Here is a 228314-nt window from a genome sequence, read left to right as displayed (position 1 = left end):
GGGACTGGGTGAAGTTCAGCGGCAGGGAGCCGTAGGAGAGGTTGTCGGCGAGCTGCCCGGCGGAGGCCTGGGTGAAGTCGCCGGTGATGGTGGCCTGCCCGCCGCCGATCTCCTCGGAGACGGAGGGGGCGGAGATCACCTGGCCGTCCAGGTCGACGCCGAACTGGTTGTTCGGGGCGGTCTTGGCGGCGAGTTGTCCGGTGATGTCGGCGAACTGCTTGCTGCCGGTGGAATCGAAGGAGAGATTGACCTGCCAGGCCCCGGACTGCTGGTCGATGCCGGAGGTGGCCTTGGCGACATGCGTGCCGTCGACCGCGACGGGGCCGAGCGCGTACTTCATCGAACCGTCCGGGCCGCAGGCGACCGCGTTGCGGGACTCGGAGGTCGGGTCGTCGGCGTGCCGGGAGGGGTCGGAGCAGTCGAGGGTGTCGAACTGCTGCTGCACGTCGGAGGGGACCTTGCCGCTGACGCTGTGGTCGCCGGAGTCCTGTGAGGAGGAAGTGGAGGGGGACGTGCTCGCATCGGAGGAGGACGAGGCCGTCTCGTCGGGGGTCGTCTTGCCCGTCGAGGCGGATGCTTCGGCGAGGATCGGCCGGAAGGCGAGCTTGGCCGTGGTGCCGAGTTCGTCGGCGAGTTGCGAGGCGTTGTCGTTGTGCGGGACTGCGACCACGATCTGGTCGTTGCCCTGGATCTGGACGGTGGCACCGGAGACCCCGTAGCCGTTGACCCGCTGCTGGATGATGGCCTGCGCGGTCTGCATGTTGGCCGGGGTGACGGCGGAGGGGTCGTTGGAGGAAGCAGTGAGGGTGATCTCGGAGCCGCCCTCGAGGTCGATGCCGAGCGCGGGGGTCCAGGTGCCGCTCAGGAGCATGACCGCGGCCATGGTGAGCATGGTGATCAGCAGCATGACCAGACGGAGGGCGGGGTGCCCGTCACGTCGCCGAGCGGCTTGCCTTCCCGTGTGAGTTCTTACGGGCAGACCTTTACGGCCGGTCCTGCGTGCCACGGATCTCCGCCTGTCCTGTTGCCAATGAATCAGGATAGATTACGACTAAACGCCAAATGTACTACTTGGCATGATTAAGAGTCTTTTATTTGTATGGACCTTAACTGGCATTGATTTGATATCAGTTAAGATTATTCAGGCGGAAGGTCCGGAGACTGGTCCGCCGCGGACGCCCGCTCTCACCCACTCCGGGGCGGGCGTCCCTCTCCGCCCCGGCGGCCCGGCCCTCTCCCTGCCCCTGGCCACCAGTGCGATCCATTCGGTGCCACGGGGACACGACGAACGCGATATGCGCAGCCGCGCACGGAAAGGGGCAGGGGTGCATGGCAGCCGACCAGACGTCCCGGCCCTCGGAAAAGATCCGGGACGAGGGCACGACCCAGCTCGCTCCTGCGTATGGAGCGGAGGACATGCCGGCGGCCCCGGACGACCGAGTGCTCGGCGACCGCTACATGCTCGGCCGCAGGCTCGGCCGGGGCGGCATGGCCGAGGTGTACGAGGCGCAGGACGCACGGCTGGCGCGGACCGTAGCGGTGAAGTCGCTGCGTACCGACCTGGCCGGTGACCACACCTACCAGGCGCGGTTCCGGCGCGAGGCGCAGTCGGCGGCCTCCCTGAACCACCCCGAGATCGTCGCGGTGTACGACACCGGCGAGGACTTCGTCGACGGCCTCTCCCTGCCGTACATCGTGATGGAACTGGTGACCGGGGCGACGCTGCGTGAACTGCTGCGCAGCGGGCGGCTGTTGCGTCCGGAGCGGGCGCTCGAGATGGTCGCGGCGGTGCTGCGCGCGCTGCAGTACAGCCACGACAACGGCATCGTGCACCGGGACATCAAGCCGGCCAATGTGATGCTCAGTGACTCCGGCCGGGTCAAGGTGATGGACTTCGGCATCGCCCGCACCATGGGCGAGGAGACGGTGACGCTCACCGCGACCGCCTCGGTGATCGGCACCGCCGCGTACTTCTCGCCGGAACAGGCGCAGGGCCTGCCGGTGGACGCCCGCTCCGACGTGTACGCCACCGGCTGTCTGCTGTTCGAACTGCTCGCCGGGCGCACGCCGTTCGTCGGCGACTCCCCCGTCACCGTCGCGTACCAGCATGTGCAGGATCAGCCGCGGCCGCCGTCCGAGTTCGATCCCGAGATCACTGCGGCGATGGACGCGGTGGTGTTGCGGGCGCTGGCGAAGAACCCCGCGGACCGGTTCCAGAGCGCGGACGAGATGCGAGCCGCGATCGAGTACGTGCTGTACGGGGAGCAGACGCCGGGGCAGGCCATGGCCATGGCCATGGGCGGATTCGTCACCGGCCCGGCGGCGACGGCGGTGCTGCCTCAGTCCTACGATGCGGAGCCGCAGACCGCTCCGGTGGAGCGGGTGGCCGATGTGACCGCCCCGCAGGCGCCGGTGACGCTGGGGGCGGTGAGCCTCGGCGGGGATGCGGAGGAGCAGGCAGTCGCCAGCCGCCCACCGAAGAAGCGGCGCAGGGGGCTGCGGGCCGCGGCGATCACGATGCTCACGCTGTGTCTGCTCGGCGGCGCCACGGCGGTGTCGTCTGCGGTGATCGGGTCCCGTGGCGCGGTGCCCGATCTGGTGGGTGACACCTGGGCCCAGGCGCAGAGCGATGCGGGGGCAGCCGGGTTCACCGTGGTCAAGGGCAAGTCGACGACCTGCTCCCCGGACACGGCGGCCACCGGCGAGGTGTGCAGCCAGAGCCCGGACCAGGGCGGCAAGGCGAAGAAGGACAGCCCGATCACGGTGTCGCTGTCCTCCGGCCCGACGCTGGTGGATGTGCCTGACGTGACCGGTGAGACCCAGCAGCAGGCCACCTCGGACCTCAAGGACGCCGGTTTCAAGGTAAAGACGACCACCGAGTCCACCTCGTCGGTGACCGCGGGTACGGTCGTCTCGCAGTCGCCGTCGCACGGGGACGGCCAGGCGGGCAAGGGGTCCACGGTGACGATCACCGTCGCCCGGGCGCCGCGGAAGGTCTCGGTACCGGATGTGACCGGTGAGACCCAGCAGCAGGCCACATCCGATCTGCAGAGCGCCGGTTTCACCGTCAAGACCTCGACCAGGCAGGCAAGCGACCCGGACCAGGTGGGCCGGGTCGTCTCCCAGACGCCGTCCGGGGGAAGGCGCGCCGGCGAAGGCTCGACGGTCACCATCACGGTGGGCACCGCGGGCAAGGTGGCGGTGCCGCCGGTCACCGGGATGACGCTCCAGAAGGCGGCGTCGACCCTGGCCGCGGCCGGCCTGGACTACACGGTCTCCAGCGGCTCCCAGGACTCCGGCGCGACGGTGACCGCGGTCGATCCGGGGGCCGGCACGAAGGTGTCGGTCGGTTCCTCGGTGACGCTGACCACGTCGGGCGGGACGACGTCGAACGCGACACCGGACGCGTCCGGCACGCCGACGGACGACAGCGGGGACAACAGCGGCGACGACGCGAATCCGTCCGACACGCCGACGGACGACACTGGGGGCGACAGCGCCGACAGCGGTGGCAACAGCGGCGACGACGGCTCGGCGAACGACGACGCGTCGAATGCCACGGACACGACCGACACGTCGAAGGACGCGTCCACGAACGAACCGTGACGGTGCCCCTGCCCGCCGCCTTCCGGGCGCCGCCGCACCCGGTTCCCCGGGGCCGGGCCTTCAGGCCCTGGAGCGCCCGGCCCTGAGATCGGCCGGGCGTCGCCCGCGGCGGCGGCCCCGCAGCGAGGCGCTCCGTGCCAGCGCGGCCAGCAGGATCAGCAGGACTGTCTGTCCGCACAGCACGCCACTCCCCTCTTCCTGGCCGGCCGCCCCCGTGGCCATGGCGAACGGCACCGCCAGCGCCCCCGCGTAGGCCACCGCACACACCGCGGCCGGGCTGCGGCCGGATGCCAGGGCGCCGCGCACGGGGCCGAGGCAGCGCAGCGCCAGGGCAAGGGCGAGACAGGCGCCGGCGACCGGCCGTGCGCCGGTTCCCCCGGCCAGGCACAGCGTGCCGAGCGCGCAGCAGGCCAGCACGCTCGCCGGGCCGGGCCTGCGCCGCGGCGGCACCAGGAGCCGGGCCGCCGGGCCGAGCAGGACCGGCAGGATCAACGGCCAGGGCCGGTAGGGGAATTCGGCCGCCGTGACCTCGAGCAGTTGCAGCCAGAGCACCGCGCACCCCACCAGCGCCACGAACACGGACGACCGCAGCAGGCCCCCGGCCCTTGCCCGTTTCACCGCCCGCAGCGGGAGCAGCACCGTGGCGAGCGCGGCGAGGAGTACCACGGACCGGATCCGCAGTATCCCGGCCATGGCCGCGAAGCCGAGCAGCGTGCCCAGCACGAGTACATTGCGCCAACCGGTGCGCAGCAGGTCCTGGCGGGCCTGCGGTAGCAGCGGCCGGGTGGGGCAGGCGGGCAGTTGTCCGGTGCGGGTGGCGTGGACGAGGATGGCGCCCGCCGCGAGTGCCGTACTGCCGCACGGCACCATCAGTGCGGCCTCGATGCCGCGCCATCCGGCCACCGCGCCGGCCGCCGCGAGCCCCAGCAGGGCGCCGGCCGTGCCCGCGGCCCGCAGCCGGGTGATGCCGCGGGCGTGCAGCGGATCGCGGGTGCCCGAGTAGGAACGGGTGGCGAGTTCCGGCAGGAAGGCGTCGGCGGTCCGGGCGGCGACGGCGGCCACGACCAGTGCCGTGTACGGGGCGGGCCAGGCCTGCAGCAGCGCCAGGACGTAGCTGACGGCGGCCAGGGGCGCGGCGATCTGCACCACGAGGCGCGGTCCGGTCAGGTGCCGGGCGGCCGCCTGCGCGGGAGCCACGGCAAGCTGTGCCGCGGCGAACAGGAGCGCTCCGCAGACGGCCGCGTGCGCGCCGGCCGTCCCCCGGCCGGCCGCGGCGATCGCGGTGAGCAGGATGGTGGCGGGCAGCGCGCAGCTGTATCCGGCGCGGGCGAACGCGAGTGGAAGCGAGCCCCGCGGGTGTCCGGTGCTGCGCCAGTCGGACCGCCGCATGACCAGCGTGACGCCCTCGCCGCCGACGGGCGTGCCGTGCGGGCCGCGTGGCACGCGGGGGCGGGTCCGGTTCTGCTGGGACCGCGTTCGGGGCCGGTTGCGAGAGCGGGGCCGGGGAAGCATGCCGGGGGGCCGGCCTGTGCTCAACGGATCAGTCCGCGCGGCGTCCTCTCCGGCCACCGCACCTCCAGCAGTCCGTCCCTGCTCGCCAACGCCCGGTCGTACTCGACGAGAGTGCGCCGAAAGGCGTGCCGGCCCCGCCGCAGCAGCGCGTGCGCGGCGCCCGCGCTGACCCCGATCTGCTCGGCCGCGCGCGGCACGCTCATCCCGCGCAGACACACCAGGACGAGCATGCTGGCCTGACGGTCGGAGAGTGCGGCGAAGGCGCGTCGGATCGCGGCGTGCATGCCGATGCGTTCGACGAGCAGTGCGTTCGGGTCTCCCATGTAGCGGTGGAGGGGGGCGGCGGCGAGCACGGGGTCGGTCTCCCCGCGGCAGGTGACCAGAGCGGCCGCGTGCTGCGCGGAGGTGGGCAGTTCATCCGGCGGTCGCGCCCGCTCGACGTACCGCAGGGCGGTCTCCTCGGCCGCGACACCGCCGAGGATCGCGACCACGCGGACCCGGAGCGCGAGCGTGGTGCCCGCGGCGTCCGGCAGTCCGTCGAGCAGGCGGGCGAAGGCCTCGGCGACCAGGTCCTGGACCGCGTCCTCGTCCGGGGCTCCGAGGAGCTCGCGGGCGTAGGCCACGATCTCGTCGTGGTGAAGGAGCCACAGTTGGCGGACCGCCTCGTCACGCTCCGCCGTACCGGTCATGTCTCCATGCTCTCCCCGGCGGCCCGGAGGGAACGCGGTACGGAAGATGACAATGGGGCGCCGGACGATGACAGCACGTCAGTACGCGGGTCCCCACTCGCGGAGTCGATCATCAGTCCCGTTCCGCCGCCCCATAAGTTGATCTTGTCTGGCCGTGCGTGTGCTGACACCCCTGCCCCCGTACCGCAAGTCTCGGTAGGTCAAGATCCTCGGCACGGAACCGGACCTCACATGCTCCCCACCCCCTCCTTCTACGAACTCGACGTCACCGAGACCTGCTCCTGCGCAGGGTGCGGCGTCGCCCCCGCCTCGGCCGTCCCCCCGCTCCAGCCAGGCCGCGCCCGCTCCTGGGCGGTGGCGGCCGGCGCAGGCCTCGCGCTAGTGACCCCCACCGCCGCCTCCGCCGCCCCGGCCGCCCCGGCCGCGGTCGCCGCCACCACGTCGGGCACCGACAACTCCATGCCGTCGCAGTCCCTTTCGCTGACGGGGGACCAGATCATCGCCCGCGCGATGACGTGGGTGGACGCCGGCATCCCCTACAGCCAGTCGGACTACTACCACGGCTACCGCACCGATTGCTCCGGCTTCGTCTCGATGGCCTGGGGCCTGAACACCAACGCCTGGACCGGCAATCTCACCAACTACGCGTCCTCGATCAGCGAATCCCAGCTGCAGCCGGGCGACGTGCTGCTGTCCCAGTCCGCGGGCCATGTGGTGATCTTCGACGGCTGGGCGAACTCCTCGCACACCCAGTACTACGCGATCGAGGAAAGCGGCGACAACGGCGCAGTCAAGCACGCCATCCCGTACCCGTACTACTCCTCGACGACGGGCTACATGCCGTACCGCTACGACAACTTGATCACCGGCAGCACTCCGGACGACACGGGCGGCGACCACCCGTTCCCCGGCTCCCAGTACTTCGGACCGGGCGAGTCCAACGAGTACGTCACCGAACTCGGCGAACAGCTCGTCGCCAACGGCTACGGCTCCTACTACACCTCCGGCCCCGGCCCCACCTGGACCCAGTCCGCCGACGGCGACGCGACCCAGGCCTTCCAGGAGGCACAGGGCTGGACCGGCTCCGACGCCGACGGCATCCCCGGCCCCACCACCTGGACCCTCCTGCAGGAGGGGGCGTCCTCGGACACCCCGGACGACACGGGCGGCGACCACCCGTTCCCCGGCTCCCAGTACTTCGGACCGGGCGAGTCCAACGAGTACGTCACCGAACTCGGCGAACAGCTCGTCGCCAACGGCTACGGCTCCTACTACACCTCCGGCCCCGGCCCCACCTGGACCCAGTCCGCCGACGGCGACGCGACCCAGGCCTTCCAGGAGGCACAGGGCTGGACCGGCTCGGCCGCCGACGGCATTCCGGGACCTCAGACCTGGGCACTGCTGTTCTCCTGAGACCACCCACACAAGAGGTGACAAAAGACCTAAACACCCTTTATCCAATGTGTTGCTATCGTTCAGGCAGTTAGTGATGCACATCGGTAGCCGAGGAGGGGCGTCGAATGCGGCGTACAGTCCCTCCCGCGCTGCTGTCCGCGGTCCGGTCCCTCGACCAGCGATGGAACCGCAACGGCAAAGACGCACTCGGAATCGGCGTACTGACGGTGCTCGGCACCCTGGAGGGCCCCTTCCCCCTGCAGGCCCGCCTCGCCGGCTGCGCCATCGGGGTCATCGCCTGCGCGCTGTTCCTCGCACGCAGGCGCCACCCGGTACTGATCACGCTGGCCGGCGTGTGCGCCTTCACGGTGAGCGCGGCCTCGGCGGCGCTCGGCCTGACTGTCTACGTCCTGATCCGCTGCCGCTTGTGGTGGCCGCTGGCGATCCTGCTGCCGCTGCCCTACCTGGCGTACTGGTTGGCGAACGCCGGGGGGGTGCCGCTGCCGTACGGGATGCCTGCCGGGACCGTCGTCGGCAGCCTGGCCATGACCTTCTTCCCGGTGGCCACGGCGATCGCGGTCAACGGTTACGAGCAGTCCGTGCAGCACTACCGCGAACTGGCCCTGACCGAACGCCGCAACCGCGAGCAGCGGGAGGAACTCCTGCGAGCCGCGCACCGGGAGCGGATGCTGCGGGCCCGTGGCGCGATCGCGCAGACCGTGCACGACGGGGTCGGCCACCGGATCAGCGTGATGTGCCTGAAGGCGGGCGCTGTCGAGCTGCGCGTCCAGGACAACGAACGGGCCGCCCAGCTCTGCATGGAGATCGCCGACACCGGCGCGGAGGCGATGCGCGAGCTGAAGACCGCGCTCGACCTGCTCCGCGAGGACGACCCTGACCACATGGACGATGAGACCGGGAACGCCGCGACGGGACAGCAGGAGCCCGAGCCCGGACTCAACCGGCTGACCGCCCTGGTAGACGAGTACCGGAGGTACGGCCAGCCGGTGTCGCTGCGGCTCGCGGTCGACTCCCCACTCATCCCGGCCCACGCCCAAGAGCTCGCCTGCCGGGTGGTACGCGAGGCCCTGATGAACTGTCTGCGCCATGCCTACGGCGCACGGACCGCGGTCTCCGTCTGGTACGAGGACGGCGCATTGCGGGTGCGGATCGCCAACGACGCGCCCACACCGGACTCCCCCACCCCCGCCCACGCCCGCCCACTGGCTGGCACAGGGCATGGCCTGGCCACGCTGCGCGCCGCCGTCACCGAGGCCGGCGGCACCCTGGACGCCAAGGCGCAGACAGATGGCGGGTTCGCCACCTGGGCAAGCCTGCCCTGCGAGCCTGCCACCCTGGATGACACAGGCCCGGCCGAAAGTGGACAAGCGGTCCACCTGGGCGGCTCCACCCCGATCTGACCCAGCGTCATTCTCGGAAGCGCCCAGTGTGCGGGCCCGAGCCCGGCACGCGGAGCCCTCCTGGAAGGCAGTAGCGCGGACATGCCGAGCGAACTCACGGCCCGAGGCCGTAACCTGGCCATCGACCTGGGTACCTCTCACACCCTGGTGTACGCCCAGGGGCAGGGGATCATCCTCAATGAGACATCGGTGGTGGTCACCGACGTCCGCAACGGAGCGGTGATCTCCTACGGCGACGAGGCCAAAAAGGCCATCGGCCGCGCCCCCGAGCACTTCCAGGTGATCCGGCCCATCCGGGGCGGCGCGATCGCCGACTTCAACGCGGCCGAGGTGCTGCTCACCCATCTCATCCGCCGGGCCACCGGGCGCCGAAGGCGGCGTATGGACATCGTGCTCTGCGCGCCCAGCGCGATCACCTCCGTGGAACGCTCCGCGCTGACCACCGCCGCACAGGCGGCCGGGGCCCGCCAAGTCACCGTGGTCGAAGGGCAGATGGCCGCCGCGATCGGCGCCGGACTCCCGGTACACGAACCGACCGCCTCGATGGTCGTGGATATCGGCGGCGGCACCACCGACATCGCGATCGTCTCCATCGGCGGCCTGGCCGCTTCGTACTCGCTGCGCACCGCCGGGCAGACGATGGACGCGGCAATCACCACGCACATGAAGGAGCGGCACGGATTTCAGATCGGCGAGCAGACCGCAGAGGCCACCAAACTGGCAATCGGCACCGCGGGGCCGGTGCCCGGCCGAGAACCGGCCTCGCCCCACCCGGTGCGCGGGCGCATCCTGGAGACTGGCATACCCGGCAGCATCGACGTCACCGAGGCCGAGATCCGCGGCGCCCTGCGGGGGACCGTCGAGGAGATCGTGAGCGCGGTCCGGACTGCCCTGGACACCTGTCCACCTGAGCTGGCCGGCGACATCATTGACCACGGCATCGTGCTCGCCGGGGGCGGCGCGTTGCTGCCCGGCCTGGACCGCAGGATCGCCGCGGCCACTCGGCTCCCTGTGTTCGTCCCCGAGGATCCCACTCACTGTGCGGCCGTCGGCGCAGGCAGGTGCGCGGAGAACTACAAGGCGATCGCGTCAGCGGCGTCGCAGGCCGCCTGAGCCTTCCGCTCACTCCATTCCCCTCCCATTCCGTCCCCTCTTCCCGCGAAAGGCAACGCCTTGTTCTGGCATCCGCCGCTCCCTGTCTCGCTCAGCCGCATCATCCCGATCCATATGGTCGTCGGGCCCGGCGTCTGGACCCCTGTCGAGGCGAGGTTCACCTACAACACCTCCGACCCGTTCGCAGTGGTGGGGGCATTCCGTGTGCTCAGCAACGGGGACTCCACCACCTGGTCCTTCTCCCGGGATTTGCTCCTGGACGGCATCTGGGCACCGGCCGGCGAGGGCGACGTAGAGATCTCGCCGAGCCTCGCGAACGGACTCCCGGTGGTCTGCATCACGCTCCGGACGCCGGACAAGTGGGCCGAACTCGTCGCCCCCGCAGATGAGTTGGGCGCCTGGCTTCACAGCTCGCTGGCGCTGGTCCCGCGCGGTCAGGAGCTGGACCACGTCAGCCTCGACCTCGAACTGGATCTGCTGCTCGAAGGCCGTATCTGAGCGAACGGTTCACCGGCGTACGTGTGCGACTCAGGCCCGGCGGGATTCTTCTCTCCGCCGAGCCTGGGCCGTACGTGCAGTTGACGCCAAGACGGTCCAGGCCCTGGCCGCGGAGGTCGGACTCGACATAGAGATCTTCCCGACCTCCGGTCATCTGGCTTCCTGGGCGGGAGTGTGTCCGGGAGACAACGCTTCGGACGGCAAACGTCGCTCCGGGTGCACCCGTCCAGGGTTCCGGAGGAGCTCGGTCTGAACGTCACCAGTGCGCCCGCTGAGTGAGCATCCGCCCGGGATCTTGCGGTCTTCGACCTCGGCGGGGCGGGCGGTGATGGACACCATGCCGCGGATGATGCCCCGCCCGGTGGGCCGGCGGGCGATCTTCGGACAGCGTGGGCCTGCCTGACCGCAGCTTCTGGGTGAGGCTGCGGTCGATCGCCTGGCGCCGCGGGGATCGTAGAGCGAGAGGTAGATCGCTTCGTGCGAGATCTGCATGGAGGCGTCACCAGGAAACTGTCGTCGCAGCCATCCTGCGATCTGCTCGGACGACCAGCACAAAGCAAGCTTGACCTCCACCAAGGCGCGCAGAGCAGGCCGTTGGGCGAGCTTGGCCTGCTTGGGTCGGCGCCCGCGTTCGTAGGCGGCTGCATCGGCCGTGGCGGCTCGGTAGCGGTCCCGGCCGCCGTTGCGGGAGATCTCGCGGGAGACGGTCGAAGGGGATCGGCCCAGCCGCTTGGCCAGCTGCCGGGCCGATTCCCCGGCGGCGATACCGCGGGATATCTCCTCGCGCTCGCTGCCACTCAGATGTCGCTCGGACCGTGCCTGCGGGGTGAGGCGGACGCCGCCGCTCTAGTGTCCTGCGCCAGTAGTTGCTCGTTAGTAGTTGTGTGACTTCTTCTGGTGGTGTGTCAGTTCCTCGTCGGGGCCCGAGGCTTGAGCCGGTGCTTCTGTTCGATGACGAACGGGCAGAGTTGGAGCGGTGGACCCGTCGGGCGAATTCGGCCCAGGCTCTGGCTTTGCGGGCGCGGATTGTGCTGGCGTGTGCGGGACCTGACATGCCGTCGATCGTCGGGGTGGCCCGGGATCTGCGGGTGAGTGCGGACACGGTCCGCAAGTGGCGGCGGCGCTTCCTCGCTCAGCGGCTGGGCGGCCTGGTGGATGAGCCCAGGCCGGGCCGGCCGCCCACCATCAGCGTCGATCAGGTGGAAGCGGTTGTGGTCACCACGCTGGAACAGCTGCCGAAGAACGCCACCCACTGGTCACGGAAGTCCATGGCCGAGCACAGTGGTCTGTCGAAGTCCACGGTCGGTCGGATCTGGCGGCAGTTCCAGCTCAAGCCGCATCTGGCAGACACCTTCAAGCTGTCGACGGACCCGCTGTTCGTGGAGAAGGTCTACGACGTCGTGGGCTTGACTCTGTCGGGGATCTTGGAGCTGGCAGGTCAAGTCCCCAGGGTGCGCCAGGATTTCGGCCGGGGTATCTCGCGTTGATCGAGGTAGCTCTGGAAGGCAGTCGGTCGCCGGGGTGTGGGGGCTTGTTCGGTCGGTGGTAGTCCGCTGAGGTGCTCAATGTTGACGGCGATGGCCGTCAGGACGTGCTGGACGTGGGCCTTTCCCTGTCCTCGGTAGCGGCAGCGTCGCATGCCGTGTCCGTGGGCGAACTCGTTGACCGTGCCCTCCACTCCGGAGCGGACGGCGTAGCGGGCCTTCCATTCGGGCGTCTGTTGCTCGGTGCGGACGCGGAGTTGCAGGTCGCGGAGCTCTCGTGGAGGAAAGCCCACGGTGCGGTGGGTTTCGCGGGAGGTGGTGCACTGAGCGCGAGCCGGGCAGGGTTGGCACTGGCTCTTGGTGAACCGTGCCACGATCAGCGGGGCCGCGGTGGGTGAGGAGGTCGGGTAGGGGCCATGCCAGCCCGCGCTGACCTGCCCCTGGGGGCAGGTGACCTGCCGACGCTCGAAGTCGATGTGAAAGTCGTCCCGGGCGAAGCCCTCGCCTCGGCGGTGCTGGCGGGTGGGGTTGCTCTTCAGCGGCCCGGAGACGGTGACCTGGTGGTCGCGGGCGGCCTGTTCCAGGTGGGGCAGGAAGGTGTAGCCGGCGTCGACCAGGTGCTCGGCGGGCAGCAGGCCGCGTCGGGCGAGACGGGTGTGGATGCCCGGCAGGATCTGGCTGTCGTGGGTGGTAGCCGCTGTGGTGGCCACGTCAGTGATCACGTTGGGGCCATCCGCAGCACAAGTCTCGGTCAAGTGGGCGGAGAACCCCTTCCAGCTGATGATGTGTCCGTGCCGTGCATAGCGGGCCGAGGTGTCGTAGGGCGAGACGATCGCCCGCGACGAGGGCGGCAGCCCGGGTCCGTCTTCCTTCTCGGCCGTGCGCCAGCGCAGGTGTCCTGCGGCGTCATGGTGGTAGTTCTGCACCATGATCTGGCGCAGAGCCTGGACACGGGGACCGGACGTGCGGTCCGTGCCGTGCCGGTAGAGGTGTTCCAGGAGCCGGACGGCGTCACCTCCGGTGGCAAGGATCCGGGTCTTCGGTTTGGTGGGGTTCTTGCCCAGGCGGACCGGCCGGCCGTAGCGGCGCCCCCAGTCCTCATCGACCAACTCATCGAGCAGGTGCGGGGCGCTGCCGACGACTTCTTCGAGCGCGGCGCGGACCGCCTCGGTGATCAGCTCCAGGCGGGTCAGGTCACGCACCGCGGCCAGGACGTGGGTGGAGTCGGTTCGCTGCGTGGTGCGCTCGCGCACCAGACCGGCCTCCTTGAGGCGGGCCAGCGCGAGGTCCAGGAGCCGGTCAGCGCGGTCGTCCTCGGTGAGACGGTCACGGAAGTCAGCCAGCACGCTGTGGTGGAAGCCGGGATCGTCCAGCTCCATGGCCATGGCGTACTTGAAGTCGATGCGACAGCGCACCGCCTCGGCCGCCTGCCGGTCCGACAGTCCGAGCAGGAACTGCAGCACGCAGACGGTGGCCAGCTGTGCAGGTGAGAGACCCGGGCGCCCGTCGCGGGGATACCAGTCGGCGAAGTCCTCGTCGCACCACAGCCCATCGAGGCGGTCGCGTACCCATATCGCCGTCGTACCACCCGGGTTGCTCGCCCGCGCGACCTGCGCAGTCAGAGACGGGACGTGCTCACCGGAACGCGGGCGCAGGGACAACGGGCACCTCGACAACTGCATCGGTCGGCGGAACCACCCGAGCATGCCCGTTGATCATGCTGCCACGCCGGGAAACTCCAAGATCCCCGACAGAGTCAACGATGGACTCGCTGCGGCACGTGCCCGCGGCCGGTTCGGCGGACGCCGACCGAAGCTCACCGCGGACCAGGCCGTGCTCGCCCAACGCCTCTACGACGAGCGTGAGAAGACCATTCAGCAGATCGCCGACATGTTCGGCATCCGCCGCTCGACGGTGTACGGGCACCTCGACAAGACCAAGACCGTGCCCCGCCAACCGAAGAAGACCAAGGCCCAGTGCCACGGCGGGCGCGAAAAAGCGGGAAGTCACGGACTCCATGCCGGAACCTGCACCGCGTAGTGGCGCAGCACCCGACCGGAAGGCCAAAACCCTCTCCCCTTCAGGGAGCGGTCGCACGTCAGTTGCCGCGCCGATGCTGGTGCCGGGCGGCAGCGCGGCCCGGTTTGGGGCGTTCCTCCACACCGTCGGCCTCGGCGCGCGGGGATTCCTTGGCGAGCAGCGGGGCCGCGCCGCGGGCCGCGTAGAAGGCGACCGTCAGATCGTGGATCATCGCGGCGCGCTGAGCCTCGTCCATCTGCACCATACCGCGTTCGGTGAGCCGGCTGACGGTGTCGTCGACGGTGGTGACCACGTTGTCGACGACGGCCTCGCGCAGCTGGGTGTCGAGCGCGAAGAGCTGCTGCTGGCGCATGGCGGAGACGATCTCGGGGGCGTAGTCGAGGTGCGAGACCTGGATCGAGTACACCTCGACGCCGACCGCACGGGCCTCGGCGGCAACGGCCGCGGTCAGTTCTTCGGCGAGCTTCTCACCGTCACGCAGTGAAGGGCCGGGACCGGCGAAGACGTCACAAGGCAGCTGGGAGACAAGACGGTTGACCGAGCCCTCGACGGCGGTGGCCAGGTACGACTCGTGCTCCTCGACGGCGAACACGGCGCGGGCGGTGTCACGGACCCGCCACACCATCAGAACGACGACGTTAAGCGACACGCCCTGGCTGTCGCTGCAGGACACCGGGGCCGAGCGCCAGTGCCGCAGCCGGACGTCGACCCGGTGGCGCAGCAGCAGCGGGTTGACCCACCGGAACCCGGTGCGGCGGACCGTGCCCTTGTAAGCGCCGGAGAAGGAGAGCACGATCGCCTGACCCTCGCGGCCGGTCGTCAGGCCAGCGAGAGCGAACGCGAAGAGCAGTGCGCAGCCGATGCCCGCGACCCACAGGACGGTGGTCATGCTGCCGTACTCGTTGCCGCCCGGGATCGCGGCCCAGGCCCCGTCGACGAGAACACCGCCCCGGGCGAGCGCCATCAGCACGCCGCCCACGGCGAGCAGTGCGACCGCGACACCCCACCAGCCGCTCGGGCCACGCCCCATGGATTCGGCGAAGGAACGGTCCACCTGGGGTGCGCGCTTGGCGGTGGTGCGGCCGTGGGCCCCGGTGGCGGTCACGGGGGTCGGACCGGTCGTGGTCACCACCGGGACCGGGCCGGTCACGGCGCCAGCGCCCTCCGCCGCCGCGCGGCGGTCGTTGCGGGCCTGAAGCTCCGCCGTGTCGACTGCGGGCCGGGCCTGGGTGTCGGCGAACTGGAGCAGGGAGGGGCCGGGCGTCGGTGCCTGCGCCGACGTCGCCGCGGTGGCGGTCGGCGCGTCCAGGGGGCCACCCCGGAAGAGCATGTCGAGCGGGATGCCCTGTTCACCGGTCTTCGCCGGATTCCATTTCTGGCGACGGTCGTTGTCCTTGGGGGCCGGGTCGGCCCCGTCCGCGCGGCCTTCCGAAACGTCGGCGCTCATCGCTCCACTCTCCGCAAGTGCATGCCTATGTGACATACAGACATATAAGGTCCATAGTACGCCAATTGACCTACTCGTCAGGATTCACCTTCATGTCCGATGTCTTCCCTGGGCGCTCCGGTGAGCACCGCAGGCCGCCCGGCCGCCGCTTCACCCTCAGCGCGCCCCGCATCTTCCTCGCCCTGACCCTCATCGGCGCTGGTGTCCTGTTCTGGGTGCCGTCGCGGTCGGACGGGACCGCGTCGGCATCGGACACCGGCACCCACGCGTCGGCCGCCGCCTCGCCAGGCAGTTCGGTGTCCTCGCCCTCCGGCGGAACCCTGGTCGACACCAGCGGCACCTCCTCGTACACCACCGACGACTTCGCCACCGGCGCGAACTGGACCATCGACTACACCTACGACTGCTCCAACCTGGGCGAACAGGGCTACTTCACGATCGACGACGGAGTCGACGGCACGCGCTACGCCAACGTCCTGGGCGATGGCGGCTCGGACTCCATGGAGGCCTCCGGCTCCGGCACGCACAGCCTGACCGTGTCCACCTCATGCGCCTGGACCCTAAAGGCGAAGGGCTCCTGACAGCTGTTCATCCATGCGGGAGAAGGGGCCGCCCGCCCCGAGGGGACACCGCCGAGAAAGCTCGTAACGTCCCACCGCCTTCAGAGGTCGTCCTATCTTCACACTTCATCCCGAGATGCAGCTTTAATGCGCCGATATCGGGTCGCGCCAGAAAATGGCGTGTCACCTTAACGGATTGTCGCTGGCCGGTGGGTGTGAGGCGGCCGTCGAATGCGATTGGGAAGACGACGAGCGGCGCCTCCAAGAGCATCGCCCAGCGGCGCCGGCCCCTTCCGGCTGGGTCCAGGCTCACTAGCGCCATGTAGACGCACTTCAACGCGGCACGTCCTGAAGGGAAGTGGCCGCGGGCCCTCACGGTCTTGCGGATACGGGCATTCACGCTCTCGATCGCATTCGTCCAGCAAATGACCTTGCGGATCTCGATGTCGAAGGGTGCGTGCCTGATCGCGGCGGCATATCCACGGCGCAGGCGGTGCGGAAGACGGCGAGGGCGGTGAAGGAGACGAGCCAGACGAGGACGGTGAGGGAGTGCGGGCCGGGGATGTCGGGGCAGGGCGGCGCTCGCGTTGACGCTGATGGCCGTGCCCATGACGGACGCGTATCAGTTGAGCCGAGGTGGCGTACGGAGCGGACGCGACCGGGGGACGGGGTGGGGGGCTGGGCGTTAGTGAAGTCCTCCAAGTCGTCGCCGGTCACTCCGCGCGAACGTGCCGTAGGGCGTCGAGCGCCAGCGCATTGACTGCGTGCCAGTCACCGCCGTAATACCAGCTGCACGAGCGGGCGTCGCGGCACTGCAGGACCTGGCGGAGTCGGCGCCTCCACCAACGCACCTCGGTCGGCATTTAGACGTCATCTCATTTGGCTGGTTCGGTAGTCTGCGGTTGTGGGAATCGTGAAGCGGTTGGTGCCGGACGAGTTGTGGGAACTGTTTCAGCGGGTGGTGCCTGAGGCGCCGAGCCGACCGCAGGGCGGTGGTCGGCGTCGGCACGGTGACCGGGAGGTACTGGCTGCAATCGTGTTCGTGGCCACGTCGGGCTGCACGTGGCAGCAGCTCCCGGCGGCCTCGTTCGGGCCGTCGGGAGCGACGGCCCACCGGCGCTTCGCGGAGTGGTCGAAGGCCCGGGTCTGGGCCAAGCTGCACCGCCTGGTCCTCGACGAGCTCGGCGCCCGCGGCGAGTTGGACTGGTCGCGGTGCGCCATCGACTCGGTGAACATGCGGGCCATGAAAAAGGGGACCTGACCGGCCCGAATCCTGTGGATCGAGGGAAGTACGGGTCGAAGATCCACTTGATCACGGAGAGAACCGGACTGCCCCTGTCCATCGGTATCTCCGGAGCCAACCTCCACGACAGCCAGGCACTCGAGCCGCTTGTGCGTGGCATCCCGCCCATCCGGTCCCGCCGCGGTCCCCGGCGGCGCCGCCCGGCCAAGCTGCATGCCGACAAGGCGTACGACAAGCGGGCGTTGCGTCGTTGGCTGCGCAGCAGGAACATCACGCCACGCATCGCCCGGAAGGGCATTGAGACCTCTCAGCGACTCGGACGCCACCGGTGGACCATCGAGCGCAGCATGTCCTGGCTCGCCGGATGCCGGCGACTCCACCGCCGATACGAACGCGAGGCCGACCACTTCCTCGCGTTCACCAGCATCGCCTGCACCCTCATCTGCTACCGCAGACTCACCAAATGAGATAACGTCTTAGATGGGTTCGAGGAACGGACGGGGCAGGCCGAAGCGGACCACTGCGAACTCCTCGGACACCAAGCGCGGTTCCGGCTCGGCGGGGGCACGGCACGTACCCGGCACCGCGGCCGGTGGCGACCTCGCGGGGCCTGCCCCGACTCAGCCGGCTCCGGGTAACGGCACTGCAGGTTCAGGGCTTTGATCTTGTGGATCAAGGTCCTTGGTCACATTCGACACGCAGCGGGAGAGGGAGAGGCTTGCTCTGGATCCGCATATCGATGTGCAGATCGAGCAACTGACGCAGGAGGAAGTTCAGTGAGCAGCAGGACAGCAGCCCACCGAGTGGTCAAGGAGCTGGAGGCTCAGGGGGTAACCCACGTCTTCGGTATTCCGGGAGCAAAGATCGACGCGGTCTTCGACGGCCTGGTCGATGGCGACCCCGATCTCGTCGTCTGCAGGCATGAGCAGAACGCCGCCTTCATGGCCGCGGCGGTCGGCAGGCTGACCGGCACGCCCGGGGTCTGTCTGGTCACGTCCGGACCGGGTGCGTCCAATCTCGTCACCGGGCTCATGACAGCCACCACCGAGGGAGACCCCGTGGTCGCTCTCGTCGGCGCGGTCGGGCGCACAGAACGACTCAAGCGCACGCACCAGCAGGTGGATGTCGAGTCGCTCTTTCGTGCGGTGACCAAGTCGGTGGCAGAGGTCGGCACCGCCGACGCCATCCCCGAGGCCCTAGCCAACGCCTTCCGCACGGCCGCCACCGCACGGGCCGGAGCGACAGCCGTCGCCATCCCCCAGGACGTGCTCACGGAGACAGTCAAGGCCCCTGCCGCGCGAGCGGCGGGGGCACCCAGGCTCGGGGCTTCGCCCCGGGGCGAGCTGGAGCACGCCGCGAGGCTGCTGTCCACTGCCCGGACGCCGGTGATCCTGGCGGGCATGCGCGCCGGCGCCCCCGACGTCTGCGCTGCGGTACGAGACATGCTGCGGGCCACCGAACTCCCCGTCGTGGAGACCTTCCAAGCTGCGGGCCTCGTCTCCCGCGACCTGGAGGACCACTTCCTCGGCCGGGTCGGGCTCTTCCGTAACCAGCCCGGCGACGTCCTGCTGGACGAAGCCGACGTGGTGCTCGCCGTCGGCTACGACCCGGTCGAGTACGGCCCCGCACACTGGAACGGATCTGGCGAGCGGCACATCATCCACGTGGACTGCGTACCGGCGGACATCGACAACCATTACCACCCTGAGATCGAACTACGCGGCCACATCCAGGACAACCTCGCTGCTCTCACCGCTCTCGTCGAAGGCCTCCGCCTGAACTCGGACACCCAAGACATGGTGGACGCGCAGCGCGGCCGCCTGGCAGAGGCCGACGCGACGGCGCACGCCGAACTCCCCGACCGAGTCCACCCTCTGAGGCTGCTGAGCGAGCTACGTGCAGCCATCGACGACCACACCGTCGTCGCCTGTGACATCGGGTCGCTCTACATCTGGACGGCCCGCAACTTCCGCGTGTACGAGCCGCGGAAGCTCCTGTTCTCCAACGGCCAGCAGACCCTGGGCGTGGCGCTACCCTGGGCGATCGCTGCGTGCCTCGTGCGGCCCGGCAAGAAAGTCGTCTCCATGTCCGGCGACGGCGGATTCCTATTCTCCGCAGCCGAGTTGGAGACGGCGGTGCGGCTCAGCTGCAATTTGGTACACCTCGTCTGGGCGGACGGCGCATACGACATGGTCGCCTTCCAGGAGCAGGCCAAGTACGGGCGGACATCGGGTACCGAGTTCGGCCCGGTGGACCACGTCCGCTTCGCCGAGTCGTTCGGCGCGACCGGGCTGCGCGTCTCCTCGCCCGATGAGCTGGCCCCCGTCCTGGCCAAGGCGCTCGCCACACCCGGGCCGGTCGTCGTTGACATTCCGGTCGACTACCGCGACAACGCTGCGCTCGCCACGGCCCTGCACAGTGAGGTGCTCCAGTGAACGGCGCGCCCCCGGTAGGCCAAGGGCTCTTCCAGACGGCGACGATCGGCGCGCTCCTTGACGGCGTCTACGACGGCGAGATGACTCTGGCCGAACTCGCCGCGCACGGGGACTTCGGGCTCGGCACATTCAACCACCTCGACGGCGAAATGGTCGCTGTCGACGGACAGTTCCATCAGCTGCGCTCAGACGGCAGCGCTGCCCCCGCCGCCCCCACGGTACGCACCCCGTACGCGGCCGTTACCTTCTTCCGCCCCGACCACGAGCAGTCGATCAACGAGCCGCTCCGCTTCACCGACCTGGAGCGGCTCGTTAGCCTGATGACCCCCAGCCCCAACCTCTTCTACGCGATCCGCGTGGACGGCCACTTCGGCTCGGTGACCACCCGAACTGTCAGCCGCCAATCCCCTCCTTTCGTCCCACTCGCCACGGCCACCGACCAGGATGCGGTCCATCGGTTCACCGACGTGCGCGGCACGGTTGTGGGGTTTCGGACCCCCGCCTTCGCCCAAGGCATCGCAGTGGCCGGCGACCACCTGCATTTCCTCACCGACACGAAGGACGGCGGCGGCCACGTCCTCGACTTCGTCGTCGCCTCCGGCACCGTACAGATCGCCGCACAGCCCGGAATCCACCTCGACCTGCCCCGCACAGACGCCTTCCTCCACGCGGACCTGACACGCCCGGATACCGACGCAGAGATCCGCAGGGCAGAGGGTGGAAGGCGAGTTGGCTCATAGTTGCCCATTCCGCTCTGCGGTGTGTCCGGAAGATGGGTCTTCAAAGATCCCTGCTGCCGCATCTGTCGTCGGCGCTGGTCGAGATGGTGGATACGGGCGAGGGTCTGGGCCCGGTACTCCCGAAACAGCCGTGTTGCCGCGACCTTCCTCAGCCGGCATCCCCGCTCCACGGTCCACGTCCACCTCGACCGGGAGAAGACCGTACCTCGGCAACCGAAGAACTTTGGAAAGCCAGGCCTTGTCGGCACGACTCCCCGCGGGCCGCCAGCTTGCTGATCACTGCTGACGCGGGTGGTCCCAAGGGGTATCGCGCCCGCACCTACCCCTGTGGCTTAAATATCCCCATTGCGGACATATGGTGTTAACGGCATCTCTATTGCCGATTGGCGATGATCATCGAAATCGCCTGGCACCGAGGAGGCAAACCTGTGACCGATCTACCGACCTCGGCCGCCCGGAGTGACGGGAAAACAATCACCTCCGCCCCCGGCGACCAAGCCACCAGCACCGCCCCTGGGTAACCCTCCGCGCCCCCTCTGGCCCCGGAACCCATGGCGTCGCCTTCCCTGGAGACAGCTCCGGCGACACGGACCCCTGTGCCGTCAGCCCTGACGAACGACGGCCCAATCCCCTCCTGCGTCAACGAGCGATCGAACGCCGACATGGACCTGACGGACACTCCCACTTGCACCTGCGCCAATACCACCCCGGCGCGCTGCCCTCCAGGTCGGGTAGGTCGTGAGCGTGAGCTGGAAGGTCCCAGTGATGTCGTTGACTGCGAAGGCGCCACGCCGTGCCCGCTGCGTTCGGCGTGCCGACCTGTGGGGCGCGCCGCGCCGGTCGCAGGAGGCGTACTTCGCGGAACTCACCCGGCTCACCGTCGCCAAACCTGATCCAACTTGAGCGCCTTCAACAGCGCTCGCTCCGCAGATCGACAACTACGCATCTTGAATGCAAGATAAGGAAGCTCGCTCATGCTCACCGACCAGTCGGCCGCCACCGTCCGCGCCACCCTGCCCGCCGTCGGGGCCGCCATCGGGGACATCACCCCGCTCTTTTACAAGAAGATGTTCGCCGCCCACCCCGACCTGATCCGCAACCTGTTCAACCGCAGCAACCAGGCGGCCGGCACTCAACCGCAGGCACTGGCCGGGTCCGTCGCGGCGTTCGCGACGTACCTTGTCGACCACCCCAACGACCGTCCCGACGTGATGCTGAGCCGCATCGCACACAAGCACGCATCCCTCGGGGTACGCGCCGACCAGTACCCGGTCGTGCACGAGCACCTCTTCGCCGCGATAGCCGAGGTGCTCGGCGACGCGATCACGCCCGAGGTGGCCGCCGCATGGGACGAGGTGTACTGGCTGATGGCGAACGCGCTCATCGCGATCGAGGACCGGCTCTACGCGGAGCAGGGCATCGTCGCCAGTGACGTGTGGCGCGAGTGGGAGGTGGTGGAGCGGACTGAGATGACACCGGATGTCTGCGCGCTCCTGCTGCAGCCGGCCGACGACGCCCCGGCACCCTCGTTCAAGGCGGGCCAGTACGTGTCCGTGCAGGTCGAATTGGCCGACGGCGCACGCCAGATACGCCAGTACAGCCTGACCAGTGCACCCGACGCGACGACACGGTCGATCGCGGTGAAGCGAGTACACGGTGAAAGCACGCCCGACGGGGAGGTCTCGCAGCATCTGCACAAGTTTGTCCGCGCGGGCGACATACTCCGCGTCTCCGCACCATACGGCGACCTCGTCCTCCGTGACACCGACGCCCCGCTGCTGCTCGCCTCCGCCGGTATCGGCGTCACCCCGATGCTCGCCATGCTTGAGGACCTCGTGGCTCGCGACCACCAGGGAGGTGTCACGGTCGTCCACGGCGACCGCTCCCCCGCAACACATGCACTGCGCGCCGACCATGAGGCCCTCACCGCCAAACTCCCGTCCGCCCAGGCGCACTTCTGGTACGAGGAAGCAGGCCACGGCCTCGCGGACCTCACCGACGTACCGCTCGCCCCCGGTACACACGCCTACCTCTGCGGCCCGCTGCCCTTCATGCGCACACTCCGCGAACAGCTCGTCGCCAAGGGCGTGGCATCGGCCGACATCCACTACGAGGTCTTCGGCCCCGACTTCTGGCTGGCGGGACTGTAAACCTCAGGGTGTCGGGGGCTGGCGCGGCGGCGTGATGACGCTTCGTGTCCAGCCTCCGCCACTTCAATCCGTGTATACCGTTCTCGCACGCACGGCTTTCCGGCACCGTTCACCGTCGGGCATGCGCCATCACCCAACGCAGGTTCCCACCAAGACGGAAAGGCAGATACGGAGTGGCCGCCCCGATCGCGTCCCGCGACAGCACCTCAATTGCCCGGCTTTGGCCTGTCGAGGGGAAGGGGAATCACGGCCGGCTGCGCCGGGGTCGTGTTCTCGCCCGGCAGGTTGCGCACGCCGATCCGCTTCCTGAACACCCAGTACGTCCATGCCTGGTAGGCGATGACCAGCGGGGCGAAGATGACCGCGACGATCGTCATCACGGTCAGCGTGTAGTGGCTGGAGGCGGCGCCGGTCACGGTCAGCGACCAGGAGTCGTTCAGCGTGGAGGGCATCACGTCGGGGAACATCCCGGCGAACAGGGTGGCGATCACCCCGGCGATGGCGATGCCGTTGAGTGCGAAGGCCCAGCCCTCACGGCTCTTGAAGTTGCAGTAGAGCGCACTGAGCAGCGTCGCGAGACCGAGCCCGGCGAAAACCAGTGCGAGGCCGGAGCCGGTGCCGACGAGGCCCCACAGCAGGTAGGCGGCGTAGATGACGCCCATGGCCGGGGACCACAGGCGTACCAGTTCGCCGGACTCGTAGCGGATCACGCCACGGGTCTTCAGCGCGACGAACAGCGCGCCGTGCAGCGTGCTCAGCAGGACGAAGAAGACGCCGCCGAAGATGTTGTACGGAGTGAACAGGCACCAGATGGAACCGTCGAAGTGTCCCTGGGAGTTGAGGGCGATGCCGTCGGTCATGCCGGAGAGCACCATGCCCCAGAGGAACGGCAGGAGCAGTGAGGTGTAGAAGACGGCTTCTTCGCAGTTCTTCTTCCAGCGCGCGTCCTCGCGCTTGGCCCGGTACTCCAGCGCGATCACTCGGATGATCATGCAGACCAGGATGGCCAGGAAGAAGAAGTAGAAGCCGGAGAGCAGTTGGGCGTACCAGGCGGGGAAGGCGGCGAGGGTGGCGCCGACTGCGGTGAGGACCCAGACCTCGTTGCCGTCCCAGACGGGGCCGATGATGTTGATGAGGAGACGGCGTTCGCCGGGATTGCGGGCCTGGGCCCTGAGCAGGATCCCGACGCCGAAGTCGAATCCCTCCAGGAAGAAGTACCCGGTCCACAGGACGGTGATGAGGATGAACCAGAAGTCGGGGAGGGTCACGGCGTTGTCGTCTCTTCCGGGGCGGTGCAGGCGGTCGGCGGGTGCTCAGTAGGCGAAGGTGAGCTCGGCGTCCGCGTCCTCGTCGAGGGCGGACGGGCCGCGCAGGGTGGGGTCTTGGGACGGGGGTTCCTCGGAGGTGTCCGGGCCCTTCTTGATGTGTCGGGCCGTCAGCCTCACCTCGATCACGGCGAGAACCGCGTACAGGACGGTCAGCACGGACAGGCCGATCAGCTGCTCGGTGGGGCTGATGTTGGGGGAGACCGCGTCGGCCGTTGTCATCAGGCCGTTGACCACCCAGGGCTGGCGGCCCATCTCGGTGAAGATCCAGCCGGCCGAGTTGGCGATGAGCGGGAAGGTCATGGTGAGCAGGCCGAAGCGCCAGGCCCACTTGGTGAGGGTGGGGCCGAGTTCCCGCTGTTTGGTCAGCATCAGGCGCGGGACCTCGTACTCGCCGGTGCGGAACTGATGTGCCAGGAACTTCTTCTGCCGCGTCAGCCAGAGGCCGACGATGCCGCCGACGAAGGACACCATCCCGAATCCGATCATGACGCGGAAGCCCCAGAAGGTCACGAAGACGCTGGGCATGTAGTCGCTGGGCTGTCCGCCGTACTTGTCGGCTTCGGCCTGGGCGGTGTCGTTGATGCCGGGAACGTAGCTGTCGAAGTTCGAGTCGGCGAGGAAGGAGAGCATGTCGGGGATGGAGAGTTCGACGCTGTTGTGGCCCTCGTCGACGTCGCCGACGGCGAAGATCGAGAAGGGCGCGCCGTTCTGGCCGTCCCACAGCGCCTCGGCGGCGGCCATCTTCATCGGCTGTTCCTTGAACATCTCCTTGGCGACCTGGTCGCCGGAGAGCGTGACTCCGAGCCCGGAGATGATCGCGACAATCAGCCCCATCCGCAGCGAGGTTCGCATCGCGGCGACCGTCTTGCCGCCGTCGGCCGCGGCCTTCTCCGGGTTCTTCTTCGCCCGCCACAGGTGGTAGGAGGCGACGCCGACGATGAAGGCGGCGCCGGTCAGGAAGGCCGAGGTGATGGTGTGCGCGAAGATGACGACGGTGGCCTTCTGGAAGAGCACCGACCAGATGTTGGTGAGCTGGGCGCTGCCGTCGGCGTTGATCGCGTAACCGACCGGGTGCTGCATCCAGGTGTTGGCGGCCAGGATGAAGTACGCGGACAGGACCGTGCCGAGGGCGACCATCCAGATGCAGGCGCAGTGGAGCTTCTTCGGCAGGCGCCCCCAGCCGAAGATCCACAGTCCGATGAAGGTGGACTCGAAGAAGAAGGCGATCAGCGCCTCCATCGCGAGCGGGGCGCCGAAGACGTCACCGACGAACTGGGAGTAGTCCGACCAGTTCATGCCGAACTGGAACTCCTGCACCAGGCCGGTGGCGACACCGAGCGCGATGTTGATCAGGAAGAGCTTTCCCCAGAACTTGGTGGCGTGGAAGTACTTCTCCTTGCCGGTCCGCACCCAGGCGGTGTGCAGGCCCGCGGTGAGCGCGGACAGCGAGATCGTCAGTGGGACGAAGAGGAAGTGGTAGACGGTCGTGATGCCGAACTGCCACCGGGCGATGGTGTCCGGGGCCAGCGCCAAATCCACTGCGTTACCTCATCCTGCGTACGGTTTTCCGGGAGCGGACACGCACGGGCATCCGTCTCCCACCCAACACCCCGACCGGTCCGGCACCCCCCGGCGAAAGTGGACGCTTCGCCGCCCAAAGTGGACGTGATAGGGGTGAGTTGACCTCGAGTCAGGCGACGGACGGTCAGTGTGCCCGCCGCCGGACCACCTTGCGCCGCACCACGGCCAGTGCGACAAAGAGCGTCCCCGCACCGATCACGCACAGCGCGGGCGTGGTGGCCGAAGTGACTCTGACCGTGAAGGTCATCGGGTCTCCCCAGGTCTTCCCGTCCGGCGTGTAGAGCTGTGCGGTGACCTCGACCAGGCCGTTGGCACGGACCGAGACGGGGATGTGCACGGTGGCGGTGGAGCCGGCCTTGGGGGTGACGGTGACCGCGTCGGTTCCGGCCTGAAGGTTCTGCGGCTGGCTGCTGGTGAGCTTCAGGGTGAGCGGGGCGGTTGGCTGCTGCAGCCCGCTGGTGACGCTGATGGGGAGGGTGGCCGAGTCGCCGGCCAGGGTGACGTCGGTCCGGGGGACGAGCGAGACCGAGGAGGCCGCCGAGGTCAGGGATGCGGTGAGGTTCGTACGGTAGGTCCTCGCCGCGTCGGATGAAGTGTCCGAGGAGCTGTGTGTCGTACCGGCGGGGTCGTCGCGCCAGGCGGTGGACAGCGCGCTGAGCATGCCGCTGTGCACGGCGTCTGCGGTGCGCTGCGGCGCGGAGACCACCCGCAGGAGTGTGGTGAGCTGATCCTCGACGGACGCGATCTGGGCGATCGCGTCGGCGGAGAGGTCGCTGCCCGGGGCGTTGGTGCTGTGCGGGACGGTGAGGTGCGGGGCGTTGGTGGCGTCCTGCTGCAGCTGGTCGAGGGTGACCGGGTCGGCCCAGCCGGCCGCGGCGGCGGTCTGCAGGACGTCGGCGAGGACGCCGGCCGCACCCGCGGACATCTGCCGGTCGGGGGCGATCACCAGGTTCGCGGCGGTCGACGGGTGCTCCAGGGTGACCATCAACGTCTCGGCGAGCATCTGCTGTTCAGCCATGGTGCGGGCGGCGGGGGTGGTGAGGTCGCCGGAGAGCAGTTCGGTGAGGGCGGAGCCGGCGACCAGCGCGGTGGTGTCGCCGACGCTCTGCACGGCGTCGGGGGTGTAAGTGCCGCCTACCTCGTCGCTGTCGACGATCACGGAGGTGTCGCCGATGTCCTCGGCCAGGTCCAGGGTCTGGGTGTCGAGGGTGCCGCCGTCGGGCCAGGCCAGGGTGGTGTCCGGGCCGTCGACGCCGAGGGTGGAGGTGACGATCTGGGCTCCCTGTTTCTCGGCCTTGTTCAGGGCGGCGGCCAGTCCTTGGACGCCGGTGCCGTTGTGGGCCAGGGAGACCAGATCGGGATCTCCGTACGGCAGGACGGCCACCTCGGAGCCGCTGTCGTCGTTGACCGCGGCCTTCACCTGCTCCAGCCAGGTGGTGGCGGCGTCTGGTCCGGTGCCCTTGGTGGAGTCGGCCAGGGCGGTGACGGCGTCGTCGCCGGGGTCGGCGGCGACCCGGTAGCCGTCGGTCATCTGCGTTGCCTCGGTGAGGATTTCGGGGTCGACGACCCAGGTGACCGGCAGGTCGACAGAGGCTCCCTCGGAGACGACGGTGTCGAGCCGGCCGCCCTCGGCGAACTCCCCGGCCAGGTCGTCGTCGGTGAAGACGGGCTGCTCGCTGTCTCCGGCGGTCTGTCCCCAGGCGGTGAGGTGCGGGGAGTCGGTGACCGGCCAGAGCGCGGCGACGCCGGTCGGGGTGACGGAGGCGGTGGAGCCGTTGGGGAACCAGGGCAGGAAGGTGCGGGTGATGCCCACCTCGGTGCCGTCGTCGTCCTGGGCGACCAGGTTGAACTCGTGGACGCCGGCTGTGGATCCGTACGCGAGATCGTCCACGGGGATCTGGAGGGTGAAGTCACGGCCCTGGCCCGGATCGAGGTCTCCGGCGGTGTATGTGGGGGCGTCGGTGATGACCTCGCCGTCGCCGTCGCAGGGGGAGGTTCGGGCGGCGACCTGGGAGATGGCGGCGCGGGAAGTGAGCGGGGTGGAGCCGCCTGTGGAGACGGCGAGGGTGGTGCCGGAGATGGTGTCGTTGGAGGTGTTGGTGAGGGTGCCCTTGACGGTGACGGTGTCGCCGGGCCGGGGGGCCTGCGGGGTGAGGGAGGTGAGGGCGATGGAAATGTCGCCCCAGGTGTTGGGGGCGGCCTCGCCCGGCTGCGCGGTGCCGACCGAGGCCGAGGGTGTCGCGGAGGCCGTGGCCGCGGCCGGTTGTGCGTACGCGGTCGCCGTGCGGGCCGGCAGGAGGGCGAAGAGTACGGCGAGGACCACCGAGGCCGCTCCGGCCGCCGTGGTCCTCTTCCTGCCGATGCCTCGTGCCGTCAAAGCCAGTTCAGGTCGCCGAGGGGCCAGACGACGGCACGGACCGGGCCCACGATGTCGTCGACCGGGACCATGCCCTGGTGGGCGTCGTTCTGGTGGAAGCGGGAGTCCGCGGAGTCGGAGCGGTGGTCGCCTTCCACCCATACGTAGCCCTGGGGAACGGTGACCGGGCCGACGTCGCCCCAGCCGGAGCAGGAGTTGTCGCCGGGATAGAGGTAGGGCTCGTCGACGGTCTGGCCGTCGACGGTCAGGGTCTGGCCGCTGCACTTCACCGTCTGGCCGCCGGTGGCGATGACCCGCTTGACCAGGTGGTCGCTGGACGCGGGCGGGATCACGCCGAAGAAGGACAGGGTGTCCTTGACGGGGCCGTAGTCCTGGGTGGTGGTGCCCGCCTCGCCGGCCAGCCAGTGGTCGGGGTCCTCGAAAACGATTACGTCCCCGTCGGCGGGGTCCCGACCGAGCAACGGGGAGAGCTTGTCGACGGCGACCCGGTCGCCGATCCGCAGCGTGTTCTCCATGGAACCGGAGGGGATCGTGAAGACCTGGAAGAGCAAGGTTTTGACGATCAGGGCGAGGACCAGCCCCATGACGAGCATGAGCGGTATCTCGATGTAGAGGGGACGCTTCTTCGCGTCCTTCTTATGGTTCTTCTTGCGGCTTGTGTTGCGGCGGTGCGAACCGGTCTGGGTGGTGGACACGGGCTACGCCGCCCCTTCCTCGGTGCCGCGCTTGGCGTCGGCCCGCTTTCCCTTGCCGAGGGAGGCGACCTCGGTGCCTGGGGGGGCGAGCACGAAGGTGCGCTTGTCGACCCGGTGCATGGTGCCGTTCAGGCCGAAGATGATCCCGGTGACGAAGTCGAGGGCGCGCCGGGCGACGTCGGGGGTGGCTTCGTTGAGGTCGAGCAGGACGGGGATCTCGGCCATCAGGTATTCGGCGACCGTGCGGGCGTCGGCGAAGGTTCCGACCCGGACCAGAGCAAGCTTGCGCCTGCTCTGCCCGTGCTCGGAGGTCTCGGCCTTCAGGGAGGGCCAGGACGGCCATTCGTTGTCACCGCGCAGCGGAACCACCTCGGCCAGCCCCTTCCATTGGGCATCGGTGCCGTCCGCACCGCCGGTCTCGCCGTGCTCGTCGCCACCGCTCATCAGGATTCCTCCGTGGATATCCCCGCCTGTAGGCGGGGGAGGGAACGGAGCCTCTGCGGGGCAGAGTAGGGGGAAGCCGGATCGCTGCCGGGCGATCCGGCGTCACCACTCACCCACCGCATGGGCTCATACGGCAACTCGATAGAATTTGAGGGATGACCAGTCACGTGAAGCGGGCGTTCAAGTACCGCTTCTACCCGAGTGATGCGCAGGCGGCCGAGCTGTCGCGCACGTTCGGCTGCGTGCGCAAGGTCTACAACATGGCCCTTCAGGCCCGGACCGAGGCGTGGGCCCGTGGTGAGCGGGTCAACTACAACGCAACGTCGGCGATGCTGACCGCGTGGAAGAAGACGGAGCAACTGGCGTTCCTCAACGAGGTGTCGTCCGTTCCGCTCCAGCAGACGTTGCGGCATCTTCAGACGGCGTACACGAACTTCTTCGGCAAGCGGGCCAAGTACCCGCGTTTCAAGTCGCGGAAGAAGTCCCGCGCGTCGGCGGAGTACACGTCCTCCGCGTTCCGTTTCCGGGACGGCCGCCTCACCCTCGCCAAGATGGCCGAACCTTTGGACATCGTGTGGTCGAGGCCCCTGCCCGAGAATACGGCGCCGTCCACAGTGACCGTGTCCCGTGACGCGGCGGGGCGGTGGTTCGTGTCGCTGCTCGTCGAAGACCCGGCCATCAAGCCGCTGACAGCAACGGATGGGGCCGTTGGTATCGACGTCGGCCTCGATCACCTGCTCACGCTCTCCACGGGGGAGAAGATCGCCAACCCCCGGCACGAGCGACGGGACCGGGCCCGGCTCGCCAAGGCCCACAGGAATGTGTCCCGTAAGGCCAAGGGCTCGAACAATCGGACCAAGGCACGCCGCAGAGTCGCGAAGGTGTACGCCCGGATTGCCGACCGGCGCCGGGACCGCCTGCACCAACTGTCCACGAGGCTCGTGCGTGAGAACCAAACGCTCGTGATCGAGGACCTGACTGTGCGCAACATGGTCAAGAACCGGAAACTCGCCCGCGCCATCTCCGATGCGAGCTGGCGCGAGTTCCGGAGCATGCTGGAGTACAAGGCCGCCTGGTACGGACGTGACCTGGTCGTGGTCGACCGGTTCTTCCCGTCCTCCAAGCTGTGCTCCGCCTGCGGCACCCTTCGCGAGAAGATGCCGCTCAGTGTCCGCACCTGGACGTGTGACTGCGGGACGACCCACGATCGGGACGTGAACGCGGCGAAGAACCTGCTGGCCGTCGGACGGACGGTGACAGCCTGTGGAGCTGGTGTAAGACCTCAACGGAGACCTCCGGGCGGGCAGTCGGCGGCGAAGCAGGAAACCCACGGGGCGACCCGTGGAATCCCCTCCCCTTAGGGAAGGGGCGGACGTCAATCCTCCGCGCGCTCCTTCGTCTCGGCGGTCTTCTCGCTTGCTTCGGCCGCCCGGTCGCGCTTGGCGTCCTCGAGGCCCGATCCGGTGCGCAGCGGAACTTCCCTGATGGTCAGGCTCAGCAGCCCTCCGATCGCAACGACCACCGCGACCAGGAGGAACACCAGGTGCATGGAGTCGGCGAAGCCCTGTTCGAAGGGGCGGGCGAGCGCCGGGGCCATCTGGGTCAGGATCGAGGAGTCGTTGGTGGCGGCGACGGTGCCGGGGTCGGTGAGGAGGGTGGCAACGGCCTGGTTGACGGGGTTCGCCATCACGGTGGGGTCGGTGAGGGCGGCTTGGAAGGAGGCCGAGGAGGTGGCGGCCTCCTGCAGTTCGGTGCCGATGTTCGTGGTGACCGTGCCGAAGAGCACCGAGAAGAAGACCGCGGTGCCCGCGGTGGCGCCGATCTGTCGGAAGAAGGTGGCCGAGGAGGTGGCCACGCCCATGTCACGTGGCGGGACGGCGTTTTGGATGGTCAGGGTCAGGGTCTGCATGCAGCAGCCGAGTCCGGCGCCGAACAGGACCATGAAGGCCATCGCTTCCTCGACCGGGCTGTCCACGTCGATGAAGACGTAGAAGAGCAGCATCGAGGTGGTGATCAGTGTGCAGCCGAGGGGGATCAGGTTGCGGTAGCGGCCGGTGCGGGAGATGAAGCGACCGCAGGTCAACGAGGAGGCGATCATGCCTGCGGTGAGCGGCAGGGTGAGCAGTCCGGCCTCGGTGGGGCTGACGCCCTTCACGATCTGCAGGTACTGCGGGATCATCAGCATTCCGCCGAACATGCCCATGCCGATGATGAAGGAGACGGCGGCGGTTCGGGAGAAGACCGTGGAGGCGAACAGGCGTAGCGGGATCAGCGCGTCGTCACCCATCCGCCGCTCGGTCAGCCACCAGGCCGCCAGGCCGACTGCGCCGGTCACGTAGCAGCTGATCGATCCGGCCGATGTCCAGCCCCAGGTCCGGCCCTGTTCGGCGACCAGGAGGAGCGGGACGGTCGTGACCACCAGCGTGGCGGCGCCCCCCCAGTCGACGCGGGCCTCGCGGCGGGTGTGCGGAACGTTCAGGACCTTGCCGACGACCAGGAACGCGACGATGCCGACGGGCACGTTGACGAAGAAGACCCAGCGCCAGCCGGTGATGCCGAGGATGCTGCTCTGCCCGGCCAGGAAGCCGCCGATCAGTGGCCCGAGGACGGAGGAGGTGGCGAAGACAGCGAGGATGTATCCCTGGTAGCGGGCGCGCTCGCGGGGCGGCACGAGGTCGCCGATGATCGCCATCGCGAGGGACATCAGGCCGCCGGCGCCGAGGCCCTGGAAGGCGCGGAAGGCGGCGAGTTCACCCATGGATGTCGAGATGGTGCAGGCCAGCGAGCCGGCGATGAAGATGCCGATGGCGGTCAGGTAGAAGGGCTTGCGGCCGTAGAGGTCGGAGAGCTTGCCGTACAGCGGCATGGTGACGGTCGAGGTGATCAGGTAGGCGGTGGTCACCCAGGCCTGCTGGCTCAGCCCGTCCAGGTCGTCGGCGATGGTGCGGATGGACGTGGTCACGATCGTCTGGTCCAGCGCGGCGAGCAGCATGCCGAGCATCAGTCCGCTGAGGATCACCATGATCTGACGGTGGGTCAGCACGCCTGCGCGGGTGACAGTCTCTTCGGCCTCGGGGGCGGTACCGCTACTCATGGCCGTGCTGTCTCCTGGGTCCTGGCCGAATTCTCCGAACTTCACTTCACCCTCACTCCCCAGCGGCCGCGAGGGGTGTACCCGCAGGTGGACGACAGGGGGCCGAAGGTCGCCACTTCCGGATACGTGGGTCGACCGACCGTCAACCCTTGCTGACCAGCCGGACACGGTGCCGAGCGACATGATCAAGAGGTGGGCAGTGTGCGGCGCCGGCCGGGAGAGACCGGCGCCGCACACGACGTGAAGTCGGCCCGGTCGCGGCAGCTTCGCCACCACGGCCCTCGCCCGGGTGCATCCGGACGAGGGGCGAGCCTCCGCGGCCGGGCCGTGCTCCGGAGAACACCGGACAAGATCCGAGATCCCTGTCCTTCGACCGTACGGATTGCCAGTGACTCTTGACGTCTGCACCCTCCCCCGAACCACCGCTGTGCGCCCGGCCGTTGTGGCACCGAAGCCGCGGCGTGCCGTGCACATGTCCGTCGTCCCGGATGCCGTCACCCCGTCGGCCACTTTGGGGACAACGCAGGCGGCTCCCGGGACAGCGGCCGGCGGCGTCGACGACCCGGCCATCACCCCGCGTGCGGGGTGCGTGGACGGGACCGCAGCCCTGCGGCACGTGCAGCAGCTGCGCACCCTGGGCCCCTGGATCCCGCTGTCCTCCGTGGCCCGAGCTGTCGACATGGCGGAGTCCACGCTGCGCGACGCCATCAGCCGCCTCGCCGGGCCGGAACACCACTCCAGCCGGCCGCCGATCATCCGCGCGGACACCGCCGAGCGGCTGCTCGCGCTCACCTCGCAGGAACTCGAAGGTCCCCTGGCCACCGGCCGCCGCGCCCAATCGGGCCAGATTCCGGTCGGCCCGCTCGCCGCCCACCTGATGAAGTTGCAGGCCGAACACCCCAAGCTCGCGCTGCGGACCATCGCCCGTGCCACACAGACCAGCGACACCGCACTCAGCCGCGTCCTGCGGCGGGCCGACGACCCGTGCGCCACGGTCGACGCCGAACTCGCCGCGCGTGTACTGCGCATCGGAACCACCGTCCCCGTGCCACAGCCCCGCCGGCCGAGCCGCGCGCCCCGGCGCGACCTGCTCGACGCCGCTCCCGTGGTAGCCCACATCGACGCCCTGCTCGGCCGCCACACCAACGCCACCCTGGCCGGCGTCGCCAAGGCGGCCGGGGTCCACGCATCCTCACTGCGGGCGCTGTACTCCGCGGTGCACGAGGGCCGTACCCGCCACGTCCAGGTCTCCCTGGCCGGGCCGATCCTGGCGCTCAGCGAACTGCCGCCGCCCGCGATCCGGCTCAACGACCCCATCACCGAAACCGGCCTGACCCGGCGGCTGCGCGCGCTGGGCGTACTGGGCTGGCCGTTCGCCGAGATCCACCAGGTGTGCGGCGGCCCGAAGAGCACCGCGCTGTGCCGCGCAGCACGCACCGGGCACATCACCCCCGCCATCCGGACCGCGGTGCTCACCGCCTGGCAGGAGCTCTCCCACCGCCCCGGCCCCTCGGACATCTCCCGCGCCCGCGCCCTGGCCGCCGGCTGGGCGCCGCCGCTGGCCTGGGACCATGACGACGACGACCGCGCCTCCGGCCACCACATCGACGACCCCGACGCCATCCCGGTGGGCATCCGCCCGGCGGACGGCCGCACCCGGTGGGTGGGAAACCTGACCGACGACGTGCTCCGCGCCGAACTCGACCACTTCGCCCTGTTCGGCATCACCGGCTCCGCGTTCCGCGCTCGGCTCGGTGTCTCCGCCCAGCGGGTCCTCAACGCCCGGGCCCCGGTCTCCAGGGCCCGGTCCACACCGGCCGCACAACCGACAGAGCAGGCCGCCGCACCGGTATCACCTCTCGACACGACGGTCCGTCAACTCGCCCGTCGCCAGCGTGACCTCACCCCGCCCGCACCCGGAATCGCGCGCACCGCCGCCTGATTCCCCCACCCCGCCCCGGAGACCGTGTCCACCGCCATGCCCCCACCCCACATCCGATGACACACCCCTCCCCCTACACGGCCCGCAAGGTGATCGGCACCGATGCGCTCACCGTGCTCTGGTCCGCCACCGGTCCCGACGGACCGGTGGCCGTGGCCCTGCTCCATGCGGAGATCGCCGACCCGGTCGCCCTGATGGAGGACTTCCACCGCAGCCACCGCCATCTGCTGACCGTCCGCAACCCCCATCTGGTCAGCGTCCGTGACACGGTCGCCGGCGAGGGCCGCGCGGGCCTGGTCATGGACCTGGTGCACGGTATCTCCCTGGAACGCGCCCTGCACGAGCGCGGTCCGCTGTCCCCGGCCGACGCGGTGTCCGTCACCGCCGACATCGCCGAGGCGCTCCAAGAGATCCACGCGGTGAAGATCTTCCACACGGACGTGACACCGGCGAACATCCTGCTCGACTTCAAGAACACCCCGCCCGACGGCAGCGCTCCCCCGGCTCTCCTCACCAGCCTCGGCCTGCGCGTCCTGGCCGACCCGCTGCCCGACACCGCGCAGCGCCTCGCGATCGCCTCCGGTGCCTATCTCGCGCCAGAGGTCGTGGAGGGCCTGCAGACCCGCGGCCCGGCCGACGTCTACGCCCTCACCGCTTGCCTGTACGAGATGCTGACCGGCTCTCCGCCCTTCGGTATCTCCGGCGATCCGGGGGTGATGCGCCGCCATGTCATGCAGGAGCCCGGGCGGCCCGCCGGATGTCCGGAGTTCCTGTGGGAGATCATGCGGAGCTGTCTGGCCAAGGTTCCGGCCGCCCGGCTGCGTGCGGGTGAACTCGCCCAGCAGCTAAGGCAGATCGTGCCCGCCTTGGAGGGCATGGCCTACCTCGCTCCCCCGGGCGCGTTCCCGCAATCCCGTTCCACCGAACCGTCGGACAGCGATGCCGGCCCGGCCCAGCCCCTGGTCCCGCACACCCCGGTTGACGACGAGGCCACCCATGTCGCCCTGTCCGCGGCCCGCCGCACCCGCATGATCGCCAAGGCCGAGGCCCGTGCGGCCCGGACGGGGGCTTCCCAGACCCCGTCCGGTTCCGGACCGGATCGTCCCGAGGCCGCGGGCCGGAACTGGACGGCGGCGGTCACCGTGACCGCCCTCGTACTCATTGCCTGCCTGATCGTCCTGTTCCTCGGGCTCCACACATGAGCCCGGCCACCGGCAACCGCCCAGCCGTCGCCCGGCTGTCCGCCCGGCTGCGCGGGCTTTCCCTGCCGATGTTCCTGCGCCGCCGGCCCCTGCGGCTCGCCCTTACCGTACTGCTGGCCGTCACCCTGATTACGGCTCTGGTGAAGATCCTCACCCCGGACCCGTCGCCCACCCTCGCCGTCCCCTCCGTGTACCGGCAAACCGTGATCGACGCCTCGTCCACCTGCACGTCGCTCTCCGCGCCGCTGCTCGCCGCGCAGATCGATGCCGAGAGTTCCTGGGACCCGAAGGCCGACTCGGGCAAGGCCGAGGGCATCGCCCAGTTCACCCCGGAGACCTGGGCGGACTGGAGCGGTGACTATGACGGTGACGGCAAGACGAGCATCTGGGACCCGGTGGATGCCATCAACTCGCAGGCCGCCTACATGTGCTCCCTCCTCCGGCAGACTGCCTCCGTGCCCGGCGACGCCGCCGACAATGCGCTGGCCGCCTACAACGCCGGTCCCACGACCGTCCTCGACGCGAACGGCATCCCGGACATCGCCGAGACCGAGAAGTACGTCACCAAGATCGACGCGCTGATTCCGCAGTACGCCCGCACCCTCCCGGCCTCGGCCGGCGGTACCTCGGCCTCGTAGAACCGGTCCCGCCGACCGGAGGATTGTGTACGAGGGTCAGGCCGCCGCGGCCAGTACGACCGACCCGTCCGTCACGTCCTGCCGCTGCTCCGTCGCTAGCTGCTGCTCCTCGCCGACCGCGGCCTCCACGAGTAGCAGATAGTGGTGCTTCAACCGTTCCAGGGAGCACAGCATCCGGTAGTAGAGGTCGCCGGTGCGGTCGTCGGCCTGGGCTACGGCCCGCAGCCGGGTGCCGTAGCGTTCCAGGCCGAGCACCAGGGTCTGCTGCTCCGGGCCGAGACAGCGGCGGGCACCGTCACGCGTGCCGTGGGCACGGCGCCGGGCCGGGCCGATCCCGGTCATCGAGTCGACGAGCTGCAGGACCGGAAGCATCAGCCGGTCGGGGATGCCGGTGTGCGGGCCCGAGCTGAGCAGTGCGGCTGCAGCGCGCTGCTGCGCGGTGGGCGCCGCAGCAAGTACGTCGTGCCACTCGGAGCGGACCACCGCGTCCAGGTAGTCCAGGATCCGGATCAACCGGTGCAGGATCTCTGCGACGTTGGCCGACCGCATCTCCACCCGGCGTACGGCGGGTGCAAGCTCGTGGACCCACGCGCCGTGTGCCTCGATCCGCAGCGCAGACAGCATGAGTGCATCCAGCCGGGAGGGCTGCGCACCAGGCGCGGCGAAGGAGAACAACGGCTGGATGTTCTGGCTGCGGACCAGTCGGCCCGGCGGCGGCGGAGAGCGCCGCTTGTGCGTCGGGGCCCAGTTCCCGAAGGCGATGACCGGCAGCGAGACGAGCCGCTGCACGCCGGACAACTGACGGATCACTTCCCACAGTTCCCGGAATCCTTCGGGCGCCTCGCCGGGGCCGGGCCACGGGTCACCCGGTTCCCAGCCGCATCCGGCGGCGATCACCGCGAGCCGCACAGCGATGCCGTCCCTGCTGCGGAGGGAGTTCTTGTTCAGGCCGTTGCGGATCGCGGTGTACCCGCCGGTCTTCTCGTACTCCCGCACGACGGCTCGCGCCGCCTCGGGGTCGGTGCACCGGCTCACAACCTTGGCCGTCACGTCCAGGGCGCTGAGCTGTCCACGCATCAGTCGCGTCGGCGGCCTGGGGGGCAGGAAACCGGAGCGCGACGCATGTCTCCGGTCGGACAGTTCGGGGAACACCATGGACCACCACCTCGTACGAGTCTCAACAGTGCCCAGGGTGGTGCACCAGACCCGTGCGAACCGTCCTCTTTAGTGGACAGTGGGCTGCCCCTCGTACCCGCCTGCCGACGGGGTCATGTCCATGTCCATGTACTGGGCGAGCAGAGCCGCCTGGGTCCGGTTGTCCAGCGCGAGCTTGGCCAGCATCCTCGAGACGTAGGTCTTCACGCTGGACGGGCTCATGAACAGCTGAGCGGCGATGTCCGCGTTGGTCATGCCCTGCCCGAGGCAGGCGAGCACCTCACGCTCCCTGTCGCCGAGCAGTCCGAGCCGTTCGGCCGCGTCACCGAACATGCCCTGCCCGCGGATCTTCCGGCTCCGGCTGATCAGCCGCTTGGTGATGGGGTCGGCGAAGACGGTGCCGCCGACGGCAGCGGTACGGACCGCCTGCAGAAGTTCGACCGGGCGCAGCTGCTTGAGCAGGTAGCCCACCGCGCCGGCCTCCAGGACGCTGAGGATCGCCTCGTCGTCGTCGAGCGTGGTGAGGGCGATCACCCGGGGGGCCGGTTCCAGGGAGAGCAGCCGCCGCGTCGCGGTGACACCCCCGATCCGGGGCATGTGCAGGTCCATCAGCACCACATCCGGCTGGGCTTCACGGCACATCGGGACGGCGGTGGCACCGTCCTCCGCCTCGCCGACGATCCGGATGTCGTCAGCCGTTTCGAGGATGGCCTTCGTCCCTTCCCGGATCAGCTCCTGATCGTCGACCACCGCCACCTTGATCATGTGGGTGTCGCTCATGATTCCTCCGCCTTCGTCTTCTTCATCGGGTGCCCGAAGTCGACCTCCTTCTGACCAGCCAATTGTATCCTTATTGAGATTTGTCATATATAAATGGATTTGTTCCCCGGCCACACCGGTCTTGCCGGGTCGCTCACGTCCCACCCCGCCCATCGCGGATCCTTCAGCTCCCCGGTCTGCGTATCGACCACTCCCTCGGGCACGAGCCTGCGCGCCCGGTCCCTACGCCTGCGCTGGCGCAGCATCCGGTACGCCAGCCGCTGCGCCTCGTGCCGCCAGCCCCTGCGCTCCCCAGCGCCCCTGGTCCGGTACGCCTGCGCGATCCGGTCCAGCGGCGCCTCGGACGGTGACTGGCACCGGTAGTAGACGCCCTGGTCCTCCCAGACCAGGTCCGCTGCCAGCAGATCCTGCAACCTGCGGCACACGGTCCGCCGGTGGTACCCGGTCTCGGCCACCAGTTCCTGGACCGTCCTGCCTTCCGCCGCATCGAGAACCGAGTAAATCCGCGCCCCCGAGGTGCCCAGTGCGAAGTGGTGGAAGGCGTCCTCCGCCATCACCGACGCGAGCGTGCGCGTAGCCGGTACACCTCCCAGCTGCCCGCGTGGGGGGGCAGGAGGTGTACCGGGATCGCCTGGACGGCGAACCACCCACCGCGAGGCGTCTTCCCTTCTGCCCTGGACCAGCAGGACGAGCCAACCCCGCGCCCTCAGCCGCTTGTTGGAGTTCTGCGCGGTGCTCAGTGAGCACCCCATCAGTTCCGCGAGCTTGCGCGCCGAGACGTTGTGTTCGAGACCGCCCGCCTTCTGGCAGAGCTCCAGCCTGGCCGTCAGGTTCTTGAGATCGACGCCTCCGGACTGCCCCGCCCAGACGAACTCCTCGACGCGGTCACGCATTTCGGTGACAGCGAGTGCCGCGTCCGCCCGGCCCGTGATCAACGGCCGGGCGGCGACCAGGCGTTGGGCCTTGCGCAGCATCTCCGCGATCTTGCGGATGACGTAGTCGGCACCCCGGCGGACCTGCACCTTGCGCACCCACTCACCGGCCGCCGTCGGCCGCAGCACGAGCGCCTCGTAGAGATCGGCCGGCATCCACTCACGGCCGGGCTGGGAGACGGCCGTGGCTATCGCCATGGTCAGCGCGTAACCGTCGTCGTCCTCGTTGCCCCGGGTGTAGCGCCCCTCGTGATCGCCTTCGATGATGAGGCGAACGACACGCGCACTGACGGGAGGTTTACGGGAGATCCACGCGGGAGGCCTGTGGGGCGGAGGGGAAGCAGGGGCTTGTGCCGGGGGATGGTATGAGGACATAATGGGCCTCGCTTTTTCGCTGTTCTGCGCATCCCGGCCTGTCCGGCGCGGCGCCGGACAGGCCGAATCTGCAACGCACGCGAGGGCGCACAACGGGACTGGGAAGAAACGAAGTAGCCCTCGCACGCGAGGTTGAAGATGAATTCGGTCATTCGGCTCGACTGAGACGTCACATCTCAGGTTCACGGCCGAAGGCCGGTTTTTGGCATCACCTGCCAGGCGCTGGCGGACCGGCGAGGGTCCGCCAGCGCTTCTTTCATGCCACGCTCCCCCCGGAAAGTGCCTTGAGCGCGGGCCGGATGCCCACCCGGAAGTTCTCGGGCAGATCGTCGACCCACTGTCCGATCGGCAGCCGGAACGCCACCTTGCCCGCAAGGTGGTCGAGCTCGCACGAGCTGCGTTCGCCGGGGGTCGTGGCCAGACGCACTCCGTCCGGCATCACCCACAGCGCCGTCTCGCTCGTCGTACGCGGATCACCGGCGGCCTCCCGGGCCGCGGTCACTGCGAGGGTCTGCCACAGCTCCATGTCGCGTGAGACGCTGCGCGAGCGCCGCTGCCCCGGCCAGGCCAGCTGGTCGACGAAGGCCAGTACCTGGACCACGATCACGTCCTCGCCGTCGAGAGCGAGAGGGTTGATCAACCCCAGATCCCGCGCCTTCCAAACCCATGTGTTATTGACATCGGCGGCCGTTGCCACCGCTGCCAGCGAGACACGTCGCGACACAGCGGCTCCTTCCGATATTGATCTTCACGATCGCGATGACCAAACCATAGACCGGAGCCGCGTCAGATTTCTGTTACGCCGCAACACTGTCCCGCCGGCGGGACAGTGTTGAATCAAGGACACTGAACCGGATTACCCCCCTCCCAACCGCCCTTCCTGCCGCGACACATCATCCACTCCATGGATCACTACCGGCATCCCTACCTGGCGCAATACTTAACTACTGCAAATTTTCTATAGGGGGTGCGTCGGGCGGACCGGGGATCGGACGCCGACGGATGGCGGCCCTAGGGCAGCGGGCCCTCTTCTTCCAGCGCGCGCAACAGCGCGTCCAGCGCCGCCGAATAGACGTGGACGGCGATCCGGCCATGCCGCGCTGCGCGCAGCGCGTCCGGCAGCCCGGAGACCAGGCGGTACACCTCCGGGGAGACCCGGTAGCCGGACTGCCGGGCCGGGGCCACCTCTCCGGACCGTGCGGTGAGGAAGGAACGGGCCAGCGCCACCTGCGCCTCGACGTCCTCGGGCAGCCGGCGCATCGCCGCGTCCACGTAGTGCCCGGTGGTCAGGGCCTGGCGCCCGGAGGCTGCGCGGTCCTGCGCGACCCTGCTCCCCAGCGCCGCGAACAGGTCCGGAGCGAAGCGGAACGGATGCGTCTGCCAGGTGTCCGAGCCCAGCTTCCGGTCGATGATCCCCTCTTGAGCCGAGGCCAGCACGGCCCGGTGCGCCCACCCCTCCGTGCGGTCACGCGCCCCCTCCGCCGCGGGGGGAACCGGTTGCTCGGTCGCCTCGGTCTTCTCGGGCGCTTCGGGCCGCTCGGACAGCGTACCGCTTTCGGGTTCCTCCGTAGTCGCGGCAGGAGCCGCCGCGGGAACCACACCGTGCTCCGTCCGGGCACCGATGTACGAACGGGAGACGACCTCTTCCGCGCCCTGGATCGCCGCCGAGGCCAGCAGCCCCGCCCTGGTCCCCTGTACCGGTGAACTCCGTTTGATCTGCGCACCCTTGAGGGGCGCCACCTGCTTCTTCCGCCGCGCCGGTGACTGCGCCGACCGCCCGGTGCGCGTCTCGTTCTGCTCGTGCTCAGGCATGGAACCTCACCTCCTCGACCAGAGGTGCGCTCACCCAGGCGGACCGGGGCCGCTGCGACCGGTCCAGGATCTCCTCGAGCAGAGCGGTGTACTGCTTGCCCGGCGCGTGGTTCAGAAACCGCACCACCGCCGGACGGCCGTGAATGAAGGACTCCGATATCCGCACGTCCCTGCGGATGTCCGTGACGAAGGGCATCAAGGCGCCCTCGACCATCGCGTTACGGATCTCCACGTCCTGCACCGTCCAGGAGGACTCGGGGTTGGAACGGTTCATCACCGCGCCGAGGAATTCCGGACGGCACTCCCCCTGGGTGTGCTCCTTGATCTGCTCCACCGCGCTCTTGAGGATGAACGCGCCCTTGACCGTGGGGTATTCGGGATTGCAGAGGGTGAGTACCTGGTCGGAGGCGGCCGCACCGACCGCGTTGAGGGAGGAGACCGCGGGCGGGGTGTCGATCAGGACGTAGTCGAAGTCCGTCGCCTCCGCGAGTAGTAGGCGGCGCAGGAGCGGGGTCGCGCGGTATCCGTGCACCACGAACATGTTCTGCGCGGCGGTCATGGTCGCCTCCTCGGCGGCCAGGACACAGAACCGCCCCGCGCCCTCGTAGTCCGTGAGGACCCCGCTCACGTCGTACATGGTCTCGGCGAGCGGTGCGGTGGGGACGTTCTGCATCTTGGCCTGGAGCAGCCAGCCCAGCGACCGGCTGGCCTGATCACCGCGGAGGTTCACTCCGAGTGCGGTCCCCGCCTGTGCCTGGGCCTCCAGGTCCACCACCAGGACCCCGGCGCCCCCCATCGCCAGCCTGCACGCGAGGTTCACGGTGGTGCTGGTCTTCCCGACGCCACCCTTCTGACTCGCTACGGAGATGACCTGCACGCATCGCTCCCTTCCTGAAAACGCCCTTTCTCACACCAAACATAACGTTTCACCATCATTAACTACCAATCGAGCTACTCGTATCCCTACTTGTCGAGCTCCACGCCCATCACAGGCATGAACTACTCAATTAACATCAATACAGGTATCTTCCTAGCTGTCCTGGAAATATCCAGTCAAATTCCTGTAAGTATAGGAAAACTCAGTCTGGAATTAATAAAGAGGCGGGTTCGTGGAAGCGCAGATAGTCCAGAAGGCCACTTTCCTGCTGCACGAGATACGCCTCTCCCCGCAGGACTCCGTGGCCCGGTTGAAGTCGTACTACCCCGCCCTCGACCTCACCGAGCGCGTCGCGTACGTCCACGAGGCGTACCACCTCCTGTGCCACACCAGCACCGTCGAGCGCCCCCCGGTCTCCTCACTGGCCAGCCCCTCCAGTTTCGCGGCCGGTCGCGAGCACCACGCCCTCACCGACTGACGGCACAGGACGGCGGGCGCGAGAACGTACGAGACGACGCGACAGACATGGAGACCTCCCGCGCCGCCGCCACCGGCGCCAACGGACACCGGCCGCCCTCGCTGCCCGCCGCCAAGGGCGCGGTCACCGGCCTCGATATCGCCGCTAAAGTCCTCGTCGGCACAGTCCTGACCATGGCAATGACCTTCTTCCTGCCCCGTGACGGCGCCCGCCCGGAGAAGGGTGCCTGCATACCTGGCGTCGGGGCCGTCCTGGCCGACACGGCTGCCGACCTGGCCGGACCGCTCGGCACCCTGCTGGCCGTCCCGGTGGCTGCCGCTGAGTGCAGGAGCTTCCGCGAACTGCGTACCCTCCAGGTCGCCCCCGGCCCGGGTCTGTCCGCACCGGAAGCCGCCACCCGATGAGCGCTCTCCTTGCCCGCGTCCTGGAGCGCGCCTCCGGAGCCCGGAACAGCGGTCACCCGGCCGCTCCCCCTCCGCCCGGAACCCGCCTGCACCGCGACGACCCGCGGCTGATCGGCGGCTTCCGCCTTGTCCGCAGGCTCGGTGCGGGCGGGATGGGCGTGGTCTACCTCGGAGTGAACTCCCAGCGTCGACGCGTGGCACTGAAGGTGATCCGCCCCGAACTGGCCGGGAACCGCGAGTTCCGCTCCCGCTTCGCCCGCGAGGTCGAGGCCGCCCGCCGGATCCGCAGCGGCTGCATCGCGCGCCTGGTCGCCGCCGATCTGGAGACCGACCACCCCTGGTTCGCCACCCAGTACGTCTCCGGTCCCTCCCTCTACGCCCATGTCACCGAGCACGGCCCGATGAGCATCGAGGATGCCGCACTGCACGGCGCCCGGATCGCCGCCGGCCTGGAGTCGGTGCACGCCGCCGGCGTCGTCCACCGCGACCTCAAACCGTCCAACATCCTGCTCTCCCCCAAAGGGCCGCGGATCATCGACTTCGGGATCGCCTGGTCCACCGGCTCCAGCGCACTCACCCATGTCGGCACCGCGGTCGGCTCCCCCGGATTCCTCGCCCCCGAGCAGGTCCGCGGCAACCCGGTCACCGCCGCCACGGACGTCTTCACCCTCGCCTCCACCCTGGTGTTCGCCACCACCGGCGAATCCCCCTTCGGACACGGCAGCTCGGAGGCCATGCTCTACCGCGTGGTCCACGAGGAACCGGACCTCGCCACCGTGCCCACCCCCCTGCGTGAAGCGCTGGGCGCCTGCCTGGCCAAGGAACCCGCCGAGCGCCCCACCGCCCAGGAACTCGCCGACTTCCTCCACGAGGTCGCCGGGACCGCCGCTCTCCCGGCGACCAACACCACCCGCGAACGGCCTCGCAGCCCCACCCCTCCGCCCCCGCAGACGCCCGTGGCTGCGCCCACTCGGGCACCGAGGAACAGGGGCCCCGATCCCCGCGTCCAGCGCTCCCGGCGTCGCATCGTCGCGGACCCCCAACTGCTTCTGCAGCGCCTGGTGGTCTTCGTCAGCGTGACCCTGCTGATCTCCCTCGGCTTGGCCGCCACCCAGTGACCGGTCGGCCCCAGCTCCCCCACCCTCCCGAGCACCGTCCACTCGCCCAGTGAGGAATCACCGCCATGCCCACCCAGGTCGACGCCGTCGCCGCCTTCGTGGGCCGGCTCCCCGGCATGGTGCGCCGGCCCCGCTGGGCGCCCTGGGACGCAGCCTGCCTCTCCGATCTCCACCGCGCTGTTCCTGGCCCTTGGCGCGTGCCCCGCAGCGCGGAACAGATCCGCCGTCCGGGCCCGGTACGGCCTCTTCGACGCGCCGTCCTCACACCGCGGCCCACCCCCTACGTACCGTCTCTTGACCAGCAATTGCATCCTTGAGGACGCAGGGAGACCACATGACTCAGGACACCGCGGACGCCCCCGGCCGCACCGCCCGAATCGGCAGCCGTGACATCGGCATCGACCTCGGCACCGCCAACACCCTGGTGTACGCGTGCGGGCACGGCATCGTCCTGAACGAGCCCTCGGTGGTCGCCGTCGAGCAGCGCAGCAACACCGTGATCGCAGTCGGTGCCGCCGCCAAGGAGACCATCGGCCGCACCCCCGGCTCGATCGTCGCCATCCGCCCCCTCAAGGACGGCGTGATCTCCGATTTCGACGCCACCGAGCAGATGATCCGGCACTTCTTGAACAAGGCCCTCCCCGGGCGGCGCTCCCGCGCCCGGATGGTGGTGTGCGTGCCCAGCGGGGTCACCCCGGTCGAACGCCGCGCCATAGAGCAGGCCTCTGTACAGGCCGGCGCGAAATCCGTATATCTCGTCGAGGAACCGATGGCGGCGGCGATCGGCGCCGGGCTGCCGGTCGCCGAGCCGCGCGGCACGATGGTGGTGGACCTCGGCGGCGGCACCACCGAGGTCGCCGTGATCTCTCTTGGAGGCATCGTCACCGCCCGTTCCCTGCGTGTCGGCGGTGACCGTATGGATGCCGCCGTCAGGGACTACGTCCGCCGCGAGTACGGCCTGCTCATCGGCGAACGCACTGCCGAGGACATCAAGGTCGAGGTCGGCTCGGCCTGGCCGGACGTCGAGCACATCGACCTCGAGGACAAGGTCTTCACCGTCCGGGGCCGGGAGAAGGCCGGCGGCATGCCCCGTACGCTCCAGCTCACTGCCACGGACACCCGCCGGGCCCTTGAAGAACTGGTCTTGATGATCATCGCCGGTGTCCTTGAGACCTTCGAGCAGTGTCCGCCCGAACTCGCCGGTGACATCGCGGAACGCGGCATCGTCCTCACCGGCGGCGGCGCCCTCCTGCCCGGCCTCGCCTCCCGCATCACCGACTCCACCGGCATCGCCTGCCGCACCGCCGACAGCCCCCTGGACTGCGTGGCCCTCGGCACCGGCAAGTGCGCCGAGGAATTCGACACCCTCCAGAGCCTGTTGGACCTGTCCCGCTGAGGCCGGCGGTTCCCGGGGGCGACTTGCGCGGCACCCCGCGCATGCGGGGAACGCGCTGCGGCCGGGGCGGTCAGGCGGCGGAGGCCGGGGCCACCTGGTCCTCTGGGATGCGCGGCAGTTCCACGGGCTCGATCAACAGGGCAGTCGGCTCAGCACCTTCCGGAGTGGAGTGCGCTGCCTGCGCCGGCGGTGCTTCGCTCACATTCATGGCCAGGGCATTGTTGTCGGTCAAGTAGGGGCGGACCCGGACGCGCCGATCAGGGAGTTCGCAGAACGCCGGAGGCATGCGGTCGGTTGCCTTGCGCTGAGCAAGGTCGCCCCCGATACGTCCGATACGGACGCGGACATCGTCCTGGACCAGGTGGAGGTCCCAGAACTCGCGCTCCGATCCGGAAACCGCGCACTGCTCGGCAAAGTCGGAGTGCACGAGGCAGAAGGACAGGCGCCCGTCACGTTCCGGCTCGACGGGAGCCTGGAACTGCGCCGGCGTGCCGCGCCGGGAGGCGACGACGACGGCGCCGTCGCCGAGGGCCACACCCAAAAGTTGTCCCGTGACAGTCGTGGCCAGCGGGCCCACGGAGACGGCGTCGACCTCCAGATGCGTGGGCCTGCTCCACACCTTGAGGGCCAGTCGGCCATCGGCCGTGGTGAAGGGGACGCGGTAGGTGACCATCCCATCCCGGTGTACGGGCTCCGCGTGCACCAGCTGTGCGGTGTCCACGGTGATGGCCTGCACCTTGCGACGCAGTCCATCCTGCTCGCGCTCGGCGTACAGGCGCCACTCGCCTTCGTCCAGGCAGTGTTCGCTCCCGACTCGCGCATGGCTGGCCTGCTCTCCGCGGGAACCGGCGGCAAGCGGCACACGGACTTCGTCGCGCTCGCCCCCCTTAGCCCGGCGCAGGACGAGAGTGGCGGCCTGGGATTTCATGCCGCTGACCCGTACAAGCAGGGAGCCGTCACGCTCGGCGACAACTCGCCCCTTCGGCCTGAACGCCAGCTGACGGCTGAGCCGTTCGGCACGCCGGGGCATCAGGCTGCGCAAGGCGGCGCCCAGGACGGGCTGACGCAGAGTGGAGCGCAGCACGGGACGTGCTGCTTCCTTCACGGAGCGCTGCCAGCGACGTCGCTGCGGCGTCGGAGTGAGGAGGTGCGGGTGAAGTCCGAGATCGCCGACGAGCCGCACGAAGCAGTCGGCCGCGGCCTGAGGGGTGAAGGTGAGCGCCTTGGCGCGGGCCCCTGCGGCCATCTCCCGGCGGCGGTCTTCGTCCTCGATCAGGTCCAGCAGAGCGGCGGCGAAAGCTTTGGCGTCTCCGGGAGGTACGAGGAGCCCGTCGGCCCCGTCGCTGATGATCTCACCGGGGCCGTAGGGGCAGTCCGTGGCGACCACGGGAAGCCCGGCGTGCATGGCCTCGACCAGGGTCATCCCGAAGGATTCCGCGTCTGAGCTGACTGCGGCGATGGCCCCCTTGGCCCACTCGGGTTCGATGGGAGCGACGGCACCCATGAGGTGGACATGTGAGCTCAGACCGGCGTCGAGGATCTGCTGGGACAGCTTGCCCTCCTGAGGGCCGCGCCCGTACAGGCGCAGTGACCAATCGGGGCGCTTTTGCACGACGTGACCGAATGCCTCGACGAGCAGGGGGTAGTTCTTGACGGGTATGAGGCGACCGGCGGCGACCACAACCTTGTTTCGGCCGGTGGACGGCGCGAGGTCGGGTACGGGCACTCCGTTGGGGACGCAGCGGATCTCGGTGTCAATGTCGGGCAGCAACTCGCGGTAGCACGCGGCGTCAGCGCGCGACACCGTGGTGAACGCGTCGAGATTCCCGATCGCAGCGTCCTGGGCCTCCCGGATGGCGGGCTTGTGTAGCTGGTGGGTGAGGTGTTCCTGGCCGATGCGCAGCGCACGCTTGGGCCCGAACTGGGAGAGCATGATGTTGAGACCCGGCCGGGTTCCCACGATCACGTCGGCGTCGGTGTCACGCAGCCACTGGACGATGCGCTCGTCGGTGAGCGTGCTGGACAGTTTGTAGGGGCCGTCATCCTTGGGATACAGCTGAGAGGGGCGCTCCCGGGGGTCGTGGTCCTGGTCGAACCCAGGCGCGGTGCGACGCGTCTCGACCAGGGACACCAGCCGCACGCCGTGCACGGTCGGCAGGGCAGGGCGGTCCTTGGTCCGGATAACGGAAACGATCTCGACCGCGTGGCCCGCCTCGGCCAGTGCGCCTGCCAGATTCATCGTGGACCGTATGGTTCCGCCGATGCCGTAGGCATTGAAGAGGAGGAAGCTGACCTTCATGGACGGAACACCCATTCGATTCTGGCGGCGAGGGGCTTGGCCCGGATCACGTTAAAAGCCCGGATCACATGAAAATTTTGCCGCGTGGGTCATACCGAAGAGGTCATCCAAGGTCGACGATTGCTGGCCAAGAGGAGACCCTTACGAGGGTCCTGGTCGATCGGATCGTGTGATCCGTGATCGGCTGAGGGGCCGGGGTGTCGCGTTGTCAGAGTGCGGTACGTGACCTCTTGTCTGTCTCGTAGGTGAGATTGAACAAGAGTCGCGGGTCACGGGCGAGGGACGTGCTTCAGGTGCCGGGGCAGGCGAGCAGGCCGGGGTCGGGCTCGAGGAGGATTCCCCGGCTGACCAGGCGCTTCAGTCGTGCATCGGCCAAGGCCGTGAGGATCTGCTGGTTGGCGGGGTGATCCAGTGTCGACGACGGCTGAACGCTACGGTTCACCCGCCGCCGACAATCCAGGACGTCGGGACGCTCCGGTTCGGCAGCCAAAGCGTCAAGCCCTTGGTTTCGTGCTCTCCTATGCGACCTGGCACCTCTGGTCCCTCTACCTGGCCCCGAAGTCCCAGCCAAGGCATCAGGGCGCAAGTAGCCCGCTGGTAGCTACTGACTTTGTGGCCGTGTTGTCGTGAGGGTGAGTCCGGTTGCGGCGAGGCACCCGTCGATGAGGTCGGGCCGGTATTGGATGTGGCGGAGGTGGGTGCGCAGGACCCGCATCAGAGGCTGTTGTCTTTCCGTACTTGATCGTCGGGTTCGCGCTGGTCAGGCATAGTGTGATGGGTTCTGTGGCAGCAAGGACACGTCGTGTCGGTGCGGTCGTGGAGGTGCGGGATGCCGTCGGTGATCGGGCTGCTGGAGGAGCGGGAACGAGCGCTGCTGCTCAGCGGGTGGAAGTACTGCGGGCCGAGGCGGACCGGGTGCTGGCCGCGTTGCGGGAAGCGGAACTCGACTGGGAGCGGTTCGTCGTCTCCCGGGAGACTGTCGTCGAGGTTCTCGCCGACCCGGACGGTGTGGTGGAGGCGGACCCGCCGGCGTCCGGGGATCCTGAACCGTCGCCGTCGCCGTCGCCGTCGCCGTCGCCGTCGCCGTCGCCGTCGCCGTCGCCGTCGCCGGAGTATCAGCGGATGTTGGCGGTCCTGACCGCTTCCGCGTCGGCGTTGACCTGCAAGGACTTGGCTGCGGGGCTCGGGGTAGAGCCGGTGGCGGCGAAGCTGGAGGGAGTGCGGTCCAAGGCGAACCGGCTGGTGCGCAGGGGCTGGCTGGTCAAGGAGCCGTCGGGGCGGTTCGCGCTCGCCGCGGGCCCGCGAGGCGGCGGATCATGAGCATCGTCATCGACCACTGGATCATCGCCTGGCGCCTCCCCCCGGAGAGTGGACACTTTGATCCCGCCTCTGACCTGGGGGCGGGGAGGAGATGTCCCTTATGGTGATGAAGTTCTACTCGCCGGAGTTCAAGGCGGATGCCGTCGCGCTGTACCTGTCTGATCCGGGCCTGACCCTGGCCGGGGTCGCGGAGGGCCTGGGCGTGAGCCGGGGCACACTGCGGGACTGGGTGCGGGCCGAGCGGTCCCGCCAGGGCGAGGACAGCACGACCACGAGCAAGACCAGGGAGCCGACCGCGGTGAGTGAGCCGAGCCGGGAAGAAGAGCTGAAGGCCGAGATAGCGGCCCTGCGCGCGGAGCTGAAGACGGTGCGCAAGGAGAACGCGACGCTCGCCACTGAACGCGACATCCTGCGCAAGGCGACGAAGTTTTTCGCCGCCGAGATGACCTGGTGACGAGCCGCTTCCAGTTCATCGAGGACCAGCGCGAGACCTTCGAGGTCAAGCGGCTCTGCCAGGTGCTGGACGTCGTCCGCTCCAGCTATTACAAATGGCGCGCTTCACGCGAGACCCGCGCCCGGCGCGAGCAAAGTGACCGGGCCCTGGCGACGAGGATCAAGGCCGTGCACGCCGAGTCGGACGGCACCTACGGCGCCCCGCGCGTCACTGCCGAGCTCCGTGACACCCACGGCCTGCACATCAACGAGAAGAAAGTTGCCCGTGTCATGCGCAAGTTCCTCATCGCCGGCTTCCGTCTGCGCAAGCGGGTCCGGACCACGGTCCCGGAGCCGTCGCAGACGCCGGTGGCGGACCTGTTCCAGAGAGACTTCACCGCGAGTGCGCCGAACCTGAAGTACATGGGTGACATCACGTATCTGCCCGTCGGCGACGGCGAGCACCTCTACCTCGCCACGGTCCTGGACTGCTTCTCTCGGCGCGTGGTGGGCTGGTCGATCGCCGACCACATGCGCACCGACCTCTCCCGGTGGTCGGTCGCGGACCTCGAAGCCGTCGCCATGGCGATCAACAATCGGCCCCGCAAGGCCCTCGGTTGGCGGACGCCGAACGAGGTCTTCGAAGAACAGCTACGCTCGCTACAACAACCCGATGTTGCAACCACCGGTTGAACTCACCCAGTACGGATCCCGCCAATTCGCTGGTCTGTGCACCGAGTTGGGCGTGATCCAGTCCATGGGCGCGGTGGGCACGAGCGCGGACAACGCCGCCTGCGAATCCTTCCACGCCTCCCTGAAACGCGAGACGCTCAAGGGCGCCCGCCGCTACGACGGCGCCGACGCCTGTCGGCACCGGGTCTTCCAGTGGCTGGCGCGCTAAGCGGATCCGGTGAAGTTGCGTGTGTCGGGTAGGTGTCCTGTAGGAGGGACACCATGGGGAAGAGCCTCCGAGTCGAGCTGACTGATGATCAGCGCAGGGACCTGCGCGGGTTGTTGGCCCGCTGTGATCTGACCGCGTACACCCGGCAGCGGGCCGAATGCATCCGATTCCTCGACCGCGGGCGGACCACTGCCGAGGTCGCCGACCTGCTGGAGTGCCACCCCGTCACGGTCCGGGCCGCCGTGCACCGCTTCGAGGAGGGCGGGATCGCGGGACTGCTCGATGCCTCGCGTCCCGGCCGTCCCGCAAAACTTCTCGGCCCCGAGGACCGGGCCGCGCTGACCGAGTTGCTGGACGACTCCGCGGTCAAGGGGGTCACCTGGACCGCGTCGGCCCTGCGTGACTGGCTGTTCGCCGAACGCGGAGTGGAGATCTCCGTGGACTGGCTGAGTGAGCTGTTGCACCGCGACGGCTTCCGATGGAAACGGACCCGCGACAGCGTGCGGCACAAGGCCGACCCCGTCCTCCAGCAGGCCGCAAAGGCGGAGCTGGGGGACTTGCGGACTTACGGATGGAGGCGCACGCGGGCGAACGCGACCTGATCTTCCTGGACGAGTCCGGCTTCGCCCCGACCATGCCCACGGGTTACACCTGGTCGAGGGTCGGACAGCGGGCCGTGGTAGCCAAGGAGGACACCCGGAACCGGCGGGTCAACGTGCTCGGTGCGAAGGTCGTCGGCACAGAGCCGGATCTGATCTGGCAGCGCACCTGCGGGAAGGTCGACGCAGAGATGCTGCTGGAGTTCGTCTGCCGTCAGCTGGCGGGCCTCGGCGGTGGCGCGGGCGTGCTGGACCTGGCCGCCGACGGCATCGGTGCCGATGCCATGCCCGTGTGGGAACGGCGCAGGCCGTGCACCGTCGTGCTCGACAACGCCTCCGTGCACACGGCCAAGGTGTTCAAGGGGCGTCGTCGACAACTGGCGAAGATCGGGGTGGACCTGTTCTATCTGCCGCCGCGCAGCCCGGAATTGAACGACATCGAGCTGGTCTGGCGGCAGGCGAAGTACGAGGACTACCCACAGCGCACCCAGACCAGCACCGATGACATCGGCAGGGCCGTCGACAAGGCCCTCACCCGCCGACGCGACCGAATCCGCACATCAGCAACGAACTTCACCCAGGCCGCTTAGAACACCAGGCGCCGGCACTCGGCGAACGGACACCTCAGCCCTGTCGCCTACGAGCAATCAGCTAACTTGACACTCGCCGCATAACCACACGAAACCGTGTCTACTTCCCGGGTGGAAGCCCCACCGGCCTGGTGATGCCGCACCGCCGCCGCAAAGGCGAAGAGCTGACCGACTGGCAGAAGACGCACAACACCTCCCACAAACAGGTCCGTGCCCGCGTCGAGCACGTCTTCGCCCGCATGAAGTGCTGGAAGATCCTGCGGGATTGCCGACTCAGAGGCGACGGTGTCCATCACGCGATGCTCGGCATCGCCCGCCTGCACAACCTCAACCTCGCCGGATAGACGGCAAGCCCCCCGCAACGGGTGGCGCACTCCGACCACACCGAAGATCATTTACGGGACAGGCCTTGTGACCTGCGGAAGATGTGCCACGACTTGAGTCGGGCCATGCCTTGCTCGACGGGCGCTCGCGCCGTCGAGAGCGCCCGGTTGACGGTCTGCTGAGTTGGCGTCAGCCCGCGCCCGGGCGGGCGTCGGAGTGGCGTGGTCACCCACGGTCCGGCGCCCGTATAGGCGCAGTCGGCCAGGATCGGGATGCCCTGGCGCTCGCAGATCCGGATGATCCGGTGGGTGCGGGCCGCGGTCAGGTCATGTGTGCGGCCGGGGAGGACAGGCGAGATCCACAGCGTGCGACCGGCTGGATCGGTTACCACCTGGACGTTCACCCCGTGTCGACGGTGCTTGTGGGAGTAGTCGGCCCGGCCGTCACCGACGCGGTCGCACTCGGCGAGGGCGCCGTCGAGCAGGACGTGGTCGGGATCGGTTTCACGCAGCGCACGCAGCAGGCCGGGGCGCGGTCGGCAAGCAGGTCGATCACGGAGGCGGTGTAGGCGTGGGCGGCGCCGACGGCGATGCCGAAGCCTGCTGCGATCTCGGTGAGTGTGTCGTGCCGGCGTAGGTACACCAGGGCGACGAGGGCACGTTGGTGCGGCGGGAGCTTGCAGCGGCGGTCACCCTCGCGGGCGACGATGAGCATGGTGACCCACTCGACCAGCGCGTGAGGCAGGTCGAGTGCGGCAGGATAGGGAACCAACGAGGCTCCTGTGCCAACGAGTTGAGACTTCGAACACCTCGCTCAACGGCACGGGAGTCTTGTGCGTTGCGGAGCACCAGCCCGTCACCCGATCAGTGGCCACGCTGAAAGAGCTCACTGTTCGCGTAACCGGTGTCGACCCAGTTTTCCCGCGCGTTACCTTGGTGTCGCATCCAATTGACTTTTGACACCCGCGTGTTGACTTTCCGTCATGACAATGGGGGGGAGGTGGAAGGAGAATGATGCGTGAAGACTCCTGGATCGTACGCGATCGAGGGTAGGGATGTGCGAAAAGGTGGACTTTGATGAGCGCGAAGCGTCGGCTGTCGGCGTCAATTGCAACGGTACTGCTGGCGGCGGGAGTAGCAACTACTGCTGCCGTTCCGGCGATGGCAGCACCAGCGGCAGAGACTTCAACGGGGGGCTGTAACAACGTTCACACAACTGACGACTACGCCACGGTGTCCGCCAATTCAAGCAACAACTATATTGACGTCTGGAGTAACGACAATACAGCTGCGCAATGTCTTTACAGTTCTTACCGAGTAACTTCCACGTCAAATCCAGCCCATGGCACGGCGTAGCTAGCTTCGCCCGCCTATGGGGTAAATTACACGCCAGATCCTGGCTACTCTGGCCAGGACACTTTTCAATACACCATGACGGATACCATTTGGGGTAATCCCCCGATCACCGGAACGGTACATGTGACGGTGGATCCGCCGGAGGACACGTCGGCGGCAGCTGACGACATAGCGTCGACGCCGTATGACACGCCGGTGGATGTGGATGTGCTGGCCAATGACACCGGTCTGACGACGGTGAAGTCGGTGACGGATCCGGCCCACGGTGCGGCGACCGTTTCTAACGGCAAGGTGCACTATGTACCGGACACCGGTTTCTCGGGCAAGGACACCTTCGACTACACCGCCACCAACAACAGTGGCACCAAGCACACCGCGACGGTGACGATAATGGTGGGCACGCCGAGTGCGAAGTTGGTGGATGACACCGCGTCGACGAACTACGAGACGGCCACGGATGTGGATGTCCTGGCCAACGACACCGGTGCCGACACCCTGGCGAACGTGTCGGACCCGAAGCACGGCACCACGACGAAGACCGCCGACAACAAGGTCCACTACGTACCCGACGACGGTTTCAGCGGCACGGACACCTTCCAGTACAGCACCACCGCCAGCGACACCGACTACGCGACCGTCACGATGACGGTCGGCGCGCCGGATGTGTCGTTGGTGGATGACACGGCGTCGACGGCGTATCAGACGGCCACGGATGTGGATGTCCTGGCCAACGACACCGGTGCCGACACCCTGGCGAACGTGTCGGACCCGAAGCACGGCACCACGACAAAGACCGCCGACAACAAGGTCCACTACGTACCCGACGACGGTTTCAGCGGCACCGACACCTTCCAGTACAGCACCACCGCCAGCGACACCGATGTCGCAACCGTCACCATGACCGTGGACGCGCCGACCGTGGATGCGGTGAACGATACGGCGGCGGTGGCGTCGGGGGATTCGGTGGATATAGACGTGCTGGCCAATGACGTCGGTGACGGCCTGACGCTGACGTCGGTGGGGTCGGGAACGGCCGGCGGTAAGACGGCTATTTCTGGCAATAAGGTGCACTACACGGCACCCGACGATTCCGCCGGTGTTATTGACGCCTTCACTTACACCGTCACCGACAGCCATGGCAACACTGACAAAGCAAGTGTGGCGGTGACGGTGGGCGCACCGTCTGCGGAGTTGGTGGATGACACGGCGTCGACGGCGTATCAGACGGCCGCCGATGTGGATGTCCTGGCCAACGACACCGGTGACCTGACATTGGTGGGGACGACGACGCCGCCGCACGGTACGGCGACTGTTTCCAACGGCAAGGTGCACTATGTGCCGGACGACGGTTTCAGCGGAACCGACACCTTTACCTACTTCGCCACCGCCGCCGGCAAGCAGTACAACGCAACCGTCACGATGACGGTCGGCGCGCCGGATGTGAAGCTGGTGGATGACACGGCGTCGACGGCGTATCAGACGGCCACGGATGTGGATGTCCTGGCCAACGACACCGGCGCCGACACCCTCGCAAAGGTGTCGCAGCCGGACCACGGCACCACGACCATCAGCGACGACAAGAAGACCGTGAACTACAAGCCGGACGACGGCTACAGCGGCACCGACACCTTCACCTACAGCACCACCGCCAGCGACACCGACTACGCAACCGTCACCATGACCGTGGACGCGCCGGATGTGTCGTTGGTGGATGACACGGCGTCGACGGCGTATCAGACGGCCACGGATGTGGATGTCCTGGCCAACGACACCGGCGCCGACACCCTGGCGAACGTGTCGGACCCGAAGCACGGCACCACGACAAAGACCGCCGACAACAAGGTCCACTACGTACCCGACGACGGTTTCAGCGGCACCGACACCTTCCAGTACAGCACCACCGCCAGCGACACCGATGTCGCAACGGTCACGATGACGGTCGGCGCGCCGCCGGCGACGGTGGTGGATGACACGGCGTCGACGCCGTTTGACACGCCGGCGGACATTGATGTGCTGGCCAATGACACCGGTGACCTGACGGTGACGTCGGTGACACAGCCGTCGCACTCCGGGGATGATGGGAGGACGCACGGGACGACGACCATCAACAGCGACGGTACGGTGCACTACGCGCCGTACTACGGCTTCACGGGTGCCGAACACTTCACCTACACCGCCACTGACACCGATGGCAACGAGTACACCGCGACGGTGATTGTCACGGTGGAGGGGACGGATTCGACGGTGGTGGATGACGTCGCCTCGACGCCGTATGAGACGCCGGTGGACGTGGACGTGCTGGCCAATGACACCGGCAAGGTGTTGTCGACGTACTCGGTGACGCAGCCGGCGCACGGCACGGCGACCATCAATGACGACAACACGGTGCACTACGTGCCGGACGCTGGTTACAGCGGTCCGGACACCTTCACCTACAGGGCCATGGACGGTGAGCACGTTTACAAGACCGTGGGGACCGTCTCGATGACGGTGGGCGATCAGCCGGCCGGAGTGCTGGACGACATCGCGTCGACGAACTATGAGACGGCCACGGATGTGGATGTGCTGGCCAATGACGCCGGTGACCTGACGCTGAAGTCGGCGTCGGATCCGGACAACGGTACGGCGGAGGTTGTCGACGGCAAGGTGCACTATGTGCCGGACACCGGTTTCTCGGGTAAGGACACCTTCACCTACACCGCCACCGACGCCGACAACAACGAGTACACCGCGACCGTGACGGTCACGGTCTACGACCCGTCGGGGTTCCAGAACCAGCAGCTGGTGAACGACCAGGGGCAGGCTCTGGAGGCGACCGGCAGCGTGCAGGACGGTGCGACCGGTCACGGTGCCTCGGTGCACGCGATGGATGTCGATTCCTCGGAGACGGCACAGCGGTGGACGCTGGATGACGGGCATCTGATCAACGAGGACCCCGCGGCGGTCGATCCGGACACCGGTTCACACCTGGTGCTGGACCTGAACGAGGGTGCGGCCTCGGCGCTGATCGACTCCCCGCAGACCGCGGACGAGGACACCGACGGCTCGCAGTCCTGGAATCTGAACGACGGCGGGTCGCTGACCAACGGCCGTGCGGACACTGACGGTTACGGACTGGCGGCCACGGGCTCGGCCGCGACGGGTGCCTCGGTGCAGGACTACACCGGCGCCTACAACCAGTCCTGGACGGCCACGTCCGGCGCCAATGACGAGTTCGGCACCGTCACCGCCGGCACCGGCGACAAGCTGACCGTGCACGGCGCGACCGGTATCGACTCCACCACCGGGGAGGCCGGTGTGTCCACCAGGGCCCTGCCCGCGGACGGTGACACCGACCAGCAGTGGATGCTCACCGACGACGGCGCGCTGATCAGCAAGCGTGCGGTCGACCCCCGCACCGGCCAGCGCACGGTCCTGGACCTGCGCGGCGGCGGCACCGAATCGGGCACCGTGGTCCGCGCGGTCGCCCCGCCGACCGACGGCACCCTCAAGGACAGCCAGACCGTCACCTACAGCGGCGGAGTCGCCGGTGAACTCTCCTTCACCACGACCGGAGACGACCTGGGCCTGACCGAGACCGCCAACGGCGGCACCCAGAACGCCACCTACACCGGCACCGCAGTGCAGACCTGGATGATCGACTAATCCAGACGGGCCCACCCCCACGGTGAGCCCGTAGAACTGCACACCACACAGGAATCACGATGCCCGGTCGGGTGTTCCCGACCCTGTTGGCCAATTTGGCTGCGGGTACTGACGTCGGTCCCCGAGACTTGGTCTCGGGGACCGACGTCAGTGGCGTGGGGGTTGCCATGTCAATGCGCTCGTATGGGCCGGGCGAGGTCCCGGTGGAGACGGCACGGGTGGCGCGGGCTGCGTTCCCCCGGGGAAGCCTGGCCATCCGGGTCCGGGACGGGTGTAGCTCTCGCGTAGTGAGCCGGCTTGGGGTGGGCCGTTGCTGATCGCGCTGGATTGCCCGATCGTCGTGAGCAGGACTCGGGTTCGGGGGCGGCGATGGTTTCGTGGCTGGAGGAATTGGAGCGGCGCGACGCGCACGCACGGAAGTTGATCGAGGAACTGCGTGGACAGATCGCGGAGTTGACCGCGCGGCTGACCGAGCAGGAGGCCGTCGTGTCCCGTCTGGAGATCACGCGGGAGACGATGGCGGAGATCCTTTCCGGGGACGGCCCGGTCTCGGGGCCCGGAGAGGCGGCCGTGTCGGGAGAGTCGGCCGAGGCGGCTGCCGTGCCGGATACGGAAGGTTTCGAGGTCGGCTCGCCGATGGGGGTGCGCCTGGTGCCGACGTGGTCGGCTGAGCTCGGGCTGGAGGCTCTGCCGCGGGCGTACGCGGACATCGTGGAGGTGCTCGCTGATGCGGTGCATCCGCTGCGGGCCCATCAGTTGTGCTCGGTGCTGGGCCTGTCGACGGACAAGTCGAAGGTGGAGGGGTTCCGTTCGAAGCTGAAGCGGCTCACGGAGCGGGGCTGGATCGCGGAGGTGTCGCCGGGCCTGTTTGCCTCCCGCAACGCGGCAGCGGCGGGGCGTGCGCCGGGGCATCACAGCGATCCCGCGGCCTCGCGTCGCGCGGGTGATGGGGAGGGCTCCCGGTCCTAGCGTCGAGGGCGACGAAACCATCCGATGCCCAGGATCGAGAGCCCGATGGAAGATTACGAGCAGGCCGCGATGGCTGACCCGTTTGCCGCCGCGGTTTCTTTCTTCACGCACCTGGTTGCCGACCTCTCCGGCCCCGACACCCTCACCGCACCCCACCACGAGGTGGAGGAGCTGGCCGCCGAGCAGGGCCGGGAGCTGGCCCGGCTGCTGCTGCAGGCCCACCTTGACCTCCGTGCGAACCGGGAGGAGACACGGTTGAAGGCGATGGCGGTGCCCGCCCGCGCGACCTTGTTCGACGGACGCACCCGCCTGGAGGCCGGGCACCACCGGGAACTGGCCACCGTGGTCGGCACGGTGACCGTGTCACGGTGCGCGCTTCGGGCGCCGGGCCGGCCCAACTGCTATCCGGCCGACGCCCTGCTCGGCCTGCCGCGCGAGCGGCACAGCCTGGGAATCCGCCGCCTTGCCGTGCTCGAGGCGGTGCGCGGTTCCTACGACACCGCACTGGAGGCGATCACCCGCGCCTGCGGCAGGATCGCGGGCAAACGGCAGATCGAACACCTCGTGCGGGCCGCGGCCGTGGACACCGCCGCCTTCTACGCCGTCCGCACCCCGATCCCGCAGACCGCGTCCACACTCCTGGTGATCTCCGTGGACGGCAAGGGCATCACCATGCGCCCCGGCCATCTGCGCGAGGCCACCCGCAAGGCCGCCGAGCGCGCGAAACGCACCTTCCGCACCCGCCTGGCCACCGGCGAGAAGGCCGGGCGGTCGGGTGGCCCGGGGGAATCTCACTCCCGGGCTCCCACAGAACCGTGCTTAACAATCTCTCGTTACACGGCTCTTGTCGTCCTGATCGTCAGGTCATCGAGGGGGCTGTCGTCCACTTCCAGTGCTTGAACATGCCTGGATAGTGGCGGGCAGCCCGGTCGAGGAAGCCGCAATGGCCTTCCTCACCGCGCGCAGATGCTTGTACTTCTCGCGGAGCCAGCGCACCAGGTAGGCGTTGATGCGTCTGAGGAGCGGATACATGGCCGATCGGTAGTACCGGCCGTAGTACTGCATCCAGCCCGCGATCAGCGGGTTCAGCCGCTGAGCGAGCTCTGTGATCGTGTGGTTGATCCGCTGATGGAGCCGCCAGGAGCGGATCTCCGAGCTGATCTTCTTCAGGGCATCCTTGCTGATCGCGGGCATGAACGACAAGAAGGGCGTGCCGTCCTTGCCGCGTACCCGGCGCTGGCGGAACGTGAACCCCAGGAACGTGAACGCCGTGTGCTCTGCCGAGCCATGGCGGAACGCGTCCTTGCAGTACACGATCCGGGTCTTGTCGGGGTGCAGACGCAGCCCGACTTCTTCCATCCTGTCCCCGAGCGCGGCCAGCACACGGCGGGCCTGCCGCTCGCTGACGCAGTGGATCACCGCATCATCGGCATAACGTTCAAAATCGACCGTCGGGAACTCCCGGACGAGCCACATGTCGAACGCGTAGTGCATGAACAGGTTCGCCAACACCGGTGAGACCGAAGATCCTTGCGGGGTCCCCCGGTCTCTCTGCTGGAGGGTGCCGTCGGGCAGTTGCAACGGCGCACACAGCCACCGTTTGACATACAACTTCACCCAGACGGCGTCGGTGTGTGCCTCTACGGCCTTGACCACGAGGTCCCACCGGACGGTGTCGAAGAACTTCTGCACATCGAGATCGATGACCCAGTCCTTCTTCCAGCACCGTTCCCGGCAGCGTTCCACCGCGTCCAGGGCCGACCGCTGCGGCCGGTATCCGTATGAGTCGGGATGGAACATCGGCTCCACCCTCCTCGATAGATGCCGGGCCACCACGGTCTGGGCCACCCGGTCGGCAACACAAGGAATTCCTAGGACTCTTGTGCCTCCGCCGTGCGGCTTGGGGATTTCCACCGCGCGGACCGGCGGCGGGAAGTACGCCCCCGAGGGCATCCGGTTCCAGATCTTGTAAAGGTTGTTCTTCAGATCCTTCTCGAATTCCTCGACGGACTGGCCATCCACGCCGGCCGCCCCCTTGTTCGCCCTTACCTCACGCCACGCTTCCCAGACCTCCGATTTTAGGATCTCGAACGGTTTGACCTGTGATTTCAACTTGTCCATCGGCTCCTCCCGGAGAACATCCGGTTGACCAGACACACATAGCCACGAACGACCCGGCCCCTTCGCTCCACCCCCATTGCAGGGGATTCCTCACTACTACGAGCCGGTCCGCCAGCACGCTTCGCCTCGGTACTCGACCCCTTGCGGTGATGGCCGCTTGGAGCACTCCCTCTCACCTGCCCTACCGGGACAGGACGTATCGAAGCGTGCCTTCTCCTGTTCCACGTGACCGCAGCAGACCAGGCTCACGTCGTCTCCATGCCGGACACCGCCTGGCCAATAGACGGGCTCCCGCCAGACTCTTTCCCGAGGCCGCTTATTCCCACGGTTTCGATGCCGTCTTACCATTTTCGACACGTCAGCAACGATTCACTTGCGTTCGTCTTCCTGGTCCCCACCTGACGCCTCATACGGCGCCTTTTCCCCGACCGCTCACCACGACGGTCTTCAGCCAACGCAGCGCGGGGCGGTTTGAAGCCTCCCCCCGCAGGGCGACTCCGAAGGGCCAAATTCCTTCATCAGTCACGCAGCATTGCTACGGATCAGAACTCCTACATGTCCTTTCTCCTTCGCATTCAGGACACACCAAGCGGATGGCGACGCTCGCCGCGGTCTACGACGCCGAACCGGCCGTGCGCCGCCCGCACGACATCATCACCCCGCCCGGCGGCCGCAGCGGCGACCGACCACCCCGCCCCGGGCCGACGGCCCGGGCGAAATGGCTGACCGGCTCCGTCGAACACGACCCCGACCAGGTGATCGCCGCCGCCTTCGACCAGGCCCAGGCCCGCGACCCGCACCACCAGCGGCGCTGGGTGGTCCTGGTCGACGGCGCCCGCCACCAGCTCGAGCTGATCCAGGAAGAAGCCCGGCGCCGGAACGTGGACATCCACATCGCCCTCGATGTGGTTCACGTGATCGAGAAGTTGTGGGCCGCCGCCCGCTGCTTCTACTCCGGTACCGATCCGGACGCCGAGGACTGGATCGCCGGCAAGGTGGCCCGCATCCTCGCCGGATGCGCCAACCGGGCCGCCGACGAGCTCCGCGCCGAGGCCGACCGCCACCACCTGACCGGCGAGGACCGCACGGGTGTCGACAAGACGTGCAACTACCTCGAAAACAACGCCGACTTCGTCCACTACGAGACGGCCCTCGCGGCCGGCTGGCCGATCGCCAGCGGCGTCATCGAGGGGGCAGCACGTCACTTGGTCGCCGACAGACTGGACATTACCGGCAGCAGGTGGAGCGTTCCCGGCGCCGAGGCCCTCCTCACCCTGAGGGCGATCGACAAGAACGGAGACTTTCCCGCGTACTGGAACTTCCACGTCCGCGCCGAACAGCAGCGACTGCACCCCCACGCCGACCAAGCCAACTTCACACTCGGCGCGTGATCGGAGACCTCACTACGCGAGAGCTACACCCGTCCGGGACGAGCCGGGGGTGCTGTTTAGGGACGAGGACTTCGCTGCATTGTTCCCGGCCAGGGGGAGGCCGGCATGGGGCATTCCCCCAAGGCCGGGTAGTTAGCGTTTCCGCTGGTTACGCAAGGGAGGCGGCATCGTGATTGCCGCGTAGCGGCCCGTGCGGACTCTCTTGATCATTCCTCTCTCGGCCCAGCGGGCGAGTTGGCGATAGGTGGCGACGAGGGTGACGTCGCCGAGGAGCTCGGCGATCTCTCTTGATCGCCACAGCCGTTCGGGCTCTGCCTGCAGGATGGTCAGGACACGTGCCATGCGGTTGCCGGTGTTCTCCCGGTCGGTCGTCGCGGGCAGTGCGGGCTGTGGCGGTGGGGGCGGCAGGAGAGTGATCGTCGTCGAGGTCACGACCTTGCTGCCGTCGGGTCGGCCGTCCAGTTTCCTTTCCGCGTAACGGGAGATGGGGGACTTCACCTTGCGGGTGCTGACACGGGACCGCCGCGCGGGCGACAGCGCCGACAGGACTCGTTGGCCGATCTCCCCGATGCCCTGCTCGAAGACTCCTTCCGCGCATACCAGCAGGTCGCGAGCGGTTTGGAAGGCGACGGTGAAGCCACAGCGGTCTGGGTCGGTGCCTGGCCTGGACTCTGCTGCATCGACCATGGTGCGGCGCAGAAGCTGGTAGAGAGTGAGCAGAGCCCACATCTCCTGCTCGACGCCTGCCGGATCGTGAGAGCGCAGGACCCGTGCGTGCAGGATGGTGTGGCGGAGCGCGTAGTAGGCGCTCTCGTGCTCCCAACGTTCGTGATAGAGGTGCACGAGGCGGTCGGCGGGGTAGCGGCGGGCATCCAGCAACGTGGTTGCCAGACGGTAGGAGCCCTCGAAGGTGCTGCCGTCCGTGCAGATGACGCTCACTCGGGCCTCGATGATGCGTACCCGGACGCCGCCGATGACCGAGAGGTAGGAAGAGTCGGCGAGTGCCTTCAAAACCGGTGGACGGCGGCGCTGATTGATGCGGCCCAAGACCCGTGCGCCGGTGGCGTGCACGGCGGCGAGGAAGTCGTTGCTGTCGAAGCCCCGGTCCCACAAGACCAGCATTTCCGGGACCAGATGCGGCAACAACCTGGTGGCGTACGAGGTCTCGCCCTCCCGGGTAGGGCCGAAGACCGCCCCGACCACGGCCCGGGTACCGGTCTCCACGAGCGTCATCAGCTCGACCTGGGGAAAACCGCCGTGCGGGCACCGCCTCAGCCAGCTCCGATTGCGCTCGCTGTCGGGCACTTTGATCGAGCTGCAGCCGTCGAACGACACCGTCCGATACGGGCCGAACCGTACCCCCGGTGTGGTTGGCTGGGCCAACGGCCCGGCCAGCACCTCGAACAACGCCCGCACCGGCGCGCTGCCGAGCCGGCGACGCAGACCACGTAACGCTTTCGTGCTCGGGCAGACGATCGGCATCCCCGACAGGCCTGCGGTCAGCTTGTCCCAGACCAGCCGGTAGCCGACCTCGGGGAACAAGCACATCGCCAGGAGGAAGTAGACGCCGACCCGCGAGGGCAGATCACGCAACCGCCGCTGCACGGTCCCGGTCTCCGACAAGACCGCGTCGACCAGCTCGAACGGCATGATCGGCGTCAGTTCCCCCAGATGTCCGGGAGCGAACCGGCCCGCGGCCACCGTGACCGTTCGGGTGATGGCCGTCAGTGCAGGCGGCAGGAGACAATGAGCGTTTTCAGCGTTGCCTCTCCAGGGTGAGGACGGCTTTGGTGATGACGCTTATGCGGTTGGGGCTGATGCGGGATCTGCGGAAAATCTGCCAGGACTTCAGTCGTGCCATGCCTCGTTCGACGGGTGCCCGGGCTGCGGCCAGGGCGCGGTTCGCAGATTGCTCGGTGGGTGTGAGTTCGCCGCCTGGCGGGCGGCGCTTGGCGGTGGTGACCCAGTTGCCGCCGCCGATGTAGGCCATGTCAGCGAGGATGGGGACGTCTTGGCGTTCGCAGATCCGGAGGATCTTGTGGATCCGAGCGGCTGTCAGATCGTGGGTCCGGCCCGGCAGCGCCGGCGACAGCCAGAGGATCTTCCCGGTGGGATCCGTGACGACCTGCACGTTCACGCCGTGCCGCTTGTGTTTCGCCGAGTAGTCGGCCCGGCCGTCGCCGACGCGGTCGCACTCTGCGAGCGTGCCGTCCAGAAGGATGAAGTCCGGGTCGTGCGTGCGCAGCGTCTTCAGCAGGTCCGGTGCCTGCTCGGCGAGCAGGCCGGCGACCGCGCTGACGTAGGCGTGGGCGGTGCCGACGGATATCCCGAAGGCCGCGGCGATCTGGGCGAGGGTGTCATGGCGGCGCAGGTACACAAGTGCGACCAGCGCGCGGCGGTGCGGCGGGAGTTTGCACCGCCGGTCGCCCTCGCGGGTGACGATGAGCATCGTGAGCCACTCGACCAGGGCGTGAGGCAGGTCGAGTACGGCAGGATACGGAACCAACAGGGCTCCTGTGCTGCTGAGTTGAGACGTCGAACACCTCCCTCAACGGCACGGGAGCCCTGCCCGTTGCGCGCCCCGACGTCACACCGCCCCCATCACCCGATCGGTGACCGAACTGAAAACGCTCAATGAGTAGGCAACGGAGCTCCTTGCGGGACAAGCTGTCTTGGACGACTGCCTGTACCAACGAGCTCCGTTGCTCCATATCGGAAACTCGTCAACACCCCTTGCATGACCTGCGAGTTCGCTAACTACCCGGCCTTGGAAGTTTCCCCGTGATCTTGGACACTCGTCGGTTATGCCGCGAGGGCGTGTTGATGCCGCTGCCTGGTCTCGGCCGGGGTGAGGTAGCCGAAAATCTTGTGCTTGCGCAGGCGGCGGCGGTTGTAGAAGGTCTCGATAAAGGTGAAAACCTCGGCGCGGGCGGTGGCCCGGTCGGGCCAGGTGTGGGTGCCGATCTCTTCCTTGAGGAGGGCCCAGAAACTCTCCGCGGCGGCGTTGTCGAAGCATGATCCGGTGCGTCCGCAGCTGTTCCGCCGACCCAACTCCCTTATGCGATCGCGAAATTGGGCCGAGGTGTATTGGGTGAGTTCAACCGGTGGTTGCAACATCGGGTTGTTGTAGCGAGCGTAGCTGTTCTTCGAAGACCTCGTTCGGCGTCCGCCAACCGAGGGCCTTGCGGGGCCGATTGTTGATCGCCATGGCGACGGCTTCGAGGTCCGCGACCGACCACCGGGAGAGGTCGGTGCCCTTTGGGAAGTACTGACGCAGCAGCCCGTTGGTGTTCTCGTTCGTCGGTCGTTGCCAGGGCGAGTGCGGATCGGCGAAGAACACCTTCGTCCCGGTGTCGAGAGCGAATTGGGCGTGGCCGGAGAGTTCCTTCCCGCGGTCCCAGGTGAGGGTCTTGCGTAGCTGCTCGGGCAGCCGGGTCATCGACGTCGTGAGCGCCGCGTTCATCGCAATCGCGCCGTATCCGCCGAGCGAGGTGCCGTTCTTCACCGGCGGAACCGTGCCCCAGCCCTCGAGTCGGGGCAGGTGCACCAAGAGCGTGGAGCGGCTGCTGCGCTCGACGAGCGTGCCGATCGCGGAGCGGCCCGTCCCGATGATCAAATCACCCTCCCAGTGTCCCGGGACCGCGCGGTCCCCAGCCTCGGCGGGGCGTTCACTGAGGACGACGTCCGCAGTGACATGCCCTTGCGGCTTGTTCTGCGACCGTGCCCGGGGAGTGCGCAACGCCCGGCCGGTACGCAGACACATGACCAGCTCCCGCTTGAGCGCGCCACGGCCCTCGATGAACAGCGCCTGGTAGATCGCTTCGTGGCTGATGTGCATGGACTCATCATCGGGGAAGTCGACACGGAGGCGGTGTGAGATCTGCTCCGGGCTCCGTGCCGTCGCCCATCTTCTGTCCTGCCGGTGCGGCTTGTTCAGCCCCTTCCACGCGGGCGTCCTGGGCCCGGAGACGATCGTGCCGTCGGGACGACGGACACTGCCGGCGAGCCGTTCCTGTACATATTCACGCAACCTGTCGTTGCCTGCGAGCTTCGCAGTCTTCGGGCGCTTCGCGGCCTGTTGGGCCTTCCACTGAGCGACCGTGGCCCGGTACTCCTGCTTCCCGCTGCGGGTGGCGGCGTTGCGGCGCAACTCGCGTGAGATCGTCCCCGGGTCACGCCCGATCGTGCGGGCGATCTCCCTCACGCCCTTGCCCTGGGCCCGCAGAATCGCGATCTCCTCACGCTCCTCGAAGGTCAGGTAGCGGCCGGCGGACTCGGCCAGAGAGATCGGCGGCATGCCGCCAGCGTGACGGAACCACCGAGTACCGACCGGCCATGACACCCCGACCCTCAGCGATGCCTCAGCCGTCGTGACGCCCGTGGCGATCAGCCGCCAGAACTGCCGCTGCACCACCCGCGACGGATCAGGCCGACCAGGCGAGCGCATCGCCGGCCTCAGCGCCCGGTCAGCGCGCCACTGCCGCCGAAGCACCTCGGGCGCGTCGCCGGTCTTCCTGCTCCAGTCCTCCGTAGCGATCTTGAACACCTCCGGAATCAAGGTGTTGCGACGACGAGTTGAATCCGCCTTCACTGCCGCGGTCGCTGTGGATCACGCAGCCGGGCTCCAGGTTCCCTCGGCCGTGGGCCATGTCGAGGGCGTCCACGACGAGTTCGGCGCGGTGGTGGTCGACCATGGCGTAACCGACGACCTCGCGGGTGGCCAGGTCCAGCCAACAGGCGAGGTAGAGCCAGCCCTCGGCAGTGGGCAAGTAGGTGATGTCGCCGACCAGCTTGATCCCGGGCCGCTCGGCATGGAAGTCGCGCCCGATCAGGTCCGGGGCCGGCTTCGCCTTCACATCCGGCCGGGTCAGCGAGCGCCGCTTGCGGCGGGTGACGCCACGGATGTCGCGCTCGCGCATTACCCGGGCGACGCGTTTGCGGTTCACCCGCCGTCCCAGGCGCCGCAGTTCGGCGTGGACCCGCGGGACTCCGTAGGTGTGACGGGAGGCGACGTGCAGCACGGAGATCTCGTGGGCGAGCGCGTCGTCGGCGGCCTGCCGGGCCTGGCGGGCGGCCTCGCCCGCTCGCCAGGCGTAGAACGAGGAGCGGGCGACATGCAGCACCCGGCAGAGCAGCACGATCGGGTAGTTCGCCTTCTCCGCGTCGATCAACCGGTACAACGCGCTCACCGGTCGCTCTCCTTCACGAAGAAGGCAGTGGCTTTTTTCAGGATCTCGATCGTCTGCTGCTGTTCACGGTTTTCCCGCCGCAGCCGCCGCAGTTCCTCGCGCTCCGCGCTGGTCAACTCGCCCGGGGCGCCCTCGCCCTGGTCTGCCTTGGCCTTGCGGTACCAGCCGCGCAGAAACTCGGAGCTGATGCCCAGCTCCCGGGCGACGGCCGTGACCGTCTTGCCCGAGGAGTCGACGAGCGCGATCGCGTCGCGCTTGAACTCTTCGGTGTACCGCTTCGTGTACTTGCTTCCCACCTGATGCTACTTCCTCTGGAACCTCAAGTCCCAGTCTCCAGGTGTCCACGATCAAGGGGAATCTTCATCAGGGCCTCCTGGCGCGTTCGTTGTCTCAGCAACTCCGAACTGCACCAGAGGCCCTGTGTTCATGCGCGGCCACGGCAGAATCACCCAGCCCACCAGCCACTTTCGATCACACCGCACTCAAGATCGATAGGACTACAGTCTCTCAATAGGAATCGGTGGCGGCGACCACGTCGTTCCAGCCCATCGACCGGGCCAGGCCGATGGCAAGTCCGCGGAGGGCTGTTGCCGCCCGGAGCGCGTCGCTGGTGCGCAGGCCGTGATGGTGACGCACGGCCCATAGGAACTGGACGGCGCACAAGTTCGCCAGGCGTCATGGTGCGATGCCTGCCTTGGGGCGGCGGAGCTCATCGCGTCCAGGCCCACGACCGCGGGCCTGGACGACCAGCGGGACGCCGAACCAGATCGATACGGATGAAGCGACTGTGACCGATGGTCACGTGATAGCTACGAAAGATTCGACAAGTGTCCGATGGGTGACACCACAGTCTCTCACCTGTGTGTTTGCCTGTGGTTGGCTGGTCATCGGGATGTATGCCCGCGTAGAGAGAGGGGTTGTCCGTGTCCGGGAATGCCACAGCACGTTTGGCTCAGATCCTTACTGGGCGGGGCCCATACGATGCCGCCCGGGTTCCGGATGTGAGTGTGATTCTGCCGGTGTACAACGCCGGGAAGTATCTGGTGCCGTGCCTGGTGTCGGTGCTGTCACAGTCCATCGGCCCGGACGCGATGGAGGTCATCGCAGTCGATGACGCCTCAAATGACGGCAGCGCGCCTATCCTGGCCACTTTCGCCACCTCGTATCCGAACCTGCGCGTGGTCCATCGCACGGAGAACTCCGGCACCCCGTCGGTACCGCGCAACGAGGCCATGGACCTTGCTCACGGCCGGTGGCTGTACATGATGGACGCCGACGACCTCCTCGACCCGAGGGCCCTGGAAGAACTGGTCAAGGTCGGCGAGGACAACGACACCGACGTGGTGATGGCCCGCCAGGACAACGTGGGCCGCGGCGGAGCGACCTCGCCGTACCGCACGACACTGCCCCGTACGGACATCTACCACTCCAAGGCCTACAGCACCATGCGCGCCCAGCACTTGTACCGGCGCTCCATGCTCGAGGAGCACGACGTGCGTTTCCCGCCGCAGTTGCAGGTCGGCGAAGATGGCCCGTTCTCGGCTGCGGCGTTGACCAGCGCCCGCGCGGTGAGCATCATGTGCAACCGGATCTACCGGTATGTCCTCAAGCGCCACGACGGTGAGAACATCACCAGCCGGGTCTCAGACCGCCGCCAGCACTTCCTCAAGACGGAACTGCAACTGCAAGCCGTCGCCGACCGGGTACCCGCCGGCCAGCAGCGCGACTTCCTGCACGCTCGGCACTTCAACGGCGATGTCTTCCACCGCGGAGGCAATCTCGCCCTGCACTTCAGCGACCCTACCGAGCGAGCGGAGCTGGCCGATCGAGTGCGTGCCCTGGTGGACCGTTGGTACACCCCCGGCATCGCCCGACGTATGAACGTGGAGCGCCGCGTCTATGTGGAGCTGCTGCGCCGCGGCCACACCGAGGAAGCGATCCAGCAGGCGAAGCTGGCCTGGCAGATCGCAACGAAGCAGGCCCAGCCACCCGCCCAGGTGCACGAGCACGGCACCACTTACCTGCCCTACACCGGCTTCCGCGACCCCGCCTTCAACATTCCGGACGACGTCTACGCCGGCCGACGGGAGTGCCGCGGCTAATACTCGTACGCGGTCGTGAGCGGCGGTGAGATGATCTTGATGTGGCTGGTGTGATCACGGCGTCCGAGCCGTCCTGGATAGCCCCGTTCACGGGGTTGAGCCCGCGTGGCTTCGGCAAGTTGATGACCGTGCTGCGCCGCGAGATCTCGGACGAACCGAAGCGCGGGCGGCCGTGGGGCCTACCGCTGAAGAACCGCGTACTGCTGGTCACGGCGTACTGGCGCACGAACTTGACGCTGCGTCAACTCGCCCCGCTCTTCGGTGTATCGAAGTCGGCGGCCGACCGGATCATCGATCATCTCGGAACCAAGCTCGCGCTCCAGCCGCGCCGGCGGTTCGCGAAGGACAATGTGCTGATCGTGGACGGCACCCTGGTGCCCGCCCGCGACCACACGGTGGCCGATCAGTCCAAGGACTACCGCTACTCCACGAACCACCAAGTGGTCATCGACGCCGGCACCCGGCTCGTCGTGGTCGCCGGCCGGCCGCTGCCAGGCAACCGCAACGATTGCAGGGCAGGGGCAGAATCCGCCGCGAAGGACGCCGTCAGCACGGCGATGACCATCGCCGACGGCGGCCATCCTGGCACGGGCCTCGTCATGCCGCACCGCCGCCGCCAAGGCAAAGACCTGAACGACTGGCATGAGACGCACGACACCTCCCACAAGCAGATCCGAGCACGCGTCAAGCACGTCTTCACCCGCATGAAGTGCTGGAAGATCCTGTGCGATTGCCGCCTCAAGGGCGTCGGCGTCCACCACGCCATACTCGGCACGGCCCGCCGGCACGGCCTCAACCTCGCCGGATAGACGGCAGGCTCCCGTGACGGCCAGCCGCACCCCGACCACGTTGAAGATCATTTACGTCGCGGCCCTGAGCGAAGATCACCAACGGCATCCTGGAAGTGGATCAGAACCAGTGGTTCCCCGGTGGCGGCCACATAGCTCCCCACCGTGGAGGTGGCGTGGGTCAGCTGAAGGGCTCCACTCCCTTGCCCGCGGACGGCGCGGACCTGGCGTAGCCGGTACCAGGGCCGGACAGCGACAGGAAAACCAGCGATGACCGAGCCCCCTCAGCACCCGGCCGACGACCGCGGCCGCGTGATCCGCCGCCGGGTGTTCACGCTCCTGGTCATCGTGCTGCTCATCGGCATTCCCGCGGGTTACCTGGTGATCTCCGCGAGCCAGAGTCGGGCCAGTGGCAGGGAAAGTGGGGCGAAGTATTCGGCGACCGGCCTCACCGCGGGCTGGCCGTCCAGGGTGCAGCGCGACCTTTACCAGGTCCCGATCCCGGCGTACTCGCGCAATGTCGCCTACTACGAGACGAACAACTACAAGGTGAGCCGCCTGTATGTGCAGTTCCTCACCAGCAACGACGGCCTCGACGCCTTCCTGGGGGATGTCGACTCCGGCTACACGGAGGGCGACCTGGCGATGGACAACATCACGATCGGCGAGCGCGACCAGGAGGTCGTCGGCTGGGACTTCACGGGCCCGGGCCCCTGGTACGGCCTCACCCACACCCAGAAGGACCCGCAGCCGACCCAGACCATCGTGGTGAACCGCTCCAACCCCGACCACCCCATGGTCTACGTCGTCTCCATGACGCACCCCGGCGTCAGCGCCCACAACATCACACAGCCGTCCCGAAGAATGGCCGGCGGTCCGGGAGGTCCGGGTACGGCTGACAGTGGTTTGCCGTTGACGACTCGCAAGAAGCGGCTAACAGGTCCTCCGGGGCGCTGCTCCGACCACTGATACGAAAATCCCTCGTCGTTGCAGGTCAGCGCGCTTCATGTGGCTCCCACCGATGAGTGGACGACCTGGTAGCTGGTAGCGCCTCGAGCGTCCGACTTCCCCGAGACGTCGGGGAAGTCGGACACCGCTGGGATGAACTTGATCTCGTAGTCCTCCAGAGGTTCTGCAACTGCTGGGCCTCCTGGGTGCGCTCACGCACCACATCGGTGTCGTACCGGGCGAAGTAGGACGGGGACCTAGGGCCTGTTTGAAATGAGGTCACAGGGACTGCCGTATCAAGGTGAGTTGGACGGTCGCTTCGTAGCGGACGGCCAACTTGTCGTACCGTGTCGCGACGCCGCGTGCCTGCTTGAGCAGTCCGATTCGGCACTCCACTTTGTGTCTGGCCTTGTATTTCTCGCGGTCGCAGCCGGGAGGGCGGCCACCTGTACTGCCTCGGCGTCGCCGGTGGCCGGCCTGGTCGCGCTTCTCCGGGATGGTGTGCGGGATCTGTCGTCGGCGCAGGTACTCGCGGATCTCGCGCGAGGAGTAGGCCCGGTCGGCGAGTACGCGATCGGGTCGGACACGAGGGCGGCCACTGGCCTGTCGGGGTACCCGGATCCGGCTCATGACCTCGATGAACTGGGGTGCGTCGCCGCGTTGCCCTCCGGTGACCACGGCCGCGAGGACGTGTCCGGAGGCGTCGGCGGCCAGGTGGAGCTTGATGCTCAGCCCGCCGCGCGAGCGGCCGAGCCCGTGGTCGTCCGGCTCGGCCGCCAGGCCGTCCGTGTCCGTCCGGCCTGGATGACGAGCCCCCTTTTGCGAGCCCCGGCGGAATGCTGGTGGGCCCGGCAGACCGTCGAGTCCACGGACACCTCCCACTCGATGTGTCCCGCCGCGTCGGCCTTGACCTGCAGCCTCTTGAGAATGCGAGACCAGGTCCCGTCGATCTGCCAGCGACGGAAGAGCGTGTATGCGGTCTCCCAGGGCCCGAACCGCTCGGGTATGTCGCGCCAGGGCGAGCCGGTCCGGGCCCGCCACCAGATCCCGTTGAAGACCTGCCGACGATCCCGCGGCTTGCGCCCCATCACTGGCAACGGCGGCAACACCGCCTCCAGGCGCAGCCACTGTTCGTCCGTCAGATCTCCACGAGCCATCCGAAGATCGTTCCACGACCTTGATCAACATTTCAAACAGACCCTATAAGTGGTCTGCCCACTGGTACGTGCGGATGTGCTCGGGGAACTCCTGGCGGAGCCTGCGGGCGGATACGCCCTTGAGGGAGCCGACGAGGCGGGACAGGGCAACCTTGGGCGGATAGTGCACGAGCAGGTGCACGTGGTCCTTCTCGCCGTTGAATTCGACCAGCTCCGCACACGGCGGGCGTGTGGGACGAACTGCACCCGGTGCTTGAGCAGTTGCGGGCGGCAGGCCGGCTGGACTGGTCGCGGGCGGTGATCGATTCCTCGCACGTGAGGGCCGCTCGACGGAAAAGCGGCCTGAGTCCGGTTGACCGCGCGGCCGGGCAGCAAGCACCACGTGCTCACCGATGGTCAGGGTATCCCGCTCGCGGTGTCGCTGACCGGCGGCAACCGCAACGACGTCAGCCAGTTCCTGCCCCTGCTGGACAAGATCTTGGCGGTGGCGGTGGCGGGAGTGGTCGGCCGGCCCCGGCGGAAGCCCGACATGTTGTTCGCCGACCGCGGCTACGACCACGACAAGTACCGCCGCCTGGTGCGACAGCGCGGCATCCGTCCTGTGATCGCCGAGCGCGGTCAGCCACACGGCACCGGACTGGGCAACTTCCGCTATGCCGTCGAGCGGACGATCGCGTGGCCGCATGGCTTTCGTCGTCTGCGCATCCGCTGGGAACGCCGCGACGACACCCATTGAAGACAGTGATGAAAGCGCCGGGCACTGCCCGCGGTCTGGGGGATTTCCCCCAGAGGTCTCGGAGGACAACCCCGTTCCGGCGCCCGCCCCCTGTTCGTAGCGTCGAACGTGTCATTCCGCAGCGCCGCATTCCGGGCGTACGAACAGGGGCCGCATGAACACCGTTCTCGAACTGGACCAGGTCAGCCGCAGCTACGGGCGTGGGCCGGATACCGTCCACGCTCTGCGTGACCTCGACGCCCGGCTGTCCGCCGGGACCCTCACCGCGGTCGTGGGGCCCTCCGGCTCCGGCAAGTCGACCTTCCTGCAGTGTGCGGCGGGTCTGGACCGGCCCACATCGGGCACGGTGCGCCTGGCCGGCCATGAGATCAGCGCAATGCGGGAGCGCGAGCTGACCCGGCTGCGGCGCGCGCGCATCGGCTTCGTCTTCCAGTCCTTCAACCTGCTGCCCGCCCTCACCGTGCAGGAGAACGTCCTGCTCCCCCTACGCCTGGGCGGCGAGCGCCGCTCCTCCGAGATCACGGCACAGGCGCGCCGCATGCTGGCCCGCGTCGGACTCGACGGGCGTTCGGACGCACGGCCCGGCGAGCTCTCCGGAGGACAGCAGCAGCGCGTGGCGATCGCCCGTGCCCTGATCACCGAGCCGGACGTCGTTTTCGCGGACGAGCCCACGGGCGCGCTCGACCAGGAGACCGCGGCCGGGGTCCTCGGCCTCCTGCGGGAGGCGGTCAGCACGCACGGAGCCACGGTCGTCGTCGTCACCCACGACCCGACGGTGGCCGCCCAGGCGGATCGCGTACTGCGGCTTTCTCAGGGCCGCCTGGTCCAGGACGACGTGGCGGTGCGCGCATGACTCTGTTCGCACCGACCGGCCTGGCCACCGCCTCGGTCAAGGCCCGTCCCTCCGCCTTCGCCGGGACGTTCGCCGCCCTCGTCTTCTCCGCGACGGTCGTCACCGCCTGCGTGGCCATGGCTGTATCCGCGTCGAAGGTCCCCGTCTCCCCGAAGCAGGCGGAGCTCTACGACGTCGGCATCGCCTTCAGCATCCTCACCGTCTACATGGCGATCTTCGTGATCGGCCAGGTGATGTCCCTGGCCGTCGCCCAGCGCAGCCGCGAGAGCGCGCTGCTGCGGGCGGTCGGTGCCGAGCCCAAGCAGATCCGCCGCATGGTCGCGACCGAAGCGCTGTGGACGTCCCTGCTCGCACTGCCCGTCGGTTACGGCCTCGGGGCGCTCCTGGCCCGCGTCTGGTTCGACGGCATGGCGGCGAACGAAATGGTCCCGGACGGGATGACGCTCAGCGTCGGATGGCTCCCGCTGGTCGTCGCGGGCGCCACGCTGCTCGTCTGCTCGCAGCTCGGCGGCCTGATCGGCGCCTGGCGTGCGTCCCGGGCCCGCCCCTCGGCGGCCCTGGCCGGCTCAGCCGTGCAGGGCAGCGAGCCCTCCGGCCGCGTCCGGGCCGCCGCCTCCCTGGTCTTCCTGGCCGCGGCGTGCGTGCTGACCGTGGTCGCGGGCGCGAGCTCGCCGAAGGACGCGGCGTCCGAGATCCCCATCGTCCTGATCGCCTACCTGGTCGCGATCGGCCTGGCCGGCCCCTGGCTCGGACGGGCGGCCACCGCGCTCGTGGCGCCACTGCTGCGCCGTTACGGCGGCGTCGCCGGGGAGCTGGCGATCGCGGGCTGCCGGGCGCGCTCGCGCCGGCTCTCGGCGGCGATCGTGCCGATCGCGATGGTGACGGCCTTCGCCGTGGCCCAGTTCGTGTCGATGACCGGGGCCGGGGAGATCGATTGGATGGCGGTCTTCGGGACCCTCCTCTACGTGGGCTTCGCCGGGCTCGTGGCGGCCAACACGCTGGTGATGCTGACCCTGGAGCGGCTGCGGGAGTTCTCCCTGCTGCGGGTGGTGGGCGCCGAAGAGCGGCAGGTCACGGCCGTCGTGGTGGCCGAGGGAACGATCACGGCGCTTGCGGGCCTGGGCGCCGGGGCACTGGCCGGGTGCGCGGTGCTCGTGCCGGTCGGGGCGAAGCTCGGGACACCGGTGTCCGGGCTGCCGCTGTGGGTCTGGGGAGCGATCCTGGTCGGCGGAGCCGGACTCGTATGGGCCGCGTCCTGCGCACCGCTCACGTGGATGCTGCGCATCCGCCCCATCGAGGGCGTACTGCGGCGGAGTGCGTGATGAGGACCGGTGCACGAACAACGCACGGAGCAGCGATGAACGAGGCGTGCCATCCCGGACGTCCGACCACTGGGCTCGACCGGCCGGAGGCCGGGCACGTCCCCGCCGGAGCCCTGCGCACAGCGGCACCTCTCGCAGCGGGCGGAAGGCTCCCGGAGCGGCGCGATGCGTGATCTGTCTGCCGTCCGTTCGGCGGTGACGGCGCCCCTGTCCCGGCGGGCGTGGGCGCAGGCGGCGTACTGCCTGGTGTCCTTCGCCCCCGCCCTCGTGGGGTTCGTCCTTATCGCCGTGACGGTCATCGCGTTGGGCTCCGCGCTCACGCTGACTGTGTTCGGCGCGGTGCCCGGTGCCGGGTTCCTGGTCGCGGGGCTGGCCCTCGCCCGGGGATTCGGCGCTCTGCAGCGCAGGCTCGCCCGCCGGCTGCTCGGCGAGCGCGTCGATGAGCCCGCGTCCCGCCCTGGCGCCCGGCGCGACGGCCTGCCCGCCGGGATTGAGGCGTGGCTGCGGGACACGACCGCGTGGCGGGCGGTGGTGTACGTCCTGGTGAAGTTGCCGGTGGCGACGCTCGGCCTGTGGGCGGTGGTGTGCTGGGTGATCGGCGCGGTCAACGTCATCGCGCCGGTGCGCTGGGCGGCCGGGCAGCACGACCTCCACCTGGTGTCACCGCTGCCGGGCGGCTGGTCGCAGCCGGGCGTGGACTCGCTCGCGGGCGCGTTCGCGCTGGCCGCCACGGGCTGCGCGATCCTCGTCGTCTCGCCGTGGCTGACCGGCGGTGTGGTCGCTCTGGACCGCCGTCTGCTGCACAGCCTGCTCGGCCCCGGCGCGGTGGCCGACCGGGTGCGGGAGCTGGAGGAGAGGCGTGCCCTGGCCGTCGACGACGCCGCAGAGCGGCTGCGCCGCCTCGAACGCGACCTGCACGACGGTGCCCAGGTCCGCCTCGCGGCCCTTGCGATGAGCCTGGACATGGTGCGCGAGCAGCTCGACGACAGGGATCGGCCCGAGCTGCACCGCCTGGTCGAGATGGCCCGCGACAACGCCGCCGAGACCCTCACCGAGCTGCGCGACCTCTCCCGGGGCCTGCACCCGCCTGCCCTCGACGCCGGCCTGCCCGACGCCCTGAGCACCATGGCCGCGCGCTCCGCGCTGCCGGTCGACGTAGCGGTGGACGTACCCGAGCGGCCGACCCCGGCCATCGAGAGCCTGGCCTACTATTGCGCCTCCGAACTGCTCGCCAACGTCATCAAGCACAGCGGGGCCGACCGCTGCGGCATCGAGGTGTCCACTGGCGGCGGCACGCTGAAGCTGCGGGTCACCGACGACGGTCACGGAGGTGCGCGCATCGCCGGGGGCGGCGGCCTGGCCGGCCTCGTTCAGCGGGCCCGTACGGTCGACGGCGCGCTGACGGTTCACAGCCCCGACGGGGGCCCCACGACGGTGGAAGTGAGGCTGCCCCTTCATGCGTGACCCCTCATGCGGGATGCGTGCGAGGCTGGCTCCATGCGCGTAGTGATTGCCGAGGACGCCGCCGTGCTGCGCGAGCTCCTCTCTCAGATGCTGACCATGCGCGGCCACGAGGTCGTGGCGTCGGTCGCGGACACCGACGTGCTGCGCGCGGCCGTCACCGAGCACCGGCCCGACATCGCGGTCGTGGACGTCCGGATGCCGCCGACCCACACCGACGACGGGCTGCGTGCGGCGATCGACATGCGTCACGAGCAGCCCGACACCGGTGTCCTGCTCTTCTCCCAGTACGGCGAGACCAAGTAACGCCACCCGGCTGCTCGCGCAGGGCTCGGCGGGCGTGGGCTACCTGCTCAAGGAGCGGGTCGCGAACGTCGCCGAGTTCACCGACGCCCTGGAGCGGGTCGCGGCCGGCGGCACCGCCCTCGACCCGGAGGTCGTCACCCAGCTGGCCGGCGCAGGCCGCCGCACCGAGAAGCTGGAGGCGCTCACCGACCGGGAGCGGGACGTGCTGACGCTGATGGCCGAGGGCCGCTCGAATGCGGCCATCGCCCAGCAGCTGTACGTGTCGGCGGGCACCGTCGAGAAGCACGTGGCCGCGATCTTCGGAAAGCTGGACCTGCCGGTGTCGGAGGACCACAACCGCCGTGTCCTCGCCGTCATCCGCATGCTGAACCAGGACCCGAGGGGCTGAGTCGTCGATGACTCCGGCGGACGCACACGGCGCAACGAGACCTGTTGCTCGGCATGCGATCACTCGTCCCGTCACCCAAGCGAACTCCGAACACTTGATCGGCAACGATGCCCCAACGTCCTCCCATTGAGGGAGACAACATGGACGGAAGATCACGTAGTCCGGTACTGACGTAGTCCGTCAGTACCGGACTCCCGGCTTTTCGGGCGGCGTCGGCCGTCAAGCCGTACGTGGTCCGGCACGCGTAGGCGAACGAGGGCGCCGGTACCGGCTCCTGGGCATCAGACCGGTGTGCCCTCCCGCCGCTCCGTCACGGTGGCGGGCGTCTGCTCGCGGCGGTGGAAGAGCGCGCCCGGCCACCAGAACCAGCGGCCCAGGTCCAGCGTGAGCGCCGGGACCAGGATGGTGCGGATCAGGAAGGTGTCGAGCAGGACGCCGATCCCGACCACGATGCCCATCTGCGCCATGGACACCAGTGGCATGGCGGCGATGACCGCGAATGTCGCGGCGAGCACGATGCCCGCGCTGGTGATGACGCCTCCGGTACTGCTCAGGCCGCGGATTACGCCCTCGCGATGGCCTTGGAGCGCGACCTCCTCCTTCATGCGGTGCATCAGGAAGATGTTGTAGTCGATGCCGAGCGCCACCAGGAACACGAAGGCGAGCAACGGGATCGACCAGTCGATACCGGCGTAACCCAGGACGTGCTCGAAGAGGAGGTTCGAGGCGCCCCGGACGGCGAGGAACGACAGCACGACGCTGGCCATGAGTATGACGGGGCCGATGACAGCGCGGAGCAGCGTCTCTAATTGGCTTGGGTTTCCTGGGTGATCCCGGGTGTTCGGGATCGCTCGGGAGGGGGACTCGGCCACGGCCGCCTCGGTGTTCGGGTGGGTGTGGTGTGGGCGTGGCGGTGGAAGCCTGCCCCGAGTCGTGCCCCGCCCGGCTGATGCCGGGTGGGGGTGCCAATTGTGGTCGGTTCCTGCTGCCTTCGGCGCCGCTGGGTGCGGTGTGTCGGGTGCGTGGGGTACCGCCCCGCCGGACGCTTGCCACCCGGACCCGTCGTCCCAGCCGGGGCGGGGGCTCGGGTGTCGGGTGGGGCGGGGACCCTGCGCCGCTTCCCGGGCACAGGGCGTCTGCTCGTCGGGCCGCTCTTGGTGCGGTCCGGGGTCTGGGGGTGGACCGCACTGGCGCAGTCCAGGGCCTCAACGGCGGTGCGGATCACGTAGGTGTAGCTGGTGCGGTCGAGGCGGGTGGTGTGCTGGTGGGTCAGCCCGCGCGCGCCGATCCGCTGCCACGCCGCGATGTCGCGACCGGTGCTGTACCCGCACGCCTCGTCGGGGCAACTCGCCCACGCCCACCCGGCACGGAGGTCGATCGGGGCGCGGTGGTGACGGAAGGCGGTCAGGCAGCGCGGGCAGTACTTCGACGTGCCGCGCGGCGGCACGATCACCACGGCGATGCCGTGCGCAGCGGCTTGGTGGCGGGTGTGGGTGACGATCGCGCCGCGCACCGTCTGCGAGAGCCGGGTGTTGAGGGTGCGGCCCTTGCCGCGCGCCTCCATGTCCCGCAGGTCCTCCAGATAGATCACGCTCGCCCCTGCGGCCAGGGCATGGTCGACCATGCCCTGGCCGCCGCCCGCGTCAGATGCGCGTTCAACCGGGTGCGTTTGCGGGCGACCCGCTCCCGCTCCGTCTCCAGGACGGCGAGCTTGCCGCGCACCCACGGATCCGGGCGCAAACCACGCTCGGTCCGGGAGGCGGTCAGAATGTCGAGGGCGGTGATGCGGGTGTGCAGGTGCTCGCCCTGGAGGCGCAGCCGGTGAGCCTTGGCCATCACCCCGTCCGCGCGGAAGAACAGCGGCCGTTCGTCGGCGACCACATCGGGCTGTGCCTCGCCGGTCAGGTGCAGGCGGCCGCCGGTGAGCAGGGTGTTCAGCACCCAGTCGAAGGCGACCGCCACCCGATGCCCGGATCGCTCCGGTTTCGGCACGGCGTGGGCGTAGGGCACATCCAGCAGCAGGCGGCCCTGGCGCAGGCGCAGAATGGGCGGGCACAGCACCGCGCCCGCCGGGACGCGGGGCGGCAGGCGGAAGCGCAGTCGCACCGGATGCCAGTCCGCCCGGGTCGTAGGGTCGGGCCGCACCGGCAGCCGCACGGTGAGCACTGCGTAGTGGGCCGGGTCCTGATCGCAGCGTTCCAGAACGGCGAGCTGTTTGTCGACGGCGGCCAGCAGCACCTGCCCGCCCGCGCGCGGGGCGTCCTCGCAGTCGGTCAGCCCCGTGGGAAGCACCCCGTGCCGGGCCCGATGGGCGGCGATCTGCCGGGTACGGGCCTTCACCACCCCGGAGGCCACCATCCCACCGTCGTCCGGCAGTACGGCCCGCAGCGCCTCCCACTCCTGGGTGGTGCGGCGCTCGGGATCGGCCGGCCAGGTCGCCAGCACCGCGGCGGTGACCTGGGCGCGCCACCAGGCCGAGCGCAGCACCCGCCCGGCCTGTTCCTGCACCATCCGCACCACCCGGTCGGACACATACACACCCTCCGGCACCACCGGAGCCCAGCCCAGACGGCGCAGCGCCATCCACGCCTGCGACGGCAACATCACCCCCAACCGGTCGATGCCAGAGGCTAGTTGGGCCAGATCGGCCTCGTTCCAGTGCTCACGCACCAGAGCGTCGGCCAGATCGCCGACCAGCGCCGTCAGCCAGCTGGCCCGCTCCACCACCTGCGCCTCACCCAGGGCTTCACCGGTCGTCACATCCACGCCCCGCAGCACCCGGGCACAGGCCGCCGCGACCTGCTGCACCTCACCCGCACCCACCACAACCTTCCGCCGCACCCGACCCACCCCCTCCCGAACACGCCCCGCACGACCGAACCGAACATCACATCAACGACCGCGCCCCCGTACGGGTTGCGCACCCCCGTACGACCCGCCCGCTACCGACACGCAGCCCACGAACACCCCGGATCCCCAAGCCAACCCATCGACTGTTAAACACCCTGATGAGGACGGCCAGGACGACCAGGAGCACGGCTGGTATGACGACCTTCAGGTCGCGGTCGCTGGCCTGTTGGGTGTCCAGTATCTGGGCGGTGCTGCCGCCGACCAGCGCGTCGGTGTTCGCTCGCAGGTCGGTGATGGTCTGCTTGGCCACGTCGCTGTCGGGGGCGTGGGTCAGGACGGCCGAGATCTCGGTGAGCCGCCCGTCCGGGGTGGTGGCGACGACTTCGGCGGATGCCACTCCGTCGGTCGCCTCGGCTTCGTGGATCGTCTTCTCGGTGTCGGCGGTTGGGGTGATCAGGGTCGCCGGGTCGGAGGCGCCCGAGGGGTAGTGGGCGGTGATGTGCTCCTGGGCGATGACGGATTCGGGCGTGCTCTGGTACATCTCGGACTGGGTGAGGCCCATGGTGATGCCCGTGGAGCTCCACGTTGCGGCACTGTGGTGTGACGACCAGCCGCTGCGCGCGATGTTTGATGGCGTGTGGGCGAGAGTTGCCGCTCTTGCCCACACGGCGTTTGAGGCCGTGGATGCCGACAGGTGTGCGATACGGCGCCCTGTTCCTACTCGATCTCGCGCATCATCTTCTCCATCGAGGTGAGCGCGTTGCGCACCTGCGTCAGCTCTTCGCTCGAGCGGCGCTGGATCTCGATGTTGTCCTCCAGGAGCTGGGCGTACTTGGCCGCGAGGCGCTTGTACTCGCCCTCGCGGGCGGCCAGCATGCGGGCCCGCCAGGTGGCCGCGACCTGCCAGACGATCACGATGAGGAAGAGGAAGACGCCGGCGGCGCCGATCGCTCCGGCCCAGTCTTCGCCGCTCATGATTCCTTCTCCTTGATGTCGTCAGTGGTTTTGTCGGTGAGGGTGGCGGCCGCATGGGCGACCGCCTGTGGGGTGAGCTCGATCAGGAACGGCGTCACCTCGAAGTACTTCATTGCCTTCCCGTCCGCGGCCTGCTCCAGGGAGCCGCTGACCAGTCCGGCCGCCTCCAGGCGCTGCAGGTGCATGTGCAGCAGCGGACGGCTCAGGCCGATCTCGCGGGCGAGCTTGCTGACGTAGTTGCGGCCGTCGGTGAGTGCGGCGACGATCCGCAGACGATGCGGATTGCCGAGGGCGCCGAGGACTTTCAGCAGTTCATCGCCGGGCGGGGGCGCGGCCTGAGGCTTGGTCACATTCGCAAATGTGACATTAGGGAGGCACACCCGTCAAAAAAAGCTGACAGGTATCGGGCGGGGTCCCAGGGTGCGGTACGTGCTCTTCATCCGTCGCCCCGACAGCATGATCAACCCCCGAAGGACTTCCGGAACCAGCCACTTAAGTGGTCATGACAGGGGGCCGGCGAGGGGCACCGGACCGGTAGGGGCCGCGCACGGAAGGGACCCACGGGGCTGGATGGTGTACCCCTTCCGTCCCTGCGGGAAAGTGCAGGTCAGCCAGCTGACAGCGGCAGAGAAAGGGACTGGAGGGACTCAATCTCCTCATTATGTGCTGTACAGACATCTGTCTAGGCATACGCGCGCGCCGTACAGCACAGGTAGAGGACTGGCTCATAACGAGGAGATTCGGTCCCTTCAGTCCCTGCGCATGAAGTAGTCAGCCTCTGATCTGCAGTTTTGCCGAGTGACCGAGGAGAGGGACGGTAGGGGCCCAGCCCTCCCCCCGCTCCCCTGCCATCGCGGCCAACGGGGCGCCCTGCGCCAGCAACTGATCCCCTGACAGGTGTCTCGCACGAGTTGTCCAGACCGGACGAGAGGGCCGGCAGGGAGTGAAGCGCTGCGGCTGCCTCGCGAGGGACCCAAGGGACCGGCCAACCAACCTTGCGGCGCGCGCCGCAAGGTGCGGCGTCGGCGCCTTCGAAACACCTAGACTCCTTTCCGAAACTACAGTCCCTTCGGCCCCTGTCGAGGCGTCACCAGTCTGCTGACCAGGCGCGTATCACGCGGGAACCGGCTGATACGAAGGATGTCCGTGCTGCGCACCGGCGAGTCTTTCTCGGCAGGCGGGCAGGCCACGCCACACGCAGTTGCCCGATGGTGCGCGGCGCAGGGCTGGCCCGTCCATCCGCTGGCCCCTGGCCGGAAGACTCCCGCCGGGAACTGCCCCGCCTGCCGCCGCAGTTGGCACCCGGTCCGTGCCTGTCCATGCCTGCCCGCGGGCCGCCCCTGTCACGGCTTCCATGCTGCAACCACCAACCTGGAGCTCCTGGACACCTGGTGGAGAGTTGTCCCCTCCTACGGCATCGGTGTGGCCACCGGACCGGCATCCCTGGTCGTCCTCGACATCGACGCGCATCACGCCCAGGTACCCGACCGGAGCCGCCTGCTGCCCGGCATCCCCATCCCCGAGCAGGTCGACCTCGCCGGCCTCGCCTCGGGGTTCGACACCCTTGCCCTGCTGGCCGCCTACCGCGGCGAGCAGGACCCCGCGCACGACGACACCACCTTGCGCGTGCGCACCCCGTCCGGTGGGCTGCACGTCTGGTACCTCAGCACCGAAGAGGGATTGCGGTTTCGCTGCTCGACCGGGTCCAGCCCCAAAGTGGCACTCGCCTGGCAGGTCGACGTCCGCGCCGACGGCGGCTACATCATCGCCCCCACCACCCGTACCGCCCAGGGCACTTACCGCCCGGAGGGCCCCACCCGCTCCCCCGCCCCGCTCCCCCGCTGGCTGCTCGACGAACTCGTCCGCACCGGGCACCTCGTCACGCCCGAGCCACCGCGGCAGCCCGTCCCCACCCTGCGCAGACGGAAAGCCCGCCGGTCCGGGGCCGCGGCGCAGCGCATCCTTGACCCTCTGCTCGCGCAGGTCGCCGACTGCGTGACGGTCGCCGAGGGCGCCGCCTTCACCGAGAAGCTCAACCGGGCGGCTTTCACCGCCGGCGGCCTCGCGGCCGCCGGGCACCTCGACGAACACGAAGCCCGGGCTCTGCTGGAGGATTTCGCCAACCGCGCACGCCCCCACCAGCAGTCCCGTAACGCCCGCATCATCAGCGACGCCCTGGCCGCAGGGACCGCCCGACCGCTTGATCCCCGAGGACGTTCATGAGCAGCGCTGACAACCCGCCGCCGTTCGACGCCCGCGCCGCGGCCCAGCAGATGCTCGCCCTCGAGGGTGAGCAGCCCGCGGCCGCGCAGGGCTTGATGCTCGCGCAGCCGAACGCTACTGGGCAACAGCCCTCGACTGGTCCCCACGCCGTAGACGTGCTGCTGCCCAAGACGCTGTCCGATCGTGGCAACGCCCGGTTGTTCGTGCGGCTCTACCGGGACGAGTTCCGTCACGTCGAAGGCTTGGGGTGGTTCTCCTGGGATGGCTCCCGCTGGAAGCGCACCGGGGGCAAGAAGGCCGTCCTGTGGGCCGCGGGTGAGATGGCCGAAGACCTTGCCGAAACCGATCCGAGCGGCACCTTCAGCAACCGCGACCTGCAGTGCCACAAGCGCCGTACCCTGTCCACCACCGGCATGAAGGCGCTGCTCACTCAGGCGAAGGCCTCGCCCGACCTGTCCGTGGCCCCCGACACCCTCGACGGCGACTCCTACGCCCTGTGCACCCCAGCCGGGGTCGTCGATCTCCACACCGGAACCCTGCGCAAGCCCGATCCCACCCGCGACTTCCACTCCCGGGCCACCAGCGTCGCCCCGCAGCCCATCGAGACCCCGCGTTGGCACCGCTTTCTCGCCGATACCTTCGGCGACGACGCCGAGGGCCGCGAGATGATCGACTTCCTGCACCTGCTGCTCGGCTACTCCATCACCGGCGACGTCGGCGCCCAGGTCCTGCCGTTCCTGCACGGCCAGGGCAAGAACGGCAAGTCCGTCCTCCTCGACGTCATGATCCAGATCCTGGGTGACTACGCCGACGCCGCGCCGCCCGGCTTCCTCATGGACCGCGGCGCCTTCTCCGAACATTCCACGGAGCTCACCGAACTCCACGGCCGGCGCCTGATCGTGTGCAGCGAGCTCAAGCCCAACGACAAGTTCGACGAGGCACGCGTACGCCTGCTCACCGGCGGCGACAAGATCAAGGCGCGCCGGATGCGGCAGGATTACTTCTCTTTCGCGCCCACCCACCACCTGTGGCTGCTCGGCAACCACCGTCCCGAAGTCTCCACCGGAGGCTTCGCGTTCTGGCGTCGCATCCGTCTGATCCCCTTCGAGCGCGTCGTCCCCGACGAGCGGAAGATCGACAACCTTGCCTTCGAACTGGTCCGCGACGAGGGCCCCGGAATCCTGCACTGGCTCATCGACGGCGCCCGTCGCTACCTCACCACCCGCGACCCCCTGCATGGCCCCGACCGCGTCCGCCTGGCCACCACCGCCTACGCCGCCACCGAGGACCACATCGGACGGTTCCTTTCCGAGTGCTGCACTCGCACCCCGGAGGAGTCCGACGCCGGCGAACTGCGCGTCGAACAGGGCCTGTTGTACGGCGAGTACAGCTCCTGGTGCCACGCCAGCGAAGGCATCCGCCCCGCGGGCACCCGGGCCTTCGCCAACCGCGTCCGCCAGGAACTCGGCCTCGCCTCCCCCAGCGACATGATCAAGTCCAACGGCCGCAAGTACTACCCCGACCTGGCCCTGGTGATGAGCGAGTGACCGCCCGCGCCTGGCCCGCATCACGCCGGCCACCTCTGCCTGAAGACTGCAGAGCGCTCTACGATGGACAACGACCCGCCCGCCCGCAGGCACCCTCGCACCACATCGCACAGACCCGCCGGCACTGCCCGCAGCGGCCGAACCTGGAGGGGCTCCAGCCATGAGTTCGCTACTGAACGAAGGCGACCTCGCTCACGAGGACGACGTGGTGTGGCTGGAAGACCCCCAAGCGCTCGACTACGTCCGCCAGGCTCTCGACAAGACCAAGCGCCGCAACACCAAGCCGCCGTACCAGCGGGACGGCCGCATGATCGGCTACGTCCGGCTGACCGCGGACGCCGAGCCCGACCCGGACAGCGGCCTGTACAAGCGGCGGGTCTTCTTCCTGCTCCCCCACGACCGCGACAGCCACCCCACCGGCCTGTACCAGGAAGGCGCCCCGGGCGAGGCCGTCGACCCGCGCACCATCGAACCCGGAAAGCCCGGCGCCAAGACCAAGCGCTCCCAGCACGGCCCGAGCATCGCCGCCTCCGCCTGACAACGTCGCGCAGCGCACTCCTGTCGGCCGCTGTCGGCGCAGCTCCGGCAGGCCCGGCCCGTTGAGCAGATGGAAGCGCCCCCGACGCCGTCCACGCCGTCGACCGCGCCGTGGGCGCCGACCGGCCCTGTCGGCATCGGTCCTCGTTCGCATGGACGTCGGCGCAGACGGTCAGGAACTACGAGAACGACCGGAGCGAGCCGAACAGAGGTCGTCCCGTATATAGGATCTTGGAGTTGCTGTGGGCAGGCCTGTGCCGGGGCCCGTCTCGTTCTGTCCGGCACAGGCGAGGTTGTGGAAGGGCGATGCCGAGCATGACGTGGTGGCCGCCCTCCCTTGAGCCGGCAGTCCCGCAAGGATCTTCCAGGACTTCATGCGGGCGAAAGCGTGCTCGACGCGGGCGCGGGCCTTGCAGTGGACGGTGTTCTCAGCTTCCTGCTCCTGGTGAGGTGGCCGCCGCGGTGTTTGCGGTGCGGGATGAGTGTGCCGCAGCCGAGGTAGCCGCCGTCCGCAAGGAGAGGAGCGCCCTGCACGCTGCGGTCAACACCGGATTCGCCGTACGCCTTGCAGTCGTTACGGCAGGCCGGGCCCGGCCTGCCGACCGCGACGACCGGGCGGGTGCTCACCGGCCGGGTGCCGGCGCGAGGTCGGGGGGGCGACTCACGTGTGAGGGGCTACGGACGGTGATCTGCATTCCAAGGAGGCGCCACGCAGGGGGCGCCGAAGGCTGACGGCGGAGTCATCTTTCTTCCTACAGGTACCGCCGTAGAGCAGCGTTCCAGCGTGGGCGGCACGGGGATGCTGGCAAGGAGGTCCCACCACTCAAGAAGGGGCCCCGGCCCATGCGGAGCGACCTGTTCGATATGATGAGCGACACATATGACATTCACACCACTTCCGGCAGTGAATACGTCTTCGACTCCGAAGACGACGCCCTCGCGGACCACGTTGAGTCCACCAGGCACGTCGAATGCGTGGAGGACCACGGCTATTACGGGAACATGCCCGTCCCGCCGCGTCACGGTCGCCGCAGGCGCGGGCGCGACAGTCGGTCCATTTCCGTTCTTGGCGGGAGCAGCCCGTTGGCATCCGGACGCACCCGACTCAAGAACACTCTGACCGGCATCAGATGGCGTCTGACGCGTCGTTGAAGCCGACCGCCCGAGCAGCGGCGCCATTGAGCACCACCACCACCTGCTGGTGCTGCAGCGGAGCTATCGATGGTGCCCCTCGTCGTGATGCTCCGGCCGGTGGTCTGGCCACCGGGGTGGCGTGGCGGTGGAAGTCCGTCGCGAGTTGGGCCCGTCGGGCCAGTCTGGATTAGCCACATCGCGGTGATGCCAAGCCGGGCCGGAGGATGGCGAGTCAGGCGCGGGCGTAGACCTCGTCCGGGATGCCCAGCGTGGGGTCGCGAAAGCCGATGTAAGGCAGGTAGACAGTGCCATTGTCGTGGACTTCGGACGGCGGCTCCGCCTGCCTGGTACCTACCTGAAAGCCGATCTTCGCCTGTTCGATCGCCAGGTCGGTATGGCCGCGGATGAGCAGCTCGAAGAAGACACGCCGTTCGAGATTGACACGGCGCGCGATGCCCGGGGTGTACCAGCGGTGCAGCAGCTCGCTGGCCTTGGTCAGCAGCTCCTCCCGCAGTTCAGGGTCTTTGGTCTTCACCGCGGCCCGCCAGCCGAGCTCGAAGACCGCTGAGTTGAAGCGCCGGGCGTGCAGAAAGTCACGCTGCGGCCCGGCGGGCACCCGCGCGGCGATGTCCTCCAGCATTATCTCCGTCAACCGCCCGATCTGGGGGCCAACGCGCGAGGTGATGTTCCCGGCATCGTCCCGGCGCAGCACATACAGATACGTGCGGTCGCACATGATGCTGATCGCCGACGCACAGATCAGCGCGGGGCTGTGGAACAGCCCGTCCTCCCCCGTCCTCAGCTCCGAAGGGAACCGCAGTCCGTGCTCCTCGACCAGGGAACGCCGGTACAGATGCTGGGCGCGCATCGAGTTGTACGCCTTGGAGTGGTACACGTCGGTGCGTGGCATGGTCTTGCCGTAGGGCGAGGTGGCGGCACCGCGGCCGACGCCGACCTGCTTGGCCATCACCACGTCGGTGTCGTTGTCATCGCCGGCCTTGACCAACTCCTCCAGCGCCACCGGGTCGAGGAGGTCGTCGGCGTCCATCATGTACAGCCACCGGCCACGAGCAAGGTCCATGGCCTCGTTGCGCGGCACCGACGGGGTGCCGGAATTCTCCGTGCGATGGACCACGCGCAGGTTCGGATACGAGGCGGCGAACGTGCCCAGGATCTGCGTGCTGCCGTCGGTGGAGGCGTCATCGACCGCGATGACCTCCATCGCGTCCGGACCGATCGACTGACCCAGCACCGACACCAGGCACGGCACCAGGTACTTCCCGGCGTTGTACACCGGCAGAATCACACTCACATCCGGAACCCGGGCGGCATCGTAAGGGCCCCGCCCGGTAAGGATCTGAGCCAAACGCGCTGTGGCGTTCCCGGACACGGACAACCCCTCTCTCGACGCGGCCACACCTTCCGACGGCCAGACATTCAGGGAAACGCACAGGTCAAAGACTGTGGTGTCACCCATCGGGCAATTCTCGAATCTTTCGTAGCCACCACGCGGTCACATCGGCGCTGGCGGCGTGAGTGATCAGCGTCTTGGACTCGGACAGTTCGAGATTGAGTTCGTCGCGCAGGAACATCCGGATCCTCGACTTGATCTCCTCGGCCTCGCACTTGGGACCGGCAACCCCAGCAGCCAGTCGTTGCAATACCGGACGTAACGCAGTCGCCGATAGTCCGGATCGTTGATCGACTCTGTCGGGGATCTTGGAGTTCGAAGGTCATGCTCCTTGGCGCCACCAGCGGGGGCGGGGCAGCTCGTGCGCGTCGAGGTACTGCTGGAACGCGGTGGGAGGCCGGGGCCGGTAGGTGGATTCTGGCGGTTCTTGGGTGCTGAGACGTTATCTCATTTGGTGAGTCTGCGGTAGCAGATGAGGGTGCAGGCGATGCTGGTGAACGCGAGGAAGTGGTCGGCCTCGCGTTCGTATCGGCGGTGGAGTCGCCGGCATCCGGCGAGCCAGGACATGCTGCGCTCGATGGTCCACCGGTGGCGTCCGAGTCGCTGAGAGGTCTCAATGCCCTTCCGGGCGATGCGTGGCGTGATGTTCCTGCTGCGCAGCCAACGACGCAACGCCCGCTTGTCGTACGCCTTGTCGGCATGCAGCTTGGCCGGGCGGCGCCGCCGGGGACCGCGGCGGGACCGGATGGGCGGGATGCCACGCACAAGCGGCTCGAGTGCCTGGCTGTCGTGGAGGTTGGCTCCGGAGATACCGATGGACAGGGGCAGTCCGGTTCTCTCCGTGATCAAGTGGATCTTCGACCCGTACTTCCCTCGATCCACAGGATTCGGGCCGGTCAGGTCCCCTTTTTCATGGCCCGCATGTTCACCGAGTCGATGGCGCACCGCGACCAGTCCAACTCGCCGCGGGCGCCGAGCTCGTCGAGGACCAGGCGGTGCAGCTTGGCCCAGACCCGGGCCTTCGACCACTCCGCGAAGCGCCGGTGGGCCGTCGCTCCCGACGGCCCGAACGAGGCCGCCGGGAGCTGCTGCCACGTGCAGCCCGACGTGGCCACGAACACGATTCCAGCCAGTACCTCCCGGTCACCGTGCCGACGCCGACCACCGCCCTGCGGTCGGCTCGGCGCCTCAGGCACCACCCGCTGAAACAGTTCCCACAACTCGTCCGGCACCAACCGCTTCACGATTCCCACAACCGCAGACTACCGAACCAGCCAAATGAGATGACGTCTTAGACGGTCGATGTTGATGGCGATCGCGGTCAGGGCGTGCTGGACATGGGCCTTGGCGACGCCGCGGTAGCGGCAGCGACGCATCTGATGGTCGTTGACGAGCGCGTCCATGGTGCCCTCGATGCCGGAGCGGGAGGCGTAGAGCCGCTGCCAACTCGGATCGTGCTGGACGGCACGGTTCCGGGTCTGGATCTGGTGCAGGTGGTGGGGCAGGAAGTTCACGGTCCGTGCCGTCCCGGTGGTGCACGAGGTCTTCTCTGGGCAGGGGCCGCACTGCCGCTCGTCGAAGCGGACCACCGTGTACGGGGCCATGGAGGGGATGTCGTTCCAGTTGCCACTGACCTTGCCGTTGGGGCAGGTGACCTCGCGGCGGTCGAAGTCGATGATGAAGTTCTCCCGGGCGAAGCCGTCCCCGGACTTGTGCTGGTGGGAGTTGTTGGTTTTGAGCGGGCCGACCATGGTGACGCGGTGGGCGCGGGCGGAGGCGTTGTGGTGGACGACGGAGGTGTAGCCGCCGTCGACGAGGTGCTCGGCGGGCAGCAGACGGCGGCGCTTGAGGCGGGTGTGGATGCCCCCCCGGTAGCGCGGTGCTGTCGGCAGAGGGCAGGACGGTGGCCACGTCCGGGATGACGTTGACGCCCTGCTCGTCACAGGTCTCGGTGGCGTGTGCCAGGTAGCCGGTCCAGCGGCGGTCCCCGCGGCGCGTCCAGCGGGCCTCGGTCTTGTACGGTGACTCGATCCGTGTCCGAGACGGCGGTTGCCCGTCCCCTTCACGGCGTGGACGTAGCCGCCCCCGGACGTCGATGAGGAAGTGCTGCACCAGGACCTGGCGCAAGCTCTCCGCCTGCCGGCCGGGTACGCGGCCGGAGCGGTGGATGCGCTCCACAAGCGCAGTGCCGTCGTCGCCGGCCTGAGTGAGGCGTGTGACCGGGTGGGAGGGCTGGCTGACCAGGCGGACCTGGCGTCCGTAGCGCCGGGCCCACTCCTCGTCCACCAGCCCGTCCAGCAGATCGGGCATCGTGCGGGCGGTCTCCTCCAGGGCCGCGCGTACCGACTCCAGGACCAGCTCCAACCGGGTCAGCTCACGGGCGGCGGACAGGATGAAGGTGGAGTCGGTACGCTGCCGACCGCGCGCCTTGACCAGCCCGGCTTCCTTCAGGCGGGCCAGGGCGAGATCGAGCAGGACATCGGCGCGGCCCTCTTCGGCGAGCCGGGCCCGGAAGTCGCAGAGCACGCTGTGGTGGAAGCCGGGATCGGCCAGCTCCAGGCCGAGCGCGTACTTGAAGTCGATGCGACAGCGCACGGCCTCGGCGGCCTGCCGGTCGGAAAGGTTGTGCAGGAACTGCAGGATGCTCACGGTGGCGAGCTGGGCGGGCGACAGCCCCGGCCGCCCGTCACGCGGGTACCACGAGGTGAAGTCCTCGTCCCGCCACAGTCCTTCGAGCCGGTCACGCACCCACATCGCGGTCGTGCCACGGGGATTGCTGGCCCGGGCGACCTGCGCGGTCAGGGCCGGTACCTGCCGACCGGAACGGGGAGACAGGGACACCGGATCACCTCGTGCACGACGAACGGCCTTCACTTCCAAGCCGATCATCCCGGTCAACCACCATGATCCACCGGCGAATCCCAAGATCCCCGACAGAGTCGATCATTGGGGTCCTGGCTCGGCAGGGTGCGGCGTCGGAGCCGAAGCTCCCCGACCGCTTCCCGATCACCGTGCCGCTCAGCCCGCTGGATCGCGTACTCGACGACTTGGTACTCCCTGTTGGGGCGACGACGCCGGCCGTGGTTGCACGCAGGCAGGAGAGAGTGCTCGATGAACTGGTCAAGCCGGTCAAGGTAGATATTCGAGAGGGCGGGTGACGCCACCCCGCCCTGCGGCGAGTCGCTGAGCGTGGCGTTCCATCGCCAGTCCTCCATGTATCCGGCCTTGAGCATGTGGCTGATCAGCCACAGGAACCGGCCATCGTGGATTCTCTCCGCAAGAATCGACAGCATTACCTCGTGATCGAGGCTGCGAAGCAGTCGGAGATGTCTCCGTCGATGAACCAGTGCGTCCCCTTCCAGACCTTCACCACCTCGCTGAGCGCGGTGTGGCAGCCCCGTTGGGGGCGGAAGGTGTGGGACCGATCGGAGAACAGGACGTCGTAGTACGCCTCAAGCCGCAGGCGGACTACCTCGGCGACCAGCTTGTCCGACCAGGGTGGCAGACCTAGTTCCTAGCCCAGCGCCGACTTCACGACGTCGGCCAGGCGCTCGGCGACGGACCGGGCCTGCGCGATGTCCGCGGCCTCGACCATCACCCGCACCAGCGGCTCCGTACCCGACGAGCGCAGCAACACCCGCCCGGTCGCGCCCAGTTCACGCTCCGCGTCCGCCACCGCAGACTGCAGTTCCTCGGACGTGGTGACGCGGGACTTGTCCACGTCCGGCACGTTGATGAGCACCTGAGGCAGCCGCTCCATGACGCCCGCCAGGTCCTTCAGCGTCCGCCCGGTCTGCGCGACGCGCGCCGCGAGCAGCAGGCCCGTCAGCGTGCCGTCACCGGTCGTGGCGTGATCGAGAACGATGACGTGCCCGGACTGCTCGCCGCCGAGCGCGTACCCGTGCTCCTTCATGTTCTCCAGGACGTACCGGTCGCCGACGCCGGTCTGCACGAGGTTGATGCCCTCGCGCTCCATCGCCAGCTTCAGGCCTAGGTTCGACATGACGGTCGCGACGAGGGTCTCGTCGCGCAGCACGCCGCGCTCCTTCATGTCGAGCGCGAGCACCGCCATGATCTGGTCGCCGTCGACCTCGGATCCGGTGTGGTCCACGGCCAGGCAGCGGTCGGCGTCCCCGTCGTGCGCGATGCCGAGGTCGGCCCCGTGCTCGACGACGGCGGCCTTCAGCAGGTCCAGGTGGGTCGAACCGCAGCCGTCGTTGATGTTCAGACCGTCGGGCTCGGCGCCGATCGTGACGACCTCGGCGCCGACGCGGGTGAAGGCCTCCGGGGAGACCCGCGAGGCCGCGCCGTGCGCCTCGTCGAGGACGATCTTCAGGCCTTCCAGCCGGTTCGGCAGCACGCCCACGAGGTGGGCGATGTACTGGTCGAGCCCCTCGTCGTACGACTTCACGCGTCCGACGCCCGCGCCCGTCGGACGGGCCCACGGGGCACCGGTGCCGTGCTCCTCGTAGATCGCCTCGATGCGGTCCTCCAGGGCGTCGTCCAGCTTGTGGCCGCCGCGGGCGAGGAACTTGATGCCGTTGTCGGGCATGGCGTTGTGGCTCGCGGAGAGCATCACGCCGAGGTCGGCGCCCAGCGCGCCCGTGAGGTACGCGACCGCGGGCGTCGGCAGCACGCCCACGCGCAGCACGTCCACTCCGGCGCTGGCCAGGCCCGCGACGACCGCGGCCTCCAGGAACTCGCCCGAGGCGCGCGGATCACGGCCGACCACGGCCACCGGGCGATGGCCCTCAAAACTGCCGGCCTCGCCCAGAACATGCGCCGCCGCGACCGACAGGCCGAGCGCGAGCTCCGCCGTCAGATCCGCGTTGGCCACGCCGCGCACGCCGTCCGTGCCGAAGAGTCGTCCCACCTTGATGTCCTCCGAACCAACACATCGTCATAAGCCGAACGCCCCGGGTCTGTGTGCTGCCGTCGGTGGAGGCGTCATCGACCGCGATGACCTCCATCGTGTCCGGGCCGATGGACTGCGACAGCACCGAGACCAGGCGCGGCATCAGGTACTTCCCGGCGTTGTACACCGGCAGAATGACACTCACGTCCGGCATCCGGGCGGCATTGTGAGGGTCCCGCCCGGTGAAGATTGCCGCCAAACGTGCTGTGGCCTTCCCGGACACGGACAGCCCCTCTCTCGACGCGGCCGCACCTTCCGGTGACCAGACATCCAGGGAAACGCACAGGTCAAGGACTTTGGTGTCACCTATCGGGCAATTCTCGAATCTTTCGTAGCCATCACGTGGCCACTTCGGCTGCATCTTCCTGGTCCGGCATATCGCTGGGCGTCTGTGTCTGCGGTCGTGGGCGTGTACGTGACGAGATCCGCCGCCTTAAGGCCGCCATCGCGCCATGCCGCCTGGCGTTCTTGTGCGCCGTCCAAGTTCCTACGGGCCGTGCGTCACCATCACGGCCTGCGCACGAGTGAGGCCGGTATCGAGGGGCTCGGCGCCGTCACCGGCTCCGGCGCCAGTCAGGGCGGTCCTGGGCCATGGCTCGATGTCGTCTCTCAACTCCCAGCTGCCGCGCCGAACTTATCCTGAAATGATCAGTAACTCTCGTATGGTTGGTAATGGCCAAGAGTCCACAGCGCAAGGGAGATTCGCCATGGTTCTCACCGCCCCCGCATCCGCCAGCGCATGGGTGTCTCTCACCCTCGGTGAAGGTGTTACCGGGAACGGCTTCGCGCGTCTGAACGGCGACAAGGTCGAGACGTTCGGACGGCTGTCCAAGACCGACGGGTTCACTGTCGGCGACGTCATCGCCACCCTGCCCGAGGCATTGAGGCCCACGTCGACGCAGGACGGCATCTATGCCGCCTCGACTAGGGTCTGTTTGAAATGTTGATCAAGGTCGTGGAACGATCTTCGGATGGCTCGTGGAGATCTGACGGACGAACAGTGGCTGCGCCTGGAGGCGGTGTTGCCGCCGTTGCCAGTGATGGGGCGCAAGCCGCGGGATCGTCGGCAGGTCTTCAACGGGATCTGGTGGCGGGCCCGGACCGGCTCGCCCTGGCGCGACATACCCGAGCGGTTCGGGCCCTGGGAGACCGCATACACGCTCTTCCGTCGCTGGCAGATCGACGGGACCTGGTCTCGCATTCTCAAGAGGCTGCAGGTCAAGGCCGACGCGGCGGGACACATCGAGTGGGAGGTGTCCGTGGACTCGACGGTCTGCCGGGCCCACCAGCATTCCGCCGGGGCTCGCAAAAGGGGGCTCGTCATCCAGGCCGGACGGACACGGACGGCCTGGCGGCCGAGCCGGACGACCACGGGCTCGGCCGCTCGCGCGGCGGGCTGAGCATCAAGCTCCACCTGGCCGCCGACGCCTCCGGACACGTCCTCGCGGCCGTGGTCACCGGAGGGCAACGCGGCGACGCACCCCAGTTCATCGAGGTCATGAGCCGGATCCGGGTACCCCGACAGGCCAGTGGCCGCCCTCGTGTCCGACCCGATCGCGTACTCGCCGACCGGGCCTACTCCTCGCGCGAGATCCGCGAGTACCTGCGCCGACGACAGATCCCGCACACCATCCCGGAGAAGCGCGACCAGGCCGGCCACCGGCGACGCCGAGGCAGTACAGGTGGCCGCCCTCCCGGCTGCGACCGCGAGAAATACAAGGCCAGACACAAAGTGGAGTGCCGAATCGGACTGCTCAAGCAGGCACGCGGCGTCGCGACACGGTACGACAAGTTGGCCGTCCGCTACGAAGCGACCGTCCAACTCACCTTGATACGGCAGTCCCTGTGACCTCATTTCAAACAGGCCCTAGTGGTGTCGAGACGCTAAGCGGATCCGGTGAAGTTGCGTGTGTCGGGTAGGTGTCCTGTAGGAGGGACACCATGGGGAAGAGCCTCCGAGTCGAGCTGACTGATGATCAGCGCAGGGACCTGCGCGGGTTGTTGGCCCGCTGTGATCTGACCGCGTACACCCGGCAGCGGGCCGAATGCATCCGATTCCTCGACCGCGGGCGGACCACTGCCGAGGTCGCCGACCTGCTGGAGTGCCACCCCGTCACGGTCCGGGCCGCCGTGCACCGCTTCGAGGAGGGCGGGATCGCGGGACTGCTCGATGCCTCGCGTCCCGGCCGTCCCGCAAAACTTCTCGGCCCCGAGGACCGGGCCGCGCTGACCGAGTTGCTGGACGACTCCGCGGTCAAGGGGGTCACCTGGACCGCGTCGGCCCTGCGTGACTGGCTGTTCGCCGAACGCGGAGTGGAGATCTCCGTGGACTGGCTGAGTGAGCTGTTGCACCGCGACGGCTTCCGATGGAAACGGACCCGCGACAGCGTGCGGCACAAGGCCGACCCCGTCCTCCAGCAGGCCGCAAAGGCGGAGCTGGGGGACTTGCGGACTTACGGATGGAGGCGCACGCGGGCGAACGCGACCTGATCTTCCTGGACGAGTCCGGCTTCGCCCCGACCATGCCCACGGGTTACACCTGGTCGAGGGTCGGACAGCGGGCCGTGGTAGCCAAGGAGGACACCCGGAACCGGCGGGTCAACGTGCTCGGTGCGAAGGTCGTCGGCACAGAGCCGGATCTGATCTGGCAGCGCACCTGCGGGAAGGTCGACGCAGAGATGCTGCTGGAGTTCGTCTGCCGTCAGCTGGCGGGCCTCGGCGGTGGCGCGGGCGTGCTGGACCTGGCCGCCGACGGCATCGGTGCCGATGCCATGCCCGTGTGGGAACGGCGCAGGCCGTGCACCGTCGTGCTCGACAACGCCTCCGTGCACACGGCCAAGGTGTTCAAGGGGCGTCGTCGACAACTGGCGAAGATCGGGGTGGACCTGTTCTATCTGCCGCCGCGCAGCCCGGAATTGAACGACATCGAGCTGGTCTGGCGGCAGGCGAAGTACGAGGACTACCCACAGCGCACCCAGACCAGCACCGATGACATCGGCAGGGCCGTCGACAAGGCCCTCACCCGCCGACGCGACCGAATCCGCACATCAGCAACGAACTTCACCCAGGCCGCTTAGGACTGGTGCGCTGCGACATCGGCGCCGTGCACGTGGTCAGCCAGCCCGGCCAGATCCTCCGGCTCTCACTCCTGCCGCACCCCGCGCCCCCTTGGGTCGTCATGACCGGACCAACCTCGCCGAGCATGACCGCCGATGAGCCGAGAAGATCAAGAACGCTGACAAGCACACCCCAGATCCGCTACAGAGAGCCGCTTGTCACTTCGCCGTAGCTTCGGGAGAACAGGGCCGAGGACTCGGGAGCCCGCCAGAACAACCACCCTTATATCGGGCAAACAGCCTTATATAGCTACTTTTATGATCGTTTCAGGTTGTTCTCATAAATGTGGACGAGATTGAGGTCATGAACGACAGCTTCCGCGACAGCGGTGAATCTTCGCATCAGGGTGACGACTTCGGCCAGGAGCCCACCACGGCCCATACAAGCGTTTCGGCGGGTTCGAATCCGCCGCCCGCGCCGGCGGAGACGGTGGCTTTTGAGTCGGCGACGGCAGTGTGCCCGCACTGCGCCGGTGGCGACGGGCACACCACCCAGGAAGCGACCCTGATGGCAGAGCCGACTGCGCAGCCGGCGCGTCACAAGAAGAGGCTGCGGGGGCCGGTCGGGCTGTTGACAGCGGTGGCTCTGGCCGCAGCCACGGTCGGTGGTGGCACGGCCTACGGGATCGCGGAGCTGACCGGTTCCCACGGCACCACTGTCGCGTCGTCCTCGACAAGTACGAGCGTGGTGGCCAGCAGCCAGAAGGGCACCGTCTCGGGGGTCGTCGCGGCGGTGAGCCCGTCCATCGTGGAGATCAACGCGACGTCGTCATCGGGCACGTCTACCGGCGCCGGGGTGATCACCACGAGTGATGGCGAGATTGTCACGAACAACCATGTGATCTCCGGCGCCTCCTCGGTCAAGGTCACCACCAGCGACGGCAAGAGCTATACGGCGGATGTCGTGGGCACGGATCCGACCAAGGATCTGGCACTGATCAAGCTGAAGAACGCTTCCGGGCTGAAGAAGGCAACGTTCGGCGACTCCTCGGGGGTTCAGGTCGGTGACGAGGTCGTGGCGATCGGTTCCCCGGAAGGACTGACGGGCACGGTGACGAGCGGGATAGTCTCCGCGCTCGACCGCGACGTCACTGTCTCCACCGACGAGGACCAGCAGGGCAACAGCAGCAGTGGCAGTGGTGGGTGGCCGTTCGAGTTCGGGGGCCAGGAGTTCAACGGATCCACGGGCTCGTCGACAACGACGTACAAGGCGATCCAGACCGATGCCTCGCTCAACCCGGGCAACTCCGGCGGCGCACTGATCGACATGAACGGCAACATCATCGGCATCAACTCCGCGATCTACTCCGCCAGCTCCTCCGCTTCTTCCTCGTCGGACACGGGCAGTGTCGGCCTCGGATTCGCCATCCCCATCAACACGGTCAAGTCCGACCTCACCACCCTGCGCGCCGGCGGCACCAGCAACTGACCGCGTCCCAGGCGTCACACTGCTGCCTCCGTAAACCGTGCAACAGGCGGGGCCTCGCCTCCGGCGCGCACCGCCGTGAGGCCCCCAGGAATCCAGTGAGCCGCTGTGAGGCCGCACGATCCCGTGCCGCGACGGCCGTACGCGTGCGCCAGGATGCCGCCGGGGGCGCGCAGGGCCATCTGGAAGATGCGGCGGGCTTCGTGCTCGACATCGGCGTGGATGACGAGACGTGCCAGGGGGCGACCCTTGCGCTGATCTCGGATCTGTCGGCGCGGTGCATGCTCACCTGGTTTTCGTGACCCGGTTCCGGCACAGAGTGTTCAAAGGCGCCACTTGGAACGCATGGAGGAGACCATGCGGGCGGTGTGCGCGGACTTCGAGTGCGAGCTGGTGGAGTTCGACGGCGAGGACAACCATGTCCACCTGTTGGTGAACTTCCCGCCCAAGGCCGCCGTCACCAATCTCGCCGCTCCCCTCAAAGGGGGCTCCTCCCGGCGCCTGCCAGGAGTTCGACGACCTCATCCGGCGCTGCTGGAGGGCCAACAAACTCTGGGCCGGCTCCTGCTTCGCCGGGACCGTCGGCGGCGCACCGCTGAGCGTGGTCAAGCAGTGCATCGAGCAGCACAAGCGGCCGGTCCGATCTGCCGCCCGCCGCACCCCGACGCCGTCGGGACACCACGCTGACGCTCCTCGTCAGGTCAGTGTGCGCCTCGTAAGCATGTCAGGACATTGGCATGCTCACGCTCGATGCCGACCCATCAGGTGTCAAAATATGGGCATGCAAGACATTTCGCATGCGGAGTTGCCCCCCACCGCCCAGGATGTGCTCGCTCACGTGGGACACCGCCTCAAGCGCGCCCACACCGCGTTGCGCGGCGCCATGGACCAGGTGTTGCGCGAGCACGACCTGACCGTTGCGCAGTACGCCTGCCTGGAAGTACTCGCCGCCTGCCCGGGCATGTCCAGCGCGGAGCTCGCTCGCGCCACCTTCGTCACTCGGCAGTCGATGGGCGTCGTTCTGCGCGGCCTGCAGAACGAGGGTCTGCTCACTCGACCCGCCACCGCCGAAAAGGGCCGGGCCCGCCCCGCGACCCTCACCGACGAAGGGCGCCACCGCCTGGACGCGGCGCAGAAGGCTGTCTACGCCGTCGAAGCCCGCATGATCTACGCGATCCCCGAAGAGCGGCTCACCGCGCTCCTGGAAAATTTCGACCAGATAGTGCAAGCGCTCACGGATTGATCCGCCACCAGCAACCGGCACCCCGGGGAGCGACCGCCGCAAGACGACGATCCCCGAGAGCAAGCCCCCGGGGCGGATGACCACCGGGAGCGTACCGTTGGCGGCGGAGGCGGGCGCACGAGCGATGTCTCATGCACCTGGCCGCGGGGTGGGCGCCGTCCGCGTTGCGTGGCTCAGATGTTGGTCAGGACGAAGCGCTGCCTGGGCGAGACGTGCATGTCCCAGGCCTCGCGCACCTGCTGCAGCGGCATGGCCACCGACTCGCCGGTCAGCGCGCCGGTGCTGATTTCATGGGCGAGCGCGGGCAGTTCGGCCAGGATGGCGTGGGTACCGACGGATCCCTGACCGCTGCCCAGAAGGTTGAGGTTGCCTGCACGGAGAAAGCGGAGGACAGGCTGATTCCCTGGCTGGCCATGGAGCCGACCTGGACCCAATGCAGCGCCTTTGACCGGTCGGTGCGGGCTATGAGGATCGCCGGAATGGCCTGTTCGGTGGGCCGGCCCCACAGGCAGTCGAGGACGACGTCGACGTCTCCCGCTTCGCGGCCGAGCATGTTCGTGACCTCCTCGCCACTGCCGTCGAGGGGGACAACCGCGTCGGCGCCGAGGTCCTTGAGGAGATGCAGGCGCTCGGGCGAGCGGCCCGCCCCCACGACGCGTTCGGCGCCCAGAAGTTTGGCGATCTGCACGGCGAGGCGTCCGGCGTTGCCGGTGGCGCCCAGGACGAGCACGCCGCCGGGCTGGAAGTTCAACCGGTTGCGCAGGGCCACTCAGGACGACATTGCAGGGTTGGCGAACGTTTTGACCATCGCGCGCAGCAGATCGGGACTCGCCGCGGCGATGTGGTCTTCGGTGAGGGATGCAGGGGCAGACTGTCTGGTGCGGTCACCGGTTGATCTCCTTCGAAGCTGCGACACTTCGAAGTTCAGCCGGTGGCCGTTCATCTATCCGGGCACCATCCCGATGCCGAGGCAATCCCTCGGCTCGAATCGGCCCCGTACGCCACTTCCCGGGACGCGACTGGACGGTGCCTGCTCGCTCCCCGGGTCCGGCGGCGCTCCACCGCCATGGGTGTCTTCCCGACGGCGGTGACGATCAAGGCGCGCGGCACCACCCTCACGATGCTGCGACCCTGCCGCCATGACCTCGTACCCCGTGGCGGTGGGTGGCTTTGCACCCCTGTCCAGCGGTGCGGGACCTTTGCCCTCGGCGTCGGTCACCGTCAGGTCCGAAGGCCTTGACTTTCGTCACGGAGGTCGGCGGCCGGACGCCTCTGTCCTGGTAGCGCAACGGCAGCCTTACTAGAGGGAGGGGTGTTCCCGGCACGAGGGGTGCGTATCCAGGCGGCCGCTGCCAACGTTTTTCGCCGGTACGTGTGCCCTGTCGGGGCGCCGGCATCGGGGCCGGGTCGGGCCTTCACCGTATTGGGCGGGGCGCGGGGCGTTAGTCCGGCCGGACCGGCCCGTGGGCACCGTTGCCGTCACACGTGCTGTCGGCATCGCGTTCTCCTTGTACCGGTGTCCGCGCCTCGCCCGGAGGGCCCCAGCGAGTATGTACGGATTCAGCAATACGGAGGACGAAGATCGTGGCCAGACGCGGCAAGAAGAACCTTGTCAGGGCATCCGGCCCGCCGCAGACGCCGGCGGGCGGCCCCGTCGCCGGTGCGGGGCCGAGGGACTACACGCTGGCAGAGGATCCCGACGAGAATTCGTTTGTTCCGCCGGAGTCGCCGAAGCCTCCGCGGCGGGGGGTCATCGCGAGGATCGCCAATGTGGTGGTGCTGGTCAGTGTGGTGCTGATCGTGGCACCGGTCATGTTCGGCTGGGACAAGCTGTGGTGGCTGTCCGCCGCGGGTACGGTCGGGGCCATCGCAGGCCTCGTTGTCCTGTTCCTGAGGATGGACAAGACCGGCAGACATGATGACACCCCAGGACACGGGGTCATCCTGTAGCCCTCCGAGTCAGGAATTCTGTGCAGTTGTGCGGCACGGATGGGGCGGCCAAAGGTCGAGTTGACACTATCGACTGAAACCGCCCTTACAGGGCATTTGGTTAGGGTGCCCTTCGTGGACGACACCCCCTTCCCCCCAGGCAGCAGGCACCGGCTCGTCACCGTACGAGCCGCCGCGGACCACCGCCGCAGACTGATCGAACTCGGGTTTGTTCCCGGGGCAGTGCTGCGTGTGGTGTGCGCGGGCGGTGCGGGCGGCAGGCTGCTCGCGGTCGGTGAGTCCAGGGTGGCGGTGGACGCCGAACTCCTCGCGATGTTGCGCACGGAACTGCTCGGCGCGGCGTCGGGGCTGGTTCGGTGAGCGGCAAGGCGTGCTGTCCGAGCGGAGCCGCCCGTGCGGAGCCCGGGGCCGCGGTGATTGCTCTCGTCGGGAATCCCAATGTCGGCAAGTCGACACTGTTCAACGCGCTCACCGGGGCCCGGCAGGCGGTCGGCAACTATCCCGGCGCGACCGTCGAGGTCGCCCGCGGTGTCTGGCATCCCAGGGATAGCGACTCGGACACCGTCTACACCGTCGTCGATCTGCCGGGCACGTACAGCCTCCAGCCGCAGTCGCCCGACGAAAGGCTGACCCGCGACCTGATCGTCGACCGTGCGCGCGAAGGCCGGCCCGACACCGTGATCGTAGTCCTCGACGCCTCCAACCTCACCCGCAACCTCTACCTCTTCTCGCAGGTCGCCGATGCCGGCGTGCCGGTCGTGGTAGCGCTGACCATGGGCGACATCGCCGCCGGGCGCGGCCTCGCGGTCGACTCGGACGCGCTCACGTCGGCGCTCGGATGCCCGGTCGCCGAGGTCAGGCCGCGACGCCGCGAGGGCATGGGGGCACTCGGCGAAGCGATCGGCCGGTCCGCCGTGCCCGAGCCCGCGTGGCTCGGCGACCCGGTGGAGGCAGCCGTGTCCGCGCTCGGCCCGCTGTCCCGCACCACCGCCCTGGACGTGCTCGCCGGGACCGAGCACGTGGACGAGGGCCCCGTGTCCGTAGCGGATGTGCAGAATCAGCTTGTCGATACGGTGGGGGATCCCCTGCTCGTCGACGAGTTCACGCCAGCCGAGGCCGCGGAGACATTGATCGCCGAGGGGCGTTACGCGTGGGCGCGGGCCGTCATCGAGCGGTGTACGGCGCGCTCGGGGACGGAACGGGAGACGCTCACGGACCGTGTGGACCGGGTCCTCACACGACCGCTGACCGGAATACCGGTGTTCCTTGTGGTGATGTGGGCGGTCTTCCAGGCGACCACGACGCTCGCGGTGCCGCTCCAGGAGACGCTCGGCGGATTGGTCGCGGGACCCGTCACAGACGCGCTCTCCGCCCCCCTCGATGCGCTGGGAATGACCGGTTGGGCCCACTCACTGCTGATAGACGGCCTTGTGAACGGAGTCGGCCAACTCCTGTCGTTCGTACCCCTGATGGCGATCATGTTCGTACTGCTCGCCCTGCTCGAGGACTCCGGGTACATGGCGCGCGCAGCCTTCGTCACCGACCGGCTGATGGAGAAGGCAGGACTGCCGGGACGGGCGTTCCTGCCGCTCATCGTCGGCTTCGGCTGCAACGTGCCCGCGCTCGCCGGCACCCGCGTCCTCAAACGCCGCCGTGACCGACTCCTGGTCGGCCTCCTCATCCCGTACGTCACCTGCAGCGCACGCCTCGCGGTGTACGTGCTCGTCGCCTCGGTCTTCTTCGGGGCATGGGCGGGCACGGCGGTGTTCGCGATGTACCTGCTCTCGATCCTGCTCGTGGTCGGGATGGGGTTCGTCTTCCGGCGCACGCTGTTCCGGGGCGAGGAGCGTGAACCGCTACTGCTCGAACTGCCGCCGTACCGCCTGCCGTCGGCACGGGTGATCGCAGCCCAGTCCTGGACCCGGCTCGCCGGGTTCCTGCGCACCGCGGGCGGGATCATCGTCCTCACGGTGACCGCGGTGGCCGTGCTCTCAGCAGTCCCGGCACCTGGGTCCGGCGCCTCCTTCGGCTCCGTGCCGATCCAGGACAGCGTCTTCGGAACCATCGCCGCGTTCATCGCCCCGGTGTTCGCACTCGCCGGCTTCGGAGCCTGGCAGGCGTCGGCGGCGCTGATGACCGGGTTCGTCGCCAAGGAGGCGGTCGTGGCGACGATGGCGCAGACGTACGGGGCCCTGCAACCGACCGACATGACACAGGCGGGCAGCCTGGGCGACGCGCTGCACGCCACCTTCGCCCAGTCCTCGGGCGGCCACACGACCGCCGCCGCGCTCGCCTTCATGGTCTTCCTGCTTGCCTACACGCCGTGCATGGCCACGCTCGCCGAACAACGCAGCAGAATTGGCGGCCGGCTGACCCTGATCGGAGTCGGCGCCCAACTGGCCGTGGCCTGGCTGCTCGCCATGCTCGTATTCCAGATCGGATGCCTGCTTTGACTCCTCCCCCTCCTGAAGGAGGGGGACTCCTGGCTCAGGCGGCCTGCGGGAGCACCGCTCCGGCAGGACTTACGCCCTCAATACCAGCCGGGATGAGACCAGCCCGGACCAGCATCACACGCGCGGAGTTCTTGTCTCTGGGCGAGACGGCTCCACACGCGGTGCAGGTGTAGGTACGTTCCGAAAGAGGAAGTGCGTGCTTGGCTCTCGCTCCGCACTGCGCACAGTCCATGGTGGTGTGCGCGGGGTGCACGAGGTAGACGTCCCGCCCGTGCTTGCGGCCCATTTCGATCAGGGCTGTCTTGGTGGCGCCGATCGCCGCGTCGGCAGCCTTGCGGGCCATCGTGGTCTTCGCGAGGAACTTCGGCCGGAAGTCCTCAACGGCGATGGCGTCGTGGTCGGTCACGACACGCTTGGCCCATTTACGGGCCGCGTCCTGGCGCTGCCGGGCGACCTTTTTGTGCAGCTTCGCGACCCGCTTCTTCGCAGCCTTGTAGCCCTTCGATCCCGCCTGCCCCTTCTTCGGCTTCCGGCGGGCCGTCATCCGCTGGTAGTGGGCCAGACGCTGCGCCGCGTTCTTGCCGTGTTGGGGGTGCGGCAGGTCGTGCGCATCACTCGTGGTGGTCGCGGTCTCCTTCACGCCCCAGTCGATGCCGATCACGGCGCCCGTCTGCGGGAGCGGCTGCACCTCGGCGACGACGACGAACGACGCGTACCAGTGGCCGATGCCGTCCCGGTACACGCGTACCGACGACGGCACAGACGGCAACTCGCGCGACCACACCGGACGCACCACGATGCCGCCCGCCAGGTGCAGACGGTCGTCCTTCAGCCGGAAGCCGCGCTGGGTGTAGTTCAATGTGGGCAGCGCCTCGCGCTTCTTCTTGATGCGCGGCATGCCCGCGCGCTGCCGCATCGGCAGCCGCCTGTCGACGTCCTTCAGCGCCTTGGTCCGGGACGTGGCGAAGTCCCGGACGGTCTGCTGCTGCGGCACCGATGCGCCCTCGCGCAGCCACGGCATCGCGGCCCGGGCTTTGGTCAGCATCTTGTCGAGCTGCGCCGGACCGCACGTCAACCTGTCGTCCGGGCGTGCCCGGTTGCGGGCGTGCACCTGTCGGGACTTGACGGCGCACTCGTTCCAGACCCAGCGGCACCGGCCCCACTCGGCTTCCAGGGCTGTGCGGGCGGTCGACGACACGCGAAGCCGGTAGGTGTACCGGGCGTTCCCGGTGCCTTCCGTCTTCACCTCTGTCGTCATGCATCCGAACCTATCCGGGAGCACTGACAATTGATGGCGACTCACGTTCACGGCGCCCCTCACCTGCGGGGACGGTCGACACCGGATCGCCCTGCCGGCAACCCGGCGCTCCCTGCCCTGCTCCACAGGAATCCGACCCCTCCCCCGCCTGAAAGCCGGGGCATCCTCGGAGGTACCCGGTGAACGGCGGTTCGATCCTGCGTGACGTCCTGCGCGAACTGCGCACGTCCCGGGCACACAGCGTGGACGAGCTCGCGACCGCGGTCGGCGCGAGCAAGGACGAGGTGCGCGCGGCGCTGGACCACTGGGCCGCACGCGGCCGCATAGCCCTGGACCCCATCGGCTCCGCCACGGCCTGCGCCTCCGCGTGCGCCGGCTGCACTGTCGCGGCCACGTGCGGAAACGAGCGACCGGCCGGACCGGTACTGGTGGCAATCAGCCCGCGGCGAGGCGAGAAGTCCCCCTGACGGCCTCGTCGGAGACCGCAACGATGCGCGGATACCTCCCGCCTGCCTGCACGTCCGCGGAGGTCAGGGGCCTGGCGCAGCGTGACGGGTTCAACGGCCGTCGGGCCGGCGCGGCGTCCACCGACGCCGACGAGTCGTCCGCGCTCCGCTGATCCGGCCCCAAAGCCCTAGCCGGGCCCGAGGCCGCGGTGTCACGTCAGGCGGCGAAGCCGATGTTGGTCACGAACTCATAGGCGCCATAGTCGCTGCCGAGGTCGGACGTGATGTCGTCGAACCACGCCGCATCGAGCGCGCCGTCGTCCTCGTCGGCCCACGCCTTCACGACTGCGTCCCAGCGCCGCACGTTCAGCGTGCGGAACGAGACGACGCGCTGGTGGGGCCGGTTGACCTGGGACTGGTTGAGCGGGTGGAACTCCACCCGCGTCCCGCGGCCCTCGCGGTTGAGCCGCCCCACGAGGTAACGGGCGACGTTCTGCCGGCGCACCGCGCGATACGCGGCCTCGATGCGGGCCAGGTTCTGTTTCGTGGGGGCGCGCTTCTGGTCGAGCCACGCTTTCATAGTGCGGTCGGTGACCGTGAGCCCGGCCGCGCGGGCCGCCTCGCGGGCATGGTCGGAGCGCGTGAGGTAGTTCAGGCGGGCCATCAGTCCGCGCTTGGCTGTGATGGGCGTGGCGATGAATCCGGCGAGCGCGTCGAGCTGCCGCGCGACGGCCTTGTATCCCTTGATGCCCTGGGCGCCGTGCTTGCCGAACTCCAGATTCCGCTCGGGCACTCAGCTACTCTCCTTCCCTGCCGTGTAAACGTCTTTGGGCTTGACCTCGGTAACGCCGCGCCCTTCGGGGAAGACACGTCGCCAGTCGCCGATGACGTGGAGTTCGTCGGTGCCCATGGCGCGGACCACGGTGAGACCCATCTCGTGGGCCTTGAGCGCCTTCATCCACAAGTTGGCGAAGGCCTGGCTTCGGATCAGGTGCATCCAGTCCGGGCGGTTCAGCTCCCGGTTGTAGGTCGACTCCCCCATCGTCGAGACGAACTTGGAGTACATCGCCTTCACGTACTCCAAGGTCACCTCGTCGCCGTCGGCGATCGCGGTGTCCCGCGCGTCCTTGAGGGTGATGCGGAACTTCTCCAGCAGCCCCTCGGTGGCGCCGGAGGTGTAGGACTCATGGATCTGAGGGGGTTCGCACAGTCCGTACTTCGGTCCCGACAGGCGCTGCAGCAGGCGCAGAGTCGGCTCGGTCACCCACAGCGGGCCCGGCTCGTCACGCTGGCCGACCGGGTTCGGCAGGACGTCGCCGTGGTCCCAGTGCGGCGGCGTGATCAGGTGAACCCCGGCCCGGCGCCGGTCGTGGTGGAAGCCCGTGCTGTGCTCCAACTGCCCGAGCGGCAGATGGGTCTTGAGCGCGGACAGATAGGCCGCGTTCATGTCGAGGGCGGTCACCTCGTGCACGCCGGCCGGCAGCTCGGCCCGCGTCCACTTGGGGCGGGCTTCCCAGATCTGGTCGGCGCCCTGCTTGGACTGCTTCTTCAGGATGTCCGGCAGCCACGGGTGCGCGATCACGTCGTAGCGGCCGCCCTTGCGGGTCTCGTCCAGCAGCGCCATCGCGTCCGGGATCGACTTCTTCACCAGCGCCGCCGTGGCCGCTTCCACATCGCCCTCGTGGGCGGAGAGGGCGGCCTGGACGGCGCGGGCGATGGTGTCGCACGACTCGCTCGCGGGCTGAAACGCCCGCCGAGCGGGACCGCGCTGCCCCGCCGCGCGCGGACGCTGCGGCGCAGCACGGGGCTCCGGTTCCGGCTCGGGGACGGCGGGCGGCGCGGGCTGCCCATGCAGGGACGCGGGGGCAGCCGCACGGTTGCACTCGGCGACGTCGAGGTGCTGGGCGAACCCGGCGACCCGCTGCGCGGCCGGATGGCCGCACAGCACGCACGGCTCGGCCGGGGCGAGCGCCACCACATCCTCGTCGCGGTCACCGGCTACGGCCGGGACCGGAGCCGGCGCGGCCTCGGGCGCCGCTCCAGGCTCGGGCTCCGCCGAGAGCTCGGGCTCGGGCTCGGCGAACTTGGCCGCCAGACCGTCGAGGAAGTACGCGTACTTCGCGCGCACCTCGCCCGACGGGTCGCGGCCCGTCTCCCATCCGGACACGGTGGACGGGCTCACCCCGAGCGCGCGGGCAACCTGCGCCTTCGAGGCACCGGCCCGCTCGCGCAGGCTCCGGCGCACCTCGGCGTCGGGAAGCGCCACCTCGGGAGTGAGGGAGGCGAGCAGAGAGTCGATCGCGCCGAAGTCGTCGCTCATCAGCGGTCCGTGCGCTTGGCTCGGCGACGTTCGGCCAACGCTGGGGTCACCGTCTCCTTGACACGCTGTTCGCCCCAGCCCGTGATGTGAGCAGCCCGGCCGATCCGGCCGTGCGCCGGCCGCCCGGTTACCGGGTCCCGGGCCAGAAACACGCGCAAGGCCTCAGTGACCCGGTCCTCGGCGGCCCTCATCGATGCGACGGCTTCGGCGAGTTCACGCTCTTCATCCACATGCACCATGGGTACAACCATGCCAAATCTCGCGACCATCGTCAAATCTGTGACGATCAAGACTATCTTGACAGTTCGCACCTCTGTCTCGTGAGGCGCCTCGCTGCCTGGGCGGGTGCTATTCGAGGGGGTCCAGGGGGGTGACGTCGATTCCCCGGTACAGCCCGGCATCCAGAGAAAGCAGTACCGCGTGGTGGCCTCGGGCCGCGAGGTCGAGCGTGAGCGCGGCCGGGTGCAGCGCGCGCCAGTCGGCCTGCGGCCAGGCCGCGGCCCGGCCCACATGTCCGGCCTCGAAGGGAACGACGGTGGTGTACCGGGCGCCCACCACGTGCCGGCCGGTTCCGGGCTTGTCGCGGTCCGCGGCGACGGCGGCCAGCGCGGGTACCAGGAGCTCCACGTTCCCGTACGAGGCTTCGACGTAGAAGCTGTTGAGTACCGGGTCGGCTTCGGCGACCAGCGCCGTGACGCAGGTGTGGTCGAAGACGAAGTGCATCATCAGGCGGCGGCGCCCCGCTCCAGCCTGCCGAGCAAGTCGCGGGCCTGCACGCGCGATGCATCCGTCACCTCAGCGCCCCACTTCTCCTTGACCTCGGCGATCGCATCCTGGGCCCGGGCCTCACGCTCCGCCTCGGTCAGCTCGCGGCTGGCGAACTCCTCCAGCAGGCCGGTGATGGTCGTGCCGCGGTCTGCTGCGAGCAGTCGCAGCCGGTCGCGTACCGCTTCGCTCGTCTTGATGCTGGTCTGCTTCGACTCACCCATACCCTCCACTCTACCGCCGGTAGATACGGCACGTCCGTTGAACATCCGGGGCGAAAAGACGGCCTCCAAGGCCCGGCCGTGACGCCTGTCCGGGCAGCCCGAGGGCGCATCGCGATGTGCAAGCCGTGCTTGAGCACCCCACGCTCTGCTGACGCGGAAGCGGCCCCGAGGCCGGGGCGAATTCGAAGGGGCGTCGCGAAACGTGATCGCTGACGTGTGGTGGCGAGCAGTTTAGACAGTCGCTCGGTTGGGGTTTCCCAGCCGAGCGTTTTGCGTGGGCAGCTGTTGAGCTCGGCAGTGGCCACGTCGAGGTGCTCTCCGGCGTGCTGGGAGAAGCCCGGCACCCTCGGGAAGTACTGCCACAGCAGGCCGTTGACGCTCCTATGCCAAACAGCGAGCTGATGTTGGGGGATGTGGCGCTGCCAGGGACTGGCCGGCTCTGCGACGTGGTCCGAGCTCCAAGTCCCGAATGCCTGAGAGACCCCCATTTCACTGCCCCGTTCTGGCAGGCGACCATCAAGCGCACGGTGCGGACCGACGCGCAGGTCCTCGTCGGCTCGCTCGGACTGGACCGGCTCGGCGTCATCCACGCGAAGTGGAACGAGGGCCTGGCGCCCGCGGGCGGCGCCACAGTTCTCGCCGTACTCACCGCCGTGGCCATGCCCAACGGGCCCGGCCTGACGGAGAATCCACCCGGGAGAACACTTCAAGTCGGTGAGCAGACGCGGCATTGCTGGTGTCCGAGCCACGTGCCTGCCTGGACACCAGCAATACACGCGGTGCTGGTTACCGGTCGAGCGTGTACATGCAGCTCCTGAAGACTTGGTCAGCCGGCATCCCGAAGTCCAGCCCGGCCTGCACGCAACGTCGGTAGTCATCGCCATCGGACGGCTTCGAGGCGACGTGACCGCTTGGTGCGTGAGCCTGGGCGAGCGCGGGCGAAGCGATGGAGAGAGCGGCTGCAGCCACGGCAAGGCCAGCAGCGCGGACAACTTGACGACGCATTCGGATGCTCCTTTCGACAGGGGGCATTGCTGACCGCTCGCCGTGAAATGGGAACGATCCCATCGAGCCTTTACCAGTTCCCGCCCGCTGTCTCGCCAGGGGATTCATCCGAGGGACCTGGCCCGGGACATGGCGTCGCGCCCCCTCTCGCCTCGCGCGGGAGGGCACTTCGTCATGTCCGGCTATCCGTCGAGAATCTCGGCCCTATGGGCTTGGGCGATGACGTCGATTCGGTGCGCCAAGTCGAAGTCCGCGGCCGTCAGTTTGTGTCCGGCATCGTGGGTGGCGATCCCGAACCTGACTCTGTCCCAGCGTAGGTCGATGTCGGCGTGGCGGCCGATGGGCCGCTCGATGTCGGCGACGTGCACGATCATCCCCACGCCACCGTGGTATCGGACGTCGGTGTTGGCCCGGCCCACCCCGTTGGCTTGATCAGCAGCTTGTCCGCCATTTCGACGTGACTCATCACAGTTGTGCCGCGCGGGGGACGCTTCTCCTCGCGCTCCGGGAACTTGGGGCGGCCTTCAGGCCTTGTGCGTGCACGGGTCGTAGTGCTGATAGCCGCCCATGGCCGGCGCACCTGTGGGTCAGGCAACGGCGACGCGCCACACCCGTTCCAGCGCCGTGATCGTCTTCCCGCACGTGACGCACTGCTCGCCCGTAGGCACGTACGTCACGTACTGCCGCTGGTACTGACCCACCTCGTACTCCTGCGCTGACTTGTTCATGACCGTCACCCCGCGCCTCCTGCATGCTTGGGTCGTTGTGCTCTGCGCATAGCCAACCCGGCCAAGGGGCCGCCCGGTACTGTCGAAGGAAGAGACAAACGTAAACGCCGTAAACGGCGAGGGCTCCAACGCCGCTTCAACTATCGGGAGTTGAACATGGCACGCACGACACGCACACAGAACGTGCATCTCAAAGAGCTACTCACACACGCGGGATGGACCCGCGTCCAGCTCGCCCGCCACGTGAACCGCCTCGGCGAACAGTATGACCGTGCCCGCGCAAGGCCAGAATCAACGCTATCCGCGCGGCCGGATCAGGCGTTGAGGTCGAGCACACGGACCGGCTGGTTCGCCCAGCGTCGCGGCACAGTGGTGGCCACGAGAGCGTCGTCGGGACGCTCCGGGGTGGGCTGGGCGGCATGCCGGCTGTGTGCGGCGGCCCAGGTGGATTCGCGGCTGACGGCCAACGCGGCCGGCAGGTCCAGGTCGAGGACCGTGATGCCGGGCAGGGCAGCCAGATGTTCGGCGGTGCCGGGTCGGAGCCGGTCGGCTCCGACGAGGGCGCAGGTCGGTGAGTACAGGAACCAGCCGGGTTCGGCGTGTGCGCGGTGGATGAGGCGGGAGACCAGGACCTTGCCGTGTCCGGCGGCGGCCACGGCGCTCCCGTCGAGCACGACGTGGACCGCGTTGCTCACCGCGCGGCCGCCTGGGCCATGCAGCGGTAGAGCTCGCGCTCCAGGTCCTGCTCTTGGTCGGCGTCGGGGGTGTACCTGGTCCACTCCTCGAGGGCGGCCCAGGCTTGCTCGGCTCGCTCGGCGGGTGTGAGGAGCGTGTCGGCGAGGCGGGCCAGGTAGGCGCGCAGCGACAGGCCTTCAGCGGCCGCGGTGTGCGCGAGGCGCTCCTTGGCTTCTTCTGGGATGCGGACGTTCGTGGCGGAGATGAGGGACTGCCCACCGAAGCTCTGGGTACGGGCACGTACCCGTGCCCTATGCGGTCGGCCGCTGGACGCCGCTCCGGTCGGCAGGCTGTAGGCGCCGCATGGTCCCAAGCCGTCAAGTGGACCGCCGGAACACGTGCGTAGCGGCAGGACCGCCTCGTTGGAGACGTGCATGAAGCGGGACGACGGGGTTACCGCGCGCGACTCCTGTCTGCGGCCGCAGACTGTCAACGAGCGGGTGAAGGTCTGGTTCAAGAAGGCGGGGCTCGTGGGCGACGGCCGCCCGGTGTCCTCGCAGGGCCTGCGCGCCGGCGCCGCCACCGGCCTCGGCGAGGACGGCGCCGACCAGGAACTCGAGGAGCCAAGCCGCTGGAAGAAGGGGTCATACATTCCGCGGGAGCGGTACGTGCGGCCAGCGAAGAAGGCCGCCTACGCCCCGTTCAAGAAGGTACCGGTGCACGCCCCGGAAGCTGCGGCCGCGGAGGAAGCGGAGGCAGACATATAGCCTGAAGTGTGCACTGGATGTAATCTAGGTTCACGATGGCTACATATCCGATCACTGAGGCGCGCGGGCAGCTCGGAGAGCTGGCCCGGCGTGCCGCACAGCACGAGAACATCGTCCTCACTGACCGCGGCCAGCCCGCCGCGGTCATGGTCTCCCCTGCTGCGCTGGAGGAGCTCGAGGACGCCCTGGCGCTGACCCGCCTGGAACGCGACCGCGCCCTCGGAATTCGGCCCGAGCCGGTCGCCGACGCCGACGCGCGTGCCCTGTTCCGGCAGGCCGCCGAACGTGGCGCCGAGTGACCTGGAACGTCACCTGGGAGCCGTCCGCAGTCAATGCGACCGTCCGGCACTTGGAAGATCACCCCGAGACTCTGAACGAGGTGTTCGAGGCGAGCGACATGCTTGCCGAGGACGCCAAGCCTGCGGGCAGCGTCCCGTGGGGCACCAGCCACCGGCGCCTCCGCGTCGGACGGTGGCGCATTCTCTACCGCATCGATGACGGGAACCGGACGCTGCACATCGAGCACGTCGGGTTCGCAGGCTGAAAATGCGGCCCGGCACGAGACGGCGTCAACTCCGTTTCGCACCGGGCCAGTTCGTGTACCAGGGGAACCGACCCCGGGTACGGTTCTGGTGTCGAGTCAAAACGGAGCCCATTGCGCACGCTCAAACCCCATGACCACACTGGGTCACGCATACCGCGTCTGCGTCGGGCCCGTGATCTGACGCAGTGAAGAGCTGGCTGACCTGTCAGGTCTCCCCCCTTGAAGACATCGTGGCCTCAGGAACAAATCCTGTCCGCCTTCGGTCTCTATCTCTTCTCGCTTTCCTTCTCCCCGAGCGCAATCCGGGTGACGGTGACGTTATCCTGGAGAGGGCCGACGCCCCGTGAGCACGGTTGGCTGCGAGTGGGCCCGGTTGCGGGGCGCAGCGGTCGGAACGGACATGTTGTGCAGTGGTCGGGGCGGACGGATGGTCCCTGGAAGCAACGGACGGCGGGCCGGGAACTTATTGGGAAGCTCGGTCACCGCCTCACGGTCATTGACTCGCGGCTCCAGATGGGAAATTGCGCGCGGCCGTCCACACGGGGAGCCCGCAACTACGTGATCGCCCTTCCATCGCTGCAAGTTGAAAGGGCCGTGTTCCGCCTGCTTTGTACTTACGCCTTGGCGGTCCAGTAGTCGGCCAGCATCTCGCCGGGCCATACCGGCTGGTGCTGCGAACCGCGAGGCCCCATCTGCTTGAAATACGGCGGGAGGTCGTAGTCGACCTTGAGCAGCCGTGGGAAGGACTGGGCGAGCTGTTTGGGGCGGCGGTGGTTGCGGCGCGCGAAGGTGCCCGTGGCCGGCCAAGCGGTGCTCCTGCGTGGGCTGCGGGCGTTGTACTCGATGTCGGGCGGGGACGCCTGGTTGAAGTGCCATACGACGACGAGATGGGGGAACTCCTCCAGGCCTTGCAAGGAGTCGAGCGGGAACTCGCTGGCGTCGAGGTGGATGACCGATTCGATGCCGCCCCAATAGTCGTCCGCGACGTCGGTGCGGCCTTCCACGACGGTCCCGGTCGGCCTTATCTGCAGTGCCATGCCCAACCCTTCCATGGAGTCCTGCAGCCCAGCCGGATGCACGACCAGACCGTGCTGCGCACCGAGGGCATCGCCGACTTCTTCGGCCGCCAGCCGGAAGTGAAGGCCGAGGCCGACGACAAGATCACCCCGGCTTTGAAATCGCTCTGCCCTTCCAGGGGGACGCGCAGGTCAGCCACATCGTTCGGGTTGAGGGGGTCCAGCTTGGCCGACATGGCGGGGATCGGGGAAGATGAGACAGCGGACACGGGGACCTTCTTGATCACTCGGTGTAGACACCCGAATGATCACGAATCCCGTGTCCGTTCTGTCATCCACCCCAACCCGCGGCATCTTCAGGCCAGTTGGATGATCCCGGGAATTTGCACGAGCCCTGCTGATTCGGGAGGCATCACTTTCTATGCCAGAAATTTTCATTCTGGGTGACTCGGTGGCAATGGACAGAGCGTTCGAAACTGCTCGTGGCATCAATGGGTGGGCGTCGCTGCTGCCTGAACATCTGAGCGATAAAATGCGGGTAGTTGATCGCTCTGCTCCCCATATGACTATCCATTCAAATTATCGAACCCCATTTATCTCCATCCTTTCGCGGGCGAACCGGGGTGATATTCTCATCGTCTCCTCGGCCAGCAATGATCAGCAGATGTGGAATCCCAGGAAGGAGATACAGCCTTCCGAGTACCGAGAGTATCTCTCTCTGTATGCCGCCGCAGCCAGAGAGGCCGGAATTCGATTGGCGTTCGCTACGCCTGTAGCGCGCTGCATATTCGACTCGTCTGGCCGAGTCAGGAGGAGCCACGGAATATATCCTGACGTTATGAGGGTCGCAGCGGCTGAACTTGCGGTTCCTCTGCTTGATATAGAGGCGGCCACTCTGCAGTACTGGGACCGTCTGGGACCTGGGGGTACGGTCCCCTTTTTTGCCTGGTATCTGCCGGGGGCCTGCGAGCAGGATCCGACCGGTCGGGTGGACAGGACACATTTGAATGAGGCGGGGGCCCGTGTCGTGGCGCGCATCGTGGTTGCGTCCTTGAGGGAAGAGAACCTTCTGGACGCTGAGGACGTCCACATGGATCCGCTTGACAAATCACCGCAGCCCCCTCCAATGGAAAAGCTCTCGATTCGTGCTGTGGACGTCCTGGGGAAGGGGGATCCTTCGGTTCCCAGTCCGTCAGTCTCCGCCCCTGAGGCTGGCGAGATCATAGATGATGCGCCATTTTTCTGGGGAATATGCGGGGAGGAAATCGAACGGATTCTATTCTTCTCGGGAGGGGAATTTCTGGGTCATACCACGCCGAGGGGGGACGGAAGGTGGGCGTGGTCCAGAGAAGTGGCTTGGACTCCTGGGGAGCACGAACTTCAGGTGGTGAGCGAACGTAATTCGATATACAGTGTGGAAGGTTCTGTAAAGTTTTGCGCGATTGCTAATCTCGGGCGTTTGGAAATTATCAGCCCGAAAGGTCAGCTCCGTTCGTGCGGACCACGGCCACACTTTAGAGTCTCTTGTTCACCTGAAGTAGAGAAGATTCTTTTCATCGACCGGGGTCATTGTATCGGTGCTGTGCTTCCGGATTCTGCGGGTGTAGCGAAGTTCGTTCACCCTCATAAATGGCGGCCAGGTCTCCACACTGTTCACGTTCAAGGGATTCGACGAGGGAAAAGTGACGCGAGCTGGCCCGGAATGCTGTCCACTCCGAAAGAATCAGTGACCTTCCGAGTCATCGGTCCTGTGTCAGGGAACCCGCTGACAACAGGAGCGGACAGTAGATTTTCCTGCGGAAGTGAGGACTGCACGCATGAAACGGACAAGACCCGGTGGCCGGGATGAGGCGTCCCGAAGTTCTCGGGCAGCGGTCCTCATAGGATCGAAGTCCGCAACGGCGGAGAGAGTACGCGACACAAAAGCGTAGGAAGTTCAGTCCTGATCCGAGTTTCGGGACGAGGAGGTCAGGATGGTGGTCGTGGAGTCCCGTCCGATCGCCGAGGTCGCCCGGGAGATACAAGTGAACGAGGAACGCTGGGCACCTGGGTCGGCCTGTACCGGCAGGAGCATGCCGAGGAGAAGCCAGGCCCCCGGGGGAGAATCACGTTCGCCCGGTTTGATCATGGGATGCCGTGGAGGGTGCGGATGGCTTCGGGGTGGGTGTGGGCGCGTCGTCCGCCGGCGATGTTGGCCCGCCCATTCGGCCCGGTGGAGGGAAGCGCGGGCCAGGTCCCGGACGACGCTCATGACGGCCAGGGTGCGGTGGCGGCGGACCTGACTCAAGCCCTCGCCGAAGACGACGTCCCTGGGCCAGCGGACGGTGGTTCGATCAACCAGTGGCAGCCGGCCCAGGAGGCGATCTCACCCGCGTCGGCCCGGTGAGCGGCGAGATCGGTCACGGCGTGGACAGTCTCGGCGCTCCACTTCTTCGTGCCGACCCGGCGGCGCTTGCGGTGGATGCGTATGACCTGTCGGGCGTGCGAGAACAGCAGGTTGTCGACGGACGCGATCTCCACCTCGCGGACTTCTTCGCGGCCGTGCCCGCGATCACGACAGCGATCCTGGACAGGAATCTCCCGCCAGGGCAGCACGGCCAACTGGCGGGCCAGGACACGTGCGTTGTCATGCGCCGAGATGGGCAACTCACCCGTGGACCCGCCCTGATGGCCTGCTTGCTCGAGTCCGGACACGACGAACGCGACCTCTGATGATCAAGGTTCTCGAAGCCGTTGATCAAGAACAGAGGTCGCGTCGCGTGCCATCCTCCCTGATCGATGTCCCGCAGCACCACTGTGGAGACGTCGGCCCGCCCGAACTCGCCTCGTTGCCGGAGGACTTGGACCGCCTGCCCGATCCACGGCGGGTGCGGGGCCGCCGCTACCGGCTGGGCTCGCTGCTCGCCTTGTGCCTGCTCGCCGTACTCGGCGGCGCGTCCAGGCCGGCCGGCATCGCCCGCTGCGCCGCCGATGCCCCCGCAGACGTGCGCACCAGGATCGGACTGCGCCCTCTGCCGCGCGCGACCACTCTGGGCCGGCTGCTGTCCCGGCTGGACGGCGATGTCGTTGATGACTCCGTGGGGGCCTGGCTCACGCGGCACGCGAGGGACCCGGCCGACGACGCCGGTCAGCTGGCGGGCGTGGCCGTCGACACCACGGCTGTACGCGGCAGTCGCACCGGTGAGAAGGCGGCCGTCCGCCTCCTGGCCGCGGTCCTGCACGAGAGCCAGATGGTGATCTCCCAACGCCAGATCACCACCAAGAGCAACGAAATCCCCACTCCCACCGAGCCTGCGGAACAGTCGTAGAGCCGGCTGCGCCTGGTGTCACCAGGCCTCCTTCCCCGTAGCGTGCGACACGGGGACATGGAACTCGGCAGAACCTGCCGGGCTGCTCGTGGATGGGCGACACTGATCAGGCCCGGCAGGGAAGGGGGTTGTGGACCCGTGACGAGCCCTGTCGGGCATCCTCACCTGCCCGGCGATGTCGTCGAGACGCGTCAAGTGGCGACCGGCGGCGGCGTTGGCGCGGCTCCTCTTACCACCCGGGGCGTGGTCGAGCATCGCCTGCTGCCACCAGCTACGCATGACAGCCGCAACGTCCCTCCTGTTCGGCGGTCAGGACCTGCTCGTAAAAGCGGGCGCGGCGTTCGCCGCTCAGAGTGTCGCCGATCGCGCTGATCTTGCGCGGGATGGCAGCGGTCCGACGGGGCGCCCGGCGCCCACGCTGAGCGGTCACAGTGGGTCCTTCGCTGGTGGGGCGTTCTGGACCACAAGTCTTGGCGCAGTCCGTCATGGGCAGCTGGTGGTGGTAGGTGACCGTGCTGATGTTCGCCTCGCGCAGCGTGTCCTCGCGGATGTACCACTCCGCCGTCCACGCCAGCGCGTTTCGTAGGGAATGTTGCAGGAGGAGACCATCCCGTGCAGCCCCATGTTCGTGGAAAGCCCGATCAGACAGGCGATCAGGTTCCTTTTCTGCCGGCGTGGGTGAAGTAGTCCAGGAAGAGGTGTGCCGGTCCATCTCCACCAGCGGCGAGGGCCTGCGGAACGGGTTCGCGGAGCGGGTCACTCCGTTTTGATTGCGTCGAGGATGTCCAGCCGTCCTGCCCGTCGCGCGGGCCAGGCCGCCGCTACTACGCCCAGCACGGCCGCCAGCGCCAGGAAGACGCCGAGCGTGGCCCAGGGCACGGTGAATGTGTACGTGTCCAGGACGTTCTCGACCAGGGGTCCTGTGCCCCAGGCGAGGAAGAGTCCGAGGGCGATGCCGAGCACTGCCCCGTACAGGGAGATCACGAGCGATTCGAGGCGGATCATCCGCTTGACCCGCGCTGCCGACAGCCCAATCGCGCGCAGCATGCCGATCTCGCGGGAGCGTTCGAAGACCGACATGGCCAGTGTGTTGACCACCCCGATCACAGCCACGGCCAGGGCCATCGAGAGCAGTGCGTACAGGACGTTCAGCAGGATGTCGATCATCCCCGCCAGCTGGTCGGTGAACTCCTGCATGGTCTGAACGAGGATCGCGGGGCTGTTGCCCGTCGCTTGTTCCAGGGATTGCTGGAGAGCGTCCGGGGAAGTGCCCGCATCTGCCTTGACCATGATCATGTCGTCGCGGGTCTGGGGGGCGTGCTCGGTCAGGTCGGAGATCGGCAGGATGATGCCGTCGAAGACGTCGGTGACCTGGTAGACGCCCTCGACGGGTACCGCGGCGGTGGTGCCGTCGGGGTAGGTGACCTTGATGTCGGTGCCGACCTTCCAGCCCTTGTCGGAAGCGGTGGTGGAGTCGACGATCGCGCCGTGGGACATGCCTGTCATGGAGCCGCTGGTGAAGTCCATGGTGACCAGGTCACCGAGGGTGTCCGGGTCGGCCCCGGTGAGCGAGGTCATCTCCCCGTCGACGCCCACCGTGGCGTCGCGCAGCGCACTGGACTCCGCCACCCCGGGGGCCGCTGCGACTTTCGGCTCCAGCGAGGGGGCCAGCGGCGTGTAGTTGGCCGTCGAGATGACCATGTCGGCCGAGACGTTCTCGGCGAACAGCTTGGGCACGGCCGTCTGGACTCCGGTGGCGAGAACGGTCAGTGCGGTGGTCAGGACCAGGCCGATCATCAGGGCCGAGGCGGTCGTCGCGGTCCGGCGCGGGTTGCGTACGGCGTTTTGCGCGGCGAGCCGGCCCTCGACACCGCGCCGTTTCAGCAGCGGCGTGGCCAGGGCGATCACCGGGCGGGCCAGCAGAGGGGTGAGCACCATGACGCCGATCAGGATCAGCACCGCCCCGGTGGCCAGCAGTCCCTTGCCGTCCGTGCCCTGGGCGGCGCCGCCCAGGACGGCGCCGACGCCGAGCGCGGTCAGGACCAGACCGATGGTGTTGCGCAGACGCAGGGTGCGGCGGGGTATCGGCTGGGCGATGCTGCTGAGCGCGGCGACCGGCGGTATCCGGGAGACGCGGCGGGCCGGCAGCCAGGCTGCGAGTGCAGTGATCCCGACGCCGACGGCCAGCGAGATGGCGAGTGTGGCCGGTTCCACCTTCAGCGGGCCCGAGGGCAGGGTGGCGCCGAGGGCTCCCATCAGTGCGCGCAGCCCTGCGGCGGCGCCGGTGCCCAGGGCCAGGCCGATGACGGTTGCCACCAGCCCCACGATGACGGCCTCGGCGAGCACGGAGCGGGTGACCTGCCGGCGTGAGGCTCCCACTGCCCGAAGCAGGGCGAGTTCCCTGGTGCGCTGGCCGATCAGCATGGTGAAGGTGTTGGCGACGAGGAATGCTCCGACGAACAGGGCGATCCCGGCGAACACCAGCAGCGTGGTACTGAACCCCTGCATCGCGGCGTCGATGTCGGCGCTTTGCTGGTCGGACAGTTGCTGGGCCGTCTCGGCCTGTATGCCGGAGGGCAGGGCGGAGTCGATCTCGGAGGCGAGTTGCTGCGCGGAGGTGCCCGCGCCGGCCGTCACGTCGATGGTGCTGTACCCGCCTTGAGCGCCGAACAACTGCTGGGCGGTGGCGGTGTCGTACAGGACCAGGGAGCCGCCGGAAGCCACCTGCCCGGAGTCGGTGTCGAAGATCCCGGTGACGGTCTCCTTCATGACCGGTCCGTCGACCGAGACCTCCACGGTGTCACCGGCCGTGATGCCCTCGCGCGCCGCGGTCTGGCTGTCGATGGCGATCTGTCCGCTGTGCGTGGGCCCCGCCCCCTGCACCATGTCGTACGCGGGGTCGTTGCCGTCGGAGCCGGGAGCGTAATTGGCCCCTTGGGTGGACCAGCCACCGCCCACCAGGCCGCCGTCGCCATCGGAGATGGCGGTGAAGCCGCTTTCCCGGCCCGTGGCCGAGGCGACACCGTCGAGCGCGCCGATCTGCTCGAGGGTCTCAGAGGTGAGCGCCGACTGCTGAGAGGCGGCCGCCGACGCGTCGCCGGAGGCTGCCGCATCGGCAGAGACCTGGACGTCGAAGCTGTCGAAACTCTGCGCCGTGGACGCCTTCATGGCGGAGCCGACAGTGTCGGTGAAAACCAGGGTGCCACTGACGAAGGTCACACTGAGGGCTACCGCGACGATGGTCATCAACAGCCGGGTACGGTGCGCGAAAACGTTGCGCAGGGCGGTGCGGAACATGGGCCTTCTCAGAAGAATCGGGGTGCAGGGGTACCGGACGACGAACGGGACTCAGGCGGTGCGCCCAACGGCGTCGAAGGCCTTCATCCGGTCCAGGACGGCGTCCGTGGTGGGGCGCTGCAGTTCATCGACGATGCGACCATCGGCCAGGAAGATCACGCGGTCCGCGTAGGCGGCTGCCCCCGCATCGTGCGTGACCATGACGACGGTCTGCCCCATCTCCCGTACAGAGTTGCGCAGGAACCCCAGGACATCGGCGCCCGCACGCGAGTCGAGGTTGCCGGTGGGCTCGTCACCGAAGACGATGTCCGGCTGGCCGGCCAGGGCTCGGGCGACGGCGACGCGCTGCTGCTGGCCGCCGGAGAGCTGACTGGGCCGGTGTTCGAGCCGGCCGGACAGGCCGACCATGTCGAAGACCTGCTCCAGCCAGCTGGGGTCGGGCCTACGGCCGGCGATGTCCATGGGCAGGGTGACGTTCTCCCGCGCGGTAAGCGTGGGCAGCAGATTGAAGGACTGGAAGACGAAACCGATCCGGTCGCGGCGTAGCCGGGTCAGCTCCTTGTCCCCGAGGCCCGCCAGCTCGACGTCTCCGATCCGCACCGATCCGGAGGTGAAGGAGTCGAGGCCGGCCACACAGTGCATCAGTGTCGATTTGCCGGACCCGGACGGCCCCATGATCGCGGTGAACCGGCCCGCGCCGAACTCCACGTCCACCCCGTCGAGGGCCACGACCCGGGTATCCCCCTCGCCATAGACCTTGCACAGACCGGCGGCGCGGGCCGCCGCGGTGCCAGTGCCGGACGTCTGCACCGGAGACGTGGAGGGCATGAGGAAACTCCTAGCCTTGCCAGAAAGGTGTGCCGTGCCCGCCCAAAGACCGGACCTGTTGAATCCTCCCTGCTCACCTCGGCGGCACCGTGCACTGGCGGGATGATTTCGCCCGGCCCCTGCTAGCCCCTGCAGCGGACGCATCGGCGCCCCTTCTCCCTCCGGGGTAGGAACGCGGGCAGCACTTTCGGGCAACCTCCCGTGCCCTTCGGTGAGCCGAAATGGCCACAGGTATCTCGGGGCCCGTTCCCGACCGGCAACGATCCTCGGTCGCCTCCCGGCTGCGGTGCCTAAGCGGCGTGGGTGAAGTTCCTTGCCGTCGGTGCGCTGCCGGAGCAGGTCCGGCTCCGTGCCGACGATCTTCGCGCCGAGGACGTTGACCCGGCGGTTTCTGGTGTCCTCCTTGGGCACCACGGCTCGTTGTCCGACCCGTGACCAGGTGTATCCGGTGGGCATGGCCGGGGGGAAGCCGGACTCGTCCGGGAAGATCAGGTCGCGTTCGCCGGTGTTCGCCTCCAGCCGTAAGGCCGCAAGTCCTCCAACTGGGCCCGGGCGGTCTGCTGGAGGACGGGGTCGGCCTCGTGCCGCACGCTGTCGCGGGTGCGTTTCCAGCGGAAGCCGTCCCGGTGCAGCAGTTCGGCCAGCCTGTCCGCGGAGATCTCCACCCCGCGCTCGGCGCGCAGCCAGTCACACAGTGCCGGGGCGGTCCAGGTGGTTCCGTCGGCCGTGGACTCGTCCAGCAATACGGCCAGCGCCACCCGATCCTCAAGCCCCAGGAGCGTGGCCGGACGGCCCGGGCGCGGCGCATCGAGCAGTCCCGCGATCCTGCCCTTCTCCAGGCGGTGGATCGCGGCGCGGACCGTGACCTGGTGGCATTCCGGCAGGTCGGCAACCTCGGCGGTGGTCCGGCCACGGTCGAGGAAACGGATGCATTCGGCCCGCTGCCGGGTGTACGCGGTCAGATCACCGCGGGCCAACACGCCGTGCAGATCACGACGCTGATCGTCAGTCAGCTCAACTCGGAGGATCTTCCCCATGGCGTCCGTCCTACCGGACACCTACCCGACGCACGCAACGTCACCGGCTCCGATTAGAGACCCGGGCCAGCGGCAAACCCACGCCCGACAAGCCCGAGACACTGCCGGTCCGCACGGCCTGGCTGATCACCTCGCACTCAGGCCACCTGGACGAGAGCAGCACGCTCAAGGTCAGGAAGCTCCTGTCGCGCAGACGTCTGAAGCCACTCCTCACCGACTGACGACCGTCACCCTCCGTAACCGTCCCGCAAGAAGTGGATCAGAACCGCTTACGGAGACCGCCGTCATGGCCCCAAGAAGATCGGAACGACACGCGCGATATCGCGAACCACGAACCGCCGAAGCGTCTGGTTTCGAGGTACTGCGCGCAGACATCCGGGCCTGTACGAGAAGCGTCACGGGCACACGCCACCCTTGACTGCGCCAGGGTCCGCCGTCTTCTCTGCGCGCCGCAGCCAGTAGATCGGCCAGCGTGTCGACGCCACCAGGACCCACACCACCGCGACCGGCGTCCACTCCACTGCCTGCAGCAACGCCATCAGACCGACTGCCAGTGTGGGCGGCACGAGGGCGGTCAGCGTCCACTGAAGCCCACGCCCCGAGGCCAGTGAGGCGATCGCTGCGAGCGCCAGATAGATGGTGACCGTGCCGCACAGCAGATGCTGCACGGCATCGGGCATCTCCTCGCCCGCGCACTTGATGGTGCCGCCGAGCGCCGCCGCCATGGCCGCGACTGTCCCGGCGGTGAAGCAGTGGAGCGGCAGGGCGGTACGGACGGGGATCGCTCCGGAGCGCAGCAGCGGCACTCCGTTCGTCCCGTGCCGAAGGGACAGCGACCAGAGCTGGAGCAGCAGGAAGAACGCGCCGATGGCCACCCCGTACAGACTGCCGTCCCACGTGCTCTCGCCTGCCGCGTCCACCATCTGGATGAGTGACTCACCGAGCATGATCAGGAGGAAGAGGCCGAGGCGTTCGTCGAGGTGGCCGGTCTCGGTTCGGGTGAGCGAGACGGTCGGGGCCGGCCGCCCGGGGCGGGGGCCGCGGGGGCCGCCGCGCGGTTCACGGCGTGTGCGCCGGCTCCTGTTCATGCGGTCCAGGCGCTCCTGGACCTCGGCCTCGACGCGCTCGCTGCTCATTGTGATCATGATCAACAGATCGAGACCGAGCCCCACGGCCCACAGGGTGTACTGGGTGGTGCCCTCGGTCCACAGCGAGATCACCCAGGGCACGAGACCGGTGCTCATCTGCACGATCGGTACGTCGACCAGGACCTGTCCGCGTTCCCGCCCGGCCGACGAGGCGATCAACCGCACCACCACATAGGCCAGTGCGAACACCGTCGCCTTGTCCTCCCGTACACCCGGCACGGCCGCCGCCATCATCGCCATGCCGAACATCCCGGCCATCAGGACCCGCATATGGATCTTCTCGGCGGCGACGTTCCCGTACAGCGCGAAGAGCATCCACACGGTCCAGAAGGCGAGGAACATCAGGGTGTACAGACCGAGGTCGGCGAAGCCGGGGTCGTCGTACAGCAGATGGGCAAGCTGGCCGACACCGGCCACCACGATCAGGTCGAAGAACAGCTCCAGCCGGGAGGCGTGGCGTTCCTCAGTGGCCTGTACGGTACCGGCTCCGCCGGCACTCTCACGCATACGGTGATTATCCGGGCACAACGGTTGCAGATTTCCTCAAGTCGCCAAGTAGAGGGTTCAGTACCAGACCGGGCGGACCTCGACCGGCCCGTAGCTACTGTTCGGCATCTTCGCGGCCCACTCCTGCGCCTCGGCCCGATCGGCCACCTCCAGCAGGAAGTAGCCGGCGAGATACTCCGTGGAATCCACGCCCGGCCCGTCCGTGACCTGGGTATCGCCTCCGACAACCCGCACCGTGGTGGCCACATCCGTCTTGGACATGCCCGCGTTCGACAGCAGCACGCCAGACTCCTTCAGGGCCTGGTGGTAGGCCATCCAACGCTTCCCTTCCACCTCGGAGGTCGGCTCGGCACCGGGGGTCAGGTAGCTGAGCAGCACGAACTTCGCCATGGTCGTTTCCTTTCGCCGAACCCGCGGCTTTCGCGGCCTCACCGATGACGACGCCCCTCGGGCATCGAAATCGACAACAAAGCAGCATTTTTCAGTAAAATGATCTAGAAATCTATTTTGATCGCTTTCGTGGGACCTCGGGTGCGAGCAGCTGAGGTACAGAAAGTGCTCCTGCGATTGATCTTGCTCGGATTCGCCTACCGCGCGAGGGCTTGGAGCTGAAGGGGTTGGCGCCGGAGACGCTGACACGGACACGGACCTCACCGGGGGCGGTGGAGTCGTTGCCAGGCATGGGGGTTCGCCTTCGATCGGGTCAGCATGGGGATTGAGGGTGGACAGGGGGCACGGGGCGAAGGCGCCTCGGTGTGCGGACGGTCGGCGGTGTGGCGGCAGTTCGGTGCCCCTGGGCTCGGGCTACTGCCACACCGCCGACCGTCCGCGTCCGCCCTTGCCCTGCCGTGTCGGCAGGTCAGTCGGCTTCGGCTTCTTCTTGCGGCAGTGGGCGACTGGTGATGGCCTCGCTGATCGCGTAGGCGGTCTCGACGAAGGCTGCCGCCTGCTGCTCCGTCAGATTGCCTGCGGAGATCTTCTCTAGGTCTTCCCAGAGGGCGGCGATGGGTTCGCGCATGGCGCGGCCCTTGTCGGTGAGGTGTACGACCATCACGCGCCGGTCGTGCTGTGCCGGTTCGCGGGTGAGCAGGCCCGCCTCCTGCATGCGGCGCAGGGACTTGGAGACGGTGGAGTGGTCCAGGCCGACGGCGTCAAGGAGTTCGGACTGGGTCTGCCCCTCGCGGTCGAGGAGTTGCATCAGGAGCAGTTCCTGGCCGGGGTGCAGGTCCATCTTGCGCAGGAGGGCGCCGGCGTAGGCGCGGTGGGCGCGGGCGAGCTGGAAGATCGCGTAACCCATCGGCCCTCCTGCGGCAGTGGTGGGAATGTCCGGCATGGTCTCCGCTTCGTCAGTCGGTGTGGGTGGGGTAGTCGGTGTATCCGGCCGTTCCGCCACCGTAGAAGGTCGCCGGGTCCGGGGTGTTGAGCGGCGCGTCGGCGCGCAGCCGTTCGACCAGGTCGGGGTTGGCCAGGGCGAGGGCGCCGACGGAGATGAGGTCGGCGGTGGCGTTCTCGACGTCCTTGGCGCGCGTGGGGATGTCGGCGCCGGCCCGGTTGAGGATCAGCGTGCCCGGCCACTGCGCGCGCAGGGTGTCCAGGAGGGCCTCGTCGCCGACGTGCATCAGGTGCAGGTAGGCCAGGCCGAGGGGGCGCAGTGCGTCGACGAGCGCGGGGTAGAGCTCGTGGGTGTCGGACTCGGCGATGTCGTTGAACGGGTTTCCGGGTGAGATGCGGATGCCGGTGCGCTCCGGGCCGATCTCGTCGGCCACCGCGGCGGCGACCTCGACGGCGAAGCGGATCCGGGCCTCGATCGGGCCGCCGTAGGCGTCCGTGCGCTGGTTGGTGTTGTCCGCCAGGAACTGGTGGATCAGGTAGCCGTTGGCGCCGTGGATCTCCACACCGTCCGCGCCCGCCGCGATGGCGGCCGCGGCCGCGCGCCGGAAGTCGTCGACGGTCTCGGCGACCTCCTGCGTGGACAAGGCGCGGGGCTCGGGCATCTCCTGCGGACCGGTCGCGGTGAACATCACGCCCGCCGGGCGGATCGCGGAGGGCGCGACCGGCTGGCGGTGGTGCGGGGTGTTGTCGGGGTGGGAGATCCGGCCGACGTGCATCAGCTGGATGAACACCCGGCTGCCCGCCGCGTGCACGGCATCGGTGACGGTGCGCCATCCGGCGATCTGCGCATCGTCATAGATGCCGGGGGTGAGCAGGTAGCCCTGGCCGTCGGCGGAGGGCTGGGTGCCCTCGGTGATGATCAGCGCGTTGGAGGCGCGCTGGGCGTAGTACTCGGCGTTCAGCTCGGTCGGCACGCCCTGCGGGGTGGAGCGGTCGCGGGTCATGGGGGCCATGACCAGACGGTGCGGCAGAGGCATGGAGCCGAGCGTGGTCGGGGTCCACAGGGATTCGAGCATGAAAGGTCCTTCGGTAATGCGGCGACCCGGCGGCCACCGCAACAGGGGTGGGGGTATTCGAGGGGGGAGGTGTTCGAAGGGGTGGGGGGCGGGTGTGCTCAGTCGACGGTGAGGACGAGCTTGCCGCGCACGTGTCCGGCGTCGCTGGCCTGCTGGGCCTCGGCGGCCTGGGCGGCCTGGGCGAGGGGGTAGGCGGTGACGGTGGTGGTGAGTTTCCCGGCCGCGGCGTCCTGGGCCACGCCTGCCAGGCGCTCGGCGGAGTGCTGGGGGGAGCCCTGGGAGAAGATGACGCCCAGCTTCCCGGCGCTGAAGTCGGCGATGGTGACGATGCGGTCGGTGCCGCCGCGCAGGGTGATGGAGTCGGGCAGGGCGCCCTTCCCCGCCAGGTCGAAGACTGCGTCGATGCCGTTCGGGGCCAGCGCGCGCACCCGCTCGACCAGGCCGTCGCCGTAGGCGGTCGGCGTCGCGCCGAGCGAGGTGAGGTAGTCCTGGTTGGAGGTGCTGGCGGTGGCGATCACGCGGGCGCCGCGGGCCGTGGCAAGCTGGACGGCCACGGTGCCGACCGCTCCGGACGCGCCGTGCATCAGCACGGTCTCCCCGGCGGTGACCTCCAGCTCGTCCAGGACCCGCTCGGCCGTCTCGCTTGCGACGGGCAGCGCCGCCGCGTCCTGCCACGTCAGGTCGGCGGGCTTGGGGGCCACGGCGGTGGCCAGCGCGTACTCGGCGTACGAGCCGGTGTCGGACCAGCCGAGCACCTCGTCGCCGACCTGCACATCACTCACGCCCTCGCCGAGCGCGTCGACGACGCCGGCCAGCTCGCCGCCGGGGGTGGCGGGGAAGGTCGTGGGGTAGACGGCCTCGAGCATCCCGGCGCGGGTCTTGCCGTCCAGGGCGTTCAGCCCGGCGGCCTTCACGCGGACCCGGACCTGGCCGGGGCCGGGCTGCGGGACCTCGACGTCGGCCTCGTGCAGTACGTCCGGGCCGCCGAACTCGTCGAAAACGATCGCTTTCATGATGACTCCGTTCATTCCGCTCGTTCCGTCACGAAACGTGTGGCTGGGCACATAGCAACCGTAACAACAATCGCGTGGCTAGCCAAGTATTGCCCGGGGGTGGTGTGCGGAACGGCCGTTGCCGGCCGGTTTTCACTGGCGAGTTCCCGTCTCAGAAGCTGTTGTCTTTCCGTACGTGATTTCCGAGTTGTCGCAGGTCAGGCATAGTGGCGGGGCTTTCGTGGCAGGCAGAGTGTGTCGTGTCCGTGCTGTCGCGAGGAGTCGGGATGCCGTCGGTGATCGGGTTGTTGGAGGAGCGCGAGCGGGATGCCCGCCACCGGGCGGAAGTGTTGCGTGAGGAGGCGGACCGGGTGCTGGCCGAGCTGCGGGAGGCGGAGCTGTCCTGGGAGCGTTTCGTGATTGCGCGGGAGGCGGTCGTGGAGGTGCTGTCGGTCCCCGAGGAACCCGCTGGTGACGGGGAGTTGATCGTCCCGGTCGTGGAGGATCCTGGGCCGTCGCCGTCGCCGTCGCCGTCGCCGTCGCCGTCGCCGTCGGGAGCGGTGCCGGGGTCGGTGGTTCCTGTGTGGCGTGAGGGGATGGAGCCGGCGGCGCTGGCGGTGGAATATCAGCGGATCGTGGCGGTGCTGTCCGAGGCGGCCGGGCCGCTGGTGTGCAAGGAGATCGCCGCTGCACTGGGGGTGGAGACGGTGCCGGCGAAGGAGGGGTGCGATCGAAGGCGAACCGGCTGGTGCGGCGGGGCTGGCTGGCCAAGGAGCCCTCCGGCGCCTTCACGCTCACGGCCGGCGTGCGAGGCGGCGGATCATGAGCATCGTCATCGACCACCGGATCATCGCCTCGCTGGAATCGGGCCTGCGCTCGTAGTCGCGGGCCAGCCGACGGGAGCGAAGCAGCCAGGCGAAAGACCGTTCCACGCACCAGCGGCGCGGGAGCACGACAAACCCTTTGAGGTCGTCGGTGCGCTCGACCACGGTGACGGCCAGGTGCAGCACGGCCAGGGCCCAGGTGATCAGGGCGCCGGTGTAGCCGCTGTCGGCCCACACCTTGCTGATGGCGGGGAACCGCCGGGCCAGGGCGGGCAGCATGTCGGTGGCCGCCTGCCGGTCGGTGACATCGCCCGCGGTGACGTGGATCATCAGCAGCAGGCCGAGGGCGTCGCAGATCAGGTGCCGGCGCCTGCCGTTGATCTTCTTGCCTCCGTCGTAGCCCCGGCTCGCGGCGCCGACCACCGCGTCGGCCTTGACCGATTGCGAGTCGATGACCGCGGCGGTCGGCTCCGGGTCCCGGCCCGCGGCTTCGCGAACCTTGCCGCGCAGCCTGTCATGGAACTCGGCGAGCAGCCCGCCCTGACGCCAGCGGCGGAAGAATGCGTAGACACGGTCCCAGGGCGGGAAGTCGGCCGGCATCGCACGCCACTTGATGCCACCGTCCACCACGTAGAACACGGCGTCCAACATCACGCGGTGGCAGTAGCCCTCCGGGCGTCCGCCCCGGCCTTCCAGCCAGCCCGGCACCGGCAGCAGCGGCAGGATCCGCTGCCACTGATCGTCCGTCAAGTCCGTGTCATACGCCGGAACCCGGTCGGGCTGGTCAGCCGCGTTCCCGAACCGATGAGCGAGGCAATCGCACGATGGTGACGGCGAGTTGAGTTCCTCGGGTCCGACCGCGTACAACAGGGACATCAGGGCCTCCGGGCGCAGTTGGTGTCTCAGCAACTCCGAACTGCACCAGAGGCCCTGTGTCCATGCGCGGCAACGAAAGAATCACCCGCCCCACCAGCCACTTTCGACCACGTCGCACTCAAGACCGATAGGACAACGGCTTCTCAGCGCATACCGGCCGCGTCAAGCAGAGCGGTCACGGCGGGCGCGAGAAGTCCGGTCAGATCGTCGGCCCGGATTCCCGCGCGGGCGCTGGCGCCGTCGAAGACCAGGCTGAGCTGGCGGGCCAGGAGGTCGGGGTCACTCGCACCCCCCTGCTCGGCTTCGGCGCGGAAGAAGTCCGTCAGCCCCTCCTTAGCCTGGCGGGCCGCCCGGCTCGCGGGGTGGTTCTGGTTCTTGAGTTCGATCTGCGCGGCCAGGTACGGGCAGCCCTGATAGCCGTCCGTGCCCGCCTGCGACTGCACCTGCTCGAAGACGTAAAGGATCTTCTCGCGGGGCGAACGGCCGCCGTCCGCCGCAGGCAGGAATGAGGCCGCGAAGGCGGAGGCGCGTCCCTCCAGGCTCGCCGCCAGAAGTTCGCCCTTGCTGCCGAACAGCTGGTACATGGAGCGCTTCGACACGCCTGCCGCCTTGCACAGTGCGTCGATGCCGATGCCGACGCCGTCCCTATAGGTGAGCACGGCCGCGGCCTCCAGTAGCCGCTCTTCGGTGCTTGCCTTCGCTTCGATGGTCATATTGCGAGGTTAGTCCGAATTGGGACATAGTGAAGACCAATCGGTTTCCCAAGGGTCGGGGCGTCAGGGCGACACCCCTCGCTCGGCGGACACCCTCGGCCCGCCCGAGGGTCCGCCTTCGGCGCAGCCTGGCGCCGCGCAACCCGGCTCGTCGCGAGACATCTCCTCGCCCTCACCGCGTGTCGCACCTCCCTGTCGCACGTCGACGCGCAAGAGGGAAACCAATCGGTGTACCGTGCTCGACATGAGCCTCGAACGAAAAATCGAAACAACCCCTGACGGGCGCTTTGATGGTCTCGCTGATTGGCCGTACGAGCCCCGGTACGTCACCGTCGGCGAAGGCCTGCGCATGCACTACGTCGACGAGGGCCCCTCCGACGGCCCGGTCGTCGTTCTCGCCCATGGGGAGCCGACCTGGGGTTACCTGTACCGCAAGATGATCCCCGGCCTGGTGGCCGCCGGCCGACGGGTCCTGGTCCCCGACTTGATCGGGTTCGGCCGCTCCGACAAGCCGGTCGACCGGGACGCGTACACCTATGAGGCTCACATCGCCTGGACCGGCGACTGGCTGGACCAACTCGGCCTGAGGGACATCACCCTGTTCGGCCACGACTGGGGCGGCTACATCTTCATCGCGCACGTCGGCCTCACACCTGACCGGTTCGCGGCCGTGGTCGCCTCCAACACCGGCCTGACCGATCCCGCCTTCATGGCCACCCTCACCCCGGACGACTTCGCCCACGGATTCGAAACCTTCGTGCAATGGATTGAGCAGTCCAAGTCGCCCGGCCTGACCGCCTCCTGGGCGATCGGCAGCCCCGACAGCCCCCTCAACGCCACCGGCCACCGCCTGACCGAGCAGGAAGCCGCCGCCTACGACGCGCCCTTCCCCTCCGAGCGGTACTTCGCCGGGGTGCGCCAGTTCCCCCACCTCGTCACGCTCGATACCCCGGAACCGCTCAACTCGACGCTGCTGAGCGCCTGGGCCGGCCTGGAGGCCTTCGACAAGCCGTTCGTCACCGCATATGCCGAGCACGACGGCGTCTCGCGCCCGTTCGAGGGAATCTTCCAGGCGCGCGTCCCCGGAGCGAAGGGGCAGAAGCACGTGACGGTCCCCGACGCCGGTCACTTCCTGCAGGAACCGCAGTCCGAGCTGCTGGTCAAAACCATCCTCAGTCTCGACTGACACGGCTCGGGGCGGCAAGCGCACGTCGCCTCCGGCCGCACTCCACCGCTCTGGGCGCCCAGGGCATCAACTCCGAACACCTACACGCTCAAGGAAGCACCATGTCGACCTCGGACGTCCTGCTCTCACTCCCGCTGTACTTCCTGATCTTCGGTCGCATCTTCGCCGCTGCCACCCACACCTTGGCACCCAAGTGGGCCATGGGCCTCATCGGCGTGGACGCCGCCGGCACCCCGGCGCTCGCCTACGGGCGCATGTTCGGCATCCGCAACGCGGTCCTGGCCGTAGGACTGCTGAACCTCGACAGCTTCTCCTCACCCGCCACCTTCGTCGCCCTCAACGTCCTCATCGACGCGGTCGACGCCTACTCCTTCTACACCGGCGGCCGCCAGAAGGACATCAGCGCGAAGGCCGGCAACCAGGGTGCGGCGATCTCACTGGCCGCCGTCGTCTTCGGCGTCCTCGCACTCCTCATCACCCCCTCCGTGTGAGTCACCACCACCCAGCAGCCGACCGGCCTTCGACCTGAGCCCGGCGCAAGCCGGCGACGGCTGGACAGCGTCCGGAAAGGAAGCCCCCTTGAGCGAGAACCAAAGCCCCGCGCTGCGTACCGCACTGGCCTACTACGAGGCGTGGACAACGCGCCACGTCGACCGTGCGATGACCTACGTCGCCGATGACATCGTCTGCGACGCACCCGGCGGACGGATCGAAGGCGTGGAGGCGTACCGCACGTTCATGGCGGCGTACGCGCAGATTCTCACCTCGGCCGAATTGATTGCCGCGTTCGGCGACGACGAGACGGCGGTCATCGTCTACGACACCCGCACCGTGCCGGTGGAAAGCGCGCCCGCCGCCGAGTGTGTCACCGTCGCGAACGGAAAGATCGTCGCCAACCGCTACATCTTCGACCGGCTGCCCTTCGAGCCACCGCGGCCCGCAGCCACGTAGGCGCATCGCCGACGAACCCGCAACGCCCTCAGCCGCACCCCATCCCACCGCCCCGGCCCCCAGGGCGGTGGCGCCACAACACCTACGAACCAAGGAACACCCCATGGAAACCTCGAAGCTCACCGACTCACTTCCGCTGCGCGTGCTGGCCGGCGGTCGCATCTTCGTCGCCGCGAGCCACCTGCTGACACCCCGGCTGATCACGCGCGCCTTCGGCATGAAGGCCGACGGCACCCCGGCGATCGCGTACGGCCGCATGTTCGGCATCCGCACCGCGTTCATGGCCGCAGGGCTGCTGAACCTCGAAAAGTTCAGCGCGCCCAGGACCTTCGTCAAGATCAACGTACTCATCGACACGGTCGACGGCCTCGCCTTCCTGGCCGCAGGCCAAAGGAAGGACATCAGCGCGACCTCCGCCGCACTGGGCGTGGGAGTGTCCCTGTCCGCTGCCGCCGCCGGGGCCGTCGCGCTCCGGGGCGACCGCGACCGATGAGCCGCCGCGCCACTTGTTAGCGCTTCGCGGCCTTGGGCGGGGCCGCGAGCGCGAGCTCGACGCCACGCCGCACCCACGCGTGCAGCGCCTCGTCGTTCGTGACGGTTTCCGGCGGCGCCGCCACCATGCCGCGCCGCACGTGCGTCTCGCGCGCGCCGTCCGCCAGCGCGGCCTCGCGCCCCTCCTTGCCGACATGCACAAGGAGCTGGTCGTTCTCGATCCCGATGGCCATGTGCGTGTTGACCATGAACGCCAGGCCTCCGAACATCCTCTGCTCGGTGAAGGTGGAGAGCTCCGCGACGGCATCGCGCGCGCGTGCGGCAAGGTCCTCGTCATAGGCCATGCGACCACGGTACGACGCGGCTGGTCGGCCCGCCTGCCGGGTCGTCAGGAGCCGACCCGGATCTTCCACGCGTGCTCGTAGTGCAGTTCTCCCCAAGCCCGGTCCTCATTCCTCGCCGGCGCCGTCACCCTCGTCCAGGTCGGGCGCGTCCGGATCGCGGAGGGGGTGCAGGCCCTGGCCGGGGCTGCTGGCGGTGATGGCCCCGGACTCCTATCTCTGTCCCGAGGGGCAAAGTAGCTCGCGGTGACGGTCAGGGGTGTACGGCCGTGGTCTTCTTCGGCTGGCGGGGCACGGTCTTGGTCTTGTCGAGGTGCCCGTGCACCGTCGAGCGGCGGACGCCGAGCATGTCAGCGATCTCCTGAACGGTCTTCTCGCGCTCGTCGTAGAGGCGTTGGGCGAGCGCAGCCTGGTCCCGCTGAGCTTCGGTCGGCGTCCGCCGACCCGGCCGCAGGCACGTGCGGCGGCGAGGCTGTCGCGGGTGTTGGCCACGATCAGCTCGCGCTGGAGCTCGGCGAGTCCGGACAGCATCCCGAACATGGCCCGGCCCTCCATGGTGGAGGTATCGATACCCCGTTCGATGACGTGCAGGCCGATCTCGCGCTCACACAGCTCGGCGCCGAGGGCCACCAGGCGCAGCACGGAGCGGGAGAGCCGGGAGACCTTCAAGGTGTCGCCCTCGCGCAACACCTTGAGGACGAGATCAAGCTTCGGCCGCGACGCCTTCGTGCCGCTCACGGTGTCGAGTCACGAGTTCGTAGCAGCGCTTGGCAGCACTTTGCCCCGCCGACGATCGGCGGGGCGAAGACGGCGTACCTTCCCCGGGCGAGCCGGCAGCTCCCGGGGACAGTTCACCGGCTACTGCGATGTGGCCGTCGGGGAGGTCTTGTAGAACGAGCCGGACACGGAGATCCAGGCGTAGGTGCCCCCGGTACCCGTTGCGGTCGGGGTGCCGGCCACGTCGATCTGGCCGGGCTGGCTGATCACCGTGATCGTTCCGTCGGTGTAGATGTCGCAGCGCACCAAGCCCAAAGTCTCCACACCACTGTTCGAGGCGGCGTAGATGCCGTCCTGCGTGGAGGTGGGCCGGAACTCCTCGGGCAGGGTAGCGATGACGTCGCCGGCAGTGAACCCGCTGTCCTTGGACAGCCGTCCGAACGTTTCGACCTTGTCACCGTTCAGGCGCACGAAACCGTTGCCGGTGACGCCTTCGCCGAGGGCGAGGGACGCCCACTCGCCAGCAGGTGCGGGTGAGTCCTGCGGGCCGAGCTTCCATTCGATCAGTGCCACCGTGTGCGGGTCGCTGTCGCTGCAGGCAAATCCCGCGACCAGGTGGACATTGTCCAGGTTGGTGGGGTCCGGGGTCCGGATTGCCAGGCCGTCGGGCTCGCGGGCCTCCACCTCGCCCATCAGGGCCGTAACCGAGGTGGAGGAGATGCGCTCCCCGGTGGTCAGGTCATAGATGCGGATGACGCTGTAGCCCTCGGGAGAGGAGGCCAGACTGTCACCGGCCCACACGTACAGGTAGTTCCCGTACGACACGAAGCCCTGCGTGGGGCCCGCGTCCTCGGGGTCGTTCTCGTCGACCGGGACGCGCGCCAGCGGCCGGAAAATGCCCTGGTAGGCCTCGTCGAGGTCGTACACGATGTGCTCACGCACGGTCGTTCCGCTGGGGTTAAAGCCGTAGATCAGGCGCCGGCCGACCGGGTCGATGTTGCAGGCCACCCACCGGTCGTATCCGGCCGTCGGGTTGAACTGTGCATCGACGTTCACACTGTCGAGGATCCCGCGCTTTTCGACGTCGTCGTAGGGCTCGTAGTCGAAGTAGCCGACCCTCTGGCTGTAGCCACTGGTCCCGCCTGAGGAGGCGTAGAAGCCGGTCCACAGTTTCACCGTGCCGTCGGGGCGGGCATCCACAGCGAACTGCATGCTGTAGCCGATGCCACGGGCGTACATGCGATCCTGCAAGTTGCCGTCGGTGTCCAGGCGGGAGATCGTCATGTCACCGTGCGCCTTGCGGTCGGCGTAGGAGACGGGGGCGGCCTCGTCATAGAGCTGGACGTTGTTCTCCGTGATCTGCATTGCGTAGATGTGGCCGTTGACGTCGTCGAATGCGAAGGACTGCATTCCTGTCACGTCGTGCAGCAGCGCGTTGAACAGCAGCGTGTCCGGCTCAGCCGCGACGTCGATGCGGGACGTAGCGGGCGGCAAGACCTGACGGTTGGGGTCGCTATTGGCGGGGGTGGTGTTGCCCGGCCACCTGATGACCGTCGGGTGCCAGCCACCCTCTGGTGGGACGGAGTTAAAGCCCGCGCCCAGTACCCAGGATGCAAGACTGTCCGCGTCGGTCAGCCATACCGCCAGGCCCTCGGGCTCACGGTGTGTGTCCGGGTAGTTTTCGTCGTCCAGCAGGTCGTCGACGAGGACGGACTCCACCAGTCGGCCGGTGGTGAAGTCGTAGCGGAACATGATCGTGGAGACCCTGGGCTCGACGTCCAGCTGATATCCGGTCCACATATAGAGGTAGTTCCCGACCGCGGCAATGCCCTGCACGAGCAGGTCGCTGCCACGGTCCATGGCCAGCGTCGCGATCGGCTCGAATACGCCCTGGTAGGCCTCTTCGAGGTCGTAGAGGGTGTGGTCGAAGATGTCCATCGCGGTGTTGGTGTGGGAGTACAGCAGACGACGGGTGGTCGGGTCGATGGCCGTGGCCGCCCATACCGAGGGTTCCCCGTCCGGCATGAAGCGAGTGATATCGCCGCTGTCCAGAGCGGTGGTGTCCGAAGGGCTCCAGGGAAAGTAGCCGATCGTCGTCGAGTAGCCCGGACCCCCAGAATCGTCTGACGCATCGGTACCCGTCCACACGTTCACGGTGCCGTCGGACAGCGGGTCCACTGCGATCGCGAGAGCGTTGCCGACACCCCGCACGTACATGCGGTCAAGGTAGACGCCGCTCATCGTCATACGGCTGAAACACAGGTCACCGGCCGCGATGCGGTCGGTGTGCGAGACCGGGGTGTCCTCGTCATCAAGTTGAACACCCTCTGCGATGGGCTCGGCTATGTACACATTCTGGTTGACGGAATCGACGGCGAAGGACTGCATGCCGCCGTCGCCGCCTGTGGTCACGTTACGGAACAACACCTCCGCGTCCGCCGACACATCCGCCCAGGAGGCAGCGTCCGCCTGGTACAAGTGCAGCGCGTCCTGCTGAGGGCCGGACATTTTGCCGCTTGGGAACGAACCGGTGGAAACCATGGTGAATCCCCCTTGTGCCGGGTGCTCCTGGCAATTTCCAACCATACGAGAGTTGACAAACATTTCCGGGCAACTTCGGTAGATCGGCTGGGAGTTGACCGGCGACGCACCACCAGGGCGCGGACGTTCTCGTGATCCGGTCCGGGCGAGGTCAAATCCGTGACCGGCGTGTGGCCGGCGGGACGTCATCGCGGCGGCCATGTTGATCCAGTATTCCGAAGCGAGCTGTCAAGCCGATCGCGAGCCTGCACAGGGCGCCACCGGGGTGAGCAGCCATCGCACGTTTCCGCATCCCCGGCAGCGGAGTTCAACTCGGCCGAAAAAATGCCAGATACGTAGTCACAAAGAGATCGTCCAGTTCGAAGTCCCACGGTGCGTCGGCAGACTCGGCGTTGTCGCACGTGTGGGGGCGGTCTCCGTGAGGCCGTCCCCACACGATCAAAGCCCCGTTGCACTCCCGACAACCGGCGAAAAGGCCAGGTCAGACGGCACCCCTGAGGAAGAACTCGGCACCTTACAGGCATACGCCTCGGGCACTTCGTCATATCATGGACGGAAATGGGACATAGAGAGTCGCGACACCCGATGGTTGATCTGACGCGGGCAGACCGTCCGACGCCAACTGTCGCGAAATATCAGAAACCGCAAAGTGACGTCAGACCCAACCGTCAGTGCACCATCTGAACATGATTGGCATCTCGTGAAAGTCGAATTCGGTAAGATCAAGGGACTCCTGCAGCAATCCCGAATCTTTCTAAGTGGACACACTGTCGGTGCTGTCACCAAAGACCCTTTTTACAAAAATGAACTTCTCATTGAAATTCCAGATGATCTTGCCGTGGAATCGTACAGTGCATTTTACGACCGTAGTGGCCAACGCTTGGGTTCGATTGGCTCGTTTTCGTACACCAGATCAGTTCTTGACCGACTCATGACTGTGGGACGTTATTCATCGATAGCTCCTCGCTTGCAGTTTTTGGGTGCCCATCACCCGCTGGAGTGGACGAGCGCATCTCCGACGTTTTTCAACTCCCAGTCTGACGTAATGGCGACACTGGCAGAAGATACTGGACTGAAAAACGAATTTCATCACTTCGCTCAGCCGTCGAACCGTCTCTACATCTCTGTCGGCAATGACGTGTGGATTGGTCAGAATGTCACGTTGGGGCGAGGGATTACCGTCGGAGACGGGGCCGTGATCGCTGCGAACTCTCTCGTTGTCAAGAACGTTCTCCCGTATCAGGTTGTTGGCGGGAACCCGGCAAAGCCGATCAAAATGCGATTCGACGACAAAACCATTGACCGCCTGCTCCGGCTCCGCTGGTGGCAGTACTCCCCTCAAAGTATTTCAGACCTGGACATCCCCTCCGTGGAACGCTTCTGCGACTCCCTGGAAGAACGCGTACTTGCAGGAGAAATTTCCCCCATGGAAACGGAAATACTAACTACCAAGCGGATTCGACAGTGGCTTGATACCAAAGAGTGTCCCGACTGAATTTCCCTGTCGCCTAATCGAGAGGAGGGAAGGTTGAGCCTTTTCAGTTCGCCACGTGAAGGTGAGGATGGCGGCGACGATTTCGTAAGCCAGTTCGAACTGTAGTGGGCGTGACGGAAGGCCCGGTAGTCTTCCAATCGGGCGAACGCCCGCTCCACGGGACCCTCAGCCGGGCGTGCACCTTGTTGAGCCGCTTGTGCTTCTCGGTCAGTTCGCTCTTCGGCCGTGTCTTGATCGGGGCCTCGATCAGCCCGGGTAGTCGCCCGTGCCGTCGCCGAGCTTCTCGCACTCCGCGCGTCGTGACCGCCTCGACCACGGCGCGTGCGGCAGGACAAGCGGCCAACGAGGCTTCCTCCTGGCTGAGTTCCGGCGTAGGACATCGTTCTCAACAGCGAGGGAGCCTCGCGCGTCCTCTCGCACCCCCAGACTCGAGGCGCCGGATTCACCCGATCACGCCACCAGCTGAAAAGGCTCATTATTGAATTGAAAGGCGCGCGACAGTTTCATGAAGATTGTTTTCCTGGCAGGGAATGCGGATGTATTGGGCGGTGCAGCGAGCGCGATCAATACACTGGCGTCGGCTTTCATCGACCGACATGATGTTGAGATCGTTTCTCTTCGACGCGTTTCGGACAGCCCGTTTTTTCCCTGTGACCCCCGGGTGCGACGGACCTATCTTGTGGATATTCGGGGGCCGCGGGAGGCCGAGTGGGAGCGAGATGAGTTTTATCGTCAGCCGTCCGATGTAGTAGGGCATTGGAAGGAGGACTGGAATGAACGGAGTGGGGCGCGTCCCAACCGGTACACGGATGCTGCATGCAAGGGGTTTTTGCAGGGGACGGATGCCGACGTCGTCATCGCGACCCATCATGCTTTCAGTGCTTATCTTGCCGAGTACGGCAGGGATGACTACCTCAAGATCGGCCAGGAGCACACGGTGTTCGCGGCGCATGAGGGTGAGGTTCGCGAGGATCTCATCCGCCACTATGCGCGGCTTGACGCCCTGGTGACTGTCTCGGAGGAGGATGCGCGCAGCACACGTGCCAAGCTGAAACTCGGCAGTACCGTGATCACCTGCATTCCGAACGGTATCCCGCCTGTGTCGATCTCGCCGTCTCGCCAGGACAGGAAAATTGTCATGGCGGCCGGACGGCTGGTGGAAATCAAACGCTTCGACCTCGCAGTGAAAGCGTTCGAGAGGATTTTGCCCGAGTTTCCCGACTGGACCTTTCGCCTGTACGGTCGAGGCCCGGAGCGTCAGAAACTCAAGGAGTACATCGATAGGCAGTCGCTCAGCGAGAATGTTCTGCTCATGGGGCCGAGCAATTCCATGGCGAGTGAATGGGTGAAGGCGTCCATCGCGTTCTCTTCGTGCCGCGACGAGGCGTTCGGCATCATGATCATTGAGGCCATGCGGGCCGGCGTTCCGGTGGTCAGCGCACACGCCCCATACGGTCCAAAGGAGATCATTCGTCAAAGACTGGACGGCATCATCATCGATGATGATGATGAGGACGAAGTAGCTGCGCTCGCGGGCGCGCTGCGTGAGCTGATGGCTGATCCTGTGCGCCGCGCGCACATGGGTGCGGCGGCCGTTTCGCGCTCGCTCGATTTCAGTGCTCAGCGGGCGGCGTCCCGGTACATGGAGCTGTTCGGGTCGCTGATGTCGCATCGCGTTGGCGGAGGTGAGGCGGACGTCGGCGTTGTGGAAGCGGATTGCCGTGTCATGGAGGACGGGACGCTGCAGTTTCTCCTGCCGCCATCGACCAGGCCGGGCCGGCGGAGTCTTGTCCTGGCCAAGGAGGACGGCACGCGCCGCGCCTTCCCGGTCGACGAATCCGCTGGCCCGACGGCCCATATCGCACCGTCCGAGTCTTTCCCCGCGGGAGACTGGTCGGTTTTCCTGGCGCAGGGGGGCGGCATGGACGGTGATCTGGGACGGCCGCTGGTGGGCAGGGAGATCGACCAGCGGGTCCCCGGCCCTCACGAGGCATTCCTGATTCCTGGAGGGAAGGTCGCAGCTTTGCTGCGGTTCCCCTACCTTGCCGCGGAGGGGCGAGGCCTCATGGTCAGGAACGTGCAGCTCGCGCACCATGCCGAAGTACGGTCTCGCGTCGCAGACGGCACGCACATGACGTTCCGCGTTGAGCTGTTCGGCATGGATCTATCCAGCGTGCGGAGCGTGTGGGCGCGCTCACGCAACCGCGAGGAGTCCCAACTCGACTTCGAGGTGGAGGCCAAGACTCAAGACGACGGCCAGGTACGGTTCGACGTTCCCTTCGAAACACTCACCCAGCGGCGCAGCAGCGCGGCGGCCGATATCTGGGACCTGTTCCTGACGCGCGACGACGAGCAGCGCCCGGTGCGTATCGGCAAGATGGACACGCAGGCGCTCAACATCGGGGCGGTGCACAATTACCCGGTGTCGTTCTTCGAGGACACGCCCCATGGACGGGTGCGATGCCGCTCCTACTTCACTGCCGGAGGCAAGCTCACCCTCAACACAGTCGACCTCGATTCCCGTGCGACCTGATCGACAGCTCTCGGCCGACCGCTCCGCGTTCACTGTGCCCCGCTCCGCGATCGGGTGGTGTCTGCCGGGGTGCGGGAGCGGGGCGCTGTGTGCCCCAGGCCGAGGCGCTTGTTCATGTCGAGGCAAGGTGCCGTGCGGGTTGACGTTGGACCAGAACAGGGCGGTCAGGCCGCGCCGGTCCTCGTCGCTCAGTCTCGATGCCCAGGCGGGCTCGGCCAGGATCTGCTGCACCAGCAGGGTGTTGACGTGCACGAGCGCGGACTGCAGCAGATGCAGCGCGAGCATGCTGGTCTCGGCGTGTTCCTTGTCCGGGCCACTCAGCGCGCCGTCCTTGCCGTAGTGCAGGACGGTGTTCGCCGAGTTCCAGTTTTCTACGACCTGCAGTCCGCCGTGGATCTCGCGGCGAAGGCCGGGGCTGGCGAGGTAGTCGCAGGCGAAGATGGTGCGCACGGCGCGGCCGAGTTCTTCGAGCGCCTGGTAGGTGGGGTGTTTGGGGCCGCCGCGGGTGAAGCGCCGCAGTACCTGCTCCGCCTCCGCTGTCCCGAGACGCAGCGCGGTGGCGTACTTGACCATCTGGTCGTACTGCTGCTCGATCAGCTCCCAGCGGATCGGCCGCGTCAGCGAAGCGCCGAGCGCCGTCCAGCCCGGCGGGGAGTCGGCGGGGCGGTACAGGCGGATGCTGCCGATGTTCTTCAAGCGGGGCAGCAGCTGGAAGTTGAGCAGCTCGGTGAACGCGAACCCGACCACCGAGGCGCCATGGGTGTCGACGTACTGGGACTCGATCTCGGCGTCCGTGCAGTGCCGCAAAAGGCCCTCGATTATCGCCGCGACCTCGGACGACGAACAGCTCTTGAGCTGGGAGTAGATGCAGAACGTTCTTCCTCTCCACGTGCCAGTAGATCATCACGCCGTTGCCGCCGTAGCGGGCGTGGTACTCGGTCATGAAGTTCGAGGACCACGAGCCGAACTTCTTCGAGTCTGATGCGCACGAGGTGCCGCGGCCCCACCAGTCGGCGTCGCGGGCGGCGAAGGTGCCGTTCACCAGCCGGGTGACGGCGGCGCGGAGGTTGTCGACGGGTGACGAAGTGCCGGCGCACGTGCCGCAGCGCGGCCTCGCTCTCGCCGTGCTCGCCGGTCGCCACGATCGCGCGGATCCCCATGTTCGTCCCCAGCGCGAAGAGGGCGAGCAGGAGACGACGCTGGAGGACATCGCGGTCGATGCGCTCGTACGCGGCGACCGAGGAGAACTCGTCGGTGAAGCTGGTGAGGAAGTCGGTGTTCTTCAGCACGTCCAGGAGGTCGAGCACGCCCCAGCGCCGTACGACCTCGTCCTTGAGCGTCTGCAGGCTGGTCGGTTCGGCCAGTGGCTCCAGCTTTGGCACGGTGATCCACGGCTCGCCCTTGCGCGTCGTGACCTTCACCCCGCCCGCCGAGCCGTCCACGAGCGCTGCGGACAGCCGGTCCAGGCCCGCGTTCATGCGCTTCTTCAGGTCGGCGATGAACGCCCTTGGGTTCAGCGGCTGGCGGATCGCGGCGTAGTGCACGGTGCGGGTGGCCTCGAAGTCACCGGGCAGGTCGTCCTCCGGGTTCTTCCAACGGGCCGCACCCTCGACATAGATCTCCCGGCGCCGCACCGCGTCCCGCAGCGCGACCAGAACGCACAGCTCGTACGGGATGCGCTCGACCCTGCCCTTGTCGTCGACGACCGCCTCACGCCAGTCCTTACGCACCACGCCGTCCATCGGCGGTTCGTCCCCCGCCGCGTAGAAGCGGGTCTTGCCGTCGAAGCCGGCGTACTTCTTCAGCAGCTTCATCGCGTCCATCACCGGCCGGTAGGCGGTGTTGTTGCACTTGAAGCCCAGCGTGTTCAGCAGCGGCGGCAGCAATCTGCCGGTAGTACGAGCTGTACGAGGAGCGCAGCGTGGTGCGGACCTTCGCCTTGAAGACCTTCTCGTTCGCCTTCGCCTCGGCCACCAGGTCCTTGAGAGTCTTCTCCCCGACCACCGGATACAGCGCCCGCCGTACGACCTCGTCCGGCTTGCCGACCGCAGCTTCCGCCAGTTTGAAGAGGATCCCCTCCTTGCCCCGGACCTTCTTCAATTCGGCCGTCAGTTGCTTCTCCACCCGCCGTTCCGCACGGGCGTTGATCTTGTGGACCAGGGCGATCAGGAGGTCGACCAGGGCATCGGTGATCTCCGCCTGACGGGATGAGCACAGCGCCGCGAGCAGCGTGATCCGTACCTCCTCCGCCGTGTCGCGGAAGTCCGAGGGGTACATCTTGATCGCCCTCGCCCGCCACGCGGCCACCAGCTTCTCCGAGCAGTCCGCGAACAACCCCTTGGGGAGGCCGAGTTCCCGCACCGACGTGAGCTTGAGGATCTCCATCAGCAGAGCGTCCAGACCGACAGCCCCCGGGTCGCGCTTCAGCGCGGACAGCAGCGCGGTGCCCTCGTCGTTCCCCGCCGCGACCAGCGCCCGCAGCCGCTCCCGCCCGACCGTGCCCAGGCGGTCGATGGTCCGGGCGCAGAACGCCCGCTCCCACCTGCCGCGCGCCGCGACCAGGACCTTCTCAAGACGGGTCGGGCCAGGCGGCTCGATCTTCCACGTACGGCACTCCACCAGCAGGGCCTCGCGCTGCCGGTCCTCCACCAGCTCGATCGGGCACACCTCCGCGGCCAGCCACGCAGTCAGCGAGTCCTCGTCGGCGCCTGTCGGCGGCCGAAATCCCAGGGCCTCGCGGATCTGCTTACGGTGCCGCTTTGCGCCCGCCAGGTCGTACTTCGCCAACTCCGCCGCCGGCACCTTCACCAGGCCCGCGACGTACTCCACCGCGGCCTGGGGGAACTCCTCGATGAACTCCGGGAACCGGGCCTCGATCTCGAAGAACTTCAACATCAGGCAGAAGCCGAGCCGTGTCGGCCCGGTCTTGTTGGCCACGAGTTTCCAGTCGCCGTCCACCAGGGTCCAGCTCGCCAGCAACTCCTCTGGCGACCACTCCTGCCGCACACCCGCCCCTTTGCCATCGACCTCCCGGGCATTCGCCCGGACAGTCCAACGAGGCGCCCCACCACGGGAAACGGCCCGCATAGCCTACCGGCGGGTTACTTGTCCCCTGGCGTCTGAGCTAGGGCTTCGGGGCCGGATCCGCCGGCGGTCGCTGTCCGTCTTCCCGAAGGACGGCACTGATCGCAGCATTCGTCCGCTGCCCTGGCACCATCGCGGCAACGGCCGACTTCGTCATCTCCGGGACGCACCCCCGCTCGGACGGGACACGGGCATGATCGGAACCCCGCCGACAGCCGAGCCGTTGGGCTGAACATGGCACCCAAGAAACACGCCCCCGCGGCACGCCGAGCCAGGGAAGCCGCCCGCCGCGCCGCCGCGACCGAGCGCATCGGCCCCCGCCCCGTCAAGACGCCTCGACGTCGGACCCTCTACAGTCTCAACCCACCTGGGGCCTATTACCGGGACTGGGGCACGCAGACCGGCACGGACGAGGAGGTGATACGTAAAGTCAACGAGGCCTTCGGGGCCGACTCCGGAGAGGCCACCATGATGCGCCTCTTCCTTGGGTACCGAGACATCTACGGGCCGAACGTTCCCATGGCGGCCGCCAGCCACCTCGACGTGATCCTGCAGGACACCGGTCTCGCGGACCAGCTCACTGCATCAATGGGCTCCGCGCCCGACGATGTGTGGGACTCGCTCCACTCCCTGCACTCCCAGGGCACGCTCCTCGTCGCGGACGACGGGAGCCTGTGGATGACTATCCCTCCCGCCACTCCGTACTCCACCACGAGCAGCGGGCAGTGGACCTTCGTGGAGCAAAAAGTGGCCGCGCCCGCGGACTGAGTTCACGGAACCGTCAGAACGAGCGCACCGCACGTGCCGAGCGGCGGCGTCGTGTGCTGGTGCCGCCGTGCGGACTCGCCGCAGGGGGTCTGCGGCTGTGCAGGGGCGAACATCTCCCCTGGTTGTGACGACGAGGACGCTCCGCTTTTTTATGAGGCAGACACAAGGCCCCTTGCAGACGCGGTGTACTCAGGGGCAACGTCAGGGTGCTTTCTCGCCCAGCCGCCCAGCAGGCGGGCGTACGCCTCCCGCCGGGCTCGGCGCGGCGTGGCCTCGCCGAGCTCCCAGCGGTTGAAGGAGACCCGGGACACGCCGAACACGTGGGCGACCTCCTCCTGGGTCAGTCCGGCTGCCTTCCGCAGCGAGGCACGTACCTCGGGAGTGGCCAGGTCGTCCGGGCGAGCGAGCAGCGCATCGACCGCGCTCAGCAGATCAGACATTCAACTCCTCCTCATACGCCACGGAACTGTACTGAACCGTTCCGGGTTCGGTAGAGATCTTGTCTGCCTGTGTGCGGGTTGACGGCGTGTCGCACGAAATCCGGCCTGCGGTGGCTTCAGGCCGGCCTGGACTTGCCAGTAGGGCATCCCAGGCCGGTTCCAGCGGCAGCCGCTCGGGCAGTCCGGCCAACAGTACGCCGCGGGGGCGCCGGGAGCGGACGGACGCCGGGTGCGCGCCCTCACGCGGGTACCCTCGCGGTCGGTCGGGCCGAGACCTGCGCACGCACCGTCGCTACGTGACGCAGCAGTTCATCGAGCAGAGCCTCGGTTGCGCGTTCCCGCGCTTCGGCTGCGTACTCGTGCGCGTCCCCGCGTGAGCCGCGCACGTACCGGGCCATCCGAAAGATCCGATCGGCCTCGGCCTGCACCTCCGGATGCTGGGAAAGACGCTGCAGGGCACGGTCCTTGCGCTGATCACGGAGCTGGCGGGCCATGTGCATCCGGAAGCTCGCCAGGGCACTGTCCGGAAACCCCTCGCTCGGCGTGTGCTTTTTCACGGTCGCCCAGGTGTCGGTCTCGATCTGCGCCGACAAGGCGGCAACCGAGTCCGGGTCGTCCAGGTCGGTGCGCAGGGCGAGCACCAGGTCCACGGCCTCGCGTACGGCATCCGCCGCGAACCGGTTGTCGCGGCACCGGGGGCACTCCCCCGCCGAGTCCTTCAGCCCGCAGGACCGACACGGACGGGCCAGCTGCGCCGCCCGCTCCCTCGCGAGCTGGTGGCGATTGCGGTCTGCCTGCGCGCGGCGTACCGCCACCTCGGCCTCCTGCTGCCTACGGACGCGCACCGCGCTCGCCTCCTCGGCCAGGAACGCTTCACGGACCTTCGCCTCGTACTCGGCACGCAGCTTGGGGCTCGCGCCGCTCCAGCAGCCACCGCTGGCTTGCGCCATCCGCTGCCGGTGACGACTCTTTCGGTTCTCAACCCGGACCGTGCAGGCATCGCAGTCACTCCGGGTGTCGAGGCGGAAGCCGTCATCGCACATGTCCGAACTGCAACCGGGCCGCCTGGGCAAGCCGGAACGCGTCAGCCAGGCGACGAGATCGCGAATCGGTCCGCCGATGTCCTTGCGGCGCCGGTGCAGCCGGACGGCCAGGCGGAACGGAGCGTCCTGCTTCCCGACGAGTGGCACCAGGCGGTCGATCTCCCGGCGGACCAGTCCTGCGACGAAGCGGGCCGTGGATGTCTTGGGCAGCTGCTGCCACTCCTCGATCACCGGTTCCAGGGCGACAGCGAGATCATCGGGCAGCTGGCTGGCGGGCAGCACCCGCTCGAACGCATTTCGCTGAAGGTTTCGCCGTGGCTTTTCCCCGCGAAGCGGGCCATCACCAGATGCCCGAGCCAGGCCACCGGTGTGATCCGGCTGAGTGTCGGGATGGTCCTGGCGCGCCTGCGCGGGTTTCGGCAGCGCTGGGTGACCAGAGACGGCAGAGCCGGAAAAGCCATCAAGCTCAACGAGAGAATTCCCAACAGACGCAACCAACCGTGGGTGGGATGTGTGGATGTGTGCACTCGACTCGTTGCCTGAATCATCGTCACATCCGCCTGCCTGAAGGGCAGATGAGGTCATCGAGGCCTGCTGATCCCTGGGTGCACTAGCGGCCGCCGCGTCCAGGGCGTCATCCAGGCTCTCCTGCGCCCAGTCGTCGCCCTCCAGCACCAACTCCTCGTCGTCCGCACCGCACCGCGCACAACCACGCGGCTCGCCCCCTTCGGCAGCCTCGGCCGTCGCCGTCGCCGCGGCATGAGGCGCGGGGCGATCGACCGGGACCGAGCGCAGGCGTGTGTAGGCCTCGGAAACGGAGGGGATCCGTACGCGATCACGCTCACGGCCCTCCGGCCCGTCCAGGACCAGCTTCCGCGCCCCGACCAACCGGTCCACGGAATCTCGGGCCACCTCCAGATCCCACCCCGTCAACAGGGCGAGCGTGGCTTCGGCACGACCGAAACCCGCGGCGACCCGCCCCGGGCGCATGCGCACACGCCCGTCCTGACGGGAGGCCAACACCAACAGCAGCGCGGCCAGCCGGTCCTCGGCGAACCCCTTGCCTCCGTTGCGCAGCGTGCGGAACGCCATGAACCCCGGCGGAGTTGCCCCCCGGTCCGGATCGTCCTTCGGCGCAGCCCACCCTGGACACGTCACCGCTTCCGCGACGCGCAACAGCGTCGCGAGGTCCTTCTGGTTCAGGAAGCTCATCGGGCTGCCCGTGCCGGCCGTACGAGCCTCGTGCAGCGGCAGCAACTCGAGCCGCAGACAGGTGACTTGGCCGCCTTCATTACGACCGTGCGAGAGCTTCACCAGGCCCCGCTCCACCAACTGGGGCAGCACTGTGTGCGCGAGATACGAGATCGAACAGCCGAGCCAACCGGCGAAGTCCCGGCGCTGAATCGAGATAACGGATGACCGGCCGGGGGACTTGGCGAGCAGCACTACGAGCGCCAGTTGCACGATGGGCGGCGAGCCGGCCGCGCGAGGGTCGTTCAGCAGCGAGGTGACGGCTGACGCCAGCGCTGTGCGCATGCGCGGCAGAAGAACGAGGGATTCATTGGGTGTATGTGCAGGTTGGGGTACGTGGAAGGGGGAGGAACGAGCAGGCGCCGATTCGGCGATGGGCGCGACTGAACCGCCCCTCTGACTGGTAGCTATGATGTGCCCCTGTCGAGGAGGTTCGGGAGATGGTCAATCGCCGACGGCGCTGCCCGGGAAGGTAGTTAGGCCGTCTGACGATTTCGCTTAGTTCTGGTCCAGCTCTCGCCTCCTCGACAATCTGAGTAGATGTTCACGCGGGTTAGTCCGACGCTGCCGTGGACTGTGCGGTGGGTGTCTTCTTCCGGCGCGGCTCGCGAGTCGGGGTCTGGGCGAGCACGGAAGGCAGCTCGTCGATCCACCGGCCGATGGGAAATCGGTAGGCGATCCGCCCATCGAGCGGGGCAGGCTCCTGCCCGTCGGAATCAGTCGCCTCCAGAGTCGCCCGCTCCTGTCGCGAGTTGGCCACGAGGACCTGGTCCTGCATGACCCACAGGGTGGTTTCCGCAGTCGTGCGCGAGTCGGTTACCGCGTCGCGAGCAGCAGTGAGAGCCGCCAGGTGCCACGTATCGACGTTCTGTTTCATGGAACGCTGGCGCTGCTTGTCGGGCCAGGTCACGCCGCTGAGAAGGCGGTGGAGCTTGATGACGATGATGTCGGCCTCGAAGTGGACCTCGGGTAGCAGGCCGTCCTCGACCGCACGGTAGACCCACTTGCGATTGACGCCCGCTGCGGCGGCAACAGAGCTGGCGCTGAGCGTGCGCCTGGACGACGGCATGGAGGCTCCTGCTGATCATGAATGGTTGTGACCGGATCACCGTACATCAAGCACCGAAGTTACGTCCCTTACAGGGACATAGATGGAGCGGTAGCGGGATCGAAGTACGCATCCAGGCATCGAAGTTGCGGTCCGACGGTCGATCGAACGATAAGAGCGTCGATCGATAGCAAGTAACTGACACCGATAGGCGCATGCGCACGCATATCGATAGCAGCCGCAGCTCAGAGGAGATCTGATGGCAAGTCAATGGAGCGCTCACCCCAGCCGACCGGGGCTGTGCGTCAGCCTCTACACGCGATGTCCAACACGGCGCATAGGGACGCAGATGTGCGCTCGTTGACGAGGGAACACACCGGCGTCACGTGAGGTGACGACCTGCGGGAAGACCCGGCAGAGTGAGAAAACTTCCGGACGCTCCGGGCGTGTCATCCCAAAGAGGGGGGGAGGGTCTCCACCTCTACAGCCAGCCCGGATAGGTGGATGTCGACGGCACCCCGACAGTGACGGGTACGGGCGGCACCTACGCCTGGATCTGCCTGGGCGGCTTCTTCTACAAGACATCCCCGACCGCCACACCGCAGTAGCTGCCGACTGCCCCTGGACATCCCTGGCTGCATATGCGTGCTACGGCTCGGCCCCACTTCCTGGAGCAGGGCAGGAGCGCCTCCGTACAGCGGTGTCACCCCTGCAATCCGACATACCGTCAACTAACCGCGAAATAACGAAATACAGCGCATGATTTGCATTCGGGGCTGCCCCAGGCCTCTCCCGTCTGACAAGGAGAACCGCTGATGACTGACGCCTACGTACCTCTGGACGATCATGGAGCTGCGCGTCTCGCTCAGGCCATAACCCCTGTGCCGCAGCCCGCCGAGAACAACTTGTCGCTCTATGCTGACGCCAGCCAGCTGCGTATCGCTGGTGACGACGGCATCACGGCCACCGTGAGCCCGCTGCCCTCTGTCAGCCCGCGCATCGACCTGGCGGCCGATCTGAACACTTTGTTCACCTACGCACCGCTCGGTGGCGTCCTCGTCATGCAGTCCCACGCCTGGGACAACACCACCGGAGACCTCTACACCGCCCAGATCATGGACGGCGGCATTCAGCTCGATGACGAACCTGCCCCGGTCCCCTACGAGGACCGTGTCGCACAGGGCGCCCTGTGCATCAGTCGCCTTGCTGCCGACGGCACTCTTCTCGACTACATGTACATACGAGGCTTCGGGCACGGAGTCTCCTTCGCCGTCGAACCCCACACCGAAGACGAACCTGCACAGCTCTGGGTTGAAGCAGACCCAGACCCCGATACCCGCAACGGGTACGGCCGGGCAATCACCCGTTTCCCCTACGCCTATTCCGCAGGCGCGTTCATCGACTCCAGCGACTTCACGATCTTCCACCCGGTCAGCGACTCGGCCAGCATGAACGTCAACATCGACCCCGTACACGGCCGACTCGCAATCGCCTACCATACGGCCGCCGACCACACCAACCACTGGAAGCTGTACGAGCTGACCGACGCGATCGCCGACCGCTGGACTGCGCCCGTGGCCGATGTGAAGGTACCCACCCCCGACCTTTCTGGTGCCTCGCTCCAGGGATGGACCATTCTGGGCAACTACCTCTATGTCCTCTATGGCAACCCGGAAACAGAAAACACCACTATCGTCTGTTACGACCTCACCGCCGACACCACGACCCCCGTCGCAACCCAGCTCATCACCTACGAGCCCGACCTGACCTACCGGGAACCCCAGGGGCTCTCCCTGCGCATCACCGACCCCGCCGCTCCCGAACAAGTTGCCCTGACTTTCGGCTTCGCCTGCGGAACCGGCAACCACCGCACCGCAACCCTGTGTTCCTACCCGGCCGCCGGCGCCGGCGTGACTCGCATCAACGGAAAATCCGGTGACATCACCCTCACCGCCACCGACGTGGATGCCCTGCCCATCACCGGCGGCACCCTCACCGGCCCCCTCACCATCACCGCGGAGAACACCACCACCGACAACCTCGTTGTCAACGGCGAAGTGGCAACGTTCAGCGTCAATCACTGGGGCAACCCCATCGCCGACACGATGTACTCCACCGGGAACATGCAGATCGGCTCCACTGCCGGTGGAGACTACGGCGGCGCCAAGGGCGCCCTCATTCTCACCGACACCGGAGCCCCGCCCACCAGCAATCCCCAGACCGGCGGCATCATCCTCTACGCCGAGGGCGGTCACCTGAAGCTCCGCCACGACGACGGCACCGTCGAAACCCTCACTATTCCGATCGCGAGCGAGTGGGTGCCCCTCGCGCTCGGTGAAGGTGTCACAGGGGAGGCCTTCGGGCGCCTGAACGGCGACAAGGTCGAGATATACGGAGTTTTGTACAAGACCGACGGATTCACGGTCGGCGACCTCATCGCGACCCTGCCTGAGGGCCATTGGCCGACCACGACCCAGCACGGCGTCTGGGCCACCTCGGGCAGCGGTGTCGAAACCCTGTGCTTGGTCCGCTGCGACATCGGCACCACAGGCTCGGTGGTCGTCTACAGCCAGCCCGGCCAGGTCGATGTCAATGGCACCCTCACCGCGTCGGGAACCGGCGGCCCCTATGCCTGGATCTCGCTGTCCGGCTCGTTCTACAAGACCTCCCCTACGGCCGCATCGCGGTAGCCATCGCAGTGGCCTCGAACACCGTTGGCTGATCTGGTGCCTGCTCCGTCTTTGCTCCGTCGATTATCGGCGGGGCAAAGTGCTGCAAAGTGACTGGTGCGGGTCCGAGCTTGATCCGTCAGTCGCTGCCCATCACCGAACGTTACAGATCAGTGGATATGACACAGCGCGCTCACGGTGGAGACCCTCCTTCTCTGGACGGCACGCATCTGACGTCGCGTGGGAACAGTCAGATGAGACGGACTCTCTTCGGCTTAGGCATCGGGCCCTCGTCCTCCAGGCTGCGAAGCATCTTCAACGCCAGAGCAGAAATCAGGTCCTTGCCCTTACGACTCAACTTGCTCTCCCCCAGAGCCTCGAGCATCTCCCCGAACCGCGCCCGCGCCTCAGGACTCATACTCATGGACGTCCGCTCGCCGGCCGGCAGGCCGATCAACTCGCGATTGATCCACAAAACAAGGTCCTCGAGCTCATCAGGATCCACCGGAGCGGAACGAACGATGGCGTCGATGTAGTGGGTCTTCGCAAGCGAGGCCTCACCCGAACTCTTGCGATCCCTCTTCACCCGGTCCTGCAGCAGGTCCCAGATCTCCGGAATGACATTGACGCCGTGCTGTGACCACTGCCGTGAGTGCACCCGCGAGTCGACGAAACTGTCCCACACGAGGCGCTGGTTCTCGCCGTACGTGGGGTCCTCACCAGTCCCCCGCGAACGGCCTGACTCGCTCGCGGCCTTCAGCGTCCGCTTCTGCGCTCCCTTGCCGGCCTTCTTCCCGTCGCTGGTTCGCGAACCAGCCGCATCTGCTGCGGTGGTGGCCTGGTCCGATTCGCGAGGAGCGGCCTCGGCAGAGGGCTCTGCCCCGGACGCGGACACATGATCTGCGGCATCGGCCACGGCGGAGGCTTCGACGGCAGCGTCAGCGGAGTCGACACCGGAGGGCGTGTCGTGCCTGTCCGTGACCACCTCGGCCCCGGCGGGAGCCGCCGCAGTCGCGGACGGCGCGGGACCTGCGGCCTTCCGGGAAGCGCGAGCGGGCTCGTCCTCCTCTGCCGATGGCGGGACCGCATCGGTCGAGGCCGGTGAGGCCACCGCAGCTTCGGCAGGATCCGACGGCTCGACCTTGGGCGCAGTGGACGCAACGTCAGCTGCGGTGCCCGCCCCAACCGATGCCTCATCGGCGATGCGAGCAGGAGCAGGCTGATCGGCGGGAGCGGTCTCAGGCGAGGGCGTAGGGATGGCGGGTGCTGTGGCGACCGTGGCGGTGCCGGTGCTCCCAAGGAACGAGCTGCCAGCCACCGCGTCCGCGTTCGCCTTGAGCGCGTCCGCCGCCTGCTGCCGGTTTCCGCTCCCCCGCGGCCGTCGGCGTCGGATCGAGGCGAAGTCCCCAGCCGGATTGTCTGTGTTCTTCTTGCCGTCAGGCACGGCTCGCCTCCGTCACGTTCTGGGAGGGAACCCTGGCTGCGGCTGCTTGTTCGGCCTCGTCCAGCTGCTCGTCGGCACTCAGAGCGATCGGCCACTCGGCCTCGGGAGCGTCCATCCGCGCGATGACTTCTTCGAGGAACCTGGCGTACCGCTTGCCGCACGCGGCCCGTGCGTACCCGATGACGGCGGGGACACCCTTCTGGTAGCTCCCCGAGATGCGCCCGTCCTCCCGGATTTCAGTGACAAACGGCTGGAGACCGGTGTCAACCATCTGGTTGCGGACATCGATCTCTTCGTTGTTCCATTCAGACAAGGGGTGTGCCATGTTCAGGAGCGCACCGAGATACTTGGGATCGGCCTGCCCATTCGTGCGCGTCTTGACATGCTGGACTGTCGATCGCATCGCGACAGCACCCTCGATCGTGGCACCCTTCGGCGCGCACAGCGTGATCGCGTAGTCAGCCGCAGCGAGGGCCACACCGTTCAGAGACTGCACGGCCGGCGGGGTATCGAAGACGGCGAAGTCGTAGTCGTCCTCGAGCTCTTCGAGCATCCCTCGCAGAACGTGGGCCTTCTCGACCCCCGCGGCATGCAAGATGTGCTGGGCGTTGGCCATCGTGGCCTGTTCAGAGGCCAGGAGATGCAGGACGCCGTTGCTCTTGCGCTGACTCAGCAGGTCGCTTCGGTCGATGATGATGTCGCGAAGCGACGTGGGTACGCCCTGCGCCGCCTGCTGGAGCTTGAGGCCGAGGGACATGTTGATGGTGTTCTGTGCCAGCCTCACGCCGAGTGCCGCCCCAGCCTGCGCCTGGGGTTCGATGTCCAGCACGACAACTCGATACCCAGCGAGCGCCATGCCGGCCGCAAGGTTCACGCTCGTTGTGGTCTTGCCGGGGCCGCCCTTCTGGCTAACTACGGCCGTCTTCTCCACGAGCTGCTCTCTTCCTCTGCGGCGACATGACCGCTCCCGCGGTCGATTGATGACGTATGCGAGCTGTGACGCTAGTTGTCGCCGTGGAACGGCAGCAACTTATGTCCCGGTGAGGGACATTACTTGCGGGACTCTAGCAGCTACGCCCGAGTCGCTTGGGGCACCACGCGGTTCAGCGTTGACGAGAATCAGAAAGTCCCACCATTTGCTGTAGGCGGTGTTGCGAGTCCGTGCAGCCGCTGCGGGGGAAAGGGCAGGCAAGTTCCCTGCCTGTAGGCCTAGTTGACCTTGTGAACCGTTGCAGACTGGGTGTCGTGCCCCATACGGTCGCGTACTGCGAACGGTGGATTGAGGACACATCGCCACGAAAGTGCGTTACATCCGCAGGCCGCACGTGAACGCTCGACGTCGGAGGCCCGGTGTGTCGAAGAGACGCCTGGACCTACGCAGTGACGCTGGATCGCACGCGGCGACGAGGCTTTGCTCGTTTGGACCGACGACCTGCTAACGGATAGGTCCACCGGTAGGTCGCTCGAACCCACGGGCGGTGCATGGATCGCGACGTTGGGACTGAAGTCAGTCGATACGTCTCCAGGTAGGTCAGTCGCTCTGACTGACGACAGCTAGGTCGTTCGGTCGGTGTGGCGATGCCAGCGACGAAGTATCGAAACAAAGATCTCTCGGTCGAGCGGTAGATCTGCCGCAGTGTGCGTCAATGATGCGAAACGTAGACGTGTCAATCGGTCGGACGAAGCATCAGACGGTGCGTCGATCGGACGCTAGATAGCAACAGCGGTCGCTCGAAGCAGGCATCGATTGATACATGGGTCGAGTGATACCAAGGTCGATCCAGCTAAGTATCGATGGATCGATCAATCGGAACTACGCTCGCTGCAACGATGGTTGCAACGATAGGTACATCCATCAGTACAACGATTACGACCAAGATAGATAGACCGATACGCCAGACAATCAACAGAACGATACGCATGACGATATAGAACAAGATCGCACGCTCGATCGTCGCATCGATCGATAGGCCGATAGATGTTAGAGAACTGGCAACAGGACTAAGAACGCTAGTCGTTAGCGAACTATAGTCGATAGGTCTATCGATAGGTCGGAGCGCATATCGAGCCGCCCTGGGGCGACCCTCCTGGCGACTGGCGTGGGGAGGCGAATCGGCAGTCCGCACCGCAGATGCATCTGCACTTTCATCGCGATGCGTATAGATAGATCTATCGATAGGCATGCAGGTCACGGCCATTTCGTAGGAAGATGGCATCGCCCAGCCGAGGGATGCACGAAGTATGGTCAGGCCTGGAGAGTGGCCACCTTGACGGTCTCCAGGCTGCGCGAGAAAGCGAGCAGCAGACTCCAGTTCGGTAGTCGCTGCCGACTGTCACAGCCCATGAGGCCCGGGCCCTGTGCACGCCCAGCGGGAAAATCGCAAAGCCCGTCGTCAGCTGATGTCACAGGCTCTGTATCCGACAGAGGCAGCGCGCAGGTCCGGGTCGTCGTGCCGCGGACGAGACTCGTTGTGCCCACGGGCCGTGAAAGCCGTAACCACCATGGGCACCAACACCGAACCGGCTTTGGCGCGAACGTCGCCCTGCTGCGTACGGCCTGAGGCTCGAAGCAAGCCCAGTTGGCCCGCCGCGCCAGCGTGTCGGTCTCGCTGTTGAGCAAGGTCGAAATCGGGGACCGCTCGCTGACTCCCGAGGTGGCAACGCGATCGGCCGCGCCCTCGGCCTGAGCATGGCCGAGGGCGCGGGGGGTCTCCGTGAAGGACGACGAAGAGCAGCGCGCCGCGTTGCAATCCGCCACTACGACATGCTTGACCCGCTCGATGTCCCCTGAGGTACGCGCGACGGCGGGGTTGGCGGCCGCGCATCGCGACGCGGTCGATGGCGCCGCCCTGATTGGCATGCTGCGGGACGTCACCACCAATGCGCAACCGGCCAACTCGGCGTTGGCCCGGTCGGCGCTCGCGGACGTCGACAGTACGCTGTACTGGCTTGCGGCGAGGCACAGGTGGATGGATACGGCCGAAATCGCGGTCAGGCGTCAGCGGTGGGCTGTCGAGCAGCATCAGAACCCGCTCGCAGCCGAGTCCGCCGCCTGCGAACGCGCCGGCGCCTATCTCAAGGCAGGAGACATCGAGCGCGGCCAGGCTGTTATCGACCGCGCGATCGTCGCCGTGCAGTCGGCACAACTCGCCACGACCGACCGCTACCTGGCGGTGAGTATCCCTGCGCGGAACGTCCAGACCCACGCCAGGACCGACCGCTACACGTGGCTCGCCGATCCCGCCCTGGACGGCAAGAACGCGGTGCTGGCGGAGGAGATCCGGCGCGTCTGTCAGCGCCGGTCCAACCTTAACGACGCGTTGGCGTGGGCTGCTGCCCGCTGGAGTGTCGATCAGGCCGTTGCGGTCGGGGCCACGGTCATCTATCTGGAAGACCTTCGGTCGATGGAAGCCGGGGGCATGGGCCGCACCCAGAACACGCGCATTTCCCAGACCGTGCGCGGTCAGATCGCCGACCGTATGCGGCACCTGGCAGCCGAGGTCGGCATTGCGGTCGTGACGGTGCCGCCGAGGAATACCTCGAAGCACTGCCCGCACTGCCTCACACCGCTCAGGCACCGCAAGGCACCCAACCGGCCCACCGTGCCGGGCTGGAAGTGAGCCATCTGCCCCGGCCCTGACTGTGGTTGGCAGGGCGACCGCGACCAGGGCGCCTGGCGTCGGATCGCCGCACGCGGCCTCGCCCACCAGGCCAAGACCGTCATCGACCGCGCCAGCGGCACCATGGTGATCCGCACGGTGGTGGACACGATGGAGACCGAGGCCGTCATCACGGCCACCGTGAACACCAGCCGGACGGACCGGTCGAAGACCGGCCCCACCCGGCCGCGAACCATCCACCTCATGCCCGGGCGGCGTGAGGTTCCCTCTCCGGTACGGCCTTCGGGTCACGCCGGCCAGCGTCCGGGGGGGGGGGGGGGGGGGGGGGGGGGACACGCACCAACAGACCGGCGGCGGCTGCCCCGCGCAGCCCACCGGGACCAGGGCGTGATCACGATCAGCACACCCTTCCCCGAGCTCTCGGCTTCGCTCGAGCAGGGAAGACCCCACCCCGGCCACCGGCCACGCGGAGTAGCACTCGGCGCGGGATTCCATCTCCACGCTCATGCCGCCCCACCAGAGTAATTGTCAAGAGTTGTGGGTCAGCAGCGGCTCACCACGATTCGCGGCCCAGGTGCACGAGACCTTGGATGGTGCCCAGGCGCGTGTGCAGGGTGGGTTCTGGGGCCGGGGTGTTGGTGAGCAAGAGGACCCGGACCGCCGGGTGTTCCGGGGTGTAGAGGTCGTCCTGGCCATCATCGCCGGGGATAGCGTTCGGCTGGATCTCAATGCGTCCGTAAGTGCCCTGGGCGAGGTGGTAGACGCCCCGGTAGTCACTTTCGCGCTCGGTGAAGACCACATCGAGGTGGCCCGTGACGAGGCGGACCAGTTCACTCGCGGTGTGTGTGCTGGTGCCGTAGGTGTCGTAGTCGGTCATGGTGGTCTGACCTTATGCCGCGAGCGTCTCGGGGCGTTCGAGGAGCTCGCCGCGTTCGAAGTGGGCTCCGGCCCTCACCAGGGCGACGAGATGGGGTGCGTTCACGGCTCGCCAGCGGGCCTGGGCGGACTCGACGAGCTTGAATACCATCGCCAGGGCGGCCGCGCGGGAGCCGGCACCCTTGGTGACCTTCGTCCGTAGCCGCACGGTCGCGAAGGTCGACTCGATCGGGTTCGTGGTCCGCAGATGGATCCAGTGCTCGGCGGGGAAGTCGTAGAACGCCAGCAGCTGGTCCTCGTCATCGACGATCTTCTTGACGGCCTTGGGGAACTTTGCCCCGTACTGCTTGGCGAACGCCTTGACCGCGGCGGCCGCGTGCTCCTTGTCCTCGGCGTTGTAGATGTCCTGGATGGCCTTCTTCGCCGCGGGCTGGGCCGACTTCGGGAGGCTGTCGAGGCAGTTGGCTGTTTTGTGAACCCAGCATCTTTGGTGGCGGGTTTCGGGGAAGACCTCGTTCAGCGCGTGCCAGAAGCCGAGGGCGCCGTCGCCGACGGCAAGGACGGGAGCGCGCATGCCGCGCCGCTGGCAGTCCCGCATCAGGCTCGCCCAGGACTCCGAGGACTCGCGGTAGCCGTCGGCCATCGCGATCAGCTCCTTGGTGCCGTCCGCGCGCACGCCCATGACGACCAGGACCGCGGCCTTCGCCTCCTCCAGGCGTATCCGCAGGTGAATGCCGTCGGCCCAGACGTAGACGTAGTCCGTGGCGGACAGGTCGCGCTCGCTGAACGTCTTGTGGTCGGCCTGCCACTGGGCGGTCAGCCGGGTGACGGTGGCCGGTGACAGGCCGGCCGAGGAGCCGAGGAACTGCTCGAGCGCGGGCACGAAATCCCCGCTGGACAGCCCGTGGAGGTAGAGGAGCGGCAGCACCTCGCTGATCTTCGGGGACTTTCTTGCCCAGGGCGGCAGGATCGCCGAGGAGAACCGCTTGCGCTCGCCCGTCTCCTCGTCGATGCGTTTGTCATTCACGCGGGGAGCCTTGACCTCGACCGTCCCGGCCGCGGTGGTCACGTTCCGGGGCTGGTGGTGTCCGTTGCGGACCACGAGCCGCCGCCCGCGCTCGTCCCTCTCATCGGCCAACTCGGCTATGTAGGCGTCAACTTCGGCCTCCAGAGCGGCGGCCAGCATCCGCCTGGCGCCCTCCCGGACGATCTCGTCGATCAGGGACCCGCCTCGCGTCGAGCCGTCCTCGGTGACTACCGTGAGCATGGGCGTACCTTCCCAGCCGACGGGCCAACGTCGGCCTACTCGATTCCAGTCAATCGATCACCCGGGAAGGTACGCCCTTCGCGTCCAACCCGGGTCCGATCCACAGACATCCGAGCTTGGTAGGAAGTCAAGTTGCCGCTGGTGCGAGGGCTGGAAACGCCTTGGCCGGATCGAAATTCTGGCCGGTGGCCAGGCAGTGGTGCAGGCAGCCCAGGAGCCGGTTGAACACGTGGCGCATGGCGGCGGTGTGTCGGTCTCCTCGCGCTCTGCGCCGGTCGTAGTGCTCCTTGACTTGAGGGGTGGGGAGGGCACCGAAGATCCAGACGTAGCCGGCGGCGGCCAGGCGCTGGTTCTTCACGCGTCGATGGTGGACGGCGTGGCTCTTGCCGCTGGCGATGGTGATCGGCGCCGCGCCCGCGTATGCCTTGAGGGCCCGGGCATCGCGGAAGCGGGAACGGTCATCGCCGATCTCGCCCAGCACGCGGGCGCCGGTGAGCGGCCCGATGCCGGGAAAACTGTTGAGGACCTCGGCATCCGGGTGCTGGGCGAAAGCCTCGGCTGCCGCTTCGGCCAGGTCGTCTGCGGCGCGGCAGGCGGCATCCAATTGTGCTACCAGGGCGGCGGTCTGGCGGCCCATAGCCTGTTCGACCAGGGGGAGTTGGTGGAGGTAGTCGTCGGTGAAGACGGTCCGGAGCCGTTCGGTCCAGGTGTCGATGTTGCGCTGCCGTCCCGACTTGCGCAGCAGTGACCGCAGTTTGACACGAGTCAGTCGTGCGGCCGTGGTGGGCTCTGGCGCCGCTGCGAGGACCATCCGTGCTTCTCGGGAGTCCAGGCCGATGCCGCGGACCTGGAAGGCGGCCAGAGCTGCCGGGAAGTACTGCTTGAGGTGCGAACGGAGCTGGTTGTTCAGCTGGGCCCGGTTCCAGACCGCGTCCTGCTGGGCGCGGGCGAGCACCGAGATGGCCTGGGCCAGCTCGGAGTCGGCGGGCAACGGCCGGTGGAAGTCGGCGTCGGTACGCAGGATGTTGGCCAGCGCCATCGCGTCGGCGTGGTCGGACTTGGCCCGGGCGACGCGGTGACGCTCGCGGTAGCGGGCGACCGCCATCGGGTTGATCGAGTACACCTTTCGGCCGGTGGCGCGCAGGCAGGCGAAAAGCAGCCCGCGCGCAGTCTCGACGGCAACGGGGATGGGGTCCTGAGGGGTGTCTCCGGCCTCGATTAGGATGCCCAGCAGCTGCCGGTAGCCCTCCGCGTCGTCGCCGATGTGCCGCTTGGCGACGAGTCGGCCGGCCTCGTCCACCAGGGCCACGTCATGATGGTTCTCCGCCCAATCGATCCCGCAGGTGATCGTCAATCCTGGTCCTCTCTCCCGGTGTTTGCCCAGCGTGTGAGCCTGTGCGGGGACACGCAGCGACCTAATAGGAGGGCTCGGCGGCCCAACATCCGATGAGCTGTTCGTGGCCCCAGCTGACCGCACGGCCCCGGTCTTCAGAGAGAGCTCTACGGCTCGCGTGTCGAGGAGCGGGTGATCGTACGGGCGGCTCGGATCACGATCATGAATGCCCCCGCGGGAGTGATCGACACCTGCCCTCCGCGAGGGCACGGCGGCGGGGCCCTCTGCCTGTGGACAGGAGTCTGGCTCCGAGTCTTGAGTAGGGGTCACCCGTCACCGTGCACTGCTATTAGGTCTTGAGCATTGCTCGCCCCACACACCACGGTGGGCAGAACCCGTGTCAGACCCTACGGTCCGCATAGGTTCACTGAGCTGATCAGAGACGCTGAAGGCGTACGGTGGCCACCACACCGGCGGGGAGTGATTGCCGCGCAATCACTGCACTGGAGGTTCCTGCCTCGCTGCTTGGCAATAGTGATTGCGGCGCAATCAGCTGTGCCGCGAACACTCCTCCGCTCCGTTCCCTCTAAGCTCTGCAGGGACCCATCTAGCTTGACCACGCGGAGACCTGACATGCCAGGGATGAAAAAGGATCTGGGGCGCGCTCGCGGCCAGGCAGAGAACAATCGTCTGTTCAAGACGCCGCCTGCAGAGCTCGACACCGACCGCCTCCTTCCGAGTCCGGAGAATGGGCGGAAGGTACTGCGGGGCGTGGAGAGCCTCGCGAAGGCTCTCGAGTCGGATGGGATGAACACCGCGATCACCGCGGTGAGCGCAGACACCTACGTATCCAAGTACCCCCAGCACAAGGAGCACGTCGAGAGCTCCGGCAAGTCTCATGTCGTGCTGCACGGGCACCGGAGGCTTGCCGCAGCTCAGTTGGCCGGCCTCACGCGTGTTCCCGTGTCCATCCGCAAGACAGTCGTCTCGATGCGGATCGCGGCCATCCAGGAGAACGAACTCCGTCTCGGTCTCGACCCGATCGAGCAGGGCGCGGAATACCAGGCAGCCCTCGAGGAGGAGAACCTCAGCCAACGGGGGCTGGCTGAGCGACTGCCCGGGGTCTCGCAGACCAACATCTCCCACCGCATCAAGCTCCTGTCTCTCATCCCTGAGCTGCAGCAGGCCGTCATCAACCACTGGCTGCAGCGCCACGGGTTCAAGCAGGACCCCGGCACTCTGCTCGTCCCAGTGAAGGAGGCTGCCACCGTGTTGGCGGACCTCACGAAGGAGCAGCAGCAGGATGTCGCCAGCGGGACGCTGAGCCTGGACCAGGCCGCCGCGATTCTGGAGTCTGCCAAGGGAGGGTCAGGCGGTAAGGCGACAGGGCGGTCCTCCTCGACGCAGGGGACTTCCACGGAGGGTTCCAAGGGTGGGTCCACCATCCCTGACCCTCGTACCGAGAAGTCCGACGCGGGCTCGGGGTTCGACGTCGCGGCGGGAGGGCAGGACGGCAAGGATGGATCCGCGGCGACCACGGCGCCCGCGACGAGGCTCATTCGCATCGGGGCCATCCCGGATCTGGCGGATGACCTCCGAAGCGTCCTGACGGAGGGCCAACTGGGGGAGCTGGTAGGGCTCCTCACCATGGAGTAGCCCTGCAGGTTGTCACCAGGGGTGTCCCCGTCCGGACGACTTAGTGGGGGCATCTGTGCCTCCGCCAAGCGGCACGGGTAGCGTGCCCTCATCAGAAGTGCTTCCCCGCACCGGTGATTGCGCGGCAATCACGCGTCACACTCGCTGGAAGTTGACGGCACGCCGGGGCGGCCGTTCCGTACACCTGGCGTCTAGTGCAGCTCATCCTCCCCGCCGGGAGTAGCCGAATCAGCTCACTTGATTGCCCCGCAATCAACCTCGGAGATTCACTCATGGCCACTGTTAGCGGACCGCGCAAGCTGGCATTCACCAACCAGTCCGGTGGCGCAGGCAAGTCGACATCGACCATCAACGTCGGTGCCGTCTGCGCAAGTTTCGGCCTCAGGACGCTGATCGTAGACCTCGACGCCCAATGCGATGCCTCGGTGGCCCTGGGGTACGAGTACCGGGACGGACTCGAGGATCAAGCCACCATCTTCGAGGTCCTGGAAGGCGACGCGAAGATGGCCGACGCCATCGTCCCTGCCTACGCTGGACCCCAGGAAGACGAGAACAGCAAGGTCATCGACAACCTTCACCTTGTCCTCGGGTCCGACGACATGGAAGCCGCGGAGCAGATCCTCAAGGACATGACGCTCCGCGAAATGTGGCTGCGGCGGGCCCTGAAGTCCATCGAGGGCGACTTCGACGTCGTCCTCATCGACACCCCCGGGAATCTCGGCCTGGTCGTCGTCAACGCCATCGTGGCGAGCGAGGAAGTCATCGCCTGCGTCATGCCCTCCTACAAGGAGCTCCGCGCCCTGACGCGTATGGAGCAGAAGGTCCAGCTCCTGGAGGACGAGTTCGCGGAGTTCGGCGGCGGTGCGAAGCTCACCGGCGTCCTCATCCTCGGTGTTCCGACTACACGTAACCAGGGGGCTGTCTGGGATGACGGGCGACAGCTCGCGCAGGAGACATACGGCGACCTGGTTCTTCCCACGGTCCGCCGCTCGCCGCGGATCCCTGAGGCCTATGCCGCCGGATCTCCGCTTCTCCAGTTCGATCGGGCAGGCGAAGCGACGTCCGACTACGTCAAGGTCACGAAGGCACTCGGCTTCCAGCGCGCAAAGCGGCGCTGACACTGACCGTTGCAAATACCTGAGGGGTGATTGCGCCGCAATCACCGGAGCACGGCCGTATCCATGGTCAATGTTCGCCGACCATCCTGCGTCCAAGAAGGGGCGATGCCCCGAGCGGGGCTGAGGGCCACGCGTAAGAGCCTGATGCGACGTCACATGAAGCGAGAACTCGCCTACCAGCGCTACGTGCGCACCCACGACAACCAGGCACCCAGCGGCGCCGACGCGTCCCAGGAACTGTCGCAGCAGCTCGCAGTAGACGGCATCACACTGGAAGTAGTGGCCAGCCGGTCAGCCTCAGCACGTTGCGCCGGTACGCGCTGGAGCAGCGCATCTACCAGCGTTGGGTGGAGGAATTCGAGGGAGATGGCGAGCCGCCGACGAGGGATGTAGTCCTGGAGCGACTGCGCCGCAACGGCGTGAGAGCCGGGAGTCGGCAGCCCAGGCTGGACGACGTCACGCGAGCCGAGTAGCTCGCCTCCGGATTCGCCCGCCTCTACGACGCACTGCGCAACTTCCAGGCCACTGCGTAGCACTAGCCGCACCGGGGGAGTCCCCACGCGGCGGGGTGTGCAGTGGCCCGAAGGTTTTAGGCCGGGGAGGCACGCAGCCGTTCATTCTTGGACCGAGAGCTGTGCAGTGTTTTGACCTGTACTTTCGTACTGCGTATCTCGGCCGACTCTGCGCACGCGGAGGTCGGTGTGGCAGGGCTGAGACGTCAGCATTCCGCGCCTCTGTGCGTTGTGTGCATGCGCGGTGCCGACTGCGCACTCGATCGGCCCATGAAGGTGTGGAGGATGGCGGCACTGTGCATCGACCCGAGCAAGACCTGCGTGGGCTGATGCGATGCGGCCCAAACAATCGCGCGGCGCGCCCTCGGCGGGCAGTGATTCTCCGTCAAACTTTCCTCATGGAGAACAATTTGGAGAACGACCGGGAGACAGCGGTCAGGGCTGAGGCGGCCTGCCGCACTCTCGTGTCGGCCGGCAAGGCGCTCGTCGAGACGGACCCGAGCTTCTGCGACCAGGACCCAGTCACGCAGGTACTGGCTGGCTGGTGGGTGTACTGCTTGCGGACCGGCGAGGCGACTCTCAACCTGATCAGGGACGGCTTCGTTGTGCAGGCGAAACCATTGCTACGGCTCCTTGTTGAACATGAGCTCACGATGGCACTCGTGGAACAGAGCGGCCGAGAAGGATTGCTGGCCGTTGGGTGCGAGGGCATCAACCAGGCGAAGACGCTCCTCGACGCGATGAAGTCAGAAGAGTGGGAAGGGCTGGACGAGGTGGAGCGGCTCTTGGCCGCCAGCGACCCAGCGGGGACGTGCGAACGAGAGCACACGGGCCCCCGACACCGTTCGCTTCGAGGCTTCGTGAGAGACTTCAATAGACTTGCCATGGCAATGGGCGAGGAGACCAGGTATGACCTCTACCGGCATCTGTCTGGCTTCGATCATGCCCGCATGACCACCGCCCAGGCCTACGCAAAAGTGAGCGGTTCGAGCGCCATCGACATCGCCTGGGACAGCCGTGAGTCCGGCTCCCCGGAGACGATCCAAACGGCCATCGCTGTCATCGTCGCCTCGGACATCATCAGTCGCCGTCTTCTCGGGGACCCGCTCCGGTCGCAGGTTGAAGACGCGCTCACCACGCTCGGCCTTCCAACCACCGACATCGCTCCCCGCCTGCGCATGCCGTGACACCAGCTTCCGCATGGCACGTCGAAGCAGACGATGCTCGCCGGCTGCAAAACCCGCACCACCGTGATCACGTAGCTGCGCCTCCCGTCTCCGTGGACCGTGCACTCGACTTGCTAACGGGTGAGTGGATGACGACCGCACTGCGCGTAGACACCGACCTGACGATGACGCTCATCGACCCGCCAGAGCACGGCGATATGTCCGGGCCGATCAGGAAAGCCGTCGGCCCGTATCTGAACCAACGCGTCTACCACCGAAGGACTCTGCTGCATATCGCCGACGACGTGACCGACACAGCACCGTTCAACCTCGTCGCATGGACCCTGGCCAGCGCCTGGCGCGGCCTGTCCCTGCATCCCTGTCTGGCATCATCGTCGTCTCCAACCGTTCCTAAACAGTGTTCAGGAGTGACATCTGCTGCCAGCTCCCGGAACTGCGCGCATCCCGAACGGTGTTGGATGCGCTGGGTCCCCGCGTTCGCTGCTCCCTGGTCCGGGGACGTGCATCGGGTGCACGTTCCGTGACGGGTGGGCGGGTTCCCTCACCCCCTCGTGCACCGGGTCCGGCCTGGGCGGTCCGATGCCCACGGCGATCACTCTGGTCGTCGCGGGGCGGTGTCGTCCGTCGCCGGATCGGGTGTCCGAGGGCGCGTCGCCCGATCGCGACGCTCGCGGCGTCGTGTCGGGACATTGTGCGGGTCTTGCTGGTCAGGGGTGCTCGCCAGTGTTCATCGCCCCACCTCGAGGTGTACGCCGGGTCCACTGCGACGATCGACAGGTCCTGCGCGGCGGCCATGGATACCAGGCGGGCCTTGAGTTTGCCGGTGGGGATGCCGGAGATGAGCTGCCGGAACTTCTTCCTGCGGCCGTGCTTCTCGCGGGTCTTCTCGGCGCTGAAGTCGAGGTTCTCGATGCCGATGGCCTTCGCCCCGCAGCGGTTCGCCCAGTGCAGGAGTCGGCTGATGGCGTGCCGGGTCTGGGCGTCGCGGTGATCGGCGTTGCCGGACAGGTCGTAGGCGAAACGGTGCGGGTCACCGATGGGGTTGCCGTGAATGTCGAGGCGGTAGGCGGCGAAGTGGTCGGCGTTGGTGTCCACACCGATCATGCCCCGGGCCCGGGCCGTGGCCAGCGGCACCGTGGGGACTGCGGGCCTGGTCCATGAGGCGGTGAGGTACCAGCGGCCCCGCTCCACGTCGAAGTGGATGCGGTAGGCCACGGCGCGGTTGTCCTCGATACGGTCGCGCCATTCGCCTCCCCGATGCTGAAAGCGCACGCGGGAGGCGAGGACGTAGCGGCCGTGCGGGGCGTTGGCCAGGTGTGCGAGCGGGGCGGGCAGCTTGATGGCGACCTCGCCCCGGGGGCTGACACGGATGGTCTCGTTCCCGTACCGCTTGCCGGACTCGCCGTCGGCCGCGAGGAACCGGCGTTCGGCCTCCCACCGCTGCCGCCACTGGGCCTCGGTGAGGCGGGCCGCGTCCAGATGGTGACGGCTGCCCAGGAGTTTGCGGCCGCCGCGTACGACGTGGACGATACCGGCCGCCCACTCGGCGCGGGCCACCTGAAGGCGGTGTCGAAGGGTGGCCAGACGGCGGGACTTGGTGAACCACTCCCGCCGTGTGCGGTATCCGCCCGGTGCCCGCTTGCTGCCCTTCGCTCCAATCGGCAGGGACAGGCGGTGCTCCAGCATGCGCACACCGGCCTCAAGGCCCTGGATGTGCGCCAGCCGGCAGCGCCGGGACAGCGCCCACTGATCGTGCGTGGCCTTGGTGATGGATCCGGCCCACCGGGACGAGGAGGCGGCGGTCAGATTCTGCTTCCGGACCGCCCACGCCTGTCCGTCATGATCAAGGCCGCTCGCGCAGCGGGCCTTGAGATCGAGCGAGGCAAGGCGTCCGAGGTGTTCACCCACCAGCCGCAGCACCTTCTCATCCTGCGGAGCGAGATGCTTGAGCCGGTCACGCACCGCCACCCCGGACGGCCCCAGCGCGACGAACGGGTCCTCGACACTACGCAGGTGCTCCTTCGCGTGTCCCTTCTCCTTCTGCTGTGGCTCACTCATCGCGAGCCGCCGCTCGAAGTGCCTTCTCGGCGCGGTTCTTCGCCGAGCGGCGGCCGTACAGGCGGGCGCAGAACGAGGTCAGCACCTCCACAATGTCACGCACCGGATCGTCCTCGGCCTCGCCGTCGTCCAGGACAACCAGACGACGACCCGAAGCGGACAGGGCCGCCTCGATCAGTTCCAGGTTCATGCGCCCGAGACGGTCCTTGTGCTCCACCACCACACAGGTCACCTTCGGGTCGGCCAGCAGCCGCTTCGCCTTCGACCGGCCCCCGTTCATCCCCGAAGCGATCTCGGACTCGATCCGCACCACCTGGTGTCCGGCCTGAGCGGCCCACCGCGACAAGCGTGCCGCCTGCCGCTCCAGATCGGCCTTCTGATCATGCGATCAGACACGGGCGTACAACCCCGCACCACCGGTCACCGACGGTGAGGTGTTCGCGGCGATATTCACCAGGATCGTGCGCGGCCCCACCCGGCGCGCGGGCACCGGCAAGGCACCCTCACGAAACCAGCGACAGACGGTGTGAGGATTCACCCCCTGCGACCGCGCCCACTCCGTCAGGTTCATATGCTGATAACGCCACCACTCCCACAAGGTTACGCACACTCAACGACCTTTCTCGGCCAGCAGTTGGCAACCCCACCGCCACGAAGGTGCAGGCCCAACCTCAAGGACCAGTTGACGAGGGATCTGAAGGCGCGGCCCCCGGGTCTTCGACCAGACGATCCGCGCTGTCGAGTGCCGGGCCCGCGGCAAGGCCCCCAGGAGCTCGCCACTTCCCGCGAACTCACCCCCGCCGTTCGATGCTCCATGCAGGCCCTGGCCGGCGACTACAAGTCCCTCGCCATGGAGGTCCTTCAGGCGACAAGGCCGAACTCGACGCAAAGACTCCACAGAAGCACGAGTAAGACGGCCAGGATGACGGCGACGGACACGCTCGGAGACGGCAGGGCGCTCGACGCCTTCGGACTCGACAGCAGCGCGGTCGCCGCCGCCTTCATACCCGGGGAGCGTCGCACCGACCCCACCCCCGAACCGCCGCGCCGTCCCAGCGCGAGCGCACTCCGGCCGCGTCACGTCGCACTGCTGCGAACAGCACGCGGCTCCCGGGAGCATCAGCGTGCCCCAGCGGGGGGAGACGGGCAGCGACATCGTCCAGTGCTCCATCGTGGTCGAGCGGCAGATACGCCAACGCGTCGTCCACTACCAAAACCAGAAGAAGATGCAGGCCGGTGTCGAGCCCTCCAATGCTCTCGTCGTACGTCGCGCCTTCGTGCACGCTCAACGCCCAGAACTGTGGCCCAACTGCTTCCGTATGTGCGCACCCTGCAAGCTCAGATTCGCGACGAGGACCTCGACACCGACCTCGACAACCTGTTCTGCGACGTTTCCGAGCGTCGTCCCGAACGTGGCGTCAGTGCCCGCCGCACCACCGAGCAGTCCTTCCGACTCTCGCGCCAGGATCTCGCCGTGTACGACGCGTTCGCCGATGCTCACGGGTTCGCGAACCGCAGTGACTTCCTCAACGCGGTGCTCGACGCGTTCCTGCCTGCGCTGCCCGCCCGCCGGAAGTCCGGCTAGATAGAGAACGGGTGGCGGCCGGGAAGGCCGCCACCCGTGGGGCAGCTGCATCTGGAGTTCAATGTGCTCGAGGTGCCGAGTAGCTCGAGGCTAGGGGAGGTGCTGCACCGCTTGTGCCATGTGCTCTCGGAGATCAGCAGCGAGGGCATCGGCCTGTTCCTGGTCGGCCTCTGCAGCCAGCCGGTAGGTCTCTGCCATGCCGGGGATGGACTGCGCGAATTCCTTCACCGCGGCTACATGCCGAGCGAGGTCTGCGAGCGGAGCCGGGTCGGTCGGCGCTTCGGACTTCGGGGTATCACGGCGTGATACTTCGCCAGCCGTCTCTGTCGCACTGGCGTGGGTCGATCCCTGAGTGAGTGCATCGGGCTCGGGATTATCACGCCGTGATACTCGTTCAGACTCGTCGGCTTGGTCGCTGGACGGCGTGCCGTCAGTTCCCTGAGCTGGCACCTTCACCGGCTGCGCGGGCTTCTGCCCGACGGCCGACCTGCGTTTGTCGGCCTTCTTCTTCTGTTCTTCGTACGGCAGCTTGCCCAGGTTCCTGACGTGCTCGACCTTCCGTTCGCCAGACACAAGGTCTTTCTGGAGTTCCGGCGACAGCTTCAGAAGGGAGAGCTTGCTGGAGATTGTGTTCTGGGGGATCCCGAGTCGCTTGGATGCCTTGGTCTGGCTGCCGTAGTAGTCGACCAGGGACTGGAGCGCGTGGGCCTCTTCGAGGTCCGTCATGTCATCGCGGTCGTAGTTCGCGATGAACGCGGCCTCGAGGAGCGACTCGTCGGTAGCGACGCGCGCGTTGTCGACCCGGACAGGGATCGTGGCCAGTCCGGTGCGGCGTGCAGCCTCCAGCCGGCGATGGCCATCCACGACGATGTACTGGGAGCCCTCGTCCAAGTCGTCAGCGCGGTCGGGGCGAGCGCTCAGGTAGGCGTCAACGGCCGCGACAACGATGGGGATGAGGACGCCGACTTCCCGGACGGTCTGGACCGTCTCATCCAGGTTGCGCAGGTGGTTTCGGGGGTTGTCGGGGTTGTCGCTGATGACGGGGACCGGCAGGTCAGTGATTGCAGCCGTTGCTGCTGCCTGAGCCCCGAGGGTGCTGTCGATTGCATCGCGACGCGAGCTGCGTGCTGTGGCAGCAGCGCCAAAGGCCGGTCCCGAGCCGAGCTGTTGTGCCTTACTCATCCGGCGACCCCCAGAGCGACCAGGCGCATGGAGTTCGCCTGCTTGCTGTCCGGTGCGTACGACAACAAGGCCTGCTTCAAACGGACCGCTTCGCGCTGTTCCTTCAGGTCATCGATGACGGAGAGCACGCGCTGGTCGGCCAAGCTGTGCCAGCTGTCCAGGGACGAGGTGGCCACAAAGCCGCGGCGCGAGTCGTACATGTTGATGACCAAGCCCAGGTAGTCGATCTCCAGGCTGAGGTCCTTGCAGAGATCCTCGATCTGCTGGGCGAGCATCATGTACGCGGTGGCGGAGGAGTCTTCAGCAAGGACCGGGATGACCACACCCGACTTGCCCTGCCGTTCGTTGCGTCGGCGGCGCCCGTAGTAGAGCGCAGCGTCGGTGGCGAGGCCGAGGCTAGGCGGGCAGTCGATCACGATGATGTCGTAGTGCTCCTCGAGCGGGTACAAAGCATGCTCGAGAGCGGCTTCCTTCTGGAAACCACGGGAGTTGGCTGCCGCCAGTGCGATTCGGGAATCCAGCAGGAAGCCGTCGAAGGCGGCGGGCAGCACGTCCAGGCGACTGTGGAAGTGCGGGTCCTCGACCGGTACGACGTGACGGCGGAGTTCCTCGGTGCCTTCTCCAACCATGTGAGAGATGAGGCTGTCGTGCTTCGGGGGGAGTTGAGGGATGCCGAGCTGGTCACTCAGGTGTCCTTGCGGGTCGTAGTCGACGAGGAGCACACGTTTCCCGCCGAGCGTCCAGCTGCCGATCTTGTCGAGCAGGTCCGACTTGGTGCGGCCGAGTCGCTTGCACTCGTTGTAACTCAGCGACTCGACGTAGCGGCGCAGTGCCGCGGTGCCGGTCTCCTCGTCTTCGGCGTAGGACTCGGCCACTCCCAGAGAGACGGCAGTCTTGCCCACGCCGCCCTTCTGGTTCACCAGGACGAGACGACGGACGTCGGCGCTCTGGCCCCCCTGCCGGGGGGAGGGGTTGTCATCCAGCCAGAGGCGGACACTCTGCGCCAGGCCCTGGGTGTAGGAAACGCTGCGGTCGTTGCAGGATTCCTTGAAGCGCTCGTACATGCCGGTCGGGAGCCACGTACTGAAGGACCGCGCGCCCGAAGTGTCGATGTCAGTGCGCGCGTTCGTGCCGGCTCGCCAGCTTTCGATTCCGGCTGTGACGGCGTTCTGAATGTCCAACCCGAGCTCGGCACAGCGGATTTTGAGTTCTTGCTGGAGCGCCGAGGGCAGCTTGGACGCCACCTTTTCCCGGTTTCCTTGGGGGTATGGAGAAGACATGGCGTCACCATACTGACTAATGTGTCTCCAGTGACAGCCGGTTCGCCTCACCTGACGCGCTTTCACCCCGCAGGGTGGTCGCGCCCGTCGGGGCCGCACGGGAGAGGCGAACCTCCGCACATACCCACCGGGCTATGCCGAGAGCTGACACGTGGCACGGCAGCGCATGACAGGGTGAACTGCGACCACACCAGCGAGAAGGAGATGAAGCCGTCGTGGCCAACCGGAGCGGCGAGACCCTCGAACTGTCCCGTACACACTGGGTACTTGTGGGGGTGGTCGTCGCCGGAGCGGTGGTCATCGCCGCGATCGGTTTCGCCGGTTCGTACGCCGCTGTGCGGGAGTTGGCCCTGCAAAAGGGCTTCGGGAACTTCTCGTACGTCTTCCCGATCGGTATCGACGCGGGTATCTGTGTGCTCCTGGCACTGGATCTGCTGCTGACGTGGATCCGGATCCCGTTCCCGCTGCTGCGGCAGACGGCGTGGCTGCTGACGGCGGCCACGATCGCCTTCAACGGTGCGGCGGCCTGGCCCGATCCGCTGGGCACCGGCATGCACGCGGTGATCCCGGTCCTGTTCGTGGTGGCCGTGGAGGCGGCGCGGCACGCGATCGGGCGGATCGCGGACATCACCGCGGACAAGCACATGGAGGGCGTGCGCATCACGCGCTGGCTGCTGTCTCCGCTGCCTACGTTCCTGTTGTGGCGGCGGATGAAGCTGTGGGAGCTGCGTTCGTACGACGAGGTCATCAAGCTGGAGCAGGAGCGGCTGGTCTATCAGGCGCGGCTGCGTTCGCGGTTCGGGCGGGCGTGGCGGCGGAAGGCTCCGGTGGAGTCGCTGATGCCGCTGCGGCTCGCGCGGTACGGGGTGCCGTTGGCGCAGACCGCGCCGGAGGGGCTCGCGGCGGCGGGCATCGAGGCGCCACTGCCGCCGGTTGCCCCGCCCCAACACGAGGCACCGCAGCTGCCTCCCACAATTTCCCCGGAGATGAGGCAGGGCGTCGGCTACGTTCCCCCGGTCGTCAACGGGCAGCCGCACAAGGAGTACTACGAGGATCACGCCGGGACGTACGAGCCGCACGTGTTCGTTCAGCAGCCAGGCACGGTCGAGGAACACGCGCACCCGCTGACCGTACGGCCGCCCGCAAGCCAGGCAGACCAGCCGGTCACAGCAGACAAACTCGGGGAGTGGCTGGGCGACATGCGGGAGAGCGAGCGGCGCCTCACCAATGCGTCCGAGGCAGAGGGCAGCGTCCGCAGCATCGTCCAGCTGCGTGTCCCTGAAGCCCGTGAGGCGGAGGACCAGGACGGCCTGGAGCCGATCGTGGAGGACCGTAAGGAGACGGGGGAGTGGCCGGCCGAGCAGGAGGACGGCTCTTACCTGACGGGCCCGACACGGGTGGAATTCCACTACCGAAAGTTGCCGTCCGAGGAACAGGAGAGGTCGGCCAAGTCCCTCGCCCCACTCTTGGCCGAGCGCTGTGGCTACGCCGAGGGAACGGTGCGCAAATACCTCGGGGCGATCAAGAGGCAGGCGGGCGCCTGACGTTCCACCGTGGTGGAACGGAAAGGAACTACCCGGAACGCTGCAGAGGGGTGGAGTGGAATCCCTGGATTCCACTCCACCCTTCTGCAGCGTTCCGACCGGCGGTCGGGCGCTGGACACGGACCGGTCCGACCGCTCTGCCCATGCGGACGTGCGCACCGGCAACGGCGGGTGCCGACAGGGGTGGAACGCTTTGACCTGCAATTTTCCACCCCGGGTCACTGTTTGGGGTATACCCCGCACGCGTCGGCGGCCTCGTTCCCGGTCGACATCGTGATGGCGGGGAACTCCCGGCGGCAGACCGGGCCCTGGTCTCCGAGCGCGGCAGCGGCCGGGTGGAAAAGGGATGCGGACGCCGCTGCGCAAGAAACGGCCGGGGTGGAACGGAGAGCGATCCACGGGCGGCCGATGCGGTCGCTGGAACCGGCACCGGCCGTCCCGGCGGAGCACCGTGGGATACACCCCGCAGGACCTGAGACGTGGTCAGAGCACAGGTGGAACGGCGGACTTCCTGAATGCGCAGCGTGACGGCTCACTGCCCAGGACAGCCGCGTACGACTGCCGAGGCAGGAGCTGCCAAGGGTTATCGGCGGACCGCGTCGAGACGCCGGATGACCTCTTCGGTTTCGGCCTCCATGGTCAGGTCGGCGTCCAGGAGGTACTGGGTCAGCTGCTGGATCGCGTTCTCCAGCTCGTTGTGCGCACCGAGTTGGGCCAGGGCCTCGAAGCGGTGGCGCCACAGGACCTCCCGCTCGCGTCCGACGTCCAGACCGCGGCTCGCCGACCACAGCGCACCGCGTGGGTCGCTGGCGGCCAGGCAGCGCGCGGCGAGATCGTCGGCGACGTCGACCACCGCCGAGATCATGTCCTGGATGAGGTTCTCGGCCCACACATAGCGGCGCGGCGGGACACCGGTGAAGGGCCGCCCGCGGACAAGGCCCAGGGCGCGGCGCAGCACCGCGCGCGCCTCCTCGCCCTCGAGGTGGGCGCCCTGCTCGATGAGTTGCTGGAACTGGTGCCAGTCGCAGGCGACGCCGACCAGCTGGTGCTTGCGTTCGGGGTGTTCATTGAGCTTCGGGTAGTGCTCGTCTCCGAGCCAGCGCCGCACCTCGCGCACGCGCGCGTTCCGGGTGTTGTTCTGCACCCGGCCGCCCGGCGCGATGACTTCGTCGAGCTCATGGCGGGAGGCACCGTTGGGCCGCAGCGCGAGCCAGGAGATCAGCTCCGTTGCCACCGTGCGGCGGTTGGACTCGATGTGCCCGCGGGCTCCCGCGATCTCGACAGGGCCGAGTACGCGGACCAACGGTGCGTCAGCCGAGCCGTCGCCCGACAGGGCGTGGGGGCCATCATGTTCTGAGGCGGGCGGTGGCACATCGGCCGCGGCGGTCGGGGTCGGCTCGGGAAGCTGGGCGTGGACCTGGGCGACCGTCGTGGCGGCGGGCAGTGTGATGGCGCTCGGGGAGAGGGCACCGGTGTTCACGGACGCGGCAGGTGTCGGCTCCGCCACCCGCTCGGCCTGTCCGCCGACATCCTCGTCCTCCTCGGAATCCGGCTCCTCGCCCTGGGCTGTTGCCGCGGGCGCCGCTTGGGGGTCGGCGGCGGGGGAGGAGTCTTCGAGGTCGGCCAGGCGGGCGAGCAGACTCCCGGAGTCCCGCGCGGCCGGCACCGACTCGGCGTCTCCCACCGAAGGCTCTGGATCCTTGGCCAGCGTGAGGGACGCCGCGGCCGCCTCGCTGGGGGCGACGTCAGTCTCCGAGTTGGAGGTCAACGTGCCCTCGACGACGTTGGCGTACTCCTCGTCGGAGAAGGAGACCAGGCGGCAGTGCAGCGAGGTGCCGGGCACAGCGAGGGCCTCGATATCGGTGTCCAGGACCCAGGCCGTCGCAGCCTCGGCGGGCAGGTGCCCGCTGGTGATGATGGCGGTCGCGGTGCGCGGGTCCTGCTGCAGCACCTCGGCGAGCTGTTCGGCAGTCTCCGGGTCGGGGCAGTTGTCGAGGTCAGCGAGGACGATCAACGGCCAAAGTTCGTCCACCGCGTCCGCCGCTCGCGCCGCGCCCAGGCCCGTGGTGTCGCTGCCGACGAGCGCCGCGTGCTGCCGCCCGTGATGACTGCGGACGGCGTCGGTCGTCTCGGCGAGCGTCGTGTACGGCGTGACCCGCGCGTCGATGAGCGTGAGGCCCGGGACACTGTCCTCGCCCGCGACCGCGATCTCCAGATCAGAGCTGAGCGGGGACACCGCGAGCGACGTACCGAGCGCACGCAGCACGGGAAGCCGACTCTTGCCGGTGAGATGGATGGCACCGAACCGCTCCAGGTCGACCAGGAGCAGCGCCTCACGGGTGTCGTCGCCGAGCGCGACCAGCGCCGGATAGGGGGCGTCCATCTGTCCGCGCAGCTCGGCATCGGCGAGCTCGCCTGTGTGGGCCGGGCACCACCACACCTGCGCGCTGTCGTCGGTCACGGTGAACGGCGGCAGAGGAGCAGGAACGTCACCGCTGTCGTCGGCGGCCAAGTGCAGCAGGATGCCCTCGGTGCCCAGCTGGACGGCCGCGAGCGTCGGCAACGGCCGTTCCTGCTCGGCGCAGTGGAGGGCGAGGGTGCGCAGCGCGGCGTCCAGAAAGTCGACCTCCTCGATGGCGTCCACGCAGCGCAGGGCCTGTTCCGTGGCCGCGGCGCGCCCGTCGGGCATGGCGATCCGACGGCCCGGGCGTCGGCGACGCTGCTGCAGGGTGCGCTTACGGCGCAGCATCAACAGCACACCGGCAGCCACAAATCCGCCCGCGCCCAGCGCGATCGCCATGAGGGACGGCCCCGACTCCACCTCCTGCGCCGTGTCCTGGGCACTGCCGCGGGGCTGTTCGGCCGGAGGCGCGGACCCGGTGGAGGGAGCAGATGCGCTCGGCGTCCGAGGGGCGGCATCGGGGGAATCCTGGGCCGGAGAGGTCGCAGACGGCACGCCGACGCCCGCCTCCTCGCCCGGCGCTTCCGACTCCGGGGCGGCGTCACCCGCACCCTGAGACGGGCGGGGACTCGCCTCCTGCTCCGGGGTCCCGGCCTCGCCGTCACTGGCCCGCGGCGACTCAGTGGTGGGAGCGGGAGCAGCGCCATCGTCGTCCTGGCTGTGGCGCTCCTCGCCCTGGCCGTCGGCGCCACCGCGGTTCGACGGCTCCGTGGGGTGCGTTTGCGGCCCCGGGATGGACAGCTGCTCGCCCGGATAGATCAGGTCCGGGTCCTCGATAACGTCCGGGTTCGCTTCGACGATCTCCGTGTACGCGGCCGGGTCGCCCTGCTGGTCCTCGGAGATGCCCCACAACGTGTCGCCCGCGCGCACCGTGTACGTCTCGTCCGCGTCCTGCTCGGACCCGCCGCGCCCCTCGCCCATGGCCTTCGGGGAACCCGCCTGCTGCGTGTGCACGCCGGCGCTCGCGCTGGAGGCGGCAGGGCGAGCATCGCCGGGCAGCGTGAGGGCGGTGCCCGCCGGAAGCCCCGTGCTCGGCCCGCTGATGTGCAGCTCCGGGTTGAGGCGCGCGATGTCACGCCAGCGCAGTCCGTCACCCAGGCGCTGCTCGGCGACGTCGTACGCCACCACCCCCTCGCCCACGACCTGGTGCTCCTTGACCGGACTGGCTGCCGGGCCGGCAGAGGTCCCGACCTTCCCCTGGACCGAAGCGGGCGCGTGGCGGTCGAGCGTCGTGGTCGCGGCAACGGCCGGAGTCGTGGCGGCGGTTGCCGCGGCCGCGGGGGAGGCGAGCAGCAGCCCGCCCAGAAGGTAGGCGGCCAGCCGCTGGCTGGTGGCCATGCCCGGCAGCCGAGGCGTGGCCCGGTGCACGAGGACCGCGCCCAGTTCGACCAGGAGCGGGATGAGCAGCCACAGCCAGGCGATCCACGCGGCCACCGTCAAGGTGGTGAACAGCAGGCTCCCGTCGTCCGGCGCCAGCAGCGCACCCCGCGCCTCGGAAAGCGAGGGCACCTGCTGCGGCAGAGTGCCAACCCTCAGCAGCAGGGCCGGTACCCCGGCGACGAGCATGGCGAGCACGGCCAGCCGTGCGAACAGACGCAGCACGGCCAGGAGCCAGCGGACGGTGCGGTGGGCCATGACGGTTCAGCCTCCGGGCTGGTGGAGCAGAGTGGCCTTGCCCTCGCCGGACACCGGAAGGTGATCGACGCCCAGGAGCGAGGCGAACATCGGGTCGTAGGAGTCGTTGACGGTCACCGTGATGACCTTCCCGTCCTCGGAGACCACCACGTCGCCGGACAAGCCCTCGGCATCGAGGTAGTCCTGCGCGGCGGCGGCCGCGGCGTCGGGGTCGACCACGATCGCCTCGCCGGTGATGGCCTGGTCGGGGTCGATCTGCTGTCCGGCCGCACGAGCGGCCTCCTGCGCGGCGTAGGTGGCACGGGAGTTGCCGTTGAGGACACCGGTGCCGTCCACAACCAGGCCGAGCATCACGAAAATCGCGATCGCCATGATGGGCAGGAACAGCTCGACGCCGCCCGCGTCGCCGCGCTCGCGCAGCTGCCGGACGATGCGATGGCCATGGGCCCGCACGAAGCACAGGGGCTGAATCACCGGGCCCTCCACTGGTCAACAACACTGGTCATAGTGCTGTTCAGGGTCTTGCTGCCGGGAAGCGCGGGCAGGGCCACATCATCGAGCGGCACCGTGCACGCCACCGTCGCGCTCACCGTGGCGGCCTGCCCGAGCGGGGCGTCGGCCCCGTCCGACGACAGGGCCACGGCGACGTCGGAGCAGGCCAGCCCCGAGCGGCGCAGCGAGTCGGCGGCGGCCTGCCGCGCCTCGCCCTGCGCAGTGTCGGGGTTGTCGGCGAGCGAGGCCGTACGGGCGGCGTCCCGCGCGGCCGCATCCGCAGCCCCCTGCGCGATCTGGATCCGGCCCGCCGCGATCACGAGGGCGAGCAGCGCGAGGAACACGGGGGTGAAGATCGCCGCCCCCAGTGCGGCGCTGCCCCGGTCCGCAGCCGCACTACAAGTGACGGCACGCCAGCGAGACAGGCTTCGGCGTCGCTGCCGCGGGCGACGAACGGGGAACGGGGAGCGGGTCACCGGAACGCCTCCACGGGTGCTTGAGCGCGCTGGCGCACGGTGAACTCCAGGCCGGGTACGAGGGAGGAGACGGTGCCGGTGACGGTGATGGCGATCTGGTTGCCGCCGGAGCCGACCGCGACCTTGGGCCCCTCGACCGAGTTGCCGGTGCGCGACAGGAACGCGCGAGCAGCAGCGGCCCCGTCGCCGGGGCTAGCGTCGTAGGAGCGTCCCGCGTCCACGCCGACCTGGGCGGCTCGCGCGGCCACCGAGCGGGCATGGAAGTACAGGGCCCCCTCGATGACGGTGAACACCAGGATCAGCACGACCGGGAAGATCACCGCGAACTCGACGACGCTGTCCCCGCGGTCGTCGAGGTGGTCCCGCAGCCGGGACCACCTCGAGGCCGCCCTGGGGCGTCGCTTGCCGGCAGGGTCGGTCACAGGCCCGCGATTTCCATGGCCTTGGCGCGGGCGGTCTCGTTGATGGCGAGATACAGGATCGTGGCGATGCCGCCTCCGGCCGCGGTGATGTAGGCCCACTCGGTGACCGAGTAGCCGGCATCGGACAGACGGCCGCGCAGGTGGCCGTAGCGGCGCTGCAGCACCGTGCGAAGACGGGAAAGACGACGGGACATCACAACCTCCAAGAGGACAGGAACGATGGGCGCGCAGAGTGCGGCGCCCGCAGGGGAGAAGTCAGAACGGGAACGGGAGCACGGCACGGAGTGCGACCGTCATGACGGCAGCCATGACCACGACCGTCCCAACGATGATCAGGTCTGAGGCCCGCATGAGAACTCCAATCGCACGTGCACGGCTACAGGTTGAGGATCTTGATGAAGGCGGGCAGAGCACAGAAGACGATCAGGCACAGACCGACGGTGAGCGCCGGCAGGTCCATCTGCTCGGTGGCCTGGTTGGCGCGGGTCTCCCGGTCGCCCTGCACCGCGGCGTTCAGCAGATCGACCTGGTTCTCCAAGGTCCGGGTGACGGCGGCCTTCTCCTCGCCGGCGAGTGCCATCGCACGCGCCGGGCGGGCCAGGTCCTCCACCCCGATCTCCGACCCGAGATCGGCCAGCGCACTCCAGTAGCGGGTACCGGTCAGCCGGGCATGCTCGAGAGCCTCACGGATCTGTAGGGCGGGAGTGGTGTCGCCGACCGAGGCGGCCCGCACCAGGGCCTCGCCGGCCGACGCGTTCGCCCCGCGGATCAGGATCAGCCGTTCCAGCAGGGAGACGATCGTGTACCGGTACTCCTCGCGTAGCTTCTTGGCGTCGTCGCGAACGTCATCGAGGCATTTGAACGCGAAGAACCCGCCCACGCCGAGCGCGAGCGCCACTGGCACCGGCAGGGGCGGACGGCTCCCGGCGACGGTGAGCATCAGAATGAACAGCTGCGGCAGCAGCATCCCCATCACGGCCATCCGCGCGCAGCGGCCCAGCAGTTTGGCCGGTGACATCTCCAGAATCCGGAGGTCGGCGGCCGGCAGCCGGGAGGCGACCGTGGGTGTGGCGACCAGGCGGCCGCCCAACTGGTCGGTGAACGCGGTCAACCGGCCCGCACTCGTGTCGGCCACGGTGCGCGGGGCGGGGGAGCGGGTGGTCTTCAGCAGCTCGTCCACGGACGGCCGCGCGGGCCGAAGCGCCCGCACCACCATCCCGGCACCGAGCACGGCCACCGCGCCGCCCACCATCGCAGGCACAGACATGATCACGACTGCTCCACCCCCAGACGCTCGGCCGCTGTACGCAGCAGCCGCGGCTCGGGCTTGTTCCTCGCGGTCTTGCGCATCCACACCAGCGACCCGGCCACCCCGACCGCCACCATCGTCAGGCCGAGTTGGCCCGGGGCGGTGCGGTACCAGTCGGTGTAGGACACGCTCGTCAGGCCGAGCGCGATCACGCCGAGCGTGAGCACGGTGACGTTGCGGGCCTTGCGCCGCGTGCGGGCCCGGTCCGAGTCCAGCTTGCGCAGCGCTTTGGCCTTGTCGGACTTGTTGAATGCCATCTCCTTGACCACGTTCGCAAGCCCCCGGCCGCGGGCCTGGGTGTGCATCTGGAACACCATGACGATCTCGTCGCCGGTGTTGGATCCCAGGTCGTCGGCGAACAGCCGGTAGGCCTGCGCGGCCGGTACGCCGTCTGCGAGCCGCTGCGAGAGCCGGGTTACCGGAGCACGCAGCAGCTCCGGAACGGTGGACAGGGAGCTGGGGATCGCCACCTCCAGCGGCTTGCCCGACGCGAGCACGCTGGACAGCTGCTGCAACCAGTCCGAGAACGCCTCCAGTTGCTCCACCTCGGTGCGCGCGGAACCGCCCGGGAACAGCAGGAACGGCAGGCCCGCCACGGCGGCGAAGGCGATGAGTCCGTGCACCGGGCGCCCGGCGATCGCCCACACCAGCACCGCGGTCACGACTGCCGCGCTGAACAGCAGCCGGTAGTTGGCCTGCCACACGGGCGGCAGGTCGGCCAACAACCCTGGCCCGCCGCGCCGCTTGACCGGCCCCCGTCCCACTTCCCGGCCGCGCAGCACTTTCACCGCGCGGGCCAGCGCGGCCACGCACACGGCGACGCCGAGCGCGGCCACCAGGGCCTGCTGCGACTGGTTCATCATGATGCCCGCCTCCCGGCCGTCTCGCCGGGCTGACCGTTGTGTTCCCAGGTGCCCTGCGGGTACTGGGCCAGCAGCAGCGGGTTGAAGCCCACCTCGACGAGCTGCTCGGCCCGCTCCCTCGTCATCTGGAAGGTCGTGGGCACGGCCCGCCCGTCGACGGGGCGCGGCGCGAACAGCTGCGTCAGCGACGGCGTGCCGTCCTCATTGAGCCCGACGACCTCCCAGATATGGGAGACGATCTTCTCGCCGGGCTTCTTGCCCTTCTTCATGAACACCATCAGGTGTACGGAGCCTTCGATGAGCCGGTACGCGGTCTCCGCCCCGATCTCGGCCGCCGCCAGACGCAGCACCAGCCGCTTGATGACGTCCTTGGGATGATCCGCGTGCAGCGTGCACATCGAGCCGGGCTGGGACGCCGACATCGCCTCCAGCATCGCCATCGACTCTCTGCCTCGCACCTCACCGACCATGATCCGGTCGGCGTTGTAACGCAGCGAGATCTCGATCAGATCGGACAGCGTGATGGCCCCCGCGCCGTCCTCACCGTTGGACTGCCGGGTCTCGAACGCCAGGCAGTGGCACGGTGTGTCCTGCGAGTCCAGGAACAGCTCAAGGGAGGACTCCAGCGTCACCAGCCGCTCGGAGGCCGGAATCTCGCGGCCCAGCGCACGCATCAGCGTGGTTTTCCCGGCCGACATCCCACCGCAGATGATGATGTTCATTTGGGCCCGCACGGCCGCCGACAGGAAACTGGCGAGCAGCTGGTCGACGGTGCCTTCCTGTAGCAGGTTGCCGAGCGTCCACGCCCGGCCGCCGTGCTTTCGGATCGACACCGTCACGTTCCGCGTCAGCACGTTCGCCGCCACACGGGAATCGTCCGGCAGCCGGAACTCCACGGCCGGCGACGCATACGACAACTGCCGCTCACCATGCCCTGACTGGGCGGCCATGGTGTTGATCCACTCGATCGTCTGCTCCCGGCTGGCGAACGGCGAGGCCATCTTCCGCCGCGGCTGCCCGGCCGCATCGATGAACATCACGTCACCGTCGATGTCGATGTTCTGCACACCGGGCTGGTCCAGCAGCCGCTGCAGCGCCCCCGCCCGGAAGGTCAGGTTGAGGACCTCCTCCAGCAGGATGCTGCGCTCCTCCTGGCTGAGCGGAGCGTTCTTCTGTGTGAACTCGCTGTGCCAGGACGCGATTTGCCGACGGGCGAACAGCTCCGCCAGCTCCCGCTCCTCCTCCGCTTCCAGCGTCTGCTGCTGCTGGCGCTCGCGCACGGCCCGCAGATCCTCGGCGACTCGCACCCGCAGCTTCTGGACCTCCTCCGCCGGCACCCGCAGGGTGCCGGGCAGCGCCGCAGCCTGCTCGAAGTCGGCGATCCCCATTGCCCCGTTGCCGGAGCTCGAGTTCACCGGGGTGACGGGAGCCACCGGGACAGGCGCAGGTGCAGAAGGCGGGGGAGGGGGGACCTGAGGCGCTGCGGCCGGGCGGGCAGGGGCCTCAGGTGCGGGGTGCGCAGGGGCGGGACGCTGGGCGAGCAGACGGCCCAGCTGCGTGCGGGCCGCGTCCTTGTCTCCTCCGGGCGGCGTGTTCGTCACGAGGCCTCCTTACGACGGCGCAGCCCCAGCTGCCTCACCTGCTGCAGAACCGCCGGGCTCGCACTCTGGTGGGCCCGCATCTTGATGTGCAGGCGTCGCCGCTGGGCGTACTCGCGCAGCGGTCCCAGCACGTCCCGCGCGCTGCGCAGCAACGCCGAGCGCGCCAGATTCCGCGGCGGAGCGCCACCGGCCGACAGATACGCGGCCGCCCGCTCGTCCCACGCCAGCGTGCCCAGCACAGGTGCCTCGAACTTCGCCTCCACCTCATGCGGAGCGAACTCCCGGCGGCTGCCGGACGACAGCGTCAAAAGCCCCAATGCCCGTGCGCCGTTGCCCTGCTGGCCGAGCTCGTCCTGCAGAGCCTCGATCGCGGTCGATGCCAGGAACACGGACGCGGGGTCCGAGAGCTTCACGACCAGGAGCACGATGTCGGCCTCGTGTAGCACCGGCGCCGGCGTCAGCAGCCGGTGCAGCCGCCCGTTCTCCCAGGCCAGCCGCCCACCGTCGACGACCACGTCCCAGTGGTACTCGTGGTCGGTCATCTGCAGCACGTCGGTCAGGCTCGGCCACAGCTCCTGAAGCGAGGCCGCCTGCCGGGGATCTGTCAGCCCCGGCAGCACGAGCCGCATCTCGGTGTCGTCCAGCGGCCACAAGTGCTGGTCCACCTGCGGCGCCAGGTCCTGGACACCGGCGGAGGAGCTGCTCCAGTACGCCTCGGCCAGCTTGTGCAGGCCGATGTTGCCGTCCAGGGGCTGCCCGTTCAGATGGATGTCGCGCAGCAGCCGGTGGCGCAGCTTGCTGCCCGCCATGTCGAACTCGGCCAGCAGCACCGATTGGCGGCTGGCCAGGGTGAGCGCGGCCGCCGACGTGCTCACGCCGTCGGAGGCCGCCGACACCAATGCGATCAGAGCCATGACGTCACTGCTTTCCGTCGCGCGGCTGACGCACCAGAGCGATCTGCTTGGCCGCGGCCTTCTCCGCCAGCTGCGGCCCGTCCGTGGTCGCCACCGCCAGATTCACGACCAGCGAGCCCGTCGCGTCCATGCGGCCCACCGACTTCACCGTTCCCTCGATGCTGTCCAGCTCTGCGTCCGCACCGCCCTTCGCCGCCCCCGTGGTGGAGGCGGTGCCTTGGGCGGGAAGCACCACGGCCAGCACCTTGTCGCCGGGACGGAACTCGTTCTGGGGTGCCGTGCCCTTCTTCACCTCGACACCGACCACCTGCAGGTCATCGCCCAGACCGCCGCCGGATTGCACCGAGGAATCCGTGAGCAGCGAGCCCTGGCGCAGGTCGACCGCAGCCCGCTGGCCCACGATCTGGCTCCGGCTGGCGGCCGGCACCGGGGTGAGCGCCGGGTCCTCGGCGACCTGCGCGGTCGTCACGTCGGAGGCCTTCACGACCTGACCGGCCTGGACGTCGTGTGCGACGGCCAGCACCTCGATCCGGTCACCGGCCCGGTTCACCATCGAGATCGCCACCAGGGCGCCGATCAGAGCGGCCAGCGTCCATGCCAGCGCCTGGACCAGCTTGCGAGGTGCCCGGGACGACTTCCGCGCGCCCGCGGAGATCGGCAGGTCGGGCTGGCGCGGCGGCGCGATCCGAGGCGGCGCAGGAGTCGTGGTGTCCATGGCGTACGAAATCCCCTTCTGAAGTGCTTAGTTGACGGCCTGCGACTCGATGATGGTGAGCGTCACCTGCGAATCACGGACCTCGGTGAGCTGGCCGGTCTCCCCGCCACCACCGGTCACCTGCCAGTCCACGGCCCACGTCGAAGTCGCCGTCACGTTGAACTTGCCGCCGGCCACCGAGTCGGACGCCTGCTTGTACACGTGACCGCAGTCCGGCGACGCCTTCAGGCCGTAGGACTTCTTGTAGGGCGTCCCGGGCCCCAGACAGACCACGGGCTCGGATCCGTCGCCCATGTTCCAGACGACCTTCGACACCTTCGCGGTCGCGGTCACGGTCACCCCGCCCGCCGAGGCGCTCGAGGTGTTCGGGCCATACGTCGTCGGCGACTGGCCCACCGACATCCACACCGGCATCCCGACGAGCCCCTTGCCGGACGGCTTCGGGTTGACCGTGATGTCCGGGCCCTTCAACAGCATCTTGTCGAGGGCGCGTTGAGCCAGAACCGCAGGGTCGACGTAACCGTCCGGGGGATTCTTCAACCACACGTAGACGTCCATGGGATCATCCCCCGAGCAGGTCATCGCGTAGGGGGAGGCGCCCTTCTTGCCGTTCTGCTTCTTGAGATCGGCGACGACAGTCTTGTCCGTGACCTGCTTGTAGTAACAGCCCTTCGAAAACCAGCCCAGGTCCGCGTCGTAGCAGGGCACCACCTTGCCATCCTGCTTACAGGTCTTCTTGCCGGTGCCGGAGGGCGCCTTCCTGTCCGGTGAGGCCTTTTCCTCTCCCGTGTCGACCGCGGAGCAGATCCACTTCCCGCAATCGGTCACGGAACCGCTCGGCTTGGGACCGGGCTTGGCCGAGACGTCGGCCCCCGAACCGGCCACGATGCCCGCGGCGAGGCACACCGCGACAGCGGCCCTCAGCACGACTTGTCCTTGTGCAGGGTGTAGTTCTGCACCATCCAGCGTTCACCGAGATCCTTGACGACGCCGGTGATGACGAACCGCTTGGGCTGTCCCGACGCGGAGATGTCCTTCCCGCTCTCCTTCAGGACCGGCTTCCAGTTTGTGGTGTCCATGCATTCGCGCACGTCCACCTTTTTGCCGGCGGAGTCCACCGACGTCGCTTTGACGGTGCTGGTGGGTGCACCTTTGAATCCCACTCCCTGCTGCCTGTAGTCGAAGAGGGCGCGCTTGGTCTGTGCGAGCGCCTTGTCATAGGAGTAGTGACTCAGGTTGGTCTTGTCGGCATAGCCGATTGCGGCGGCCTTCGTCTCCTCGTTCCGCATTGACTTCCATGCCGCCACGGCCTCGCTCTTGGCGGCGGAATGCGGGTCGGGGGAGCTTGATGTCTCCGACGGAGAGGGCGACGCAGAAGTGGAGCCTTCGCTCTTCTCCTTGCCTTCGTCCTTCGAGCAGGCAGGAAGCACCAGCAGCGCGCAGGCAATGAGAGCCGTGCCGATAAGTCGATTTCGACTGCGAAACTGGTTGCCCCTGGTGTGCGTCATTGACGTCATTGCGCCTCCCCGTTCGTCTCTGCCGCCGTGCTGGTGACCTGTGCCGTATCGCGCTAGGTGATGGTGCGGTCGTGTTGCGCGATACGGGTGAGGTCGCCGTGCACATGCACACGTTACGCATACTCACTCCAACAGCACAGCCTGTAATGCCAGTTCACTGGTCTCCGGTCCCGTCATTCCCGCCCAACGGGACACATGTCCCTTATCGGAACAGGGGTGTTCCCGTAGGGCGGGCGGCTATCCGGTCGCTCGTGCAGGTGAAGCGGTCTGCGGCGATCGTTCCGAAATTGACGCGGGCCCTCAATCCGGCGCACCGGGATAGCGAAGTTGACGGGCCCGCAGGCCTGTTGATGCACGCGTTTCACCTGAACTCCCGAGTGGATATGCGGGGTTGGGATTGTGCCATCAGCGCCCCAGGCCGGGCGCTTGGAACCAGCCGTGCCGGGCCCGCCGGTGGCTGGATCAGATCGTCGAGGGAACCCTGGCCGCCGGTATGCGCGCGCCAGCCTTCCAGGAGGTCGGCCACGATCGAGCGGGCCAGTTGCTGGAATTGCTCGGGGCACTGCTCGCGCTCGCCGAGCCACCCCAGTTGGCGGGAATGCGCGCGCAGCGCCGTCATTTCTGCAAGGAGCGGAGAGGACGGCAGCGGGGCCGTGTCCACGACCGGAGCGCACGCGTGTCAGGAGCCGCAACACGCGGCCGTGGACGCGCGAGTACCCGGCCGAACAGGGAGCGCAGTACGTCAAGCACGGGAGCCTCCCGCCGAGGCGAGGAAGACGTCGGTCGGGGTGGCTTCCCCGGCCAGCGGCGTCATCACGGGAGCGAACGGCCCCCGCTCCTGCAGGAGCCGCAGGGTGGCCACGCCGGCGGTGAGCCGGGCGACGCGAGGGTCCGCGGCCGCCAGGGCACGCAGGTCCTGGACGCGGTTGGCCAGGACCCGGTCGGAGGCGCCGGTCAGGACGATGAGCAGGCGAGGGAAGGCGGGGTAGAGGTCACGCCAGGCCTCACGGGTGCTGCGGCGGCCACGGATGCCGCCGCTGGCGGGCGCGTAGGTCTGGTAGCGGGCGTACGCGGCGAGTTTCGCGGCGAGCCTCGTGGTCTGCATGGTGGCGCGGTCGACCTCGATGAAGAAGCTGAGCATCCGTCGGCGCCCGGACTCTGCGGTGTGGGTGTACCGCAGGACGGCGTCCGGGATCATGAACGCGTCGTCGGCCCCTCGGGACTCGCCATCCCGGATCCGGTGTGCGACCTCGGGCTCCCAGTCCAGCGGAGAGCACTCGTGGCCGAGCCGTCGCGCCCAGTCGACGAACGCGACGCCCGTGTCGACGACGGTGAGGGTGTGCTCCTGGAGCTGCGAGGCGGCGGTCTGCGGGGTGATGCGGTATCCGCGGTGGGTGATGGTCGGGTCGTGGGCGACGGCATCGGCACCGCGTGCGGTGACGTACCAGAGGTGCTCGGCGCGGCCGCGGCGTGTGGTGCGCCGGGTGGTGGCGTCGATAAGGCCGTCGGCGCGCAGCAGGTTCAACTGCTGACGCAGGTAGACGGGCCTGCCGGCGTGCGGAGTGAACAGGCGGTGGAGCTGTCCGGTGGAGACCAGGCGGTGCTGGTAGAGCACCGGAAGCAGGTCCTGGGCCAGGCGCGACAGACCGCGTGCGGGCCGCGACCGTGCGGCGGTGGGGGCGGCTTCGGTGGGGGCAGTCAGGGGCATCAGGCAACCTCGCTCTCGCCGGCATCGCGCCAGCAGTCGTCATCGGAATCGGTGGTTGCGGCCTGGCTCTTGGCAGGGGCGGAGCGACGGCCGAGCTCGGCGAGGATCCGGTCGTCGAGCCCGGGCACGCGGCCGTCGTCGCTGCCGTCGAGCTCGGCCAGGACGGTGCGCAGCGGGCGGCGGCGCAGCGTGGCGTCGATGGCGTTCTCCAGCCAGGGGAGCCGCTCGGGATGGTGGTAGTCGGCAAAGACCTCGTGGACAGGGACGCCGACGACCTGGAACGTGGGGGTGGGCTTCCCCGCGAGAGTGGCGCGCACGGCGTAGTGCCACTTCGGCTGCTCGGTCAGCGTCATCGCCTCGGTGCCCGGCAGCCGTTTGGCCAGGAACGAGGCTTCGTCGGTGTCGGCGGCCGCGGCCGAGAGCAGGCTCTGGTTCTGCATCAGCGCGAGTCGGGTTTCCTCCGACAGCCGCATCGCCATCTGCGTCATCCCCATCAACCGCACCTCGTACTTGCGCAGCTGCTCGAGGATCGCGGCGATGTAGCCGTGGGCGGCGCCGTCGATCGCCTTGAGCTCGTCGGCGAACGCGAACAGCGTGGCGAGCTGCTCGGGGGCCAGGCCCTCGCGGGAGTGCCCGGCACGGAAGAGGTCGAACAGCAGCAGAGACGTGATGATCTGGTCGCCGCTGCCGGTCCCGGAGCAGCGCAGCAGCACGATCTGTCGCTCGTCCATCGCCTTGCGCACGTCGTAGGTGGAACGCGACTGGCCGAGGAAGGCCCGCAACGACGTGGAGGTGGCCAGCTGCTCGAGGGTCTGCGTCACGACGGGAACTGCGCTGCCTTCGTACTTGGGGAACGTGGTGCGCCAGAACTGCTGCGTCCTGGGCGGCAGCTCGGCGAGCACGCTCTCGCGCCACTCCTCGTCCATCAGCAGCCGCGGAATGGTGAACAGCGTGGGCTGCAGGTCCGGCCGCCCGCGCCGGCACATTCGGTGGGCGAGGTGCGCGAGGACCTCCACCGCGTGCGAGAGGATCGCCCGCGCACGCGGAGCGCCGTCGCCCCAGCCCTGCGCGGCCGCGAGCCCGGCGACCACGGACCCGATGATGTCCTGGATCTCCTCGGCGGCGCGGCCCTCCATCGACAGCGGATTCCACGCGGCGACCTTCGCGTCCGGCGTCTTCACGCTCAGGTCGATCAGCTGCACGCGGTCGATGACCGCCGGATGCGTCAGATACGGCAGTGCCCGCTTGATCGCCGCGCCGTGCGGGTCGAGGAACCATGCCCCGTACCCGCCGTACGCGAGCGTGATGGCCTGCAGCAGCGCCAACTCGGACTTGCCAAACCCGGACTTGCCGAACGACGCCCCGAACAACACGTCCTTCTGCGGCAGGCACGCGAGCCGCGTGCGCCCGTCAGCCTCGGTGACCCGCCCGAGCGGCACAACCCCGGGCTGCCCGGACCAGGTCGGCAGGGCGCGCGGCGCCGGAGCGAGCGTGCCGCCGCTCCGCACGACGTTCTGGGCCGTGCAGTTCACCGTCGCCGGACGCAACAGCGCCGCGAGTTCCTCGCTGGTGAGCCACTGCCGGCGGGCCGGGGCGAACTCCCCGCTGGCGTACCGGCGGTCGAAGCCGCGCCGACGCCACCACACGCTGCTGTAGGGCCGCCACCCGGAACGCCGCGGCCCGATGGGCCGCCACCAGTTCTCCCCGGACCAGGCATCCATGACCGCCATCACCTGGTGCAGGCGGGCCTGTGCGCGGGCCGGATGCGTTCCCGTCACCCGCACCAGGACCTGCACGGCGAACACCTGAGCATCCCCGGTCGGCAGGAACTTGCCCACCCCGTCCGCGAGATCCTTCTGCCGAGGCAACGGGCGCGACGACGTCGAGGACAAGGACTTGCCCCCATTGAGGCCCTCGACCAGCGTCGACATCACCGACCCGCCGCGCCGCCGTGAGCCGACCGATTCGCCGTACGCGGACGGGCCGCGCTGCTCGGCACGGCGCAGCAGACGGCGCCGCCAGGCCGCCACACGCCGGCTCGCGACCGGCACCACATCCACGACGAGCTCGGCTTGTTCCCCACGCTCAGCGTCGGCCTGCGCCACGGCATCGGCGAGGACCTGCAGCGGGTCGGGGTCCAGTGCGGCCGGGGTCAGCCTCTTGTGATCCGGGCGCGCCAGCACCAGCTCGGCACGCGCCACGTACCGCGCCTCAACCTCGGGCTCCTGCTCGCTGTCCTTGGACAGCTGCACACGCGGCCGCTCAGCCTCGCTCCGGGGCAGGGGAGGGGCCCCCTCGAACGTGATGCGCTCTCCAGCGGGGCCGCGACCGTTCTGCGGGGCGCGGACCTGGACGCCGGGCAGGGACGGCAGCCGCATCAGCGCCGCCGAGGTCACCGGCCCCTCCATCCGCAGCGTCAGCTGACCGTGCCGGTCACCGCCATGCCGCAACCGAATCCCCTGCGCCCGCCGCGGCGCCCACTCGGTGGTCTGCGACGCCCGCGCCAACCGCGCAGCATGCGGCGCCATGTCCTTGACCGAGGGGGCGAACCCCTGGGACGGCACCAACTCGACGACCGCCCGTTCCTCGAGGAGACGGCGCGCCCGCCGACGCCACCCCAGCAGCCCGGCCCCCGACACCATCGCGCCGATCACACCGGCCCAGCCAAGCCACCAGGCGACTTCCCGCAGCACGGGGCCCCAGGAGGAGACGTCAGCGGGGACGACGTACGACACCATGGAGAAGACGACGTCGAACATCAGCACCCGCTCTGCGCGAGCCGAAACCGCAGCGAACGACGGCCCGCCTCACAGCCTGTGCGAGTGGTGAACACCCGATGCGCGACCGCACGCCATACCTGACGCACGCCCAGAGCCCCGAGCCCCATCACCACAAGCGGCATCCACGGCCCACCAGGATGCGCGGCTGCTGCCCGCGCTGCCGACCCTCCTATCAGCGGAAGGTTGTTGAGATCGCCGCCCCACCACCAGCCGCGCAGACAGCCCATGGCGAAGACGACCGCGGCGAGCCAACCACAGCACTCCACCAGCAAGGCCACGGCGGCGTCACGCGGCGAGAAAGCATGTCGTGTCGCTTTCACCGGAACTCCCGTCAGTATCCGGGGCGGCCGTGTGCCGCCCATCTGACTCCCTAAGGAGCGCGAGCTCTCCGATCGTGACCGGAGGGATCGAGCTTTTTCCCGGGCGGCTACAACTCAGACCTCGGCACAGGAGTCTGAGCTGCTGGTGGACGTGTTCCTTGAGGCCAGGCTGTGTTGTCAGTGGCAGGTGTTACCGTCCGGCCCAACTCGCCCAGACGGTAGGAAGGTTGGACAATGTCACTTGGAGACGACATTCGCTCTGATGTCGGCAAGCTGGTCGGAGAGCCGTGGAGCACTCGCGACGGTCGTGTCGTGCCGGCCACCGAGGACGTGCGCCTCTTCTCGAACGATGCCGTGAAGCTGGACGCCGTGTACCTCTACGCGGACCTGCTGGGGTCGACAGCCCTCGCTCGTGACTTCCGCCCGGAGACGGCGGGCAAGGTGATCCGGGCATCCTTGCGAGCAGCATCCAAGATCATCAAGGCGCATGGTGGGGAAATCCGGAGCTACGACGGCGACCGGGTCATGGGTATCTTCGTCGGCGGATTGAAGAACTCCTCCGCGGCCGAGAGCGCCTTGAAGATCAAATGGGCTATGCAGGAGGTGGTGAAGCCGACCCTCTTCGCAAAGCTGCCCCACCTTAAGCGTGAAGGCTTCACCCCTCGTATGTGCGTCGGAATCGCCTCCGGCGAAGCATTCATTGCCCGTGCAGGTGTCCGTGACCACAGCGACCTGGTCTCCATCGGACGGGCCCCCAACGTCGCCGCAAAGTTGAGCGACATCCGCGAGGCCGGGCTCTACTCGACCTACATCACGGCCGAGGTCTACAAAAGGCTGTCCCCCGAGACGAAGCTCTCGAACGGCACCGACATGTGGGAACCCCGTACCCACACGATCGGCGAGGAGCGTCTCTCCATCTATCGCTCTTCCTACCGGTGGAGCATCTGACATGGCATCGGACCACGAAGCCGTCGAAACGGCGTGGCGCGTTCACGCCGAGATCGGCAGCTGGACGACCAAGGCAGACGCCAAGGCCACTTTTGCGCTCACCCTGGACACCGCAGCCGTGGCCGGCATCATCGCTCTGTCCACCGATGACCATGTCCTCACCGACGTGCACGGATGGGGCGGTCGTACTCTCCTCTGGGCGGGAACGACGCTCATTCTGATGTCCGGGGTGTTCGCCATGCTCGTCGTCCTCCCGCGCCTTCGGTCCCGTAGGACGAGGAGCGAGGCGTCACAGAACTTCATCTATTTCGGGCACCTCAGGCACCGAGAACCTGAAGAGCTCGCCGAAGCACTGAAGACGACGAACGTGCTGCCGGTGCTGAGCCGCCAGCTCATCGCCACCAGCAAGATCGCGTGGCGTAAACACCGGCACATACAGGCGTCGTTCATCACCTTCGGCTTCGGAGGGATGCTCGTTTTCCTCGCTGCACTGACAGCGTGAGCTGCGGGGATCAGTCCTTGTAGGTGACGTGGACGTGGTCGTAGTGCCCGCCGGTGACGGTGTGCACGTTGTTGAGCCCGTGGTCGTACGGGCGTCCCCAACCGCCCTGGTCCTCGGGGTGGTTGATGCTCCAGATCCGTCCCTGCCAGATGACGTACTGCACGTGCAGAGCGTCGGCGTTCTTGCGCAGCCACGCCGCCAGCGCCCAGCCCTGCGAGAGCGCGGTGCCGGAGGCGCGCGTGCCGAGAGTGCCGGGCGTGTAGTCGCAGGCGCGGCCGAGCGGGTGCTCGCCGCCCTCGGCGCGTGCACTCTGGCAGCCGATGCCGCCGTGCCAGCGCGGCCACTTCTTCCCGATCTCCTTGTACCCGTGGGCGGTTGCCGTGGTCAGGCAGCTCCCGCCGGTCGGGTCCTTGGCCGAACAGGCGCTCGCCCCGCCCCCGTAGGCGGCAGGGGGTCCGGGTACGGACACGGAGACGGGCACGGGGCCGTCGCTGCCGGTGTTGCCGAGCCTGTCGCCGGCCTGGTCGTACTGGCGTACGTAGCCGAGGACCTCGTCGGCGTACCAGCCCGCGTGGTTGTAGCGCAGCGCGGCCTTGCGGAGCTGGGCGTCGTCGCTCAGGTCGCTGCGTCCGCTGCCGCAGAGGTAGACGGCGGCGCCGAGCGTCGCGTCGAACGCGTTGTGCGGGTCCTTGATGCCGTCGCTGTTGCCGTCCTGGCCGGTGGGGCCGTCCCAGGTGGAGGGCAGGAACTGCATCGGTCCCACGGCCCGGTCGTAGCTCGTGTCCTCGTCCCACTTGCCGCCGTCGGTGTCGGTGACGGAGCTCGTGTTGCCGCCGGCGCCCGCGCCGTTGAGGCGGGTGCCGATGATGCGCGGGCTGATCGTCCCGTCGTCGGCGATGCGCCGGCCGGAGGCGTGGTGGGACTCGACGCGGCCGAAGGCGGCGAGCACGGACCAGCGCATGCCCTTGCACTGCGGGCGCAGCTTGGTGATGCGGTCGGCGGCGTTCGCGTACGCGGACAGCATCACCGGCGGGATGCCCTGCACCGAGGACGGTGCCGCCTGTGCTCCGGCGGCGTAGGCGGCCTGCCGGTTCTTGTCGCTCTGGTCGGCGGCGATCGCCCCGGTGAGGGCGACCACCGCGGCGATCCCCAGGAGGACCGGCATGGCGGTGGCCATCGCGCCGAGCGCGAGCCAGCCCTTCTTCGTCACGGCGTCCTCCGGCGGGCCGGGGCCGGGCGCGCGGTGCGCGGCCGCGGAGCGGGCGGCGGCGACGACGGCCGTGGTTCCGGGCTCGGGGCGGGGCGGTGCGCACGGGCCGCTTCCGTGCTGAGCCGGTACAGGCGCTGGCGCAGGGCCTGCTGCTGCGAGGAGACGGCCGGCTGTCCGGGCACAGGGCGCGGGGCCCGCCGCACCGAGCGCGGCGCCGACGCCGGGGCGGGTGCTGGAGCGGGCGGGGTGGGGCGGCCGGGGGAGGTGGGGATGCGGTGCACGGCGGTCCTCGGCGGGGTGCGCGGGTGCGGGCGCGGCGGCAGGCCGCGGTGCATGCGGATCCGGTTGCTGACCCAGCGGCCGCCGCTGTTGTTCCAGTACGTCTGGGCGAAGTCGCGGGCGGCGGGCAGCTGACGGATCACGGGCTGGGCGAGCCGGGAGCGCAACTGGCCGGCGGAGCGGGCCAGATTGGCGGGCGCCGCTTTGAGGCCGGCGCTCGCCGCGCGGGCCGCCTGCGGCAGGTAGACCGGGGCGCCGACGGAGTACTTGAGGCCGAACTTGCCCGCCCCGTACGCCGCCTTCGCCGTCCCGGCGACGGCCTTGGAGGCGCTGTTGGCCATCGCGGCGGTGCCGCGCACGGCCGCGCGTGTGCCGAGCCGTCCGGCCAGGGCGGTGGACCCGCGCCCGCCCATGGCGGCGAGCGAGCCGGAGCCGCCGGCCGCGGAGCCGCCGGCCGCGGAGCCGCCGGCGGCCGCCCCGCCGGTCGCGGCGACCGCACCGATCATGAGTGCGGTCGTGGCCAGGGTCGAGGCGAGAGAGCGTTTGCGGCCGGCGTCCTCGTTCATGGTGGCGGGGGCGCGGCCGCCGAGTGGGGTGTTGCCCAGTCGGGTGCGGGCCGACATCGCCCAGGCCTTGGACTTCTTGGTGAGGCGCTTGCGGAAGAAGAAGCAGGCGATGACGGCGATGTCGACCGCGACGAACCGGGCGGGGAGGGCTCCGGCGTTGTCACCGAAGTCGGCGTTGAGGAGGGCGGTCACCAGGGTGATGGCGATCGCGAGGCCGACGACCAGGGCGATCAGGAGCCCCAGCAGCCGCACGATGTTCGTTGCCCGCTCCCACAGCCAGGCCCGGCCGGCCCCGGGCATGATGCCCGCGGCGAGCGCGACGCGCGCGAGGACGGCCTCGAGGACCAGACGCATCTGCGTGGTCAGGTACAGGAACGCCGTGTTCACCAGGAGCACGGTCATCAACAGCGCGGCGATGAAGATGAACAGCGCCCCGCCGACCTTGTCCCAGCCGGACTTCTTCGCCTCGTCGGCGTCCTTGACGCAGGCCTTCTCGAAGCCGTCCTGCGGGTTCATGCCGAGCAGGTCGTTGGCGACGTAGTCGACGGCCTTGTTGCTGATGGCGTCCTGGATGTCACCGACCACACCGGGGACGATGTCGTACTGATTCGGCACCGCGTTGATCTTCTTCTTGACGACGTCGACCTGGTCGTTGAAGAAGGCGGTCTCCACGCGGGAGTCGGAGTACAGGCGGGCGCACTTCTTGTTCGGCAGCTGCTGGTTGTAGGAGAGCAGGTAGGTGGGGCGCACGATGAACGCCTCGACGAGCCCGTCGGTGACGGGCCGGGTCAGGTCCCGCGCCTTCTTCTCCGTGACCTTCCCGGTCTGCAGGGAGTCCTCGTGGCCGGTGGTGATGGCGTACACGGCGATGCCGAGGTCGCGGGCCTTGCCGACGGCGCCGTCCTGCTGGCCGAGCAGCAGCTGCGGGGGAGCGGCGAACGTGGACACGGCGAGCGCGCTGATCACGGTGGAGGCGGTGATCTCGCCCCACCCGCGGGAGCGGTTGCCGAACATGATGTGCCAGAAGGCGACCATGCCGGAGTAGGCCAGCAGCAGGCCCGGCAGCCCGAGCTGGACGATGGCCTGGTTGTACAGCGCGTCGCTCAACTTGAGCGCGGGCTTGAGGAACAGCGAGGCCAGCGCCCAGGACAGGGCCCAGGAGATCAGCCAGCAGCCGAACGCGATGACCCACTTGGTGCCCTCGAACAGGCCCTGAGTGAGCAGGCCCTGGATCTGGCCCGGGATGTCGGTGACGCCGCCGTTGTCGGAGGTGATCCGGTAGGCGGAGACCGGCAGGCCCTGGCGGTCGGTGACCTCGAACGCGTTGAGGACGCCGCCGTCCCCGTGGCGGGCCTTGTACGCCTTGACCTTCTTGGCCATCTCGCGGCGCAGCTTCTCCTGCTTCGCCGCCTTCTTCTCCTTCGCCGACAGCTTCTTCTTCCCGTTGCCGCCGCCGTCCTTGTCGTCGGTCTTGGCGCCGTCAGCCGTGCTGTCGCCCTTGGGGGCTTTCGGGTTGACGGACTCGGGCGGCAGGAGACCGGGCGCGGTCGGCTCCATGCCCGGCTCGTACTTCGGGAACGACGCCGACGGGGACGGCGTGGGCGCCGGGTCGTCCGGCGCGGCGCCGGCCACGGGCGCGACCAGCAGCGTCACGGCCAGCGCCGCGACCACGAGCAGCAGCCCGCCCAGCAGATGACGCCGCACGTCCGTGAAGGCGCTGAAGCGTCCCCGTCGCATGCTCATGCAGACACCGCCTCCGCAGCGTCCTCCGCCGTCTCGGCGCGGGCCTGGTCGAGGTCGGAGTGGATGACGTCCGTCAGGGCCGGGTCGAGGGGCATCTGCACGCGCATCAGGCCGATCCGCCCGAACAGGTCCCGGGCGAGACACTCGCCGGCGCGCTGCGCCTGGGTCTCCTCGTTCTCGTCGAGGGGGGAGAGATGGGTGGTGACCAGCTCGACCAGCTCACCGTCGTCCGGGTCCAGGCCCATGAAGTCCAGGCCGCGGCGCGCGAGTTCCTTGTTGGTCTGGCGGAACAGATGCCGCCGCGGGAAGAGGCCGCGCACGATGCGGCCGGCGTCGGTGTCGGGGCCGAAGTCGTTGGGGTCGTGGGAGCCCACCAGTACGCCCGCCCCGTGCTTGCGGCCGTCGCGCACCAGCTCCAACAGCAGGTCCAGGCCCTCGGGCGACGAGGTCAGCCACCAGCACTCGTCCCACACGACCTGGCAGAACTCCGCCTCGCGGCGCGGGTCGTAGGCGATGTGCCGGCAGATCGTCGCGATCAGGTACAGCATCGCCCGGCCGAACACCTTCTCGGGGGCGAGTCGCTCGAAGTGCCCGGGCTCCAGTTCCCACTTCTTGGGCAGCGCCAGCTGCGCCACGCTGAACACGACGGAGTCGGCGTCGGTGTCGATGACCGACAGGCTCTCGTCGAACAGGGAGCGCGCCAGGTCCCGGCGCGCGTGCACGGACAGCTTCCGGGCCAGCGTCCGGCACACCGCGTCGTCGTCCCGCGCGGCCCGCTCCGTCAGGTGCGCCAGCAGACGGCTCATGCTGGGGTCGGCCTTGGACAGCACGTGGGCGATCGCCTCGGACAGCATGTCGCCGGCCTCGTCCATCGGGCTGATGCTCAGGAGCATGCCGAGGAACGACTCGCACAGCCGCTGTGCCTCGCTGGCGACGGTCGTCTCCTGGCCGCGCTGCTGGGTGAAGACCCGCAGCGGATCCAGCGACACCGCGGCGGTGGAGTCGGTGGTGATCAGTTCGGTGCGTCCGGGGCAGGAGCGGGTGAAGCGCAGCCATTCCTGCTTCTTGGTGCGGTCCACGATCACCACGCGGCCGCGGCTGCCGGGCAGCCCGGCCTTGCGGCCCGCGGCGAGCGTCCAGTAGACGCCGCACTTCATCGCGTAGCTCTTGCCGCCGCCGAGCTCGCCGAGGAACGCGGCCGACGCGGACGTCTTCTTCTTCGGGCCGCGGGTGAAGTCCATCAGCACGGGCCGCGAGCCGCCGCCGGTCAGCTGCCACCCGTACAAGGGGCCTCGTTCGTCGCCGAGTTCGGTCGCCGCCCACGGCCCGGCCATGCAGAAGTCGCGGGCCAGCAGGTACTGCGCATACGACGCCATGACCTGCGGGGTGCGCGCGCCCGGCAGCATCCCGTAGAAGAGGTGCTCCTGGTCGCCGAGCGGCCGGTCCACGGTGTAGTCGTCGCCGCCGAGCTCGGTGGCCAGCACCTTGGCCCGCGTCTCGACCTCCTGAGGGCTCGTGCCCCACACGCAAAAGCCGATCATGGCCCGCACGTCGACCTCGCCCTTGGACGCGGTCAGCCGCTCCCGGTTCTCCGCCAGGCTCCCGGCCGCCTTCTCGACCTGCGCCGGCACACCTGCCGGGTCGTGGGCCCACTCATCGGGCTGCCCGGCCAGATCACGGGCCTTGCGGCGCGTCTTGGCCTCGGCGACCGCGCCCGGAGTGACGCTCAGGCGCGCCACCCAGTCCACCGGGAAGGCGAACGTGTCCATCGCGGCCAGGTACTCCGAACCCGGGAACGCGAACGCCTCCGGCATCTCCGACAGCATCAAAAACGCCTGGTACGAGGCGCCGTGCTCGGTGGCCACCTCCAGCCACCGCCGCTTGAACACGCCCGCGCCGCGCTGCTCCTCGGCGTCGGCGAGCTGGCCGTCGATCGCGCCCTCGGTGAGGACAGCCTGCTCGAGCGCGGCCACTGTGCGGCCGCGGTTGGCCAGAGCGCGCCGCGCATCGGGCGTGGGCGGCAGCGGCTCCGGCACGCCGCGCCGCGCCGAGTGCCCGTAGATCCACAGGATCTCCGCCTCGCTCGCCGGACGGATCGACACGGATCCGGGCCACGTTGCCGCCATGCGCGCCGCCTGGTCCAGGCGCCGCTCCTCCTCGCGGCGGCTGATCGGCGCGGGCAACAGCCCCAGCCGCAGCGCCATCTCGGCCTTTGCAGCGCCCACGGTGTCCGCGATGCGCTGGCGGCGGTCGGTGGCGGGCAGCGGCACGGCGAGCCAGTTGGTGCGCCCCGTCAGCTCCAGGCTCTCCAAGGTGTCCAGGACCCGGTGGGCGACCTGCGTGTAGGCGGGACTGGCCGCCATGTCGATATCCTCGGTCATCGCCCGCACCACCGCACGCGGGTCAACCTGCGGACACAGGGAGAGCCACATCGACTCGCCCATGAGCTTCTTCACCAGCGCCTCAAGCGCCTTCAGCCGGCGCAGCTTGGCGCTCCTGCCGGAGTGGACCTGGTCCACGCCCTGCACCCGGTACAGCGCCCACACCGTGCCGTGCACACTCCACACGACGTTCCCGGCTACGTGCCTGATCGGCATCTTCACGACTGCTGCTCCCTTGAACTGTGTTGCACGGATGCCGGATCGCAGGCGGTCATCGCTGCTTCCGGACGGCCGTCGAGCGGTGGATGGCGAGCTGGGCCACGGCGCTGGAGGCCAGGCCGCCCGGTGCCGTGGCCGGATGCCGTACCGGGCGACGTACGGGGGCGGGCCCCGATGCGGGGGCGGCAGGCGGGACCGGGGCTGGGGCGGCTTTCTGCTCGGTGAGGGTGACGGTGCCCATGAGCGGCTGCGTAGTGATCCGGCGCAGCGGGCGGCCGCCGATCCGGGGACGCTGCCCGCCCGCCACCAGGCCCGCCGTGGAAGCCAGCGCCGCGAACGGATGACGCCCGTCCACGTGCAGGCGGCGCACCAACAGCGAGGCCAGGTAGGGGACCACCACAAGCGCGGCGAGGTTGAACAGCCCGAGCACGCTCCACAGGGCGGGCACGAGGACCAGCGTGAGGATCATGGCCGCGAAGACCGTCGCCATGGTGATGAACTGCGGCACGCTGTACGGGCCGCCCCACAGCCGGCGCCCTTCCCATTGCCCGATCATGCTGGGGTGGCGGCGGGCCTTGGTGTAGCAGCGCCCGACCAGCATCTCCTCGTCGACGGTGCTCACGCCTGCCGCCCCGAACTGTCACGACCCTGCGCCGGCGTGGTGATGGGCGGCACCTCGGGGGCGGCGACGCGGACGACGGGCACGCCCTGGCCGACGGTGTGGTCCTTCTTGAGCTCCTCGGCGGTCTTACTGGAGAGCACCGTCTGGGAGGCGATGATGCCCAGCACCATCGCGCCGCCCACCGCCGCGACTCCGGCCTTGAGCATGGAGCGCGTCGCGCCCCAGGTCGCCGCGACCCCGAGGACGTACATGATGCCGAGGACGACCACGGAGATCAGGGTCTTGAGGTCTTTGCCCAAGCCGGACGCGTCGTCGATGATGCCGACGGCCAACACGGTCGAGTGCATGGAAAGTTCTCCTTACGGGGCAGGGGAGTGGGACGGTGACGCCGCCGGGGCGTCGGGGAGGGTGATCTGCGGCGTCGCGTCCACGGCGGCGACTTCCCAGCGGCCGTCGCGGCCGGCGAGGGTCAGCGCGTACGACAGCGGTCGCTCGACGCCGTCCGTCCGGGCGGCTTTGACGTCGACGACCAGGCGCAGCCGCTCCCGTCCCTGCGGGGCGCCGATCCGGCCGTCGCCGTCGCTGTCCTGGAACGAGGGCTCCACTGCGGTCGTCGTGACCGTCACCGCCCGGTAGGGGGCGGGTTTGATGGGGGAAAGACGGGTGCCCGGTGAGACGTAGCGGCCGAGCTCGCCGCTGCCGGACAGGTACGCCGTGAAGAACTGGGTCAGGGTGTCGATGGCCGGGTCCCCGGTCTGCGCGGGCAGCGGCTCGCCGTAGGCGAGTTCCGCCTTTGTCGAGCCGCCGGTGGGGGCCGAGACCTCGGCGGGCAGCGCGAGCGCCGACAGCGGTCCACCCGCCTTGTCCGCCTCGACGGGAACCTGGAAGAACCGCATCCGCACTGCCGGCCGCTCCCCGCCCGTGTCCGGCTGGGACTTGGCGGCTGGCTTCGCTGACGGCTCCAGGACGCGGGCGGCGACCGTCACCGACCAGTACCGGCCCGGCGCGACGTCCTTCACCCGCACCGCGGCGATCTGGCCGACCTGGACCGCATCGGGCTTGCCGCCCAACTCCACATCTGCGGCCTGCGGGTAGAAGGCGGCGAGCTCGTCCTGCGATCCCTCGCCGGCGCGCAGGAACGCGGCGACGTACATCTCTGCGAACCCGCCGGGCCCCGCCACGTCACCACTGGAGGACTGCACCACCGAAGCCGGAGTCGCCTCGGCACCCGGTTGCGACACGATCGCCCAGCCACCCAGCACCGGCCCGGCGATCAGCAGACCCCAGGCCAGGCGCCGCACGACGTTGGTTGCCACCGCGACCGAACCGGTCGACGGCGACGTCCACCACCCGCTGTGCTCCTCGAGCTCCAGCTCCTGCCCCGAAGCGACGTTGGCCGCCGTCGCGGACTGATCCTTGCGGTTGCGGCGCCTCACGACGCCGCCTCCTGCCAGGCGCGCAGCTGTCGCCGCCGCTCCGCCGCATCGAGCTCGGCGAACCGGTCGAACGCCTCGCGAGCCGGACCGACCTCGTCCAGGTAGGTCCGTGCGATCCGCGCGGTCTGCTCCGTGAACGGCAGCGTCTCCAGTAGAGCTACCAGCTGCTTGACCCGGCGCCGGGCCGCGGCGAGCAGATCGAGATCCGTCTGCCCCACCCGCGCGGGGGCCGGGTGCGCCGTGTGTGTCATCGCCACGGTCTCCTCCCTCAACTCGAGATATACGGCGGCCCTGTCGCCGCCCCACACACCCCTAAGGAGCCGCACCCCGCATAACGTGACCGGCGGGGGCGCACCAATTTGCACGCTTCACATCACGCGGCCGCGACCCACTCGGCCGCGACGGGCCGTAGCCACTGGATCGCCCTCGAGCGGCGCTTGCGGGCGGCCGGCGTCGCCGCCCCGTCACGCCCTGCTTCCTCACGGACCAGGTCCGCGATCGTGCGGGCGTGCTCCGGGGGCAGACAGCCGCGATCCACACCCCACGCCAGCAGCGCCGCCAACTCGCCCTCGGCGCTGCCGGTCTCCGGCGTATCGGCGACGCGCTGCTCCTGGCCCCGCTCGATCAGCAGGCGCTGCGCCACCTCATCGGCCACCTCGGCCTGCGACCCGTCGGCCGGATCCCCCAGGTCATCGATCCGGACGTCCCGCGCCTCACCACAGCCGAGCTCCCGGCTCGCGTGATGCAGCGTCTCCAGAAGCAGCGTGGAAGCGACCTTGCTCCGACGGTGCAGCGGGAACGCCCGAACGACCATGTACTGGCAGCCGACAACGACCTGAGCGACGTCGTCGAACTCGCGCACCGGAGTCAGCAGGGACCGGGTGAGGCGCACCATGCCCGGCACCATCGCCTGCACCACGACCCGCGCCGCCAGCTGCGCTTGCTCACCCTCGCCGGCAGCCCGCTGCAGCAGTGCGCGCAGCCACCGGTCCCCGGCCCCCGTACCCCGCTGCTGCCGACAGTGCACGACGAGCTCGTGTAGATCGTGCGGCAACTTGTCGGCCTCGGCGGCGACACCGGCCTGCAGGGTCCAGCCGCGCACGAGAGCACCTGCCGCCCGGTCCGCGCACACCAGCGCCCACTCCTCGTCCAGTCCGGCGAACACCCGCTGCTTTGTGGCTCCCACGACACGACCCCTTTCAAGTACGTGTCGTGGACTCTCCTCAGGGCCACTGCCCCGTCGAGTACCCCATCCACCCGAATGTGCAGGTCAGCGAGTTGCCCAAAGAGTGGCCCACCCAAAACACAGTGACCCGCGCCCTGTGAGGTTCCCAGCCCTCTGGCGAACGGCCGGGTTGCTCTCAGGGGGGAACAGACGATCGTCGGGACGCGGTGAGTCTCACCAGACACGTGCCCGGTCCTTGTGCAGCGGACGGTCCGCCAGCACCCAATTTGGGCGGGTGCAGCACCCGGAAACGGAGGGCGAGTTACGTGGTCCGCAGCGCGGGAGTGATGCGTCGGGCAGCTGGAAGTGAATTTCGTACCGCGGGATGGCCGTCGACGACGAACGCGGTCACGGGATGGCCGCACCGCGCCTCCAACGGCCGGGTGGACGGCGCGCAGCGGGATGAGGTGGAACAGGACGGGCCCCGTTCGCGGGCCTGTGGCCGCACGCGGTCGACCGTGCCCCTGGAACGGCATCGCACGGCCCACCCTCCGTGCCGTTCCCGTCGGTGGAATGCGGTGCGCTCGCCGCCACTGCACAGCCCTCACGGGGGTCATTCCACCCCAGCGGGGAACGCGCACAACCTCCGCAGACGATGCGCCGAAACGTGTGCCCCAAACAGTGACCCGCACTGGAAAACCGCAGCTCACAACGTTCCACCTCCCTGGAACGCCCGGTGCTCGTCGCCGGTTCCCCGAACCGCAGGAGCAGGTGCAGCGGGTGTGGTCCGTCATGAGTCAGAGGCGGTCGGCTCGAGGTATCCGGTTGCCCGGATGCGTACACCGTCCTGGTCGGGGACACGCCATGGCGTGGATGGCCCGGTCAGGTTGTAGCAGTTCGCGAGCTGCCATGCCATGGCGTACACGGTGGCCTCGTCGGTGCCCTCGATGGCGAGGGTCACGTATCCGGGCGTCGTACGGGCCAACCCGCGCGCGGTTCACCGGCGCGCGCGGGATCACTCGATCCGGGAGTAGAGCGAAAACGCCTGACAGGCGGCAGCCCGACATGGCACCCTATGAATCGCAATTCATTGGCTATGAATTACGGTTCTTGTGTGAGGTGCTCGTGATCCTGGTCCATCTGTCGGCGACGTGGCCCCGCGTCCTCGCGGGGGAACTGCCAGCAGCAGAAGCCTCCTTGGGGGCCTGGTACAACGTCGGCGACGCCAAGATCGAGACCTTCGGCGACGTACTGCTCGGCATCTACGACAACACGGTGGTCAGCGCATTCGACCTCACCGGGCCAGCCGCGCGGGACGCGGAGGGCCGCGTCACCTTCACCGGCACCCCGTCGGAGGCCTGGGCTCACCTGGTCGGCATGCCGAACCCGGGCAAGCCCTGGGGCGTTCGCGGCATGGCGCGCCCCATCCAGTACCTGGACACCACCGTCGTCACCGGGGCGCTCGCCCCGGTCGAGGACGACGGAGCGTTACGCCGCGCTGTCGTCGGCGACGTCGCGCTCAGCGTGGACGCCGAGGGCAACGCAGTGGTGTCGGTGCCCGCCGGCCGGACCGTCACCATCCACGCCCGCGAGGCCTGAGGCGTGAGCGCCGCCCCGCTGCCCGCGGCCGCGCACCGCGAGGTTCTCGCCGAGCGGATCCTGCCCCGCGCCCTGCAGGGCGCCGTGCCCCAACGGCGTCCGGTGGCCGTGGTCGTCGCCGGACAGCCCGGCGCCGGTAAGACGACCCTGGCCGATCTGCTCCATGCCGCGCTGGAGAGGCGGGGCGGTGCTGTGCGGGTGAGCCGCGATCTGTACAAGAGCGCCCACGGCGCCTACCCCGAGCTGCTGGCTGCCGATGTCCGCACCGCCGGATCCCAGGTGCGCCCGGACACCCGGGCCTGGCAGCACGCCGTGGAAGAGGCCGCATGCCGGGACCGATTCGACATGGTGGTGGAGAGCGCGCTCGCCGACCCGGACGAGTTCCGCGACCAGGCAGCCGCGCTGCGGGCGGCCGGGTACCGCGTCGAGGTCGTGGCCCTGGCCATCCCCGAGGCGGTCAGTCAACTCGGGGTCCTGGACCGCTACCTGCGCGCCGCCGACGAAGACCGACGGTTCGTGGCGTGGGAGAACCACGACGGCTGCGCCGCGGAAATGCTGCGCACCCTCGACACAATCGAACGGGAGCGTCTCGCCGACCGGATCTGCGTGGTACGCCGCGGCGCCATACCGCTGTACGACAACGAGCTGACGGACGGCTCCTGGAAGCGTGCGCCGCGGGCGGCCCGGGTGGTGGCCGGCGAGCGGGCGCGGCCATGGGACGCGCAGGAGACGGCCGTCTTCCGCCGTGAACTGGCCGACGCCGACCGCCGGGTGCACCACGGACTCCTCGGCGACGACCAGCGGCTCGCGGTGGCCCGGGACGCCGAGCGGGCCGCCGCCTGGTCCGAGCCGGTCCGCCGCACCGCGCAAGTGCGTTCCGCGCCGCCCGGCGTCGACTATCACCGGCTGTCGGCCGAGGAACACCAGTGGATCTTCGACCACTTGATCGTGCCCGGCCACCTCGACCAGGCCCAGGCGCAGGAGCAGCCGGTCGTCGTGTACGTGGTGGGCCAACCCGGCGCGGGCAAGACGGCAGCCACCCAGCTGGTCCGGCGCGCGATGCGATCGCGCCGCCCGGTCTGGCTGACCGGGGATCACTTCAAGTCGGCGCATCCCGACTACGGCGAGCTGCTGCGCAGTGAACCGCGCACCGCCGGTCAGCGGATCCGCGTCGACTACAAGGCATGGCAGGCCAAGGCCGAGCGTTACGTGCGCGAGCGGCGCGGCGACATGGTGATCGAGATGGCGCCCGGCAGCGTCGGCCAGTTCACGGCGAGCGCGGCCGCGTGCCGCCGGGCCGGTTACCGTGTCGAGGTGGTGGTCCTGGCCGTGCGGCCGTCCGACAGCCGGCAGGGCGCCGCCGCCCGCTACACCGACGCCCTGCGCCGGGGCGTGGCCGCCCGCTTCACCACCGGCGCCGGGCACGATCAGTGCGTGCACGCGTTGATAGACGTGGCTTGCGCGGCCGAGACGGAGTCGCTGGTCGACGCCGTCACGGTGCTGCGGCGCGACGGCAGCGCCCTGTGGTGCAACACGCGCCGTACGGACGGACGGTGGGAGCGGCCGGCTCGCGCGGCCGCCGTGTTGGTGGGTGAGCAGCACCGCCCGTACACGGATGCAGAGGCGTACCGGTTCCAGGCGCTGCTGCAGCAGTTGCGCTTCGCGCTGCCCCAGTACCGGGACGAGCTCGCGCAGATCAGCAGGAGCGCCGCGCCCCTGCTGCCCGAACGCTGGCTCCCTCGCCGCCTGCCCACTCCGGCGCCGGTCCCCGAAGCGCTCCCGCTCCCAACCGCCTACTGCGGGTCCGGGGCGTCGGAATCCCACGTCTCGATGCGGGCCTCGTAGACCGCGGCCACTTGCACCAGCTGCTCGTCGCTCATCTCCAGCATGCCCTCCTTGTCGGCGACGAGTGCCTGCCGCTCCTCCACCAGCCGGGACATCTCCTCGGTGTCGTCCAGCCCGGCACGCCGTTTGGCCATGATCCGGGCCGCGTAGCGCTGCAGCAGAGCATCGAGCGCCGTCTGGGCGCGGGTCTGAGGATCGCTCAGGCCCGCCTCGTGCGCGTCGTCCATCGAGTCCGCCTTCACATCAGTGGGGGTGGGTAACCGGCCGAAGGTAACAAGCCGGCCATCAGGCCGGTTCGCCGTGCGATGCGGCGCGCGACCGGCTGGCCTGCTCAACATGGTGGCAGCTACCGTCAGGTGACAGATCATTACCAGATCATTACCGGGGAGGGCTGCGTGGCGCGGGACCTGCGAGCGGTGTTCGGCTCCAACGACCGGGAGCTGGCAGCCGACGAGGCGTTCACCAACCGTCAGGCTCAATGGGCGCACGTCACCACGACGCTCGCCGAGCACCTGCGGCGGGTGAGCGCGCGCGGTTTCGACGTCGAGGACCTGGAGGCGCCGCGTCGCAACGTGCTGGTCTTCCACGGCGTGGGCGGGATCGGGAAGACGACGCTGTCGCGGAAGATCGAGGCCGCCCTCCGCGGCACGGGCCGCCCCGAGCAGTGGAGCGAGGCCTCCTGGCCCGGAGCGCGGATCGTCCCCGTGCGGATCGACCTTGCGCGCTCGGCCGGCACCGACATCGAACAGGTCGTGCTCACCCTGCGGCTCGCACTCGCCGAGCTCGGCCGTCCGCTGCCCGCCTTCGACATCGCGCTGCGCCGTTACTGGGAGGCCAACCACCCCGGCGAGCCGCTGGAGGAGTACCTGCGCCGCGGCGGCCTCGCCCGCTGGTTCGGCGAGGCCCTGCCCCAGCAGATGCAGTCCGCGCTCGCCGACGTCGCCCAGGCGCTCCTGCTGCCCGGCACGATCGGCTCGGTGGTCGGGGAAGTGGCCGGCTCCCTGGTCGGCGCGCTGCGCGAACGGCGGCAGACGGTACGGGCGCTGGCCGGCTGCGTACGCTTGGCCGACCTGCTGGAGGCCGAGGCGGACATTGACGCCCTCTCCTACTATCCGCACCTGCTCGCCTGGGAACTCGCCCGCCTCCCCGCCACCGAGCGCGTGGTCCCGGTCGCCCTCCTGGACACGTTCGAAGACGTCGGGGACCGCACCCGCCGCGAGATGGAGCGGCTCCTGCAGCGCGTCGTGTGGCTGATGCCGAACGCCCTGTTCATCGTCACCGGCCGCTCCCGCCTGGACTGGGCGGAGGACGGACTCGCCGGACAGCTCGACTTCACCGGCCGGCACGTCTGGCCCGGCCTCGCCGACCCCGGCTCCAGCGCGGTCCCCGCGCCGCGCACGACGCCCTCGTCGTGGGCGCCCGAGCGGCAGGTGCTTATCGGTGACTTCAGCCTCCAGGACTCCGAGGACTACCTCGTCCGCCGGCTCTCCCGCGAGGGCCGCCCGCTCATGAACGTCGAGCTGCGCCGCGTGATCAGTGAGCGGTCCCACGGCCTGCCGCTCTACCTCGACCTGTCAGTGATGCGGTTCCTGCAACTGCGCCGCAGCGGACGCACCCCGCAGCCGACCGACTTCGACGCCGACTTCCCCGCCCTGATCTCCCGCACCCTGCAGGACCTCACCCCCGAGGAGCGGCACGTACTGCGCTCCGTCGCCCTCCTGGACGCCTTCGACGTCCCCCTGGCCACCAGGGCCGCCGGGCTCACCCACGAGGCCGCCGCCCTGCGCCTGATTGAGCGGCCCTTCGTCCGCCACCACCCCTTCGGGATATGGCCGCACCATCTGCACGCCCTGATCCGCGCCACACTGCGCACCGCCGACGACCACACCGACGACCGATGGAGCGCGCGGGACTGGCAGCAGGCCGCTCAGCGCGCCTTCGCCGCGCTCGAGGAACAGTGGCGCAGCAGCCACGCGAACCGGCAGTTGCTGATGGGCTGCCTGCGCCAGGGCCTCGCCCTCACCCGCGACTTCGCCCTGGCTCCCCGCTGGCTCTCCGACGCCGCCTGGTCCTACGTCAGCGACTCGGTCTGGGAGCCGATCACCCTGACCGCGCCCGTCGCGTCCTACCGCGACGAGGCGGCCGACGGTACACCGTCCGACGCCATCGTCGATCTACTCAGTGCGCTCGCCCGCCGCCAGCACGAACACCGCGAGCACACCGTGAACCGGCTCACCACCGTCCTCGACACCGGCCTGCTGCCCGACGAGCTGGTCGAGATGGCGGTGTACTACCGGGCGAAGGCCCAGCGCGACCTCGGCCGCTCCGCCGACTCCCGCACCGGCATGCAGTACGTCGTCGACCACGGGCGTCGCCTCGCCCCCGCGGCTCGCCGCGGGCTCGTCCACCTTGCCCGCCTCGCCGGCGACTTCACCGCCGCTCATGCCGCCGCGCAGCATCTCGGCTGGGAAGGACGCCAACACCGGGTGATGGGCGACGTGTTCTGGCCCCAGGGCGACATGGAACGCGCCGCCATCGAGTACCTGGCTGGGCGTACCGAGGCCGAACAGCACGGCAAAACCGGTGAAGCCGCGCACAACCAGGCGCTGCGTGCGTTCACAATCGCCTTCACCGATCCCCGCCTCACCGACGACGAAATCGACCTCGCCCGCCACCTGTTGACCGGCCTCACCCTGCGTGCAACCACGCTGACGGTGCAGATCGCCACGCTCGTCCGCGACGCCGGCCTCACCGAGAACGTCGAGGACCGTGCACGACTGCTGCGCACCGAGATCGCCAACGCCGGACTCATCTCCCATCGCCCGCTGCTCGAACTCGCCCTCGCCTTCCACCAGGCCGTCCTCGGCGACGGCGGCCAAATCGACGCGAGCCTCGCGTGCCTTTCCGAGCTCACGGCCGGCGGCAACCACACCTACTACGTGGACCTCATCCGCTTCATGGCCGACCGGCCGCTCCCCGCCACTCCTACTCAGCCCCTGAACTGGCTCGATGGGGAGCCGGCCGTCCGGGAGCGCTGGCGGGCTCTCGTACTCGCCCGCCGCGCCATCGCTACTCCTGGGTAACGTCGAATCCGCCGCTCGCGGAGGCGTTTTCACTTCTGAGCTGCCCCACACAACAACGTCGGCTTCCACGACCCAATGGGCCGCAGAGACCGACGTGATGTGAGGGCCGAGTTGGACCAGCAAGGGCCAAACAGGGCGGTCCGTCCGTTGTGCGGTTGTCCGTCAGTTCTGGATGTCGAACTCGCCCTTGCTGGCACCGTCGAGGAAGCAGCTCCACACGTGCTTGCTGACGACGAACGGCGGGTTGTCGAGGTCCTCGTTGTCGCGGATGGCGACCTGTCCGTCAGGAGTGAAGGCGACTTCGAGGCAGCCGCCGTTGCCGCTGGAGGCGGTGGCCTTGAACCAGTTGAGGTCGCGCAGGAAGTCGGGGGTATTGGTCATCGTTTCTCCTTTACCGCATCCCGGAGCCTTGCCGCCGAGTCGTCCGGGTCGAGCGCCATGGCTCGCAGCAGGTCGAAGGATGTCGTGAACTTTCTGACGTCGTACTTCTTATCGAGGTACAGATTTCCGGCGGGACTGTCGATGTAAACGACGGGCGTCGCCTCCTCGAAGTCCAGGATCGAGAACGGACCGCCCAGGCCGGGGTGGGCTCCCTTGTCCTCCGGCATGATCTGGATCCGGACATTGGGGAGCTCGGTCAGCTCGATCAGGTGCTCAATCTGGGCGCGCATGACATCAGCACTGCCAACAGGCCGTCGCAGGACGCTTTCGTCGAGGATCGCCCACGCCTCCAGCGCAGTCGACCGTCCCGACGTCTCGTGAGCGGTGAGGAGTTCGGCGCGCTTCATGCGCACGTCCACCATGTCGTCGTAGTCCACCGGCCGATTGCTCGGCCAGGCCGCCACGATCGCCCGTGCGTACTCGCGGGTCTGTAGCAGGCCGTGTACGAGCGTGGATTCCCACGCCTGCTCGGCGATGGCGTCTGTCTCGAACGCCAACAGCGGTTCCAGGTCGCTCGGCATGGCCTCGCGATAGCCGTCCCACCAGGCCGAATCCTGTGCTGCGTCGGAGGCAAGGTCTCGTAAGGCCTGAATCTGCGCCTGGTTCTCGATGCCGAACAGCTTGACCAGCTGGTCGAGCTCGCGGTCATGCAACTTGACCCTGCCGTTGCCGTTCTCCAGACGGCTCACTCGTGTCTCGGAGCACTTCAGATGCGTGGCCACGTCAGCGGCTCGCAGCCCGGCGGCCTTGCGCAGGCGCACGATCTCCGCGCCGAGCAGTCGTCGGTTGGGCCTTGTCTGCTGCACCACCTGGTGCCGCCCCCTTCGCTTGCGCCGACCATTTCGAACTTGCGCACTTTCCTGCGCACAGTCTGCCGTACCACCTGAACGCGCTGCACACATAGGCCCTCTCCCTCATCGAATATTCCCCGCGCATGTGCGTACTTTCGGAAAACTTGCTGCGCACTTGCGCAGTAGGTGCGCAGAGGGTCACTGTAGGGCTAGTTGGACACGACAGGTAGCGACTTGATCGCACTACGTAGATCACGTCGCGCAGGCGTTCGGGAGCGTTCCATGCAGCCGTCCGTGCAGGTCACGGCAGACCAGCCCATCAAATCCCGCGAGTTGACCGATGTTCGTGCGCAGGACCAGGACGGTCTGAGCCTCACCGCACACCAGTGGGAGCAGGCACACGGCCAACGGCGCGCATGCTGTGGACGTAGGGATGAGCCTCTGGAACCGGGCGGTTATGCGTACGTCAAACTGCGTGGACGTCTCGGCTACGCGGTCAGCGTCTGCCCCACCTGTCCGACTCGCGTGGACGGGGCCGGACAGTGACAACCGGACCACGCCCTGCCGAAGTTGAGGTCCTGCGGATCCGCCGGTCCCTCGCCTTTCACGTCCTGGCCGTGCTCAAGGAACGCGGCATCCCTTGCGGACCGGTGCTCGACAACCGGGCCCGCGCCGCCCTCGAGGTCCTGGTGCCCGACGGCACCGCCGCCACATGGCCCGCCCTGCCCGGCACGCGATGCGTGGCCGGTGCCCACCTCCCTAGCCCGGCCCGCCGCGCATGGATCTGGCCCACCGACCCGTCCGCCACGGTGTCCACCGACCCGGACGCCCTGTGCGAAGCCGTGACCGTAGCTCTTGCCCAGCTTGCGGCCCCTCTGCTCGGTGCCGTGCATCCGCACCCGGAAATGGAGCGCTCATGACCGACCGTCAGCCGCCAATCCCGGTGCTCTGGCCAGTGTTCGCGCCGAGCACGCAGCCCGCCTTACCGTCCGACCCCCGCCCGAGCGCCGATGCCACAGGTCCGCAGCCGCGCTCAATGACCGTCACGTTGCCCGGCCGAGAGCTGGACACCCCCAAGCGCGCACGCGCCTATGTGACTGACTTCCTGCGTGAATGGAACGTCTCCCGGGACGCCGTTGAGATGCTGACGCTCGCCGTCAGCGAGCTTGCGACGAACGCGGTGACGCACGTCGGACACGGCACCATCGCCGTGCGGGTTACGCTCACCGACGACGAGGCGCTCGTGTCCGTCACGGACGGGGGCCTTTGCGGACGCCCCTCCGCGCGTACCGGCACAGGCCCGGACGACGAGCACGGCCGTGGCCTTGCGCTCGTCGAGGCCCTCGTCGACCGGCTCGTCGTGCGGCTGTACCAGGAGACGACCGAGGTCCTGGTCGCCGTCGCCCTTCCCGGGCCCGTACACGACAGCAGCGAGGGAGGAGCCGACGATGATGGCGCACGCCCTCACCAGTAAGGCCCCGGCCACCCGCGTACCACGGGCCGCGGGACCGGACTCGCGACCCCGCGCACCGCCGCCGACATGATCGGCCAACGCGTTCACGACGACGTCGACGCGTACCTGAAGCGCCCCACCGGTCATGCTTGGTTGTAAACCACCGTCGCCCTGCACGGCCTCACCTGCTCGCTCAACGTGGCGCCCACTCTCCGGCCCAATCAGCACGCCGGCATCGTCATATGCAGGGCGTCCCGGTCCCGGGCCTGACGTGCGGTCACCACGCGCTCAGCACCGGGATCTGCACGTTCACGCTCCTCACGCTCGCATCCCTGACGCGCTTAAGCCCCGTCGGTCTGCCCCCCGTCCACGGCCGCCGTGGACGGGGGAGCGGTCACCTACCTCGCCCGTCGCCCGATGGACCGCAGGGCCCACGGTCGCGCCAAGCTGTGGGAGTTCGGCGTGATCGGGCACGGCCTCGACATCGATCAACTCGTCGCGCAGGTCGCTGATGCGATCCGTACCTGGGACCGGAACTTCCGCGGCCGCGAGGCCACCTTCGAGATCCAGCCCCTCGACGCCGCGCCGACCGAGCACCGCCCCGGCCTGTTCACGCTGGAGACGCCGCTCAACCGGATCACTGTGGATTGGTATTGATTGGCAGAGTGCGGCGCCTCGAGGGACCCGTCTCACGGTGACGAGAGTGGCCGCTGGATTTCCGGCGGCCACGGAGTTCTGGAGGCCGGTTGCCTTCCCGGGGTGCCTTCCCCGGTTGCTTTCCCGCGTTGCCTTCCCGTATTGCTCTCCCGTGTTGCCTCATGGCTGCCCACCCGCGAGGCGGGCGCGGAGTATCGGACCAGGTGGGGGCGGGTCGGGGTACTGCCGGCTTACGCCGACACCTCTCTCCTGGGCACCAGGAGAGAGGATCTTCTCTTCCTCTTCGCGCTGCCGCTCGAACCCGGGTGCGCTGTCCACAGGTCGAAGGCCCAGCGGGATGGCTCTTGCGGCCGGCGGCCTCGCGGCACGGCGCCGGACGATGCTAGGTGGCGTGCAGGTGGCGGCGCGCCTGGTGGATCAGCTGTTGCGCGTCGGTGCCGAAGGTGGCGGACTCGCGCAGGGTGCGCCACGTGCGCAGGTGCAGCGCGATGGAGTCGGCGTCGTCGATCCAGAGTTCTGCGTGCCAGGTTTCGACCATGACGAGCCGCTCGTCATGGATCCAGAACGGCACGGTCGGCGGGATCTTGAGGGACGCGATGTGGGGGATGACGCCGAGGTGCACGGTGTCCAGTCCGACCAGACCCCAAAGGCGGTCGAGTTGCGCGGCGAGTACCGAGGGTGGGCAGATCAGGGAGCGCAGCGCCGTCTCGCCGATCAGGATCTCGAATCGCTTGCTGTCGTCGTAGAGGAGCTCCTGCCGTTTGATCCGAGCGCGAACGGCTGCCTCGGTGTCCTGGGGCGAGCGGTGCAAGTCGGCATAACGCGTGAAGACGTGCCGTGCGTAGTCGGCGGTCTGCAGAATCCCCGGGACGGTCGCGGACTCGAATCCGTGAATGACGCTGGAGCGCTCGTACTCGGCAGCCACCGACTGCTGCACCGGCTGGTGCCCGGCGGCGAGCTGGCGCCGCCAGGACCGGATGTGGGACTCGAACCCGCGCAGCCGGGCGAGCAGTTCGCCGTACGCGGCGGGGTGACCGGTCGCGTCGGCCCAGGCCCGCAGGTCTTCGGGAGTCGCGGTCTGTTTCCCGTTCTCGAGCTTGGAGACTTTCGGCTGCGTCCAGCTGAGCAGTTCGGCGAGGCGGACCCCGGTGAGGCGTCCTTGAGGGGCGGACATGCGCAGTTCACGCAGGCGCACTCCGAGCGCCTCGCGCGCGTGCTGGTAGTCCGTGCTCACCGGCGCCCGCCTTGTCCGTCAGCTCGCTACGGAGGCCTGGTGGGGGCGGGCCGATGCGTGGTGCCATGCGGCGTCCCGGAGCATCGCGTAGCGCACCACCTCGGAGGGCTCCGTGATCAGCTCTACGTCGAGGAGTTCGTCGGTGTCGTTGAAGTGCAGCCGGGCGACCAGGCGTGAGTCAAAGAGCCAGAAGTCCTCGCTTCCCAGCTTCAGCCGCTCGGCCTGCGCACGGTCCAGCGTGCGGATGTCTTCCCCCAGAGCCCGGTTGCGTTCGGCGTTGACCAGCAGATAGCGCTGGCCCTTCGTCGGAGGATCGTCGAGCAGGCGGACCCGGGCCACGGACTTTCCGGCCTCCATCTGCCGCCGGATCGTCTCGCAGTACCAGGAGTCCATGTCCCAGTCGACCCGCCCTTCAGCGAGGAACTGCGCGTACGTCTCGGTCTCCTCGTCGGACGCGTACCGGCGACGGGTCTCCAACCGCCAGGCCGTGTGCTCGAAGATCTCGAACAGCCGGTTGAAGGCACCGAGGTCGATGATCCGAGCCTGGCGGGTGCGGTCCTTGGGCGCCCAGTCCGAGATGACGTCGCGCGGCACGACGACCGCGACCTCGCCCGGACCAAGGTGCTGCAGCTGCTCCAGGTCTTCCGCTGCGGTCAGCGGGGGACCGTGCACGATCACCTCGCCGGTGTCGAGATCCTCGTGGATCGACGGGCAACCAGTGTCCCCACTGCCCGTGCCGTTGAAGCGGATGTTGCGCGCCATGGCTTCCTCCTGCTGCCTCGCGGTGCACTGTGTGGTCTTCGACCGTGCGCTGAAGCTGGCTGACGCCGCTATAGCCTCCCGGGCACTTCATGAGCATGGTCACGCATATTGGGAAGGCCCTCAAGAATAACGACGCATACCGGCTGGCTGCCACAACTCCACCAAGCTGATGGTGAGTTCATGACCACCGCACAGAAACCTGCAACGAACGAAGCCGCCGAGGCGGCCGAGGTCCTGCGCGCAGCACTGACAGAGGTCGGGATCGTTCTTCCGTCCTTGGGAGTCGATGGAGCCTCTCCTGCTCTGAACCTGATCAACCTGGGACGGATCCGTGCCGATGTCGCCCTGCGGCTGGCCGAGGCCCTGCGAGGAGGGCACGCGTGATGGGAAGCGAGTACACGCCGAAGCGAGGGGACCTGGTCTGGGACGCTGCGGCGTGCAGGGTCGGTGAGGTCGTCGACCACGTCGGCCCCTGCTGGCAACTCAAGCCATCCCACGGCGGTGGCCGCGAGTGGGACGCCCGCGGCCCGCTCCGGCCGGCCACCCAGGCAGAACGGCTGTCAGCGAGCGTGGCACTGGCCAACGCCCGCAGCCAGAAGGGAGGCAGGCCGTGACGACCCCCACCCCGAAACGTATCGACGAGGACACGCTGTCGCCCGAGTGCGCTCTCGCCCAAAGCCCCGGCTACGCGGACCTCCACGCCGCGTGCGCCCAACTCGACGACGTGCCGCTTCCGCACGCGAAGGGGCTGCTGCTGGCCCGTCGCTGCCGGTGCCCCTGCCACGGGCGGCGCCGGGCATAGAGGCAAGCTTCGCCTAGCTCTTGAGCGCGAAGGCCGGCCGCCCCGGCGGCGGTGACGTTATGGTCGCGCGGTGGACGCGCGTGGCGTCGTGTTCAGGTCCGTCGAAGTAGGCGAAGAAGGACGGCATACGCCTGCCGTTCGGCCTGGGTGCGCTCGTCGGCTGGTAGCGCGCCGCGCGCACAGCCCGGCGACTTCGACCTCGTAGATGCGATCGTCCGACTCGGGCCGCAGCTGCTGGACCGAGTACGAGTGCCACCCGTACAAGGTTGAGCGGCACGACTGTCGGTTCGCCTCCAGGAGGCCACCGAAGTGGTGTACGAACAGTTCGACGTCGTCGCACTCGAAGCCCAACCGCGCCATGTCGCCGACCGTACACCCGGCGTACTTCTTCTCCGGGCCGGGGCAGGGGGCGGGCTGGTAAACGCAGCGCGGGTACGTACGGCGCGGATGTGCTCGACGCTGACGGCCAGGCGGAGGGCGCCGCCCTCGTCGTTGACGACCACCTGCACCGGGGTGTCGACGACGCGGATGTTGCGGGCCGCGAACCGGGCACGGGTGGCCTCATCCGTTGTCACAGCCATGGCCTCCGGCCATTCCTCGTGCACCGGTCGCAGACGTTGCGGACCAGTTGAACGCAACGTTAAGCGGAGGTTGCGTGGAAGGCATACAATGTTGCTCATGGCGCAAGAAGATGGAGATCTGGACAGCCTCGTACGTAAACGCATCCGCGCCCTGCGGGTTGCGCAGGGCTGGTCCCTGGAGGAATTGGCCTCCCGTGCCCACCTCAGCCAGTCCTCGCTGAGCCGCATTGAGAACGGCCAGCGCCGCCTTGCTCTGGATCAGCTGGTCACACTCGCCCGTGCCCTGGACACCACGCTCGATCAGCTCGTGGAGACCGCTACCGACGACGTCGTCACCAGCCCGACCATCGACAGCGCTCACGGCCGGATGCGCTGGACCATCAAGGCCGATCCCGGGATGAGCGTGGTGCGCCAGCGCATGACCGAACCGCCCCCCGACAACCCGGCGCGCATGCGCGCCCACCCGGGGCGCGAATGGATCGTCGTCCTGTCCGGCACCGCGATCCTCATGCTCGGCCACCGCCGCTTCCGCCTCGAGACCAACCAGGCCGCCGAGTTCCCCACGATGATGCCGCACGCGATCGGCGCCGACGGCGGACCCTGCGAGATCCTCGGCATCTTCGACCGCGACGCCCGCCGCGGTCACCAGAACGACAGCGACGACGGCACCCGAGGCGCTCCCGGGTGACCGTGCGACACCCTCCCTCGGCGGCGACGTCATGCGTGTCGGGCAGCACCCTCGACCATCATCTTGCGCAAACAGGGATACTCCGTGCCCCAGGGGCATACTCGCCCTAGGGTGATGAACATGAACCACGTACACACCCACACCCCTCACCACGGCGTTTCGCACGCTCACCACCACGAGCACGCCATGAACGGCCAAGCGGAGATCCTCGACCTGGATGCCGAGATCCTCGCCGAGCACACCGCCGCCATTACCGCGTGGCTGCCGCTGCCGACTACTCCGCACCACATCGTGGACTTGGGCTGCGGCACGGGCGCGGGCACCTTCGCTCTCCTGGACCGCTTCCCCGACGCGCATGTCACTGCCGTCGACGCCTCCGCCGAACACCTGCAGCGCCTGCGCACCAAGGCGCGCACCCGAGGCGTCGGCGACCGCGTACGAACCGTGCAGGCCGACCTCGACGACGCCATTTGGCCCGACCTCGACTCACCCGACCTCGTCTGGGCATCAGCCTCGATGCACCACATGGCCCACCCCGACCGCGCACTGCGCACCGTCCACGACGCGCTCGCGCCCGGCGGCCTGTTCGCCGTCGTCGAGTTGGCCGGCCACCCCCGCTTCCTGCCCGAAAACGCCCCCGAGGAAAGGCCCGGCCTAGAAGAACGCGTCCACGCCGTCGCCGACCGCCGCCAAGCCGGACACATGCCCCACCGTGGCGCCGATTGGGGCCCGATGCTGACCGCAGCCAGCTTCACCGTCGAAGGCGAACGCACCATCGCCGTCAACCTCGAAGGCTCGCACAGCGAAGCGATCGGCCGCTACGCCACCGGTGTCCTGCAGCGCATCCGCAGCGCCACAGCAGACGGACTCACTCCTGGGGACCTCGCCGCGCTCGACCAGCTCCTCGACACCAGTGGCCCGCGCAACATCCTGCGCCGCGACGACCTGACGGTACGCACCGAGCGCACCGTCTGGGCAGCCCGCCGCATCTGACCACCGTGGTTCCACTCACCAGGGCGGTCCCGCCTCCGAGCCTGCGGACGGTGATGGGTCGGGCGTGCAACAACCCGCCGGCCGAGGCGAGTTCGCAGGAACTGAGTGGTAGACCTGCACCAGCTCGACGTGTGCGGCGAAGGCATCCGCACACGTCCCGTCGCCGAAATCGTGCAGACGACAGCCGGCCTGGCCCGCCGGAAAGGCACGCCCGAACCGCGCTTGCCCTTCGGGCCCCCACTGCTCGCGGGAGCCCTCCTCGGCGTCCTGGCGGGGGGCTATAACCGTCTGACGGTGCGGCGGACACCCCCATCCCACCCCCAGAGCCCGCCATGTACCGGCAGCAATCTTGACAAAGCCTCGTAGCAACCTGTAAGGGGAGCTACGATGTCCGTATGGGTAAGAAGCAGATCAACGTCCGCGTGGATGAGGAAAAGTACGAGGTGATCGAGCGCAGGGCCGCGGCCCTGGGGATGGAGGTCAACGCGTACGTGCAGCGGCTCGCCACCGACGAGGGCGACGAACTGCGCCTGCGCTTCCTCGACACGGTCGCGCACTTCACGCACGCATGGGGCCCGGACTTCGCCGAGCACTTCGGCCACGACGTCCCCGGCGCGAAGCCGCCCCATGGGCAGGCTGCCGCGTGACCCTGTACATCGACCGCGCCTGTCTGCTCACTGCCTCGCACAATTCGCTCCGGTCGGACCCGGACGTGATCGATTACGGTTTCTCTGAACTAACTTGATAATTGCTCAACTGAGCGAATTCGCAGGTGCTTCGTCTTCGACGAGGCGCTTTTTGTTGCCTTGATTCTCCTCAACTCTCCGTGTTGAGCGGGGTGTTGGCTGTGGATGTGCGTCCGGCGAAGCGGCTGAGGTCAGGCATACCGAGGTGAACGCTGGTGCTGCGCCGCCGCAGGCCCGCCTGACCACCCCTGAGCAGGTCCTGGACCGGGCGTCCGAGCTGGAAGCCAAGTTGGCCTCCGAGCAAGGCGACTTCGCCGAACAGGCCCGACAGGCGCTCGCCAACAGGAAGCGGATGCTGCGCCAGCACGTCGGGCTGCAGCCGGCCGCCGGGGTACCAGGCGGCCCGTGCGGCTGGACACATGGAGACTTCCAGTTCCGCAACCAGCTATGTGCCCAGGGCTGTGTGGTCGCCGTCCTGGACTGGGACCGCATCGGCGTGCGGCCGTACGTCGAGGAGGTCGCCCGCACCGAGCAGGTGCAGTTCAGCACGGACGGCTGCCTCGCCCTCGCGCACGTCGGGGCGTTCACCACTGGATACCGAAAGTGGGTGAGCCTCGACGCCGACTCCCTTGCGGACGGAGCGCGCCGCCTGTGGTGGAAGCGCTTGACCGATTTCTGGCAGCTGGAGTTCTACCTCGACCGCCTCAAGGCCGAGTTCGCGGACATGTTCCTCGCCGACGAGGCACTGCTGTGCTGGTGGACCCAGCGGCTGGACCAGGTGGAGGCCGCAAGTCTCCGGCCGCTAGCCGCGGGGCAGGAAACCGGCAGCAACGAGCTCCCGGCAGGCACCTGCGCGTGAGAGGTCGTGTCTCATCCGGGATGCGGCAGGGGGAGCGACGAGCATGCCGCCTCTCCGGTTGGAGGCCGACTGCCGGCGCACCGTGGCGTGCTCGGTGCCGGATACCCTTGACCTACGTCTTCCGCAGCCGACGACAGGTGAGCGTCTACAACGTCACGTTGAAGGTGCACAGTTGCGTAGTGCGGGTATAGTCGTAGGTACTTCTTACTCAGGCACGTGGGGTCCGCCAGTCTTCTGGTGGACCCCACGTTTTGTCTGGCTAGGCCACCTGCAGCTTGCGGCGGCCTTCGAGCGGTGGTGCCACGGTGTACTGAGGCAGCTTCAGAGTGGGCAGGTCGCCGGCCTTCATCTCCACAAGGGCGTTGCGGAAGGCCTGCTCCATGTCTGCATGGCTTTCGTACTTGGCGGCCAGCGGGTGCAGGCGGTAGCTGTTGCCCTTGCGTTCACCGCCTTCTGGGCGCAGGACGATGCCCAGATCACAAAGGGGCGCGATCAAGGCGCTGATGGCCTGCTGGGTCTTGTTGTGGTACTCCTGCGCCATTTCGCGTTGTTTGACGGGCAGGTGGCCTCCAAACTCGCTGCGATAGAGCAGGTACTGGAGGAACTTGACGGCGCTGCCGGAGAGGGGCAGGGCCCAGATCCGTTCGGAGACGATCGGGGACATGACCTCGGCCATCAGAGACGTCCCTTCATGGTGGTGGGCTGCGGAGACCAGTATCGGGGCTGGGTCACCCGGCGCGCTCCTGGGGCGGCTGGTCTTCGGCTTCGAACATCTGGAGCTGTTCCTGTTGGGGAACTGGTCCGAGGAAGTTGCCGAAGGAGTCGGGCCGGTCGCCGTGGTCCCTCTTGATGTCCGCGAGTACGTCCTGCTGGGCGGCACTGTTGCCGTTGAACCACAGGTGGACGTTGAGCCGGATGGTTCCATTGCCGTGGCGCTCGAGCCAGCCGTACTCGCACAGCGCTTTGATCGCGCGGGTGACGGTGGAGCGGCTGATTTCGGTGGCGCCCTCGACGCGGCGGGCCTCGCGGTTGAGGCCGTTGGTGATCTCCTGCTGGGTGTAGTTGGCGATGCCCGTGCCACGCAGCTGCCCGCCGGCGACGTACAGGAACACGCACATCTCGCTCTTGGTGACCTGCTTGGCGACAGCCAGCTGTGCCAGGCGTTGGACGAACCAGTTGCTGGTGATGCTGTATCCGGCGTCGCCGGCCATGTCGTGGACGGTGCGGTGGTCGTCGTCGTACTCGAAGGTGACGCCCTTGAGTTTGCGACGCTTCTTCTGGGTCTTCTCTTGCTCTTCGACTGTCTCACCGAGCTGCTGGCCGAGGACGGCCAGGATGTCGCCGAATCCCATCTCGTTAGAGTCGGCGGGCAGTGCGCGCGGACGGTGGTACTCCACCCCCGGCGGATCTGAGGTCACGGTTCCTCCTTCTTTACTCAGGCGGGGCCGACAGTACCTCAGATAACAACTGCTGCTTGTGTTTTGGGGCGGAGACGCACACGCGTGTCGCGGGGATCGAGGCCCTTGCGTGCCAGGGCACCAAAATACAAGTGAGACTTGTACGAGGGGTCATCTCTACCTCCTTTCACAAGCGCCGTTTGTGTACCTGTGTCGCGAGGGGCACAACAGAGCACGTGCAGTGCGTGCGCGACCCCTCTCGTCCTGCAGATACGCAACGCGCTGACCTGCGCGTTCGCCCGGACGTTACCCACACAAGCAGCGGTTGTGTTTCAGGGTTACTTGTAGGCCCCAGAACACTCTTTGCATGCTGAAATGTGCTGGCCACGACACATCGTCGCTTACATTCATGCAGGTCAGAGGCGCTTTTTGAGCGGGCCCCTCTTGTAGTAAAGAGCTTCCCCGCCCGGGTGTCGTGGACGCGTTGGCTGTGGAGGCCCGTGAGGGGTCGTCAAGGGTCCCTGGGCGCGGTGTCGTTGGTCGGCGGCCGGTCCCGTGTGTGCGAGCTCGGGCTGCCCGACGCGTGCTTCGTCGGCGGCCCTCGTTCGGCCCCAATGGGGGCGCGCGGGTACCTAGTTCGGATGGCGAGTCTGGTTCGGCTGCTGCTTTTCGGGTGTGGGCCTTTCTCGGAATAGTACGGGGGTATTCTGGGTTCTATTCGGGTAGGCGGTGACTTGATAGGGAATCGAGGCGGCATCCCTTCAATTTGGGCGGCATTCGGAGGCTTCCCAACCATGACCCATGTGGTAGCCGCTCATCCCATGAGCTAGCCAAGTGCCAACTTTGACGCGCGTCGGTTTCTGACATGCCATCAGATCCAGAATTGGCACGTCACGCTTTGCTGCCAGCCCCAAGCATCGTGCGGAGTGCGGGGTTTGAGGGCCGGATCGCGGAGCGATTCGAGCCCGTCAGAACTGCGGAGCAGTTCTGACGGTGTGTCACGGAGTGACACACCAACTCCCCTGCGGAGCAGGGGAGTTGAACGAACGCTCCGCGTTCGTTCCCGTCGCGTAGCGACGGCGCGTCGGTCTGCGGAGCAGACACGACGCGCCGTCGCTACGCGACGGGAACGAACGCGGAGCGTTCGTTCAACTCCCCTGCTCCGCAGGGGAGTTGGTGTGTCACTCCGTGACACACCGTCAGAACTGCTCCGCAGTTCTGACGGGCTCGAATCGCTCCGCGATCCGGCCCTCAAACCCCGCACTCCGCACGATGCTTGGGGCTGGCAGCAAAGCGTGACGTGCCAATTCTGGATCTGATGGCATGTCAGAAACCGACGCGCGTCAAAGTTGGCACTTGGCTAGCTCATGGGATGAGCGGCTACCACATGGGTCATGGTTGGGAAGCCTCCGAATGCCGCCCAAATTGAAGGGATGCCGCCTCGATTCCCTATCAAGTCACCGCCTACCCGAATAGAACCCAGAATACCCCCGTACTATTCCGAGAAAGGCCCACACCCGAAAAGCAGCAGCCGAACCAGACTCGCCATCCGAACTAGGTACCCGCGCGCCCCCATTGGGGCCGAACGAGGGCCGCCGACGAAGCACGCGTCGGGCAGCCCGAGCTCGCACACACGGGACCGGCCGCCGACCAACGACACCGCGCCCAGGGACCCTTGACGACCCCTCACGGGCCTCCACAGCCAACGCGTCCACGACACCCGGGCGGGGAAGCTCTTTACTACAAGAGGGGCCCGCTCAAAAAGCGCCTCTGACCTGCATGAATGTAAGCGACGATGTGTCGTGGCCAGCACATTTCAGCATGCAAAGAGTGTTCTGGGGCCTACAAGTAACCCTGAAACACAACCGCTGCTTGTGTGGGTAACGTCCGGGCGAACGCGCAGGTCAGCGCGTTGCGTATCTGCAGGACGAGAGGGGTCGCGCACGCACTGCACGTGCTCTGTTGTGCCCCTCGCGACACAGGTACACAAACGGCGCTTGTGAAAGGAGGTAGAGATGACCCCTCGTACAAGTCTCACTTGTATTTTGGTGCCCTGGCACGCAAGGGCCTCGATCCCCGCGACACGCGTGTGCGTCTCCGCCCCAAAACACAAGCAGCAGTTGTTATCTGAGGTACTGTCGGCCCCGCCTGAGTAAAGAAGGAGGAACCGTGACCTCAGATCCGCCGGGGGTGGAGTACCACCGTCCGCGCGCACTGCCCGCCGACTCTAACGAGATGGGATTCGGCGACATCCTGGCCGTCCTCGGCCAGCAGCTCGGTGAGACAGTCGAAGAGCAAGAGAAGACCCAGAAGAAGCGTCGCAAACTCAAGGGCGTCACCTTCGAGTACGACGACGACCACCGCACCGTCCACGACATGGCCGGCGACGCCGGATACAGCATCACCAGCAACTGGTTCGTCCAACGCCTGGCACAGCTGGCTGTCGCCAAGCAGGTCACCAAGAGCGAGATGTGCGTGTTCCTGTACGTCGCCGGCGGGCAGCTGCGTGGCACGGGCATCGCCAACTACACCCAGCAGGAGATCACCAACGGCCTCAACCGCGAGGCCCGCCGCGTCGAGGGCGCCACCGAAATCAGCCGCTCCACCGTCACCCGCGCGATCAAAGCGCTGTGCGAGTACGGCTGGCTCGAGCGCCACGGCAATGGAACCATCCGGCTCAACGTCCACCTGTGGTTCAACGGCAACAGTGCCGCCCAGCAGGACGTACTCGCGGACATCAAGAGGGACCACGGCGACCGGCCCGACTCCTTCGGCAACTTCCTCGGACCAGTTCCCCAACAGGAACAGCTCCAGATGTTCGAAGCCGAAGACCAGCCGCCCCAGGAGCGCGCCGGGTGACCCAGCCCCGATACTGGTCTCCGCAGCCCACCACCATGAAGGGACGTCTCTGATGGCCGAGGTCATGTCCCCGATCGTCTCCGAACGGATCTGGGCCCTGCCCCTCTCCGGCAGCGCCGTCAAGTTCCTCCAGTACCTGCTCTATCGCAGCGAGTTTGGAGGCCACCTGCCCGTCAAACAACGCGAAATGGCGCAGGAGTACCACAACAAGACCCAGCAGGCCATCAGCGCCTTGATCGCGCCCCTTTGTGATCTGGGCATCGTCCTGCGCCCAGAAGGCGGTGAACGCAAGGGCAACAGCTACCGCCTGCACCCGCTGGCCGCCAAGTACGAAAGCCATGCAGACATGGAGCAGGCCTTCCGCAACGCCCTTGTGGAGATGAAGGCCGGCGACCTGCCCACTCTGAAGCTGCCTCAGTACACCGTGGCACCACCGCTCGAAGGCCGCCGCAAGCTGCAGGTGGCCTAGCCAGACAAAACGTGGGGTCCACCAGAAGACTGGCGGACCCCACGTGCCTGAGTAAGAAGTACCTACGACTATACCCGCACTACGCAACTGTGCACCTTCAACGTGACGTTGTAGACGCTCACCTGTCGTCGGCTGCGGAAGACGTAGGTCAAGGGTATCCGGCACCGAGCACGCCACGGTGCGCCGGCAGTCGGCCTCCAACCGGAGAGGCGGCATGCTCGTCGCTCCCCCTGCCGCATCCCGGATGAGACACGACCTCTCACGCGCAGGTGCCTGCCGGGAGCTCGTTGCTGCCGGTTTCCTGCCCCGCGGCTAGCGGCCGGAGACTTGCGGCCTCCACCTGGTCCAGCCGCTGGGTCCACCAGCACAGCAGTGCCTCGTCGGCGAGGAACATGTCCGCGAACTCGGCCTTGAGGCGGTCGAGGTAGAACTCCAGCTGCCAGAAATCGGTCAAGCGCTTCCACCACAGGCGGCGCGCTCCGTCCGCAAGGGAGTCGGCGTCGAGGCTCACCCACTTTCGGTATCCAGTGGTGAACGCCCCGACGTGCGCGAGGGCGAGGCAGCCGTCCGTGCTGAACTGCACCTGCTCGGTGCGGGCGACCTCCTCGACGTACGGCCGCACGCCGATGCGGTCCCAGTCCAGGACGGCGACCACACAGCCCTGGGCACATAGCTGGTTGCGGAACTGGAAGTCTCCATGTGTCCAGCCGCACGGGCCGCCTGGTACCCCGGCGGCCGGCTGCAGCCCGACGTGCTGGCGCAGCATCCGCTTCCTGTTGGCGAGCGCCTGTCGGGCCTGTTCGGCGAAGTCGCCTTGCTCGGAGGCCAACTTGGCTTCCAGCTCGGACGCCCGGTCCAGGACCTGCTCAGGGGTGGTCAGGCGGGCCTGCGGCGGCGCAGCACCAGCGTTCACCTCGGTATGCCTGACCTCAGCCGCTTCGCCGGACGCACATCCACAGCCAACACCCCGCTCAACACGGAGAGTTGAGGAGAATCAAGGCAACAAAAAGCGCCTCGTCGAAGACGAAGCACCTGCGAATTCGCTCAGTTGAGCAATTATCAAGTTAGTTCAGAGAAACCGTAATCGATCACGTCCGGGTCCGACCGGAGCGAATTGTGCGAGGCAGTGAGCAGACAGGCGCGGTCGATGTACAGGGTCACGCGGCAGCCTGCCCATGGGGCGGCTTCGCGCCGGGGACGTCGTGGCCGAAGTGCTCGGCGAAGTCCGGGCCCCATGCGTGCGTGAAGTGCGCGACCGTGTCGAGGAAGCGCAGGCGCAGTTCGTCGCCCTCGTCGGTGGCGAGCCGCTGCACGTACGCGTTGACCTCCATCCCCAGGGCCGCGGCCCTGCGCTCGATCACCTCGTACTTTTCCTCATCCACGCGGACGTTGATCTGCTTCTTACCCATACGGACATCGTAGCTCCCCTTACAGGTTGCTACGAGGCTTTGTCAAGATTGCTGCCGGTACATGGCGGGCTCTGGGGGTGGGATGGGGGTGTCCGCCGCACCGTCAGACGGTTATAGCCCCCCGCCAGGACGCCGAGGAGGGCTCCCGCGAGCAGTGGGGGCCCGAAGGGCAAGCGCGGTTCGGGCGTGCCTTTCCGGCGGGCCAGGCCGGCTGTCGTCTGCACGATTTCGGCGACGGGACGTGTGCGGATGCCTTCGCCGCACACGTCGAGCTGGTGCAGGTCTACCACTCAGTTCCTGCGAACTCGCCTCGGCCGGCGGGTTGTTGCACGCCCGACCCATCACCGTCCGCAGGCTCGGAGGCGGGACCGCCCTGGTGAGTGGAACCACGGTGGTCAGATGCGGCGGGCTGCCCAGACGGTGCGCTCGGTGCGTACCGTCAGGTCGTCGCGGCGCAGGATGTTGCGCGGGCCACTGGTGTCGAGGAGCTGGTCGAGCGCGGCGAGGTCCCCAGGAGTGAGTCCGTCTGCTGTGGCGCTGCGGATGCGCTGCAGGACACCGGTGGCGTAGCGGCCGATCGCTTCGCTGTGCGAGCCTTCGAGGTTGACGGCGATGGTGCGTTCGCCTTCGACGGTGAAGCTGGCTGCGGTCAGCATCGGGCCCCAATCGGCGCCACGGTGGGGCATGTGTCCGGCTTGGCGGCGGTCGGCGACGGCGTGGACGCGTTCTTCTAGGCCGGGCCTTTCCTCGGGGGCGTTTTCGGGCAGGAAGCGGGGGTGGCCGGCCAACTCGACGACGGCGAACAGGCCGCCGGGCGCGAGCGCGTCGTGGACGGTGCGCAGTGCGCGGTCGGGGTGGGCCATGTGGTGCATCGAGGCTGATGCCCAGACGAGGTCGGGTGAGTCGAGGTCGGGCCAAATGGCGTCGTCGAGGTCGGCCTGCACGGTTCGTACGCGGTCGCCGACGCCTCGGGTGCGCGCCTTGGTGCGCAGGCGCTGCAGGTGTTCGGCGGAGGCGTCGACGGCAGTGACATGCGCGTCGGGGAAGCGGTCCAGGAGAGCGAAGGTGCCCGCGCCCGTGCCGCAGCCCAAGTCCACGATGTGGTGCGGAGTAGTCGGCAGCGGCAGCCACGCGGTAATGGCGGCGGTGTGCTCGGCGAGGATCTCGGCATCCAGGTCGAGGATCTCCGCTTGGCCGTTCATGGCGTGCTCGTGGTGGTGAGCGTGCGAAACGCCGTGGTGAGGGGTGTGGGTGTGTACGTGGTTCATGTTCATCACCCTAGGGCGAGTATGCCCCTGGGGCACGGAGTATCCCTGTTTGCGCAAGATGATGGTCGAGGGTGCTGCCCGACACGCATGACGTCGCCGCCGAGGGAGGGTGTCGCACGGTCACCCGGGAGCGCCTCGGGTGCCGTCGTCGCTGTCGTTCTGGTGACCGCGGCGGGCGTCGCGGTCGAAGATGCCGAGGATCTCGCAGGGTCCGCCGTCGGCGCCGATCGCGTGCGGCATCATCGTGGGGAACTCGGCGGCCTGGTTGGTCTCGAGGCGGAAGCGGCGGTGGCCGAGCATGAGGATCGCGGTGCCGGACAGGACGACGATCCATTCGCGCCCCGGGTGGGCGCGCATGCGCGCCGGGTTGTCGGGGGGCGGTTCGGTCATGCGCTGGCGCACCACGCTCATCCCGGGATCGGCCTTGATGGTCCAGCGCATCCGGCCGTGAGCGCTGTCGATGGTCGGGCTGGTGACGACGTCGTCGGTAGCGGTCTCCACGAGCTGATCGAGCGTGGTGTCCAGGGCACGGGCGAGTGTGACCAGCTGATCCAGAGCAAGGCGGCGCTGGCCGTTCTCAATGCGGCTCAGCGAGGACTGGCTGAGGTGGGCACGGGAGGCCAATTCCTCCAGGGACCAGCCCTGCGCAACCCGCAGGGCGCGGATGCGTTTACGTACGAGGCTGTCCAGATCTCCATCTTCTTGCGCCATGAGCAACATTGTATGCCTTCCACGCAACCTCCGCTTAACGTTGCGTTCAACTGGTCCGCAACGTCTGCGACCGGTGCACGAGGAATGGCCGGAGGCCATGGCTGTGACAACGGATGAGGCCACCCGTGCCCGGTTCGCGGCCCGCAACATCCGCGTCGTCGACACCCCGGTGCAGGTGGTCGTCAACGACGAGGGCGGCGCCCTCCGCCTGGCCGTCAGCGTCGAGCACATCCGCGCCGTACGTACCCGCGCTGCGTTTACCAGCCCGCCCCCTGCCCCGGCCCGGAGAAGAAGTACGCCGGGTGTACGGTCGGCGACATGGCGCGGTTGGGCTTCGAGTGCGACGACGTCGAACTGTTCGTACACCACTTCGGTGGCCTCCTGGAGGCGAACCGACAGTCGTGCCGCTCAACCTTGTACGGGTGGCACTCGTACTCGGTCCAGCAGCTGCGGCCCGAGTCGGACGATCGCATCTACGAGGTCGAAGTCGCCGGGCTGTGCGCGCGGCGCGCTACCAGCCGACGAGCGCACCCAGGCCGAACGGCAGGCGTATGCCGTCCTTCTTCGCCTACTTCGACGGACCTGAACACGACGCCACGCGCGTCCACCGCGCGACCATAACGTCACCGCCGCCGGGGCGGCCGGCCTTCGCGCTCAAGAGCTAGGCGAAGCTTGCCTCTATGCCCGGCGCCGCCCGTGGCAGGGGCACCGGCAGCGACGGGCCAGCAGCAGCCCCTTCGCGTGCGGAAGCGGCACGTCGTCGAGTTGGGCGCACGCGGCGTGGAGGTCCGCGTAGCCGGGGCTTTGGGCGAGAGCGCACTCGGGCGACAGCGTGTCCTCGTCGATACGTTTCGGGGTGGGGGTCGTCACGGCCTGCCTCCCTTCTGGCTGCGGGCGTTGGCCAGTGCCACGCTCGCTGACAGCCGTTCTGCCTGGGTGGCCGGCCGGAGCGGGCCGCGGGCGTCCCACTCGCGGCCACCGCCGTGGGATGGCTTGAGTTGCCAGCAGGGGCCGACGTGGTCGACGACCTCACCGACCCTGCACGCCGCAGCGTCCCAGACCAGGTCCCCTCGCTTCGGCGTGTACTCGCTTCCCATCACGCGTGCCCTCCTCGCAGGGCCTCGGCCAGCCGCAGGGCGACATCGGCACGGATCCGTCCCAGGTTGATCAGGTTCAGAGCAGGAGAGGCTCCATCGACTCCCAAGGACGGAAGAACGATCCCGACCTCTGTCAGTGCTGCGCGCAGGACCTCGGCCGCCTCGGCGGCTTCGTTCGTTGCAGGTTTCTGTGCGGTGGTCATGAACTCACCATCAGCTTGGTGGAGTTGTGGCAGCCAGCCGGTATGCGTCGTTATTCTTGAGGGCCTTCCCAATATGCGTGACCATGCTCATGAAGTGCCCGGGAGGCTATAGCGGCGTCAGCCAGCTTCAGCGCACGGTCGAAGACCACACAGTGCACCGCGAGGCAGCAGGAGGAAGCCATGGCGCGCAACATCCGCTTCAACGGCACGGGCAGTGGGGACACTGGTTGCCCGTCGATCCACGAGGATCTCGACACCGGCGAGGTGATCGTGCACGGTCCCCCGCTGACCGCAGCGGAAGACCTGGAGCAGCTGCAGCACCTTGGTCCGGGCGAGGTCGCGGTCGTCGTGCCGCGCGACGTCATCTCGGACTGGGCGCCCAAGGACCGCACCCGCCAGGCTCGGATCATCGACCTCGGTGCCTTCAACCGGCTGTTCGAGATCTTCGAGCACACGGCCTGGCGGTTGGAGACCCGTCGCCGGTACGCGTCCGACGAGGAGACCGAGACGTACGCGCAGTTCCTCGCTGAAGGGCGGGTCGACTGGGACATGGACTCCTGGTACTGCGAGACGATCCGGCGGCAGATGGAGGCCGGAAAGTCCGTGGCCCGGGTCCGCCTGCTCGACGATCCTCCGACGAAGGGCCAGCGCTATCTGCTGGTCAACGCCGAACGCAACCGGGCTCTGGGGGAAGACATCCGCACGCTGGACCGTGCGCAGGCCGAGCGGCTGAAGCTGGGAAGCGAGGACTTCTGGCTCTTTGACTCACGCCTGGTCGCCCGGCTGCACTTCAACGACACCGACGAACTCCTCGACGTAGAGCTGATCACGGAGCCCTCCGAGGTGGTGCGCTACGCGATGCTCCGGGACGCCGCATGGCACCACGCATCGGCCCGCCCCCACCAGGCCTCCGTAGCGAGCTGACGGACAAGGCGGGCGCCGGTGAGCACGGACTACCAGCACGCGCGCGAGGCGCTCGGAGTGCGCCTGCGTGAACTGCGCATGTCCGCCCCTCAAGGACGCCTCACCGGGGTCCGCCTCGCCGAACTGCTCAGCTGGACGCAGCCGAAAGTCTCCAAGCTCGAGAACGGGAAACAGACCGCGACTCCCGAAGACCTGCGGGCCTGGGCCGACGCGACCGGTCACCCCGCCGCGTACGGCGAACTGCTCGCCCGGCTGCGCGGGTTCGAGTCCCACATCCGGTCCTGGCGGCGCCAGCTCGCCGCCGGGCACCAGCCGGTGCAGCAGTCGGTGGCTGCCGAGTACGAGCGCTCCAGCGTCATTCACGGATTCGAGTCCGCGACCGTCCCGGGGATTCTGCAGACCGCCGACTACGCACGGCACGTCTTCACGCGTTATGCCGACTTGCACCGCTCGCCCCAGGACACCGAGGCAGCCGTTCGCGCTCGGATCAAACGGCAGGAGCTCCTCTACGACGACAGCAAGCGATTCGAGATCCTGATCGGCGAGACGGCGCTGCGCTCCCTGATCTGCCCACCCTCGGTACTCGCCGCGCAACTCGACCGCCTTTGGGGTCTGGTCGGACTGGACACCGTGCACCTCGGCGTCATCCCCCACATCGCGTCCCTCAAGATCCCGCCGACCGTGCCGTTCTGGATCCATGACGAGCGGCTCGTCATGGTCGAAACCTGGCACGCAGAACTCTGGATCGACGACGCCGACTCCATCGCGCTGCACCTGCGCACGTGGCGCACCCTGCGCGAGTCCGCCACCTTCGGCACCGACGCGCAACAGCTGATCCACCAGGCGCGCCGCCACCTGCACGCCACCTAGCATCGTCCGGCGCCGTGCCGCGAGGCCGCCGGCCGCAAGAGCCATCCCGCTGGGCCTTCGACCTGTGGACAGCGCACCCGGGTTCGAGCGGCAGCGCGAAGAGGAAGAGAAGATCCTCTCTCCTGGTGCCCAGGAGAGAGGTGTCGGCGTAAGCCGGCAGTACCCCGACCCGCCCCCACCTGGTCCGATACTCCGCGCCCGCCTCGCGGGTGGGCAGCCATGAGGCAACACGGGAGAGCAATACGGGAAGGCAACGCGGGAAAGCAACCGGGGAAGGCACCCCGGGAAGGCAACCGGCCTCCAGAACTCCGTGGCCGCCGGAAATCCAGCGGCCACTCTCGTCACCGTGAGACGGGTCCCTCGAGGCGCCGCACTCTGCCAATCAATACCAATCCACAGTGATCCGGTTGAGCGGCGTCTCCAGCGTGAACAGGCCGGGGCGGTGCTCGGTCGGCGCGGCGTCGAGGGGCTGGATCTCGAAGGTGGCCTCGCGGCCGCGGAAGTTCCGGTCCCAGGTACGGATCGCATCAGCGACCTGCGCGACGAGTTGATCGATGTCGAGGCCGTGCCCGATCACGCCGAACTCCCACAGCTTGGCGCGACCGTGGGCCCTGCGGTCCATCGGGCGACGGGCGAGGTAGGTGACCGCTCCCCCGTCCACGGCGGCCGTGGACGGGGGGCAGACCGACGGGGCTTAAGCGCGTCAGGGATGCGAGCGTGAGGAGCGTGAACGTGCAGATCCCGGTGCTGAGCGCGTGGTGACCGCACGTCAGGCCCGGGACCGGGACGCCCTGCATATGACGATGCCGGCGTGCTGATTGGGCCGGAGAGTGGGCGCCACGTTGAGCGAGCAGGTGAGGCCGTGCAGGGCGACGGTGGTTTACAACCAAGCATGACCGGTGGGGCGCTTCAGGTACGCGTCGACGTCGTCGTGAACGCGTTGGCCGATCATGTCGGCGGCGGTGCGCGGGGTCGCGAGTCCGGTCCCGCGGCCCGTGGTACGCGGGTGGCCGGGGCCTTACTGGTGAGGGCGTGCGCCATCATCGTCGGCTCCTCCCTCGCTGCTGTCGTGTACGGGCCCGGGAAGGGCGACGGCGACCAGGACCTCGGTCGTCTCCTGGTACAGCCGCACGACGAGCCGGTCGACGAGGGCCTCGACGAGCGCAAGGCCACGGCCGTGCTCGTCGTCCGGGCCTGTGCCGGTACGCGCGGAGGGGCGTCCGCAAAGGCCCCCGTCCGTGACGGACACGAGCGCCTCGTCGTCGGTGAGCGTAACCCGCACGGCGATGGTGCCGTGTCCGACGTGCGTCACCGCGTTCGTCGCAAGCTCGCTGACGGCGAGCGTCAGCATCTCAACGGCGTCCCGGGAGACGTTCCATTCACGCAGGAAGTCAGTCACATAGGCGCGTGCGCGCTTGGGGGTGTCCAGCTCTCGGCCGGGCAACGTGACGGTCATTGAGCGCGGCTGCGGACCTGTGGCATCGGCGCTCGGGCGGGGGTCGGACGGTAAGGCGGGCTGCGTGCTCGGCGCGAACACTGGCCAGAGCACCGGGATTGGCGGCTGACGGTCGGTCATGAGCGCTCCATTTCCGGGTGCGGATGCACGGCACCGAGCAGAGGGGCCGCAAGCTGGGCAAGAGCTACGGTCACGGCTTCGCACAGGGCGTCCGGGTCGGTGGACACCGTGGCGGACGGGTCGGTGGGCCAGATCCATGCGCGGCGGGCCGGGCTAGGGAGGTGGGCACCGGCCACGCATCGCGTGCCGGGCAGGGCGGGCCATGTGGCGGCGGTGCCGTCGGGCACCAGGACCTCGAGGGCGGCGCGGGCCCGGTTGTCGAGCACCGGTCCGCAAGGGATGCCGCGTTCCTTGAGCACGGCCAGGACGTGAAAGGCGAGGGACCGGCGGATCCGCAGGACCTCAACTTCGGCAGGGCGTGGTCCGGTTGTCACTGTCCGGCCCCGTCCACGCGAGTCGGACAGGTGGGGCAGACGCTGACCGCGTAGCCGAGACGTCCACGCAGTTTGACGTACGCATAACCGCCCGGTTCCAGAGGCTCATCCCTACGTCCACAGCATGCGCGCCGTTGGCCGTGTGCCTGCTCCCACTGGTGTGCGGTGAGGCTCAGACCGTCCTGGTCCTGCGCACGAACATCGGTCAACTCGCGGGATTTGATGGGCTGGTCTGCCGTGACCTGCACGGACGGCTGCATGGAACGCTCCCGAACGCCTGCGCGACGTGATCTACGTAGTGCGATCAAGTCGCTACCTGTCGTGTCCAACTAGCCCTACAGTGACCCTCTGCGCACCTACTGCGCAAGTGCGCAGCAAGTTTTCCGAAAGTACGCACATGCGCGGGGAATATTCGATGAGGGAGAGGGCCTATGTGTGCAGCGCGTTCAGGTGGTACGGCAGACTGTGCGCAGGAAAGTGCGCAAGTTCGAAATGGTCGGCGCAAGCGAAGGGGGCGGCACCAGGTGGTGCAGCAGACAAGGCCCAACCGACGACTGCTCGGCGCGGAGATCGTGCGCCTGCGCAAGGCCGCCGGGCTGCGAGCCGCTGACGTGGCCACGCATCTGAAGTGCTCCGAGACACGAGTGAGCCGTCTGGAGAACGGCAACGGCAGGGTCAAGTTGCATGACCGCGAGCTCGACCAGCTGGTCAAGCTGTTCGGCATCGAGAACCAGGCGCAGATTCAGGCCTTACGAGACCTTGCCTCCGACGCAGCACAGGATTCGGCCTGGTGGGACGGCTATCGCGAGGCCATGCCGAGCGACCTGGAACCGCTGTTGGCGTTCGAGACAGACGCCATCGCCGAGCAGGCGTGGGAATCCACGCTCGTACACGGCCTGCTACAGACCCGCGAGTACGCACGGGCGATCGTGGCGGCCTGGCCGAGCAATCGGCCGGTGGACTACGACGACATGGTGGACGTGCGCATGAAGCGCGCCGAACTCCTCACCGCTCACGAGACGTCGGGACGGTCGACTGCGCTGGAGGCGTGGGCGATCCTCGACGAAAGCGTCCTGCGACGGCCTGTTGGCAGTGCTGATGTCATGCGCGCCCAGATTGAGCACCTGATCGAGCTGACCGAGCTCCCCAATGTCCGGATCCAGATCATGCCGGAGGACAAGGGAGCCCACCCCGGCCTGGGCGGTCCGTTCTCGATCCTGGACTTCGAGGAGGCGACGCCCGTCGTTTACATCGACAGTCCCGCCGGAAATCTGTACCTCGATAAGAAGTACGACGTCAGAAAGTTCACGACATCCTTCGACCTGCTGCGAGCCATGGCGCTCGACCCGGACGACTCGGCGGCAAGGCTCCGGGATGCGGTAAAGGAGAAACGATGACCAATACCCCCGACTTCCTGCGCGACCTCAACTGGTTCAAGGCCACCGCCTCCAGCGGCAACGGCGGCTGCCTCGAAGTCGCCTTCACTCCTGACGGACAGGTCGCCATCCGCGACAACGAGGACCTCGACAACCCGCCGTTCGTCGTCAGCAAGCAC

At 68.2% G+C, this 228314-nt stretch carries 207 protein-coding genes and 24 pseudogenes (1 of these 231 running past the window's edge); 99 read left to right on the top strand and 132 right to left on the bottom strand.

The window, feature by feature from the left end; translation table 11 throughout:
- A protein-coding gene (gene secD, locus ACP4E5_RS01160; RefSeq protein WP_425824779.1) for a protein translocase subunit SecD crosses the window boundary here: on the bottom strand, positions 1-907 show its 5' portion. 623 nt of this gene lie to the left of the window's left edge; 907 of the gene's 1530 nt are visible here — the first part of the coding sequence; the start codon lies at positions 905-907; the stop codon falls past the left edge of the window.
- 509 nt (positions 908-1416) lie between these two features.
- On the opposite strand from secD, the gene pknB reads away from it, so the two are divergent.
- Positions 1417-3606, top strand: a complete 2190-nt coding sequence (pknB, locus tag ACP4E5_RS01155) for a Stk1 family PASTA domain-containing Ser/Thr kinase (protein WP_425824946.1) — start codon at positions 1417-1419, stop codon at positions 3604-3606.
- Between the two features lie 60 nt (positions 3607-3666).
- Here pknB and ACP4E5_RS01150 read toward each other — a convergent pair whose 3' ends face one another.
- Entirely contained in the window at positions 3667-5049 is a 1383-nt protein-coding gene (locus ACP4E5_RS01150) for a hypothetical protein (protein WP_425824778.1), read from the bottom strand.
- A gap of 89 nt (positions 5050-5138) precedes the next feature.
- A complete protein-coding gene (locus ACP4E5_RS01145; protein WP_425824777.1) occupies positions 5139-5807 on the bottom strand; it encodes an RNA polymerase sigma factor in 669 nt (222 codons plus the stop codon).
- 231 nt (positions 5808-6038) lie between these two features.
- On the opposite strand from ACP4E5_RS01145, the gene ACP4E5_RS01140 reads away from it, so the two are divergent.
- The 5 genes from ACP4E5_RS01140 (at position 6039) to ACP4E5_RS01120 (ending at position 10487) form a co-directional block, all read left to right on the top strand.
- Positions 6039-7220 carry a peptidoglycan-binding protein gene (locus ACP4E5_RS01140; protein WP_425824776.1) on the top strand — a complete coding sequence of 394 codons (1182 nt, stop codon included), beginning with the start codon at positions 6039-6041 and terminating at the stop codon, positions 7218-7220.
- A 107-nt stretch (positions 7221-7327) separates the two neighbouring features.
- Entirely contained in the window at positions 7328-8623 is a 1296-nt protein-coding gene (locus tag ACP4E5_RS01135; protein WP_425824775.1) for a sensor histidine kinase, read from the top strand.
- 81 nt (positions 8624-8704) lie between these two features.
- Positions 8705-9736, top strand: coding sequence for a rod shape-determining protein (gene mreB / locus ACP4E5_RS01130; RefSeq protein WP_425824774.1), 1032 nt, complete (start codon positions 8705-8707; stop codon positions 9734-9736).
- Between the two features lie 60 nt (positions 9737-9796).
- The gene (locus tag ACP4E5_RS01125; RefSeq protein WP_425824773.1) at positions 9797-10234 is read left to right on the top strand and encodes an SsgA family sporulation/cell division regulator; all 438 of its coding nucleotides are present in this window, start codon (positions 9797-9799) and stop codon (positions 10232-10234) included.
- The gene (locus ACP4E5_RS01120; RefSeq protein WP_425824772.1) at positions 10122-10487 is read left to right on the top strand and encodes a transposase; all 366 of its coding nucleotides are present in this window, start codon (positions 10122-10124) and stop codon (positions 10485-10487) included. Before ACP4E5_RS01125 ends, ACP4E5_RS01120 begins: the two co-directional genes overlap by 113 nt.
- Before the next feature lie 32 nt (positions 10488-10519).
- On the opposite strand, the pseudogene ACP4E5_RS01115 reads toward ACP4E5_RS01120, so the two are convergent.
- A pseudogene (locus ACP4E5_RS01115) lies at positions 10520-11080 on the bottom strand (transposase); the annotation flags it as partial.
- Positions 11081-11172: 92 nt separating this feature from the next.
- On the opposite strand from ACP4E5_RS01115, the gene ACP4E5_RS01110 reads away from it, so the two are divergent.
- Positions 11173-11721: a helix-turn-helix domain-containing protein gene (locus tag ACP4E5_RS01110; protein ID WP_425824771.1), complete on the top strand. Its 549-nt coding sequence runs from the start codon at positions 11173-11175 to the stop codon at positions 11719-11721.
- Here ACP4E5_RS01110 and ACP4E5_RS01105 read toward each other — a convergent pair.
- Complete coding sequence (locus ACP4E5_RS01105) at positions 11673-13379, bottom strand: IS1182 family transposase (RefSeq protein ID WP_425824769.1); 1707 nt, start codon at positions 13377-13379, stop codon at positions 11673-11675. The genes ACP4E5_RS01110 and ACP4E5_RS01105 overlap by 49 nt on opposite strands.
- Before the next feature lie 43 nt (positions 13380-13422).
- On the opposite strand from ACP4E5_RS01105, the gene ACP4E5_RS01100 reads away from it, so the two are divergent.
- A complete protein-coding gene (locus ACP4E5_RS01100) occupies positions 13423-13758 on the top strand; it encodes a helix-turn-helix domain-containing protein (RefSeq protein WP_425824768.1) in 336 nt (111 codons plus the stop codon).
- 58 nt (positions 13759-13816) lie between these two features.
- Here ACP4E5_RS01100 and ACP4E5_RS01095 read toward each other — a convergent pair whose 3' ends face one another.
- Complete coding sequence (locus tag ACP4E5_RS01095; protein ID WP_425824767.1) at positions 13817-15205, bottom strand: SPFH domain-containing protein; 1389 nt, start codon at positions 15203-15205, stop codon at positions 13817-13819.
- 92 nt (positions 15206-15297) lie between these two features.
- Here ACP4E5_RS01095 and ACP4E5_RS01090 point away from each other — a divergent pair, with 92 nt between their 5' ends.
- On the top strand, positions 15298-15786 hold the full coding sequence (locus ACP4E5_RS01090; RefSeq protein WP_425824766.1) for a hypothetical protein: 489 nt from the start codon (positions 15298-15300) through the stop codon (positions 15784-15786).
- 193 nt (positions 15787-15979) lie between these two features.
- On the opposite strand, the pseudogene ACP4E5_RS01085 reads toward ACP4E5_RS01090, so the two are convergent.
- A pseudogene (locus ACP4E5_RS01085) lies at positions 15980-16273 on the bottom strand (transposase); the annotation flags it as partial.
- 402 nt (positions 16274-16675) lie between these two features.
- On the opposite strand from ACP4E5_RS01085, the gene ACP4E5_RS01080 reads away from it, so the two are divergent.
- The 5 genes and pseudogenes from ACP4E5_RS01080 to ACP4E5_RS01060 all read left to right on the top strand — a co-directional run bounded on the left by ACP4E5_RS01080 (position 16676) and on the right by ACP4E5_RS01060 (position 22333).
- Positions 16676-17475 (top strand): IS5 family transposase gene (locus tag ACP4E5_RS01080; protein WP_425824945.1). Its coding sequence is split into 2 segments (ribosomal slippage): positions 16676-17024 and positions 17024-17475, totalling 801 coding nucleotides; the frame shifts between segments, so codons are not numbered across the junction.
- Between the two features lie 309 nt (positions 17476-17784).
- A complete protein-coding gene (gene alsS / locus ACP4E5_RS01075; protein WP_425824765.1) occupies positions 17785-19443 on the top strand; it encodes an acetolactate synthase AlsS in 1659 nt (552 codons plus the stop codon).
- On the top strand, positions 19440-20183 hold the full coding sequence (gene budA / locus ACP4E5_RS01070) for an acetolactate decarboxylase (protein ID WP_425824764.1): 744 nt from the start codon (positions 19440-19442) through the stop codon (positions 20181-20183). Before alsS ends, budA begins: the two co-directional genes overlap by 4 nt.
- Before the next feature lie 743 nt (positions 20184-20926).
- Positions 20927-21086: pseudogene (locus ACP4E5_RS01065) on the top strand (transcriptional regulator); the annotation flags it as partial.
- A 71-nt stretch (positions 21087-21157) separates the two neighbouring features.
- A complete protein-coding gene (locus tag ACP4E5_RS01060) occupies positions 21158-22333 on the top strand; it encodes a globin domain-containing protein (protein ID WP_425824763.1) in 1176 nt (391 codons plus the stop codon).
- Between the two features lie 206 nt (positions 22334-22539).
- On the opposite strand, the gene cydB is transcribed toward ACP4E5_RS01060, so the two are convergent.
- The 5 genes from cydB to ACP4E5_RS01035 form a co-directional block, all read right to left on the bottom strand.
- A complete protein-coding gene (gene cydB / locus ACP4E5_RS01055; RefSeq protein WP_425824762.1) occupies positions 22540-23601 on the bottom strand; it encodes a cytochrome d ubiquinol oxidase subunit II in 1062 nt (353 codons plus the stop codon).
- Between the two features lie 45 nt (positions 23602-23646).
- Positions 23647-25200: a cytochrome ubiquinol oxidase subunit I gene (locus ACP4E5_RS01050; RefSeq protein WP_425824761.1), complete on the bottom strand. Its 1554-nt coding sequence runs from the start codon at positions 25198-25200 to the stop codon at positions 23647-23649.
- Between the two features lie 166 nt (positions 25201-25366).
- A complete protein-coding gene (locus ACP4E5_RS01045) occupies positions 25367-27565 on the bottom strand; it encodes a DUF6049 family protein (RefSeq protein WP_425824760.1) in 2199 nt (732 codons plus the stop codon).
- Positions 27566-27615: 50 nt separating this feature from the next.
- Positions 27616-28314, bottom strand: a complete 699-nt coding sequence (gene lepB / locus ACP4E5_RS01040; protein WP_425824759.1) for a signal peptidase I — start codon at positions 28312-28314, stop codon at positions 27616-27618.
- Between the two features lie 3 nt (positions 28315-28317).
- The gene (locus ACP4E5_RS01035) at positions 28318-28758 is read right to left on the bottom strand and encodes a cell division protein SepF (protein WP_425824758.1); all 441 of its coding nucleotides are present in this window, start codon (positions 28756-28758) and stop codon (positions 28318-28320) included.
- A gap of 155 nt (positions 28759-28913) precedes the next feature.
- Between ACP4E5_RS01035 and ACP4E5_RS01030 the strand changes: the two genes are divergently transcribed.
- Positions 28914-30119: an RNA-guided endonuclease InsQ/TnpB family protein gene (locus ACP4E5_RS01030; RefSeq protein ID WP_425824757.1), complete on the top strand. Its 1206-nt coding sequence runs from the start codon at positions 28914-28916 to the stop codon at positions 30117-30119.
- A 14-nt stretch (positions 30120-30133) separates the two neighbouring features.
- On the opposite strand, the gene ACP4E5_RS01025 is transcribed toward ACP4E5_RS01030, so the two are convergent.
- Complete coding sequence (locus ACP4E5_RS01025) at positions 30134-31852, bottom strand: MDR family MFS transporter (protein WP_425824756.1); 1719 nt, start codon at positions 31850-31852, stop codon at positions 30134-30136.
- 472 nt (positions 31853-32324) lie between these two features.
- On the opposite strand from ACP4E5_RS01025, the gene ACP4E5_RS01020 reads away from it, so the two are divergent.
- From ACP4E5_RS01020 to ACP4E5_RS01010, 3 genes are read left to right on the top strand one after another with little or no spacing between them, the layout of a single operon-like run.
- Positions 32325-33794 carry a hypothetical protein gene (locus tag ACP4E5_RS01020; RefSeq protein WP_425824755.1) on the top strand — a complete coding sequence of 490 codons (1470 nt, stop codon included), beginning with the start codon at positions 32325-32327 and terminating at the stop codon, positions 33792-33794.
- A gap of 56 nt (positions 33795-33850) precedes the next feature.
- Positions 33851-34996, top strand: a complete 1146-nt coding sequence (locus ACP4E5_RS01015; RefSeq protein ID WP_425824754.1) for a serine/threonine-protein kinase — start codon at positions 33851-33853, stop codon at positions 34994-34996.
- Complete coding sequence (locus ACP4E5_RS01010; RefSeq protein WP_425824753.1) at positions 34993-35634, top strand: lytic transglycosylase domain-containing protein; 642 nt, start codon at positions 34993-34995, stop codon at positions 35632-35634. The genes ACP4E5_RS01015 and ACP4E5_RS01010 overlap by 4 nt, the downstream gene beginning before the upstream one ends.
- A 36-nt stretch (positions 35635-35670) precedes the next feature.
- Here the strand turns inward: ACP4E5_RS01010 and ACP4E5_RS01005 are convergent, their stop codons facing one another.
- The 6 genes from ACP4E5_RS01005 to ACP4E5_RS00980 form a co-directional block, all read right to left on the bottom strand.
- Entirely contained in the window at positions 35671-36711 is a 1041-nt protein-coding gene (locus ACP4E5_RS01005; protein ID WP_425824752.1) for a hypothetical protein, read from the bottom strand.
- A gap of 147 nt (positions 36712-36858) precedes the next feature.
- Positions 36859-37569 carry a response regulator transcription factor gene (locus ACP4E5_RS01000; protein WP_425824751.1) on the bottom strand — a complete coding sequence of 237 codons (711 nt, stop codon included), beginning with the start codon at positions 37567-37569 and terminating at the stop codon, positions 36859-36861.
- Between the two features lie 83 nt (positions 37570-37652).
- Positions 37653-38699: a helix-turn-helix domain-containing protein gene (locus ACP4E5_RS00995; protein ID WP_425824750.1), complete on the bottom strand. Its 1047-nt coding sequence runs from the start codon at positions 38697-38699 to the stop codon at positions 37653-37655.
- 433 nt (positions 38700-39132) lie between these two features.
- A complete protein-coding gene (locus tag ACP4E5_RS00990) occupies positions 39133-39600 on the bottom strand; it encodes a hypothetical protein (protein WP_425824749.1) in 468 nt (155 codons plus the stop codon).
- 287 nt (positions 39601-39887) lie between these two features.
- The gene (locus ACP4E5_RS00985; RefSeq protein ID WP_425824748.1) at positions 39888-40688 is read right to left on the bottom strand and encodes a hypothetical protein; all 801 of its coding nucleotides are present in this window, start codon (positions 40686-40688) and stop codon (positions 39888-39890) included.
- Positions 40681-41565, bottom strand: coding sequence for a ParA family protein (locus ACP4E5_RS00980; protein WP_425824747.1), 885 nt, complete (start codon positions 41563-41565; stop codon positions 40681-40683). The genes ACP4E5_RS00985 and ACP4E5_RS00980 overlap by 8 nt, the downstream gene beginning before the upstream one ends.
- A gap of 232 nt (positions 41566-41797) precedes the next feature.
- Here ACP4E5_RS00980 and ACP4E5_RS00975 point away from each other — a divergent pair, with 232 nt between their 5' ends.
- The 4 genes from ACP4E5_RS00975 to ACP4E5_RS00960 all read left to right on the top strand — a co-directional run bounded on the left by ACP4E5_RS00975 (position 41798) and on the right by ACP4E5_RS00960 (position 44961).
- A complete protein-coding gene (locus tag ACP4E5_RS00975) occupies positions 41798-42043 on the top strand; it encodes a hypothetical protein (RefSeq protein WP_425824746.1) in 246 nt (81 codons plus the stop codon).
- 47 nt (positions 42044-42090) lie between these two features.
- On the top strand, positions 42091-42447 hold the full coding sequence (locus tag ACP4E5_RS00970; protein WP_425824745.1) for a hypothetical protein: 357 nt from the start codon (positions 42091-42093) through the stop codon (positions 42445-42447).
- Entirely contained in the window at positions 42444-43565 is a 1122-nt protein-coding gene (locus ACP4E5_RS00965; RefSeq protein ID WP_425824744.1) for a serine/threonine-protein kinase, read from the top strand. The genes ACP4E5_RS00970 and ACP4E5_RS00965 overlap by 4 nt, the downstream gene beginning before the upstream one ends.
- 334 nt (positions 43566-43899) lie before the next feature.
- Entirely contained in the window at positions 43900-44961 is a 1062-nt protein-coding gene (locus ACP4E5_RS00960) for a rod shape-determining protein (protein WP_425824743.1), read from the top strand.
- Between the two features lie 70 nt (positions 44962-45031).
- On the opposite strand, the gene ACP4E5_RS00955 is transcribed toward ACP4E5_RS00960, so the two are convergent.
- The 3 genes and pseudogenes from ACP4E5_RS00955 to ACP4E5_RS00945 form a co-directional block, all read right to left on the bottom strand.
- Positions 45032-47260, bottom strand: a complete 2229-nt coding sequence (locus tag ACP4E5_RS00955) for a glycosyltransferase family 4 protein (RefSeq protein ID WP_425824742.1) — start codon at positions 47258-47260, stop codon at positions 45032-45034.
- 289 nt (positions 47261-47549) lie between these two features.
- On the bottom strand, positions 47550-47750 hold the full coding sequence (locus tag ACP4E5_RS00950; protein ID WP_425824741.1) for a hypothetical protein: 201 nt from the start codon (positions 47748-47750) through the stop codon (positions 47550-47552).
- A 111-nt stretch (positions 47751-47861) separates the two neighbouring features.
- A pseudogene (locus ACP4E5_RS00945) lies at positions 47862-47978 on the bottom strand (IS630 family transposase); the annotation flags it as partial.
- 167 nt (positions 47979-48145) lie between these two features.
- Between ACP4E5_RS00945 and ACP4E5_RS00940 the strand changes: the two are divergent.
- The 6 genes and pseudogenes from ACP4E5_RS00940 to ACP4E5_RS00910 form a co-directional block, all read left to right on the top strand.
- Positions 48146-48580 (top strand): hypothetical protein, encoded by a 435-nt coding sequence (locus ACP4E5_RS00940; RefSeq protein WP_425824740.1) that lies wholly within the window; start codon positions 48146-48148, stop codon positions 48578-48580.
- Positions 48581-48680: 100 nt separating this feature from the next.
- Positions 48681-49705: pseudogene (locus ACP4E5_RS00930) on the top strand (IS3 family transposase).
- The gene (locus ACP4E5_RS00925) at positions 49686-49913 is read left to right on the top strand and encodes a hypothetical protein (protein WP_425824736.1); all 228 of its coding nucleotides are present in this window, start codon (positions 49686-49688) and stop codon (positions 49911-49913) included. The pseudogene ACP4E5_RS00930 and the gene ACP4E5_RS00925 overlap by 20 nt, the downstream one beginning before the upstream one ends.
- A 53-nt stretch (positions 49914-49966) precedes the next feature.
- Positions 49967-50515: a helix-turn-helix domain-containing protein gene (locus tag ACP4E5_RS00920; RefSeq protein ID WP_425824704.1), complete on the top strand. Its 549-nt coding sequence runs from the start codon at positions 49967-49969 to the stop codon at positions 50513-50515.
- On the top strand, positions 50485-51102 hold the full coding sequence (locus ACP4E5_RS00915; protein ID WP_425824703.1) for a transposase: 618 nt from the start codon (positions 50485-50487) through the stop codon (positions 51100-51102). Before ACP4E5_RS00920 ends, ACP4E5_RS00915 begins: the two co-directional genes overlap by 31 nt.
- 110 nt (positions 51103-51212) lie before the next feature.
- Positions 51213-51446: pseudogene (locus ACP4E5_RS00910) on the top strand (transposase family protein); the annotation flags it as partial.
- Between the two features lie 47 nt (positions 51447-51493).
- Here ACP4E5_RS00910 and ACP4E5_RS00905 read toward each other — a convergent pair.
- Positions 51494-52197 (bottom strand): annotated as a pseudogene (locus ACP4E5_RS00905) (transposase).
- A 659-nt stretch (positions 52198-52856) separates the two neighbouring features.
- Between ACP4E5_RS00905 and ACP4E5_RS00900 the strand changes: the two are divergent.
- From ACP4E5_RS00900 to ACP4E5_RS00890, 3 genes are all read left to right on the top strand, one after another.
- Positions 52857-56426, top strand: coding sequence for an Ig-like domain-containing protein (locus tag ACP4E5_RS00900; RefSeq protein WP_425824735.1), 3570 nt, complete (start codon positions 52857-52859; stop codon positions 56424-56426).
- 369 nt (positions 56427-56795) lie between these two features.
- Entirely contained in the window at positions 56796-57395 is a 600-nt protein-coding gene (locus ACP4E5_RS00895) for a hypothetical protein (RefSeq protein ID WP_425824734.1), read from the top strand.
- Positions 57396-57464: 69 nt separating this feature from the next.
- On the top strand, positions 57465-58295 hold the full coding sequence (locus tag ACP4E5_RS00890; RefSeq protein ID WP_425824733.1) for a hypothetical protein: 831 nt from the start codon (positions 57465-57467) through the stop codon (positions 58293-58295).
- On the opposite strand, the gene ltrA is transcribed toward ACP4E5_RS00890, so the two are convergent.
- Positions 58260-59516 (bottom strand): group II intron reverse transcriptase/maturase, encoded by a 1257-nt coding sequence (gene ltrA, locus ACP4E5_RS00885; RefSeq protein WP_425824732.1) that lies wholly within the window; start codon positions 59514-59516, stop codon positions 58260-58262. The two genes, ACP4E5_RS00890 and ltrA, sit on opposite strands and share 36 nt — an antisense overlap.
- Before the next feature lie 593 nt (positions 59517-60109).
- Between ltrA and ACP4E5_RS00880 the strand changes: the two genes are divergently transcribed.
- Entirely contained in the window at positions 60110-60907 is a 798-nt protein-coding gene (locus tag ACP4E5_RS00880) for a hypothetical protein (protein ID WP_425824731.1), read from the top strand.
- Positions 60908-61039: 132 nt separating this feature from the next.
- Here the strand turns inward: ACP4E5_RS00880 and ACP4E5_RS00875 are convergent, their stop codons facing one another.
- The 7 genes from ACP4E5_RS00875 to ACP4E5_RS00845 all read right to left on the bottom strand — a co-directional run bounded on the left by ACP4E5_RS00875 (position 61040) and on the right by ACP4E5_RS00845 (position 66732).
- Positions 61040-62608 carry an IS4 family transposase gene (locus ACP4E5_RS00875; RefSeq protein ID WP_425824730.1) on the bottom strand — a complete coding sequence of 523 codons (1569 nt, stop codon included), beginning with the start codon at positions 62606-62608 and terminating at the stop codon, positions 61040-61042.
- Between the two features lie 55 nt (positions 62609-62663).
- Positions 62664-63413: a transposase family protein gene (locus ACP4E5_RS00870; protein WP_425824729.1), complete on the bottom strand. Its 750-nt coding sequence runs from the start codon at positions 63411-63413 to the stop codon at positions 62664-62666.
- Between the two features lie 296 nt (positions 63414-63709).
- The gene (locus ACP4E5_RS00865) at positions 63710-64024 is read right to left on the bottom strand and encodes an integrase core domain-containing protein (protein WP_425824728.1); all 315 of its coding nucleotides are present in this window, start codon (positions 64022-64024) and stop codon (positions 63710-63712) included.
- A complete protein-coding gene (locus tag ACP4E5_RS00860) occupies positions 64005-65354 on the bottom strand; it encodes an IS30 family transposase (protein WP_425824944.1) in 1350 nt (449 codons plus the stop codon). The genes ACP4E5_RS00865 and ACP4E5_RS00860 overlap by 20 nt, the downstream gene beginning before the upstream one ends.
- 19 nt (positions 65355-65373) lie before the next feature.
- A complete protein-coding gene (locus ACP4E5_RS00855) occupies positions 65374-66096 on the bottom strand; it encodes an IS3 family transposase (RefSeq protein WP_425824727.1) in 723 nt (240 codons plus the stop codon).
- Positions 66093-66392, bottom strand: a complete 300-nt coding sequence (locus ACP4E5_RS00850; RefSeq protein WP_425824726.1) for a transposase — start codon at positions 66390-66392, stop codon at positions 66093-66095. The genes ACP4E5_RS00855 and ACP4E5_RS00850 overlap by 4 nt, the downstream gene beginning before the upstream one ends.
- A gap of 211 nt (positions 66393-66603) precedes the next feature.
- The gene (locus ACP4E5_RS00845; protein WP_425824725.1) at positions 66604-66732 is read right to left on the bottom strand and encodes a hypothetical protein; all 129 of its coding nucleotides are present in this window, start codon (positions 66730-66732) and stop codon (positions 66604-66606) included.
- Positions 66733-67019: 287 nt separating this feature from the next.
- Between ACP4E5_RS00845 and ACP4E5_RS00840 the strand changes: the two genes are divergently transcribed.
- The 3 genes and pseudogenes from ACP4E5_RS00840 to ACP4E5_RS00830 all read left to right on the top strand — a co-directional run.
- Positions 67020-68198, top strand: coding sequence for a glycosyltransferase family 2 protein (locus ACP4E5_RS00840; protein ID WP_425824724.1), 1179 nt, complete (start codon positions 67020-67022; stop codon positions 68196-68198).
- Positions 68199-68239: 41 nt separating this feature from the next.
- Positions 68240-69007, top strand: a complete 768-nt coding sequence (locus ACP4E5_RS00835) for a transposase family protein (RefSeq protein ID WP_425824723.1) — start codon at positions 68240-68242, stop codon at positions 69005-69007.
- 249 nt (positions 69008-69256) lie between these two features.
- Positions 69257-69811 (top strand): annotated as a pseudogene (locus ACP4E5_RS00830) (sugar kinase); the annotation flags it as partial.
- Positions 69812-70213: 402 nt separating this feature from the next.
- On the opposite strand, the gene ACP4E5_RS00825 reads toward ACP4E5_RS00830, so the two are convergent.
- Together ACP4E5_RS00825 and tnpA (ACP4E5_RS00820) are read right to left on the bottom strand one after the other, a co-directional pair.
- A protein-coding gene (locus tag ACP4E5_RS00825; protein ID WP_425824705.1) for an IS5 family transposase occupies positions 70214-71091 on the bottom strand; the annotation gives its coding sequence in 2 pieces (ribosomal slippage) (positions 70214-70746 and positions 70746-71091; 879 coding nt in all).
- A 64-nt stretch (positions 71092-71155) separates the two neighbouring features.
- Positions 71156-71308, bottom strand: a pseudogene (gene tnpA / locus ACP4E5_RS00820) (IS200/IS605 family transposase); the annotation flags it as partial.
- A 5-nt stretch (positions 71309-71313) separates the two neighbouring features.
- On the opposite strand from tnpA (ACP4E5_RS00820), the pseudogene ACP4E5_RS00815 reads away from it, so the two are divergent.
- From ACP4E5_RS00815 to ACP4E5_RS00795, 5 genes and pseudogenes are all read left to right on the top strand, one after another.
- Positions 71314-71827 (top strand): annotated as a pseudogene (locus ACP4E5_RS00815) (IS5 family transposase); the annotation flags it as partial.
- Between the two features lie 154 nt (positions 71828-71981).
- Positions 71982-72680: an ABC transporter ATP-binding protein gene (locus ACP4E5_RS00810; protein WP_425824721.1), complete on the top strand. Its 699-nt coding sequence runs from the start codon at positions 71982-71984 to the stop codon at positions 72678-72680.
- Positions 72677-74002: an ABC transporter permease gene (locus ACP4E5_RS00805; RefSeq protein WP_425824720.1), complete on the top strand. Its 1326-nt coding sequence runs from the start codon at positions 72677-72679 to the stop codon at positions 74000-74002. The genes ACP4E5_RS00810 and ACP4E5_RS00805 overlap by 4 nt, the downstream gene beginning before the upstream one ends.
- 165 nt (positions 74003-74167) lie before the next feature.
- Positions 74168-75466, top strand: a complete 1299-nt coding sequence (locus tag ACP4E5_RS00800; RefSeq protein ID WP_425824719.1) for a sensor histidine kinase — start codon at positions 74168-74170, stop codon at positions 75464-75466.
- A 33-nt stretch (positions 75467-75499) separates the two neighbouring features.
- Positions 75500-76157 (top strand): annotated as a pseudogene (locus ACP4E5_RS00795) (response regulator).
- A gap of 281 nt (positions 76158-76438) precedes the next feature.
- Here the strand turns inward: ACP4E5_RS00795 and ACP4E5_RS00790 are convergent.
- The 6 genes and pseudogenes from ACP4E5_RS00790 to ACP4E5_RS00765 form a co-directional block, all read right to left on the bottom strand.
- Positions 76439-76957 (bottom strand): annotated as a pseudogene (locus tag ACP4E5_RS00790) (MMPL family transporter); the annotation flags it as partial.
- Between the two features lie 5 nt (positions 76958-76962).
- Entirely contained in the window at positions 76963-77781 is an 819-nt protein-coding gene (locus tag ACP4E5_RS00785) for a zinc ribbon domain-containing protein (RefSeq protein ID WP_425824718.1), read from the bottom strand.
- Entirely contained in the window at positions 77745-78998 is a 1254-nt protein-coding gene (locus ACP4E5_RS00780; RefSeq protein WP_425824717.1) for a zinc ribbon domain-containing protein, read from the bottom strand. Before ACP4E5_RS00780 ends, ACP4E5_RS00785 begins: the two co-directional genes overlap by 37 nt.
- A gap of 46 nt (positions 78999-79044) precedes the next feature.
- Positions 79045-79569, bottom strand: coding sequence for an MMPL family transporter (locus tag ACP4E5_RS00775; RefSeq protein WP_425824716.1), 525 nt, complete (start codon positions 79567-79569; stop codon positions 79045-79047).
- Positions 79570-79724: 155 nt separating this feature from the next.
- The gene (locus tag ACP4E5_RS00770) at positions 79725-79982 is read right to left on the bottom strand and encodes a hypothetical protein (RefSeq protein ID WP_425824715.1); all 258 of its coding nucleotides are present in this window, start codon (positions 79980-79982) and stop codon (positions 79725-79727) included.
- Positions 79979-80332 (bottom strand): ArsR/SmtB family transcription factor, encoded by a 354-nt coding sequence (locus tag ACP4E5_RS00765; RefSeq protein WP_425824714.1) that lies wholly within the window; start codon positions 80330-80332, stop codon positions 79979-79981. The genes ACP4E5_RS00770 and ACP4E5_RS00765 overlap by 4 nt, the downstream gene beginning before the upstream one ends.
- Before the next feature lie 790 nt (positions 80333-81122).
- Between ACP4E5_RS00765 and ACP4E5_RS00760 the strand changes: the two genes are divergently transcribed.
- From ACP4E5_RS00760 to ACP4E5_RS00750, 3 genes are all read left to right on the top strand, one after another.
- Positions 81123-82205 carry a bifunctional DNA primase/polymerase gene (locus ACP4E5_RS00760; protein WP_425824713.1) on the top strand — a complete coding sequence of 361 codons (1083 nt, stop codon included), beginning with the start codon at positions 81123-81125 and terminating at the stop codon, positions 82203-82205.
- Complete coding sequence (locus ACP4E5_RS00755; RefSeq protein WP_425824712.1) at positions 82202-83752, top strand: DNA primase family protein; 1551 nt, start codon at positions 82202-82204, stop codon at positions 83750-83752. The genes ACP4E5_RS00760 and ACP4E5_RS00755 overlap by 4 nt, the downstream gene beginning before the upstream one ends.
- 160 nt (positions 83753-83912) lie before the next feature.
- Positions 83913-84290 carry a DUF6009 family protein gene (locus tag ACP4E5_RS00750; protein WP_425824711.1) on the top strand — a complete coding sequence of 126 codons (378 nt, stop codon included), beginning with the start codon at positions 83913-83915 and terminating at the stop codon, positions 84288-84290.
- Between the two features lie 276 nt (positions 84291-84566).
- Here ACP4E5_RS00750 and ACP4E5_RS00745 read toward each other — a convergent pair.
- The 9 genes and pseudogenes from ACP4E5_RS00745 to ACP4E5_RS00705 all read right to left on the bottom strand — a co-directional run.
- A pseudogene (locus ACP4E5_RS00745) lies at positions 84567-84910 on the bottom strand (transposase family protein); the annotation flags it as partial.
- Between the two features lie 745 nt (positions 84911-85655).
- Positions 85656-86900: a glycosyltransferase family 2 protein gene (locus ACP4E5_RS00740; protein ID WP_425824710.1), complete on the bottom strand. Its 1245-nt coding sequence runs from the start codon at positions 86898-86900 to the stop codon at positions 85656-85658.
- Positions 86893-87015 carry a hypothetical protein gene (locus tag ACP4E5_RS00735; RefSeq protein WP_425824709.1) on the bottom strand — a complete coding sequence of 41 codons (123 nt, stop codon included), beginning with the start codon at positions 87013-87015 and terminating at the stop codon, positions 86893-86895. Before ACP4E5_RS00735 ends, ACP4E5_RS00740 begins: the two co-directional genes overlap by 8 nt.
- Positions 87016-87281: 266 nt before the next feature.
- Positions 87282-88081 (bottom strand): IS5 family transposase gene (locus tag ACP4E5_RS00730; RefSeq protein WP_425824943.1). Its coding sequence is split into 2 segments (ribosomal slippage): positions 87282-87733 and positions 87733-88081, totalling 801 coding nucleotides; the frame shifts between segments, so codons are not numbered across the junction.
- 15 nt (positions 88082-88096) lie between these two features.
- On the bottom strand, positions 88097-88777 hold the full coding sequence (locus ACP4E5_RS00725) for a transposase (RefSeq protein WP_425824708.1): 681 nt from the start codon (positions 88775-88777) through the stop codon (positions 88097-88099).
- Between the two features lie 619 nt (positions 88778-89396).
- Positions 89397-89588: pseudogene (locus tag ACP4E5_RS00720) on the bottom strand (transposase); the annotation flags it as partial.
- Positions 89589-89776: 188 nt separating this feature from the next.
- Positions 89777-90345: pseudogene (locus ACP4E5_RS00715) on the bottom strand (reverse transcriptase/maturase family protein); the annotation flags it as partial.
- Between the two features lie 3 nt (positions 90346-90348).
- A complete protein-coding gene (glmM, locus tag ACP4E5_RS00710) occupies positions 90349-91707 on the bottom strand; it encodes a phosphoglucosamine mutase (RefSeq protein WP_425824707.1) in 1359 nt (452 codons plus the stop codon).
- Between the two features lie 64 nt (positions 91708-91771).
- Positions 91772-91903, bottom strand: a pseudogene (locus tag ACP4E5_RS00705) (glycosyltransferase); the annotation flags it as partial.
- Between the two features lie 553 nt (positions 91904-92456).
- On the opposite strand from ACP4E5_RS00705, the gene ACP4E5_RS00700 reads away from it, so the two are divergent.
- From ACP4E5_RS00700 to ACP4E5_RS00665, 8 genes and pseudogenes are all read left to right on the top strand, one after another.
- The gene (locus ACP4E5_RS00700) at positions 92457-92696 is read left to right on the top strand and encodes a hypothetical protein (RefSeq protein WP_425824706.1); all 240 of its coding nucleotides are present in this window, start codon (positions 92457-92459) and stop codon (positions 92694-92696) included.
- A 24-nt stretch (positions 92697-92720) separates the two neighbouring features.
- Positions 92721-93598 (top strand): IS5 family transposase gene (locus ACP4E5_RS00695; protein ID WP_425824705.1). Its coding sequence is split into 2 segments (ribosomal slippage): positions 92721-93066 and positions 93066-93598, totalling 879 coding nucleotides; the frame shifts between segments, so codons are not numbered across the junction.
- 92 nt (positions 93599-93690) lie between these two features.
- On the top strand, positions 93691-94239 hold the full coding sequence (locus ACP4E5_RS00690; RefSeq protein WP_425824704.1) for a helix-turn-helix domain-containing protein: 549 nt from the start codon (positions 93691-93693) through the stop codon (positions 94237-94239).
- Complete coding sequence (locus ACP4E5_RS00685; RefSeq protein ID WP_425824703.1) at positions 94209-94826, top strand: transposase; 618 nt, start codon at positions 94209-94211, stop codon at positions 94824-94826. Before ACP4E5_RS00690 ends, ACP4E5_RS00685 begins: the two co-directional genes overlap by 31 nt.
- 343 nt (positions 94827-95169) lie before the next feature.
- Positions 95170-96294, top strand: coding sequence for a S1C family serine protease (locus tag ACP4E5_RS00680; RefSeq protein ID WP_425824702.1), 1125 nt, complete (start codon positions 95170-95172; stop codon positions 96292-96294).
- Between the two features lie 143 nt (positions 96295-96437).
- Complete coding sequence (locus tag ACP4E5_RS00675) at positions 96438-96593, top strand: hypothetical protein (RefSeq protein ID WP_425824955.1); 156 nt, start codon at positions 96438-96440, stop codon at positions 96591-96593.
- Positions 96524-96928 (top strand): annotated as a pseudogene (gene tnpA, locus ACP4E5_RS00670) (IS200/IS605 family transposase); the annotation flags it as partial. The gene ACP4E5_RS00675 and the pseudogene tnpA (ACP4E5_RS00670), both read left to right, overlap by 70 nt.
- 144 nt (positions 96929-97072) lie before the next feature.
- Positions 97073-97534 carry a MarR family winged helix-turn-helix transcriptional regulator gene (locus ACP4E5_RS00665; protein ID WP_425824942.1) on the top strand — a complete coding sequence of 154 codons (462 nt, stop codon included), beginning with the start codon at positions 97073-97075 and terminating at the stop codon, positions 97532-97534.
- Positions 97535-97802: 268 nt separating this feature from the next.
- Here the strand turns inward: ACP4E5_RS00665 and ACP4E5_RS00660 are convergent, their stop codons facing one another.
- Positions 97803-98303, bottom strand: a complete 501-nt coding sequence (locus ACP4E5_RS00660; protein WP_425824701.1) for a zinc-binding dehydrogenase — start codon at positions 98301-98303, stop codon at positions 97803-97805.
- A gap of 815 nt (positions 98304-99118) precedes the next feature.
- Between ACP4E5_RS00660 and ACP4E5_RS00655 the strand changes: the two genes are divergently transcribed.
- From ACP4E5_RS00655 to feoB, 3 genes are all read left to right on the top strand, one after another.
- Complete coding sequence (locus tag ACP4E5_RS00655) at positions 99119-99484, top strand: hypothetical protein (protein WP_425824700.1); 366 nt, start codon at positions 99119-99121, stop codon at positions 99482-99484.
- A gap of 114 nt (positions 99485-99598) precedes the next feature.
- Entirely contained in the window at positions 99599-99844 is a 246-nt protein-coding gene (locus tag ACP4E5_RS00650; RefSeq protein ID WP_425824699.1) for a FeoA family protein, read from the top strand.
- 53 nt (positions 99845-99897) lie between these two features.
- Positions 99898-101937: a ferrous iron transport protein B gene (feoB, locus tag ACP4E5_RS00645; protein ID WP_425824698.1), complete on the top strand. Its 2040-nt coding sequence runs from the start codon at positions 99898-99900 to the stop codon at positions 101935-101937.
- A 34-nt stretch (positions 101938-101971) separates the two neighbouring features.
- Here feoB and ACP4E5_RS00640 read toward each other — a convergent pair whose 3' ends face one another.
- Positions 101972-103195 (bottom strand): RNA-guided endonuclease InsQ/TnpB family protein, encoded by a 1224-nt coding sequence (locus tag ACP4E5_RS00640; protein ID WP_425824697.1) that lies wholly within the window; start codon positions 103193-103195, stop codon positions 101972-101974.
- Between the two features lie 179 nt (positions 103196-103374).
- On the opposite strand from ACP4E5_RS00640, the gene ACP4E5_RS00635 reads away from it, so the two are divergent.
- Together ACP4E5_RS00635 and ACP4E5_RS00630 are read left to right on the top strand one after the other, a co-directional pair.
- On the top strand, positions 103375-103662 hold the full coding sequence (locus tag ACP4E5_RS00635; protein WP_425824696.1) for a FeoC-like transcriptional regulator: 288 nt from the start codon (positions 103375-103377) through the stop codon (positions 103660-103662).
- 23 nt (positions 103663-103685) lie between these two features.
- On the top strand, positions 103686-103814 hold the full coding sequence (locus ACP4E5_RS00630) for a hypothetical protein (protein WP_425824695.1): 129 nt from the start codon (positions 103686-103688) through the stop codon (positions 103812-103814).
- 44 nt (positions 103815-103858) lie between these two features.
- Here ACP4E5_RS00630 and ACP4E5_RS00625 read toward each other — a convergent pair whose 3' ends face one another.
- From ACP4E5_RS00625 to ACP4E5_RS00605, 5 genes are all read right to left on the bottom strand, one after another.
- A complete protein-coding gene (locus tag ACP4E5_RS00625; protein ID WP_425824694.1) occupies positions 103859-104434 on the bottom strand; it encodes a transcriptional regulator in 576 nt (191 codons plus the stop codon).
- Complete coding sequence (locus ACP4E5_RS00620) at positions 104435-105961, bottom strand: helix-turn-helix domain-containing protein (RefSeq protein WP_425824693.1); 1527 nt, start codon at positions 105959-105961, stop codon at positions 104435-104437.
- Positions 105961-106200: a hypothetical protein gene (locus ACP4E5_RS00615; RefSeq protein WP_425824692.1), complete on the bottom strand. Its 240-nt coding sequence runs from the start codon at positions 106198-106200 to the stop codon at positions 105961-105963. The genes ACP4E5_RS00620 and ACP4E5_RS00615 overlap by 1 nt, the downstream gene beginning before the upstream one ends.
- A gap of 109 nt (positions 106201-106309) precedes the next feature.
- Positions 106310-106687, bottom strand: a complete 378-nt coding sequence (locus tag ACP4E5_RS00610) for a PIN domain-containing protein (RefSeq protein WP_425824690.1) — start codon at positions 106685-106687, stop codon at positions 106310-106312.
- The gene (locus tag ACP4E5_RS00605) at positions 106687-106950 is read right to left on the bottom strand and encodes a hypothetical protein (RefSeq protein WP_425824689.1); all 264 of its coding nucleotides are present in this window, start codon (positions 106948-106950) and stop codon (positions 106687-106689) included. The genes ACP4E5_RS00610 and ACP4E5_RS00605 overlap by 1 nt, the downstream gene beginning before the upstream one ends.
- A gap of 383 nt (positions 106951-107333) precedes the next feature.
- Here ACP4E5_RS00605 and ACP4E5_RS00600 point away from each other — a divergent pair, with 383 nt between their 5' ends.
- Positions 107334-107768, top strand: coding sequence for a holin (locus ACP4E5_RS00600; RefSeq protein ID WP_425824688.1), 435 nt, complete (start codon positions 107334-107336; stop codon positions 107766-107768).
- Positions 107769-108137: 369 nt separating this feature from the next.
- Here the strand turns inward: ACP4E5_RS00600 and ACP4E5_RS00595 are convergent.
- The 4 genes and pseudogenes from ACP4E5_RS00595 to ACP4E5_RS00580 form a co-directional block, all read right to left on the bottom strand.
- Positions 108138-108353, bottom strand: a pseudogene (locus tag ACP4E5_RS00595) (4a-hydroxytetrahydrobiopterin dehydratase); the annotation flags it as partial.
- A gap of 189 nt (positions 108354-108542) precedes the next feature.
- Positions 108543-108683 (bottom strand): hypothetical protein, encoded by a 141-nt coding sequence (locus ACP4E5_RS00590; protein WP_425824687.1) that lies wholly within the window; start codon positions 108681-108683, stop codon positions 108543-108545.
- A gap of 314 nt (positions 108684-108997) precedes the next feature.
- Positions 108998-109378 carry a PIN domain-containing protein gene (locus tag ACP4E5_RS00585; RefSeq protein ID WP_425824686.1) on the bottom strand — a complete coding sequence of 127 codons (381 nt, stop codon included), beginning with the start codon at positions 109376-109378 and terminating at the stop codon, positions 108998-109000.
- Positions 109375-109731: a hypothetical protein gene (locus ACP4E5_RS00580; protein WP_425824685.1), complete on the bottom strand. Its 357-nt coding sequence runs from the start codon at positions 109729-109731 to the stop codon at positions 109375-109377. Before ACP4E5_RS00580 ends, ACP4E5_RS00585 begins: the two co-directional genes overlap by 4 nt.
- Positions 109732-109792: 61 nt before the next feature.
- On the opposite strand from ACP4E5_RS00580, the gene ACP4E5_RS00575 reads away from it, so the two are divergent.
- Genes ACP4E5_RS00575 through ACP4E5_RS00565 form a run of 3 tightly spaced genes read left to right on the top strand, consistent with a single transcriptional unit; the run spans position 109793 to position 110669 of the window.
- Positions 109793-110125, top strand: a complete 333-nt coding sequence (locus tag ACP4E5_RS00575) for a site-specific integrase (protein ID WP_425824684.1) — start codon at positions 109793-109795, stop codon at positions 110123-110125.
- 35 nt (positions 110126-110160) lie between these two features.
- Positions 110161-110424, top strand: coding sequence for a type II toxin-antitoxin system Phd/YefM family antitoxin (locus ACP4E5_RS00570; protein ID WP_425824683.1), 264 nt, complete (start codon positions 110161-110163; stop codon positions 110422-110424).
- Positions 110421-110669, top strand: a complete 249-nt coding sequence (locus ACP4E5_RS00565; RefSeq protein WP_425824682.1) for a type II toxin-antitoxin system RelE family toxin — start codon at positions 110421-110423, stop codon at positions 110667-110669. Before ACP4E5_RS00570 ends, ACP4E5_RS00565 begins: the two co-directional genes overlap by 4 nt.
- Before the next feature lie 614 nt (positions 110670-111283).
- Here the strand turns inward: ACP4E5_RS00565 and ACP4E5_RS00560 are convergent.
- Positions 111284-111706 (bottom strand): TrmO family methyltransferase domain-containing protein, encoded by a 423-nt coding sequence (locus tag ACP4E5_RS00560; protein ID WP_425824681.1) that lies wholly within the window; start codon positions 111704-111706, stop codon positions 111284-111286.
- 36 nt (positions 111707-111742) lie between these two features.
- On the opposite strand from ACP4E5_RS00560, the gene ACP4E5_RS00555 reads away from it, so the two are divergent.
- Complete coding sequence (locus ACP4E5_RS00555) at positions 111743-112132, top strand: P-loop NTPase family protein (protein ID WP_425824680.1); 390 nt, start codon at positions 111743-111745, stop codon at positions 112130-112132.
- Positions 112107-113534, top strand: a complete 1428-nt coding sequence (locus tag ACP4E5_RS00550; protein ID WP_425824679.1) for a GDSL-type esterase/lipase family protein — start codon at positions 112107-112109, stop codon at positions 113532-113534. The genes ACP4E5_RS00555 and ACP4E5_RS00550 overlap by 26 nt, the downstream gene beginning before the upstream one ends.
- A gap of 434 nt (positions 113535-113968) precedes the next feature.
- Here the strand turns inward: ACP4E5_RS00550 and ACP4E5_RS00545 are convergent, their stop codons facing one another.
- Complete coding sequence (locus ACP4E5_RS00545; RefSeq protein ID WP_425824678.1) at positions 113969-114379, bottom strand: hypothetical protein; 411 nt, start codon at positions 114377-114379, stop codon at positions 113969-113971.
- A gap of 65 nt (positions 114380-114444) precedes the next feature.
- Between ACP4E5_RS00545 and ACP4E5_RS00540 the strand changes: the two genes are divergently transcribed.
- Positions 114445-114993: a transposase family protein gene (locus ACP4E5_RS00540; RefSeq protein WP_425824677.1), complete on the top strand. Its 549-nt coding sequence runs from the start codon at positions 114445-114447 to the stop codon at positions 114991-114993.
- 271 nt (positions 114994-115264) lie between these two features.
- Here ACP4E5_RS00540 and ACP4E5_RS00535 read toward each other — a convergent pair whose 3' ends face one another.
- The 11 genes from ACP4E5_RS00535 to ACP4E5_RS00485 all read right to left on the bottom strand — a co-directional run bounded on the left by ACP4E5_RS00535 (position 115265) and on the right by ACP4E5_RS00485 (position 127623).
- On the bottom strand, positions 115265-115705 hold the full coding sequence (locus tag ACP4E5_RS00535) for a hypothetical protein (protein ID WP_425824676.1): 441 nt from the start codon (positions 115703-115705) through the stop codon (positions 115265-115267).
- Positions 115706-115749: 44 nt separating this feature from the next.
- Positions 115750-118290 (bottom strand): ABC transporter permease, encoded by a 2541-nt coding sequence (locus tag ACP4E5_RS00530; protein WP_425824675.1) that lies wholly within the window; start codon positions 118288-118290, stop codon positions 115750-115752.
- Between the two features lie 51 nt (positions 118291-118341).
- Positions 118342-119118 (bottom strand): ABC transporter ATP-binding protein, encoded by a 777-nt coding sequence (locus ACP4E5_RS00525; RefSeq protein ID WP_425824674.1) that lies wholly within the window; start codon positions 119116-119118, stop codon positions 118342-118344.
- Between the two features lie 488 nt (positions 119119-119606).
- The gene (locus ACP4E5_RS00520) at positions 119607-120155 is read right to left on the bottom strand and encodes a winged helix-turn-helix domain-containing protein (RefSeq protein ID WP_425824673.1); all 549 of its coding nucleotides are present in this window, start codon (positions 120153-120155) and stop codon (positions 119607-119609) included.
- Between the two features lie 395 nt (positions 120156-120550).
- Positions 120551-121810, bottom strand: coding sequence for a low temperature requirement protein A (locus ACP4E5_RS00515; protein WP_425824672.1), 1260 nt, complete (start codon positions 121808-121810; stop codon positions 120551-120553).
- A gap of 57 nt (positions 121811-121867) precedes the next feature.
- Positions 121868-122200, bottom strand: coding sequence for a YciI family protein (locus ACP4E5_RS00510; RefSeq protein WP_425824671.1), 333 nt, complete (start codon positions 122198-122200; stop codon positions 121868-121870).
- Positions 122201-122669: 469 nt separating this feature from the next.
- Positions 122670-123107, bottom strand: a complete 438-nt coding sequence (locus ACP4E5_RS00505; RefSeq protein WP_425824670.1) for a MarR family winged helix-turn-helix transcriptional regulator — start codon at positions 123105-123107, stop codon at positions 122670-122672.
- 49 nt (positions 123108-123156) lie between these two features.
- Positions 123157-124218, bottom strand: coding sequence for an alkene reductase (locus ACP4E5_RS00500; protein WP_425824669.1), 1062 nt, complete (start codon positions 124216-124218; stop codon positions 123157-123159).
- A 98-nt stretch (positions 124219-124316) separates the two neighbouring features.
- Positions 124317-125231, bottom strand: a complete 915-nt coding sequence (locus ACP4E5_RS00495; protein ID WP_425824668.1) for an NADP-dependent oxidoreductase — start codon at positions 125229-125231, stop codon at positions 124317-124319.
- A 773-nt stretch (positions 125232-126004) separates the two neighbouring features.
- Complete coding sequence (locus ACP4E5_RS00490) at positions 126005-126784, bottom strand: IS5 family transposase (RefSeq protein ID WP_425824667.1); 780 nt, start codon at positions 126782-126784, stop codon at positions 126005-126007.
- Positions 126785-127053: 269 nt separating this feature from the next.
- Positions 127054-127623: a TetR/AcrR family transcriptional regulator gene (locus ACP4E5_RS00485; RefSeq protein ID WP_425824666.1), complete on the bottom strand. Its 570-nt coding sequence runs from the start codon at positions 127621-127623 to the stop codon at positions 127054-127056.
- A gap of 244 nt (positions 127624-127867) precedes the next feature.
- Between ACP4E5_RS00485 and ACP4E5_RS00480 the strand changes: the two genes are divergently transcribed.
- The 4 genes from ACP4E5_RS00480 (at position 127868) to ACP4E5_RS00465 (ending at position 130253) form a co-directional block, all read left to right on the top strand.
- Positions 127868-128809, top strand: a complete 942-nt coding sequence (locus ACP4E5_RS00480; protein ID WP_425824665.1) for a haloalkane dehalogenase — start codon at positions 127868-127870, stop codon at positions 128807-128809.
- A gap of 101 nt (positions 128810-128910) precedes the next feature.
- Positions 128911-129300 (top strand): hypothetical protein, encoded by a 390-nt coding sequence (locus ACP4E5_RS00475; RefSeq protein WP_425824664.1) that lies wholly within the window; start codon positions 128911-128913, stop codon positions 129298-129300.
- Positions 129301-129388: 88 nt separating this feature from the next.
- The gene (locus ACP4E5_RS00470) at positions 129389-129760 is read left to right on the top strand and encodes a nuclear transport factor 2 family protein (protein WP_425824663.1); all 372 of its coding nucleotides are present in this window, start codon (positions 129389-129391) and stop codon (positions 129758-129760) included.
- Between the two features lie 103 nt (positions 129761-129863).
- Complete coding sequence (locus tag ACP4E5_RS00465; protein WP_425824662.1) at positions 129864-130253, top strand: hypothetical protein; 390 nt, start codon at positions 129864-129866, stop codon at positions 130251-130253.
- A gap of 16 nt (positions 130254-130269) precedes the next feature.
- Here the strand turns inward: ACP4E5_RS00465 and ACP4E5_RS00460 are convergent, their stop codons facing one another.
- From ACP4E5_RS00460 to ACP4E5_RS00450, 3 genes are all read right to left on the bottom strand, one after another.
- A complete protein-coding gene (locus ACP4E5_RS00460; RefSeq protein ID WP_425824661.1) occupies positions 130270-130596 on the bottom strand; it encodes a TfoX/Sxy family protein in 327 nt (108 codons plus the stop codon).
- Positions 130597-130806: 210 nt separating this feature from the next.
- On the bottom strand, positions 130807-131331 hold the full coding sequence (locus tag ACP4E5_RS00455; RefSeq protein WP_425824660.1) for a recombinase family protein: 525 nt from the start codon (positions 131329-131331) through the stop codon (positions 130807-130809).
- A 120-nt stretch (positions 131332-131451) separates the two neighbouring features.
- Positions 131452-133851 (bottom strand): phage baseplate protein, encoded by a 2400-nt coding sequence (locus ACP4E5_RS00450; RefSeq protein WP_425824659.1) that lies wholly within the window; start codon positions 133849-133851, stop codon positions 131452-131454.
- A gap of 700 nt (positions 133852-134551) precedes the next feature.
- Here ACP4E5_RS00450 and ACP4E5_RS00445 point away from each other — a divergent pair.
- Complete coding sequence (locus tag ACP4E5_RS00445) at positions 134552-135346, top strand: CatB-related O-acetyltransferase (RefSeq protein WP_425824658.1); 795 nt, start codon at positions 134552-134554, stop codon at positions 135344-135346.
- 505 nt (positions 135347-135851) lie between these two features.
- The gene (locus ACP4E5_RS00440; protein ID WP_425824657.1) at positions 135852-137879 is read left to right on the top strand and encodes a glycosyltransferase; all 2028 of its coding nucleotides are present in this window, start codon (positions 135852-135854) and stop codon (positions 137877-137879) included.
- Between the two features lie 186 nt (positions 137880-138065).
- Here the strand turns inward: ACP4E5_RS00440 and ACP4E5_RS00435 are convergent.
- The 4 genes and pseudogenes from ACP4E5_RS00435 to ACP4E5_RS00420 form a co-directional block, all read right to left on the bottom strand.
- Positions 138066-138698, bottom strand: a pseudogene (locus ACP4E5_RS00435) (Tn3 family transposase); the annotation flags it as partial.
- A gap of 118 nt (positions 138699-138816) precedes the next feature.
- A pseudogene (locus tag ACP4E5_RS00430) lies at positions 138817-139089 on the bottom strand (Tn3 family transposase); the annotation flags it as partial.
- Positions 139013-139357: pseudogene (locus tag ACP4E5_RS00425) on the bottom strand (Tn3 family transposase); the annotation flags it as partial. The pseudogenes ACP4E5_RS00430 and ACP4E5_RS00425, both read right to left, overlap by 77 nt.
- A gap of 244 nt (positions 139358-139601) precedes the next feature.
- On the bottom strand, positions 139602-140885 hold the full coding sequence (locus ACP4E5_RS00420) for a DUF4158 domain-containing protein (RefSeq protein ID WP_425824656.1): 1284 nt from the start codon (positions 140883-140885) through the stop codon (positions 139602-139604).
- A gap of 312 nt (positions 140886-141197) precedes the next feature.
- Here ACP4E5_RS00420 and ACP4E5_RS00415 point away from each other — a divergent pair, with 312 nt between their 5' ends.
- A complete protein-coding gene (locus ACP4E5_RS00415) occupies positions 141198-141731 on the top strand; it encodes a hypothetical protein (protein ID WP_425824655.1) in 534 nt (177 codons plus the stop codon).
- Positions 141732-141880: 149 nt separating this feature from the next.
- Here ACP4E5_RS00415 and ACP4E5_RS00410 read toward each other — a convergent pair whose 3' ends face one another.
- The 3 genes from ACP4E5_RS00410 to ACP4E5_RS00400 all read right to left on the bottom strand — a co-directional run bounded on the left by ACP4E5_RS00410 (position 141881) and on the right by ACP4E5_RS00400 (position 145534).
- On the bottom strand, positions 141881-142171 hold the full coding sequence (locus ACP4E5_RS00410) for a helix-turn-helix domain-containing protein (RefSeq protein WP_425824654.1): 291 nt from the start codon (positions 142169-142171) through the stop codon (positions 141881-141883).
- 239 nt (positions 142172-142410) lie between these two features.
- Positions 142411-144750 (bottom strand): hypothetical protein, encoded by a 2340-nt coding sequence (locus tag ACP4E5_RS00405; protein WP_425824653.1) that lies wholly within the window; start codon positions 144748-144750, stop codon positions 142411-142413.
- Positions 144751-145018: 268 nt separating this feature from the next.
- On the bottom strand, positions 145019-145534 hold the full coding sequence (locus tag ACP4E5_RS00400) for a hypothetical protein (protein WP_425824652.1): 516 nt from the start codon (positions 145532-145534) through the stop codon (positions 145019-145021).
- A gap of 794 nt (positions 145535-146328) precedes the next feature.
- Here ACP4E5_RS00400 and ACP4E5_RS00395 point away from each other — a divergent pair.
- Complete coding sequence (locus ACP4E5_RS00395) at positions 146329-148203, top strand: phage baseplate protein (protein WP_425824651.1); 1875 nt, start codon at positions 146329-146331, stop codon at positions 148201-148203.
- A 229-nt stretch (positions 148204-148432) separates the two neighbouring features.
- On the opposite strand, the gene ACP4E5_RS00390 is transcribed toward ACP4E5_RS00395, so the two are convergent.
- Together ACP4E5_RS00390 and ACP4E5_RS00385 are read right to left on the bottom strand one after the other, a co-directional pair.
- Positions 148433-149626 carry a hypothetical protein gene (locus ACP4E5_RS00390; protein WP_425824650.1) on the bottom strand — a complete coding sequence of 398 codons (1194 nt, stop codon included), beginning with the start codon at positions 149624-149626 and terminating at the stop codon, positions 148433-148435.
- Positions 149619-150557 (bottom strand): ParA family protein, encoded by a 939-nt coding sequence (locus tag ACP4E5_RS00385; RefSeq protein WP_425824649.1) that lies wholly within the window; start codon positions 150555-150557, stop codon positions 149619-149621. Before ACP4E5_RS00385 ends, ACP4E5_RS00390 begins: the two co-directional genes overlap by 8 nt.
- Before the next feature lie 1648 nt (positions 150558-152205).
- Here ACP4E5_RS00385 and ACP4E5_RS00380 point away from each other — a divergent pair.
- Positions 152206-152313: a hypothetical protein gene (locus tag ACP4E5_RS00380; protein ID WP_425824648.1), complete on the top strand. Its 108-nt coding sequence runs from the start codon at positions 152206-152208 to the stop codon at positions 152311-152313.
- A 27-nt stretch (positions 152314-152340) separates the two neighbouring features.
- Positions 152341-153246, top strand: a complete 906-nt coding sequence (locus ACP4E5_RS00375; protein ID WP_425824647.1) for a zinc ribbon domain-containing protein — start codon at positions 152341-152343, stop codon at positions 153244-153246.
- Positions 153247-153799: 553 nt separating this feature from the next.
- On the opposite strand, the gene ACP4E5_RS00370 is transcribed toward ACP4E5_RS00375, so the two are convergent.
- The 3 genes from ACP4E5_RS00370 to ACP4E5_RS00360 form a co-directional block, all read right to left on the bottom strand.
- Positions 153800-154123, bottom strand: coding sequence for a hypothetical protein (locus ACP4E5_RS00370; RefSeq protein WP_360402499.1), 324 nt, complete (start codon positions 154121-154123; stop codon positions 153800-153802).
- Positions 154124-154135: 12 nt separating this feature from the next.
- Positions 154136-155389, bottom strand: coding sequence for an IS256 family transposase (locus tag ACP4E5_RS00365; protein WP_425824646.1), 1254 nt, complete (start codon positions 155387-155389; stop codon positions 154136-154138).
- Positions 155390-155516: 127 nt separating this feature from the next.
- On the bottom strand, positions 155517-156743 hold the full coding sequence (locus ACP4E5_RS00360; RefSeq protein WP_425824645.1) for an IS110 family RNA-guided transposase: 1227 nt from the start codon (positions 156741-156743) through the stop codon (positions 155517-155519).
- A 621-nt stretch (positions 156744-157364) separates the two neighbouring features.
- Between ACP4E5_RS00360 and ACP4E5_RS00355 the strand changes: the two genes are divergently transcribed.
- The 3 genes from ACP4E5_RS00355 (at position 157365) to ACP4E5_RS00345 (ending at position 161195) form a co-directional block, all read left to right on the top strand.
- Positions 157365-158378: a ParB/RepB/Spo0J family partition protein gene (locus tag ACP4E5_RS00355; RefSeq protein ID WP_425824644.1), complete on the top strand. Its 1014-nt coding sequence runs from the start codon at positions 157365-157367 to the stop codon at positions 158376-158378.
- A 272-nt stretch (positions 158379-158650) separates the two neighbouring features.
- Positions 158651-159496 (top strand): ParA family protein, encoded by an 846-nt coding sequence (locus tag ACP4E5_RS00350; protein ID WP_425824643.1) that lies wholly within the window; start codon positions 158651-158653, stop codon positions 159494-159496.
- Between the two features lie 910 nt (positions 159497-160406).
- Positions 160407-161195: a DUF5677 domain-containing protein gene (locus ACP4E5_RS00345; protein ID WP_425824642.1), complete on the top strand. Its 789-nt coding sequence runs from the start codon at positions 160407-160409 to the stop codon at positions 161193-161195.
- Between the two features lie 390 nt (positions 161196-161585).
- Here ACP4E5_RS00345 and ACP4E5_RS00340 read toward each other — a convergent pair whose 3' ends face one another.
- Positions 161586-163253, bottom strand: coding sequence for an IS200/IS605 family accessory protein TnpB-related protein (locus tag ACP4E5_RS00340; RefSeq protein WP_425824641.1), 1668 nt, complete (start codon positions 163251-163253; stop codon positions 161586-161588).
- Positions 163246-163824: pseudogene (locus ACP4E5_RS00335) on the bottom strand (IS607 family transposase). Before ACP4E5_RS00335 ends, ACP4E5_RS00340 begins: the two are co-directional and overlap by 8 nt.
- 729 nt (positions 163825-164553) lie before the next feature.
- Between ACP4E5_RS00335 and ACP4E5_RS00330 the strand changes: the two are divergent.
- Positions 164554-164838: a hypothetical protein gene (locus ACP4E5_RS00330; protein ID WP_425824640.1), complete on the top strand. Its 285-nt coding sequence runs from the start codon at positions 164554-164556 to the stop codon at positions 164836-164838.
- Positions 164839-164928: 90 nt separating this feature from the next.
- On the opposite strand, the gene ACP4E5_RS00325 is transcribed toward ACP4E5_RS00330, so the two are convergent.
- Positions 164929-166020 (bottom strand): ParB/RepB/Spo0J family partition protein, encoded by a 1092-nt coding sequence (locus ACP4E5_RS00325; protein WP_425824639.1) that lies wholly within the window; start codon positions 166018-166020, stop codon positions 164929-164931.
- A complete protein-coding gene (locus ACP4E5_RS00320; RefSeq protein ID WP_425824638.1) occupies positions 166017-167300 on the bottom strand; it encodes a ParA family protein in 1284 nt (427 codons plus the stop codon). Before ACP4E5_RS00320 ends, ACP4E5_RS00325 begins: the two co-directional genes overlap by 4 nt.
- Before the next feature lie 215 nt (positions 167301-167515).
- On the opposite strand from ACP4E5_RS00320, the gene ACP4E5_RS00315 reads away from it, so the two are divergent.
- Entirely contained in the window at positions 167516-168844 is a 1329-nt protein-coding gene (locus tag ACP4E5_RS00315) for a DUF2637 domain-containing protein (protein WP_425824637.1), read from the top strand.
- Positions 168845-169427: 583 nt separating this feature from the next.
- Here ACP4E5_RS00315 and ACP4E5_RS00310 read toward each other — a convergent pair.
- From ACP4E5_RS00310 to ACP4E5_RS00240, 15 genes are all read right to left on the bottom strand, one after another.
- Positions 169428-172940: a LysM peptidoglycan-binding domain-containing protein gene (locus tag ACP4E5_RS00310; protein ID WP_425824636.1), complete on the bottom strand. Its 3513-nt coding sequence runs from the start codon at positions 172938-172940 to the stop codon at positions 169428-169430.
- A gap of 6 nt (positions 172941-172946) precedes the next feature.
- Positions 172947-173414, bottom strand: coding sequence for a pilus assembly protein TadG-related protein (locus tag ACP4E5_RS00305; RefSeq protein WP_425824635.1), 468 nt, complete (start codon positions 173412-173414; stop codon positions 172947-172949).
- Positions 173411-173800: a TadE/TadG family type IV pilus assembly protein gene (locus ACP4E5_RS00300; protein ID WP_425824941.1), complete on the bottom strand. Its 390-nt coding sequence runs from the start codon at positions 173798-173800 to the stop codon at positions 173411-173413. Before ACP4E5_RS00300 ends, ACP4E5_RS00305 begins: the two co-directional genes overlap by 4 nt.
- A 104-nt stretch (positions 173801-173904) precedes the next feature.
- Positions 173905-174330 (bottom strand): TadE/TadG family type IV pilus assembly protein, encoded by a 426-nt coding sequence (locus ACP4E5_RS00295; protein WP_425824634.1) that lies wholly within the window; start codon positions 174328-174330, stop codon positions 173905-173907.
- Entirely contained in the window at positions 174327-174524 is a 198-nt protein-coding gene (locus ACP4E5_RS00290) for a hypothetical protein (RefSeq protein WP_425824633.1), read from the bottom strand. Before ACP4E5_RS00290 ends, ACP4E5_RS00295 begins: the two co-directional genes overlap by 4 nt.
- A 182-nt stretch (positions 174525-174706) precedes the next feature.
- Complete coding sequence (locus ACP4E5_RS00285; RefSeq protein ID WP_425824632.1) at positions 174707-175597, bottom strand: hypothetical protein; 891 nt, start codon at positions 175595-175597, stop codon at positions 174707-174709.
- A gap of 2 nt (positions 175598-175599) precedes the next feature.
- Positions 175600-176502 (bottom strand): type II secretion system F family protein, encoded by a 903-nt coding sequence (locus ACP4E5_RS00280; protein WP_425824631.1) that lies wholly within the window; start codon positions 176500-176502, stop codon positions 175600-175602.
- Complete coding sequence (locus ACP4E5_RS00275) at positions 176499-177917, bottom strand: TadA family conjugal transfer-associated ATPase (RefSeq protein WP_425824630.1); 1419 nt, start codon at positions 177915-177917, stop codon at positions 176499-176501. Before ACP4E5_RS00275 ends, ACP4E5_RS00280 begins: the two co-directional genes overlap by 4 nt.
- A gap of 182 nt (positions 177918-178099) precedes the next feature.
- Positions 178100-179017: a hypothetical protein gene (locus ACP4E5_RS00270; RefSeq protein WP_425824629.1), complete on the bottom strand. Its 918-nt coding sequence runs from the start codon at positions 179015-179017 to the stop codon at positions 178100-178102.
- Positions 179018-179021: 4 nt separating this feature from the next.
- Positions 179022-179732, bottom strand: a complete 711-nt coding sequence (locus tag ACP4E5_RS00265; protein WP_425824628.1) for an SAF domain-containing protein — start codon at positions 179730-179732, stop codon at positions 179022-179024.
- Positions 179733-179759: 27 nt separating this feature from the next.
- A complete protein-coding gene (locus tag ACP4E5_RS00260; RefSeq protein ID WP_425824627.1) occupies positions 179760-180659 on the bottom strand; it encodes an ATP/GTP-binding protein in 900 nt (299 codons plus the stop codon).
- Positions 180653-181249, bottom strand: a complete 597-nt coding sequence (locus ACP4E5_RS00255) for a hypothetical protein (protein WP_425824626.1) — start codon at positions 181247-181249, stop codon at positions 180653-180655. Before ACP4E5_RS00255 ends, ACP4E5_RS00260 begins: the two co-directional genes overlap by 7 nt.
- Before the next feature lie 361 nt (positions 181250-181610).
- Positions 181611-181910, bottom strand: a complete 300-nt coding sequence (locus tag ACP4E5_RS00250; RefSeq protein ID WP_425824625.1) for a hypothetical protein — start codon at positions 181908-181910, stop codon at positions 181611-181613.
- Between the two features lie 81 nt (positions 181911-181991).
- The gene (locus ACP4E5_RS00245) at positions 181992-182957 is read right to left on the bottom strand and encodes a replication-relaxation family protein (protein ID WP_425824624.1); all 966 of its coding nucleotides are present in this window, start codon (positions 182955-182957) and stop codon (positions 181992-181994) included.
- The gene (locus ACP4E5_RS00240) at positions 182957-185716 is read right to left on the bottom strand and encodes a hypothetical protein (RefSeq protein ID WP_425824623.1); all 2760 of its coding nucleotides are present in this window, start codon (positions 185714-185716) and stop codon (positions 182957-182959) included. Before ACP4E5_RS00240 ends, ACP4E5_RS00245 begins: the two co-directional genes overlap by 1 nt.
- 653 nt (positions 185717-186369) lie before the next feature.
- On the opposite strand from ACP4E5_RS00240, the gene ACP4E5_RS00235 reads away from it, so the two are divergent.
- Together ACP4E5_RS00235 and ACP4E5_RS00230 are read left to right on the top strand one after the other, a co-directional pair.
- A complete protein-coding gene (locus ACP4E5_RS00235) occupies positions 186370-187005 on the top strand; it encodes an adenylate/guanylate cyclase domain-containing protein (protein ID WP_425824622.1) in 636 nt (211 codons plus the stop codon).
- A 1-nt stretch (position 187006) separates the two neighbouring features.
- Complete coding sequence (locus ACP4E5_RS00230) at positions 187007-187507, top strand: Pycsar system effector family protein (protein ID WP_425824621.1); 501 nt, start codon at positions 187007-187009, stop codon at positions 187505-187507.
- Positions 187508-187517: 10 nt separating this feature from the next.
- Here ACP4E5_RS00230 and ACP4E5_RS00225 read toward each other — a convergent pair whose 3' ends face one another.
- From ACP4E5_RS00225 to ACP4E5_RS00185, 9 genes are all read right to left on the bottom strand, one after another.
- The gene (locus tag ACP4E5_RS00225) at positions 187518-188717 is read right to left on the bottom strand and encodes a lytic transglycosylase domain-containing protein (RefSeq protein ID WP_425824620.1); all 1200 of its coding nucleotides are present in this window, start codon (positions 188715-188717) and stop codon (positions 187518-187520) included.
- Positions 188714-191305 carry a hypothetical protein gene (locus ACP4E5_RS00220; RefSeq protein ID WP_425824619.1) on the bottom strand — a complete coding sequence of 864 codons (2592 nt, stop codon included), beginning with the start codon at positions 191303-191305 and terminating at the stop codon, positions 188714-188716. The genes ACP4E5_RS00225 and ACP4E5_RS00220 overlap by 4 nt, the downstream gene beginning before the upstream one ends.
- Complete coding sequence (locus ACP4E5_RS00215) at positions 191302-193902, bottom strand: ATP-binding protein (protein WP_483030237.1); 2601 nt, start codon at positions 193900-193902, stop codon at positions 191302-191304. The genes ACP4E5_RS00220 and ACP4E5_RS00215 overlap by 4 nt, the downstream gene beginning before the upstream one ends.
- Positions 193903-193957: 55 nt before the next feature.
- Positions 193958-194527, bottom strand: a complete 570-nt coding sequence (locus tag ACP4E5_RS00210) for a hypothetical protein (protein WP_425824617.1) — start codon at positions 194525-194527, stop codon at positions 193958-193960.
- Positions 194524-194874 carry a hypothetical protein gene (locus ACP4E5_RS00205; protein ID WP_425824616.1) on the bottom strand — a complete coding sequence of 117 codons (351 nt, stop codon included), beginning with the start codon at positions 194872-194874 and terminating at the stop codon, positions 194524-194526. Before ACP4E5_RS00205 ends, ACP4E5_RS00210 begins: the two co-directional genes overlap by 4 nt.
- 12 nt (positions 194875-194886) lie before the next feature.
- On the bottom strand, positions 194887-195963 hold the full coding sequence (locus tag ACP4E5_RS00200) for a conjugal transfer protein (protein WP_425824615.1): 1077 nt from the start codon (positions 195961-195963) through the stop codon (positions 194887-194889).
- Positions 195960-196214 carry a hypothetical protein gene (locus ACP4E5_RS00195; protein WP_425824614.1) on the bottom strand — a complete coding sequence of 85 codons (255 nt, stop codon included), beginning with the start codon at positions 196212-196214 and terminating at the stop codon, positions 195960-195962. Before ACP4E5_RS00195 ends, ACP4E5_RS00200 begins: the two co-directional genes overlap by 4 nt.
- Positions 196215-196336: 122 nt before the next feature.
- A complete protein-coding gene (locus ACP4E5_RS00190) occupies positions 196337-197149 on the bottom strand; it encodes a hypothetical protein (RefSeq protein WP_425824613.1) in 813 nt (270 codons plus the stop codon).
- 769 nt (positions 197150-197918) lie between these two features.
- Entirely contained in the window at positions 197919-198113 is a 195-nt protein-coding gene (locus ACP4E5_RS00185; RefSeq protein WP_425824612.1) for a DUF6207 family protein, read from the bottom strand.
- 140 nt (positions 198114-198253) lie between these two features.
- Here ACP4E5_RS00185 and ACP4E5_RS00180 point away from each other — a divergent pair, with 140 nt between their 5' ends.
- Both ACP4E5_RS00180 and ACP4E5_RS00175 read left to right on the top strand, forming a co-directional pair.
- Complete coding sequence (locus ACP4E5_RS00180) at positions 198254-198727, top strand: hypothetical protein (protein ID WP_425824611.1); 474 nt, start codon at positions 198254-198256, stop codon at positions 198725-198727.
- A 3-nt stretch (positions 198728-198730) separates the two neighbouring features.
- Positions 198731-200572 (top strand): zeta toxin family protein, encoded by a 1842-nt coding sequence (locus ACP4E5_RS00175; protein WP_425824610.1) that lies wholly within the window; start codon positions 198731-198733, stop codon positions 200570-200572.
- On the opposite strand, the gene ACP4E5_RS00170 is transcribed toward ACP4E5_RS00175, so the two are convergent.
- Positions 200521-200799 carry a hypothetical protein gene (locus ACP4E5_RS00170; RefSeq protein WP_425824609.1) on the bottom strand — a complete coding sequence of 93 codons (279 nt, stop codon included), beginning with the start codon at positions 200797-200799 and terminating at the stop codon, positions 200521-200523. The two genes, ACP4E5_RS00175 and ACP4E5_RS00170, sit on opposite strands and share 52 nt — an antisense overlap.
- Positions 200800-200967: 168 nt before the next feature.
- Here ACP4E5_RS00170 and ACP4E5_RS00165 point away from each other — a divergent pair, with 168 nt between their 5' ends.
- Complete coding sequence (locus ACP4E5_RS00165; RefSeq protein ID WP_425824608.1) at positions 200968-203655, top strand: ATP/GTP-binding protein; 2688 nt, start codon at positions 200968-200970, stop codon at positions 203653-203655.
- A gap of 162 nt (positions 203656-203817) precedes the next feature.
- Here ACP4E5_RS00165 and ACP4E5_RS00160 read toward each other — a convergent pair whose 3' ends face one another.
- Complete coding sequence (locus ACP4E5_RS00160) at positions 203818-204036, bottom strand: DUF397 domain-containing protein (RefSeq protein WP_425824607.1); 219 nt, start codon at positions 204034-204036, stop codon at positions 203818-203820.
- Entirely contained in the window at positions 204033-204905 is an 873-nt protein-coding gene (locus tag ACP4E5_RS00155; RefSeq protein ID WP_425824593.1) for a helix-turn-helix domain-containing protein, read from the bottom strand. Before ACP4E5_RS00155 ends, ACP4E5_RS00160 begins: the two co-directional genes overlap by 4 nt.
- A 524-nt stretch (positions 204906-205429) precedes the next feature.
- On the opposite strand from ACP4E5_RS00155, the gene ACP4E5_RS00150 reads away from it, so the two are divergent.
- The 3 genes and pseudogenes from ACP4E5_RS00150 to ACP4E5_RS00140 form a co-directional block, all read left to right on the top strand.
- The gene (locus tag ACP4E5_RS00150; RefSeq protein WP_425824594.1) at positions 205430-205807 is read left to right on the top strand and encodes a hypothetical protein; all 378 of its coding nucleotides are present in this window, start codon (positions 205430-205432) and stop codon (positions 205805-205807) included.
- Positions 205808-205923: 116 nt separating this feature from the next.
- Complete coding sequence (locus tag ACP4E5_RS00145; protein WP_425824595.1) at positions 205924-206361, top strand: ATP-binding protein; 438 nt, start codon at positions 205924-205926, stop codon at positions 206359-206361.
- Positions 206362-206700: 339 nt separating this feature from the next.
- A pseudogene (locus ACP4E5_RS00140) lies at positions 206701-206997 on the top strand (methyltransferase, FxLD system); the annotation flags it as partial.
- 382 nt (positions 206998-207379) lie between these two features.
- Here the strand turns inward: ACP4E5_RS00140 and ACP4E5_RS00135 are convergent.
- Positions 207380-208231: a helix-turn-helix domain-containing protein gene (locus tag ACP4E5_RS00135; protein ID WP_425824596.1), complete on the bottom strand. Its 852-nt coding sequence runs from the start codon at positions 208229-208231 to the stop codon at positions 207380-207382.
- Positions 208232-208249: 18 nt separating this feature from the next.
- Positions 208250-208993 (bottom strand): DUF6879 family protein, encoded by a 744-nt coding sequence (locus ACP4E5_RS00130; protein ID WP_425824597.1) that lies wholly within the window; start codon positions 208991-208993, stop codon positions 208250-208252.
- Between the two features lie 180 nt (positions 208994-209173).
- Between ACP4E5_RS00130 and ACP4E5_RS00125 the strand changes: the two genes are divergently transcribed.
- The 7 genes from ACP4E5_RS00125 (at position 209174) to ACP4E5_RS00095 (ending at position 213602) form a co-directional block, all read left to right on the top strand.
- Positions 209174-209377 carry a hypothetical protein gene (locus tag ACP4E5_RS00125; protein ID WP_425824598.1) on the top strand — a complete coding sequence of 68 codons (204 nt, stop codon included), beginning with the start codon at positions 209174-209176 and terminating at the stop codon, positions 209375-209377.
- Positions 209377-209607: a hypothetical protein gene (locus ACP4E5_RS00120; RefSeq protein ID WP_425824599.1), complete on the top strand. Its 231-nt coding sequence runs from the start codon at positions 209377-209379 to the stop codon at positions 209605-209607. Before ACP4E5_RS00125 ends, ACP4E5_RS00120 begins: the two co-directional genes overlap by 1 nt.
- Positions 209604-209795: a hypothetical protein gene (locus tag ACP4E5_RS00115; RefSeq protein WP_425824600.1), complete on the top strand. Its 192-nt coding sequence runs from the start codon at positions 209604-209606 to the stop codon at positions 209793-209795. The genes ACP4E5_RS00120 and ACP4E5_RS00115 overlap by 4 nt, the downstream gene beginning before the upstream one ends.
- 678 nt (positions 209796-210473) lie before the next feature.
- A complete protein-coding gene (locus tag ACP4E5_RS00110; protein ID WP_425824601.1) occupies positions 210474-211064 on the top strand; it encodes a helix-turn-helix domain-containing protein in 591 nt (196 codons plus the stop codon).
- 120 nt (positions 211065-211184) lie between these two features.
- Positions 211185-212057, top strand: a complete 873-nt coding sequence (locus ACP4E5_RS00105) for a class I SAM-dependent methyltransferase (RefSeq protein ID WP_425824602.1) — start codon at positions 211185-211187, stop codon at positions 212055-212057.
- A gap of 395 nt (positions 212058-212452) precedes the next feature.
- The gene (locus ACP4E5_RS00100) at positions 212453-212704 is read left to right on the top strand and encodes a plasmid mobilization protein (protein ID WP_425824603.1); all 252 of its coding nucleotides are present in this window, start codon (positions 212453-212455) and stop codon (positions 212702-212704) included.
- A gap of 244 nt (positions 212705-212948) precedes the next feature.
- The gene (locus ACP4E5_RS00095) at positions 212949-213602 is read left to right on the top strand and encodes a phosphotransferase (RefSeq protein WP_425824604.1); all 654 of its coding nucleotides are present in this window, start codon (positions 212949-212951) and stop codon (positions 213600-213602) included.
- A gap of 259 nt (positions 213603-213861) precedes the next feature.
- Here the strand turns inward: ACP4E5_RS00095 and ACP4E5_RS00090 are convergent, their stop codons facing one another.
- Together ACP4E5_RS00090 and ACP4E5_RS00085 are read right to left on the bottom strand one after the other, a co-directional pair.
- Complete coding sequence (locus ACP4E5_RS00090) at positions 213862-214278, bottom strand: hypothetical protein (protein ID WP_425824605.1); 417 nt, start codon at positions 214276-214278, stop codon at positions 213862-213864.
- A gap of 52 nt (positions 214279-214330) precedes the next feature.
- Complete coding sequence (locus ACP4E5_RS00085) at positions 214331-215020, bottom strand: replication/maintenance protein RepL (RefSeq protein WP_425824606.1); 690 nt, start codon at positions 215018-215020, stop codon at positions 214331-214333.
- Positions 215021-217168: 2148 nt separating this feature from the next.
- Here ACP4E5_RS00085 and ACP4E5_RS00080 point away from each other — a divergent pair.
- Together ACP4E5_RS00080 and ACP4E5_RS00075 are read left to right on the top strand one after the other, a co-directional pair.
- Positions 217169-217858 carry a replication/maintenance protein RepL gene (locus ACP4E5_RS00080; RefSeq protein WP_425824606.1) on the top strand — a complete coding sequence of 230 codons (690 nt, stop codon included), beginning with the start codon at positions 217169-217171 and terminating at the stop codon, positions 217856-217858.
- Between the two features lie 52 nt (positions 217859-217910).
- Positions 217911-218327 carry a hypothetical protein gene (locus ACP4E5_RS00075; RefSeq protein ID WP_425824605.1) on the top strand — a complete coding sequence of 139 codons (417 nt, stop codon included), beginning with the start codon at positions 217911-217913 and terminating at the stop codon, positions 218325-218327.
- A 259-nt stretch (positions 218328-218586) separates the two neighbouring features.
- On the opposite strand, the gene ACP4E5_RS00070 is transcribed toward ACP4E5_RS00075, so the two are convergent.
- The 7 genes from ACP4E5_RS00070 to ACP4E5_RS00040 form a co-directional block, all read right to left on the bottom strand.
- Positions 218587-219240, bottom strand: coding sequence for a phosphotransferase (locus tag ACP4E5_RS00070; RefSeq protein ID WP_425824604.1), 654 nt, complete (start codon positions 219238-219240; stop codon positions 218587-218589).
- Between the two features lie 244 nt (positions 219241-219484).
- Positions 219485-219736 (bottom strand): plasmid mobilization protein, encoded by a 252-nt coding sequence (locus ACP4E5_RS00065; protein ID WP_425824603.1) that lies wholly within the window; start codon positions 219734-219736, stop codon positions 219485-219487.
- 395 nt (positions 219737-220131) lie between these two features.
- Positions 220132-221004 (bottom strand): class I SAM-dependent methyltransferase, encoded by an 873-nt coding sequence (locus ACP4E5_RS00060; protein ID WP_425824602.1) that lies wholly within the window; start codon positions 221002-221004, stop codon positions 220132-220134.
- 120 nt (positions 221005-221124) lie between these two features.
- A complete protein-coding gene (locus tag ACP4E5_RS00055; RefSeq protein ID WP_425824601.1) occupies positions 221125-221715 on the bottom strand; it encodes a helix-turn-helix domain-containing protein in 591 nt (196 codons plus the stop codon).
- A 678-nt stretch (positions 221716-222393) separates the two neighbouring features.
- On the bottom strand, positions 222394-222585 hold the full coding sequence (locus ACP4E5_RS00050) for a hypothetical protein (protein WP_425824600.1): 192 nt from the start codon (positions 222583-222585) through the stop codon (positions 222394-222396).
- A complete protein-coding gene (locus tag ACP4E5_RS00045) occupies positions 222582-222812 on the bottom strand; it encodes a hypothetical protein (protein ID WP_425824599.1) in 231 nt (76 codons plus the stop codon). The genes ACP4E5_RS00050 and ACP4E5_RS00045 overlap by 4 nt, the downstream gene beginning before the upstream one ends.
- Entirely contained in the window at positions 222812-223015 is a 204-nt protein-coding gene (locus ACP4E5_RS00040) for a hypothetical protein (protein ID WP_425824598.1), read from the bottom strand. The genes ACP4E5_RS00045 and ACP4E5_RS00040 overlap by 1 nt, the downstream gene beginning before the upstream one ends.
- A gap of 180 nt (positions 223016-223195) precedes the next feature.
- Here ACP4E5_RS00040 and ACP4E5_RS00035 point away from each other — a divergent pair, with 180 nt between their 5' ends.
- The gene (locus tag ACP4E5_RS00035; protein WP_425824597.1) at positions 223196-223939 is read left to right on the top strand and encodes a DUF6879 family protein; all 744 of its coding nucleotides are present in this window, start codon (positions 223196-223198) and stop codon (positions 223937-223939) included.
- Between the two features lie 18 nt (positions 223940-223957).
- Positions 223958-224809, top strand: a complete 852-nt coding sequence (locus tag ACP4E5_RS00030) for a helix-turn-helix domain-containing protein (RefSeq protein ID WP_425824596.1) — start codon at positions 223958-223960, stop codon at positions 224807-224809.
- Positions 224810-225191: 382 nt separating this feature from the next.
- Here ACP4E5_RS00030 and ACP4E5_RS00025 read toward each other — a convergent pair.
- The 3 genes and pseudogenes from ACP4E5_RS00025 to ACP4E5_RS00015 all read right to left on the bottom strand — a co-directional run.
- Positions 225192-225488: pseudogene (locus ACP4E5_RS00025) on the bottom strand (methyltransferase, FxLD system); the annotation flags it as partial.
- 339 nt (positions 225489-225827) lie between these two features.
- Positions 225828-226265: an ATP-binding protein gene (locus ACP4E5_RS00020; RefSeq protein WP_425824595.1), complete on the bottom strand. Its 438-nt coding sequence runs from the start codon at positions 226263-226265 to the stop codon at positions 225828-225830.
- 116 nt (positions 226266-226381) lie between these two features.
- A complete protein-coding gene (locus ACP4E5_RS00015; protein WP_425824594.1) occupies positions 226382-226759 on the bottom strand; it encodes a hypothetical protein in 378 nt (125 codons plus the stop codon).
- Between the two features lie 524 nt (positions 226760-227283).
- Here ACP4E5_RS00015 and ACP4E5_RS00010 point away from each other — a divergent pair.
- Both ACP4E5_RS00010 and ACP4E5_RS00005 read left to right on the top strand, forming a co-directional pair.
- The gene (locus tag ACP4E5_RS00010; RefSeq protein ID WP_425824593.1) at positions 227284-228156 is read left to right on the top strand and encodes a helix-turn-helix domain-containing protein; all 873 of its coding nucleotides are present in this window, start codon (positions 227284-227286) and stop codon (positions 228154-228156) included.
- Positions 228153-228314: DUF397 domain-containing protein (locus tag ACP4E5_RS00005; protein ID WP_425824940.1), on the top strand; the 162-nt coding region annotated here is incomplete at its 3' end. The genes ACP4E5_RS00010 and ACP4E5_RS00005, both read left to right, overlap by 4 nt.

It is taken from the genome of Streptomyces fractus (assembly GCF_049844455.1).
GTDB lineage: Bacteria > Actinomycetota > Actinomycetes > Streptomycetales > Streptomycetaceae > Streptomyces > Streptomyces fractus.
The sequence above is the reverse complement of the archived record's forward strand: the minus strand, read 5'-3'. Positions and strand labels throughout refer to the sequence as shown.

Bases quoted from the DNA above. Each gene is read 5' to 3' on its own strand.
- ACP4E5_RS01140 (WP_425824776.1), top strand. From the start codon at position 6,039: ATGCTCCCCACCCCCTCCTTCTACGAACTCGACGTCACCGAGACCTGC.
- ACP4E5_RS00860 (WP_425824944.1), bottom strand. From the start codon at position 65,354: ATGCGCTCGCCTGGTCGGCCTGATCCGTCGCGGGTGGTGCAGCGGCAG.
- ACP4E5_RS00575 (WP_425824684.1), top strand. From the start codon at position 109,793: ATGAAGCGGGACGACGGGGTTACCGCGCGCGACTCCTGTCTGCGGCCG.
- ACP4E5_RS00810 (WP_425824721.1), top strand. From the start codon at position 71,982: ATGAACACCGTTCTCGAACTGGACCAGGTCAGCCGCAGCTACGGGCGT.
- ACP4E5_RS00535 (WP_425824676.1), bottom strand. From the start codon at position 115,705: ATGGACCGGCACACCTCTTCCTGGACTACTTCACCCACGCCGGCAGAA.
- ACP4E5_RS00800 (WP_425824719.1), top strand. From the start codon at position 74,168: ATGCGTGATCTGTCTGCCGTCCGTTCGGCGGTGACGGCGCCCCTGTCC.
- ACP4E5_RS01095 (WP_425824767.1), bottom strand. From the start codon at position 15,205: ATGAGCGCCGACGTTTCGGAAGGCCGCGCGGACGGGGCCGACCCGGCC.
- ACP4E5_RS00355 (WP_425824644.1), top strand. From the start codon at position 157,365: ATGAAAAAGGATCTGGGGCGCGCTCGCGGCCAGGCAGAGAACAATCGT.
- ACP4E5_RS00125 (WP_425824598.1), top strand. From the start codon at position 209,174: ATGACCACCGCACAGAAACCTGCAACGAACGAAGCCGCCGAGGCGGCC.
- ACP4E5_RS00365 (WP_425824646.1), bottom strand. From the start codon at position 155,389: ATGCTCACGGTAGTCACCGAGGACGGCTCGACGCGAGGCGGGTCCCTG.
- ACP4E5_RS00620 (WP_425824693.1), bottom strand. From the start codon at position 105,961: ATGAGCGACGACTTCGGCGCGATCGACTCTCTGCTCGCCTCCCTCACT.
- ACP4E5_RS00865 (WP_425824728.1), bottom strand. From the start codon at position 64,024: ATGTTGCAACCACCGGTTGAACTCACCCAATACACCTCGGCCCAATTT.
- ACP4E5_RS00320 (WP_425824638.1), bottom strand. From the start codon at position 167,300: ATGTCTTCTCCATACCCCCAAGGAAACCGGGAAAAGGTGGCGTCCAAG.
- ACP4E5_RS00205 (WP_425824616.1), bottom strand. From the start codon at position 194,874: ATGCACTCGACCGTGTTGGCCGTCGGCATCATCGACGACGCGTCCGGC.
- ACP4E5_RS00220 (WP_425824619.1), bottom strand. From the start codon at position 191,305: ATGAGCATGCGACGGGGACGCTTCAGCGCCTTCACGGACGTGCGGCGT.
- ACP4E5_RS01145 (WP_425824777.1), bottom strand. From the start codon at position 5,807: ATGACCGGTACGGCGGAGCGTGACGAGGCGGTCCGCCAACTGTGGCTC.
- ACP4E5_RS00750 (WP_425824711.1), top strand. From the start codon at position 83,913: ATGAGTTCGCTACTGAACGAAGGCGACCTCGCTCACGAGGACGACGTG.
- ACP4E5_RS00700 (WP_425824706.1), top strand. From the start codon at position 92,457: ATGGTTCTCACCGCCCCCGCATCCGCCAGCGCATGGGTGTCTCTCACC.
- ACP4E5_RS00045 (WP_425824599.1), bottom strand. From the start codon at position 222,812: ATGGGAAGCGAGTACACGCCGAAGCGAGGGGACCTGGTCTGGGACGCT.
- ACP4E5_RS00925 (WP_425824736.1), top strand. From the start codon at position 49,686: ATGTTGCAACCACCGGTTGAACTCACCCAGTACGGATCCCGCCAATTC.
- ACP4E5_RS00405 (WP_425824653.1), bottom strand. From the start codon at position 144,750: ATGCGCACAGCGCTGGCGTCAGCCGTCACCTCGCTGCTGAACGACCCT.
- ACP4E5_RS01030 (WP_425824757.1), top strand. From the start codon at position 28,914: ATGACCAGTCACGTGAAGCGGGCGTTCAAGTACCGCTTCTACCCGAGT.
- ACP4E5_RS00310 (WP_425824636.1), bottom strand. From the start codon at position 172,940: ATGGCCCACCGCACCGTCCGCTGGCTCCTGGCCGTGCTGCGTCTGTTC.
- ACP4E5_RS00230 (WP_425824621.1), top strand. From the start codon at position 187,007: ATGGCATCGGACCACGAAGCCGTCGAAACGGCGTGGCGCGTTCACGCC.
- ACP4E5_RS00265 (WP_425824628.1), bottom strand. From the start codon at position 179,732: ATGGACACCACGACTCCTGCGCCGCCTCGGATCGCGCCGCCGCGCCAG.
- ACP4E5_RS00105 (WP_425824602.1), top strand. From the start codon at position 211,185: ATGAACCACGTACACACCCACACCCCTCACCACGGCGTTTCGCACGCT.
- ACP4E5_RS00970 (WP_425824745.1), top strand. From the start codon at position 42,091: ATGGAGACCTCCCGCGCCGCCGCCACCGGCGCCAACGGACACCGGCCG.
- ACP4E5_RS00510 (WP_425824671.1), bottom strand. From the start codon at position 122,200: ATGGCGAAGTTCGTGCTGCTCAGCTACCTGACCCCCGGTGCCGAGCCG.
- ACP4E5_RS00610 (WP_425824690.1), bottom strand. From the start codon at position 106,687: ATGATGCACTTCGTCTTCGACCACACCTGCGTCACGGCGCTGGTCGCC.
- ACP4E5_RS00555 (WP_425824680.1), top strand. From the start codon at position 111,743: ATGCACGACCAGACCGTGCTGCGCACCGAGGGCATCGCCGACTTCTTC.
- ACP4E5_RS00415 (WP_425824655.1), top strand. From the start codon at position 141,198: ATGGCACCCAAGAAACACGCCCCCGCGGCACGCCGAGCCAGGGAAGCC.
- ACP4E5_RS00805 (WP_425824720.1), top strand. From the start codon at position 72,677: ATGACTCTGTTCGCACCGACCGGCCTGGCCACCGCCTCGGTCAAGGCC.
- ACP4E5_RS00170 (WP_425824609.1), bottom strand. From the start codon at position 200,799: ATGGACGACGCGCACGAGGCGGGCCTGAGCGATCCTCAGACCCGCGCC.
- ACP4E5_RS01025 (WP_425824756.1), bottom strand. From the start codon at position 31,852: ATGAGTAGCGGTACCGCCCCCGAGGCCGAAGAGACTGTCACCCGCGCA.
- ACP4E5_RS01015 (WP_425824754.1), top strand. From the start codon at position 33,851: ATGACACACCCCTCCCCCTACACGGCCCGCAAGGTGATCGGCACCGAT.
- ACP4E5_RS00615 (WP_425824692.1), bottom strand. From the start codon at position 106,200: ATGGTGCATGTGGATGAAGAGCGTGAACTCGCCGAAGCCGTCGCATCG.
- ACP4E5_RS00560 (WP_425824681.1), bottom strand. From the start codon at position 111,706: ATGGCACTGCAGATAAGGCCGACCGGGACCGTCGTGGAAGGCCGCACC.
- ACP4E5_RS00755 (WP_425824712.1), top strand. From the start codon at position 82,202: ATGAGCAGCGCTGACAACCCGCCGCCGTTCGACGCCCGCGCCGCGGCC.
- ACP4E5_RS00915 (WP_425824703.1), top strand. From the start codon at position 50,485: ATGGAGGCGCACGCGGGCGAACGCGACCTGATCTTCCTGGACGAGTCC.
- ACP4E5_RS00410 (WP_425824654.1), bottom strand. From the start codon at position 142,171: ATGTCTGATCTGCTGAGCGCGGTCGATGCGCTGCTCGCTCGCCCGGAC.
- ACP4E5_RS00500 (WP_425824669.1), bottom strand. From the start codon at position 124,218: ATGCTCGAATCCCTGTGGACCCCGACCACGCTCGGCTCCATGCCTCTG.
- ACP4E5_RS00160 (WP_425824607.1), bottom strand. From the start codon at position 204,036: ATGACCAATACCCCCGACTTCCTGCGCGACCTCAACTGGTTCAAGGCC.
- ACP4E5_RS00485 (WP_425824666.1), bottom strand. From the start codon at position 127,623: ATGACCATCGAAGCGAAGGCAAGCACCGAAGAGCGGCTACTGGAGGCC.
- pknB (WP_425824946.1), top strand. From the start codon at position 1,417: ATGCCGGCGGCCCCGGACGACCGAGTGCTCGGCGACCGCTACATGCTC.
- ACP4E5_RS00475 (WP_425824664.1), top strand. From the start codon at position 128,911: ATGTCGACCTCGGACGTCCTGCTCTCACTCCCGCTGTACTTCCTGATC.
- ACP4E5_RS00770 (WP_425824715.1), bottom strand. From the start codon at position 79,982: ATGAGCGGCGAAGACTGGGCCGGAGCGATCGGCGCCGCCGGCGTCTTC.
- ACP4E5_RS00020 (WP_425824595.1), bottom strand. From the start codon at position 226,265: ATGACCGTCACGTTGCCCGGCCGAGAGCTGGACACCCCCAAGCGCGCA.
- ACP4E5_RS00040 (WP_425824598.1), bottom strand. From the start codon at position 223,015: ATGACCACCGCACAGAAACCTGCAACGAACGAAGCCGCCGAGGCGGCC.
- ACP4E5_RS00060 (WP_425824602.1), bottom strand. From the start codon at position 221,004: ATGAACCACGTACACACCCACACCCCTCACCACGGCGTTTCGCACGCT.
- ACP4E5_RS00880 (WP_425824731.1), top strand. From the start codon at position 60,110: ATGGCGACGCTCGCCGCGGTCTACGACGCCGAACCGGCCGTGCGCCGC.
- ACP4E5_RS00895 (WP_425824734.1), top strand. From the start codon at position 56,796: ATGGTTTCGTGGCTGGAGGAATTGGAGCGGCGCGACGCGCACGCACGG.
- ACP4E5_RS00735 (WP_425824709.1), bottom strand. From the start codon at position 87,015: ATGTTCCTGCGCGACGAACTCAATCTCGAACTGTCCGAGTCCAAGACG.
- ACP4E5_RS01135 (WP_425824775.1), top strand. From the start codon at position 7,328: ATGCGGCGTACAGTCCCTCCCGCGCTGCTGTCCGCGGTCCGGTCCCTC.
- ACP4E5_RS00965 (WP_425824744.1), top strand. From the start codon at position 42,444: ATGAGCGCTCTCCTTGCCCGCGTCCTGGAGCGCGCCTCCGGAGCCCGG.
- ACP4E5_RS00065 (WP_425824603.1), bottom strand. From the start codon at position 219,736: ATGGGTAAGAAGCAGATCAACGTCCGCGTGGATGAGGAAAAGTACGAG.
- ACP4E5_RS00920 (WP_425824704.1), top strand. From the start codon at position 49,967: ATGGGGAAGAGCCTCCGAGTCGAGCTGACTGATGATCAGCGCAGGGAC.
- ACP4E5_RS00740 (WP_425824710.1), bottom strand. From the start codon at position 86,900: ATGGGTGACACCACAGTCTTTGACCTGTGCGTTTCCCTGAATGTCTGG.
- ACP4E5_RS01060 (WP_425824763.1), top strand. From the start codon at position 21,158: ATGCTCACCGACCAGTCGGCCGCCACCGTCCGCGCCACCCTGCCCGCC.
- ACP4E5_RS01100 (WP_425824768.1), top strand. From the start codon at position 13,423: ATGCCCGTTGATCATGCTGCCACGCCGGGAAACTCCAAGATCCCCGAC.
- ACP4E5_RS00785 (WP_425824718.1), bottom strand. From the start codon at position 77,781: ATGGTCGACCATGCCCTGGCCGCAGGGGCGAGCGTGATCTATCTGGAG.
- ACP4E5_RS00285 (WP_425824632.1), bottom strand. From the start codon at position 175,597: ATGTCTGTGCCTGCGATGGTGGGCGGCGCGGTGGCCGTGCTCGGTGCC.
- ACP4E5_RS01010 (WP_425824753.1), top strand. From the start codon at position 34,993: ATGAGCCCGGCCACCGGCAACCGCCCAGCCGTCGCCCGGCTGTCCGCC.
- ACP4E5_RS00130 (WP_425824597.1), bottom strand. From the start codon at position 208,993: ATGGCGCGCAACATCCGCTTCAACGGCACGGGCAGTGGGGACACTGGT.
- ACP4E5_RS00465 (WP_425824662.1), top strand. From the start codon at position 129,864: ATGGAAACCTCGAAGCTCACCGACTCACTTCCGCTGCGCGTGCTGGCC.
- ACP4E5_RS00075 (WP_425824605.1), top strand. From the start codon at position 217,911: ATGGCCGAGGTCATGTCCCCGATCGTCTCCGAACGGATCTGGGCCCTG.
- mreB (WP_425824774.1), top strand. From the start codon at position 8,705: ATGCCGAGCGAACTCACGGCCCGAGGCCGTAACCTGGCCATCGACCTG.
- ACP4E5_RS00530 (WP_425824675.1), bottom strand. From the start codon at position 118,290: ATGTTCCGCACCGCCCTGCGCAACGTTTTCGCGCACCGTACCCGGCTG.
- ACP4E5_RS00370 (WP_360402499.1), bottom strand. From the start codon at position 154,123: ATGACCGACTACGACACCTACGGCACCAGCACACACACCGCGAGTGAA.
- ACP4E5_RS00245 (WP_425824624.1), bottom strand. From the start codon at position 182,957: ATGCCCCTGACTGCCCCCACCGAAGCCGCCCCCACCGCCGCACGGTCG.
- ACP4E5_RS00495 (WP_425824668.1), bottom strand. From the start codon at position 125,231: ATGAAAGCGATCGTTTTCGACGAGTTCGGCGGCCCGGACGTACTGCAC.
- ACP4E5_RS00440 (WP_425824657.1), top strand. From the start codon at position 135,852: ATGAAGATTGTTTTCCTGGCAGGGAATGCGGATGTATTGGGCGGTGCA.
- ACP4E5_RS01005 (WP_425824752.1), bottom strand. From the start codon at position 36,711: ATGCGTGGACAGCTCAGCGCCCTGGACGTGACGGCCAAGGTTGTGAGC.
- ACP4E5_RS01090 (WP_425824766.1), top strand. From the start codon at position 15,298: ATGTCCGATGTCTTCCCTGGGCGCTCCGGTGAGCACCGCAGGCCGCCC.
- ACP4E5_RS01000 (WP_425824751.1), bottom strand. From the start codon at position 37,569: ATGAGCGACACCCACATGATCAAGGTGGCGGTGGTCGACGATCAGGAG.
- ACP4E5_RS00890 (WP_425824733.1), top strand. From the start codon at position 57,465: ATGGCTGACCCGTTTGCCGCCGCGGTTTCTTTCTTCACGCACCTGGTT.
- ACP4E5_RS00600 (WP_425824688.1), top strand. From the start codon at position 107,334: ATGCCAAACAGCGAGCTGATGTTGGGGGATGTGGCGCTGCCAGGGACT.
- ACP4E5_RS00145 (WP_425824595.1), top strand. From the start codon at position 205,924: ATGACCGTCACGTTGCCCGGCCGAGAGCTGGACACCCCCAAGCGCGCA.
- ACP4E5_RS01020 (WP_425824755.1), top strand. From the start codon at position 32,325: ATGTCCGTCGTCCCGGATGCCGTCACCCCGTCGGCCACTTTGGGGACA.
- ACP4E5_RS00055 (WP_425824601.1), bottom strand. From the start codon at position 221,715: ATGGCGCAAGAAGATGGAGATCTGGACAGCCTCGTACGTAAACGCATC.
- ACP4E5_RS00400 (WP_425824652.1), bottom strand. From the start codon at position 145,534: ATGCCGTCGTCCAGGCGCACGCTCAGCGCCAGCTCTGTTGCCGCCGCA.
- ACP4E5_RS00325 (WP_425824639.1), bottom strand. From the start codon at position 166,020: ATGAGTAAGGCACAACAGCTCGGCTCGGGACCGGCCTTTGGCGCTGCT.
- ACP4E5_RS00340 (WP_425824641.1), bottom strand. From the start codon at position 163,253: ATGAGTGAGCCACAGCAGAAGGAGAAGGGACACGCGAAGGAGCACCTG.
- ACP4E5_RS00900 (WP_425824735.1), top strand. From the start codon at position 52,857: ATGACGGATACCATTTGGGGTAATCCCCCGATCACCGGAACGGTACAT.
- ACP4E5_RS00505 (WP_425824670.1), bottom strand. From the start codon at position 123,107: ATGGGTTACGCGATCTTCCAGCTCGCCCGCGCCCACCGCGCCTACGCC.
- ACP4E5_RS00110 (WP_425824601.1), top strand. From the start codon at position 210,474: ATGGCGCAAGAAGATGGAGATCTGGACAGCCTCGTACGTAAACGCATC.
- ACP4E5_RS01120 (WP_425824772.1), top strand. From the start codon at position 10,122: ATGAGTTGGGCGCCTGGCTTCACAGCTCGCTGGCGCTGGTCCCGCGCG.
- ACP4E5_RS00035 (WP_425824597.1), top strand. From the start codon at position 223,196: ATGGCGCGCAACATCCGCTTCAACGGCACGGGCAGTGGGGACACTGGT.
- ACP4E5_RS00685 (WP_425824703.1), top strand. From the start codon at position 94,209: ATGGAGGCGCACGCGGGCGAACGCGACCTGATCTTCCTGGACGAGTCC.
- ACP4E5_RS00345 (WP_425824642.1), top strand. From the start codon at position 160,407: ATGGAGAACAATTTGGAGAACGACCGGGAGACAGCGGTCAGGGCTGAG.
- ACP4E5_RS00955 (WP_425824742.1), bottom strand. From the start codon at position 47,260: ATGAAGGTCAGCTTCCTCCTCTTCAATGCCTACGGCATCGGCGGAACC.
- ACP4E5_RS00255 (WP_425824626.1), bottom strand. From the start codon at position 181,249: ATGACGTCAATGACGCACACCAGGGGCAACCAGTTTCGCAGTCGAAAT.
- ACP4E5_RS00350 (WP_425824643.1), top strand. From the start codon at position 158,651: ATGGCCACTGTTAGCGGACCGCGCAAGCTGGCATTCACCAACCAGTCC.
- ACP4E5_RS00680 (WP_425824702.1), top strand. From the start codon at position 95,170: ATGAACGACAGCTTCCGCGACAGCGGTGAATCTTCGCATCAGGGTGAC.
- ACP4E5_RS00280 (WP_425824631.1), bottom strand. From the start codon at position 176,502: ATGATGAACCAGTCGCAGCAGGCCCTGGTGGCCGCGCTCGGCGTCGCC.
- ACP4E5_RS00665 (WP_425824942.1), top strand. From the start codon at position 97,073: ATGCAAGACATTTCGCATGCGGAGTTGCCCCCCACCGCCCAGGATGTG.
- ACP4E5_RS00120 (WP_425824599.1), top strand. From the start codon at position 209,377: ATGGGAAGCGAGTACACGCCGAAGCGAGGGGACCTGGTCTGGGACGCT.
- ACP4E5_RS00450 (WP_425824659.1), bottom strand. From the start codon at position 133,851: ATGGTTTCCACCGGTTCGTTCCCAAGCGGCAAAATGTCCGGCCCTCAG.
- ACP4E5_RS00515 (WP_425824672.1), bottom strand. From the start codon at position 121,810: ATGCGTGAGAGTGCCGGCGGAGCCGGTACCGTACAGGCCACTGAGGAA.
- ACP4E5_RS00775 (WP_425824716.1), bottom strand. From the start codon at position 79,569: ATGGGCCTCACCCAGTCCGAGATGTACCAGAGCACGCCCGAATCCGTC.
- ACP4E5_RS00240 (WP_425824623.1), bottom strand. From the start codon at position 185,716: ATGTTCGACGTCGTCTTCTCCATGGTGTCGTACGTCGTCCCCGCTGAC.
- ACP4E5_RS00985 (WP_425824748.1), bottom strand. From the start codon at position 40,688: ATGCCTGAGCACGAGCAGAACGAGACGCGCACCGGGCGGTCGGCGCAG.
- ACP4E5_RS00100 (WP_425824603.1), top strand. From the start codon at position 212,453: ATGGGTAAGAAGCAGATCAACGTCCGCGTGGATGAGGAAAAGTACGAG.
- ACP4E5_RS00640 (WP_425824697.1), bottom strand. From the start codon at position 103,195: ATGACGACAGAGGTGAAGACGGAAGGCACCGGGAACGCCCGGTACACC.
- ACP4E5_RS00960 (WP_425824743.1), top strand. From the start codon at position 43,900: ATGACTCAGGACACCGCGGACGCCCCCGGCCGCACCGCCCGAATCGGC.
- ACP4E5_RS00690 (WP_425824704.1), top strand. From the start codon at position 93,691: ATGGGGAAGAGCCTCCGAGTCGAGCTGACTGATGATCAGCGCAGGGAC.
- ACP4E5_RS00395 (WP_425824651.1), top strand. From the start codon at position 146,329: ATGACTGACGCCTACGTACCTCTGGACGATCATGGAGCTGCGCGTCTC.
- ACP4E5_RS00195 (WP_425824614.1), bottom strand. From the start codon at position 196,214: ATGACACACACGGCGCACCCGGCCCCCGCGCGGGTGGGGCAGACGGAT.
- ACP4E5_RS00995 (WP_425824750.1), bottom strand. From the start codon at position 38,699: ATGGCGATAGCCACGGCCGTCTCCCAGCCCGGCCGTGAGTGGATGCCG.
- ACP4E5_RS00630 (WP_425824695.1), top strand. From the start codon at position 103,686: ATGCGCGGATACCTCCCGCCTGCCTGCACGTCCGCGGAGGTCAGGGGC.
- ACP4E5_RS00480 (WP_425824665.1), top strand. From the start codon at position 127,868: ATGAGCCTCGAACGAAAAATCGAAACAACCCCTGACGGGCGCTTTGAT.
- ACP4E5_RS00605 (WP_425824689.1), bottom strand. From the start codon at position 106,950: ATGGGTGAGTCGAAGCAGACCAGCATCAAGACGAGCGAAGCGGTACGC.
- ACP4E5_RS00290 (WP_425824633.1), bottom strand. From the start codon at position 174,524: ATGTCCCGTCGTCTTTCCCGTCTTCGCACGGTGCTGCAGCGCCGCTAC.
- ACP4E5_RS00460 (WP_425824661.1), bottom strand. From the start codon at position 130,596: ATGGCCTATGACGAGGACCTTGCCGCACGCGCGCGCGATGCCGTCGCG.
- ACP4E5_RS00570 (WP_425824683.1), top strand. From the start codon at position 110,161: ATGGCTACATATCCGATCACTGAGGCGCGCGGGCAGCTCGGAGAGCTG.
- ACP4E5_RS00760 (WP_425824713.1), top strand. From the start codon at position 81,123: ATGTCCGTGCTGCGCACCGGCGAGTCTTTCTCGGCAGGCGGGCAGGCC.
- ACP4E5_RS00520 (WP_425824673.1), bottom strand. From the start codon at position 120,155: ATGGGGAAGATCCTCCGAGTTGAGCTGACTGACGATCAGCGTCGTGAT.
- ltrA (WP_425824732.1), bottom strand. From the start codon at position 59,516: ATGGACAAGTTGAAATCACAGGTCAAACCGTTCGAGATCCTAAAATCG.
- ACP4E5_RS00590 (WP_425824687.1), bottom strand. From the start codon at position 108,683: ATGAACAAGTCAGCGCAGGAGTACGAGGTGGGTCAGTACCAGCGGCAG.
- ACP4E5_RS00525 (WP_425824674.1), bottom strand. From the start codon at position 119,118: ATGCCCTCCACGTCTCCGGTGCAGACGTCCGGCACTGGCACCGCGGCG.
- ACP4E5_RS00215 (WP_483030237.1), bottom strand. From the start codon at position 193,902: ATGCCGATCAGGCACGTAGCCGGGAACGTCGTGTGGAGTGTGCACGGC.
- ACP4E5_RS01035 (WP_425824758.1), bottom strand. From the start codon at position 28,758: ATGAGCGGTGGCGACGAGCACGGCGAGACCGGCGGTGCGGACGGCACC.
- ACP4E5_RS00550 (WP_425824679.1), top strand. From the start codon at position 112,107: ATGCCAGAAATTTTCATTCTGGGTGACTCGGTGGCAATGGACAGAGCG.
- ACP4E5_RS00270 (WP_425824629.1), bottom strand. From the start codon at position 179,017: ATGGCTCTGATCGCATTGGTGTCGGCGGCCTCCGACGGCGTGAGCACG.
- ACP4E5_RS00090 (WP_425824605.1), bottom strand. From the start codon at position 214,278: ATGGCCGAGGTCATGTCCCCGATCGTCTCCGAACGGATCTGGGCCCTG.